Source organism: Streptomyces sp. CA-294286 (assembly GCF_050947155.1).
Lineage (GTDB): Bacteria > Actinomycetota > Actinomycetes > Streptomycetales > Streptomycetaceae > Streptomyces.
The window spans coordinates 622,396-848,528 of sequence record NZ_CP192004.1 but is presented as its reverse complement, the minus strand read 5'-3'; the positions used below and the strand labels follow the sequence as shown (position 1 = coordinate 848,528).

The following is a 226,133-nucleotide window of genomic DNA, read 5'->3' as shown; positions in this document are numbered from 1 at the left end:
GGACGACGGTGTGCGCGGAACCCGGTGACTCCGGCGGCCCCTACCTCTCCGGCACCCAGGCACAGGGCATCACCTCCGGAGGCTCCGGCGACTGCAAGAGCGGCGGCGTCACCTTCCACCAGCCGGTCAACCCGGTGCTCACCGAGTTCGGACTGACGCTGAAGACCGCCACGGACGAGAGCACGCCCGGAGTCCAGGACCGCCCCGCGGGCAAGTGGAGCCCCGGCAAGGTCTACGGGACCGGCGTACGGGTGGTCCACAACGGTGTCGCCTACGAGTGCCTTCAGTCGCACCAGGCGCAGGGCGTGTGGCAGCCGGCCCGGACGCCCGCCCTGTGGCAGCGCGTCTGACGCACGGCTGAAACGGGGTGGAACCCGGAAGCAGGGGCGGCGGCGGACGTCTGTAGCTCCCGGGGGCCTGAGCGGCGTGGGGCCCCGGTGCCTCGCGCCGCCGTTCCGCGCCTGTGGCAGTCGTCCTGCCGGCCGCCGTCCTGGGTGACCGGTCGCGCGCTGACCGTCGCAGGTCGGAAGGAGATTCGGAAGGATTCCGGTCTCGCCTGCCGTCCGTCAGGTCGAAGGCGACCGCTCTCCTGCTGTCCGTCGCATGTCGGGTGGTGACCGGTCGCCCGTTGTCCGACACATGACGGGTGGTGTCCGGTCGCCCGCCTGACCGCCGCAGGTCGGGGCCGGTCCACTCACCCGCCTGACCGTCGCAGGTCCGAGGGGGGCGGACCGCCCGCCCACCTGACCGTCGCAGGTCGCGGGGCCGGACCGCCCACCCGCCCGTCGCCGGTCGGAGGGCCGGACCGCTCGCCGACCGCTGCCTCACGCCTCGGCCAGCAGTGCGTACGCCGTCGCCACGAAGGTTTCGTGCGCACGGAAGCGGCGGGTGCACACGGCGGCCAGTGCCGTCCCGGTGTCGGGTCTGAATCCCAGGAAGGCCTGCTGCCCGAGGGTGGCTCCGGCGTGGAAGTACATGGGGCCGTCCTCGGTGGGGTGCTGGAACCAGCCCACGGTGTGCACATGCCGGTGCCCCCAGCCGCGCCGCAGGACCGGGCGGCGTACCGCTCGCAGCGCGTCGGCCAGGGGGCGGCTGCCCGACGGGTCCAGATGGGCTTCGAGAAACGTCAGCAGGTCGCCCGGGGTGGCGCGCACCGCTCCCGCCGACCGGAATCCACCGATGAGCAACGGGGGCGTGGGCGTCGAGCCGTCCTTGCGGTGTCCGATGGCGTCGATGTCGGGCCCGGCAGGTTCGAGGGCGGTGCCGTGCAGTCGGAGCGGCCCCAGCACCTGCCCGGTGAGCAGGTCGTCCCAGGGCGTCGCGGTGGCGGCGGCCAGGGCGTGACCGAGCACGGCCACCCCGAAGTTGGAGTAGTGCCAGCGGGTGCCGGGCCGCCGGGGCTGCCGGCGGCGCAGAAAGGCGTCCACCACCCGCCGGTCGGGATACGCCGCGTAGGGGTTGGTGCGCCAGGTGGGCAGCGCCCGGCGGTAGAAGTCGGCGGGCAGGGCGGGCAGCCCGGACGTGTGGGTGATCAGGTGCGCGAGGGTGACGGGGTCCTGGCCGATGCGCCGGGCCGGGTCCAGGCAGGTGACGGCAGGCTCGCCTCCGGACAGGACGCCGGTGTGCGTCAGCTGGGCCAGGAGCAGACCGGTGAACGTTTTGGACGCGGAGCCGATCTCGTAGCGCAGCCGATCGCGGGGAACGGGCGGGGGCGGCGCGGTGCCGCCGCAGCGCACCGTGCGACGGCCGCCCCGGGAGAGCGCGAAGACGGCGTCCGGTGCGTCAGTGGCGCTGATGGCCTCGTCGAGCCGCTCACGCAGCGTCTCGCCGTACGGGGGCGAGGTCGGCGACGGGCGGCCGGTCACGGGCCTCTCGGTGGGGCCGGGCGGACCGCCCGGCCAGGGGTCGGGGCGTGGGGTCGTCATGCCGGCGCGTGCGCCAGTTGCGTGAGGGCGCGGGAGGTGGCCAGTACCGAGGCGAAGGCGGCCACCAGCGTCGGGTGGTAGACGAGGTCGAACACCTCGTCGGGCTCGCCCTGCGGCATCGTACGCAGCGCGGGCATGGCGCCGTCCGGCTGCTGTGCCGCGGCGAAACCCTCCCAGGCGCGCTCGTCCAGGGTGGGACGGGGCAGGCAGGCGTCGACGACGAGCAGTTCGCCGAGCAGGTCCCAGCGTTGCAGGTCGAGCCAGTCGTCCAGCCAGACGGGGAGCCAGACGGCGAGGTAGTCGGCGAGAGGGGTGGGCAGGCCCTCGGGGTTCTCGCCCCAGTCGGTGAGGTGGAAGACGGTGTGCGTGATGTCGTAGGCGATGTGCCCTTCCGCGGTCCAGGGTTCCGGGGTCCGGCCGAGCCAGGTGCGGCCGACGACCTCGGACTCCGGTGGCCGGGGCGGCAGCCCGTAACGGCGTTGGACCGCGGAGAGTCCCAGCCGGCGTACCGATGACATCTCCAGGGCGGCGAAGCTCTCCAGCCGCTGGACGCGCCGGAAGGCCCGCTCCATCTCCGGGTCGCTGTAGCCCAGCTCCTTGAACGGCAGGTAGACCTCGAAGGGGATGGGCGAGAGGGGTTCGATGCGCTGGCCCCGGACCAGCATCCGGCCGCCGTCCAGGGCGTGGCCCCAGGCGTGATCGAGCAGCTGCCGGGCCAGTTGCGCCTGTCGTGAGCCGGCGACGCCTTCGCGGAACAGCACCTTGCAGATGATGGCCAGCTCACCGATCGGTTTGAAGCGCTCCAGGAAACCCACTTCCGGGTCCACGTCCTGCTCCAGACGGAACTGGTCGCGGTGGGCGTGGAGCCACTCCAGGGCGCCGGTCCCCACGGTGTGGATGAGGCGGGTGCTGGTCATCTCGACGCTCCTTTCCCGCTGTGTCCCGGTCGCATTGCGTGAGGTGCCGTGGGAGGAGCCGCGTACGGCTCCGTGTGGGCGAGGGCGGGCCGGTCGCCCGTCCGCGCACCCTCGCCGGTGCTCCGGCGAAGCCGGCGAGCGGTGAGCACGGCGGCGTAGGCCGCCATCAGGGTCGAGTGGTAGCAGGCGAAGAAGTCGTCCGCGAGCGGGTGGCCCGCACGCCCGGCGCCGACCTCCGGGACGGCGCCGGAGGCGTCCTGTGCCCGGTTGAGTTCCGCCCAGGATTCCCGTAGCAGCACACCGTCCGGGGGGCCGGGCAGGATGCCCGCCACGGCCAGCAACTCGCAGCTCAGGTCCCAGCGTTCGTACTCCAGGCAGGTGTCCAGCCAGGGCGGCAGCCACTGCCGCAGATACTCCACGAGGTCCTGCGGGACGTCCTGCGGAGCGAGCCCCCAGTCGCTGAGGTGGAAGATCACATGGGTGAGCGTGTAGCCGGCGTCCCGTTCGAACGTCCACGGTTCCGGGAGCGCACCCAGCCAGGTGCGCCGCAGCGCCCGTTCCGTCCCCTCGTGCTGCGGGATGCCGCTGCGGCGTTCGGAGTTGAGAATGCCGAGGCGGCGGTTGGGCTGCTGCTCGGTCATCCGCCAGCTACGGGTACGGGCCGTCGCCGCGACGGTGCGTTCGTAACCGGGGTGGCGCAGTCCCGCCGACGCGAACGCGGCGTAGATCTCCAGGGGGTACGTCGCGAACGGTTCGAGACGCTGCAACTCAAGGAAAAGCGCGCCTTGTCCGGTCTGCTGCCAGGCGAAGTCCAGCAGTTCGCAGGCGGCTCCGTGGAGCGGGTCCGTGGGCTCGGTGTACCGGCGGACAGTGACGCACACCTGCGCGAGTTCGCCGAGGGGTTTCCACGTACGGTTCACGCTGCCGTGCTCGGCCAACGCGTCGTCGTCGAGGGCGAACTCGCTGCGGTGGGCGGACAGCCAGGAAACTGCGGACGCGCCGATGCCTTCCACGTCCCGCATCCATTGCGCGTCACCCGCCGGCCGGCTGTCGCCCCCCGTCACATCCGCTCGCATGTCCTGCGCCGTCACGGCCGCGCCCCGGCCTGGAGGTGACGCGCCGCCTCGACCTGTAGCGCCACCCGCGGGTCGTCGCCGCCCATGTGCGCCACGAATTCCAGCCCGGCCTCCAGGCCGAGCGTTGCCGGCACACCGTCCAGGAGGACCAGCCAGCGTCCGGCTCCGGCCGCCTGCAACCAGTCGCGGCGCCGTACCGCACGGACGAACCCCCGGGCGAGGTCGACGGGTCGATCGCGGGCCACATCGGCCACGGCGCACTCCGCGTCGGGGACCGCGAGCGGTGCCAGCAGGGCGAGTTGGTGGGACAGCACCTGCCACGGAACGTCAGCGAGCCAAGCCGCCTGGGGCTCCGCCTCGGAGTCCGCCGCAGCGGGGACGGCCCCGCCGCCGAAGGACCCGCCGCCGGAGGGCGCGCCGCCGGGGGGCGCGTCCAGCCTCCGCAAGGTTTGCTTCATCGCCCAGTGGCTCCACACCGAGACAGGGGAGGCGTCCGCGGCGGGTTGGTAGACGTGCACGGCTCTGCCGAACAGGGCGAGATCGTCGGCTTCGGCAGGAGCACGGCGCAGGACGCTCGGCAGAACGGCATCGGCTCCCACCACCCGAACGGCGGCAAGGGTCAGGCCTGCGTTCGCCTCGGCGCCGTCGGCCTCGGACACACCGGCGGCCAACCGGAACCGGCCCCCGCTCCGGAGAGCGGAGGCCAGCTCCGAAGCGAGGTCCTGCACCGCGCCCGACAAGGGCGTCGAAGTGCTTGACTGCTCCATACGACTGCTCCCGTCAACCCTTCTTCGGCCGCGGCGTCGGGGGCGACAGCAGCAGGGATCCCGAGGCGCTCTGCAGCGCGAGGGCCGCACACTCGCGGGTGTCGCGGTAGAAGCCAGCAACCTCCGTCGGGTTGAGAGCTTCCTCGACGTCCGGGATCTCGGTGAGCTCGTCGGTCAGAAAATCGGTGGAAGGCATATCCGCCATCCCCTTTCTGTAGAGCACTGTGTCCTGGATGCGCTGGTGGCCGGTCACGTAATCCGCGCCTGGTCACGACTGCGCGATGAACACACCTCCAGCTTGATGCCGTATGCCCCATTTGTCCAATAGAGGGCAGCGCAAGGAGCCTCGCCGTCGCCAGTGACGCATCCCTCCTGGACGGGAGTTGATGATTGAACTACTGAGATCGGCCGGGGTTGATGGTTGAACTAGCAAGGGGGGCGGCCGGAACGCGCGAAGGCGCCGGCATCGAGGCCGCACCCATTGCGCGTCACGCTTCCAGGCCTCAGAGACTCAAGTGACAGCTGCGATACCGGAGTTCCAGATGCGGGACGTCGGTGAGAGCGGGGATCCGCGGGTCTGAACCCGGGAAGGCGTCACGGCTCCCGTCGTGCCGTTCCCGGGGACCCGGGGATGGGTAACCGGCGGAAGCCGAGGAGCTGGGCAGGGTTCGCGCAACGCCCCGGCGGTGCGTGCCAGTCCGGATCCGTGGGGCACGCCACGGCGGGTGGTCATCGGCTCGAAACCGATGGCCCGTATCTGGCGGAGGGAGTTACTGTCGCCTCAACTACGGTCATCCGCAAGCCTGTTGGGCGCCAGCTCGGCGGCCGACCGGGTGCGGCACGGCCGCCCGGAGGCGGCCCTTGTGGATGCGGCCGGCGGCAAGAGCGGCCATGACCTTCGCGTGCTGGTCTCCCTGCCCCCGGAACCGCCTGACGACCTGACGAGCCGAATCCGTCGGCCCCGGCCGGGCAACTCGCAAGCCGCGTACGCCAAGCCGTCGACGTCCCGGCCAGACGCTGGATCCGCGGCTGTGCGCGACAGCTCACGGCGAGGTGGAAGGCGTCGAGCCAGGCACGGACATCGGAACGGAACACCAGGCACGGGCATCGGAACGGAACATACGGTGGAACGGTCGTGCTCCGACAGCGCGGTGAAGGGGTGAGCCGCAGGATAGGGTGCCGCGTTCGGTGCGGCGCTACGGCCGTTCGGTGCGACGCTACGGCCCTTCGGTGCGGGCGCGACAGAAGGGAAGATCGCGCGCGGACGTGCGGCTGCGCGGGCCGGACGCGCGCAGAACGACTTCCAGGGCCCGGTCGGGGTCCGCCGCGTAACAGTTGCTGTACCAGGCCATGTTCGCTTCGACCACTGCCCACCCCTCGCCGTCCCCGCTGCCGTGCACGGGCGCGCTCAGCATTCCGACGTCGACGACCACCGCACTGGGCAGGTCGTCCCCGCAGTCGGCCAGGAGATCGTGCGCGAAACGGCGTACGGGGCCCTCCTGGCGATGGCCGCCCAGCGGTGCGACGTCGAGGCGGCCGAAGGTGGCGTACTGCGATCCCGTGAGTACGGCACCCTCCAGGACGTACAGCCGGAACTCCGCGGCCCAGGTGGCCACGTCGCTGAGCAATACCGGTGTGTCCGAGAGCAGTTCGCGCTCGCCGGGGAGGCTGCCTCCGTCCGCGTGGACGGCTGCCGGAAAGCTCTTGTCGCGCGGCGGTTTGGCGAACACAGGCCCGGTCAGACGTCGTGCCTCGGCAAGCGTGGTCAGGGTGACGCGACGGCCGGTGTGGGCGGGCGGGAGGGCGGCCAGCCAACCGTCGGACGGTTCCATCAGCGCCACGTCCCAGGCGTCGAGGACCTTGCCGAGGTGTGCGGCGAAGACGGGGCCGCCGTAGTAGTGGACGTCGGTCTGCCCGCGAACGGACAGCCCGTCGCGGGCGGACCACACCTGTACGTCCATTCCGCGCCGATGCGCCGCCTGCGCGAGCAGTTCGCGGGTGCTGGTGTACTGCGGCGCCAACGCGAGGAGACCGTGAGCATTCACGAGCGCCGACGATGCCACGCTGTCCGCCCCGCAGTCCACCGCCTTTCGCGGACCCGAGCCTGTCATGGACCCGCCCCCCTTCGCGGACCCGGGAGAGCGCGGCCGGCGCAGACCGGGCACGGGCAACAGGGCCACGTGGACGGTACGGCGAGCACGGTACGACTGCACGGGCATACCTGACCCGAAGCGAAGGCGCGCAACGTCGAAGACGTCCGGCACCGCCCCGCTTCCACGGACGTACCTGGCCCGAAGCGAAGGCGCGCAGCGTCGAAAGCCTCCGGCACCGCCCCGCACCGCCGCCGGTCACCCCGCGCTGTTCCTGCTGAAGCGGAGCGGGTTCTCACCGTCGCGGCAGGCAGGACCGGGCGTCGGGATTCGTCCGGCCGGGGGCGTGAACGGGCAGCGCTGTCGAACCTCCGCTTCCCCGAGCGCGCGGGCTTTCGCGGGCGGTGAGGGACCGGTGAGGGACGCGACCCTCGGCAGCGCGGTTCTCTTGCCCCGGCGGCGCGGGGCTACCGCGGTTCCTTTCGGGTACCCGCTTGCGGTGGCTTGCCGGTCACGGCTCGTCGGGGGTTCACGCGTCCCCCGCATCGATGGTGGGAGAGGGTATGGGACTTCGTGATTCGGCTCGGGCCGTGGCTGCCCGGTGTTCCACCGAGGTGCTCGGCGGCCGGTACCGCCTGGACGAACGGATCGGCGCGGGCGGCGCAGCGGACGTCCACCGGGGTCTGGACCTGCGGCTGGGGCGACCGGTGGCGGTCAAGGTCTTCCGTCCCGACTCCGGCGTCGACATCGAGGAGGAGTCCCGGCGCGAGGCGGTGCTCCTGGCCCAGTTGCACCATCCCGGCCTCGTCGGCGTCTACGACGCCGGCCAGGACAAGGGACACGCCTTTCTGGTTCTGGAGCTGATCGAGGGAAGCACGCTGCGCAGCCGCATCGAGGAGAGCGCCCTCACGGTCGAGGAGACCGCGGCCCTGGGCGCCGATCTCGCCGATGCCCTCGCGCACGCCCATGCGGCGGGGATCGTCCACCGGGACGTGAAGCCCTCCAACATCCTCCTGGACGCCTCCGGGCGCCCGCACCTGACCGACTTCGGCATCAGTCGGCTTCTGGACACCACCTCCCGCACCGCCACCGGCACTCTCATCGGGACCGCCGCCTACCTCTCCCCCGAGCAGGTCCTCGGCCGACGCGTCGGCCGAGCAGCCGACGTCTACGCGCTGGGCCTGGTCATCCTGGAATGCCTCACCGGCCGCCCCGAGTACGACGGCGGCCCGCTCGAAGCAGCCATCGCACGACTGCACCGCACCCCCGCCCTTCCCCCACACCTGCCCGGACAGCTACAACGCCTGCTGCGGAACATGACGGCCCTGGACGGCCACGACCGCCCCGATGCCCGCGAGTGCGCCCACGCCCTGGCGGCCCTGAACGGAGGCTCCGCGCCCGAAGGCACCGCCCTCGACACCGGCCTGCCGGTACGGGTCACGAGCCTCTGCGCCCCCGCCGAGCCCTCGCGGACGGTCGAGCGCACCCACCCGAAACCTCCCGCGGACGCCGGGCGGGCCTCCCGCCGTGTCACGGCCGCACGCGCACGCCCCCTCGTGGCGGGGGCCGCCGCACTCACCGCCGTCCTGGCAACCGCCCTCACCCTCACCGACAGCCCCTCGGGACACGGAGACCAGGACGCCGCGGGTACCCCCGTATCGACGCCTCCCGCCACGCACCGCGCCCCCACCGGTCCCCCTCCGGGCACCGCACCCGCGCGCGGTACCCGCCCCTCCCCCGCCAACCCGAAACCCCCGGCGGACGTCCCCGTCTCCGTGGACAAGGCCGTCGCCTCCGCTTCCGGCAGCCCGAACACGCCCGCCGCCTTTCCCCGACGCACGACATCCACCCCTCCTGCGAGCGCGCCAAGCAGTTGGCGGAAGGGGGCCAGGACGGCCGAGAAGGCGGCGAAAGCCGAGAGCAACGCGGAGCGGAAGGAAGCGAAGGCCGGGAGCAAGGCGGAGCGCAAAGAAGCGAAGAGGTCAGCGAAACGCTGACGGCGGTCGGTCGACGGGCGCGACGGACCCGTACGTCGCGCACAGATCCGGACGTTCTCGATCGGAGCATCTCCGCCGGTCGGTCACCGAGGGCAACCGAACATGCCCACGAAGGAGCCTCGACATCACCAGGAGTAGGCAGTCGACTACTCCGACCCACCTGACAGGCGACCCCTGACCAGCGACTTGCAGGGCTTTCATGCCGTACAAATCCACGTTGAACAGGAGTTCAGCAAGACCGGCCGAAGTTCGTCTGAAAGGAATTGCAGCTTCTTGCGCAAGAGATCCGGGGTCACGAGGCTGTGGCTCGCCAAGGCCTGGCAGACCGTTCCCCGTCATGCGGAAGGACATCCATCATGAAGCGCAGTCGTCGCCGGAGCCCGATGCGTCTGGGGCTTGCCGCCCTGTTCGCCCTGCTCCTCACCCTGCTCGCGGTCCCGACGTCGTCGGCCGCACCTGCCGCAGGGACCGACGAGAACTCTGTCGTGGCGACGTTCCACGTCACCGCGCACACCAAGTGGGGCCAGCAGGTCTACGTCACCGGCAATCGGCCCGAACTGGGGTCGTGGAATCCGGACAAGGCCATACCGCTCTCCTCGGCCTCCTATCCCACCTGGTCGGCCACCGTCGTCCTGCCGGCCAACATCGGCGTGGAGTACAAGTACCTGGTCAAGACGGTCAACGCTCCCGTCCTGTGGGAGAGCGGCCCGAACCGTTCCACGGTCACCCCGCCCACCGGCACCTACCTCACTCAGGACAGCTTCCGTAACTGACCCGCGGACGCAGGGGTGCCGAGCGGACGGACCGCTCGGCACTTCCCGTTCCGCGACCGCCTCGCTCCGACGAGTCCACTCCGTCGGCCCGATCGCCGCACCCGCCCGCAGGACGGTGCCCGAGGGGGACGTGGGCCCGCGTCCCGATCGGGAGTGGCCGCACGTACCGTCAGGTGGCGGGGCCTGCGGTGTGGTGAGGGTGATGACGGGTACGGCGTTCCTCCTTCATCTCCGCCTCGTACACATGCTCCCTGCCCTCGGCGAGCGCGGTGCGTGCCTCCTCCTCCAGTTGCTGGAAGGGCCTGTAGTACGTGTCGTTGTACGCCTCGACGATCTGGAAGGTCCAGTGGCCGGGGATGACGTTGCGCCCCAGGACCTCCCGCTCGACGCGGTCCGCGTACGCGTCGTGGCCCGCCTTCCGGAGCAGCCGCACCGCATCGTCCAGCGTCAGGTCGGCCGTGCCCGTCAGCTGGTGGAACTCGTACAGTGCGCCGCGGGCCCGTTCGGTCGTCTCCAGGGCCTTCGACAGTGCTCCGAGTGCTTCCACGGTGGTGTCGTCGACGCCGGGCGGTCGCCGGTGAGCGGGATTCTGTGGATCTTTGTTCATGCCCAGCCGTGTTCCCCGTCCGGCCGCTCCCTCACCCCGGATCACCCGCTCGCGGCAGCCGGGGGATCCTCCCCCGGCAGACAGCCCAACCGGGCGGCCCGGGAGTTCGGCTCCGGCGCCCGGGGATTCGGCACTGGACGAGGACGCAGGAGACGGGCGCCCACCCCTTCCGGCAAGCGGAAGGGTGCGTAGCGCCCGGAGTTTCGGGCACGCGCCGGGGGACAGGCGGACGACGCGTCACGCGCCGAGCGCACGCCCGACCCTCCGGAGGAGGACCCGTGGACAACGCACGCATCCCGACACTCATCAAGCTGAGCGATACGGATCAGACGGTCGCCGCACAGCAGGAGGACATCCGGGGCCGGACGGTGATCGCCGCCGACGGCGAAGAACTCGGCAAGGTCGACGACCTGCTGGTCGACGACACCGAACGCAAGGTCCGCTTCCTGCTCGTCGAGCACGGCGGCTTCCTGGGGATCGGACAGAAGAAGACGTTCGTCCCCGTCGACGCCGTCACCCGGATCGCCGAGGACCAGGTCTTCATCGACCGGTCCCAGCAGCAGGTGAGCGAGGCTCCGGCGTACGACCCCGACCTGGTGGTGGAACAGGACTACACCGAGGGCGTGTACTCCCATTACGGCTACATGCCGTTCTGGGGCGTCGGCTACACCTACCCGCCCTACCCGCTCGGCCGAGGCATGCAGTAGGAACGGGACGGACGCACGCTCTTCGACTCCTGGGGCGCATCGTCCGGGGCCTGGTCATGGCGGGCCTCGCCCACCTGATCCCCTGATCGTCGCGGCCCGCGTCTCCGGCAGACGAGCGCTGACGAAGATGAACGCGTTCGACCTCGCCGTCACCGTGGCGCTCGGCTCGACCCTGGCGACGATCCTGCTCGACCGGCAGGTCGCACTCCTTGAGGGCGCAGCCGCCCCGGGGATGCCGGTGGCGTTGCGGTTCCTCACCACTCCTCACCACGTGGTCCTCGGTCCGCTCCGGTGGAGTCCGCCGCCTCGTCAAGGCCGAACCGACCGTACTGCTCCACCGGGGCCGCATGGAGGAGGACGCGATGAGGCGTCGGCGGGTGACGCCCGACGAGGTGCGGCAAGCCGTCCGTGCGCAGGGGGTCGGCGCCTTGGCGGACGTACAGGCCGTGGTGCTGGAGACGGACGGCGGCTTCAGCGTGATCCCCCGCTCCCAGTACGGCGCGGGCACCGCCCTGGACAACGCCCCGCTTCCGGAGGGAAGGGCGGGGTGAACGGCGCGCGCCGGATGATCGACGTCAACGGTGACAGAGGAAGCAGCCCTCCCAGTGCGGCAATGCGCTGAGCACTCGATGCCGTGCGCACGAGGCCACCGCCCGTTCCTGCGGAGAAGGGAAGCCCGCACAGAGCCGAGTACCGCCGGATGGCAGGATCGACTCGACCATGAAGGCGAACCGGAGCAGGTGGTTACGGGCGGAAGAGGGGTCGTACCCCAGCTCGCTCCACCGGTGACGGTTCAGCGCCAGCGCGACGGTACGCAACACGAAGTCCTTCGACCGGGCACTCTCCGCCGCGGACGCGCCCCAGGCGATGTCCTCAAGGTCGAAGCCGACGGCCCCGCGCCCCATCACATTCTGATCCTGCAGTGCCAGGAGCGCAGCGAATCGGTAGTCCCACTCGTCGTCAGCAAGGTCGGACACCGACAGCATCAGTACGTCGATGAACACCTCGGTGCCGCCATTGGACAATTCCAGACACTGCCCGCTGCCCCTGAACACGTTCACCGGCCCACGGTACGTCGGCGGCGACCGCCAGCATGAAACGTTTGCTCTCACCGCCTCCGATCCCCCGCGAACGCTTCGCCAGGGATGCCGTGCTCCTCGTGCACGGCACCCCGCTGTCCACCCGCGACCGGCCCGTGGCCGAACCGTCCCGGAACGGGCGGCAGTCCACCGACCACAAGGCCGCCGTCGACGCGCCCCCGGCCCGCGCCGGGACGAGGTCACAGCCGCTTGAGGCCGACGTACTGGATCGCGGCGAAACCGCCGACCGTCAGGCTCTGCAGCACGATCCACACCGTGCCGGCGCCGGTCGGGGAAAGGGCTCCGGAGATCAGCACCGCCAGGCTGAGCACGGGCCACAGCAGGTTCGCCGCTATCACCGCCGACAGACTCGCGCGGTTGATCTCCTTGCGCGTCCCGATGGCGAGCACGCCCAGCGCGTACAGGAGCAGGAACGCCCCGACCGGGTACTGGACCGCCGTCGTGACGCCGAGGAGGGAGTCCAGGAGCGGGGCGAGGGCCAGGTAGGCGGCGCCGTTGAGGCCGGTGACCACCGCGTCCAGCTTGAGCACCAGTCGGGCGAGACCGTCGGATGTCGGCCTCGCGGACGCGGCCATCCCGTCGTACTGCGTCGAAGCCATTGTCTTCCGCCTCTCGTAGGTCAAGAAAGCTGCCCGATACGGAAGCGGCCCGTCCGTCGGGCCGCCTGCCGCTGCTGCACGGTAGGCGGCCCCGGGACGGGCCAACAATTACCTCCGAGGTAATGCACCGGTCGCGGCCGACGGCACCGGCACCGGTCGAGAATGCCCGTTCTCCGCCCCCTTCTCGACGGAAGGGGCCACTTGCGGGGCCTGTCGCCGGGCGGCGGGCCGACGGCCTCGCCGACGTGTGCCGAACCGGCCACGAGCCCGGTTCGTCAGCGGCTCAGGTCGCGGAACCTCTTGACCGCCAGCGGGAAGAACACCGCGACCAGGGCCACCGGCCAGGCCAGGGCGAGCAACTCGGCGTGGGTCGCGGCCCAGGAATCGCCGACCGCGCCCGGGTTGCCGAACAGGTGGCGCACCGCGGTGGCCGTGGCCGACATCGGGTTCCACTCGACGACCGCGCCGAGCCAGGGGGGCATGGACTCGGGCGAGGCGATGGCGTTGGAGAGGAAGGCGACCGGCCAGACCAGGATCTGCACGCCCTGCACCAGTTCGGGCCTGCCCGCGACCATCGCCAGGTGGATGCCCATCCACAGCATCGCGAACCGCAGCAGCAGGAGCAGGCCCACAGCTCCCAGGAAGGAGGCGAAACCGTTGTTCCAGCGCCAGCCGATCGCGTACCCGACGCCGACCATCACCGTCAGACCGACCACCGACTGCAGCATGTCGGCGATGCTCCGGCCGACCAGGACCGCGCCGGAGTGCATCGGCATGGAGCGGAACCGGTCGATGACGCCCTTGCCGAGGTCCTGGGTCACCGAGAGCATCGTCGCTTCGAGACCGAAGGCCATCGTCATGGTCAGCATGCCGGGCACCAGGTAGGACCTGAAGTCTCCGTCGATGCCCTTGCCGCCACCGATCAGGTAGCCGAACATCAGCAGCATCATCACCGGGAAGACCAGCCCGACGACCACCTGCACGGGCCGGCGCGCCCAGTGCGCCAGCTCGCGCCTGGTCATGGTCCAGGAGTCGGCCGCCGCCCAGCTCGCTTTCGAACCCGCTCCACGCGCCGGGTTCGCCTCCACCGTGCTAACCGTGTGGGTCGCGGTCATGCCGCTTCCTCCTTCGTCAGGTGCAGGAAGACCTCGTCGAGGGTCGGCCGACGCACCGCGATGTCCTCCGCCTCGATACCGGCCGCCTGGAGTGCCCGTACGGTCTCGGTCAGTGCGGCCATCCGGTCGCGGGTGGAGGCGCTGACCATCCGCCGGTCCTCGTCCTTGTGCACGTCACCGGGGAGCAGCGAGGCGGCGCGGTCCAGCTGCGCCGTGTCGTGCAGTACCACGTCGATGCGGTCGCCGCCGGTCCTGGACTTCAGCTCGTCCGCCGTGCCCTCGGCGATGACCTTCCCGTGGTCGATCACCGCGATGCGGTCGGCCAGTTGATCCGCCTCCTCCAGGTACTGCGTGGTCAGCAGTACGGTCGTTCCGCCGTCGACCAGGGAGCGCACCGCGTTCCACACCTCTGTGCGGCCCCGGGGGTCGAGGCCGGTCGTGGGCTCGTCCAGGAAGAGCACCTGGGGCCGGGCGATGAGGGAGGCCGCCAGGTCCAGGCGCCGCCGCATGCCGCCGCTGTACTGCTTGACCGCTTTGCTGCCGGTGTCCGTGAGACCGAACTGGGCCAGCAGTTCGTCGGCCCGCGTGCCGGCCCGTCGGGCACCGAGGTGGTGGAGACGTCCGAACATCTCCAGGTTCTGGCGGCCGCTGAGCTCCTCGTCGACGGCGGCGTTCTGTCCGAGGAGCCCGATCTGCGAGCGCACCTCGTCGGCCCGGGTCCGCACGTCAGTGCCCGCCACCCGTACATGCCCCTCGTCGGGGCGCAGCAGCGTGGACATGATGCGTACGGCCGTGGTCTTCCCGGCACCGTTGGGGCCGAGGATTCCCTGGACGGTCCCGGCCCGGACCGTCAGGTCGAGGCCGTCGAGAGCCTGCTTGTCCTTGTACCTCTTACATAGACCTTCGACGACGATCGCCGGATCGAGGTCAGACAAAACACCCTCCTACACCCAGTAGCAAAATTTGACTAGTGACGCCTGACCCGCTCTCAGGTGCCGCTGGTCAAACTTGATTAGTCGGTGAGGTTACAAGGGGATCCGCGACTAGTCAAACTTGGATAGCGATAGTCTGGTCAAAATTGTCCAGAGGGGGATGTTCATGTCGGCGATCCGACTACTGGTTCTGGGCGCCGTCCGCCAGCACGGACGGGCCCATGGCTACCAAGTACGCAACGACCTGGAGTACTGGGGCGCCCACGAGTGGTCCAACGCCAAGCCGGGCTCGATCTACCACGCGCTCAAGCAGATGGCGAAGCAAGGGCTGCTCGTCGCCCACGAGATGGCACCGAGCACCGTCGGCGGCCCGCCCCGCGTCGAGTACGAGATCACCGACAACGGAACCGAGGAGTACTTCCGGCTGCTGCGCGAGGCCCTGCGCTCGCACGACCAGAAGGCCGACGTCCTCTCGGCAGGCATCGGTCTGATCGTCGACCTGCCGCGCGACGAGGCCGTCGCACTCCTCAAGGAACGGGTCGCCGCACTTGAGCAGTGGCGGTCCGCGGTCACCGGGTACTACACGCCACAGGACGGGCCCGAACAGCTCGGCCACATCGGCGAGCTCATGAATTTGTGGGTGCACTCGGCCGACGACGGGGCGCGGTGGACGCGCGGCCTGATCCAGCGGATCGAAGCCGGCGCCTACACGTTCGCCGGGGAGGGCGAGCCCTTCGTGGGCGTGCTCGCGGACGGCGAGCCGAACCCCTTCGCGACGGACGGGCAGCAGTCGAAGGACGTGGGCCGCTAGAACTACGACGCCTCGCCGCTCGGCCGGGTCGGTGATCTCGAAGTCGGTGAAGGCCGAGAGGGCGACTTGGGCGCGTACTTGGGCGGCCTGAAGTTCGGTCATGGCCCAGCCGCAGGTGCGCCACGGCGCGGGTACCGCCGTGTACGCCGTGACTGACGAACCCGGCCGCTGCCCCGCCGGGTCGCCGTGAACTCGCGTGGAGCCGGCGGAGAGCGGCGGAGAGCGGGTGCGAAGGCCCCTCCGGAAGGCGTACAGGGCGGGCGGTGCGGCGCGGGGGCGCGCGGCGCGGGGGCGCGACCGGCCCCCTGTTCCGGTCGCCGCCCCCGACGTGGCGGGACGTGGGCGTCCGCGTCGAGGCGGGTCGGGTCGGGTCGTAGGCGTCAGCAGCCGCCGGTGGAGGACGCGCGGGCACTGGCGCCGATCTGCACGGTGGCCGGTGCCGCGCAGCAGCCGCCCCCGCCCTCCGCCCGGGGCGCCCCGTCCGCCTGCGGGTCCTCGAAGAGACCGGCGCCGCCGCACACCCCGGTCTCCGGGAGGGTCAGCTCGACGCGGTCGGCGGCTTCCTGGTCTCCGGCGAGGGCGGCGGCGATCGAGCGGACCTGCTCGTAGCCGGTCATCGCGAGGAAGGTCGGGGCACGGCCGTAGGACTTCATGCCCGCCAGGTAGAGGCCCTGTTCGGGGTGGGAGAGCTCGCTGGCGCCGTGCGGGTAGACGGTGCCGCAGGAGTGCTGGTTGGGGTCGATGAGCGGAGCCAGCGCGGTGGGTGCCTGGAGGCGTTCGTCCAGGCCCAGGCGCAGTTCGGCCAGGAAGGAGAGGTCCGGGCGCAGCCCGGTCAGGACGATGACTTCGTCGACCGCCTCCAGGCGGCGGCCGTCCTCGGCGACGAGGACGATCCGCACGCCGTCGCGCTCCAGGGCGGTGGTGCGGAAGCCGGTGACCGCGGTGGCGTGGCCGTCGTCGACGGCTGCCTTCGCGGCCAGGCCCAGGGCGCCGCGGGCGGGGAGCTGGTCGGCGCTGCCGCCGCCGAAGGTCGACCCGCTGATCCCGCGCCGCAGGACCCACACCGAGTGCGTGCCCTCGGCGTCGGCCAGCCGGGCCAGTGCGGCGAGGGCGGTGAACGCGGACGCGCCGGAGCCGATGACCGCAGTGCGCTTTCCGGCGTAACGCGCTGTGACCGCCGGATCGTTGAGGTCGGGGATGCGGTAGGAGACGCGGTCGGCGGCGGCGCGCTCCCCGAGGGCGGGCAGGCCGTCGGCACCGGTCGGGCTCGGCGTGGACCAGGCGCCGGAGGCGTCGATGACCGCGGCGGCCAGCAGGCGCTCCTCGCGGCCGTCGGCGTGGGTGACGTGGACGGTGAAGGGCTGGGCGTCCCGGCCCGCGTCGACGATGCGGTCCCGGCCGAGCCGGGAGACGCCGGTCACCGTCGCGCGGTAGCGGACGGTGTCGCCGAGGGCGTCGGCGAGCGGCTGGAGGTACAGCTCCGCCCAGTCGCCGCCGGTCGGGTACGTACCGCCGTCGGGCTTCACCCAGCCGGTGGGCGCGAGCAGCTTCTCCGCTGCGGGGTCGACGAGTTCGGCCCAGGTGGAGAACAGCCGCACATGACCCCACTCCCGCACCGCGGCGCCCGCCGACGCTCCCGCTTCCAGCACGAGGGGGGTGAGGCCGCGTGCGGTGAGGTGCGCGGCGGCGGCCAGGCCGACGGGGCCGGCTCCGATGACCACGGTGGGCAGGGCGGCGGTGGACGCGTTCACGAGGGCTCCCCAGGTCTTGTATCGATGTTCGTCGATGAATTGCGCCGTCAGCATCACAGCTGATTCGATGTTCGTCAACATAGACAGCGATCTCATCAGCGGTGACGTGACAAGGTCGGTCGGGGCCGCGGTTCCCGGTGGCGGGCAGACCGGCCCTGCCCCTTTGATTCGACGTGTGTCAACATAGATGCATGTCGAACACTCGCGCGTTGCCCGCGCTGGAGCCGGACGTGCAGCCGTGCTGCCCGCCCCTGGACGAGCGTCCGTTGACCGCTGAGGAAGCGGTTCGTACGGCGGCGATGTTCAAGGCGCTGGGCGATCCGGTGCGGCTGCGTCTGTTCTCCACCGTCGCCTCCCACGAGGGCGGCGAGGCATGCGTGTGCGACATCTCCGACGTGGGGGTGTCGCAGCCGACGGTCTCCCACCACCTCAAGAAGCTCAAGGACGCGGGCCTGCTCACCTCGGAGCGGCGAGGGACGTGGGTCTACTACCGGGTCGAGCCGGGCGTACTGGCCGCCATGGGCCGGCTGCTGACCCCCTCCGCCCGCTAAATCAACCACCCTCCACCCGCCGCCCTCCGCCCTCCGCCCTCCGCACGCTGGACCAACCGCCCCCCGATGATCCGCTGAAGGAGCCCTTCGTGCCGCACCCCGCCGCAGCCGTGACCGTCGCGCCGCTGGAGATCGTGCACGCGACACAGGTACGGGAGATCCACCAGGCGGGCATCGACGAGGGGCACGCCACCTTCGAGACCACCGCCCCCGCCTGGGACGTCTTCGACGCCGCCAAGCTGCCCGCGCACCGCTTCGCCGCCCTCGACGAGGAGGGCAGGCTCCTGGGATGGGCCGCGGTGAGCCGGGTCTCCGAGCGGGGCGCGTACGCCGGGGTGGTCGAGCACTCGGTGTACGTCCACCCGGAGGCACGCGGTCGCGGCGTGGCAGCCGTCCTGCTCGGCACGCTGATCGACTCGACGGAGGCGGGCGGGATCTGGACGCTCCAGGCGGGGGTCTTCCCGGAGAACGCCGCCAGTCTCGCCGTTCACCGACGGGCGGGCTTCCGTGTCATCGGCACACGCGAACGCATCGGCCGCCACCACGGCATCTGGCGGGACGTGGTCCTCCTCGAACGCCGCAGCGCTGCCGTGATGTGAGGTTCCACCGGCGGTGACAGGGCTCGTTCGCGCACGCGTTGGCGACGAGGGCGCCCAAGGGACATCGCCTGGACGCCCGTTGCCGGCTTCGGCGCGCCGGGCCGAAGCCACCGCCCGAGAACTGCCTGACGGAGCGGGCCGCCGCCTTCAGCGCAGCAGGTCCGCCAGGGCGCGGGCCGCGTCCCGGGCCGGGCGGCCGACGCCGATCAGCGTGGCGGACGCCGGGCCGGTCCAGTCGCCGTAGCCCAGCAGGTGCAGCCGGGCCTCCCCCACCACCTGCGTGCCGCTAATGGGGATGTGTCCGTGCGGCCCGCGCAGGTTGAGCGGGGCGAGGTGGGACAGGGCGGGGCGGAAGCCCGTGCACCAGATGACCGCGTCCGCGTTCGAGGTGCTGCCGTCCGCCCATGAGACGCCGTCGGCGGTCAGGCGGGAGAACATCCCGGCCGCCCGGAGGAGCCCGGCGTCGCGTGCGGCGCGGACCGGCGGGACCGCGACGATGTCCCCGAGGGAGGCCACCCCGCCGTTGTCGTCGCGGCCGGCTTCCAGGGCGCGGCGGCGTGCGGTGGCGACGTCGAACAGGGCGCGGCCGTCGACGTCGTCGGGCAGGAAGCGCGGCGGGCGCGCCGTCACCCACGTCAGGGCGGCGGCCCGGCCGTCCAGGGCGAGGTCGGCGGCGATCTGCGCGCCGGAGTTCCCTCCGCCGACGACCACCACGCACTGCCCTGCGAAGTCCGCCGGGGAACGGTAGTTCACGGTGTGCAGCTGACGTCCGGTGAACACCTCGCTGCCCGGGACGGCGGGGAGGAAGGGCCGCGACCAGGTGCCGGTCGCGCTGATCACCGCCCTCGCCCGCCAGGTGCCGGTGTCCGATTCGACGAGGAAGCGGTCGCCCTCGCGGCGTACGGCCCCCACCCGGGTGCCGTGCTGGACAGGCAGGTCGTAGCGCTTCTCGTAGTCGGTGAGGTAGTCGACCACGTGCCCGGCGCCCGGACAGGTCCCGCCCGTTGGGGCGGGCATCAGCCGTCCCGGCAGGGAGGAGTGCTCGGCCGGGGAGAAGAGGTGCAGGGAGTCCCACATGTGCTGCCAGGACCCGCCCGGCGACGGATCGGCGTCCAGGATCCGGAAGTCGAGGCCCTGGCGGCGCAGGTGGTAGCCGGCCGCGAGCCCCGCCTGGCCGCCGCCGACCACCGCCACCTCCGTGTGCTGCGTCATGGGGCCGTCGTCACCGCGTCGGAAGCGAACCTCTTGCGCCAGGCGAGCGCGACGTACACCAGGCCGATGAGCACCGGGACTTCGATGAGGGGGCCCACTACGCCCGACAGGGCCTGGCCGGAGGTGACGCCGAAGGTGGCGATGGCGACCGCGATGGCCAGCTCGAAGTTGTTGCCCGCCGCGGTGAACGCCAGGGTCGTGGTGCGGTCGTAGGCCAGGCCCAGGCCCTTGCCGAGGAGGAAGGCGCCGAAGAACATGATCGCGAAGTAGACCAGCAGGGGCAGTGCGATCCGGGCGACGTCGAGCGGCTGGGAGGTGATGGTCTTCCCCTGGAGGGCGAAGAGGATGACGATCGTGAACAGCAGCCCGTACAGCGCCCAGGGGCCGATCCTCGGCAGGACCTTCGCCTCGTAGCCCTCGCGCCCCATCTTCCGCTCGCCGATGCGGCGGGTCAGGAAACCGGCCAGCAGCGGGATGCCGAGGAAGATGACGACGTTCAGCGCGATGTGCCGGACGGACACGTCCAGGCCCTGGCCGTCCCCGAGGTTCAGCCAGCGTGGCAGCAGGTCGAGGTAGAACCAGCCCAGCAGGCCGAACGCGAAGACCTGGAACACCGAGTTGAGGGCGACGAGAACGGCGGCGGCCTCGCGGTCGCCGCAGGCGAGGTCGTTCCAGATGATGACCATGGCGATGCAGCGGGCGAGACCGACGATGATCAGGCCGGTGCGGTACTCCGGGAGGTCCGCCAGGAAGATCCACGCCAGCGCGAACATCACCGCGGGCCCCAGAACCCAGTTGATGACGAGCGAGGAGATCAGCAGCCTGTGGTCGCCGGTGACCCGGTCGAGCCGGTCGTAGCGCACCTTCGCGAGGACCGGGTACATCATCACCAGCAGGCCGAGGGCGATCGGCAGGGAGACGCCGCCGATCTCGATCTTCGCGAGTGCGTCGTTCATCCCCGGGATCAGGCGGCCCAGGCCCAGGCCGACGACCATGGCGAGCAGGATCCACACGGCGAGGTAGCGGTCGAGGGTGGAGAGCTTCTTGACGATCGAGTCGTCCTCGGCCGGGCCGGAGCCCCGGACGGAAGTGGTGGGCTCGGTGGAGGTCACGGGCAGGCCCTCTTGTTCCCGGCAGCGCTACGGGCGGACTCGGCCAGCGCGGCGAACTGCTCGGACAGCCCGGCCAGGACCTCGGGCCTGAGCTTGTAGTAGGTGAAACGGCCGCACGGCTCGGTCTCCACCAGCCCGGCCTCGCGCAGCACCTTCAGGTGGTTGGACAGGTTGGTCTGCTTCGCTCCGGTCTCCTCGACCAGGTGCGTCGTGCAGAGCGTCTCGCGCGCCAGCAGGGTCACGATCTGGAGGCGGAGCGGATCGCCCAGCACCCGGATCACATCAGGATCGACTGAAGTCAGCATGCGCTGATACTGTCACATCACCACTCGCTGATACCAGCGAGGGCTGAAGTCATGGGCGGCCGGGGGCCGTCCTGCGACGAGAGAGAACCATCACCATGGCCGACAAGCCGTCCGTCCTGTTCGTCTGCGTCCACAACGCCGGCCGCTCCCAGATGGCCGCCGCCTGGCTGACCCACCTGGCAGGCGGCCGTGTCGAGGTCCGCTCCGCGGGCTCCGACCCGGGCACGGCCGTCAACCCGGCCGCCGTGGAGGCGATGGCGGAAGTCGGCATCGACATCTCCGCCGAGACGCCGAAGATCCTCACCGTCGACGCGGTGAAGGAGTCGGACGTCTGCATCACCATGGGCTGCGGCGACACCTGCCCCGTCTTCCCCGGCAAGCGCTACCTGGACTGGAAGCTGGAGGACCCCGCGGGCCGCGGCGTTGCGGCCGTGCGCCCCATCCGTGACGAGATCAAGACCCTGGTCGAGGGCCTGCTCCACGAGATCGCCCCGCCGAGGACCCCATGAGCCGGAGAGGCGACGCCACCGTCACCGGCTCCGGTTCCGCCGGACAGACGGCCGCGTCCGCCAGGTTCACCGGACACACGACCGCGTCCGCCGGGTTCAGCGGTCCCGGCGTCCGGCGGCAGACGCGGTCGTGCCCCGGGCGTTCCTCCCGCTCCTCTCCCCGTCCCCGCCCCTGACGCGCTCCCCGCTGGTGGCCTCACGCCCCGCCTCCTCGCACCCGTGCCTCGCGGGCGGAGCGGGTGGGGCCTGGTCGCGATGCGCGACCGACGCACGCCGTGTCACGCCCGACAAGCCCGTTCGTACGGAGCCGGAGCCGGAGCCGGAGCCGGAGCCGGAAGGGATGGTGCGGCAGAGAAGTCGTAGTGCGACCGGGAGTGGACAAAGCGGCGTGACGGTCGCAGCGAAAGCGGTGGCGGCGCAGGTCGGTGCCGCGGGTGGGCAGCGCCGTCGAGGCGGGCGCCGCAGGGCCGACGGAGTGCCCGACGGAGGACGGAGACCCGGACCCATCCCGTGCAGGAGCGGTTCAGGGGCCTGCGGCTCGCCAGCAAGCCCCGAGGGGGCCCGCGCGGGCCCTGAGCCTCCGCGCCCCCGACCCCGGCCCTGAGCCCCCCGCGTCCCCGACCCCGACCCCGGCCCTGAGCCCCCCGCGTCCCCGACCCCGACCCCGGCCCTGAGCCCCCGCTCCCCCGACCCCGGCCCTGGGGCCCGCTGCGGGCTACCCCCCTCCCCCGCCGAAGGCCGCGTCGAAGGCCGCGCCCGGGGGTTCGAAGTCGAAGCGTCGGAGGTGGGCGAGCGCCTCAGGGGCCCCCGACAGCCGGTCCATTCCCGCGTCCTCCCACTCGACCGAGACGGGGCCCTCGTACCCGATGGAGCGGAGCATCCGGAAGACGTCCTCCCAGGGCACGTCTCCGTGCCCGGCCGAGACGAAGTCCCAGCCACGGCGCGGGTCGCCCCAGGGAAGGTGCGAGCCGAGCCGGCCGTTGCGGCCGTCCAGGCGCGTGCGGGCCTCCTTGCAGTCGACGTGGTAGATCCGGTCGCGGAAGTCGTAGAGGAAGCCGACCGGGTCGAGGTCCTGCCAGACGAAGTGCGAGGGGTCGAAGTTGAGGCCGAACGCGGGTCGGTGGCCGACGGCTTCCAGCGCCCGGTGCGTGGACCAGTAGTCGTAGGCGATCTCGCCCGGGTGGACCTCGTGGGCGAAGCGCACGCCTTCCGCGTCGAACACGTCGAGGACCGGGTTCCAGCGTTCGGCGAAGTCCTCGTAACCCCGCTCGACCATGCGCTCGGGGACCGGCGGGAACATCGCGACCAGGTGCCAGATGGAGGATCCGGTGAAGCCGACGACCGTACGGACTCCGAAAGCTGCCGCCGCCCGCGCGGTGTTCGCCATCTCCGCGGCGGCCCTGCGGCGCACTCCCTCGGGGTCGCCGTCGCCCCAGATGCGGGGCGGCAGGATGGCCTGGTGCCGCTCGTCGATGATGCTGTCGCAGACGGCCTGGCCCACCAAGTGGTTGGAGACGGCCCAGCAGGTGAGGCCGTACTCGGCGAGCAGGGCGTGCCGGGAGGCGAGGTAACCGGGGTCGGCCAGTGCCTTGTCCACTTCGAAGTGGTCGCCCCAGCAGGCGAGTTCGAGCCCGTCGTAGCCGAAGTCGGCCGCGTGGGAACAGACCTCCTCCAGCGGCAGGTCCGCCCACTGGCCGGTGAACAGGGTGAAGGGGCGTGGCATGGGCCCTCCTAGATCTGTACGGGGGTGTACACGGCGTTCTTCTCCGCGCTCTCCTCCACGGCCGCGAGTACCCGCTGCACCTGGAGGCCGTCCGCGAACGACGGCCGCGGGTCGGTCCCGGTGGCGATGGCTTCGAGGAGGTCGCGGGCCTGGTGGACGAAGGTGTGCTCGTAGCCGAGGGCGTGGCCCGGCGGCCACCACGCCTTGAGGTAGGGGTGTTCCGGCTCGGTGACGAGGATGCGTCGGAAGCCCGCCGAGTGCGCGGGCTCGGTGTGGTCGTGGAAGGAGAGTTCGTTGAGGCGTTCCAGGTCGAAGGCCAACGAGCCGCGTTCGCCGTTGAGTTCCAGGCGCAGCGAGTTCTTGCGGCCGGCCGCCATGCGGGTGGCCTCGAAGGAGGCGAGGGCGCCGGAGGCGAGGCGGCCGGTGAACAGGGCCGCGTCGTCGACGGTCACTTCGCCCCGGTGGGCCGACGCGCCGGGGTCCGGTCGGGAGCGCACGAACGTCTCGGTGAGGGCGGAGACCCCGACCACCGGCTCGCCCGTGAGGTACTGCGCGAGGTCGACGATGTGCGCCCCCAGGTCGCCGAGGGCGCCCGAGCCCGCCCGGTCCCGCCGCAGCCGCCAGGTGAGCGGGGCGTCCGGGTCGACGAGCCAGTCCTGGAGGTAGCAGACCCGCAGGTGGCGGATCGGCCCGAGTCTGCCTTCGGCGACGAGCGTACGGGCGTACGAGACGGCCGGAACCCGACGGTAGTTGAATCCCACCATCGCCAACTGGCCTCGTGCGCGGGCCTGTCGGGCGGCGACGGCCATCGACTCCGCCTCCTCGACCGTATTGGCGAGGGGCTTCTCGCACAGGACGTGCTTGCCCGCTTCCAGGGCTGCGATCGCTATCTCGGCGTGACTGTCGCCAGGGGTGCAGATGTCGACGAGGTGCACGTCGTCCCGGGCGATCAGGGCCCGCCAGTCCGTTTCGGCCGCCGCCCAGCCGTGCCGCTGCGCCATGGCCCGTACGGCGGTGCGGTCGCGCCCGCAGACCGCGGCGAGCACGGGGGCTGCGGGCAGGTCGAAGACCCGGCCCACGGTGCGCCAGCCCTGGGAGTGGGCGGCCCCCATGAAGGCGTAGCCGACCATGCCGACGCCCAGCGCGGGGACGGCGGGTTCTGCTTCTTCCATCCGGGTCTCTCCTTGTCCGTCGTACGAGATCGGTGTCCGTCGCGGGCGGTCCGCCGGGAGGGCGGACCGGCCTTCGGCGGGCCTGGTCAGGTGAAGGACTGCGGCAGGTAGTCGTCGACGTTCTCCTTCGTCACGACGGCCGAGTAGAGGGTGACCGAGGCGGGGATCTCCAGCTCGGACATGCCGCCGATGCCCTTTCCCTGGCCGAGTGCACGGGCCAGGTCGATGGCCGAGGCGGACATGGTGGGCGGGTAGAGGACGGTCGCCTTCAGCACTCCGTCGTCCGCCTTGATGGCGTCCATGGCGGACTTGGCGCCCGCGCCGCCGACCATCAGGAAGTCCTTGCGTCCGGCCTGCGCGATGGCGCGCAGCGCGCCGACGCCCTGGTCGTCGTCGTGGTTCCACAGGGCGTCGAACTGCGGCTGTGCCTGGAGGAGTTGGGCCATCTTGGCCTGTCCGGACTCGACGGTGAAGTCGGCGGCCTGGCGGGCGGCCTTGGTGATGTTCGGGTAGTTCTTGAGGGCGTCGTCGAAGCCCTGGGTGCGGAGCTTGGTCAGCTCCAGGCTGTCGAGTCCGGCGAGTTCGATGACCTTGGCGTTCGGCTTGTCCTTGAGCTTCTCTCCGATGTAGCGGCCGGCGTTGAGGCCCATGCCGTAGTTGTCGCCGCCGATCCAGCAGCGGAACGCCTGGGGGGAGGCGAAGACCCGGTCCAGGTTGACGACGGGGATGCCCGCCTTCATGGCGGCGAGACCGACCTGGGTGAGCGCCTTGCCGTCGGTCGGCAGGATGACCAGGACGTCGACCTTCTTGTTGATGAGGGTCTGGATCTGCCCGATCTGGGCGGCGGTGTCGTTGGACCCCTCGGTGATGTCGAGGGTGACGTCGGAGTACTTCTCGGCACGCTCCCGGGCGTTCTTGTTGATCGCGTTGAGCCAGCCGTGGTCGGCCTGGGGGCCGGCGAAGCCGATGGTGACCTTCTTGCCCGGCTTGTCGTCGGCGACGGGCTGGTTGCCGGTGGCGGGGGCCTCCTTGCCGGACGGCTCGTTGCTCGTGCAGGCGGTGAGCAGGGCGGTGGCGGAGACGGCGGCGCCGCCGAAGAGGATCCCTCTTCGGGTGGCTCCGTGGCTGCTTGTTGAGCTGTGCGGCATGACGGTCGGACCCTTCGACTCGGCTGGTCAACTGGTGTGGTGGGGGCGGGCGTCAGACGTGCTCGTCGCGCACGGTGCGCCGCTGGACCAGAACGGCGGCGACGATGATCGCGCCCTTCGCGATCTGCTGGACGTCGCTCTGGAGGTTGTTGAGGGCGAAGATGTTGGTGATCGTCGTGAAGACGAGTACGCCGAGGACGGAGCCGACGACGGTGCCCCGGCCGCCCGTCAGCAGGGTGCCGCCGATGATCGCGGCGGCGATGGCGTCGAGTTCGTACAGGTTGCCGTTGGTGTTCTGGCCGGAGCCCGACAGGACGATCAGCATGAACGCGGCGATGCCGCAGCACAGCCCGGAGAGGAGATAGAGGTAGAGACGCTGACGGCGTACGTCGATGCCGGCGAGCCGGGCGGCTTCCGCGTTGCCGCCGACCGCGACGGTGCGCCGGCCGAAGGTCGTGCGGTTGAGGAGCAGCCAGCCGACGACGGTCACCAGCGCGAAGACGAGGACCAGCGGCGGGATGCCCAGGACGTACGCGTCCGGGATGCCGAGGTCGAGTACGGAGTCGACGGTGACGATCTGGGTCCTGCCGCCGGTGATCTGGAGGGCGAGGCCCCGGGCGGAGGCGAGCATGGCGAGGGTGGCGATGAAGGGCACCAGCCGGCCGTACGCGACGAGGACTCCGTTGACGAGCCCGCAGGCCGTGCCGACGATCACCGCGGTGAAGAGGATGCCCGCGAAACCGTACTCCTGGGTGGCCACGGTCGTCGCCCACACGGAGGCCAGGGCGACGATCGCGCCGACCGAGAGGTCGATGCCGCCGCTGATGATGACGAAGGTCATGCCGACGGTGACGACGCCGATCACCGACGCCTGGGTCAGGACGAGTTGCAGGTTGCCGGTGTCCAGGAACTGGTCGGGTTTGGTGATCCCGCCGACGACGACGAGCACGGCCAGGACGCCGAGGAGGGAGAGGTTGCGCAGGTCGAGCCGGAGCCCGAGCGGCCGCCTGCCGCGCTGACCCGGGGGTGGCGCGATGCCGTCCTGCGGCTTGACTTCGGACGCCTCGGAGACGTCGGGGTGGCTCATGCGGCGGGGCTCCCTTCCATGACGAGGTCGAGCACGCGGTGTTCGTCGAGTTCGTGCGCGGGCGCGGTGTGCACCAGGCGCCCTTCGCGCAGGACCAGCACCCTGTCGGCGAGCCCCAGCACCTCCGGAATCTCACTGGACACCAGGAGCACCGCCAGCCCCTCGTCGGCGAGGCGGCGGATCACCGCGTACAGCTCCGCCCGTGCCCCGACGTCGACTCCGCGGGTCGGTTCGTCGAGCAGCAGGACGCGGCAGCCGCGCAGGAGCCAGCGGGCCAGTACGGCCTTCTGCTGGTTGCCGCCGGAGAGGGTACGGATCCGCGCCTCGGGACGGTCGGGCCGCAACGACAGCTCCCGGGTGGCCCGTTGGGCCGCCGCGCGCTCGGCGCCGCGGTCGATCCAGCCGCCGCGCGAGAAGCGGGAGAGGGTCGAGAGGGAGACGTTGCGGGTGACGGACTCCAGCATGAGCAGGGCCTGCGCCTTGCGTTCCTCGGGGGCCAGCCCGATGCCTGCCCGTACCGCCGCACGGACACTGCCGGTGCGCAGCCGGTCTCCGTCGACGGCGACGTGGCCCGAGGTCGGCCGGCGGGCCCCGTAGATCGTTTCCAGGATCTCCGAGCGGCCCGAGCCGACGAGTCCCGCGAGCCCGACGATCTCGCCGGGGCGTACGTCCAGGTCGATGGCCTCGAACTCGCCCTGTCGTGCCAGCCCCTGGACGCTCAGTACGGGCGCGGCCTGCGTCAGGTCGACCGGCTGCGGGCGTTGCGGGAAGGAGTGCTCCACGTGGCGCCCGGTCATCAGGGCCACGATGTCGCGGGTCGGGGTGTCGCGTGCCGGCAGGCCCACGGCCACCGCCCGGCCGTCCTTCAGGACGGTCACGCGGTCGCCGATGCGGCGGATCTCCTCCAGCCGGTGCGAGATGTGGACGACCGCGACGCCGTCGGCGGTGAGGGCGGCCACGATGCGGAAGAGGTTGTCGACCTCGTCCGGGTCGAGGGCGGCGGAGGGTTCGTCCATGACGATGAGGCGCACGTCGTGGGAGAGCGCCCGCGCCATCGAGACGATCTGCTGCTGGGCCGCGGAGAGGGAACCGACGAGCCGCCCGGGGTCGACCTCGGGATGGCCGAGGCGGGCGAGGAGCGCGGCGGCCGCGGTACGGGCGGTCCTGCCGCGTACGACACACCCGGCGGTGGTCGGCTCGTGGCCGAGGAAGACGTTCTCGGCCACGGACAGGCCCTCCACCAGGTCCAGTTCCTGGTAGATCGTGGCGATGCCCAGACGCATGGCGGCGATCGGCGACTTGAGGGCCACGGTCCGGCCGCGCCAGGTGATCCGGCCGCCGTCGGGCTGGTGGGCACCCGCGAGGACCTTGATGAGAGTGGACTTGCCCGCGCCGTTCTGGCCGAGCAGGCAGTGCACTTCGCCGGACAGTACTTCCAGGTCCACGCCGTCGAGGGCGCGGACCCCGGGGAAGGACTTGGTGATGCCGGACATGGTGAGGAGGGGGCCCGCCGAGGGCGGGGGTGCTGTGGGTGGTGCCGCGTGCTCCGGTGCCATGACGATTCCCCTCGGCGGATACGGCCGTGAGCGGACAGGGCGGTGCCAGATCGGTGCGGTGGTACGGACTGCGCGGTGATGCGGGGGTGCGGCTGCTACGGGTGGGGCTCGGATGACACGGGTAACGCAAGTGGCGCGAACTTGCCTGTGGTGCGGGTGGTGGCGGCTGTGGTGCAGGGAGTGGCGGTGGTGACTGTCGTTCGTGCTCGCCGGTGGTGCGGAGAGTGGCCGTGGTGCGGGTGGTGACCGCGGTGCCGGTGGAGCCTGCGCGTCGGTGTCGTTGGTGCGGGAAGTGACGGTGGTGCGTGCCCGCCGGTGAGGTCGGCGGTGGCCTGGTGCGGGTGGTGGCTGTGGTGCGGGTTCGTCGCGAGTCGTACGGGGGCTGCCGGGCGTCGTATGCGGGGAGACCGTGCGTCGTGCGAGGTGGCGGGTGTCGTGCGACGGGCCTGGTTCAGGCTGGGGAGAAGACGTGGTCGCTGATCAGTCGGGCAGCACCGGTGACGCCCGCCGCCGGACCCAGTTCGCCCAGCACGATGGGGAGGTTGCCGGTGGCCAGAGGCAGGGACTGGCGGTAGACCTGGGTACGGATACTGGCCAGGAGGTTGTGGCCGAGGCCCGTCACCCCGCCGCCGATCACCACCAGGCCCGGGTTGAAGAAGCTGACGAGACCGGCGATGACCTGCCCGACCCGGTTTCCGCCCTCGCGGATGAGGTCGAGGGACGTGGCGTCCCCGGCCGCCGCCGCCGCTGCCACGTCCGCGCCGCTCAGCCGGCCCGCCACCTCAAGGCGTCCGGCGAGTTCCGCGGAGTGTCCCGCGCGGGCGGCGGTTTCGGCGTCCCTGGCCAGGGCGGCACCGCTGAAGTGGGCTTCCAGACAGCCCCTGTTGCCGCACGCGCACGGGCGGCCCTCGGGTTCGACCTGGATGTGTCCGATGTCGCCGGCGCTGCCCGTCGTCCCCCGGTAGACCTCGCCCCCGACGACGATTCCGCAGCCGATGCCGGTGCCGATCTTCACGCACAGGAAGTCGTCCACGGAACGGGCGACGCCCGCGTGCTGCTCCCCCATCGCCATCAGGTTCACGTCGTTGTCGACCATCACCGGGCAGCCCAGTTCCTGACTGAGCGCCTCGCGGACCGGGAAGCCGTCCCAGCCGGGCATGATCGGCGGAGCCACCGGTACGCCCTCGGGGAAGCGGACCGGGCCGGGGACGCCGATGCCCGCCCCGTCGAAACCTTCCGCGATGCCGGACGCCTTCAGCTTGGCGGCCATGGCGAGGGCCTGCTCGAAGACGGCGACCGGGCCTTCGCGGACGTCCATGGGGTGGTTGAGGTGGCCCAGGATCTCCAGCTCGGCGTTGGTGACGGCCACGTCGACGGAGGTGGCACCGATGTCTACGCCGAGGAAACGGAGTCCGGGGGCGAGGCGGATGTTGTGCGAGCGGCGTCCGCCCCGCGAGGCGGCGAGACCGTCCGCCACCACCAGTCCCGTTTCGAGCAGGCGGTCGACCTCGACGGCGAGCTTGGAGCGGGACAGGTCGACCTGATCGCCCAGCCGGGCACGGGAGTTGGGACCGCCGTCACGCAGCAGGCGGAGAAGTCGTGCCTGGTGCGCGTTCGCGGGTCGAGCCGTCATGCGCCTCACGTGCCCCTCCTGCCGCATCCTCCGCCGCCCCCAGGTGTGCGGGCTTTGGAGGGGAACGTAGCAGCGGGTGCCGGGACTGGGAAGAACTTGCGTAAGAACCCACTGCGACTTTCTCCACCGGAAGGACAAAGAGTGGGGCGTGGTCCGGGATTCCCCACGCGCCGGGGAGCCCGGCGGCCGTGAAGGCGCGAATGGCCTGGGCGGGTTCCTCTGCGCGGCAAGCCGCGACACCCTGTCCGTACGAGAAAACCCTGCCCCACGTGGGCGGCGGTGGCGAGCAGGTGCGGGCGAGCGCCGCTGGGGGGTTCGTCTTCCCTACCGCGCGCCGCTCCCCCGCGGTTCGGTCTGCCGTCGGGCCGGGGACGGGGGTTGTCCATCCTTCGGGGTACAGGGCTTGCTCATGTAGAGGGCGTACTCCCCGGCCGACGCGGTGGAGTCGTAGAGCGAGGTGTCGAGGCCGCAGAGGGCGAAGCCCATCCGCTGGTAGGCGCGGACGGCGGGGACGTTGACGTTCGTGACCTCCAGCCAGATGTGCCCGGCGCCCCGCTCGCGGGCGAACTCCTCGGCCCGGCGCATCAGCGCCCTGCCGACGCCTCGCCCGCGGTGCTCGGGGGCGACTTCGATGTCCTCGATGGCGAGGCGGCGGTTCCAGGGGGCGTACGAGGCGGAGACGAAACCCGCGAGGGATCCGTCGGCACCGCGAGCGAGGAGGACGCGGCTGTTCTCGTCGGCGGCCCCTCGTGCGTCGTTCCGATCGCAGTCGTCCGGGTCTTCCTTGGGGAACACCTTGGTCAGGGGCGGCTCCACTGGGGACTCGCGCAGTACGAACCCGTTCTCGGTGGTCTCCACGTGGAAGACGGTGGACGTGGTGAAGGAAGCGTCCAGCGCCTTGAGGGCCCCGGCATCCTCGGGGCCTGCGGTGCGGAACTCGTAAGCGGCGTCGTCAGCAGTGGTCATGGCGCGACGCTACGACCGGCGCCGGGGCAGTACGCGGGATTTCGGCCGCCCCCGCCCCTGACGGAACCGGTTCGCTCTGCGCCGTACCTTCGCCGACTGTCGTCGGCCGTCCGCTGCCGGACGGCTCGGGCCGCCCGGCAGCCTCTTCCGCCAGCAGGTCGTGACGGCGTCGGGTCCCGCCGAGTGGCGACAATCGAGTAAAGGAGAGATAAAGGGGTACACGGCATTCCCGCCTCGCAAAAGCGGGGCGGCGACTCGCCTTCACGAGGGGAAGTGCTGTCCGATGACTACCGCGCACACTCCGGTCTCGCCCGCGAAAAGCCCCGTGCAGAAGGCCGCGCTGCTGGTGGGCGCCGTCTTCCTGCTGGTGGGGGTCCTCGGATTCATTCCGGGCGTCACGACCGACTACGACACGATGAAGTTCGCGGAACACCACTCCGAGGCGAAATTGCTGGGCATCTTCCAGGTGTCGATCCTGCACAACATCGTCCACCTGCTGTTCGGCATCGCCGGAGTCGCCATGGCCCGCGCGGCCTCCACCGCCCGCAGCTACCTGTTGGTGGGCGGAGCCATCTACCTCGTGCTGTGGCTCTACGGTCTGTTCATCGACCACGACAGCGCCGCGAACTTCGTCCCCGTCAACACCGCGGACAACTGGCTCCACTTCGTCCTGGGTCTCGGCATGATCGCCCTGGGCGTCCTGCTGACCCGGAACACGCACCGCACCACTCACACACGCTGACGCAGACCCGCGGTCACCTCGCCGCACCGAGCGCTCGTGGCTCCCGGCAGGAGAGGAATTCCCTGCCGGGAGCCACGCGTGCGTCTTGCTCGCCTGCGGGAAGTACGTCGAGCTGCGCCGTATCCGTGTCCGTATCCGTATCCGTATTCGTATCCGCGCCCCGCACCGGAACCGGGCGTCGGCGCGCCTGCGGGGGCCGGGCCGCCCTCGGGCCCCTCGGACTGCCGCCCGTCGCGGGCCTGCGGTCAGCGGCGGGCGTCACGCCAGGGCGACGGCTTGAGCTCGGGCGGGTCGTGGGGCGGCTGCCCGGTGACGCGGGTGATGAGGTCGGTGCACAGATCGCGGAGCTTGACGTTGCGGTTCTGCGAGGCGCGCCGCAGCACTGCGAACGCCTGCTCGCCGGTACAGCGCTGCTGCGCCATGATGATGCCGACCGCCTGATCGATCACCCCTCGGTAGCGCATCGCGTTCTGCAGGTCGGCGGCGAACTCGCGGGTCTTGATCATCTCGCGGGCCAGTGCGAGAGCGCCGGTGGCCTGCTCGGCCAGGGCCCGCAGGCCGGCCACGTCGCTGGAGGCCAGCCCGTCCGGTTGCGGCGAGTACAGGTTCAGGGCCCCCGCGATGTCCGTATGCGCGGAGACCGGCAAGGACAGCGACGAGCGGGTCCCCGCTGCCAGCGCGTGGGCGGGATAGGCGCCCCACCGCTCCTCCCCCAGCAGATCCTTGACGTGGACCTCCTCACCGGTCCGCACGGCCTGCAGACACGGGCCGTCGTTCAGGCCGTACTGCTCCTCGTCCAGGGCGGGCGCACTGCCTCCCACGCTGGTGACGGTGACGTAGCCGCTGTCCGTCTCCAGGGTGATGCCGCAGCCGTCCGCGTCCGGCGCGTACGCCAACGCGGCGGCGGCCAGGCCGTGCAGGAAGTCCTCCACGCTCTCGGTGTTCAACAGCAGGTCGACCACGTGCGGCGGACGCCGACCGGGGAGGTCTTCGGGTGGGGAGTTCACGAGGGTGTCCGTTCCGCGGGCCTCAGCGGTGCGTACGGCCCGCTGGCAGGAAGCGGTGGGCGACGGGAGGACCACGGAACTCCGCCGCCGCAGGAACACACACCGGCATACAATCTGCGCCCGGCCTCCGGCGAAGACCTGGAAAAATGAGCCCGCGCCCCACCTTGCAACCATCGCGCGTCCCGGAGCAACCCGCAAACAGGACTGACCTCGCGCAGAAGCGGCGCCTCTCGCTGCCCCCGCGCCACCACCCGTGCGTCGATACCCGACCGCCCGACGGTGCACGGGCAGGGTTCCCGCCCCGCCACACGACACGGCGGCAGCCGTACGACGCGGTCGAAGCCGGAGAACGGCTGCACCGCCGTACCGCGCGACACGGTGGTGAGAGGCTCCCTCGACTGTCCGGGGAGCGGGCCATGATCGTGGCCGTCCGCCTGCCACCCGGCATGCGGGTCGGCACGCGGGTCGGCACGTACGAAGGGGCTTCCCTCTCGCGTATCAGGTAGGCGTCGCGCTTGCGCATCGGATACGCGTCGCGCGTCTGCGTGCTCACCGCGGCTCTGCGCGTCACGAGTCTGCCGGTCTCCGCGGCCCCCGCCGGGGCCGGGCAGGGCCGCCCGACCCGTGGCCGACGGCACGGGCACAAGGACGGGGGCGCGGACGGGCGGGTGGTCGCTCCGCGGGCGCCGCTCTCTCGGGGCGCCTCCTCGCGATCAGCGACCGGCGGGCTCCCCCGGCCCGCGTGATCCCGGCCCGCGTGATCCCAACCCGCGTGATCCCAGCCCGCGTGTTCCCCCCCGGTTCACGAGAGCACCACGTGCCCTCCACGCCATCGCCAGTGCCCGGCCGCATCCGCCGGTTACACACTGGGGCATGTCCTCGATCACTGCGCGACGCACCGTCGCCGCGACCGCCGCCGTCATCGTCCTGACCAGCACGCTCTCCGGTTCGGCCTCCGCCGCACCGGATCCGAAGCCCCGGGCCGCGTCCTCCGCGCAGGTGCTGAAGGTGATGTCCTTCAACACCTGGCACGGCGGCAACCGGGTCAGCAACGGCATCGCCAAGATCGCCGACGCGATCACCCGGGCCGGGGCCGACGTCGTCGCCCTCCAGGAACACGACGGCGACTCCGCCCGGCGCATCGCCGACCGTCTCGGCTGGTACACCACCGCGACCGGCACCCACGTGGACATCGTCTCCCGTCACCCCTTCGAGAAGACCGACCGGACCAGCACCGGCAACGGCGTGATAGCCGCGAAGATCAAGGGATTCTGGGTCTACTCCGTGCATTTCGACTACACCAAGTACGGCCCGTACAACGCCTGCTGGGACAACGACTCCTATGCCACGATCTACGCCGACGAGGCCAGCCGGAGCAAGCAGGCCAAGGAGGTCGTGAGCTGGGCGGGGTCCAGCCCCGCCATCGTCGCCGGGGACTTCAACTCGCCCTCGCACCTGGACTGGACCGCCGACACGAAGGCCGCGCACTGCAACTCCGTGGTGCAGTGGCCGACCACCAAGGCGTTCTCCGACAGCGGCTACCGGGACTCCTACCGCGAAGTACACCCCGACGAGGCAGCGCAGCCGGGCAACACCTGGTCCCCGGTGGTGAAGTCCACCGGCGGCCGCCCGGAGCCGCAGGACCGCATCGACTTCATCAAGTACCGCGGAGGCACCCTGAACGCCGTCTCCTCCACCACCGTCGGCGGCGGGGCGAACTGGCCGAGCGACCACCTGGCCGTACTGACCACTTTCACCTATTGAGCTGCACGCCGCCCGTCGCCTCGTCGCGCAGTCCGCGCGGACGCCCCCGGACGGGCACTCCTGACGCTGGGCGGTGACCGCCCCGCACACGGCGCGTGCCACGGGACCGCAGGGCCGCCCGACGGACGCCTGGGGATGCGTGCCCGCCCGCGGACGGTCCTGCGGCTGGGAGCCCAAGCCCTCCCATCAGTGGGAGGCGGGCCCCAGCGCGTCCCACGGCGAGGGGTGTTCCGGGGCCGTGGGCGGGAGGCTGTCGCCCGGCCTGCCGTCGGGATGCTGGTTGATCCAGTCCAGGCCACCGATGTCGAGCTGGTGGCGGGCGCGGGTGACGGCGACGTAGGCGAGGCGGGCTTCGGCGTCGTCGATCTCGCCCGGCAGCGGGTCGCCCGCGTCGTCCGTCTCCTCCTGGTCCGCCGGTTCGGTGAAGTCCTCCCCGATGCGGACCGAAGCCCACTCGCGCCCCTTGGCCTTGTGCGCGGTGGACACGACGATCTCCGCGCCCTCCTCGACGGAGAGCTTGTCCACGGCGCCCAGGATGACCTCGACGCCGTGCTCGTCGACGAGGTCCACCAGGGGCAGCAGGTCGCGGCCGGAGGGATCGTATTCGGCGTACTCCTGGAGTTCGCCCCAGGAGTCGAAGAGGATCAGTTCGGGATGGGTGCAGCGCTTGCCCTCCTTGAGGTCCCGGGCGGCTCGCGCGAGGGCGCGCAGCGCCTCGCCACCGCCCACGAGGGCGACGCGGCGGCCGGCCTCCAGCAGTCGCATCACTTCGAGCATCGCGCCGACGTTGGAACGGCACAGGATCGCGTCCGGCTGCTCGACGCGTTCCAGCCGGGTGCTGATCGCCGGGGTGCCGGTCAGCCGGATGGGCGAGTCGACGATGCGCAGCCACCGGTTCGCCTCCTCGGCGAGCGCGGAGCCGAACCGGAAGGACCGGGACAGGGCCAGTTGTGTGCCGTCGAAGTCGCTCATCACGTCCCGGGCACCACGCCACCCGTAGATCGCCTGGGCGGAGTCGCCGACCATCACCAGCTGTGCGTGGTGGCGCTGCCCGCTGAAGACCCTCTCCACGACAAGGTTGGTGTCCTGCGCCTCGTCGAGCAGCAGGAAGTCCGCCTTGATCACCGGGTCGGTCAGGGCCCAGATCTTCAGGTAGTGGTCGTGGTCGAAGCGGACGACGCCTTCGCTCGGATTCTGCAGGTCCTCCCACGCCTTGGTCGCGTAGGGCAGGACGACGTCGACGAGCTGGGCGTGCAGCTCCTCGGCCTCGATGCCGCGCAGGTGCGGGACGTGGTGGCGCTGGATGACGCGGTCCGCCGACTGGCAGAAGCGGGTGACGGTTCGCAGCACGGTGTAGGAGAGCGCCTTGTTGGTCACGTTCCGTTCGCCGATGCGCAGGCGCATGTGGCCCGCGATGCCGAGCAGGGCGCCGGTCTTCCAGCCGGGGAGCCGGGGGGCGTCCATCCGTGAGGTGTACTGGTGGCCCACGGCGCCGAAGGCGAGCGAGTGCGCGGTCCTGCACAGCACGTTGCCCGGGAACTTGCGTGCGGCGTCGCCGGCGATCGCCTTGTTGAAGGCGAGGTAGCGGCCGCGCCTCCCGGTGGCCTCGGCGAGCATGGCCAGCGTCGTGGTCTTGCCGGTTCCGGCGCCTGCCTGCAAGACCACGTGGTCTCCGCGCCGGAAGGCGTCGACGGCTGTGCTCTGCTCATCGGTGGGGGCGGGCATCGTGCTCCTCACGGGGGTCGCGGCTTCCTGCCGCAACCACACGTTTCCACAGAGGAGTTGCGTGTGTCCGGCGATCACCCACTCCCCGCTCCTCCGTGGCGGGGCACGCCCCGGCCAGAAGGCACTGGCGGGGCGGCGGTCGGCGCGCTCGCCGGGCCACCGCGCACGGGCACGAAGGGTCTTGCCCACGGGCCGGTGCTGCGGGAGCGCACCGGTTCGACGGAACGCGGTGGCGTGCGGTGCGGGTGTTCGGGGCCCCGGTCGGTGGCCTTGCCCTCCGTGACGAGGCCGGTGTCGGCGGTGTACCGGTCCACCAGGTCGCCGTCGGAGCGCACGCGCCGGGTGCAGTCCGGTTCCGGGGCGGCGGTGAAGTCCCCCGCGCCGGTGGGGGACGGGGCACCGGACGTACGTTCCGCGCCACGCCTTGCCGTCGCCGGACGGACCTCACTCGCCGGACGTGCCCGCCGGGCTCCGGCCGTCGCTCTTCTTCCCGCGTGGGCCGTTGCGGCCGCGCGTGAAGACCAGGACGCTTCCCGCGGCGGCGATCACGGCCAGCGCCAAGGCGATGCTGATGCCGCCCTCGGTGTCCCAGTACACGTCCTCCAGGCTGATCAGCAGGGCGGCCTCGTCGATGATCAGGGCCAGCCCCACCCCGTACGCCAGGCCCATCCAGGTCCGGGTGCGCGCCGAGCGGTGGACCAGGCCGACCGCCCCCACCAGCGCCAGCAGCAGGATTCCCCACACGTAGTGGTGGAGGTGCACTCCCCCGGCCTGTACGTCGCCCACCCCGGCCATGTCGATGTGGATGAGCCAGGTCAGCAGCCGCATGCCGCCGAACGTGACGGTGAACCCCCACCAGGCCAGGACGAGGCCCCGGCGCTCCGGTGTGATGCCGGGCAGGACGCGTTGCCAGCCGGTGCGGTGCGCGTGCCCGGACGCGGCTCGGTGCGACACCGACGAGCCGCTCCCGCCGTTCGGTGTCGCGGCCTCTTCGGGCGATGCCCCCGCCCTGTCGTCCGGTGCGGCAGCCCCTCCGGCCGGTGTCGCGGCTTCTTCGTGCGGTGTCACGGTCCTTCTTTCGTGGTGAACGTGCGGATCAGCCCGGCGACGGCGTCGGGTGCGCTGTAGTGGGCCGCGTGCGCGACGCCCGGCACGTCGACCGCTCGGCCGTCCCGGACCAGCCGTGCCACCCGTCGGGCCCAGCCGGCGGAGGCGACGGTGTCGCCGGCGCCCCTGACGACCAGGGTCGGCGCGTCGACGCGCCGCAGATGCCCCTCGAACGACATGTGGGCGTCGTGCGCGGCGCGGCGGAAGGACTGGACGAAGCGGACGGGGCCGGTCGTCAGGTAGTCGGCGGCGGCGAGAGCCAGCAGCGGGAGCGGCTCCCGTGGCGCGTCGGCGACCAGCCGGGCGAGGTGCCGCAGGGCCGGGACGCGCGGTTCGAGCGCCGGACCGATCAGCACGGTCCGGCGCACCGACCGCGGGTGGCGGGCGGCGAAGGCCGCGACGACCTGGCAGCCGACCGAGTTGGCCACCAGCACGGCGGGTCCGGCGCCGCTCTCCCCGTGCCAGCGCGCCAGGGCGTCGCTGAGCTGTGCGATGCCCGGGGCACGGCGTACGGCCGCCCGCGAGCGCGCGTTGCCCGGCAGGTCCGGTACGAGCACCGTCGTCCCGTCCGCGGCCAGCCGCCGGGCGAGCGGGAGGAAGTACCGTCCCGAGAGGCCGAGCCCGTGCACCAGCACCACGACGGGGGAATCCGCCCCGGGGGGCGGGCCGAACCGGCGGGTGAACAGGCCGGATTGCCTCAGGTGTTCCATCGGCCCGCCTCCCGCGCGGTACGTGCGCGCTCGCGGCGACGCGCCTCCGTGGCCGGAGCGGCCGGTCGCCCCTGCGTCGGCAGGCGGCTCCGGGCCCCGGCCCCCGGGGTCACGCCGCCATCGGGAGGTCTTCGCGGGACCGCTCCGCTGCGACCGGGGCAGCCGGAAGCTCGGCGCGGGCGAGCAGTTGGTCGGCCACCGCGAGTGCCTCGCGGACCTCCCGGGTGCCCGTCAGCACGCACAGGGTGTAGGCGATGTCGCGGAGCTCTTCCTCCGTGCCGGGCCGAACGTGCTGGGTATGTGCGATGCGCGCCTCGGCGAACCGGGCGAGAAGGGTGCGGAGGGTCTTGGCGTCGGGCATCAGCACGTTCGATTCCTTGTCGTGAGAGGGAGGATCGGAGTCCTTCAACGCTGATCGATTGCCCCGCGATACGGATCACAACCCCGACCAAACGACCTTTGTCATGAGATCACACGAAGCACGGAAAAGAGCTGTTTCAGCCGCTTTGGTGGTGTTGCGGCGGGTCCCCGGCACGGCGGGGGAACGCCGGTGCGTCCACTCCTGCCCCACCGGCCGGGCCCGTCGTCGTCCGGCAGGGCGCGTTCGCCGACGACTCGGGACCGGGTGGTGCAGGAAAGGCCCGACCGGGGAACCCGTGTGCTTCCACTCAGGGCACCGAAAGGAACACGTCATGATCAACAAGGTCCTGGAGGCGGCGGAGGGCACCCCCGACACCCTGCCCGCCCGGCTCTGCGCGGTACTGGTCGACCACCTGCCCGTCCGGGCGGCCTCGCTCACCCTGCTGCCTCACACCCGCGCGCGCCAGCTGATCGCGGCCTCCGACGCAGAGGCGCTGCGGGTGGAGGAGTTGCAGTTCGAGACCGCCGAAGGACCGTGTACGGCCGCCGCCGATATCGGTGAACCGGTCCTGGTCGCCGACCTGGAGCACCAGGTGACCCCCTGGCCCGTCTTCGGCGCGCTGATGCGGGAGCAACTGCCCGGTGTCGCCGCTCTCTGGGCGCTCCCGCTGTCCTTCGAAGGGCAGACGCTCGGCTCCGCCGAACTCCTCTTCGGCCAACCCGCCCCCGCCGACCCCGCTCTCCTCGCCCGGGCGCAGGAGGGCACCACCGCGGTCACCGCGATCCTGCTGCACGCCTACGGACTCCTGTCCGACGACGAGACGCCCGCACCCTGGGAGCAGGCACCCCTCGTCCGCACCCACTGGGCCTCCACCCACCGGGCGGCCGGCGCCCTCTCCGAGAACCTGGACATCGGCACGGACGAAGCGCTCGCCCGGCTCCGCGCCCATGCCTTCGCCGCCAACCAGCCCCTCCCCCACCTCGCCGCCCACATCCTCACCACCGACAGGCACACCTGATCCCGCCGGCCGAGGACGCCCCGCACGGCACGGCCACCGGCGGGGCCCGGCCGGGGCGGGGCCGTCACCGGCCCGCCTCCCTGACCTGCTGGCACCGGGCGCAGTAGCGGGCCTGCGGCACGACCGTCAGCCGTTCGCGGGCGATGGGTCCGCGGCACAGGTGGCAGGTGCCGTAGCAGCCCTGGTCCATCCGTGCGAGGGCGGCGTCCACATCGGCCAGGACCATGCGGGCGGAGGCGGCGAGCTTGACGCTGATCTCCAGCTGCGAGGCGGCCTGCCGGGCGCGCAGCGCGTCGGTGCGGGTCGCGGCGGCGACCGCGAGTTGCCGCAGCTGTTCCTCGCGGAACAGGCGTTGCTCGTGCAGGAGTTCGCGCAGAGGGGCGAGGTCGTCGCTCGACAGGGCGGTACCGCGCTCGTCGACGAGGTGATCCTTCACCGTTTCCCCCTTCCGTCGGGGCGGGAGTCGTGGGCGGCCGAGGGGCGCGGGTCCTCAGACGTCGGTGCGCCGACAGGGGACACAGAACCGTGTGTGGGGCAGGATCTCCAGGCGCTCGACGGGGATGGGCTCGGAGCAGGTCCGGCAGAGGCCGTAGCTGCCGTCCTGCACCCGGGCGAACGCGGCCTCGACCTCGGCGAGGACCTGCCGGACGGTGTCTGCCTGCACCGACACCTGCTCCCCCGCGTCCGGTCCGGCCTCGTCGAGGGCGCGCAACTGCGCGAGGCGGGAGGCACGTTCGTGTTCGAGGCGCTGGAGTGCCTCGTGCACCGTCAGCCGCTCGACGCGGGTTCCGGCCTGGGGCGTGTCGAGTGTCATGGCAGCTCCTGTGGGCAGCGCGGCGCATCGGGCCGTACGTGCGGTCGTCGAGGCAGTGGCGGGTTGCGGACCGCACGGGTCGCGGTCCTGCGTCCACCATGGCCGTCGGCCCGCGCGAAACCCATCGGGCGCGATACCCATCTGCGGCCCGCCCCGGGGTCCATTGCGGAATGGGCAGGCCATGACCGGGAAATGGGCACGGGAGCCCATCGACGGCGCGCCCGGCAACGTGCAGGCTGAACGGCAGACCGGTCCGGACGAGGGGCCGCGGCTCATGTTCGGGACGCACGGTGACCGACAGTGGAGGCAAACCCGTGTCACCAAAGGAAGGCGTCGTCCCGGTGTCCCTGTTCTGGAGGATCTTCGCGCTCAACGCGGTCGTGCTGGGGAGCGCCACCGCTTTGCTGCTGTGGGCTCCCGTCACCGTCTCCGTACCCGTGGTACTGACCGAGGCGGTCATCCTCGTGGCGGGGCTCGCGGTCATGCTGGTCGCCAACGCGGCCCTGCTGCGCATCGGGCTGGCCCCGCTCGACCGGCTCAGCCGGCTGATGACCACCGTCGACCTGCTGCGGCCCGGACAGCGGCTGCCGGAAGGACGCCGCGGCGAGACCGCCGAACTGATCCGCACCTTCAACGCCATGCTCGGGCGGCTGGAGCACGAGCGGATGACCAGCAGCGCCCGCATCCTGCTCGCGCAGGAAGCCGAACGGCGCCGCATCGCCCAGGAACTGCACGACGAGGTCGGCCAGAGCATGACCGCGGTCCTGCTGTCGCTCAAGCGCGCCGCGGACCAGGCGGACCAACCGCTGAGGAGCGATCTCCAGCAGGCGCAGGAGATCACCCGGGGCACTCTGGACGAGGTGCGCCGCCTGGTGCGCCGTCTGCGGCCGGGCGTGCTGGAGGATCTCGGCCTGGTCAGCGCCCTGACCTCACTGACCACCGAGTTCACCGCGCACGCCGGACTGCGCGTGCGGCGGAAGTTCGACACCGACCTCCCCACCCTGGACGCGGAGACCGAACTGGTGCTGTACCGCGTCGCCCAGGAAGCCCTGACCAACGCGGCTCGCCATGCCGAGGCCGAAGAGGTCGAGGTGAGCCTGCGGCACACCGGCGCGGCGGTGGTGCTGTCCGTCGCCGACGACGGCCGCGGCACCGAGATCACCCGCGAAGGAGCGGGCATCCGCGGAATGCGCGAGCGGGCCCTGCTGATCGGGGCCACCCTGGACGTCACCTCCCAGCGCCGGGCCGGCACGCAGGTCCGGCTGACCGTGCCCCTCCTCAGGAAGCAGCCATGACGACGCCCGACACCGCCGCGATCCGCATCCTCCTCGCCGACGACCACGCGCTGGTACGCCGCGGCGTACGGCTCATCCTCGACGGGGAACCGGACCTCCAGGTCGTCGCCGAGGCCGGGGACGGCGCCGAGGCCGTCGCCCTGGCCCGCACCCAGCAGGTCGACCTGGCGGTGCTGGACATCGCCATGCCGCGCATGACCGGTCTGCAGGCCGCCCGCGAACTCGCCGTGCTGACGCCGGGCACGCGTGTGCTGATGCTGACCATGCACGACAACGAGCAGTACTTCTTCCAGGCGTTGAAGGCCGGGGCCAGCGGTTACGTGCTGAAGTCGGTGGCCGACCGCGATCTGGTGGCGGCCTGCCGGGCGGCGATGCGCGGCGAGCCCTTCCTGTACCCGGGTGCGGTCTCCGCGCTCATCCGCAACTACCTCGACCGGGTCCGCCACGGCGAGGAACCGCCCGGCCAGGTGCTGACCGCACGTGAGGAAGAGGTCCTCAAGCTCGTCGCCGAGGGCCACTCCTCCAAGGAGATCGCGGAGATGCTCTTCATCAGCATCAAGACCGTCCACCGGCACCGGGCCAACGTGCTGAGCAAGCTCGGCCTGCGCGACCGGCTGGAGCTCACCCGCTACGCGATCCGCGTAGGTCTCGTCGAAGCCTGATCCCGCCGAAGGGATGCCGGATCCCACCGGCCGTCTCTCTGCCTGCGGCCGGCCGCTCCGCCGCAGCCCCGAGGCCCGCGCAGCCCGCCACCACCACGGAAGGGGGACGACCATGGCCCGCTCCACGCACGCCGTCCCGCGCACCCGTGGTCCGGGGCCGGTGTGGGCGGTGCTGCTCGCCGTTCTCGTCACCCTGCTCGGCCCGTCCGCCGCGGGCAACGAGCACCCCCGGACGCCGGTCGGCGCGGCCGGTGCCGTCGGGTCCGCGGCGGTGCAGAGCGAGCCGTACGCCGACCGCGCGGACCCCGCAGTCCCCACCGTGGCCGTGCGCGGCAGCCGTGACGGCACCGGCGAACGCCACACGCCGCCGCTGTCCGCTCCCGACACCGCACGCGGCGCCCGGGTCGTCCCGCTCCGGCCCGCGCAGCCACCGGCCCCGACGGCGGGCCCGTGCGCACCGGGGCATGCGGCACACCGTCACGGGGTACGGGCACCCCCCTCGCCCTCCGGCAACTGACCCGACCCCCTTTTCTTCCTCCACCGCGGTCGCCGCCTTGGCCGCGGTGCGCCTGCCGGAGGCCGTTGTGAAACGATTCACGCTCATCAGAGGGCTCTTCGCCCTCGCTGCCGTCGCCCTTTCCCTGTACGTCACCCTCACTGTTCCTCTCAAGCTGGGCCTCGATCTGCGGGGCGGCACCCAGATCGTGCTGGAAACCCGCCCCACCGCCGCCGACGACGACGCCGACGGCACGGCCACCGACCGCACCGTGGAGGTGCTGCGCGGCCGTATCGACGCGCTCGGTGTCGCCGAACCCACCCTCGCCCGCTCCGGAAGCAACCGGATCGTCGTCGAACTGCCCGGGGTCCAGGACCCCCGGAAGGCGGCCGACGTGCTCGGCCGCACCGCCCAGCTCACCTTCCACCACGTGCTCGGTACGGCGTCCGCCGCCGACGACCTGCCGGCAGCAGCCCCCGAACGGTCCCGTCAGCAGGTCGTGGCCGACGAGTCCGGCCAACTCCTGCGCCTCCAAGCGGCCTCGTTGACCGGCAAGGACGTGCAGAAGGCCGCCGCCAGGATCGACCAGCAGAGCGGCGCGGGATGGCACGTCACCGTCGACTTCAAGGACGCAGGCGTCGACGGCTGGGCCCGTCTGACCGGTGAGGCCGCCTGCCACCCCGCCGGGGAGCCGACCCGCCGGGTCGCCATCGTCCTGGACGGCAAGATCATCTCTTCGCCGCAGGTCGACCCGTCGGTCGCCTGCCGGTCCGGCATCGGCGGCGGCTCCACCCAGATCACCGGAACCTTCAGCAGCGACCAGGCCAAGGAACTGGCCCTGCTCATCAGCGGCGGCGCTCTGCCGGTACCGGTCGAGACCGTCGAGCAGCGCACCGTCGGCGCCACCCTCGGCGCGCAGGCCATCACGGCCAGTGCCTGGGCCGCCGCCATCGGCACCGCGCTGACCGCGCTGTTCATCATCGCCGTCTACCGGATCATGGGCGTGCTGGCCACCGTGGCCCTCGCCTGCTACGGCCTGATGTCCTACGCGGCCCTCGCGGCCCTCGGCGCCACCCTCACCCTCCCGGGCCTCGCCGGCTTCGTCCTGGCCATCGGCATGGCGGTCGACGCCAACGTCCTCGTCTTCGAACGCGCCCGCGAGGAACACGCCGCGCGCCGGCGTCCCACTCCGCGGTCGTCGATGGCGGCCGGATTCCGCAAGGCCTTCAGCGCGATCGCGGATTCCAACGTCACCACTCTGATCGCCGCCGGTCTGCTGTTCCTCCTCGCCTCCGGGCCCGTCCGGGGATTCGGCGTCACTCTGGGCATCGGTGTCCTCGCCTCGATGATCAGCGCCCTGGTCATCACGCGTGTCCTCGCCGACTACGCCGCGGCCCGCCCCGCCCTCCACCGGCGCCCCCACCTCACCGGCATCGCCCACACCGGCGCCGTCCGTGACCGGCTCACCCGCGCGAAACCCGCTCTGCTGCGCCACCCGCGCCGGTGGCTCGCCGCCTCCGCGGTGGCTCTGGTCCTGGCCGCCTCCGGCATCGCTCTGCGCGGCCTCGACTTCGGGGTCGAGTTCACGGGCGGCCGGCTGATCGAGTACACCACCGCCGTCCCCGTCGACGCCGACCGGGCACGCACCGCGCTGGCCGACGCCGGTTTCCCGCAGGCGGTCGTCCAGACCTCCGGGGAGAGCGGGCTCACCGTCCGCACCCACCCGCTGAGCGAGGACCGGGCGGCGACCGTCACCGACACAGTGACCGGGCTGGACCCGCACGCCGAGAAGGTCCGCGACGAGGCCATCGGGCCGAGCCTCGGCAAGGAGCTGCGCCAAGGCGCCCTCGTCGCCCTCGCCGTCGCCCTCGGCGCCCAGCTCGTCTACCTGGCGGCGCGCTTCCGCCGACTGCTGGCAGTCTCCGCCGTCGCCGCCCTCGCCCACGACGTCGTCATCCTCATCGGCGTCTTCGCCTGGCTCGGCAAACCCGTCGACGGCGTCTTCCTCGCCGCGCTGCTCACCGTCATCGGCTACTCGGTCAACGACTCCGTCGTCGTCTTCGACCGGATCAGGGAACTGAGCCGGCGCGACCGCGACGAGCCGTTGGCCCGCGTCGCCGAGCGGGCGATCCTGCAGATCCTGCCCCGCACGGTCAACACCGGTATCGGCGCGGCGTTCATCCTGACCGCGCTGGCCGTCCTCGGCGGCGAAACGCTGACCGACTTCGCGCTCGCGCTCCTCATCGGCCTCGCCGTGGGCACCTACTCCTCGATGTTCACCGCCACTCCCCTGGCCGTCGAGTTGCATCGCCGTACGGCGGAGTTCCGGCCCCCGGCCTCACGCGCACCCACGGGCGGAAGCTCCGGTTCTTGACTCCGTAGGTCAGACAGAAGCTCTTCTCCCCCCTGCGGAGGTGGGGGCCACCGGACGTGGTGGGGGGAGGGAACTCCGTGAGCACGGCAGCGGCGGGGACGCGGGACGTCGAACGGGCCCGAGGACGCTCACGGGCCTGCGCGGGAGCGGCCGCGTTCCTGTCGCGTCGTGCGGGTCGGCGGCAGGGACGCAGGCAGCCGGGGACGGCGGCCTGCTGCCGATGGCACGGGAGTTGCGCCACCCGGTCATGCCTCCGGGACCGGAGGAGGGAACCGTACGGACGGAGGCTTCCGGGCAGCGGGTCGGCCCACCGTCGAGCGCGCCGGCCGACGCTCCTGCGGCTTCGGCCCGCACGCCGTTCCCCGCACCGCGGCCCGCTCGGCCCGGCACCCGTACGGGCGAACGGTGGGGCTCGGCCGCCGCAGGATCACTTCGCGGTTTTTGACCGCTCTTTCAGAACTCGTACCGAATCGCTTTTGAGTTTTCGCACAAAGCTTGACCCCCGCACCTTCCGCGACGTAATTTCGAACGACAGAGCCCGCGCACCACAGAGCCACGCACCGAAGGGAGGCGACGTCGGATGTCGATCATCTCCGACCTGCAACGCCTCGCCCGGCGTACGGCCTGGATGCCGGGGCGTGTCGCGCACGGCTGCTGACGCAGCCCCTCCTCCGGCGTGCCCCGTTCGGCAGGGCCCCGGCATGTTGTGAACTCTCTCCGCCTCGGCACCGCATGCGCGTCGTAGCGTGCCGATCCGCGCCTCCCGTCCACGGGACGCGCCGTCGAAGGCTACGCGTCGCACGCCGCACCACCGAAAGAGGAAACTCCCGAAATGGCCATTACGGCACCTTGGCTGACTGCGCCCAAAAATGAGGTTTTGTCATGGTAAGCGCGCGAATCACGGTCAATGGGAAAGAAACCCCCCTTGCACCGGACGCACCCCACACCACAGTGCTCGACTTCCTGCGTGAGCGCGGCCTGACCGGCACCAAGGAGGGCTGCGCGGAGGGCGAGTGCGGCGCCTGTTCGGTGCTGGTGGCCCGGCCCGGTGTCAACAAGCCCACCGACTGGGTGGCGGTGAACGCCTGCCTGCTCCCGGCCGCGGCACTCGACGGCCAGGAGGTCATCACCTCCGAGGGCCTCGCCACCCCCGGTGCCGACGGCACGCCCGCCACCCTGCACCCGGTGCAGGAGGAGATGGCGGTCCGCGGCGGTTCGCAGTGCGGTTACTGCACCCCCGGGTTCATCTGCAGCATGGCCTCGGAGTACTACCGCCCCGACCGCTGCGCACACGAGGCGTCGGCCGACACCGCCGACGCCGCGGGCACGGTCGCCGACCAGGGCGACCCCGAGCACGGCCCCAACGGCTTCGACCTGCACTCGCTGAGCGGCAACCTGTGCCGCTGCACGGGCTACCGCCCCATCCGCGACGCCGCGTACGCGGTCGGCCAACCCACCGGTGACGACCCGCTGGCACAGCGCCGCGACCAGTCCCCGCCGGAGCCGGTGGCCACCTCGTACACGCAGGGCGACAGCACGTTCGTGCGCCCGGCGAGTCTCGACGAAGCGGTCCGGCTGCTGCGCGACCGCCCCGAGGCGGTCCTGGTCGCCGGGAGCACCGACTACGGCGTCGAGGTCAACATCCGCTCCCGACGGGACAACTGCGTCGTCGCCATCGACCGGCTGCCCGAACTGCGGGAGCTGCGCGTGGAGTCCGAGTACATCGAGATCGGCGCGGCGGTCACGCTCACCGAGATCGAACGCCGCCTCGACGGCACCGTGCCGCTGCTGGCGGAGCTGTTCCCGCAGTTCGCGTCCCGGCTCATCCGCAACAGCGCCACCCTCGGCGGCAACCTCGGCACGGGCTCCCCCATCGGCGACAGTCCGCCGGTGCTGCTCGCGCTGGACGCCTCGCTGGTGCTCGCCGGTGCGGACGGCGAGCGCGTGGTCCCGCTGGCCGACTACTTCACCGGGTACCGGCAGAGCGTGCGCCGCCCCGACGAGTTGATCCGCGCGGTGCGCATCCCGACGCCCCTGTCGCGGGTCACGGCCTTCCACAAGATCGCCAAGCGGCGCTTCGACGACATCTCCAGCGTCGCGGTCGCCTTCGCGGTCGACATCGAGGGCGGCATCGTACGCAAGGCGCGCATCGGTCTGGGCGGCGTGGCCGCCACCCCGATCCGCTCGCTGGCCACCGAGGCGGCCCTGGAGGGCAACCCGTGGACGCGGGAGACCGTCGAGGCCGCGGCCCGGGTGCTGCGGGGCGAGGGGACGCCGATGAGCGACCACCGCGCAAGTTCCCTCTACCGTTCCGCGATGCTCGGCCAGAGCCTGCACAAGCTGTACGCGCACACCACCGAGGCGGTTTCGTCATGAGTCAGCTGTCCGAACGCCCCGAGAAGCCGGTCGTCGGCGTCTCCCTGCCGCACGAGAGCGCCTTCCAGCACGTCACGGGCGCCGCGCTCTACACCGACGACCTGGTGCACCGCACCAAGGACGTCCTGCACGCCTACCCGGTCCAGGTGATGAAGGCGCACGGCCGCATCACCGCCCTGCGCACGGAGCCCGCGCTGGCCGTGCCCGGCGTGGTCCGGGTGCTGACGGGCGCCGACGTGCCCGGCGACAACGACGCGGGCATGAAGCACGACGAGCCGCTCTTCCCCGAAGAGGTCATGTTCTACGGCCACGCCGTCGCGTGGGTGCTGGGCGAGACCCTGGAGGCGGCCCGCCTCGGCGCGGCGGCGGTCGAGGTGGAGCTCGACGAGAAGCCCGCGATCGTCACCGTGCGGGAGGCCATCGAGGCCGAGAGCTTCCACGGCGCCCGCCCGCACATGGAGACCGGTGACGTCGACGCCGGCTTCGCCGACTCCGTGCACGTCTTCACCGGTGAGTTCACCTTCGCCGGACAGGAGCACTTCTACCTGGAGACGCACGCGGCGCTCGCCCTGATCGACGAGGGCGGCCAGCTGTTCATCCAGAGCAGCACCCAGCACCCGTCGGAGACCCAGGAGATCGTCTCGCACGTGCTGGGCATCCCGGCGCACGAGGTGACCGTGCAGTGCCTGCGGATGGGCGGCGGCTTCGGCGGCAAGGAGATGCAGCCGCACGGTTTCGCGGCCGTCGCCGCCCTCGGCGCCAAGCTCACGGGCCGTCCGGTACGGTTCCGGCTCAACCGGACCCAGGACCTCACCATGTCCGGCAAGCGGCACGGCTTCCACGCCTCGTGGAAGATCGGCTTCGACGCCGAGGGCCGCATCCAGGCACTCGACGCCACCCTGACCGCGGACGGCGGCTGGAGCCTGGACCTGTCCGAGCCGGTGCTCGCCCGCGCGCTGTGCCACATCGACAACACGTACTGGATCCCCAACGCCCGGGTCGCCGGTCGCATCGCCAGGACCAACACGGTCTCCAACACGGCCTTCCGCGGCTTCGGCGGCCCCCAGGGCATGCTCGTGATCGAGGACATCCTCGGCCGCGTCGCCCCGCTGCTGGGCCTGGACCCCGTCGAGCTGCGGGAGCGCAACTTCTACCGGCCGGGCCAGGGCCAGACCACGCCGTACGGGCAACCGGTCACCCAGGCCGACCGGATCTCCGCCGTCTGGGAGCAGGTGAAGGAGAACGCCTCCCTCGCCGACCGCAGGCGCGAGATCGCCGCGTTCAACGCCGCGCACCCGCACACCAAGCGGGCGCTCGCGCTGACCGGCGTCAAGTTCGGCATCTCGTTCAACCTCACCGCCTTCAACCAGGGCGGCGCGCTGGTGCTGATCTACAAGGACGGCTCCGTCCTGATCAACCACGGCGGCACCGAGATGGGCCAGGGCCTGCACACCAAGATGATGCAGGTGGCCGCGACGACGCTGGGCATCCCGCTGCACAGGGTGCGCCTCGCGCCGACCCGTACGGACAAGGTGCCCAACACCTCCGCCACCGCCGCCAGCGCGGGCGCGGATCTCAACGGCGGGGCGATCAAGAACGCCTGCGAGCAGTTGCGCGAGCGGCTGCACCAGGTGGCCGGTACCCAGCTGGGCGGCAACGCCTCGGACGTACGCATCGTCGAGGGCGTCGCCCGGGTCCTGGGCAGCGACAAGGAACTGGCCTGGGAGGACCTGGTGCGCACCGCGTACTTCCAGCGCGTCCAGCTCTCGGCGGCCGGCTTCTACCGCACCGAGGGGCTGCACTGGGACGCGAAGGCTTTCCGCGGCACGCCGTTCAAGTACTTCTCCCACGGGGCCGCCGCGACCGAGGTCGAGGTGGACGGCTTCACCGGCGCGTACCGGATCCGGCGCGTGGACATCGTGCACGACGTCGGCGACAGCCTCTCCCCGATGATCGACATCGGCCAGGTCGAGGGCGGGTTCGTGCAGGGCGCGGGCTGGCTGACGCTGGAGGACCTGCGCTGGGACACCGGTGACGGGCCGCACCGGGGCCGGCTCCAGACGCAGGCGGCGAGCACGTACAAGCTGCCGAGCTTCTCGGAGATGCCGGAGGAGTTCAACGTCGCGCTGATGGAGAACGCCACCGAGGAGGGCGCGGTGTACGGCTCCAAGGCGGTCGGCGAGCCGCCGCTCATGCTGGCGTTCTCGGTGCGCGAGGCGCTGCGGCAGGCCGCCGCCGCGTTCGGCCCTTCCGGGGCCAGTGTGGAACTCGCGTCCCCCGCGACTCCCGAAGCGGTGTACTGGGCCATCGAGTCGGTCCGCGAGGGCGACGAGAAGCGCACCGATATCACCCCTGGCACCCACGCGCTCAGCAATGCCTGACATGACCTGGGTGGCCGCGGTCGCGCGGTTGCGGACCCGCCGGGAGACCGGCGTGCTCGTGACCGTCGCGACCGTGCGCGGCCACGCGCCCCGCAAGGCCGGCGCGAAGCTCGTCGTGGGCCGGACCGGGACGTGGGGCTCCATCGGCGGCGGCAACATCGAGGCCGTCGCGATCGACCGCGCCCGCGAGCTGATCGACGCGCCGCGCCCGGAAGCGGAACTGATGGAGTTCGCCCTCAACGACAAGGTGTCCGGTCCGCACGGCGTGCAGTGCTGCGGCGGTGCCGTCACCGTACTGCTCGAACCGCTCCCGGTGGTCCCCGCGGTGGCGGTGTTCGGTGTCGGGCACGTCGGACTGGAGCTCGCGCGCGTCCTGGCCCGTCACGACCTCGATCTCCATCTGATCGACACCCGGGCCGACATGCTGGCCGACGAGCGGCTCGACGTCCTCTCGGACGCCGTCGCGCAGGTCCACGTGCACCACGTGCCGCTGCTGCCGGAGGAGGTGCTGGCGGAGCTGGCGCCCGGCACCCACGTGCTGATCATGACCCATGACCACGCGGAGGACGCGGCGCTGTGCGACGCAGCCCTGCGCACCCCCGGCCTGGGCTCGATCGGGCTGATCGGCTCCGCCGCCAAGTGGGCCCGGTTCCGCAAACGTCTCGCCACCGAGGGCGGCCACGACGACGACACCATCGACCGGATCAAGACCCCGATCGGACTGCCCACGATCAGCGGCAAGGAACCCGCCACGATCGCGGTGAGCGTCGCCGCCGACCTGCTCCGGGCCTTCGAGGACGACCGGGGCTGAGCCCTGCGAGGAGAGCCACGGCCGAACGGCGCCCCGTCGGATGCGCACCTCGCACGCGCACCGACGGGGCGCCCGTCGGCGTACCGGCGGACGGGTGGGGACGGCTTCCAGGGCCCCCGGTCCCCCGCCTGGGCACTGTGAGTAAGGCCATGAAACGGATGTTCGGCGCACTTTCGGTGCAAGAGTGGCTTCATTGCCAGCTCGCCCGTCACGCAGGGCACACGGATGAGGTGGAGCGGTCGTCCCTCCGACGCGGTCCGCCCGTCCTCGCCTGCGCGGGACACGATCCACCCAGGAGCACGTTCGTTGACCGCCCTCGCCCGCTGGTGCGTCCGGCACCGGCTCGCCACCGTCGTCCTGTGGCTGTTCGCCCTCGGGGCCACGTCCGCCGCGGCCGTCTCCGCGGGTTCCGCCTACTCCAACGACTACGACGTGCCCGGCACCGAGTCGGGTCACGCGAGCGCCCTCCTCGACGCCCACTTCGCGGACGGCGGCGGTGACGTCTCCACCGTCGTCTGGCACGCCGACGGCGGCAGTCGCCCCGCGGCCGGCGGCGCGGTGGCGGACCGCATGGCACAGGTGCTCGACCGCATCGCCGGACTGCCGGGGGTCGGCGCCGTGACCGGGCCGTACCCGTCCGGGGGCGGCTCCGACACGGCGGGACACTCTCCCGTGCGGTACGGGCCCGGCCAGATCAGCGGGGACGGGCGGACCGCGTACGCCACGGTCACCTTCGACGCCCAGGCCGACGACCTCCCCACCAAGCAGGCGCAGGCCGTCGTGGACACGGCGCGGGCCGCCGCGGACGACGACGTGCGGGTGGCTCTCGGCGGCGGCGCCATCGCCCTCACCGAGGCCCCGGACGCCCACCTCGCCGAGGCGGTGGGGGTCGTCGTGGCCGCCGTCGTCCTCTTCCTGGCGTTCGGTTCCGTCGCCGCGAGCCTCCTGCCGATCGCCACCGCCCTGGTCGGCGTGGGCACCGCCTACGCCGGCACCACCCTGCTCGGCCACGCGATGACGGTCGCCGACTTCGCCCCGATGCTGGGAACCCTCATCGGGCTCGGCGTGGGCATCGACTACGCCCTGTTCCTGGTGACCCGGCACCGGCGGGGGCTGCGGCGCGGCCTGTCCGTCGAGCGGGCGGCGACCGAGGCCGTCGCCACGACCGGACGCGCCGTCGTGTTCGCGGGCGTCACGGTCTGCATCGCCCTGCTGGGCATGCTGATCCTGCGTCTGGGCTTCCTGAACGGTGTGGCCGTCGCCGCGTCCCTCACGGTCGTCCTGACCGTCGTCGCCTCCGTCACCCTCCTCCCGGCGCTCCTGTCCTTCATCGGCATGCGGGCGCTCGGCCGCCGCGAACGGGCGCGGCTGGCCGCGCACGGCCCGCGCCCGGAGGTCACCGGCGGCCTCGCGACCCGGTGGTCCGCGCTCGTGGAGCGCCGTCCGAAGCTGCTGGGCCTGCTCGCGGCCGTGATCATGGTGGTCCTCGCGATCCCCACGTTCTCCCTCCGGCTCGGCACTTCCGACCAGGGCAACAACCCGGCCTCGTCCACCACCCGCCAGGCGTACACGATGCTCGCCGACGGCTTCGGCCCCGGCGCCAACGGCCCGCTGACGCTCGTCGCCGAGCCGGGCGGGCCCGGCGGGGGCGGGGACGAAGCGGCCCGGGAGGGCGTGGAACACCTCGCGGCGGCGCTGCGCACCACGGAAGGCGTGTCCTTTGTCGGTCCCCCCGCGTTCGGCCACGACGGGGAGACGGCCGCGCTGACGGTGGTTCCCGACTCCGCGCCCCAGGCGCGTGAGACGAGCGAACTCGTCGACCGGCTGCGCGCGGACGTGCTGCCCGGCGTGGAGCGGAACACCGGTCTCGACGTCTCGGTGGGCGGCATCACGGCGAGCTACGACGACTTCGCCCATGTGATCGTCGGAAAGCTGCCGCTGTTCGTCGGGGTGATCGTGGCCTTGGGCTGCGTCCTGCTGCTGCTGGCCTTCCGTTCCGTCGGCATCCCGGTGAAGGCAGCCGTCATGAACGTGGCGGCGGTGGCCGCCGCGTTCGGCGTGGTGGTCGCGATCTTCCAGTGGGGCTGGGGCAGCGAGCTGCTGGGCCTGGGCAGTGCGGGGCCGATCGAGCCGTTCCTGCCGGTGATCATGGTGTCCGTCCTCTTCGGCCTCTCCATGGACTACCAGGTCTTCCTGGTCAGCCGGATGTACGAGGAGTGGCTGGCCACGGGCGACAACCGCCGGGCCGTACGGGTCGGACTCGCGGAGACCGGCCGGGTGATCAACTCGGCGGCCGTCATCATGATCGCGGTCTTCCTGGCCTTCGTACTGAGCGGCGACCGGGTGATCGCCATGTTCGGCATCGCGCTCGCGTCGGCGGTCGCGCTGGACGCCTTCGTGCTGCGCACCCTGCTCGTGCCGGCGCTCATGCACCTGCTGGGCGGGGCGAACTGGTGGCTTCCCGCCCGCCTGGACCGGCTGCTGCCCCGGATCAGCATCGAGCCTCCAAAGCACGCGGACGCCGTGGCCGACGCCCTGCCGTCGCCGCGCGGTGCCGGTCCGGACGGGCCGCCGCTCGCCGCCGCGGCGGACGACGACAAGGCACGCGCCTGACGCCGGTCGATCCCGCCCGCCCGCCCGCCGCACACGACCCGGGCAGCGGCGTACAGCACTTCGGAACGCCCGCAGGTCCGCCTCCGGGAGCGGACCCTGCTCCGGCACGAAGAAGCCCGCCGCTGCGCGCGGCCGTACGAAGCCCGCCTGCCCCTTCTCGACCATGTCGGTCGTCCTGCCCGCCCGGGACAGGTCACCGCAGCTGTCAGCGGCCTGCGGAGCCCGTGCGCACGGTGGCCCGGTCGCCTTGGCTGCGGCGCTTCTTCTCGTATGCCGTGACCCGCTTCAGCGGTGAGGGGGTCAGCATCGGCTGCGCGCGCACGTAGGCGATGAAGCTCTCGCAGTCGCGCTCGAAACGGTAGGGCCTGCGGTGGGTGGCGAGTGCGGGGAAGCCGTCGAGGCCGAGGACGGTGCGGGAGGTGCAGGCGACACGGTAGTCGGCGCCGGGCCGCAGCGGTGCGCCGTCGATGAACACCTCCGCCGCGTCGACGCGGTCCCCCACCGCGCCCGCGGAGTTGAAGGAGTAGCGGACGTTGTGCGAGACGGCCAGCGGGGCGAACCGTACCGCTCCCGCGGAGTCCTTGGTCCACTGCTGTTCGAGGGCGTCGTGGATCTGTTGGCCCGTCACCGTCACGCTGACGGTGGGGCTGCTCCGGCCGATCGCCGCCCATGCCTTCCCGAAGGTCACCGTGTCCCCGCCGTCGGCCGACGGGACGAGGTCGCCCCGCATGACGGGGAGCCCGTCCTGGGGAGCGAGGGGGACGAGGGCGAGCTGCGCGGGAAGAAAGGGGTGGATGTTGGAGTCGTCGTTCGCCGGAACCGGAGTGCTCGCCGCCCACAGTGTCCAGTCGGCGGCCAGATCGCCCATGGTGCTCTGCCCCGCCGCGTTCCGCACGCGGGTGAAGGGGCCGCTCTGTCTGCCGATCGGGCTCCTGGCGCGTTCGAGCGCCCGCTCGGCCCAGTAGTCGGCGATCGCCTTGAGCTTCGGATGCGGGGGCACGTCACGGGTGTTGGGGTGGCTGGTGGACACCGTCAGGTCGCGGACGACCTTTCCGGTCGTCGGGTCCAGAGAGAGGTTGATCTCGTTGATGACCTGCCCGTGGTACCCGGCTTCGACGAAGGGGCGGGGCACTCCGAGCGGATCGGGCACCATCATGTTGAAGCGGCTGTGCCAGTGCCCGCAGACGATGGCGTCGATGTCCGGCGTGACCTTCAGCGCGAGGTCGTAGGCCGGCCCGAACGGATTGCTGCCGCTGTTGAAGTCGTCACCGGCGGACGCCCCGTCGTGGATGCACAGCACGATCGCGTTCACACCGCGCGCCTTCAGCTCCCTCGCGCACCGGTCCGCGGTGGCGAGGTCGCCGAGCGTCCGGAGGCCGGGGTGGTAGGAGCCGGGCATGTTCTCCATGCCGACGACCGTGAGGTGGATGAACCCGATCGGCAGCCTGCGGTTGCCGGGACCGCCCTGTACGTACTCCACGTGATACGGCCGCAGGACCGTCTGCCCGCTGCCCGAACGCACCACGTTGCCGCTGTAGTACGAGAAGTCCGCGCCCCGGAACGGCTGTCCGGTGGAATCCCTGAACCCGGTGTCCCGCCCCACCACCGGGAACGGCTCACCCTCCATCATGTGGCGGGTCAGGAACGAGGGCGACTTGTCGAACTCGTGATTCCCGGCGGTGGCGAAGTCCAGCCCCAGCGCGTTGAGCGCCTCCACGGTCGGCTCGTCCGCGAACGCCGCCGAGTCGAACTCCCATCCGGAGAAGAGGTCTCCCGGCGCGAAGAACAGCGAATTGCGCCGCCCCTTGCGCAACCGCTGGAGGTGGGTGCCCATCGCGGCGACGCCCCCCACCTTGTAACTGACGCCGCCCGCGCCCTGGATGACCGCATCGCTGCCGGCCGGTCCCTGGAGGTACCCGTGCAGGTCGGTGATGTTCAGCAACTGGACGTCGACGTACGCGTCGTCGCGCACGCCCTCCCTCGCCCGGTCGGAAGCGTGAGCGGGAGCACCCACCGCGGCGCCCATGCCCACGGCGCCCACCGCGGCGAGGAAGGCCCGCCGCCCCGGGTCCGGTCGGCAGGCACCCGGCGACGGTGCAAGGAAGGCGCCCGGGACAGCACTTGGCGTAGTCGTCACGCCTGGACAGTAAAGCCACTCATAGGAATATCTACGTATTTATCAATATGAATTCTGATATGCGCCCATTTGACGCAACGGGCAGGGCGGTGGCCGACAGTTCGCCCCAGGCCCCGCAGACGGTGCGCAAGGAGTCATGGGTACGGGTGCGGGCTCAGACGAACGCGCCGATGCCCGTGACGGCGCGACCGGTGATCAGGGTGTTGATCTCCCTGGTGCCCTCGTACGAGTAGAGGGCCTCCGCGTCGGCGACGAAACGGCCGATGCCGTAGTCGAGCACGATGCCGTTGCCCGCCAGGAGTTCGCGTCCCCAGCCCACGACCTCCCGCATCCGGGTGGTGCAGTGCGCCTTCGCCATCGCGGAGTGCTCGTCGCGGAAGGTGCCCGCATCCTCCAGCTGGGCGAGCCGCACGACCATTCCCAGACAGGAGGTCGCATCGCTCAGCATCCGTACCAGGAGGTCCTGGACCAGCTGGAACCGGGCGACGGGCCCCCCGAACTGCTCGCGCTCGCGGGTGTAGTCCAGGGCGATGCGGTACGCCGCCAGCATCACTCCCACGGCCTCCCACGCCACGCCGCTGCGAGTGTGCCGCAGGACGTCCGCGGTGTCCCGGAAGCCATGGGCCTCCTGGAGCCGGTTCTCCTCGGGAACCCGGCATTCCGTGAGGACGATGTCGGCGTTCTCGACGGTTCGCAGGGCGATCTTGTTCTCGATGAGGGTGGCCTTGAAGCCCGGCGTCGACGTCTCGACGACGAAGCCGCGCACACCGCCGTCCTCCCCCTCCTCCCTGGCCCAGACGACCACGAGGTCGGCGAAGGTCGCGTTGCCGATCCACCGCTTCTCGCCGTTGAGGACCCAGGTGTCGCCCTCGCGCCGCGCAGTGGTCCGCAGCCCCAGTGCGACGTCGGACCCGCCCTGCGGCTCGGTCAGCGCGAACGCCCCGATCTGCTCCATCCGGCCCATGGCCGGCAGCCAGCGGCGGCGCTGCTCCGGCGAGCCGCACCGGGCGATGCTCCCCATGGCCAGCCCGGCGTGCACCCCGTAGAAGGTGGCCACCGACGCGTCGACCCGCGCCATCTCCAGCGCGATGAACCCGCTGAGCAAACTGCTCGCCGGAGCGCCCGCGCACTCCTCGTACCCCATGCCGGCGATGCCCAGTTCCCCGAAGCGCGGGATGAGGTGGCGCGGGAACGCCGCTTTTGCCCACCAGGCGTCCGCGTGCGGGGCGACCTCCTCGCGCAGGAACCTGCGGACCCGGTGGAGCGTCGCCCGCTCCGCGTCGTCCAGCAGTTCCTCGAACCGGTACAGGTCCTCTACCAGCATGCCGTCAGCCGTGTCAGCCATCTGTCCGCCCTCGTGCCGCGCGAGTGGGTGAATGATCGTCGAAGGTGATCGGTGAGTGATCGTCCGCTGCCGGACCTCGTACCCCTTGATCCCTCTGCGATGCGCGGCACGATCCGCGCGTGCCGCCCCGGGCCCCCCGCCCCGACCTCGACGTCCTCGACCCAACATGCCCGGGTTCGCGACCGCGAACAACTCGGGGCCCCCGTCGCGGCCGTCGGCAGCCGTGCCTTGCGCGTGCCGCCTTCCGCCCGTGGCGGGACGCCGCGGGGGCGGACCCACCACCGCCCGAGACGCCGGTGCGCGGTTCCGCGCCCCCACCCGGAACGAACCCGTGGGCGGCTCCCGCCGACAGCCGGTCTCCGTACGGGGAACGGCCACCGTGCCGGTGCGGGAGGCGGGCGCACGTCCCGTACCTCCGGGCGTCGCTGCCGTACGACCCGGGCGGACGAATCGTTTCCCCGCGCGACCGGCGAAGCGCGGGACACGTTCCGCACAGCCCGCATCCCCGTCCGCGTCGAAGGCGTTGAGCCTGGCATGACGCACGAGGACGATGAAGTACTGCAGGACGCGGTCGCCCGCTGTCGCGCGGTCGAGCGGGCGCTGGAGGACGCGCAGGGGCGCTACCGGCGGGCCCAGGAGGCATCCGCGCTGGCCGAGGCCGAACGGGTACGGACCGCCCGCGCCGCGTCCCGGGCCGCGTCCACGCTCGCGGCCCTGCTCGCACAGCAGGAGGCATCCGTCGCCACCCTCACGGCGGTCCTGGAGCGGCAGGGCCCCCGGAGGCGCCTGGGCGCGCGGCCCCCCGCGCCGGGCGGCCGTGCGGAAGGCCCCCCGACCGGCCCGGCCGTGGGCCCCTCGGGCACGGATCCCCACGGCACTCCCCATCAGGTCTCGCCACCGCGGTAGCAGCGGCCACCGGTACGCAGAAACGTTCGGCCGTCCCGGCGCGCTCCCGTCCCCCCGGTCCCCCGGTCCCCCGCGGGGGATTCCGTCCGGTACGCCCGGACACGGACGGACAGTGGACCGCTGACGAGCGACGCTCCACCGAGCACCACGACCGCCTCCACCACCGTCACCACCACGGCCGCGCGCCCGTCCTGTTCCTCCTGCGGCATGCGGCGCGTTCGGCCGATGCGCACCCGTTGGAACACGGGATGCGGTCGGGTCACCATGGTGGGAACACCGGTTCGCGCCCTCGTCATCGGTGACGCGGGCGGTCAAGTACCGGTGGACGCAAGGGGGATGCTCGTGCCGTGGAGAACCGGGAGCCGAAGGAACGACGACGGGCCGGAACGCCTGCGGAAGGCCGCCGGGACCGGTGACGTCATGTCGATGTTCCGGTACGGCCTGCATCTCAGTACGCACCACGACCGGTCGGGCGGCGAACGGTGGCTGCGCCGGGCAGCCGAGAAGGGCCACCCCGACGCCGCCGTCACACTGGGTGTGCTGCTGCACGAGTGGGGGCGGCAGACCGAGGCCGAACCGCTGCTGCGGGAGGCTGCCGGCGGGGGTCACGTGCGCGCGATGGAAATCGTCGGGTACCTCCTGCGCGCGCGGGGAGAGCACACCGAGGCCGAGCGCTGGTACCGGCGGTCGGCCGAGGGGGGCAATGCGTACGCGATGGCCGTTCTCGGCTCCCTGTGCCGCGAGCGGGGCGACGACGTCGAGGCCGAGGCATGGTTCCGCCGTGCCGCCGAGGCGGGTCACGCCGACGCCGCGTACGTCCTCGGACAGCTGCTGCACCGGCGGGGCGAGGACGTCGAAGCCGAACAGTGGGCCCGCCGGGCAGCCGCCGGGGGTTGCACCGCGGCGATGAACACCCTCGGAGTCGTCGCCCTGGAGCAGAACGAACCGGGAGACGGCCAAGGCGTGGTTCCGCAGGTCGGCCGCCGCAGGCGACGACGAGGGCAACCGTGGGCTCGCGGCACTTCTGAGCCGCGCCGAGATACTCGCCGAACTTGAGGCCGTGATGGTGGAGCGCGCCCGCAAGGGCGACGTCCACGCGATGCTGGCTCTGGCACGCACGGGGCAGAAGAACGGCGACCTGAACGCGGCTCAGGGCTGGTACGAGAAGGCAGCCGCGGTCGGGGACGCCGGAGCGATGGTCCGGCTGGCGGAGCTCGCGGAACGCCAGGGGCACGCCCGCCGGGCGAGGTCGTGGCGACGCAGGGCCGCCGAGGCCGCGTCGCAGCCGGGGAGCACGAACCCCGGTCCGTGAACGACGCCGGTGCAGGGACGGACGTCTCGACCGGGAGCTCGCCGCCCCGTTCCGTGCTCGTGGCCGACCTGGAGGAGGCCTCGCGGGTACCTGATGCGTGGAGAGGCGGCCGGACAGGCTAGGTTGCTCGGGTGAGTCTCCTTGATGATGTGGCAGAGCGCGACGGCTGGCGCTGCTGGGTGTGTGACGAGCCGGTCGATCCCGACGAGTCGGTCAACGACCCGCGGGGCCCCAGCGTCGACAGCCGGACCGCCGACCGGAAGGCCAAGGTCGCCGAGCGGCTCGCGCACCGCGGGTGCAACACCCGCAAGGGTGCGGTCAAGGCGGTCGTCGCCTGGCCGGAGCACCTGTACGTGGTCGAGCCCGCGCCGCTGATCGCCGTTGCCACGAGGCTGGAGCGCAAGGGGGGCCGCGAGATGGTCGGCCGCTGTCCGACCGAGCGGGACGCCCAGGAGGCGGCGGACTGGCTGGTGGACCGGTTCTCCCGACTCGTACCGGGGCTGCCCGTGACCGCCCAAGTCGAAGCGGGCGGCGGCCAGTTCCTCGTCACGCTCGCCACCGGCCGCCGCTGATCCCGGATCACCGGCACCCGCACGCGCGAAACCAGTGGGGCAGTTGGTGGGCCGACCGTGGAGAGTATCGTCCCCGTCATGAGTGACGACTGGCGGGCGGACCGCATAAGAAGTGCGCTGCGCGGCGAGAACCCCTCCGTCCTCAGGCGTCTTGAGGCGGGGTTCGCAGTGATCGGGGACGTACAGTTCCTGCCCGGATACGCGGTGCTGCTGACGGACGACCCAGCGGTGGAACGGCTGTCGGACCTGCCGCGGGCGAGGCGCCTGGCCTTCCTGTCCGACATGGACCGGCTCGGGGAAGCAGTCGAGCGGGCGTGCGGGCGCCTGGATCCGGATTTCCGCCGGGTGAACCTGGAGATTCTCGGCAATACCGACGGTTTCCTGCATGCGCACGTGTGGCCGCGCTTCGAGTGGGAGCCGGCTGATCTCGTGCACATGCCTGTCTGGCTGTATCCGCGCGCGAGCTGGCACGACGCCGAGTGCGCGCTCGGCCCGCAGCACGACGAGTTGCGGGAAGCGATCCGCGCGGAGCTGGACCGGCTGTCGGACGTACGTTGAAGGTGCGGTCCTGAAGGCAGCAACGGGCGGGCTTCGCCGAACTACGCAGCCGACGCCGCCGGCTCGCCGAGCCGGGCGGCGGCAGTGCGCCAGGCGGCCGTCACCGCCGCGTGGGCGTGTCCGGTACGGATGACGCCGTCGACCGTCGGCTCGACCGGCAGCCCGACGTGCACGTGCAGGTCCGGGCGACGCAACGGCGCCGTGAGCAGGCCCCCGATCTGTTTGGCCCTGCTTCCGGAGGTGACTCTGCGCGCACCGGCCTGCCCCACGGGCACGACCGCGGCCCCCGTGCGCTGCACCAGCCGGGACAAACCGGAACGGAAGGCGCCAGGGGCTGCTTCCGCGGCGTCCGCCCGGCGCGGGAGCCCGCCCTCGGCGTAGATCAGGACCAGGCGTCCGCGCTCCAGCGCCTCGACGGCCCCGTCCAGGGCACTCGCCGCGCGCCGGTCGCCGCGATGGACGGGGATGTGCCCCTCGCGGGCCAGCATGCGCCCGAGCACCGGCACGCGCCACAGCCCCGCGGTCGCCATGACGACCGGACGGGCCCCGAGGCGGTGCAGGGCGGCGAGCACGACGGCGGGGTCGGCGAGGGAGGTGTGGTTCGCGGTGATGATGCTGCCGGGGGCCAGTCCGGCACCCGGATCGGCCGTGACCGTAAGGCGTCCCACGGCCGGAACCAAAACGTCGGCGAGGCGGCTGAGCATGTGTCGGTCCCCTGACTCCGATGATGTTGATCTGCATCATCGGACACGGGAACGCCGCGGACCTGAGTAGCCGTACTCATCCTGCCCGGGACCCTCTCCCACCCGGCACCTCAACCGTCCGGAACCCAACCCACGTGGCACCCCAACCCGCCCGGGGCGAACCGTCCGATGCACCTCACCGGCCGACGGAACTTTCGTACAAGACAGGACCGCCGAAGTCGGCGACGGTAAGGGCATGCGCAGACACCAAGCGGGGACAGCCCCTGCGGATCGCGATGCCGAGAACGGCTGGGAGGTCGCCCGCCCCGTCGGCGGCACGTCCCTCGACGGCGTACGGATGGCGGGGTTCCGTGACCGCGCCGCTGCCGGGCTGGACATGCGGGTGCTTCCTCAGCCCGCCGTCATCGTCGTCATCGGGCTCGGGGACAGCCCGGTCACGGTGGAGAGTGCCACCGGGCGGCAGCCCATGAGGAGCCTCGTCGCCTCGATGTCGCCCGGCCGGGCCCGCATCCGGGGCGAGCACGTCGAGTGCGTCGAACTGTGCCTGTCACCCCGGGCCGCCTACGCCCTGTTGGGCGTCCCGCCGCGCGAACTGGACGGAGCCGTGCACGGACTTGAGGAGCTGTGGGGGCAGCACGAGCGACGCCTCCGCGAGCAACTGACCGATGTTGCGACGTGGCAGCAACGCCTCGCGCTGACAGACGAGTTCCTCGCGAAGCGGGCTGCGGGGGCGCCGTCGATGTCGCCCGAGGTAGCCGCCGCCTGGGACACCATCGTGGCCCGTCGGGGTCGGATACGGGTCGGTGACCTCGCCGCTTCCTGCGGCTGGAGCCGCAAGCGGCTGCGGTCCAGGTTCACTGCTCAGACCGGCCTCACCCCCAAGCGTGCCGCCATGCTGGTCCGCTTCGACCATGCGGCCCGAGCGCTCGGCGCGGGCCAAAGCGCCGGCGACGTCGCCCTGGCGTGCGGTTACGCCGACCAACCGCATCTCCATCGTGACGTACTGGCCCTCGCCGGGTGCACGCCGGGCGCTCTGACCCGCGGGAGTACGTCCGCCACCTGACCGCGCCCACACCGAAGGGACCGGCCACAGGCACGAGCGCCCACGCCGGTTCCTGCACGTACCACCACACCAGGAGAGGCAACACCTGTGACCCACAGCGATGTCCGAGCAGCGAGTACGGCCGACCACGAGCTGATCGTGCGGCTCGCGTTCGGGAGCATGGCCGCCCAAACCCTGCGCGCGGCACTGCGGTTGAGGGTGATGGAGCTGGTGGGCGACGCCCCGCGCCGGGCTGCCGACGTGGCCGCCGACGCCGGAACCGAATCCCTGCCCATGACGCGGCTGCTGCGCGCCATGACCGCGCTCGGCCTGCTGACGGAACACGCCCCCGGCGCCTTCGCGGCGACCCCGGCGGGGGCACTCCTCGACTCCGGGCGCCCCGACTCCCTCGCGTCGTTCGTACGAATGTTCACCGAGCCGACGATCGTCCGTGCCTGGGAGCATCTGGACGACAGCATCCGTACCGGCGAGATCGCCTTCGACCGCGTCTTCGGCACCGACTTCTTCAGCCACCTCGCCCAGCACCCCGAGCTGTCCGCGGAGTTCAACGCCGCGATGGGCCAAGCCGTCTCGGGGGCCGCCGCCGCGCTCCCGTACGCCTTCGACTTCGGCCGGTTCAGCACGGTCACGGACGTCGGCGGAGGCAACGGAACCCTCCTGGCCGGTGTGCTCGACGCGCATCCGGGCCTCACCGGTGCGGTCCTCGATACGGCGGAGGGTCTCAGCGAGGCGCCAAGGACTCTGGAGCGGCACGGGCTGCACGGACGCTGCTCCTTGATCGCCGGGGACTTCTTCCGCTCGGTCCCGGGCGGCTCGGATCTCTATCTGATGAAGAGCGTCCTGCACGACTGGACGGACGACCAGGCGGTGGCGATCCTGAGCAACTGCCGCAAGGTGCTGCCGCCCGGCGGGCTCGTCCTGATCGTGGAGCCCGTACTTCCCGAAGTCGTCGACACCGGCGCCGACGTGACCGACGGCGGAATCACGTACTTGAGCGACCTCAACATGCTGGTGAACGTGGGGGGCAGGGAGCGCACCCGCAAGGACTTCCAGGACGTGTGCCGTCGCGCGGGCCTGTCCCTCACGTCGGTCACCCTGCTCACGGATGCGGCACCCTTCTCCCTCATCGAAGCCGCGCCCTGCTGACGGCTGGCGGCGGGCCGCAGGGCCCGTCACGGCCATGAGCCGGGCGGGCCGCGGCCGAAGCCGGAGTCAGGGCTGCCGCGCCCCGGTGTTCGACGCCTTCCACCCGGGCTCGTCGAGCTGGTCGGCGAGATCGGCCAGGTCCACGGCGTGCAGATCGAACTCGTCCGAAGAAGTGGGCGGGTCGCCGACAGGACGTGCGACGTAGGCGGTGCGCATGCCGAGGCCCTGTGCCCCTCGCAGGTCCCAGGCGTGGGCCGCGACCATCAGGAGCCGCTCCGGCGGCAGTCCGGAGACCGTGACGGCCAGTTGGTAGACCGCTGGGTCCGGCTTGTAGGTCCGGGCGTCCTCGGCGGACAGGGCCTGGTGCCAGCGCAGTCCGGCGTGGGCGTTGAGTCGCAGCAGCGCTGTACGACTCGCGTGGGAGAGTCCGATCAGCGGGAACCGTTCGGCGAGGCGGGCGAGCCCCGGCACGGTGTCGGACCACGGCGAGAGCCTGCGAGCCGAGAGGGCCAGCGCCGCCACGGCAGCCGGGTCGCCGACTCCGGCGGCGTCGGCGACGAGCCGGGCGGCCTCCAGGTCGAGGCCGTCGCTGGCGAGGTAGGGCCGGATGCCGTCGATGATGCGGCGTTGCTCGCCGTCGATGTGCTGCTGCCACAGCGACAACAGCTGCTCGACCTCGGGAGCGTCGAGAGCGGGGGCGAGTTCGCGAATGCCGGCACGGATACCGGCAGGTTCGTCGACGAGCGTGCCGAGGACGTCGAACACGACGGCACCGATCTCTGGCTCTGACGGGAGAGCTGACATGAGAGAGGTCTCCTGGACGGAAGCAGGGGCGTAGGGGCGGCTGTTGCCGGAACGCGCCAGGAGCCCCCTGGCATTCCCTCACCGGCACGGGCTGCGCGACCCACACGTCCACCACCACGCCCGGCGAGCACCATGCCCGGCGAGCCCGACAACGCAGAACCGGTGTCCCGCCGAGCACGCCCAGTCGGCGTCCCGGCGGCTCGGCGTCCCGGCGGCTCGTCGCCCCGGCGGATCGGCGGCTCGTCGGCTCGGCGGCTCGTCGGCTCGTCGGCTCGGGAAGTGGCGTGGCCGTCCATGCTCCGGCCGAACGGGCCCCATCACGTGGGCGGCGGTGGAGGTTGTGGCAAAAAGGGAAGGCGGGAGCAGCTCCAGCACTGGCAGGATGTCGGCGCTCTGCACCCGAGGAGAAAGGCCGCCACCACCATGGCTCGTGCCGTTGCTTTGATCCGCTCCGCCTCCCTGTCCGATGTCGCCGAGTACGCCTACGCGGCCACGGCGCCCGCCGAGGCACGCCTGATCTTCCTCGCCGGGGCGTGTCCGCTGAACGACGACGGGTCCACGGCGGCGATCGGGGACTACGCGGGGCAGGCAGCGAAAGCCATCGAGAACATGCAGGCGGCTCTTGCTGCTGCGGGGGCCTCGCTCCAGGACGTCATCAGTACTCGGGTTCTCGTCGCGTCGACCCGGCAGGAGGACCTGGTGGCCGCCTGGCAGGTGGTCCGGGACTCGTTCGCCGACCATGACGTCCCCAGCACCTTGATGGGCGTCACGGTGCTCGGTTACGACGCCCAACTCGTCGAGATCGAGGCCGTCGCCGCCGTGCTCGATTCTTGAGACCTCTGCATCGGACGCCGCACATGCGGAGTGGCTCACCGTCCGTCGGGGCGTTGGCCGTCGAACAGGCTGGGACAAGCGGCCGGCCCGCCTCGGCCGGCTGACCGGCCCGGAGGTACGGACCACGGGACGGGGCTCCCTGCCCCGTTCACTCCGGAGGTAGGGGCGGCGCGACAGGACTCTCTGCCCTGTTCGCTCCGGAGGCACGGACAGGGTGAAACGGGCCCCTTGGCACGTTCACTCAAGCCGCGCGAGGGCCTCAAGGACCTGGAGTGTGCCGTCCTCCCCGGCGAGGGCCGCGGCAAGCTCGCGGGAGCGTGCGCGCAGGGCGGGGTTGTGGACGGCCTCGGTAAGGGCAGGGGCGAGGTGTTCCGCGGTGAGCCGCTGGAAGCGCAACGGGGGCGGCGCGACGCCCAGGGCGTGCAGGCGGGCTGCCCAGAAGTGCTGGTCCAACTGCACCGGGACGGGGACGGCAGGAACCCCCGCTCGTAGCCCGGCCGCGGTAGTGCCCGCGCCCGCGTGGTGGACGACTGCCGCGGTCCTGGGAAACAGCCAGGCGTGCGGCACTTCGCGCACCGTGATCACGTCGTCGTTCTCCACGTGCAGGCCGCTCCAGCCCGCCTGGATGATTCCGCGCACCTTCGCGCGGCGCATGGCGTCGGCGAGCAGAGCGCTCAGTGCCTGGGCTTCGGCGGTCACGCAGCTGCCGAACCCGGCGAAGACGGGTGGCGGTCCCGCGCCGAGGAAGTCCAGCAGTCGGGCGTCCGGTTCCCATCCCGGGTCGGGCCGAGGCCACCAGTAGCCGCAGACCTTGTGCGCCGGGGGCCAGTCCGCCGGACGGGGTACGACCCGAGGGCTGAACCCGTGCAGGACCGTACGCCCGCGGGGCAGGCCCAGCAACCCGCCGAACCACCGCCTGGGAAGACCGAATTCGCGGCGCAACGCCCCGGCGGCCGGAGCGAAGATCCGATCGGTACCGGCCTGCAGGGCGTACGCGGCCAGGCGGTTGCCGTGCGTTCCGAACGAGCGGGCACCGGTAACCAGCGGCGGAAAGGCGCCGGTGGGCTGGACCGGTTGGAGGTAGACCCCGATGCTCGGCAGCCGAAGCGCCTCGCCGAGCACCGCACACAGGGGGTCGGTGACCGTGGAACTCAGCACGACATCAGCGCCTTGCCGTACGGCATCCGCCACGCCGACGGCCAGCGGGGGCATGAAGTCCCGCGCCATACGGGCCACTCGCGCCATGGCAACAGGCGGACTGACCGCTCTGGCCAACCCTTGACCGGCCTGCGAGGCCAGCTCCTGGCGCGGGTCGACAGGCAGGGCACGGTACCCGAGGCCATGGGCGGTCACCGCAGGCCCGAAACGCTCGTGGGTCGCCACGGTCACGTCGTGACCCGCGGCACGCAGCCGCGCCCCCAACCCGGTGTACGGGGCGACATCGCCCCAACTCCCCGCTGTCACGATCAGTACGCGCACCGGTACAGCATGACAGAACGGGGGGCAGCGGGTCGCTTCCACACACACGATACGAGCCCGGCACACACCGCTCCGACCGGCCCGGCACAGCGAAACCGGCGAAGGCCACCAAGCCACCACGAGGCCGCCAGTCCACGAGCAGCGAGCAGCGAGCAACAAGGCAACAAGGCAACAAGGCCAGGCATAATCGCCGAGTTCCGATCCCGTAGACGACAAGGAAGCCCCCCGTGAGCCGCCCCTCGCACCAGCACTCGGCTGTGGCCGTCCTGACCCTCGGGCTGCTCACGCTCACCGCGTGCGGCACCATGCCCACAGGCGCAGGAACCGACCCGCCGCCTCCGACCGCCCTCGCTTCACCGACGGCCCCCGGTCGCACGGCGTCGGAGCGCGCCGCCAAGACCGCCCACGACAGGAAGTTCCCGGACGTCGCGGCCCGCTGCAAGAGCGGCGACGGCGCGGCTCCGACCGCCGCGCCGGACAGGCCGGAGCCGGTGCCCAGCGATTCTGAGGCTGCCAAGTACGCCGAGAACCACGCCTTCAAGCAGCAGACGCGGCTCACGCCCGAAGCACGCTGCCGCGGCGAGGCCCATGCTCGACGCATCGAGAAGGCACTCACCGGCCCGGACGCCGCGGCCTTCGTGCAGGAGGCGGAGCTGGTCACCGCCCTCACCCGCCTCGGCTACGAGTCCGACGACGGCAGCGTCCACCGAACCGGCCACACCCTCGGCTTCTCCTACCTCGTCCCCGGGATCGGCCCTTGCGTCACAGGACAACTCGGCCCCCGAGCCACGTTCGAGGCCCACGGGGCGTACCTGGAGGGCGGCTGCACGGAACCCCGCGGCGGACATTGACCCACGAGGGCGCCACGGCAGAACGGCGTGACCCTTGACTGCCGTCTGCAGCATCCACGGCCCGCGCGGCGCGGAAGGAGGGCCGGGCTCCGGAGTGTTCGTCTCGGGGCGGTCTCCTCAGCGCCCTCCAGGCTGGAGCCGGCATAGTGCTCTGACCGCATAGGTCCGCCGGGTTGGGCCAGGCTGCGACCACCGCCTGATCGACGGCCGAGTCACTGCTCAAGGCAGCGGACCAGGAATGTCAGTCCCTCTGGGCTGCTCAACCGCACAACACGGCGACCGGTTTCCTCGAACCAGGTGGCCGGGCCTTGGCCGTAATCGTGTGCGCGGGCGACGACGGTGTCCGGATCCTCGACGTCGACCGCAAGTTCCCACTGCGGGGCGGATGCACTGGGTCCACGTGTGGCGATGAAATCGGCGCAGTTCAGAGGTGTCCCCGTCGTCTTGTCGTAAAAGTGCCGGGCTTTCTCAGGCTGGTCGCACGTCAGGACCATGCGGTGCGGGGCACCTGCCAAGTGGGACGGGAATTTCCATCCGGTGAAGTTGCGTGGCTGCCATAGGGAGAAGGCGGCGCCTACTGGATCGATCAATGTCGCCATGCGCCCCTGGTCGCCCGCGTCGAAGGGAGGCACGACAAGACGAGCGCCGTTCACCGTCGCCGCTTCGGCACGGCGATCGACGTTGTCGACTGCGAGATAATAGGCGATATGGGCGGGTATTCCCGGTGGATAGACCGGGTTCGCCAGGTCGCTCACGCTGCCGATCAGGTGGCCGTCGATGGCTATCTTGGTGGCCTTTCGCCAGTCCTTCTCGTCCACCGCGAAGCGCCAGCCCAGCGTCTTTGAGAAGAAGGTGGCGGTGCCGGCTGAGTCACGGGTTTTGAGGTCCATCCAGCAGAACTCGTTCAATGAACCCAGACGGGTCGTCATCCTGTGCTCCTTGTCGTCGTCTCGATGCTGGGTATCGGGTGCTCGGACGACTCCGCAAGAGATTTTTGGCTGCGCTGCGGGGAAGGGGCGGCGGCAAACCGGTTCCTACCGCACCGATTCGAGCCTTCGCAGGCGTGTCCAGTCTTCGCCGGTCTGGATCAGGCTGCGGCCGTCAGGGGGCGTCCGCCCCAGCGAATGCCCTTCTCGCTGCGGATGCGGGCGCGTTCCCTGCGCTGGGCGGCCAGGACGTCAGGGGTGGCGGGCGTTGGCGTTGCGCCAGCGCAGGTAGGCGTGCAGGGCCCGGGTCTGCGCGGGGTGGCTGCGGTGGTGGGAGTTGGCGAGGGTGAACTGCCGCAGCGGGCCGAAGTGGGCCTCGATCGGGTTGGCCCAGGAGGCGTAGGTCGGGGTGAAGCACAACTCGACCTTTGTTCTTCTTCGCCCAGCGGCGGATGTCCGCTCCGGTATGGGCGGAGAGGTTGTCCAGAATGATGTGAATCGGGGCGCCGTCGGGGCGGGCGGCGCGGATCGACTTCAGCGCGACCAGACTGTTGGCGGTGCCCTTGCGGCGGCGGTTCACTCCCCACAGCGTGTCGTCGCCGACGGAGTAGCAGCCGTGGAAGTAGGTGACGCCGTGGGTGCGGCGGTAGGTCGCCGGCAGGCGGTCGGGCCTGCCCTGCTTCGCCCAGCAGGAGCCTGCGGTGGGCCGGATCCCGAGGGGGCCGAACTCGTCGAAGGCGAAGACCCGGCCCGGGAAGCGTTCCAGTACCTCTTCGATGCGGTCGAGCTTGGCGTCACGGTCGGGGTCGGGCGACTCCTTCCAGGTCTTGGTGCGCTGGAAGGTGATGCCGCGGCGCAGGAGCAGGCACCGTAAGGCTTCACGGCCGATGCGGATGACGCGGCCGTGTACGCGGCGCAGGTAGGCGGCGAGTTCGCGGACCGACCAGCGGGTGAAGGGCTGGCCGAGCTTGGTCGGGCGGGCGGTGGCCGTCAGGACGACGAAGTCCTCGTCGTCAGGGCCGAGTTGGCGGGGACGGCCTCCCGCCCACCGAGGGTCCAGACAGGCCAGGCCGATCTCGTTGAAGCGGTGGATCACATCGCGGACGGTGTCCTCGTCGGCCTGGACGAGCTGGGCGATCACCGGGACACGGTTTCCGCCGGCCGAGGCCAGCAGCATCATCGCCCGCCGGTAACGCACCGAGCTGGTACTGCCCCGGCGCAGGATCTGCTGCAGTTTCTGCCCTTCCTGATCGGTCAATCGGCGCACCCGCACAAGCTCGGCCACCACACCTCCAGCGGTCGGAACGAACGTCGCCATCCAACCGCTCCGAAGGCCCACCCGGCGAACCAATGCGGTCAGAGCAGTAGGCAGCCCGCTCCGGCAGGGGGCCGTCGCGGGTGCAGCCTGTCCTAGAAGGAGCCGGCGCGTGCAGCCCGCCCCGGCGGGGACGGTCCCGAAAGCGCCGGCAGCAACGGGCAGATTCCGGGGACCCCGCTTCGCCGCGAATGTCCCCCGTCCGGACCGTCGTGGCCGCGGAGGGTCGGGGACGGTCACCGCGTAGAGGGCGTAGCGGTCGCCGTAGCTGCCGCCCAGGTGGACACCGACGACGCACTGACGGCCGGGCACAGCTCGCGGCAGCCTCAAATTCGCGGCGGGGGCGGATCGGGAGTGCACAGGGCGCGGGAGGGGGGTTGAGCCGCACTGCCACCAGATGTGGCCCACCCGTCCCCCGGCGGCGAGCCACCGGTCGAAAAGGCTGCGCCGAAGGCCGCATCAGCGGGCCGCACGGGATGGCACGCCACTGTCCGGTCGTTGGCCTCGTCTCTTCCGTACGTAGCCGACACCGGACAAATCGGCGTTGCGCCGGCGCCGAGACGGTGGTCCGGCCAGGCAGATCCGTCAGGTCTCGTAGCGCTTCCAGAACTTCACGGCGCCCTTGGGATTGTTCGCCGAATTGGACTTGTGCGCCAGCAGACAGAGGTAGTGCTTGCCATTCAGGGACGTGCGGTCGTTCACCGCGTACTGCTGGTTGACTTTCCACGCCGAAAATCCTGCGGCCATGCGAGGGCCCCCTTCCCGTGGTCGGCACGCTGCCGACGTCGGGAATCATCCCACGTATGCGTGGCGCGTTAGCCCTACGGCCCGTCGTCGTGGTGGACGACGATGCGCGGGTGAGCATCATCGTGCAGTTCTTCGTGGCACCGGACGACACTTCGGCGCGCGTGGAACACGGACCCGGTGTGCCCCGTCGCGCCTGGGGCGGTGGGTCACGGCACAGGGTCTTGTTCGGCTCGCCGCTTCGCGGAACGATTGCTGATCAGAACGCACACGAAGACGAACACGGTGGTGGCCGCGACAATGATCTGCCCGGCCTCGGCCCCTCCGGCTACTCGCCACACCAGCAGGACGGCGCTCAGCAGCAGCATCGGCCAGCACAGCACGCGGACCCACCTGGCCCCTGGTTTGGTCCACGTCGGCGGTCGGTGACCCGGCATCCCGCGCTCCCCTCGGTCTCTTCCTCGCTGTTGACCACAGAACGGGTACCCGCGGCCCCCACCCGCACGCGCTGCCACACCCGGCGGGCCCCCACCTCTCCGCGCCGGTGCGCCCCCGCACTTCACGCGACGCGGGACATCGCGCCGCGACGGCTGCCACCGCGAACGTCTTCGACGGGGCCACCGTGGCAGCCGCACGGGACGCGGCACGCACGCTCAGGCCTCGTCAACCCTGTTGCTCGGGCTACGGCTTCCCCACGGCACCCTCCGCGCCGACTCCGCGCCGGAGGCCGACGGGAGTGCGGAATCATCCGTTGGCCGGCGGGTCGTCGGCAGGTCCCGTGCTCGGCGGATCGGGGAGAAGAGCAGGATCAGTGCGGCGAGCGGAATCCCCGCTGTCGTGAGGGCCATGGCGGTACGGAGGTCGAACGCGGTTCCGAGAACGCCACCGAGAAGCGCTCCGACGGGGATCGTTCCGTAACTGAGGAATGCCGTACTCGCGGTGAGACGACCGAGGAGGTCCGGCGGACAGTAGCGCTGCTGGAAGCTCGCCTTGAGGATGTTGCCCGCGACGACGCCCGCGGAGACGCTGAAGCCGCCGAGTACGAAGAGCACGACCCCCGCCCCGCCGACGGTCAGCGGGATGAGCAGACCCAGCGTGGGAAGGCCCAGCTCGCACACCAGTGTCGCGCGGGCCGTACCGATCCGGTGGGCGACCCGGCGTGCGGCGAACGCCCCGGCGACGCCTCCGGCACTGGTGGCCGCGATGAGTGCGCCGACCGTCCCCGGGGAGAGACCGACGCTCCGCACCAGAAAGACGACTTGGATCGATTGGTATCCCATCAGGGCCAGGTTGGAGGCCGCTCCGAACAGGGTGAACGTACGGAACCAGGGGTCGATCGCCACCAGGCGCAGACCTTCAAGGACTTCGCCGACCAGTGAGGTGCGGCGACGTCCGGGTCCGGCGGTGCGCGGCTCACGATGCCGGATGCCCGCGAGACACAGCAGGGAGACGAGGAACGTCGCCGCGTTGGCGAACATCCCGTTCACCGCACCTGCCAACTGTGCGATCAGCCCGCCGGAACCGAGCCCGGCGATCTGCGCGGCGGACGCGCTGCCGTGCAGTTTGGCGTTGCCCTCGGGCTGGTCGTCGGGTTCCAGGATGCTCGGGAGGTAGGCGGTGTAGGCGGTCTGGAAGAACACCGCGGCCGTGCCGGTCAGCAGGGCGACGGCCAGCAGGAGCCCGATGCTCAGCCGGCCCGACCATGCGGCGAGGGGGACACCGGCGTAGAGCACGAGGGAGACCGCGGCGGCGGCCAGCATGATCGTTCTGCGGCGCGACCGGTCCACCCAGACGCCGACCGGAAGACCGACGACCAACCAGGGAGCCCAGGCCGCGGCGCTCAGCAGACCGACCTCGAAGGTGCTCGCGTCCAGGGTGGAGACGGCGATCAGCGGCATCGTCACGCCGGTGACGGACGCGCCGAACCTCCCGGCCGTCTCGCCGCACCACAGCAGGCGGAAATCGCGGTGGCGACGCAGAAGACCACCGCGTACGCCACCGCGTACGCCACCACGTACGCCACCACGTGCACTCCCGCGGCTGCCCTCCCTCATGCCGTGCCGCCCTCCTTGCGGGGAAAGGACTGCAACTGCACGACGACCGGCAGCGAGTCCGGGGCCGGTTCGGCATCCGGCGCCGGGGTATGGCGTGCGATGACGGCCATCAACTCCGCGTTGAGTTCCTCCAGTTGTTGTGGGGTCATCCGTAGCTCGCTCCAGTCCGAGACGGTGCCGGCGCTCCGCCACGTGTCGTCCCAGTCCTCACCGAAGTACTTCACGACCCGGCTGAAGTACTGCTGGGCCAGTTCGTGCAGGTAGACCGAGAGGGCGCCCCGGGTGTCGGGGTCGTCGCGGAAATCAGCGGTGTTCAGCTCGTTCGGGACGTCGACCCGTTTCCACCAGCGCTCACGTTTGGTGCCGCGTCCGGATTCCTCCTCGATGAAGCCGTGCTCGGCGAGGTGACGCAGGTGCCAACTGACGGTCCCCGTGTTCTCTCCGAGGCGTTCGGCGAGCCTCGTGGCAGTGGCGGGGCCGTCCAGACCGAGCAGCTCGTAGATGTTCATGCGCAGCGGATGGGCCAGCCCGCGCAGGCTGCGCGCATCCAGACGCCGGGCGGGTCCGGCGGGCTGGGGCACGCGTTCGGGTTCTTCGGACATGAGGTCAGGATATGTTGCAGAGGGTTCTCTGCATAGGAGTCTCTGCGAAGGGAACTCTGCCAACCATCAGCGTGGCCACGACTCTTGACGACCCGCGCACGCAATGGCTCGGCTGTGGTTGTCCGCCCATGCGCCGTGGAGAACGGGCGCCTACTCGTGCGCTCGGGGCTCTCCGGGGCTTGACCTGCGTCGGCTCGTACCGCTGGGCGGCCTGGCGGTGTGACCTGATGACGCGTCAGTCTCGTGTGTGATCAGCTGATGCCATGGAAGCCATATGGACAAGCGCCGTAGCGGTCGGGGGCACACTCATGGGTGCCGTGATCACACACCTCTTCCAGCGCCTCGCGTCCGGACGCAGTGAGCTGTTCGCGCGGTCCGAAGCACTCCGGCAGGAGCGCATCGCCACGTACAGCTCGTTCGCGGCGGCGGTGGAGGACTACCGCCACGGCCAGGCGGGCCGCTGGTACCGCAAGCAGCAGGGACCTGACGGGGAAGCGTTCCTCACGGCACGCGACGAAGCGCACCGCCTCCGCACAGCGACCCGGCAAGTGCTCTATCGGGTCAAGTTGCTCACTGACGACCAAGGAGTGGTCCACGCCGCCGAGCATGCCTACCAGTGCACCCGGGACGTGTCGACTGCGCGGGACCAGGCCGAACGGGACACCCTGGACGCCCGTGCGAGAGAGGCGATCGAGGCATTCGTGGCCGGTGCTTCGCCGCTGGTCCGCTGAACCGCCGCCAGAGGCCCGGGACGTACTTCGGGCCTCTTCCTCCCGGCCCGATGGCCGTGGGTGGCACGGGCTGGGCGGGACCGCCGTCAGCCGTCGGTGCGGGACTGCCGGGCGACGCGCCCGGGCGAGCGCCTCCGCTCGCCTCTCGGCTCGCCCGGCATCGCCCGGCACACGTCCCGACCGAACAGGATCAGGCGTACACCCTCACCGAGTTCGTCGAGGTGAGGCTCGTCCACAGCCCTGTGCTGCAGTTGTTGACATTGAGGTTCCACGCCACGCTTCCCGTGCCGTTGTACCCCGTGAGGCCCTGCACTCCGGCCCCGCCCGTCTGGCAGTTCTTGACCGTGTAGTCGCCGATGAGGTTGGCGACGTTGTACGTGCCGTAGCGATAGAACCGGTACACCATGGGGTGGTGGGAACCGCCGTCGAAGATGTCGCCCTTGTAGATGCAGACGTAGCCCGACCCGCAGGCGGGAGTCCGGGCCGCAGAAGACACAGAAGCCGCGGACGCCGGTGCGGCGGAGGCGAGCAGCGCCGTGGGGACGGCCAGGACGAGACTGGCGACGAGCACGCCCAGGGAGCGCCCCTTCGAGGCCGACCGACGCGATCGGAGAACGGACTGGATGGTGTTCACGTGTACTCTCCCGGTTTCTTCCAGCGAGGAATCGGTACGTCCGACAGCAGTATGAGCCTTCGCGCCTGCTCCACCCAGGGCGCACTTCCGCGAGCGCACGCACCCGCAGCCGCGGCGTCGGGGCGCGGAGGTCATGATGGGGTCATGCGAACTCGGCCTGTGCTCGTCTTCGATGGTGACTGCGGCTTCTGCACCACCTCCGTGAGGTTCGTGGAACGACGTGTCCGGCCCCGTTGCGCGATCGTCGCGTGGCAGCGCGCGGACCTGCGGACGCTCGGACTCACCCAGGAGCGAGCCCAGCACGAGGTGCTGTGGGTGACGCCGACGGGAACCGTGTACGGCGGCGCCCGAGCCGTGGCGAAGGCGTTGCTGAGCGCGGGGCGGGGGTGGTCCCTGCTCGGGGCGCTGCTCATGCTGCCGCCACTGCGCTGGGTCGCCCACGGCGTCTACCGGTTGGTGGCGGACAACCGTCACCGCCTGCCGGGAGGGACGGCAGAGTGCGCCCTGCCCGGTCGTGGAACGCCGGACCCGTAGCGGAGGGACGGGCCGGCCGGACGCACGTCACGCATGCGGGGGTCCGCGGGGCGGCCTCCCGTACGGGAGCACTCCCGTCCCTGATCACCGTGCACACCGGCCAGGCGTGGGTACTGGAGGACGCTGTGAGTGTCTCTCAACGTCTGTGGGGGGGTGCGGGTCTTGCATGAGATGCGGGCCCTGGCCCGCCCGGCAGCCCGCCGGGGGGAGGGGGCGGCGAGCACATCCGCTGCGTCCCCGGTCTCTCGCTCGGACGACCGCCAGTCGGCCGGTCCCACGGGGGTCGCGGCCGGTTCCCGCCGACCCCACAACTTTGACCGAGGACCGCCTACCCGGGCGCCGGACGCGTCAGTAGGTTCGTGGCCGAGCAAGCACCGTGGCGCCGAGTGACCGTCGGCGTCATGTCACTTCGCACCACGGGCCGACTCGGGGCGTCCCACCAGGGGACCCGGGCCCGTGACCGGGAAGGAACCCGACCCGATGTTCATTCGCAAACGCCTCGCCGTCCTGACCGCCGCCGTGGCGGTGGGCTCCGGCCTGGCCTTCGCCCCACTGGCTTCGGCGGCTCCGCAGGCAGCAGCCAGCTGCCCGTACCCGTACGTCTGCTTCTACAAGGGGGCGACGAAGACGGGCCAGTTCAAGGACGTCACCAGCGGTTGGCAGAACCTCGGTGCCAGCAAGGGCGCCACTTCGATGGTGAACACCCGCCGCGACGACATCGTCCACACCCACTTCACCAACGGCCGGACCTGGTGCACCCCGCCCAACACGACCACCACGTTCAACTCCTGGGTGGTCGACAAGATCCGCATCAGCTCCGCCTCCAGCTGCTGATCCGCGGTGAAGGCGACGGCCCGCACTCGCGCGAAGGCGAGTGCGGGCCGTCCGTCCGGCCAGGCCGACCGGGTACGCGCGCCGCGCACCGGACGTGTTCGCCGGGCACACCGGCGGGCAGGCGTCGGGGATGTCGGAGCCCCGGGGCGACCCGCCGGTTCCGCCGTCAGATCAGGGCGTCCTTGTAGGCGATGTTCACCCGTCGGTCGCCGGACTCGCCCGAGGCGAAGCCGAAGGTCAGACGGGGACGGAAGGCTCCGGGGCGAGCCTCGTCGGGGACCAGCATGATGTTCATCCCCTCGGGCTCCCGGAACACGAGGCTCTTCAGTGCGCGGGTGAGTCCGCGTTGCGTGGCACCCGTGTTGAGATCGATCTTGGTGATGTGGGTGGTGCCCACGTCGGCCGTGTTCGTCGGACCGCCGCCCGCGTAGGGCTCGCCCTCGTACATGTACAGGTAGGAGCCGTAGAGGCAGAACCCCTGGGCGGCGTGGACGGGCCGGGGCAGGTCCGCGAAGTGGTGCAGCGGCGCGCCCAGCGGGGCGGCGACGGCCGTGTTCAGGTCCCAGACGGCGCACTGGAGCTGTCCGTTGCGGGTGAAGCGCACCAGCACGCGCTTGTGCTGCATGTCGACGACGGGTCGCGGTGAACCCAGCGTGGTGCCGGCGCCCGGGAGTTTGAGCGGGTCCGGCGTCCGGTCCTTGAAGTTCATCGCCGTGCGGTCGGCCGGGTCGTCCCAGTGGAAGCTGCGGGGCGGCTGGCTGGCTGCGGGGCCCATGTACTTGATCCGGCAGAGCTTGGTGCCGAAGCCCGTGTCGGAGGAGTTGGGCTTCGAGTCGTACTCGATCCAGATGTACGGAGCCGAGCCCGCGCCCGTCGTTTCGACACCGATCTGTGCGCCGTGCCCGAAACCGCGCAGGTACATCCGGCCCAGCTTGGTCGAACCGTCCGCGCTCAGCTTGGTGATCGCGATGTCGCCCTCGCTCTTGCGCTTCGCGTAGGACACCCCGTCGCCGGGGTTGTACATGACCTGGGCGACGTACCAGTGCTTGTTGATGTGGTCGTAGCCCGCGCACTGCATCACGGTCGGGCACCACGCCTGCTTGTGCATGAACAGGGCGGTCGCGCCGTCGCTGAAGTCGAACGACGGTGAGGTGGGCAGAGCCGCCGCTCCCGCGGCAGTCATGGCTCCCCCCGCGGTCTGCGCCGCCGCGGCGGCGGTGGCACCACCCAGAACCAGACCGGCGGCAGCGCCTCCGCCGATCCGTATGAGCCCTCGCCGACTGACCGGCCCCGTACCGAATGCGCTCATCATGTCCCCCTTCGCAAAAGGATGTTGTGGGCACAACCTACGGCACCCGGAACGGCACGCCCCCGCCTGCCCTGCCCGCCCGACGCGCCGCTGTTCTCCGCGCTCTCAGCACGAGCACCTGCGCATGGCGCTGCTGCACGCCGCCCCCTGGACCGAGTGCGCCGCGCGCAGCCGTCGTTGGTGCGCGGCGCACTCGGTGTGACCGTTCGCGCCGGGGCAGCCGTCTCGGCGGGCGTCCGTGCCGGAAGGTCAGGTGGTGGCCGCGTCCAGCAGCAGCCCGGCCGCGGCCTTCGCCTGCTGTGCCGCGTCCCGCGTACCCGTGAGGGCGGCGGTGACCATCGCGCCGTCGGCCAGCAGGGCGAGTTGGGTGGCGAGCGACTCCGTGGCGGCCGGGGGAACGTCGGTCTCCGCAAGGAGGCCGGCCAGCCGGGACCGGAGGCCGAGCTTGTGCTCCCGCGCGAGCGCCGCCACGCTCTCCGAGATGCCGCCCATCTCGCCGTAGGTGTTGATGAAGACACAGCCCCGGAAGGCAGGGTCGGCGAACCAGTCGGCCAGGAAGTCGAACACGGCCAGCACCCGTGCGCGCGGATCGCTGCGGGCCGCGACGTAGTTCTCGATGCCCGCGGTGACCGCTTCGTCCCGCCGCCGCAGCACGGCCTCCAGGAGTTCCACCTTCGACGGGTAGGCCTGGTAGAGGCGCTTGAGCGAGACACCGGACGCGGTGCGGATGGCGTCCATGCCGACGGCCTGCACACCACGTTCGTCGAACAGGGTCTCGGCGGCGTCCAGGACGCGGATCTCGGCCGGCTCCGTCTCCATTCCTCCGTCACCCCTTGCCTTGAGAACCATCGTTCTCCTATCTTAGCCGACAGCGGGAGAACGTTCGTTCTCCCTTGATTCCAGGGGTGAGTTGTGCCTGATTCCGACTCGATGCACGACCAGATTCACGACCAGATTCACGACCAGATTCACGGCGAGGTCCACGGCGAGGCGTCCGGCGTGCGGTACCGGACGGTCGACGTCGACGGGGTCGAGGTGTTCTACCGCGAGGCGGGCGACCCGACCCGGCCGGCGCTGGTACTGCTGCACGGCTTCCCGTCCAGCTCCCACATGTACCGGCAGCTCCTCGCCGAACTCGCCGACGAGTTCTGGCTGATCGCCCCCGACCACGTCGGATTCGGCCGCTCGGCGACCCCGTCGGTCGACGAGTTCCCGTACAGCTTCGAGAAGTTGACCGAGGTGACGGTCGGCCTCCTGGACCGTCTCGGGGTCGAGCGGTTCGCCCTCTACGTGCAGGACTACGGCGCGCCGATCGGCCTGCGGATCGCCGCCGCCCAGCCGGACCGGATCACCGCGCTGATCACCCAGAGCGGCAACGCGTACCAGGAGGGCTTCACCCCGTTCTGGGATGTGCTCTTCCGGCACGCCGCCGACCGCGCCGCGCACGAGGGCGACGTACGGAAGCTGCTGACCGTCGAGGCGACCCGCTGGCAGTACGAGCACGGCGTCCCGGCCGATCGCCTGGAGCGGATCGCGCCCGAGGCGTGGCTCCTCGACCAGGCGGGCCTGGACCGGCCCGGCAACAAGGAGATCCAGCTCCAGCTCTTCTGGGACTACCGGTTCAACCTGGAGCAGTACCCCCGCTTCCAGGAGTACTTCCGCACGCACCGCCCGCCGACCCTCGTCGCCTGGGGCGCGGGCGACGAGATCTTCGGCCCGGCGGGAGCCAAAGCGTTCGCCCGGGACCTGCCGGACGCGGAGATCCACCTGCTGGACGCGGGCCACTTCGCCCTGGAGACCCACGGGAGCGAAATAGCCTTCCTGGTAAGGGACTTCCTGCGGCGGAACCTGTGAGGCCGCGCCGCACAGATGGCATCGGTGCGGCCGCGTCGCACTGACGGGGCCGGTGAGGCTGCATCGCACGGACGGGGCCGGTGAGGCGTCGGCGGCTGCGGCGGCCGTGTGCGCGAAGTGCTCGGAGTCCTGGCCACGGGCGAGGGCGGCCCGGAACCGGCCCCGGCACCCGTCCTGACGTGGGGGTTCGCGGCCCGGGAAGCGGTGGCGCACGATTCGCCACAGGCCGGAACAGCACTGTGCGCGGGTGCGCCCCGGTGGTCGGGGCGCACCCGCGCAACTCTCAGCGGGTCGTGTCAGCGGCTCACGACGCCGCGATCTGCTGGAGCGCCGCGCCCTGGTAACGGGCCCCGGCGTTCCAGAGGATGAAGGACTTCATGTTGTTCGCGGCGGCTGCCTTGATCTGGTCGGCCACCTGGGCGGGCCCGTAGGTGCTGCCCATGGAGAAGTCCTGGAGCCACGGGACGACTTCGCTCTGGGTGTTCTTGGTCTGGCGGGCGAAGTCGGCGAGGGAGCGGTGGACGATCGCGTACGGCGACGTGTCGGGCGCGGCCACCCCGTACTCGCCCGGCCCCCAGTGGGACGGGTAGACCATCGGCGCGATGTAGTCGCTGACCTTGGCCAGGGCGGGGATGTCCTGGGCGATCTCGGTGGGCCGGGTGGCCGCTATGCCGAAGACGGAGACCCCGAGGTACTTGCCGTGCGGACGCATCGCGGTCTGGGTCTCGGCGACGAACGAGGTGATGGACTGTTCCGGGGTGGCGGACCCGATGCCCGGGAAACGCATTCCGGACAGCGGGCCGTCGGGGCGGCGCACGTAGTCGTACAGGACGTCGTCGAAGCCGAGCCGCGCCGCCTCGACGGCGAGGTCCTGGTTGTACTTGCGGACCGTGGGGTCGGCGAAGTTGGTGAAGGCGAGGGCGCCGTAGTTGCCGCCGCCGTAGGGCTGCCCGGCGGAGGTCAGCACGACCTGCTCGCGCTGCCCCGACTTCCAGGCCGCTGTCGCGAGCAGGGGGTCGCGGAAGGCGACGATGCGGCCGATGACCTGGGCTCCGGCCGCATGGATCTCGGCCACCGCCTTGCGGGCGTCGTAGTAGCCCTTGGCCGCGCCGATCTTCCGTGCCAGCGGCACCTGGGAGTTGTACCCGACCTCGCCGTCCTCGTCCTTGACGTCCAGCTGCACGGCGTTGAGCTTGCCGCTGCGCACCAGGTCGAGGATGCCCTTGCGGAGGGTGTCGTCGCCCCAGCCGATGGCGGTGATGTGCGCGGCACGGATCATCGGGCGGCGGCCCTGGGCGGACACGGTGCGCGTCGTGGTGTTGCCGGCCCGGTCCACGGCGGCCACCTGCACGGCGGGCGTGCCCTTGGCCACGGTGGCACGGAACGTCCCGGCGTCGTCGACGGGTACCTCCTTGCCGTCGACGGTCACCTTCGCGTCGGTGGCGGCCTTGCCGGTGAGCGTCACCTCTTTGTCGGTCTGCTTCACCTGGGGAACCGCGACGTCGAGCTCGGGTGCGGTGGTGTCCACGGTGAAGTCCACGACCTCGCGGGAGGAGCCGAACGGGAAGCTGCCGCCACCCTCCACGACCAGTGTGTGACGCCCCTCGGTGAGACGCGGAAGCGCGAGCTTGATCCGGTCGCCCTCGGTGCGGACGGGCACTGGCGCGCCGTCGAGGGTGGTGCGCAGGTCCTTGGCGCCGTCCCCCCTGGCGTCCAGGTAGGCGCTCACCTGGGTGGCGCGCTGTTTGTCCAGTACGTCTCCGTCGGCCAGGCCCCGCACCGCGGACCCGGGGGCGAGGAAGGTCCAGGCCCCGACGCCGGCCCCGGCCACGGCGAGCACTCCGGCCGTCGCCAGCAGGGTGCGTCTGCCCGTGCGGCGTCGGCGGCGGGGGGAGGGGTTCGGTATGTCGCACGTAGCCATCTGGTGTCCTTCGGGAGTGGCTGGGGTGTTCCTTTCAGTGATTGCCGCCCTGACGCGTCACTTCTCCTTCCCGGCGCGGATGTCACCCGGCCGGGTGTGTGCCTCCCCGCGTGGCGACTGCGCCATCCAGGGGGCAGTGCGGTACGGGCGATCCCCAGGCCGGTAGGGATGGGCGCGACACGTTCGTCTTGGAGGCACCCATGCGTCACCGGCTACGCCCGCTCTGCGCCCTGACCGGCGCCGCTCTGCTCGCCACCGGCTGCTCCTCGGGGGCGCCACCGGCCGCCGCGGAGCGTCCGGCCGCCGCGTCCCCCGCGGCGGCGAGCCCCGCCGCCGCGGGGAACCCGGCGGAACTCGGCGTGAACGAACTCGGTCAGGTGCCCGTCCTCATGTACCACCAGCTGACCGAGAAGCCCACCAGCGTCTACGACCGCACCCCGGCCGACTTCCGGGCCGAGCTCGAACGTCTCGCCCGCGAGAAGTACGTGCCGGTGACCGCCCGGGACTTCCAGGAGGGGCGCATCGACACACCGGCCGGAACGCACCCGGTGGTCCTGACCTTCGACGACTCGACCAACAGCCAGGTGCGGCTGGGTCCGGACGGGGCGCCCGCCCCCGACACGGCCGTGGCGATCCTGGCCGAGACGGCGCGGAAGTATCCCGGGTTCAAGCCCGTGGCGACGTTCTTCGTCAACGCGGACGCCTTCTCGGCCACCGGCCCCGACAAGGCGCTGACGTGGCTGAAGAAGCAGGGTCACGAGATCGGCAACCACACCGACCAGCACCAGAACCTCCGCTCCCTGGACGCGGCGGGCGCGGCCGGGGCCATCGCGGCGGGCCAGCGGGCGATCGAGAAGGCCGCCCCCGGAACCCCCGTCACCTCGCTGGCGCTGCCCTTCGGGGCGATGCCCGAGCCGGCCGGGGTGGCCGCACAGGGCAAGGGGTACCGGTACAGCGGGGTCTACCTGGTGGGCTCCAACCCCTCGCTCTCGCCGTACGCCGGGGAATTCGCCCCTACGGCGATTCCGCGTATCCGTTCGGCCGGGCCCAAGGACGAGGACGCCGAGCTGGGGTCCGCCCGCTGGCTGGACCGGCTCGCCGCGCAGAAGAGCTGGTACGTGTCCGACGGCGACCCGCGCACGGTCGCCTTCCCCCGTGCGGCCCGGGACAAGCTGGCTCCGGCGTTCGCCGGGCAGGCGCGCCCCTACTAGATCCCCCTGCCGGGGTCGGCGGGCAGTGGGCCGTCCTCGGCGGGGAGGTCCTCGTGCGGCGGAGGGGTGTGGTCGGCGAGCATCCTCGCGAGCACGGACCGGAGCCGGTCCTGCCGGCCGGTGGGAAGTGTGGCCAGGATGTCGGCGAGCGGCCCGGCGGGAAGCTGGGCCATGAGCCGGCAGATGTCGATCTCCATATGGCTGTCCTGGCCCGACCTCCACTCCGTCTCGTTGTGCAGCGGCAGCCCGGCGTCCGGCAGTCTGGCCACCCGGTCCGCGGCTGCGAACCGGACCTCCTGCGGAGCGGCGGTGGCTCCGTGGGCGCTCATCTCCGCCGCGACCGCCAGGACCCGGCTCTCGATGACGAGTTCGGCGGGAAGCATGCCGTAGAGAGCGCTGTTCTCCTCCTCGGAGAGGGCGCGTGCGAAGAGCTGAGCCCGTTCGTCCAGCATCAGCGCCTCCAGGTTCTCGGCGCTCAGTGCGGGGAAGGCGGTGCTGGGCTGTTCTGCCATGGGAGGTCCTTTCGGGGCGGAACCCGCTGCTGACTGCGCGGTGTGGGCGCCGTGGCGAAAATGTTCCCCCGGTGCGCCGTCCCACCGGGACGGCGGCGACCCGTCACTCCAATGCCGCACAACTGTCTGCGCGCCGCCGGTTCCCCACGAGCGCCGGACATGAGTACTGATCCCGATACCGCTCGACGCCGATGCCCTGCACCATGGAAGCGACGGTGGGACGCGTGTGCAAGGGGAAGCAGGTGGGGCGTGGAGCGCGGACGACCGCTCGGAGAACGTCCGTGAGGGTCGCTGTGCCGTGGCGAAGGAGGACCGATGGTGCGCTTCGACGACCGGCCGCCGTACCCGCTGGGGCCCGTAACCCACCGGACGGCCGCCCTTGCGTGCGTACTTCGCCCCCGTACGTGCGCGCCCGCCCTGCCTTCGCCCCCGTACGTGCGCGCCCGCCCTGCGCGCTCCGGAGGCGCCCGCACGGGCGAAAGGCGGCACGGTGCGCGCCGCTCCCGGTGGTGGCGTGCCCGGTGGGCGCCCGTGAACCGCTCCTCGCTCGCTCCGACGTCGCCGCCGACCTCACCGGTCGTCTCTTCGGCCCGCCGCGGTGATCGCACGGCGAGGGCACTGGTCCGGTCGCGGCCGGGGCGAGGAGCGGCGGCCGGGTGACGCTCCAGGAGTTGTACCTGATCCTCCTGGTGGGTGGCGTGGTGCTGCTCGCGAGCATCGCCGCCGCCCGTGCCGCGCACCGTCTCGGTCTGCCCAGTCTGCTGCTCTTCCTCGGCGTCGGCGTGCTGCTCGGCGAGGACGTGTTCGGTCTGCACTTCGACAACGCGGCCCTCGCCCAGTCCCTCGGCACAGCCGCTCTCGCCGTCATCCTCGTGGAAGGCGGTCTGACGACTCAATGGAGCGACGTCCGGCGACTGCTGCTGCCGGCCGGCGTCCTGGCCACCGCGGGTGTGACACTGTCGGTCCTGGTCACCGCGGCCGGTGCGCACTGGCTGCTGGGGATGGACTGGCACCTGGCCCTGCTGCTCGGTGCGATCGTCTCCTCCACCGACGCCGCCGCCGTCTTCGCCGTACTGCGTGCCCTGCCCCTCCCGCAGAAGGTCACCGGCCTCCTGGAGGCCGAGTCCGGATTCAACGACGCGCCGACGATCATCCTCGTCCTGGTGTTCAGCACCGCCGCCGCGGACCTTCCCGATCCGGTCCACATCGCCGGCAACGTCCTCTACCAGCTCGTCGTGGGCGCCCTGCTCGGGCTGGCCATCGGCCGGCTGGGAGCCGCGGCCCTGCGCCACATCGCCCTGCCCGCCACCGGGCTGTACCCGCTCGCTACCGTCGGGTTCGGCATCGTCGCCTTCGCGGCGGGCGGCGCCGCGGGCGCCAGCGGCATCATCGCCGCCTACCTGTCCGCCCTCGTCCTCGGAAACGCCAAGCTCCCCCACCGCGCGGCCACCCGCTCCTTCGCGGAAGGGGCCGGATGGCTGGCGCAGATCGGCCTGTTCGTCATGCTCGGGCTGCTGGTCACGCCCAACGAGCTCCCCGCCGCCGTTCTCCCCGCCGTGGTCGTCGGGCTCGTGCTGCTACTGGCCGCACGGCCCGTTTCCGTCCTGGTGTGCCTGCTGCCGTTCCGGCTCCCGTGGCGCGAACAGGCGTTCATGTCCTGGGCCGGGCTGCGCGGCGCGGTGCCGATCGTTCTGGCCACGTTCCCGATCGTCGCCGGGGTCCAGGACGCGGACCGGCTCCTGAACATCGTGTTCGTACTCGTCGTCCTGTTCACCCTCGTCCAAGGCCCCAGCCTCCCGGCCATGGCCCGACTGCTGCGCCTCACCCGGGCCGACGCGCTGCGGGACGTCCAGGTGGAGACCGCGCCGCTGGACCTGCTGGACGCGGACCTGCTCACCCTCACCGTTCCTGACAGGTCCCGACTGCACGGCGTCGCGGTCTTCGAACTGCGCCTCCCGCCCCCGACCGTGCTCACCCTGATCCTGCGGGACGGAACCACCCTCGTACCCCGTCCGGACAGCGTCCTGCGGGCCGGGGACGAACTCCTGCTGATCACGACGCCGGAGGTGCGCGACGCGGCCGAACGCCGACTGCGGGCCGTGGGACGGCGCGGCAAGCTCGCCCGCTGGTTCGGTGAAACCGGCGGCCCCCTGCCCCACCGCCCACCTGCCGAGTAGGGACTCCTGCGACCGCCGGATGATGGGCTCCTGCATCCACCGGATGACGGGCTCCTGCGACCGCCTGGTGAGGGGCTCCTGCGACGGGAGCGCTCTTCTGTTCCGGCGGCCGCGGCCGGAGCCCTCGTGCTCAAGCGCCTCGTCCGTCCCGTAAGCCTCCTCCGGCGAAACAATTGGCGCGATGTGTATATTGCGCGGCGACGGAGCGCAGCTCGCCGGGGCGGCTTCTGGTTCACTGACGTACAGGAGTTCCTGACCGTGTGCACCGGCCATGACGTCACGAGTGGCCGAGGCCCCGGTCGATGTCGGGGTGCGGCCGAATCCTGTGCCCTGCTGGAGCGCCGTCACTCATGTCGTGCCTCTTTCCGGCCCCGGGCGCATGTTTCCGGGGGAGCGTTGCAGGACACTTCCGGAGGGGGGCCGTGTCGCGTGCGATTCCATTGTGAGGTGGTTGGGTGTGCTTGAAGTCCCGCTCTGGCTGTGGGTGGCATTCGCCGTGACAGTGGTCGTGTCGCTGGCGGTGGACCTGCTGTCCCATCGCAAGGCGCACGTCATCGGTTTCAAGGAGGCGGCCGCCTGGAGCGGTGTGTGGGTGACCCTCGCCCTGATCTTCGGAGCGGTCGTCTTCCTCGTCCTGGGGACCGGCGCCGGTACGGAGTACACGACGGCGTGGCTGCTGGAGAAGAGCCTGTCGGTCGACAACCTGTTCGTCTTCGCGGTGATCTTCGCGTACTTCAAGGTGCCCCGCGCCTATCAGCACCGCGTGCTGTTCTTCGGCGTCATCGGCGCGCTCGTCTTCCGCGGCATCTTCCTCGCCCTCGGTGTGGCCGTGGTCAGCCGCTTCACCGCCGTGCTGTTCGTCTTCGCGGCGATCCTCTTCTACAGCACCTACAAGCTGCTGAAGGGCGAGGAGGACACCTTCGACCCGGGCCGCAGCTTCGCCGTCCGGCTGCTCCGCAAGGTCGTCCCGGTCCAGGACGAGTACGCCGGGGCGAAGTTCTTCGTCAAGGAGGCCGGCAAGCGGGTGGCGACCCCGCTGCTGGCGGTGGTCGCGGCGATCGAGGCGGCCGACCTGATCTTCGCCGTCGACAGCGTTCCGGCCGTCCTGGCGGTCAGCGACGACGCCTTCATCGTCTACACCAGCAACGCGTTCGCGATCCTCGGCCTGCGGGCCCTCTACTTCATGCTCGCCGGCCTGCTGGACCGCTTCCACTACCTCAGCAAGGGCTTGGCGATCATCCTCGCCTTCATCGGCGTCAAACTCATCTTCCAGGCCTCGCACAAGATGATCAGCCCCAGCATTCCGGAGATCCCGTCGCTGGTCAGCCTCGCGCTCATCGTCGTCGTGCTGACGGCTTCCGTGGTGCTCAGCCTCAAGAGGCCCGCTCCGACGAAGCCCGAGGGACCGACGGACGGTCAGCAGGACGGTGCGGTGGGCGCGGTGGCGGAGCCGACGGACCCGCAGCCGCCCGCCGCCGCGGACGAGTCCGAGCACACCGCAGGACGGTCCGCCTCCGCGACCAGCGGACACACCGGCCCCCCGCCTGCGGCAGACGCCCCCGAGCCGCCTGCCGGTTCGTCCGGCCGGGACGCCTGACCGGGACGCCTGACCGGGCCGCTCCCCGCTCCACGAACTGCTGGCCCGCCCCGTACGTCCCACCCGCCACGAATAGGGGTCGCCCACTTCCCGGCCGAAAGGAACGGGCCTATCGTAAAGATATGGTCAAACCGAAGCGAGAACCCGAAGCGTACTCGTGTCCGACCTGCAAGGGACCGGTGCCGGTCGTGGCCCGCCGCCACAAGACCCTCGGAGTGTTCGTTCCCGTCTGGGGTCCGGGCCCGTGTCCGCACCGCGAATGCCCCGACTTCCGACTGGACCCCAAGCGCAAACGCCCCTCGACCCAGTAGCCACCACGACCGGGCGCCCCGCGTCCGCGCCCCGGCAGGACGGATACGGGAAGCCACAGTCCTCGTGGCGGCCATCAACGAGTAAGGGTGAACCGCACAGAAGACAATGCACTCCCCGGGGACCGCCGAACGTCCACTGTCCCGGACAGACCCCGGGGGGTGGGGATCCGCGCCGCTAGTCGGGCTGTTCGGCCACCGCTCGACGGAGTGTCCGGCGTATCAGTTCGTCCACGCCGTGCCGTGGTACGAGTCCGTCGGCGGCGGCTCGCAGGCCCGTGTAGACGGTGCTCCAGATCATCAGCTGCACCCACTTCGCGGGAACTGCCGAGTCGATTCCACCCTCACGCCGGCCTCGTTCGATCTCGGCGAGGAGCAGTTCGTCCACCTCCCGTGCGATACCGGCATCGGCCTCGGAAGGCGTGCCTTCGACGGTGGTGAACAGGAAGCTCATTCGATCGCCGGCGTGCACCATCGCGGTGACGATCCGTTGGATCACCTCGAACGCCGAGTCCGTGGCGGGGCCGGCATGCTCGATCGCCGCTCGTAGCGTCCTCCACGAGTCGGTGATCAGCGCTTCGTGAAGGACCTGCCGGTCGGAGAAGTACCGGTGAATGGTCGCTCGCCCCACGCCCGCGACGGCGGCGATCTCGCCGAGCCCGACGGTGGGATCGCGGGACCACTGCGCTGCTGCGGCGTCGAGGATCGCCTGCCGGGTCCGTGCGCGCTGAGGAGAGAGATCCATTGCCTCATGATAGATCGACGCCTTATAGTGAGAAACTGTGTCTCATTCAGAGAAAATCTCTCCCATTGTTGTCACAGGAGCGACCGGAGCCATCGGCCGCCTGGTCGTCGCAGGACTGCTCGCCGCCGGTCGCACCGTGCGCGGAGTATCGCGGCGCCCTCGACGTGCCTTACTCCCGGACGGCGCGGACGTGGTCTTCGGCGACCTGGACGACCCGCCTACGCTGACGCGCGCATTCGACGCTGCCGCGCAACTCGTCCTGTTCGCGGTCCCCGAGACCGCCGAGGCGGTCGTCTCCCGCGCGAGGCGAGGAGGCATCGCGCACGTGGTCGTCATCTCCTCCGCCGCCGTGACGGCCGGCTACGACACCACGTACCACACGGTCGTCGAGGAGGCCGTCATGGACTCGGGACTGGATTGGAGCATCGTGCGTCCTGGTGAGTTCGCGACGAACTCGCTCCTCGTCTGGGGGCCGGCGATCCGAGCGCATCGCCGAGTCGTGGAGCCCTTTCCTGACCAGATCGGTCATCCCGTGCATGAGGCCGACGTTGCCGACGTCGTCCTGGCCAACCTGCTCGACCCAGGTCGTCGCGGGCGGATCGACACGATGATCGGACCGGACAGTCTCACCAAGCGCGAGCAGGTGGCGGTGATCGCGGAGGCGATCGGAGAGCGGATCACGCTCGATGAGGTCTCCGCCGAGCAGGCCCGCCGCTTCTACCGAGCCCAAGGGGGCTTCGCGGCCGAGAACGCCGACTTCCTGTTCGGCTTCGAAAGCTACGACGGTGTCGAAGGCACCACGGACGAACCCCACGACACGAGCGCGCCGGACAACGATGCCTTCCTCGCGCTCGACCGGATAACGGGAACTCCCGCTCGTACTTTCCGCCAGTGGGCGCGCGATCACGCCTCCGACTTCAGCTGAGCGGCTTCAGCCGAGCGGCGGCGTCACGCCCGGCGACCCACTGCGCCGCCGGGTCGGCACACGGCAGAGGCGCCCGGCACGAGCGCCTCTGCCGGTCCGGCGAACGCATGGCCAGGCCGACCACCGGCACCGCCCTCTGTGTCGAGCCGGCAGGCATCACGCCCCCGTCGGCGGGCCCACCGCCAACCGGGCCTGTAGGGGGCCGATCACCTACGAGAACCGCGTCCGGGTCAGGGCTCCCACCGCGCCGGAAGGCGGCCGGGCGGGGTCGGTGCTGTACTGGTGGGACAGCGTGTTCGAACCCTTTGGAGGGCGCCATGTGCCCCTCTCCTCCGTCTGACGCGAACGCCTGGCGCGGTGCCCGCTCCCCGCGGTCCCGCCCGCACCCACGTGGCCCCCGAAGGCCCAGGCATCCCTGGATCGTCACGATTCTGGTGATCACCGGCCTTCTTCTGGGTCTGGGCGGCCTCGGAGCACTGCTTGACGGGGGTCAGGAGCGCACCTCCGGCAGAGCCGTGCCGACGGAGCCCCCCGCGTCCGAGCCGCCCGACGAGAGCCGAGACGCCCCGCCGGCCGGTACGGCAGAGCCACCGGCCGAACCCTCCGACGGCCCCGCGGCCACTACGCCGCCCACGAAGCCCAGGCCGCCCACGGCGAAGCCCGCGCCGCCCTCGACGGCTCCCCCGAGCGTGGTCGTTGTCCGCATCGTCGACGGCGACACGCTGGACGTGCGCGGCAACGGCGGGGTCCTGCCGAAGGACGCCGTCGCCCGGGTACGGCTGCTGGCGATCGACGCCCCGGAACGCGGTGCCTGTTTCGCCGAGGAGGCCACCGGCCGCACCGCCGCCCTCCTGCCGCCGGGCAGCCGTGTCCGCGTCGAACGCGACGACGAACTGACCGACCCGTACGACCGGAGCCTGCTGTACGTGTGGAACGAGCAGGGCACCTTCGTCAACGAGGACCTCGTCCGCGGCGGCCATGCCGAGGCGGTCCTCCACCCGCCCAACGACAAGCACTGGAACAGGATCTCTGCCGCCGAGGACGCCGCCCGGCGGATCGGTGCGGGCCTGTGGACCACCTGTGCCGCGCCTCCGGAGACGTCCACGCCGCCCTCGGACCCACCTGACCCACCTCCTGCGGACACCCCGGCCCGCCCCGACCCCCCGGACACGCTTTCCCCGGACACCCCGGCACGGCCTGACCTTCCCGACGGGCCTCCCGCAGGTGTCCCCGACGTGGACTGCGCGGACCTGCCCGGACCGGTGCGGGTCGGCCCCGACGACCCGCACCGTCTGGACCGCGACGGCGACGGCGTCGGCTGCGACCTCAACTGATCCGCCCGGCAGCGTGTCCACACCACCGGGCCCGAGCTTCCGGGCCGGCCGCACGGAAGCGAGGAACGGTTCTCGACCGGGCGCCGGCGCTTCACGCGTCCTTGAGCCCGGACCCCGGGGAACAGCGGTTCCGCCCGGTACCGCGCAACCGGACGGTACGCGGGCCTGCTCCTCGTGGCCGCGCTGAGGTCCTCGCTGACCGTACGGCGCCTGACGGGTGTTCGCCGCCCGTCGGGGAGGACGGGCGGCGAACGGGTTCGGGGAACGTGCAAGGGTTGCCCGTCGGCCGGTAGTTGAACCGGTTCGGGCGGGCGCGGGCAGTTGCCGGGGCCGTCAGAAGGAGTAGAAGGCGCTCTCGGCGGCGTCCTTCATGCAGCTGTTGCCGAAGGTCTTGACGTAGTGGACGCGTTCGCCGCGTAAGACCCCCTCAACGGTGACGGTGACGGGATCCCACTGCTTGGTGCACATGCGGCCGGGCGTGGCCGTGCCCAGCGCGGAGAGATCGCCCTGTACGGCGTTGAGCTCGGCGCAGGCGGCCTTGGGCGCCGGGTGCGTGCCCGCGACCGGGAGACAGGACAGCGTCACGGCTCGCTGCACGGCGCCGACCTGTTCGGCGTCGCCGCGGTGGACCGAGAGGACCAGGGCGGTCGGTGCGTAGAGGCTCGCGGAGTTCGCGCGTGCGCCGCTCGTGCCGCTGGCCTGCGCGGCAGGGGCGACGGCTGTCCCGGTCAGGGCGACGATGGATGCGAGGGCCATTCCTGCAAGGGTGCGCATGGAAATCACCTTTCCCTTCGTGAGGGTGGGGTCGGCTGGGAACGGCGTCAGTCTTACGGCAGAAGAACTCCCACCGCACATCGACCGGGCGAAATCCGGAAGTTCGCCCTTTTCCATCACGGGTGAAAGGCGGAGGTGTTCGCCGTGCGGCCCCTCCGGGAAGCGCGAAAAGCTCGACGAGAAGATGCCTACGGATCGGCGTCGCAAGAGGTTTGGGGCCAGGGCGTGCGGAGGAACGACGCCCTGGGGCTCGTTCCGCTTCCAGGGACCGCCGCACCTGTGGCGCGGCGGATCGTCGGGGGAGGGCATGGGTTCAGCGGGCCGACCCGAGGGCCGGCCCGCTGAACCGACCGGCGTGGCGCGCACCGTCCGCGCCCGGCCGGCCCACGTTCCCGTGTCAGCGGCGCGGGCGCACGGGCGGGCGCCGTTCGCCGACCGTCGTCACTGGGCGGCGGGGACCGTGTCCTCGAAGGTCGTTCCGGCCGTCCGGTAGGCGGCGACCTTCGCCGCGACCTGGGCCGGGGTCAGTACCTGGTCCTTGACGTGCAGCACGTAGTCGACCTTCTGGTCGTAGGCGCGCGGAGTGGTGCCGGTCTGGCCCGCGAGGTCGATGAGCCACTGGTTGAAGTTGATGGACATCGGGCGTTCGGGGAGGTACCGGGCGTCGTGACGGCCGAACTCCTGGCCGTCGACGTAGTAGGTGATGTTGTTGTTGTCGATGGTGAGGACGAGGTCGTGCCAGCCTGCGTAGCTGGTGCGCGACTCCGTGTGCTGGTTGACGGCCTCCCAGGGGTCGGGCCGGTAGGTCTCCCACGACGTGGCGTAGAGGATGTGGGCGGGTTCGCCCCAGCCGCCGTTGGGCAGGTACTCGAAGTCGTACTCGGCGTAGTCGTCCGCCATCGGGGCCTTGAGGTCGTTGATGGTGAAGAACGTCTGGACGATGCGGTCGCCGTCGGGGCCGGTGGACTTCGGCGCGTCGGAGAAGCGCACCCGGGCCGCGTAGGTCCCGTTCTTGAACTTCATCGCCCGGGTGAGGACCTCGGTGTGCTTCGTGGTCTGGGGCGTACCCGCGGTCGAGGTCTCCAGGTTCATGATCGAGTTGGTCCCCTCCTTGGCGAAGGTGACGTTCTCCGGCGCCCAGCTCGCGCCCGGTACGCCCGGCCCGCCGGCGTTGGACCGTACGCTCCAGCCGTGCGCGCCGATCGCCGGGTCGGTGTGCGAGGTGTAGTTGAAGTCGTCGAAGAGCGAGGCACCGGTGGGCGGCGGGTCGGTCGGGTCGGGGTCGGGTCCCGGGCCGCTGCCCTCGGGCGCCGTGCCCCAGACCTGCGTGCCGCCGACGCTGGCGGTGACCTTCGACCAGTTGGCGTACGAGGTCTGGGCGGGCCCGAAGGAGTAGTCGTCGTGCTGGTTGAGCGGCTGCCAGTTGGAGCGGTGGAAGCGCAGCTGCATGTCACCGGTGTCCGCGCCGGGTGCGAGGGTGCCCGCACCGGCGGTGAAGCCGATCTCCAGGTAGCGGTCGGCGGTGGCGGTCGGCTTGGCGAGGGTCCCGAAGGTGCCGGTGATGTTCGCGCAGCCCTTGACGGCCCAGGAACAGGCGAAGGTGTACGAGGCGCCCGCGTCGGCCTTGAAGTAGTACCGGATCTTGACCTGGTGGAGGGCGACGGGGGCGGTGCCGGTGTTGACGGCCTTGAACCAGGGCTCGACCTGGTCGCTGCCGGAGGCGCTCTGCCGGTACTGGACCGTCAGCGGCTCGCCGGCCGCGGCGGCCGGTGTCGCCGTCAGGGCGGCGCAGCCGAGTCCGGCGATGAGGGCGGCGGCCAGGGCCGCCCGGATCCTGGTGGTGCGCGTTCTGCTGTTCGTGCTGGTGGTGGTCACCTGGTGGTCCTCTCAGGACGAAGGAACGCGGGGGGACGACTCGGCACCTGGAGGGCGTCGAGCCGGGTTCGGTGGTGGTGCAGCCGGGCCTGGAAGCCCGGCCAGTCGCGGCCGCCGGACCAGGCGGTGTCGGCCAGCGCGCACAGCCGCGGGAAGGCGAGGTACTCGGCGTGCGCCGCGGTGCTGACGTACTCGGTCCACAGCTGGGCCTGGGTGCCGAGCACCCGGGCGGCGGCCGTCGGCTCCCAGTGGGCCGGTGCGGGTTCGGTGGCGTAGACGGCGTGCAGGTCGACCGCGTCGCCCGGCTGACCGGCTGGTTCGCCGGGGTCCGCGGACTGGGGGTAGTCGAGGTACGTGGAGCGGTGCGGTGCCATGATCACGGGCTGGCCGCGGCAGGCCGCCGTCCGTCCGTGGTCCGCGTCGCGCCAGGCCAGGGCGGCGAAGGAGGCGGGCAGGTCGCGGCCGGTCTCCGTCCATCCCAGCGGGTGTCTGCCGTGCGCGGTCAGGTGGCTGCCGACGCGTTCCATGAACCACCCGTGGAGCGCGTCGGGCCCCTCCAGCCCCGCTTCGGCGACGCGCCGCAGGGCGTCGGGGGAGCGGTGCCATTCGGTGGTGGGGCACTCGTCGCCGCCGACGTGGACGTAGGGCGAGGGGAAGACGTCCATGACCTCGTCGAGGACGGTGCGGCAGAAGTCGAGGACCTCGTCGGTGACGCCGAGGACGGTGTCGCACACTCCCCGGCCCTGCCACACCTCCAGTCGCCTTCCGGGGAAGTTGCCGAGGTGCGGGTAGGCGGCCAGGGCGGCGCGCGCGTGGCCCGGCATCTCGATCTCCGGTACGACGGTGACGCCCCGCTCTGCCGCGTACGCCACCAGCTCGCGCAACTCCCTACGGCTGTACGCGCCGCCGTACGGCAGTCCGGCGGCCTCGGTGAGCCGGGGGTACGCCGCGACCGGCATCCGCCAGCCCTGGTCGTCCGTCAGGTGCAGGTGCAGCACGTTGAGCTTGTGCAGGGCCAGCAGGTCGGTGAAGCGCCGCAGGAAGGAGACGGGCTGGAAGTGGCGGGCCACGTCGAGCATCGCGCCGCGCCAGGCGTACCGGGGTACGTCCGTGATCTCGACGCCGGGGAGCGTCCACCGCACCCCGCGTACCGGTTGCGTGCCCAGTGCGGCGACCGGCAGGAGCTGCCGGAGGGTCTGTACGCCGTGCCGGAGTCCCGCGGTGCCCGCCGCGCGGAGCAGTACCGTTTCGCCGCTGACGGTCAGGCCGTAGCCCTCCGCGCCGAGACCGGTGAGGCCGGTTTCGAGGACGAGGACGATCCGGCCGTCCGGGGCGAGGGGCAGCGGCAGGCCGGTCGCGGGGGCCAGCAGCGTGCGCAGCAGGGCGGCGGCCGGTTCGGCGCCCGCGGTGGCGCGGATCGCCGTCGTGTGATCGAGGGTGAAGGTCCCGGAGGACCGGCTGAGTTTGGCGGGAACCGGAACGAGACCGGCGTCGGCGGAAATGGGTGACACGGGGTCTCCTAGCCCTTGACCGCGCCGCCGGCCAGGCCGGAGGCGACCCGGCGCTGGAGCACCAGGAAGAGGATGAGAACGGGCAGCGCGAAGAGCGTGGAGGCGGCCATGGTGGCGCCCCAGTCGGTGCCGAAGACGTTGGAGAACGAGGAGAGCCAGACCGGGAGGGTGCGGTCGTCCTGGTTCTTGATGATCAGCATGTTGGCGAAGGCGAACTCGTTCCAGGCGGTGATGAATCCGAAGAGCGAGGTGGCGAGCAGGCAGGGGGCGAGCAGCGGGAGGGTGACCCTGCGGAACGCGGCCGCCCGGGTGCAGCCGTCGACCTGGGCGGCTTCCTCCAGCTCCCGCGGTATTCCGGTGAGGAAGCTGCGCAGGGTGACGATGGTGAACGGCAGGGTGATCATGAAGTAGACGAGGGTGAGGGTGGCGAGCCGGTCGAGCATGTCGGTGTCGCGGGCGATGACGTACATCGGGATGAGGAGCGCCTCCCAGGGGGCGACCTGCGCGATGAAGACCATCAGGACGAAGCCGCGACGGCCCTTCCAGCGCAGCCGCGCCACCGCGAAGGCGGAGCCGAGGGCGACCGCGAGGGCCAGCAGCACGCATCCGGCCGTGACGATGAGGCTGTTGCGCCAGAACGACCAGAACCCGTCGGCGTTCACCGCTGCGGAGAAGTGCTCCAGCGTCAGTGAGGTGGGCAGGAAGAGGGGGGTCTCGGCCTGGATGTCGGCGGTGGGCTTGAAGGCGGTGAGGACCATCCAGTACACGGGGAAGGCGCAGACCGCGAAGGTGAGCAACGCGCCCATGTGCAGCGGCAGTCGGCGCAGCACGCGGGAGGGGGAGGCGGGGAGGGGTCTCACAGCTCGGTCTCCTGCCGGAACATCTGGCGGAAGTAGAGGATCAGTGCCGCGATCAGGATGAGTACGGTGACGGTCGCCGCGGCGGCTCCGAGGTCGTAGCGGTGCAACGACCGGGCCACCTGGTAGGCGTAGACGGGCAGGGTGGTGGTCGCTCCGCCCGGACCGCCCCCGGTGACGGCCCAGATCTGGGCGAAGCACCGGAAGACCCAGATGACTTCGAGGCTCAGGACGAGCCCGAAGATCGGCCTGAGCAGCGGCAGCGTGATCGAGTGGAAGATGCGCCAGCCGCCCGCGCCGTCGATCCTGGCGGATTCGAAGAGTTCGGTGGGAACGGTGGTCAGCGCGGAGTGCAGGGTGATGGCGACGAACGGCACGGACTGCCAGACGACGAGCAGCACCAGGACGGTGAAGGCCGCGGGTCCGTGCGCCAGCCAGGAGTAGTCCTGGAAGGACTCGAACCCGAGCCTCACCAGGAGCCAGTTGACCACTCCCAGCCGGGAGGAGAACAGCCACTGGAAGACGGTGGTCGTGGCGATGACGGGGCTGGCCCAGGCGAGCACCAGCCCGCTCAGGACCAGGGTCCGCATCTTCTTGCCCAGGCGCTGGAGCATCAGCGCGACGGCCGTGCCGATCACCATGATCAGGACGACGTTGATCGCGGTCCACCACAGCGTGCGGCGGGTGACCCGCCAGAACTCGGCGTCCGCCAGGATCTCCCGGTAGTTCTCCAGGCCTGCGAAGGGTGCGCCGCCCCGGATGAGTTCGGCCATCCCGTAGTGCTGGAGGGAGATCAGCAGGTTGCGGGCGAGAGGGTAGGCGAGCAGGACCGCGATGCCGAGGACGGTGGGGGCGATGAGCAGGTACGGCCACAGGGAGCCGGGGACGGCGCGGCGGCGTCCGGGCGGCACGGGGGTGGGTGGCGGGGAGGGGGCGGGAGCGGCGGCCGTTGCCGCGGGGGCGGGCGTCCTCGTCGCTCCGGGGCGGGTGGCGGGGGGCGTCATGCCGTCGTTCCCGGCCGGCGTCCGCTCATGAGTTGAGCGTCTTGCTGATGGCGTCGGAGGCGTCCTTCGCGGCCTTCTGCCGGTTGCCGCCGGTCAGTACCGCGGTCATGTACTCCTTGATCGGGTTGGTGGCCTCCACTGCCGCCCACTGGGGGGAGTTGGGCGTCGCGCGCCCCTGGGCGGCCGCCGCGGCCATGGCTGCGGTGCCCTCGTCGTCCTGCAGGGCGTCGGCGAGCGAGGTGCGGTTGGGCACGTAGCTCATGGTGGTAGCCAGGTCCCGCTGCCACTTCTCCCCGGCGAGCGACTTGACCACTTGGTAGGCGGCGTCGGGGTGAGCGGAGGCGGCCGGAACGATCAGGTCCGACCCGCCGGTGAACGTGGCTCCCGGAGTGCCCGCGGTACGGCCGGGGATCGGGAAGAAGCCGAGCTTGCCCGCGAGCGCCGGGTTGGCCTGCTCCACGATTCTGGCGCCGCCCGGAACGGCGATGACCTGGGCGACGTCCCCCTTGGCGAAGACGTCCGCCTGCGGCGGCTTGGCCTCGTCGGAGTCCTTGGGACCCTTGCCGAGGGCTTGGAGCCGCTGGTAGAAGTCCATGCCCCGCACGGCTTCCGGGCTGTCCAGCGCGCCCTTCCACTCGTCGCCCTGCTTCTCGGCCAGCTCTCCGCCCTCCTCCCAGATGAAGCCGGCGAGGGTGTACCAGTTCTGGCCGGGGAGGTAAATGCCCTGCGTCTTGCCGCGGTTCAGCTTTTCGGTGATCCGCAGCCACTCGTCGCGGGTCTTGGGCGGGGCGGTGACTCCGGCCTCGGCGAAGAGGTCCTTGTGGTAGATCACGACGCGGTTGGCCGCGTACCAGGGGATGCCGTACTGCTTGCCGTCGACCTTCCCGGGTTCGGCGAGGCCGGGCAGCCAGTCGGCGCCCTGCAGTTCCGTGACCTTGTCGCTCAGGTCGAGGACGCCGCCGCTCTGCGCGTACTGGGCGACCTGGGTGTTTCCCACCTCGATCACGTCGGGGGCGTCCTTGCTGGCGAGCGCGGCGGTGATCTTCTCGCCGATCCCGTCCCACTCCTGTATCTGGATGTCCAGGACGGTGTCCTTGTGCTGCTGCTCGAAGTCCTTCTCGAACCGCTGGAGATACGCGTCGGAAACGCTGTCCTTCATGATCCATACGGTGAGCGTGTCCGGGCCGCCCGCCTGGCCGGAGCCGGACGGGGCGCTGCTGCAGGCGGTGAGCACACAGGAGGCCGCGAGTGCCGCGGCAGTGGGGATGAAGCGGATCTTCACTGGATTCACCTCGCGGGAGAGTTGACCAGTTGGCCAACTGGGCAACGATGTGGCTCGAAGGTGGCATAGACCACTGAGGGCGTCAACCCCTTGGTAAATAAGGCTTTTTGGTGGCTCGCCGAACGGTGAACGTCTAAACTCCGCTTTACCAGCAGACCAGTTGTGGGCAACGCGGCAGAGAGGTCCGAGTCATGGAGAGCACATCCTCAGGTGCCGTACTCAAGCGGGAGCGGGTCCGGGAGTTCCTCCTGGGGCTGATCGAGGTGCGCAGTCCCGGCGACGCCATCCCCTCGGAACGCACGCTCAGCAGCGAACTGGGCGTCTCCCGCCCGACTCTGCGGGCCGCCGTGGACGAACTCGTCGCCACCGGGCAGCTCGTGCGCGAACACGGCCGCGGGATGTTCGTCGCGCCCGCCAAGATCACCCAGGAGCTCGTGTCGGACGACGCCGCCTTCGCCGTGCCCCGGGCCGGCGGCACCTGGTCCAGCAGGCTGCTGAGGCTGGACACCATCCGCGCGGGCGCCCGCATCGGCCGCAAGCTGCGCATCTCACCGGCCGCCGAGGTCATCTACATCGCCCGGCTGCGGCTGGTCGACGGCACGCCGATCGCCATAGAGCACCTGCACATCCCGGCCGACCTCGCGCCCTCCCTCACTCCGCAGGAACTGGAGGCGGGAGACCTCTACGACCACCTGCGCGAGCACCACGAGGTCCATGTCGACCAGGCGGTGCAGTCCATCGAGCCGACGGTCGTCAACGAGGCCGAGGCCGGGGTGCTCGACGTCCCGGTCCTCTCCCCCGCGCTGCTGATCGAGCGTCTGACCACCGACACGGCCGGTCACCCGGTCGAGTACGTCCACTCCGTCTACCGGGGCGACCGCTACCGCATCGTCTCGCGGCTCGCCCTGGGGGTCACCGCCCCGCACTCGCGCCCCGGCAGCCACCACCCGGGCATCCCCCCGGGCGACTTCGCGCACGGGGACATCATCAGGTCGTCGACGACAGGAGACGCGCGCTGAGCGGGCGTTCGCATCCGGGCCGGGGGCCGGAAACTCAGGCCGCCGCCGCGGAACGGAACGTGCTGGGGCTCAGGCCCCTGTGGCGTTTGAACGCGGCACTGAACCCGAACGCGTCGGCATAGCCCACCGACCTTCCGATCCGGGCGATGCTGAGGTCGGTGTCGGTCAGCAGCGTCTCGGCCTCGTCCATGCGGCATTCCGTGAGATACGCGAGGGGCGGACGGCCCATCAGCCGGGTGAAGCGCTTGGCGAACAGCGCCCGGGAGACGCCGGACCGGGCGGCCAGCGATGCCACCGTCCATGCCTCGGCGGGCCGGTCGTGGAAGGCCTGCAGGGCGGGAGCGAGAACTTCGTCGGCCAGACCCCGGTACCAGCCCGGCGCGTCGGCGCCGGCCTGGTCGAACCAGTTGCGCAAGGTGCACACCAGGGCCCAGTCGAGCAGCCGGTCCATCAACGCCTGCGAGCCGGCCGAGAACTGGGCCGCGTCGGCGGCGGCCTTCTCCAGCCAGGTACAGACCTCCACGTCCTCCGCGACCACCAGGACCGGCGGCAGCGCACGCAGGAGCCGCTCGTGGCGATGGCCCGAAGCACGATAGGCGCCCACGATCAGCGCGGTCGCCCCCGCCGAGTCCGTGCCCCATCGAATGCCGCCGAGTTCCTGGGCCGTGCACTCGGTGTCCGAGGTGAAGCACGCGATCTCGTAGGCGGCGTGGGGGCGGTGGACAGTGGCGGGACGGTCCACGAGATGGAACGGCGCGGGGCCGCGCACGATGGCCGTGTCGCCCACGCCGACCGGGCGCTCGGTGCCGTCGGGCAGCAGGAGGGTGCCACCGCCGCGCAGCACGCTGATCATGGTGAGAGGCGCTTCGTCGGCGAAGCGGATGGACCAGGGTGCGGTCAGTACGGCGTGGCTGACGACCGATCCCTCGGCCCGGATGCCACTCAACAACGAACTCAGAGGATCCACGGAACAGATCGTAGACGCTCTCACATGTCCCGGAGCGTTTCTCCCATGGATCATCCACATCGCTGCGGCTGTACTGAACCCATCGCACCGACCGACCTCATCCGGGAGACACCGTGACGCAGCACGACAGCCATGCCAGGACGGCCCTCGTCGTCTTCGCGCACCACCGCACCGATTCCCTCACCGCACACACGGCCCGCCGTGCCGCCGCCCGGCTCGAAGCAGCCGGATACCGCATCGACCTGCTCGACCTGCACGCAGAGGGATTCGACCCCCGGATGAACGTGTCCGACGAACCGGACTGGGCCGACCGGGAGAAGTCCTACTCCGACGAGACGCAGGCGCACATGCAGCGCATCCTCGACGCCGAGGTGGTCGTCGCCGTCTTCCCCGTGTACTGGCAGAGCGTTCCCGCCCTGCTCAAGGGCTGGATCGACCGGGTGTGGAACTACGGGTTCGCCTACGGCCGCAGCAAACCCCGGCTCGCCGGCAAGCGCATGCTGTGGCTCGGCCTGGCCGGCGCCACCGCCGACGATCCCATCGTCGAGGGGATGCACGCCGTCCTGGAAACCAACCTGAGCGAAGGCATCGCCTCCTACTGCGGCTTCTCCCGGTCCACGGTCGGCCTGCTCACCGACGCGGAGGACCGTCCGCAGCGCGTCGACGCCGAAGGCAACCTCCTGGTCGGCGAAGCGGTCGCGGGCGCCGAACGGGAGGCGCAGTACGCCGATTTCGACCGGCGTGCGGGGGAGTTCGTGGACAGGTTCGCCGCCGAGGAACTCGTCGCGGCCTGACCGCTGCACAGCCACACGACGCCGTGGACGGCCCGTGGGCACCGAACGTCGGAGCTGACCTCGTGTCCGCCCCGAACGCTTCGGCGCACACGGGCAACGCCCCTGGTGCTCGGCGCTGTTCGCACGACCCGTACCGTCGCCACCGGTGCCGGGGGCCCCGGCCGCCCGGGATGGCTGAAAGCGGGCCACGGTTCGGGGCCGCCCGGGACAATGGCGTTCACACCGTGCACGGGGGGCTGCGCCATTCTTCATGTGATTCTCGCTTGTGATGTGCTCTTCTGGATCTTCCTTGTCGGAGGTCTGGCCGCGCGCTACGCCGCCGGACGGCGCACCCTCGGCGCCGCGCTGCTCGTATGCGTCCCGTTGATCGACGTCGTGCTGCTGGGGGCCACCGTCCTCAGCATCCGGGGCGGCGCCGAACCAACGATCTGGCACGGCCTGTCAGCGGCCTATCTCGGCATGACCGTGGTCTACGGCCACCGCACCGTCCGCTGGGCCGACGCGAAATTCGCCCGCCGCTTCGGCGGCGGCGCGGCCGTGCCGCATCCTGAGCTCTACGGCCGCGCGGCCGTCGTGGACGCCTGGAAGTCCTGGCTCAGGTTCCTGCTGGCCTATGCGATCAGCGTCGGCCTGATCTTCGGCCTGGTGGTGCTCGTCGGCACCCTCGACGAAGGCGCTCCGCTGCTCGTCTGGCTCAACCCGCTCACCAAGGTCCTCGTCTACAGCCTCATCTGGCCACTGGTGACGACCATGTGGCCCGGCAGAGCACCCGAGGCGACCCAGCGGACCGGCTGACCGGACCGATCCCCTGCACCGTGCTCGACCAGGAGAGACCGCGGCGGTCCGAGGGCGCGATGCGATCCTCGGTCACCACCACGTGGTCCGCGTGGCTGCCGTGCGGCGGGGTGGTCCACCCGTAGACCTCCTCACCGACGGCGAACCGCGTCACCCCGTCGCCGAGGCGCTCGACCGTGCCGCTGAACTCGTGGCCCAGGACGAACGGCGGGGGGCCGAAGAAATCCACATCGACGTCACCTTGTACGCCCTTGAGGAGTACGGCTGCCGCTACGCGAAACTCCTCCAGTGGACGCACGACCAGCGGCCCACCGTGGCGGACGTCATCGGGCGTCCGCCGCACACCTTCGACGACTGGGTGAGTGAGAACATCGACTTCTACCGCTGACCGCAGCCCCGGCGGCCCATCGACAGCGTTGTTCGGCTCCGAGCAGGGCGTGCGGAGGCGGTTGAGGTCCGTGCGGCGAGGGTGCCCGCGCGGGGTTCAAAACGTGTGCGTCGGAGGGGGAGCCGTAGTAATTCTGGACGGGACCAAGGCGCGGCCGCCCTCAACCGGCGGGTTGTGTCGGGGTCCTTGTCCTTGCTGGTGGCGCGTTTGTTCTTCTACAGGGAGTCGTCGATGGCCGTCCGTCGTGTCGTACCCAACATCCCGTCGGAGTCCGTTCAGGAGAGCCGCGCGTTCTACGGCCTGCTGGGCTTCGAGGAGGTCATGAACCACGGCTGGGTCATGACGCTGGCCTCCCCGTCCAGTCCGGGAGCGCAGATCAGCGTCATGACCGGTGACAGGACCGCGCCTGTCGACCCCGACATGAGTGTCGAGGTGGACGATGTGGACGCGGCCTACGCGGCCATGAGGGAAGGTGGCGCGGAGATCCTCTACCCCGTACAGGACGAGGAGTGGGGGGTACGGAGATTCTTCGTCCGTGATCCCAGTGGACGGGTCGTCAACGTGCTGGCCCATCGGGCCCGTGCGGGACAGTGAGGACCACATGCCCTCGCCCCTCGACTCCCCCGGGTCCCGACGCGTTCTGCCCGGCACGTACCCCCTGTGGGACCGTGCCCTCGCCCTGCTGAACCGGGATCTCGCCGCGACCCTTCCCGAACAGGAACCCTTGCAGTTGCTGGCTGCGCCGCCCCGCGGTACGCGCGAACCGGAGAACTTCTACGTCGCTCTGGGCAACGGCGCCTGGCACGGCAATCACCTGAGCCCCACGGCGACCGACGAGCCCTCGTCGGTGCTGGAGACCGTCGCCGATGCCGCGCAGGAAACCGTCACCGAGTGCCTCTGGCAGGCGTGGCCGCTGTGCGGCGAGCACGGGCTGGGCATGCATCCGCGGGAGGTGGAGGGGCAGCTGTCCTGGTGGTGCGCGGGGAAGCCGTCGCTCCGGGTCCCCGCCCATGTCCGGGCGGCTGTCGGCGCGTTGGACACCTGTGAGCGTCCGCGCCGCACCGCTCGCAAAGGACGCCGGGCACGTTGACGTCTCCGGGGGACGGTCGGGGGCTCCGCGTCGCTCCTCGTTCTGCGCGGGTGCTCGCGCCCGCTCCCCGGAGACGGTCACAGTCGTCAGATCGCCATGGCCTCCTGGGTCCAGCGGCTCACGCGGTAGGGGACCCACCAGGCCAAGGGGCCCAGGTGGAGGACGAGGCGTTCCTCGGTGAAGTCGTCGAGGGCGTCCTTCGGCACGGACTCCTGCGGGGTGCCGTAGGCGAGAGCGTCGACGGCGGTGCGGTAGTGCGGTTCGTCGGCGGTGAAGCGCTGGAGGTTGCCCCAGCGGCGGTCGCGGATCTGGAAGAAGCCGGGGCCGTTGCGCCACAGGCACTTGCCCAGGTAGTGGCCGGCGCGCCAGGTGGCGAGGGCGGCGGACCCTTCGGGGTGCCTGTGCAGTGCGGATGGCGGCTGGAGGTGGCTGAGGACGAGCGTGTCGTCGGGGCGCGCGGGGTCCAGGTGCAGGTCCCACTCGACGAGTACGGCGCGGGCGGTGAGGTCGCGGACCAGGCTGAGGGCCCGTACGGTACGGCGCGCGGCGGCGAGGTCGTCGGTCTCGGCGAGGTCGACGGGGTCGGCGAGACGGACGCGGCGGACTCCGCTCTCCCAGAGCCGGTCGGCCTCCTCGGCGACGGTGCCGGTCAGTTCGAGGTCGCCCAGGTGCATTCCGGGCAGGGCGCAGGCGGCTTCGTCGTAGTCGCGCCAGGCGGTGACGATCAGGGGTGCTGCGGTGTCGGCGGCTGCGGGGGCTGTGTCGGCGGGTGCGGGAGCCGTGTCCATGGCGGCGGTCCTTCCGTCTGGTGACGAGGCCCTCGGCGGGCCGGGGCTCGGGCGGGTTCAGGCCGGCACGGGCGTGCGGCTCGTCTCGGTGTCCTGTGCCGGGTCCGCGTCCGGTGCGGGGGCCGCGTGCAGGTGGCGCATGAAGTCCAGGCGCAGGAGGTCCTCGTTGACGGCCGCCGGTGCGAGGTGGACGTACTGTCCGGCGTCGGTGAAGACCAGTCCGCTCCGTACCCACTCGGTGAGCAGGTGCGCGACGTCGGCCTCGGTGCGGTCGTGGCCGGGGACGCGCGCGGTCAGCTTGCGCAGGAGGGCGGCGGGGGCGTGCGGCTGGTCCAGGAGGCGGAACAGGGCGACCTCGACGGGGTCGGTGAGTTCCTTCGTACGCCAGTCGAAGGCGCGCCGCCTGCTGACCAGCACGATCCGGTCGCCCAGGTCGGTGTGGGTGAGGCGGGCGTCCGCGTGGTGCTTCTTCCACAGCGCGAGGGCGTCGTTGAGGGCGGAGACGGTGGGCTCGGTGATGCCGCGCTCGGGGGCCTCGAAGACGTACGCGAGGTCGTACAGCTCCTCCTCGGGGAGGTCGTAGGTGAAGCGGTAGTGCGCCTCGGGGCGCAGGCCGTCGAAGCCCAGCTCGGGGCGGTTGAAGTACGGGCTGAAGCGTTCGATGGCGATGCGGGCGGAGAGGTCGACGGGCGGGTCGAGGTGTTCGAGGGCGGCGAGTTGGCCGATGACGCCGTCGTAGTCCTCGGCGCTCTCGCCGGGGAAGCCGTGCAGGTAGTTCCAGGAGACGGAGAGGCCGGTCTCGGCGCCGTCGCGCAGCATGCGTACGTTCTGGCAGCCGCTGACGCCCTTGTCCATCAGGTCCAGGACGCGGTTGTTGAGGCTTTCGATGCCGGGCTGGACGTAGATGAGGCCCGCGTCGGAGAGGGTGCGCAACTGGTTGCGGCGCATGTTGGCCTTGATCTCGATGTGCAGGCGCAGGTCGTAGCCGCTCTCGATGATGCGCGGCAGCACGGTGTTGAGGTAGCCCATGTCGAGGATGTTGTCGACGACGTACATGTCGAGGACCTTGTGGCGGCGGGCCAGGTCCATGATCTCGTCGTAGAAGACGTCGGGGCTCTTGCTGCGGAACTGCATGAAGGACCCGTTGAGTCCGCAGAACGTGCAGTGGTGCTTCTCGCCCCACCAGCAACCGCGCGCCCCTTCGACGACGAGTTTGGGCTCGACCCAGTTGCGGGCGACGGAGGCGGCGAGGCGTTCGAAGTAGCCGCTGTAGTCGGGAGGCAGGATCGTGGCGGGCGGCAGCGGGCTGGTGGCCATGGCGTTGACGGCGGACGCGCCGTCGTCGGTGCGCCGGCACAGGCCGGGGACCGTGCCGAGGTCGTCGCCCGCGCCGAGTGCGGTGAGCAGTTGCGGGAAGGCGGCCTCGCCCTCGCCGCGTACGACGAAGTCCACGAACTCGAAGTTGCGGTGCAGCGCGGCACCCTGCTCCGCATCGCAGTTGGCGCCGCCGATCACGGTCTTGATGTGCGGGGCGAGACGCTTGACGTGCTTGGCGGCTGCCAGGGCGGCGGTGTTCTGCTGGAAGGTGGAGGTGAAGCCGACGACGTCGGGGTTCTCGGCGACGATGCGGCGGGCGATCTCGTCGACGAACTCGGGCACGTCGGCGTGCAGTTCGTGGGACATCCGCATACGGGCCTTGTTGAGACGGGTCCGCATGGTCTCGGTGAACTCCTGCTGACGCCAGGTGGGGTCGTCGTACAGGGCGGAGGAGAACACCCAGTCGCCGCAGCCCATGAAGTACGAGGACAGGGCGTAGTACTCGTAGTCGTCGGCGGTGAACTCGGTACGGGCGGTGATCCAGTCGGTGAATTCGAGGTTGGCGTGCAGGACGGTCGCCGACGCGCCGGGCACGCGCTCGTCGACGCTGCGTTTGAGTATCCCCAGGGCGAGCGACGGAAGGTCGATGGGCGACCAGGGCATGTTGACCAGCAGGACACGCACGGGGAGCACTCCTTGGGGGATGCGAGGAGGGGGTGGAGCCGGTCCGGGGCGCGAACGCCCCGGACCGGCCCCCGGGTGCAGGAGCGGCGACGTGCGCGCTCCTCGGTGCAGGAGTGACGAGGTGCCTACTCCTCGTCCTGGCCTTCCTCGGTGTTGCGGAAGGGGACCGTCACGGTGATGCCGACGCTCGGCTTGCGGTTCTCCTCGTCACCCGCGAGCGGGTCGTTGTTGATGATGTCCTTCTGCATGGTGGGTCGTCCTCTCCGTGGAGTGGTGCGGGGTATTGCCTCCGGCCGGTACGGCGGCGTGCTCCGTGGGACCGGACTCCCCACGCCGGGTGGCGGGGGATGCTGAGGGGGCGGCGCGCCGGGGGCCGCGCAGGGTGCGGTCGAGGAAGAGCAGGGCTTCGCGCAGGGCGCGCACGTGGTCGGCGCCGTCGTAGCCGTCGTGGCCGGTGTCCAGCCAGAGCACGTCGTGTTCCTTCTGATGCTGCGTCAAGTCTGCGGAGTAGTGGACGACTTGTTCCGGCGGGCACTTGGCGTCGTGCCGCGCCGCGACGATCAGGAGGGGGGCTTCGACGCCCGGGAGGTAGGTGTGCGGCGAGCTGCGTGCGTAGACCTCGGGCAGCTCGTCGGGGGTGCCGCCGAAGAGGCTTTCGTCGAGGGCCCGCAGTGCGGGGGTCGTGGTGGCGTGCGCGAGGACGAGGTGGGCGACGGGCTTCACGGCGACCCCCGCCTGCCAGAGACCGGGGCGGACGCCGAGCGCGAGCAGGGTGAGGTAGCCGCCCCAGGAGGTGCCCCACAGCGCGAGCGCGCCCGGGTCCGCCCAGCCTCGGTCGATCAGAGCGGCGCGCGCTGCGGCGAGGTCGGCTACCTGGGTGAGTCCGACGCCCTCGGTCATCGCGGACCGCCAGGCGGGCCCGTACCCGGTGGAGCCCCGGTAGTTGACGCGGGCGACGCCGAAGCCGGAGGCGACCAGGGAGTGCACGGTGCCGTCGTAGGCGTCCCGGTCGTGGTCGGCGGGCCCTCCGTGCACGAGGAAGACCGTGGGCACGGGGCCGCGCGCCCCCTCCGGGAGGGTGACCAGGGTGTGCAGGTCTCCGTCCGCGCCCGGGGTCCACACGTCGTACGACACGCCGGGCATCGGCTCGGGGAGGCGCGGCAGGGTGGGCAGGGGGGTGCCGGCGCTGGAGGCGGTGCGCGGGGGTTCGGTGGTGCTGGTCCAGAGCGTGTGCAGGTCGTCGGCTCCGTGCTCGGCGGCATCGAGGAGGGTGCCGGGCGCGGTGGGCAGGACGGTGACGGTGCGGGCGTCGAGGTCCGCCCTGTGCAGGACGCTGCGGCCGTGCCGGTCCTGACGGATCAGTACGCTGCGGCCGTCCGGTCGCCACCGTGCGGTGATCTCGGTGTCGAACGCGGCCCAGGCGTGGGTACGGGGGGCTTCGCCGGGCCGCCAGGTGGCGAGGAGGTAGCGCCCGCCGTGCTCCCGGACGAGCAGCAGGTCACGACGGTCCTGGGCCGGCGTGAAACCGAGGGACCACCACGCGCCGTCGTCCTCCTGAAGTGCGGCGGTGCGCGCGCCGTCGGAGGTACGGAACACCGTGACGGCATGCGGGGAGCGGGCCCGGCCGCCGACCGCGAGGAGCGCCCCGTCCGCGCTGATGCCGGTCAGGTTGGCGTGGTACGGAAGGCGGGTGATCCGGTGGGCGGCGGCGCCGCGCGTTCCGCCGTACAGGGTGGTGCCCGACGCGTCGCCCAGTGCGAACACGACGAATCCGCCGGCGTTGACCGCGAGGCCGCGCGCCTGGCCGACGGGCGTCTCGCGCAGGCCGTCGCGCGTCGGTCCGCCGCCGAAGGGCTGGAACCGCCACCGGCCGAGGCCGTGCGCGTCCTCCTCGAACCACCACACGTGCGCGTCGGCGTCGATGGAGCAGTGGAAGGTGCCGCCCGGCCGGTCGGTGACCTGGCGGGCGGTGGCGGTGGCGGTGTCCCAGGTGAAGACCTCGCAGCGGCCTTCCGCGTCGGCGGTGAACACCATGCGGGAGGGGTCGAGCGCGCACACCTCGGGGAGGGCGGCACGGAAGACGCGGTAGCGGGCTTCGGACGAGGCGGCGGCGGCGACCCCAGGGCGGCGGGTCATGAGGGGTCTCCGGTGGTGCGGGGGCCGCTGGTGTCGCTGGTGTCTGAGGTGGTGGTTGAGGTGGTGGCTGAGGTGGTGGCTGTGACAGTGGCAGGGGCGGGGCCGGGGGCTGAGGGGGTGCTCGGGGCTGAGGGGATGCTGGGGGCTGAAGGGGTGCCGGCGGCTGAGGAGGTGCTGGAAGCAGGGGTGGCGACGCCCGTGTCTGGTGCCGGACCCTGCTCCGTACTCCCCGCACCGCCCGCACCGCCCGCACCGGCACCGCCCGCACCGCCCGTGAGCGTATGGGCACGGGCCTGGGCCCAACTGGTGTACGTCGCAAGGCCGAGCAGCGCCGCGGCGCAGCCGAGGGAGGGCCCGGCCGCGCCCGTCTCGGCGAGCACGCCTGCCGCCGCCGGGCCGAGGGCGGCCGCCCCGCCCGCACCGGTGGCGAGCACCGCCCCGGCGCGTGCCTGGAGGTGTACCGGGGTGACGGCGATGGCCCGGGACTGCAGGACGACGGTGGCCACGGGCATCGCCAGACAGATCCCGCCGAAGAGCATGGCCTGCCACCACGGCGAGCGAGTCGCGGCCAGTGCTGCGGTGAGCGGTACGAGCAGCCAGGTCACCGCGAGGACGCCGCGGGCCGCGCCGATGCGGACGGCGAGCGCGGGCGCGGCGAGCGCCCCCGCGATCCCGGCGGCTCCCGCGACGGCCAGGACCGCCCCGGTGGCGGTGCCGCTGTGCCCGTCGCGCTGGAGGGTGAGCAGGACCCCGAAGTAGAGGGCGGCCAGCACACCGTTGACGACGGAGGTCCAGAGGAGGACCAGACGGAGGACGGCGGACTCCGTCACGAGGCGCAGGCCGGCGGCGAGTTCGGCGCGGAGGGGGGTACGGGGCCGGGCGGGGGCGGTGGCGGCCCCGCCGTCCGGTCGGGCTGCCGTCGGAGCCGAGGGCGACGGCCCGTCGGGGTCCTCAGCGGGCTGCACGTGCTGCGGCCCGACCGGGTCGACCACCGGCAGGTCCTTCGCAGCCTCATCCGGCGGCTGAGCGCTCCGCCGCCGCCCCGGCGAAGTCACCGGCCGCTCCCCCGCAACCCCGCCCGGCGGCTGATCGCTCCGCCGCCGCCCCGGGGCAGCCACCGGCCGGTCCCCCGCGGCCCGGTCGGGAGCGCGCAGGTCCGCGCGCATGGACCGTACGCAGAGGGCGGTCACCGCGTACGAGAGGGCGTCGACGGCGAAGGGCAGGGCCCGGCCCAGCTGGTACAGGGCGCCGCCGAGCACGGGGCCGAGGACGAGGGCCAACCGCTCCCCCACCTCCAGTCGGGCCACTGTGCGGGCGTATCCCTCGGGCGGAGTGAGCATGGCGATCGTGCCGCGTGCGGCGGCTTCGTACACGGCGGTGGCGAAACGTTCCACCAGTACCCCGGCCAGCACCAGCGCCAGGGGCGGACGCCCCGTGGCCACCGCGACCGCGACGAGCGCCATGGATAGGGACGCCGTGCACGCGGACCACACCATCACCGGTTTGCGGGCCCCCCGGTCGGCGGGGACGGCCGCCAGCGGCCCGAGGACCAGGCCCAGGAGCGCCGAGGCGGCCACGACGACGCCGACCGCGGCGGGCGAGTAACCCAGGGCCAGTAGCAGTAACGGAAGCACCACGCCCGAGGTCTGGCTGCCGAGTGCGTCGGCGGTGTGGGAGGTCCAGAAAAGTCGCATGTCGCGCGACGCGGCTCCGGCCGCCGCGGGTTTCGGGGTGCCGGAAGCCACCGGGCCCGGCGCACCGGCCTCCGGCGGGGGGCCGGGAGGATCCGAGTCGTGGTCCGCCCGCGAAGCCGAAGTCCCGGCCATCCCAGCCCCCTTCCGGTTCTCTCGATGCAGGCAACGGCCCTCAGGTGCTGGCGCCGGCCCCGCACTGCGGAGTCGATCGCCCTCACACGTACGCGGTCGGCACGCGACGCCGTGTTCGCGAATGCGCGGGCACGACAATGTCGTTCACGATTCGTCCAAGACATTGCAGAGTTGAAGAAGGAATTGAAACGAGCCGGAGCCTAACCACCCTTCTTCGAGCGCCACAAGACGGCTGCCTTCCCTTGCGCGAGCCTCCCGGCGGCTCGATTCCGCTTGTGCGGACGGAGGCGGTACGAGATCACCGCATCGTTCGAGGCTTACCGGCGCACGGCCTCCTGGCACCGTCTCTCACGCCCGGTGGGCCGTTTCGGCGCGCGTGGAATGAATTAGCTCGGGCACACACGACGCACACCCACCTGCGCGTCACGGGTGACGGCCGCATTCCCGGTGGCAAAGCCCTGCACCGGACTGCGCCGGGAGTGCGTCGAAGACTTCGCCCCGGGGGAAGGCCGTACTCCGAGAAGTCGGGGCGCGACCCCGTCTGCGCCGCAAGCCCTTTCCCCCACACCATGATTGGCCGGAAGAAGCCCTGTACCGCCACGGCGCTTTCCGGCCGCGACGGGGAGGCAATTCCGGCCGCGCGAAACCCGCACCGCCTCTCGTCGGCACCGACGCGCACTCCGTCCGGAATCCGGCAGGTCGACCGCCGCACGAGGAGACGTCCGAGGAGTGGGGCTTACGAACGGCTCGCGCGTCCGCGTCCTTCCTTGGTTACCCAGACTCGACTCAACCGGGTTACGCAAAGGACGTCCTGACGCACTTTCACCCGCCGTACGACCGCCTGGGCCCCGACCATCCCCTCCCCGGCCCTCCCCCAGGGCGACATGCGCCCACCCAGCGGCGACCGACGGGAAACGGCTCGAAGGGACCGTCGGTCCACCGTTGCCGCCCGTGCGCGAACTCTTGACACCCGTATTTCGGCCGCTCTACCTTCCAGGACACGTGAGAGCGCTCTCAGACGCCCCTACCGTCAGGACTTCGAGGTGCTGTCCATGCACTTTCCCCGCTCGCGTCCCTCCCCCCACCGCAGACCAACCGCCGCGCTGATACTGGCCGCCGCGCTCACCGCCGTGGGCCTGGGTCCCGCCGCGGCGCCTGCGGCAGCCGCCAACGTGCCCGTAGGCTCCGGCAGTTACTCCGACACCCGCCCCCCGGGGACCTCCGGGCCCACCACGAACACCGGCGCGCCGGTGACGCCCAAGGTCACCGCGGCCGCCAAGGGCAGGCCGGTGCCCACCAACGACTGGTGGTCCTCGCTGGCCTTCCAGCGGTACGGCGACAACCCGTACTCCACCCCGATGTACGGGCACCCGCTCACCTACCAGGCGACCGCGGGCGGCCTGGAGATCGGCTATCCCACGACCCCCGCGGTCGTCGGGGAGGGCCGCCAGTACGAGTACGCGCACAAACGGGACCTCACGCTCGGCCTGACCGGTCTCAACTCCCCCGACACGAAGGCCGACGACTGGTCCGACTGGACCGTCACCCCGTACTGGTCGGACGGCGCCCGCACCCTGCGCACCACCATCGGTCACGGCATGCCCTTCGTGTACGCGAAGGGATCGGGCGGCGACGCCCGGATCACCACCGCCGCCGCGCCGACCGTCTTCGCGGACCAGGGCAACGTCCTCGGCATCACGGTCTCCGGCCACCACTACGCCCTGTTCGCGCCGAGCGGCAGCGACTGGACCGTCTCGGGTTCCACGCTCACCGCGGGTCTGGGGGCCAAGGACTACTTCTCGCTCGCCGTCCTGCCCTCCGCCGACGCGCTCGCCACGTACAAGAAGTACGCCTACAGCTTCGTCACCGGCTCCAGGGCGACCTGGTCCTCCGCGGCGGGGTCGGTCAAGGCGGCCTACACCCTCACCACCCGGGCGCAGGAGGGCACCGAGACCGGCACGCTCCAGGCGCTCTACCGCCACCAGTGGCTGCACACGTCCGATCCGCTGACCCCTTACACGTACGTGTCGCCGCGCGGCACGATGAAGGTCCGCGAGGGCACGTCCTTCAGCACCGCGCAGAAGGCGTCGCCGGTCCTGCCCGCCCTCCCCAAGTCCTCCGGCGTCGACCGGGCGCGTCTGAAGACGTACCTCGACGAAGTGGCGAACGCCGCCGACCCGTTCTCGGGAGCCACCGACACCTACTGGACGGGCAAGGCGCTCGGCAGGCTCGCCCAACTGGTGCCGGTGGCCGAGCAGATCGGCGAACCGGCCACCCGTGACAAGCTGCTCGGCCTGCTCAAGGGCCGCCTCCAGGAGTGGTTCACCGCCGGGGGCGCGAGCGAGTTCTCGTACGACAAGGACTGGAAGACGCTGACCGGCTACCCGGCGTCCTACGGCAGCGACACCGAACTCAACGACCACCACTTCCACTACAGCTACTACGTCTACGCGGCGGCCGTCGTCGCCCAGTACGACCAGGGCTGGGCGGCCGACTCGGCGTGGGGCGGCATGGTCAAGACGCTCATCAAGGACGCGGCCAACCCCGCACGCGGCGACACCGCCTTCCCCTTCCTGCGCGGTTTCGACGTCTACGCGGGGCACAGCTGGGCCTCCGGGCACCAGGGCTTCGCGGCGGGCAACAACCAGGAGTCGTCGTCCGAGTCGACGAACCTCAGCGCGGCTCTGGTGCTGTGGGGGTCGGCCACCGGGAACGCGGAACTGCGCGATCTGGGGGCCTACTTGCTGACCACCGAGTCGGAGGCGATCGCCCAGTACTGGTTCGACGCCGACGAGCAGGTCTTCCCCGCCGGCTTCGGCCACGACACGGTCGGCATGGTGTGGGGCAGCGGCGGGGCGTACGCGACGTGGTGGACGGCGAACCCGGAGGAGATCCACGGCATCAACGTGCTGCCGGTGACCGGGGGTTCCCTCCACCTGGCCGGGCACAAGAACGCGATCCGGCGCAACCTCGCCGAGCTGGTCCGGGAGAACGGCGGGCCCGCCGTCGAGTGGCGGGACCTCCTCTGGGAGTTCGAAGCGCTCGCCGACCCGGCCGCCGCCAAGGCCAAGTGGGACGCGGGTCACGCCGGTTACACGCCGGAACAGGGTGAGTCCAAGGCGCACACCTACCACTGGATCAACACCCTGGACGCGCTCGGCGCCCCCGATCCCTCGGTGACGGGCGACCTCGCGACCTCGGCGGTCTTCGCCAAGGGAACGGTACGCACCTACGCGGCGCACAACTACGGCACCTCGGCCCGCACGGTCACCTTCTCCGACGGCGCGACCCTGACGGTCCCGGCCCGCTCCACGGCGACGGGCACCGGAACGGGCGGCAACCCCGGCCCCGACCCGGACCCGGACCCGCCCACGGGGAACGTCTTCCAGCTCCGCACGGGCGGCACGCTCACCACGGCGACCGGCTCCGCGGCCGGCAGCGACACCGTCGCATCGGCCGACGGCGCGAACCACGACGGCACCCCGTACCGTCCGCTGGTCTACGAGGCGAAGCGGGTCAACGGCACCCTCACCCCCGGCAGGTCCACCGCCTTCCGCCTCCAGTTGGACGCGGGGACCGCGGTCGGCCTCGGCCAGCAGGCCAGGGTCAGCTACGACCTGACGGGGGACGGGAGCTTCGAACGGACGGAAACCTACCGGTACTTCGCGACCGACCCGGTGGCCGGTTGGGAGTCGTACCGCCAGGACAGGGGCCTCCGGTCGGCGACGGGCAGCCTGGGTGACCTGAAGGGCGGAACCGTGCGCCTGGAGGTGTGGTCGGCGATCGGCAACGCACCGGCCGAGCTCCGGACCGGGACGACCGATTCGACGCTGACGATCCCGTTCGGCTGAGCGGCACAGGCGGCCGGCCGCACGGCAGCCGCGGGCGTAGGCGGGGCCCTCCGGCCCCGCCTATGCCTACGCCGAGGCCCGGCGCACCAGTTCGGTGGGCGTGACCACCGACTCCGGCCCCTCCGCCCCGGCGCCCCCGTCGGCGAGCATGCGCATCAGCAGCCGAACCATCAACCGGCCCATTTCCTCCACGTCCTGACGAACCGTCGTCAGGGCGGGGACGGTCCGGTCGACCACCGAGGCCATGTCGTCGAAGCCGACCACCGCGACGTCCTCCGGAACCCGCAGCCCGCGCTCGCGCAGCGTCTTCAACACGCCCGACGCCATCAGGTCGTTGGCGGCGAACACCGCGTCCAGGTCCGGGCACCGGTCGAGCAGCTCGGCCGCCGCCCGCGCCCCGCTCTCCTCGGTGAAGGCTCCCTCGGCGACCAGCTCGGGGCCGGTGGCGGGACGCGCGTCACGGTAGCCGTGGTACCGGTCCACCGCGGAAGCCTGGTCGAGCGGCCCCGCCACGTGCGCGATCCTCTGCCGGCCGAGCGAGACGAGGTGACGTACCGCGTCCCGCGCGCCGCCCCGGTTGTCGCAGTCGACGTACGGCACCCCGAGACCGGACGTGGTGCCCGGCCTGCCTCCGTACACGCACGGCACCCTCATCCGGCTGACCACCGAGGGGAGTTGGTCGTCGTGGTGCGGCGAGAACGCGAGTGCCCCGTCGACGTGCCCGCCCCGCAGATAGCGGGCGACCCGGTCACGGTCGCCCGGCCCCTCCACCCACAGGAGGACGAGTTGGGAGTCGTGAGCCGTCAACTCACGGCTGATGCCACGCAGTTGGCGCTCGAAGAAGGGATCCGAGAAGATCCTGAACTCCGGTTCGGCGATGATCACCGCGACGGCGTCGTTGCGCCGGGTGACCAGGGTGCGCGCCGCCTGGTTCGGGACGTATCCCAGCTCCTCGACCGCCCTGTGCACCTTCTCCACCAGCGCGGGGCGTACCCCGGCGCCGCCGTTCACGACGCGGGAGACAGTCGCCCGGGAGACACCGGCACGGGCCGCGACCGCTTCCAGCGTGGGGCGGGCCGCACCCGGCCCAGGACTCTGCTCGGGCAAGGGGCGCTCCTCGTCTCCGTCGCACTGCTGCCGGGCCAGGCTACCCGCTCCGACCTGCGTCGCCCCACCCGACGGGACACCCGGACGCCGAGGCGTACACCCCTCGACCGCCGGGGCCGGCGCCCCGTGGGTCCCCGCCCGTCGCACCGGGCGGGGAGTGGCGAAGCGGCGAGAATGCGGTGTGAAGAACGACGAGGAGTACAGGGAAGAAGCAGCGGGAGGGGCGGGCGCGACCGCCGAGGACGCAGAGGAGCTCTCCACGCTGGTGCGCGACCTGCTGGGGTTGATGATCTCGGTGAAGATCGAGGCGGAGAACCCCCCGCGCGGGACGGCCGTCCGGGCCGCCGAGCGGATCCGCGCGGAACTCGGGCAGCCGAACTCCCGCATCCAGGACGCCGGCAACGGGGTGGACGCGGTCCTGGGACCGCTCGGCGGAGACGCCGACGCCCCCGGCCCCGCCTTGCGGTCCGCGACGGCCGCCCTGGGCGGCGACTGGGGGGACGTCGGTGTCACGACGACCGACGCGGGGCCGGTGCACCACGTCGCCCGTGCCGCCGGACAGACCCCGGGCGGAGCGGACGCCGTAGGGATTCGTCTGTGGGCGGCGAGCGCCTGGGCTCTCGTCCGCTACGCCGAGGAGCACTCCTGAGACCCGGCACGCGGGACGCTGCGGCTGCGGCTGCGACCGGACATGCGGGACGCCGCCCCCTCCGCGCCTGTGCCCGGCCTCGTCCCACCCCGCACCACACCGCGCCGCAGGTACGACGGGTCGACTCCCCACTCGCCACGGCGACATGGCCGGATTCGGTGACCCGTGGCCGCCGGGCTTCGGGAGCCGCTGCCGCGTCATGGGCGTACGGCTGCCGGAGCCTTCCCGCACCGGCGGCGCTCGGCAGCGGTGAGCAGGAGGTCGAGCAGGACCGCCAGGTCGACCGCGCCCTCCGCGTCGTCGGCCCAGCGGGTCGTGTGCAGCGGGCGCACCTGGTCGAGCGCCGGCGCTGTCCCGCCCGCTCGTTTCCCCACCCCGGCAGGGTGCTCGAAACGCCGGCGCCCGCTCAGGGGGCGTCAGCCGAGTAGTGGAGGCGGCAGGCGATGCCGGGGCCCGTGGCGCGGGGTTCGCCGGGGCGCGGATCGTACAGGGCGCGACCGCCGGGGAACTGCCCCAGCTCCGTGGGCAGCGCGACGCCGCCGTCGAGTTCTCCGGCCGGCCACCCGTGGATGTCGAGCAGCAGACCGTCCAGTGGTCCGCCGACCAGTTCGGCGTAGGTGCGGTGCGGGAGGGGGCCGGGGTGGGGAACGTCGTGGTCGCAGCCGTAGACCCGGCCGCGCAGGAGTTGCTCGTCGTCGTTCATGCCGTTCAGCTTTCCAGCCGCCACTGACAATGAGCCCCGCGCCTCCAGAATCCGCTGGTCGGCAGAGGGTGATCAGCGGGACGGGAGGGGAGCCAGAGCGTGCTCCCACTGGTCGGCCGCGTGCAGCAGGGCGGTCGTCTCCGTCCGCACGTCCACGGAGTACTGGTGGACGGCGGGCCGGTCGTCGCCGCGCTGCCACGGAGGTGCTGCCTCCAGGGAGAGGTGGACGCGGATCACCGCCGCCCCGCCCTCGCTCCGACCGGCGAGGCTGAGGGCCACGAGCGGCTCGATGAATGTCACGTCCGGGGCCAGCGTGCCCTCGGCGTCGGGTTCGGTGACGGCCACCGTTCCGGCCGCCACCGCGCGCAGCCACGAGGTCACCTCACGGGCCTCATCGGTGAGCAGGCACGGCTCGACGAAGGACCAACTGCCCTGCACAGTCGTCACCGTGCCTTCGATGACCAACCAGTTGTCGTCGTACGCGTCGCCCCGGGGCGTGGCGAACTGGTACCGCACGGGACGGAGGCCGACACTGCTCGCGGGATCACTCAGAAGCATGGGGCCCAGGGTGTCACGGGTCGGCGGGCGGTGCGCATCGGGCCCGGCGGACGGTGCGCATCGGGCCCGGACGGCTCCTCGCGCAAGGTCGGAGGGCCGGCCGGCACCGACGGGGGACACGACGCGCGCCGACGGGTGGAGGGCGCCGGGGAGTTCGTTCCCAGAGGGCCCGTGCGCCTCCGCGCGCATCGCCCCCGCACGCATCGCCTCCGCGCGCATCGCCCCCCACTCCTCGCCTCCGCACGCATCGCCCCCGCGCATCGCCCCGGTGCCGTCAGGGGGCCGGGGTGCCGCGGTCCTGTGGGGCGTCCTCCTTCAGGGCCTTGGTCTCGCTCTTCAGAATGCGCATCGACTTGCCCAGTGCGCGGGCGGTGTCGGGCAGTTTCTTCGAGCCGAACAGGAGGATGAACGCGCCCGCCAGCACCAGCAGGTGCCAGGGTTCCAGTGCGTTGCGGATCATGTCGCCGCCCTTCGTCTCTGTCGCACGGTCTCTTCGCGGCCGAGCCGCCGCGAATGTCTTCGCAGCAAAATTAGTTGCTACATTGCGCAACTGTAACAACTGATGCATGTGCGTCGCCGCGCGCCCCCGGGACGGCACATGCGGATGCGGGCACGACGCGAAGGCACGGAGATGACCAGCAGCCAGCACGCACAGCACGGACCCCGCACGCGCCGCACCACGATTCCGCCCGGCCGCCGTCCGGGCGGGCCCCGTGGCGGAGGCGGACGGCGGCGGCGCCCCGCACGCGGTCGCCTGCGTCTCCTCCTCACCGTGGCCCTGGCTCTGACCGTGCTCGGCACGGCCGGAGCCGGCTGGCTGTACCTCAAGCTGAGCGGCAACATCGAGACCTTCGGCTCCGACGGCATCGCCGACGACCGGCCCGACGCGGCTGCCGTCGGCGGCAAGAACGTCCTGGTGATCGGCTCCGACGCGCGCACAGGCGGCAACCGCGGGCTGGGCGGCGGCGACAGCGACGACGTCGGCCGCTCCGACACCGCCTTCCTGCTGCACGTCTACGCCGATCACCGGCATGCCGTCGCCGTCTCCGTCCCGCGCGACACGCTGGTCACCGTGCCGGCCTGCCGTCTGCCCGACGGCTCGTGGACCGAGGAGCGGCGGGGAGCGATGTTCAACACCGCCTACTCCGTCGGTCAGACGCCCCAGGGCAACCCCGCCTGCACGCAGAACACCGTGGAGAAGCTCAGCGGGCTGCGCGTCGACCACACGGTCGTCGTCGACTTCAAGGGCTTCGCGGAGCTCACGGACGTCGTCGGCGGAGTCCAGGTGTGCCTGCCGGCCGACGTGTACGAGCGGGACCTGAACCCGCATCGGGCCACGCGCGGAGAGCGCCTGTTCCGCAAGGGCGTGCAGGAGGTGCGCGGCCAACAGGCCCTGGACTACGTACGCCTCAGGCACGGCCTCGGCGACGGCTCCGACATCGGTCGCATAAAGCGCCAGCAGGCCTTCGTGTCGGGCCTGTTGAAGAAGGTGAAGGAGGAGGGGTTCACGCCCACGAAGCTGCTGCCGCTGGCGGACGCCGCCACCAGGTCGCTGACGGTGGACCCGGGACTCGGCTCCGCCGACAGGCTCCTCTCGTTCGCCCTGTCGCTGAAGGACATCGAGCTGAGCGACACCAAGTTCGTCACGGTTCCCTGGAAGTACGAGGGCAACCGCGTCGCGGTCGTCGAGCCGGACGCGACGGCGCTGTGGACGGCGCTCCGGGAGGACCGCACGCTCGACGGCCACGACGCCGGGGGCGAGGGCGGACCGGCGGCGGACCCGCATGCCGCTCCCTCCAGCGATTCCCGTACGGGGACGGCCGGTTCCGGCCCACGGACGCCTGATTCCGGCACGGCGGCGGCCGTCTCGGGGGCCGGAGCCCGGGTCGCCCTGTTCAACGGCACCACCACGGACGGCCTGGCCGCGCGCGCCGCCGAGCTGCTCTCCGGGCACGGTTTCACCGTGTCCACCACCTCCAACGCGGCCGACCGGAACGCCTCCGCCACCACCGTCCGCTACGGCCCCGGCCGCGAGTCGGACGCCGGGAAACTCGTGCGCCTCCTGCCGGGGGCCACGGCGCTCCCGGTGCCGGACGCGGGACTCGACGTCGTCCTCGGGGCGGACTTCGCACGGTCGGCTGCGCAGCCCGCCTCGGCGCCGCAGCCGACGGCGGCTCCCTCGCGTGCCGCGCGGGAGGCCCGCTCGGCCGACCAGGACCTGTGCTCCGACCTGAGTTACGGCTGACCGGTTCCCGCCGCGGGCAGGGCCGCGCGGTGCCGGGGCGGGTTACGGATGCGCGCCGTCCGCACCGGGCTTCCCCGGGTGCGCTCCCGCGCCGCGCCGCCGCCGGTAGCAGTGCCGTACGGCGGCCAGGGCGGCCGCGTACCCCGCCAGCACGGCTGCCAGGAGCGGGTAGTAGACGGCCGGCAGGCCGCTCATGCCGAGCAGCGGTCCCAGCGGGGAGAGCGGCAGCAGCACCCCCGTCGCCGCCAGCGCCGTGGCCGCCCACCGCACCGGGCCCGGCGTCCGGCCCTCGGCGGCCCGCCTCCCGGTCCGCAGCATCACCATGACCAGCGCCTGGGTGAGGAGGTTCTCGGTGAACCAGCCGGAGTGGAAGGCGACCTGGTCGTCCAGGGCGAGCACGCCGGGCAGGCACAGCGCGAGCACGGCGAAGGTGGCGAGGTCCGCGACGGCCCCCAGTACGCCGAATCCGGAGATGAACCGTACGAAGGCGCGCGGGCGCAGCACCGTGGGGCGGCGCAGCGCGGACGCGGCCGGACGGTCGTGGGCGAAGGCGAGCTGAGCCGCGTCGAAGCAGAGGTTCTGCACGAGGACCTGGAGGGGGAGCATCGGCAGGAAGGGCAGCAGCAGCCCCGCGGCCAGCATCGCGAGGACGTTGCCGAGGTTCGACGAGAGGGTGACCCGCAGGTACGAGGCGATGTTGGCGCCGGCGGCGCGGCCGGCCGTGAGGGCGTGATCGAGGGCGGTCAGGTCCTTGGCCGCGAGCACCACGTCGGCGCTCTCCCGCACCACGTCGACGGCGCCCTGCGGACTGCAACTGACGTCGGCGGCGAGCAGGGCGGGCAGGTCGTTGACGCCGTCGCCGAGGAATCCCGTCGTGTGCCCCGCGGTGCGCAGCGCGGTGACGACGCGTGCCTTGTGCAGGGGTGTGCACCGGGCGAAGACCATGGTGCCGCGTGCCAGGGCGGCCAGTTCCGCGTCGTCGGCGGCGTCGATGTCGGCCCCGGTGCGTACGGTGCCCGGCGTGACGCCCAGGTCGCGGCAGGCGCGGGCGGCCGTTCCGGGATGGTCGCCGGTGAGGATCTTGACGGTGACGCCGCGCTCGGCGAGGCGCTCCAGTGCGGGGCCCGCGCTGGGCTGGACGGCGTCGGTGAGGGTGACGAAGCCGCGGAAGCTCAGGCCGCGTTCGTCGGCCGCGGTGACGGGCCGGGCGCGGGCGGGCCGCTCGGCGGTGGCGACGGCGAGGACGCGCAGCCCGGAGCCGGCCGCGCGGGCGGCGTCGGCGAGCAGGGTGTCGCGCTCCGGCCCGGACAGGGCGCAGCGCTCCAGGACCTGCTCGGGGGCTCCCTTGACGACGAGGGTGTGCGTACCGAGGGCGTCGGGGCCGCGGACGACGGCGGTGGACAGGCGGCGCTGCGGGTCGAAGGGCAGCGCGGACTCGCCGTCGTAGGCCATGAGGTCCTCGGGGTCCACCGCGTGCAGGAGGGCTTCGTCGAGGGCGTCGGGGGCGGGCAGTTCGGCGAGCTGGAGGGTCCACCAGGAGTTGACGGCGGCCCAGTGCAGGACCGTCGCGTCGGACCGGCCCGCCGCGTCCCGTGTGCCGTGGACGACGGGGCGGTCCTCGGTGAGCGTGCCGGTCTTGTCCAGGCACAGCACGTCGGCCGCGCCGAGGTCGTGCAGGGCGGAGAGCCGTTTGACGATGACGTCGTGCGTACGGGCGAGCCGGGCGGCCCCCCGGGCCAGGCAGGTGGTGACGACGACGGGGAGCATCTCGGGGGTGAGGCCGACCGCGACCGCCACGGCGAAGGGGAGGGTCTCCAGGCCGCGCCCGCGCAGGGCCGCGTTGGCCAGCAGCACCAGGGGCGGGGTGAGCAGCATGAAGCGGACGAGGGTCCAGGAGATGCCGCGCACGGAACGGTCGAACGCGCTCACGACCGGGCGCCGCGGTGCTCCGCGGGCGGCGGCGAAGTGGGTGTCGGCGCCGGTGGCGAGCACGACGGCCGTACCGCTGCCCGCCGCGACGCTGCTCCCCTGGAAGCAGAGGTGCGGCTGCCCGAACACGCCGGGGTCCGGCGCGTCGGCGGGCACGTCACGGGCGCTCTTGTCGACCGGTGCGCTCTCCCCCGTGAGCGCCGCCTGATGGACGCTGAGGCCCGGGGTCCGCAGCAGCCGTACGTCGGCGGGCACCAGGTCGCCGGGGCCGAGCAGGATCACGTCGCCGGGGACGAGGTCGTCGACCGACACTTCCCGTACCCGTCCCTCGCTCGCTTCGTCGTCGCGGCGTCTGGTGCTGACGGTGGCGGTGGTCCGCTCGCGCAGCCGGTCGGCGGCCCGCTCCGCGCGGTGCTCCCCGGACGAGCGGAGCACGCAACTGACCGCCACGAGGGTGAGGATCACGCAGGCGGTGCCCCAGGACGCGACCGCGGCGGAGATCAGACCGAGGCAGAACAGCACCGCTGCGAAGGGGTCGCGCAGGCCGCGCACCAGCCGCAGGGACCACGACCGCACCCGCCGGACCGGCGGGGCGTGGGGGCCGTGCCGGAGCAGGCGTTCGGCGGCCTGCTCGTCGGTCAGCCCGCGGGGGCCGGTGTCGAGGGCGCGCAGTGTTTCGAAAGCGGTCGCGAGGAAGGAGCTGTCTGCTGCGGCGGAGGGCGTCCCTCCGGTCCTGCGAGGCGCGGTGAGCCGCTCAGTCACCGGCCGACCGCAGGCGGCGCAGCGGGGCGTGGGCGCGGTCCTCGGCCCGTTCCGTGAGGCGGCCGACCATCAGGCGTACGACCTCGACCACGTCGGCGTCGTCGACGTAGTACACCTGTCTGCGGCCCTCGCGCCGGGCGCGCACGAGGCCGGCGAGCTTGAGCTTGGACAGGTGCTGGCTGACGGCGGGCAGCGCGCCGCCGACTCTGTCGGCCAGGCCGGTGACATCGCTCTCGCCGTGTGCCAGGACCCAGACGAGGTGCAGCCTCGCGGGGGCGGCGAGCAGTGCGAACGCCTCCGCGGCCCGGCTGAGCACTTCGGCGGACGGGTCCCCGGACGTGCCGGAACCTCGGGAACCTGCGGCCACCGTCGTCACTCCCGTCCCTGCCGGCCCACTGCCGGCGCACCACCCGAAATCCGTCGCTCCAGTCTAGGCGGGGCTCATCCCGGGTCCCGGCACGGACGCCGGGCCCGCAGGCGCAGCAGAGCGGCGGCGCCGCCCAGGACGGCGGCCGTACCTGCCGACACCAGGACGAGCACGTGGTACGCCGCGGAGAGGTGCTCCACCGTCGAGCCGTCGGAGTAGACGCAGGCGGTGCGGAGAGGCCAGAAGGTCTGCGTCAGGGTCTCGAAGCGGGCGCCGGTGGTGGACTCGTCCGCGCACACCACCGGGAACGGGCCACCCACGAGGACCGCGAACCAGCCACAGCAGTACACGAGGGCCGCCGAGGCGAGGAAGCACACGGCGAGCACCGCGCAGAAGCCGGGCAGGGGCACCGGACGGATCCGCGACAGGACCACGGCGACCGTCGCGGCGGCTCCCGCGGTGGCCAGGGCGAGGAACGACAGCATGCCCCTCACCATCACCAACGGGGTGGCCTTTCTTCTCCGGTCGTCCGGGGCGCGCGGGCCCGGGGCGGCGCGCCCGGGGCGGGTGGCGCGGCGCAACCGAGTGTCGCACTGCCCTGACGATCACGGAGCGTGACCGATCGACATGCGCAGGACGCGGGTCCGTGTGAGCCTGGTCGAGGTTCAGGGGCATTCGCCCCGGAACCTCCCCACATCTCCCTAGGAGTGACATCTCATGGGCATTGGCGACCAGTTCAAGGACAAGGCGCAGGAACTGAAGGAGCGGGCCGAGAAGAGCATGGACGGCGCGAAGGACCGGGCCAAGGAGTCCGGCCAGCAGGCCCGCGAGCGCGGTCAGCAGGCCCAGGACCGCGGCCGCCAGGCCCGGCAGCAGGGCGAGGAGCGGGCCGACGGGGCACGTCGTGCGCGCGACGACGCCGACGAGCGCTACGGCAACTGACGCCTGGTCGCCGACCGCTCCCCGTGTCCCGGATCCGGGACGCGGGGAGCGGTTCTTGCTGTCCGGGCCGAACCGCGGAGCGTGACCGCGGCTTTGGCAGGCGACATGCTCCCGGTGCCGGATCAGCGCCGGGCAAGGCGCGGGCGCGGGCCGCTCCGGGTCACACCCGCGCCTTCTTCGTGGCGACCCGCACGTGGTCGACGCGCATCGGGTGGCCCGGTTCCGTCGCCGGGCCGGGCACGGCTCCGTCCGCCTCGGGGAGTTTCCCGCCGATCGCCACGTTGAGGATCAGGAACACCCCGTGGTTCACCGCCTCGTCCCAGGTGGCCCGGTCCATGTCGGCCGCGCGCACCCGGTGGTGGACGCGGCCGTCCACGTACCAGCGGATCTCCTCGGCGCCCCGGCCGAGGTCCACCTCCACCGCGTACGTGTGGAAGGCCGTGCGGCAGTCCGGGCAGGGGCGGGGCGCGGAGGACAGACCCGCCGGCTCCTTGCAGGGTCCCCCCGGGAGGGTCCCGCAGTGCAGGGTGGAGAACACGGTGTCGCGTCCGTTGACGGATTCCACGATGTCCAGCTCCCCGACGCCCGGCCAGCCGCTGAAGCTCTCGCGCAGGGAGCCGCCCAGGGTCCAGAACGCGGGCCAGTAGCCTGCCGCCGCCGGCCCGGTGACGTCCGGCAGGGCGAGGGACGCCTCGATGCGCAGGACGCCGCCGGGCGGGGGTGCGAAGTCGGCGCGGCGGGTGGTGAGCCGGCCGGAGCGCCACTGGCCGTTCTCCCTGGTGGGCACGATCTCCAGGACTCCCTTTCCGTCCAGGCGGACGTTGTCGGTCGAGTCGGTCATGGTCTCGATCTCGCCGGTGCCCCACTGCGGGGCCGGACAGCCCGGGTAGCAGGTGCCGAGGTCGTACTGCCAGTGGGCCGTACGGGGGCGGCTGCCGGCCGGGCCCTCGAAGTCGTCGCGGAAGACCTCGGTCCAGCCCGCGGCGTCCGGCTCGGCGGCGGTGCCCGGCTCCCCGGCGTCGGGCCCGGCCCCGGCGTCGGGCTCAGCGGCGTCCGGCTTGGTCCCGGGGCCGGGTTTCTCCCCCGCCGGCGGGGGCAGTGCGCCCGTGCCGGTCAGGAGGCGTTCCAGACGGCCGGTGAGGAGCACGGCGGCGACGTTCGTGAGGTGGGCGTCGTCGCGGTACAGCAGGATGCCGTCCCGGACGGCGGGGCACGTGCGCGCGGCGGGCGGGCACAGGACCTCGTTGACGCCGACGCCGTGCACGCCGGGCACGGCCCCGGCGGCGATCAGCTGGGGCAACGGGTCGGGGTGCAGGGCGTCGTCGCGGGGGAAGTCGCACGCCTGCGGGTCGTCGAGGTGGCCGGAGACGCACGCCGGGATGTCCTTGCCCGGTACGGGGGTGTCCTCCAGGTGGACGACCGGCGCGCCGGTCCTGCGCAGGGCGGCGAGGGTGTGCTGCCAGCCCTCCTTGAGGAGTTTGTGGTCGGCGGTGTAGCGGTTGAGCGAGGAGACGACGATCAGCCGGGGCCGGGGCCCGCGGTTCAGGCGGTCCAGGGTGTCGGCCCGCCAGGTGTCGCACTCGTGATAGGTACGTCCCAGCTGCGGGTTGCGGACGGTGAGCCGGGGCAGCGGGCAGCCCTGTTTCACCAACTCCTGGAGCGCCCAGCCGCGTTGTGAGGCGAGGGCGAGCAGCGGGGAGAACCACTGGCCGGCGTGCGAATCGCCGAGCAGGACGATGCGGTCGGGGCTGTCGGTCGCGCCGAACAGGCAGGTGGGGCTGCGGGTTTCGGCCGGGGCCACCTGGCACGCGCCGTCCGGCGGGAAGTCCTTGCGCGCCTGGAGGGGACTCGGCTCGGGCGGGCCCTGCGGGGGCCGGGCGCCGGGGGTCCTGGCGAGGAGGCCGGGCCCGGTGACGGCGCCCTGCGGCAAACCCTTCAGGTCCACGGGCTGGGCGGGGCCGAGGTGTTGGAGGGCGGTCGTGCCCATCACCAGCGCGAGCACGACCGGCAGCACGACGGCCGAGACGCCGACCGCGAGACCGCGCCGCGGCAGTTCGGAGACGGTCCGGCTGCGGCGCAGCGGCTGTTCGACCCAGCGCCAGGTGGCCAGGGCGGGCAGGACGGCGGCCAGGGTCAGGGCCGTCTTCGCGGGCCAGTCCAGGGGCCCGAGGCGGGCCTCGGCGAGGACGAGCACGGGCCAGTGCCACAGGTAGAGGTTGTACGAGAGCCTGCCGATCGCTCGGGGTGCGCGGCCCGCGAGGAGCCGTCCGACTCCGTACGCGCCCTGAACCTCCCGTTCGCCCCGGCCGGGGACGGCGGCCAGGATGACGGCCGCGGTGCCCAGGGTCGGCACGAGGGCCGCGGCGCCCGGATAGGGGGTGGTGGCGTCGTACCTCAGGACGCTGCCGAGGACGGCCGCCGCGCCTGCCCAGCCGCACAGCAGCCTGAGCGGGCGCGGTCCGCGCAGCAGGTGCCACGGAAGCAGCGCGAGCAGTGCGCCGACGCCGAACTGCCAGACCCTGGCGGGGGTCGAGAGGTACGCCAGGGCCGCCGAGTCCCCGGTCCAGTACAGGCTCAGCGCGAACGTGCCGAGGACCTGCGGGAGGGCGACGAGGGCCACCGCCCCCCGGGCGGCCCGGCCCCTGCGGGCCGCGCGGAGCCCCCGGACGGCACCGAAGGCGCACAGCGCCAGCAGAGGGGCCCAGAGCAGGTAGAACTGCTCCTCGACGGCCAGGGACCAGAAGTGCAGCAGCGGGCTCTGGTCGTGGCCCGCGGCGAGGTAGTCGGTCTGCTGGGACACGAAACGCCAGTTGGCGACCGACAGGGCGGCGGCCAGGACGTCGTGCGCCAGGTCGGTGCGGCGCAACGGCGCGGTGAGCCACGCTCCCGCGACCGCGACGGCGGCGAGGACCACGGCGGCGGAGGGCAGCAGCCGGCGGGCGCGCCGGGAGAAGAAGTCGCCGAGACGGATGCGGCCGGTGCTGATCGCCTCCCGGACCAGCAGCCCGGTGATCAGGTAGCCGGAGATGACGAAGAAGACGTCCACGCCGACGAATCCGCCGGCCAGACCGGGTATGCCGGCGTGGAAGGCGAGGACCGCGAGGACGGCGACGGCGCGCAGACCCTCGATGTCGGGGCGGAAGGCGGAACGGTGCGGGTTCGGACCGGACTCGCCCGCGGGTCGTACGGGGTCCTGGCGGCGGGTGGGTCCGGGCCGGGCGGGCGGGCGTTCGGGGACGGCGGGGTGGTTCACTGCGGGAGGACCTTTCGACTCGGCCACGGGCGTCAACTCAGCCACGGCAGCATCGGGTTGACCCAGCCGGACGCCAGCAGGGCGGTGAGCAGGAGGAGCGCGGAGGCGGCCAGGGTTTCCGGCCAGCGGCGGGGCAGCACCCGGGCACGCGGTGACGCGTCCGGTGCGTACGTCATCGGCGCGTCGCGTCCGGCCGTGCCCCGGAGCGCGGTCGCGGCACGCCGTACCCCGTCGGACAGGGGGCGCGGCGCCTCGGCGGGACGCGGCCGTCGCGCCGCACGGCGTTCGGCCCGGAGGGCGCCGATGAGGGGCACGTTGATGTGGCACTGGACCAGGAAGTAGAGGACCAGGCCCCAGTTGGGCTCCCACCCGTTGCGGACGACGGCCAGGGCCAGGCCCGCCGCGGCCGCTCCGTTGGACAGGACGAGCCAGCCCAGCGAGACGGCGATCACCCGTGCGGCCATGCCGCCCCCGGCCTGCGCCCCGCGTGCCCCGGTGGGGACCCAGGCGGCGCTGCGGCCCCGCACCGTGTGCAGGAACGCGGTCGCGGCGGCGACGCTGGTCAGGACGTTGGCGCGGACGACCTCGACGCGCCAACGGGTACGGCTGACGCGCGGCAGCAGGACGTGCCACAGCCAGAGCGGGGCGAGCAGCGGCAGGACGTGCCAGGGGCGGATGTCGTCGGGGTGGAAGTACAGCATCACCAGCGGCGGCAGGGGCGCGGCGAAGGTGTTCACGGCCGTCGTGAGGTAGCCGACGACGCCCTCGTAGAAGCACAGCCGCATCCGCCAGGGGGCGCGCATCCGGCCGAGCACCGGGTGGGACAGCAGGTGCAGGTTGCCCATCGCCCAGCGGTACTGCTGGTTGACGTAGGCGCCCAGTTCGTCGGGAGAGGTGCCCTTCGCGACGAGGACCGGGACGTACTGGGTGCGGAAGCCCTGCTCGTGCAGGGCGAGTCCGGTGTACAGGTCCTCGCTGTGGGCGATCCTGGCGAAACCTCCGGCGAGGTCGAGTGCGCGCCGCCGGTAGACGGCGTTGCTGCCGCAGCAGATGGCGGCGTCGCTGGCGTCCCGGGAGGGCTGGATCCAGCGGAAGAACCATTCCTGGGCCGATCCGGCGGCGCGCTGGACCCAGCCCATGGTCTCGTCGGTGTCGAAGCACTGCGGGCTCTGCACGATGCCGACGCGGGGATCGGCGAGGTAGGGGACGAGGTGGTGCAGGAAGTCCGGGCGGGGCGCGAAGTCCGCGTCCAGGATGGCGACGAGTTCGGCGTCGCTCAGGGTGAGGGCGTGGTTCAGGTTGCCCGCCTTCTTGAGGTGGCCGCGGTCGGGCCGTACGACGTACCGGTAGCCGTGGTCGGCGGCGAGCCGTGCGACCTCGGGCCGGTCGGCGTCGTCCAGGACCCAGACCGTGAGCGGCCCGTCCCAGTCCAGCGCGGCCACCGCGCGGTAGGCGTTGGCGAGGACGGGCAGGGGTTCGCCGCAGGTCGGCAGGTACAGATCGACTCCCGGCGGTTCGACGGGCTGCCAGGCGCGGACGAGGACCTCGTGCGACTGCCGGGTGAGCCGGCGCCGGCGCAGGCTGTTCACGGAGGAGAGCACGAGGGCCACGCAGTTGAGGCCGAGGACGGCGAGAAAGGCCCACAGGGCCGGCGTCCGGAGCGCGAACGTGAACATGGTCGCGGCCGTGAGGACGAAGGCGAGCGAGGTGCTGACCAGGACCCAGCGGCGCTGCGGGCCGAAGTACCAGAAGAGCTCGTCGTCGGAGGGAGGCTGTGGAAGATGATTGATCGTCATAAAGCGCCCCTTGGCTGCGTATAAGGGTCTATCTGCTTCCTTCAGCGCCTCACTGTAGCGCCAAAGGTATAGACCAATAAACGGGTGCAGCGACAACTGGCTTGATATGACACGTAATTGACAGGGTCGCAATGGTCCAGACCTCTGGGTGCATTCGATCAAGCGGGAGAGCCGCACCGGGTGGGCGGAAGACACCTTCGGGTGAACTGTCCGTGAACACCTGCCGTGCCGTCACGGAGCCGTCGGGCCGTCGGCAGTCGTCGACCGCGGCTCCCCCGGGCAGGATGAGGACACGCCCTGCCCGGCGCAGCCCTTCCTCCAGAGCCCTTGGGAGCCCCGATGACAGTGGACCGGCACCGACTCACCATGAGCGACACGGGCCGTGACGCCGCGGAGCACTACGAACGGGCCGTGGACGCACTGCTCTTCTTCCGCCCCGAGGTCACCGACCGGGCGACGGACGTCCTGCGGGCCTCCCCCGGTTCCCCGATGGGGCACGTGCTCCACGCCTACCTGGCCGTTCTCGGCACGGAGCAGGCGCAGGCCGCCGCGGCCCGCGCCCCCTTCGCCCGCTTCCGCGCCGCGCTCGACGACGCGCGGACCACTGCGCGGGAACGGTTGCACCTGGCCGCGGCCGGGGCGTGCCTCGACGGCGACCTCCACGGAGCCGCCCGGCTGCTCGACGAGTTGTCGGTCGGCTGGCCCCGGGACGCGCTGGCGCTGGCCGCGGGCCACCAGCTCGACTTCCTCACGGGCGACGCGGGCCGGCTGCGCGACCGCATCGGCGGGGCGCTGGGGGCCTGGGACGAGACGGACCCGCACTACGGCCCGCTGAAGGGGATGTACGCCTTCGGCCTGGAGGAGTCCGGCCACTACGAGCAGGCGGAGGAAGCGGGCCGGCAGGCACTGGCCCTCAATGCGCGCGACGTCTGGGGCGTGCACGGCGTGGCGCACACCTTCGAGATGCGCGGCCGGTTCTCCGACGGCATCGCTTTCCTCGACGCGCACGTCGCCGACTGGTCCGCCGGCAACTTCCTGAACGTCCACAACTGGTGGCACTACGCGCTGTTCGCCATGGAGTCGGGCGACACCGACCGCGTCCTGGACGTGTACGACGCCTCGGTCCTTCCGCACGACTCCGGCACGGACGCACTCGCCATGCAACTGCTGGACGCGTCGGCCCTGCTGTGGAGGCTGCTCCTGGCGGGCGACGCGCAGCCGGTGCGCTGGCACCGGCTCGCGGACTTGTGGGCCGGGCGCGCGGACGGTCCGCACTACGCGTTCAACGACGCCCACATCGTCATGGCGTACGTGGGGGCCGGCCGGATCGCCGACGCGGAACGGCTGGTGGCCGACCGTCGCCGATGGCTGGCCTCCCCCCGGGACGCGGCCGGGCCCCAGGTGTCGAACCGGGCCATGACCGCCGACGTGGGCCTGCCCGTCTGCGCGGCGCTCCTCGCGTACGGGACGGGCCGCTACGAGGAGGCGGTCGAGCTCCTGCTCCCGGTCCGGCACCGGCTCGCCGGGTTCGGCGGCAGCCACGCGCAGCGGGACGCCGTGCACAAGACCCTCCTGGAGGCCGCACTCCGCGCCCGCCGCACCGACCTGGCCCGTTCCCTGATCAGCGAGCGTCTCTTCCTTCGCCCGGCCTGCCCGTACAACTGGCTCGCCCGGGCCCGGCTCGCCGATCAGTTGGGCCGCCACGCCGAGGCCAGGACCGCCCGGCACCGCGCCGGCCACCCGGCCGGTCCGGCCGACTCCGCCTGACCGCCCGCCCGGCTCGGCTCGGGCGGACTGCGTCCCGGGGCCTACGCGTAGGGGTCGAAGGCGATTCCGGACGGCTTGGCCTTCGCGAGGTGCGCCGCGAAGCTGCCGTCCTTCAGGCCGAACACGGCACTGCCGAAGTCGGTCCGGCCGAGCTTGTCGCGCAGCCCCGCGGGGTAGCCGTTCCAGCCCACCAGGGCGGGGAACTGCCAGGCACGCTCGTGGTTCTCCGGGGGCTCGTCGTTCGCGTTCGCGGCCCGGAAGCAGTGCGTGCCCGCGCCGTCCTTGTGGTAGACGACCTTGGGGTGCGTGCCGTCCCAGCGGATGCGGTCGCGGGGGTGGACGGCGAACTTCCCGTGCGCCGAAGTGGCCACGTACCGCGCCTCGTCGTTCTGCACCCACACGACGACGTGCTCCCAGTCGTGCCGGTGTCCGCCGAGACCGCTGCCCGCCACCGCCTGGTCCTTCTCGAAGTACAGGCCGTACATGACGGCGCACCAGCCGTTGTTGCACTTCTGGCGCGCGTATCCGTTGGTGTTGTCGAGGTCCCGGGCGTCACGGCACTGGCCGTTGAGGGCACCGGAGGGCTTCAGGCCGCCGTTCGTCGTCCCGTCCGGGCCGATGGCGGCGGTGGGGTAGCAGCCGTCCGTGTCGTAGTCGAAGGCCGGCTGGTACGTCCGCTCCAGCGCGTCCGCGTGCGCGGGCAGCGCCTGCGGCGGCTCGGCGTGGGCGCTGCCGGACGCGGCGAGGACCAGCGCGACGGCACTCGCCAGCACCAGCGGCATCCTGCGGATCCGTGACGTCCTCTTCACTGTGTCCCCTTGTCGTCGGCCTCCGGCACACCCCGTCTTGACATGCCCATCCCAGATTGAGTGAACCCCGTGACCGTTCCGGCGTCCAGGGATGTCGCCGGGATGAAGCGCCGGCCAACGCTTGCCCGGCGCGGACCCGGCGGCCCGGAGGGGGCCGCGCTCGGCGGAGGCCGCACCCGCGTCCCGCGCGCGGAGTGCGGGGCGGCGGCGTTGTGGCGAGCCGGTGGGCATGGAACGATGCGCGGACGCGGGGCCCGCCGGGCCGGGCGAGGCATCCGTGACGACGCCGGGCAGGACCCACCACGGCCCACCGGACGCCCGAGGGAGTACGACGAGGGGACGCACGCCATGGACGACGAGCAGACGCACCGGGCGGCGGCCGTCTTCGACGCGCTGGGCGCCGACTACGAGCGCGCCTTCGGCGGTTCCCCCGCCCACCACGACTCCCTGCGCCGGCTGCTGGACGACCTGGCCCCCGGCAGCCGGGTTCTCGACGTGGGCAGCGGCACGGGGCGGCCCACCGCTGCCGCCCTGGCCGCGGCCGGGCACCGCGTACTGGGCGTCGACGTCTCCCCCGTCATGGTCGCTCTCGCGCGCCGGCAGGTGCCCGAGGCGGAGTTCCAGCAGGCGGACATCCACGACATGCCCCTGCCGGAAGCCTCGTTCGACGCGGTCTGCGTCTACTTCTCGCTGCTCCAGATGTCACGCGCCGAACAGTCCGCCCTCCTCCACCGCCTCGTGCGCGCCCTGCGGCCGGGCGGGCTCTGCGCGCTGGCGACGGTGCCCCTGGACGTCGAGGACGTCCAGGGCGTCTTCATGGGCCGCGACGTACGGGTGACCAGCTTCGCCGCCGAGGACTTCACCGCCGCGGTACGGGAGGCGGGGCTGACGGTGACCCATCAGGAGGGTCTCCTGTTCACGCCCGCGCACCCCGGCGCCGGACCCGAGCCCCACCTCTTCGTGCACGGCCGCCGGGAGCGGTCGGACCCGCACCCGACGGCCTGACCCGGCGGCGTCCGCGCAGGGCGGAGCGGCGCGGGGCCGCTCCGCCCACCGCGCTACGGCTTGCGGCCCACCCCGCCGTAGGCGTCGACGGACACCGAGGCGCCGGACGGGCCCTCGGAGTCCGGACGCCAGCGCGTGACCTCGACGATGCCGGGCTCGACGAGGTCCAGCCCGTCGAAGAACTGGGCGATCTCGTCGACGGTGCGCACGTGGTAGGGCACCGCGCCGCTCTTGTTATATGCCTCCGACGCCGCGATCATGCCCGGACTGGTGGAGGTGCTGTCGCTGATCACCAGGTGACTGCCCGACGGCAGACCGGCCATCAGCCGGGACACCAGCGTGCACGCCCGGCCGTGGTCGGCGACGTGGCCGAGGGTGTTGAGGATGACGAGCGCGACCGGCCGGGAGAGGTCCAGCGTCTCCGCCGCTGCCTTGAGAATCGCCTCGGGCTCGTACAGGTCGGCGTCGATGTAGGCGGTCTCCCCCTCCGGCGTGCTCGTGAGCAGAGCGCGGGCGTGCGCGAGCACCAGGGGGTCGTTGTCCACGTAGACGATCTTCGAGTCGGGTGCGGCCCGCTGGGCGACCTGATGGGTGTTGTCGGCGGTCGGCAGGCCGGTGCCTATGTCCAGGAACTGCCGCATGCCCTCGTTCTCGGCGAGGTGGCGGACCGTACGGCCCAGGAACTGACGGCTCGTGCGCGCCACGTCGGCCAGGCCGGGGAAGATCTCCCTGATGTGGTCGCCCAGTTCGCGGTCCACTTCGTAGTTGTCCTTGCCGCCCACGAAGTAGTTCCAGAAGCGTGCGGAGTGCGGTGTGGCCGTATCGATCCGCTCGTTCAGTTCGGCGGCCGAGACAACAGGGGGGTTACGGTCGGACACGGGAGCCTCCTGCGGCGCGTCTTGAATGATCAGCCCCCAACCTAGGCCGTTTTCCGCCGGACGGCCGGTGGTTGGCCGAGGTGAATGTCGGCCGGGCGTGTGCCGTGCTACCGGACACCGCCCTCCCCGGGCGCGCTTCGGACCGGCCGGGCGTGCTCGGACCCGGGAGGTGCGGGCCGCCGCTTGCGCCGACGATCCCGGGGGGCCTGGTTGCGGGGGCGCCGGTCGGGCGACCGGCGCCCCCGCAACCCGTCGTCGAAGCGCGGGAGTTACCTGCGCAAGCCGCTCAGAGGTGCGCGGCGATGGCGGGCATCAGGTCCTGGAACGTGCGGCCGTCGGCCGGTGAGCCGAGCGCCTCCATCTGCCAACCCCTGCCCTGCCGGACCACCTTGGCCATGACCTGCGCGGTGTGACGCCCGCCACCGGTGAGGGTGTACCGGGCGAGTTCCTGGCCGTTCGTCTCGTCCAGGAGGCGGCAGAAGGCGTTGTCGACCTCCTCGAAGGTCTGTCCCGTGAAGGAGTTCACGGTGAAGACGATCTGGTCGACGTGGACGGGCACCCGGGAGAGGTCGACCACGATGGACTCGTCGTCGCCGCCCTGTCCCGCGCCGCCCACACGGTTGTCCCCGGTGTGGGTGACGGAGCCGTCGTCGCTGACGAGGTGCTGGAAGAAGACCACGTCCACGGCCTGCTTGTCGGCGAACAGGACCGCCGAGGCGTCCAGGTCGATCTCGCGGGCGGTCAGCTTGGCGAGGAAGCCCTTGCGGGGAGCGGCCTTCCAGCCCAGTCCCATGCGCACGACGGTGAGTGCGCCGCCGTCGGACTTGCTGAGACTGATCTGCTGACCTTTGGTCAGGTTCACGGACACGCGGTGTCTCCTTCTTTGTGGCGTGCGGGCGGTACGGGTGGCACGAGTGGTACGGACGGACGTCCGGTCGGCAGCGGGGCGGAGACCGCCGACCGCCTGTCCGACCGCACGGCCCGGGTGCGGGCTCCATGCCCGCACCCGGTGACGCAGCCGGATCAGACCTCGACGCCGAAGTCCGAGGCGATGCCGGCCAGTCCGCTCGCGTAGCCCTGTCCGACCGCGCGGAACTTCCACTCCGCGCCGTTGCGGTACAGCTCGCCGAAGACCATGGCGGTCTCGGTGGCGGCGTCCTCGCTCAGGTCGTACCGGGCGATCTCCGCGCCGCCGGCCTGGTTGACGACGCGGATGAACGCGCCCCGGACCTGGCCGAAGCTGTGGCCGCGGGACTCGGCGTCGTGGATCGAGACCGGGAAGACGATCCGCGACACCTGGGCGGGTACCGAGGCCAGGTCCACCTTGATCGACTCGTCGTCGCCCTCGCCCTCACCGGTGAGGTTGTCACCCGTGTGCTCGACCGAACCGTCCGGGCTCTTCAGGTTGTTGAAGAACACGAAGTGCTCGTTGGACAGCACCTTCCCCGCCTCGTCGACGAGCAGGGCGCTGGCGTCCAGGTCGTAGTCGGTGCCCGTGGTGGTCCGTACGTCCCAGCCCAGGCCCACCACAACGGCGGTCAGGCCGGGGGCCTCCTTGCTCAGCGATACGTTGCCGCCCTTGGCGAGGCTCACGCCCATGTCGTTTCCCTTCGTCGGTGCCGGGACGCGCACACCCCGGCAGCAGGTGTCACAGGGTTGAAAATCTACAGCACTGTAGAAGTGCCGACGGGTGCGAACTGCGACTGTCAGCGGCGGGTTTCCGGCCACGCGGGCGTGTCCGTCCCCACCGGGCCGAACCTCACGCCCCCCTTTCCCACAGGCGCCCCCTCCGCCGCGGACCCCTCCTGCGGCTGCGCTCCGGGCAGTGGGCGGAGCTGTTGTCCCGGAGGTTCGGTGCTGTCGCGGCGCAGCGGGTCCGGGTACGGCCCCGCCCGACGGTGTCCGATGGGCTTGAATTGCCGTCATGGACTCCCCTCTCCGTTCGAATTCCCGTTCCGGCACCCGCAGTTCCGGCATGATCCTGACGTTCTTCGGCACCCTCTGGTGGCTCGTCGGCGCCCTGGTCCTGGACGGCGGCGTCCGCACCGCCGCCCTGCTCGCGGGTGCCGTGGCCGCCGTGTCCCTGCTCGTCCTGGCTGCCCGCCGCCTCGACGGCACCGGTGGGCGCGAGGCGTACGAACGCGGCGCACGCACGTTCATGTGGAGCAACGTCGGCCAGGGAGCGGGGATCGCCGTCGTGGTCGTGGTGGGAAACCTCACCGGCGCGTCCAGCTGGATACCCGCCCTCATCGCCGTCGTGGTGGGCGTGCACTTCTTCCCGCTGGCGCGGCCCTTCGGCCGCCCGGAGTACCGCTGGACCGGCGCCCTGCTCCTCTGCGTCGGTGCGGTGTGCTGTGCCGTGGCCCTCGCCGGGGCCCCGCAGTCCACGGTCCAGACCGCGGCGGGTCTGGGCTGCGCCGGCGTCCTGTGGGCCACGACGGCGTGGTACCTCCTCCCGCCGGGCGCCGAAGCCCGGCGGTCCTGACCCGGGGGGCGGTGCACGGCCCACACGTTCCGGAAACCGCCCACGGAGGGGCAGGTCCGCGGCCGGGCCGGTCAGTCGGTCAGCGGGTCAGCCGGTCAGCCGGTCAGCCGGTCAGCCGGTCAGCCGGTCAGCCGGTCAGCCGGTCAGCCGGTCAGCCGGTCAGCCGGTCAGCACGATGATCCGGTCCGGGTCCTCGTAGCTGACGCGCTGCGTCTTGTCCGGATTGAGGATGTTCCCGTACCGGGGCGCCAGGTGGGCCCGTGCGTGGATGCGGTGCCCGATGGCGGTTTCGCCCCGTCGCCGGGCCGCGTCGACGACGGCGTAGAAGTCGCTCTCCTCCCCCAGTGGGACGTAGTCTCCGGCCGGCTGCAGGGCGATCCGGCAGCCCTCCGGCGAGAACAGCTCCTCGAAGATCACGTCGACCCGGGGGTTCTCGGAGACCTGGGCGAGCCGCAGACTCAGCAGGTTGCCGCTCACCACGAAGTCGTCGGGCCTGGCGGCCTGGGCGAGGGCGCGGTGGCGGTCGTAGGCCATCTCCGTGACCACCGAGTAGGTGTGGGTGTGCAGTTCGGAGAGGTCCCGCAGGTTCAGGAGGACGGTCAGGGTGCGGGCGTCGGCGCGGAGCGGGTCGCAGTCGTCGGGGCTGATGACCAGCACGTGGTCGTAGTTCTCCAGCGCGAGGGCTTCGAGGACGTCCCTGCGGGTGACGTCCGCCCGGCGGAAGCTCACCGTCGTGGGGTCGTCCGGGTCGTCCGTGTCGTCCGGGTCGTCCGCTGCGTCGCTGTGCCCGAGGCCCAGGGCTTCGGCCGGGTGCGAGAGGCCGCCGTCCTCGTGCGCGGAGGACAGGCCCCGGCTCCGGTCCGAGGGGCCCCGGTCGGCGACCACGTCGATGCGGGAGCCGTCGGGCAGGTGGGCGCGGAGCTGTCCGACGACGTCGGGGAGTCGCTGGTTGCTGCCCAGGATCAGCACCGCCCGCCCCGTGCGCTCCGTCCCGGCCGGCGTCCGCAGGGGCGCGGGGACGGGCCGGGCGGGGGCCTCCGCGGTCTCGACGGTGCTGTCGTCCTCGCTGATGACGACGATCTGGTGGGCGGCCCCGATCCGGGTGCCGCCGGGCGGGTTGAGCACGATGCGGCCGTCGCCCTCCAGCAGTCCGATGGCGCTGGAGGTCCGGTAGGCGAGCTGGGCGTCCGCGAAGGTCCGGCCCACCAGTTCGGGCTGGGGCCGGATGTAGATCTCGTCGCCCGCGAATTCGAGGAGTTCGGTGTAGACGGAGGAGAGTCCGGCGTGCAGGCTCGTCTGCACCAGCAGCCGGGCGATGAATCCCTGGACGCTGACGAGGCGGCAGTTCGCGCCGCCCGCCAGCCGTGCCGCGGGCAGGTTCTCCTTGTCCTTGATCCCGGCCACGATGTCCGGTCCGGCTCCGTCCTCCCGCCGGGTGCGGGAGACGGCGAGCAGGGACTTGATGACGGCGAAGTCGGGCCTGTCCTCCTCGGGCGCCACGATGATCACCGACCGGGCCCGCTCGGGGCGGACCAGCGCGAGGTCGAGGACGTCCGCGGGGTCCCCGGTCCGGCAGACGACCCTGGTGCTCGCCAGGTCGCCGACCCGTTCGCGGATCTCGGTCTCCATCTCGGTACGGTCCTTCTCGGCCAGGACGACCACGCAGGCGCGCCGCCTGCTCCGGTTGGCCTCCACCAGCTCCGCGACGATCACGTGCACCTGTGACGACCAGCCGAGCAGGACGACGTGCCCCGTCTCGACCACCGGTGACCTGCCCTGCCGCAACCGCGCCAACTGGTTCTGGAGTCCCGCGCTGATCACCGGGATGAGGGTGCTCATCAGCAGGATGCCGCCGAAGGCCATGACCACGGCCGATGCCAGGAACGGCGCCGGCCCCCGGTCCCGCGTCAGGTGTGTCGGGCTCAGTACGCGCAGGAAGCCCGCCCAGAGGGAGGAGCCGACGCTCCGGTGGTGGAGGGCCTCCGGGGCCAGCAGCAGCAGGAGTACTCCGTTGAGCAGGGTGAACAGGAAGCACGCGGCGGCCAGGAGACCGATCAGGGCGGGGGTGCCGCGTGCCATGACGTTGTCGAACCTGTAGTGCAGACTCCGCAGCAAGAGCGGCTCCTCCTTCTCCCGGCCGCGCGGGCGGCGGGTTCTCAGCGCTGGAGGTGGACTTCGAGTGCCGTACGGACGGCGGATTCCAGGGCGCCCTCGATCCAGGCGGGTTTGACGGAGGTGTGGCAGCCCGCGAAGTGCAGCGGGCCCTCGGCGGCGGGGACGTCCGGCATGAGCTCCAGGTGCTGGCCCGGGGTCAGGACCGCCGCTTCGCCGTACGCGTAGGGGTCCCGCATCCAGCTCTGGGTGCGGCCGCTGCCCGTGAAGAAGACCTCGATGCGCCGTCCGTACACCTCCTGGAGGCCGCGCAGCGCCATTGGGTAGCGCTCGTTGTCGTCGTAGGAGTCCCAGCGCAGGGCGTCGTCCGCCCAGCTGTAGGAGGCGAGGACCACGCCGCCCTCGCTTCCCTCGACCCGGTGCGAGGGGTGGAACATGAACCGGTTGGAGTTGTCGCTGACGGAACCGCCGCCGGTGGCTCCGGTGGCCTCGCTGACCTCGCGGGTCTCCCAGCCGTGTGCGGCGTACTGGACCCGCATGGCCTGCGGGATCCGGCCGGCCGGGACGGAGGGATGGGCGCCGAGCATCCTGCCGTCGTCGGGCAGCCGGTGCTTGAGGTAGGCGTCGTACGTGCCGGGGCGGACGGCCTCCAGCTCCCGCTTCCAGTCGTCCTCGGTGAACTCCCACCAGCGGCGGCTGAATTCGAGCAGCACCTTGGTGGCGGCGTCGTAGTGCATCTCCATGACGGCACGGCGCTTGGGGTACGACAGCTGCGGGGTGAACTGGACCTGGCGGAGGCCGGAGAAGGGCACGGTGATGATGGCGGCGTCCGCGGTGAACTGCTCCCGCTCGACCTTGCCGCCCGGACCGCGGCCCTCGGAGACGGTGTCCACCCACACCTTCGACCCGCGCGGCCCGGTGTGCGGGTGCGCGCCGGAGTTCCGGTCCTCCCCGTTCCCGTACGCGATGCGGGTGACCCGGCGGTTCATCCGGACCACGTCGCCGCCGAGTTCCCTCAGCATGGCGTCGGGCAGTTCGGCCGTGCCGCCGGGCAGTTCCCAGAACGTCATGCCGGGCCGGATCAGGGAGGAGCCGATGAAGCTGTGCAGGAACGACAGCGGCAGCCGCGAGGTGAGGTTCTCCAGGGTGCCGATCAGGTCGACGGTGCGGTCGTCGAGTCCGGCGTGCTGGGTCAGGAACTGGTACATGGACCAGTTCCCGAACCGCTGCACCACCCTCGCCCAGCCCTCGACCAGTTCGCGCTGTGGCTTGTTGGTGCGGGTGCCGTCCGGGCCCCGGACGCTGAACTCGTCGCGGACCGGGTCGAGGAGGTCGCCGAGGATCTTCCCCGCGGTGACGTGGAGGTACTTCTGCGGCACCCCGAAGGTCGCGTTCACCCTGGCGGGCGCGCGCAGGTAGTCGGCGCGCCGCACCCGCAGGCCGTTCACCTTGATCCAGGTGCGGTGGGCGGGCTCGGGCATGGCGAAGTCGGTGCGCTCGGGACCGCGCCGCCACTGGCTGCCGTCGGGTGAGCGGTGCACCACCGCGGGCGGCGCGGCCTGCGGATTCCCGGTGCCGTCCACGGTGTCGAGGTAGTGGAACGGCCGCCGCTCGATGCCCAGTTCGTCGATGAGGGCCAGGACGAGCGGGTGCGCCTCGGGGATGCGCATCGCGCCGGCTTCCGCGTACTGCGCCGGATCGGCGAAAGGGGGTTCCTCGCCGGGCAGGGTGCGGAAGGTCTTGATCCTGCCGCCGACCCGGTTGCCGTTGGCCTCCAGTACCGTCACCCGGTGTCCGGCCCGCCTCAGCAGCATCGCCGCCGCGAGGCCGGCCGGGCCCGCCCCGACGACCAGGACGTCCTTGGGGCGGGTCCGGCTCCGCGGCAGTCCGTTGTCGATCAGGATCTCCAGGTACCTGCGCTTGAGGTCGGTGCCGTCCGCGGCGAGCACCAGCACCTGCCGGGCCACCGCCAGGCAGCGCTCCCAGTCGGGGACCGCGGGTGCGAGGGGCGGTGCCGCGTGCGGTGTTGCCGGGGCCGTGGCGTTCGCCGGCCCCGCCGACGCCGTCCCGGCGGCGAGCACGGCGGCACCGGTCGCGGCGGTGAAGGTGCGGCGGCTGAGGCTCGCGGAGTTCGAGGTGACGGCGGCGTTCACTGTTTCGTTCACGCTCCAAGGGAGCGCCCGCCGCGTGCGGGAGTCGGCGAGGCACGCCGAAGTGCCGGGCAACAAGCCACCCTTCGGCCGAACGGGAGCCGGTGCGGCGCAGTCGCGCCGGCTCACCCCGTCCGTCTCAGGTCCGGTGACGACGCGGGCGGCGGCCTCGTCAGGGCGCGGCCGGTTCCCCGGGGCCGCTACGGGGCCGCTGCGGGGCGTGCGGCGGGCCGACGGCCGCGTGTGCTCCGCGGGAAGTCCCCGTGGAGCACACGCGGCAGCTCGTCGTCCGGGTGCCTACGGCAGGCCGTGCACGTGCGGGCCGACCGCGTTCGACCAGACGTTGCCCGCGGTGGCGTCCCAGTTGGTCGACCAGGTCATCGCGCCGCGCAGTGCCGGGTACGTCTTCGTCGGCTTGAAGGCGCCGCAGCCCGTACCCCGGGTGAGGCAGTCCAGGGCGTTGTTGACGATCGCCGGGGAGACGTAGCCGCTGCCCGCGCCGCGGGTCGAGGCCGGGACTCCGAGGCCGACCTGGGAGGCGTCGAGGCCGCCTTCGAGCTGTATGCAGGCGAGGGCGGTGAGGAAGTCCACCGAACCCTGGCTGTACACCTTCCCGTCGCAGCCCAGCATTGATCCGCTGTTGTAGTACTGCATGTTGACGACGGTCAGGATGTCCTTCACGGCGAGGGCCGTCTTGAAGTACTCGGTGCCGGTCGACTGCATGTCGATGGTCTGCGGGGCCATGGTGAGGACCATGTCCGGGCCCGCCTTGGCGGAGAGCTGGCGCAGCGCCTTCGTCAGGTAGGTCGAGTTGATGCCGTGTTCGAGGTCGATGTCGACGCCGTTGAAGCCGTACTCCTGCATCAACTGGTGGGTGCTGTTGGCGAAGGCGGTCGCGGAGGCGTCACTGTTGATGATGACGTTGCCCTTCTCGCCGCCCACCGAGATGATCACCGACTTGCCGGCCGCCTTCTTCGCGGCGATGTCCGCCTTGAAGTCGGCGACACTGGCGTAGCCGACCGCCGGGTCGAGGTTGAAGACGATCTGCCCGGGGGTGGCCGTGGAGTCCGCGAAGGAGACGGCGATGATGTCGTACTGGGCCTGCACGTCGCGCAGTTTCTGCACGGCCGCGCCGTTGTCGAAGTTCTGCCAGTACCCGGTGAGGGCGTGCCGCGGCACGCGGGGGTTCGGTTGGGTGCCGCCCTTGGTGGTTCGGCCGCTGACCACGGCCGACTTGGCGGACTCGCCCGCCGCGTTCACCGCGGTGACCTGGAAGTCGTACGCGGTGTCGGCGGTCAGTCCGGTGACCGTCGCCGAAGTGCCGTTCGCCGTCTGGACCTTGGTGGAGCCTCGGTAGACGTGGTAGGAGGTGGCGCCCGCGGCGGCGGACCAGGACAGGGTGAGGGAGGTGGGGGTGGGCGAGCCGACGGTCAGCCCGGTGGGGGCGGCCGGGATGCCGGGCTCCGGGTCGGTGCCGCCGCCTCCGTCGGGGCCGAAGACGGAGACGTCGTCGACGTAGTAGGCCGCCTGCCCGTACCAGCCGTGGGTGTAGACGGTGACGGACTTGGTGTTCGGGCCGGCCTTGAAGGTGGTGGTCAGCTGCTTCCAGCCGGTCGAACCCGGCGACCAGGTCGACACGTCGGTGGTGCCGGTGCCGCTCGCCCCGAGGTAGGCGTAGCCGCCCTGGGTCCAGGCGGACAGCGTGTAGGTCGCGCCGGGCTTGACGGCGACGGCCTGGGAGCAGCGTGCGTGGTCCTGGCCGGCCGGGGTGGCCTTGAGGGCGGCGGTGCCGCCGTGCACCGGAGTGGTGACGGTGGTCCCCGCTGTACAGGTCCAGTTGGCGAGGCCGGACTCGAATCCGGCGTTCTTGGCGACGTTGAGGTCGGCTGCCTGGGCGGCGGGCGCGGTGGCCAGGCCGACGGCGGCCAGGGCGGCTGCGGTCAGGCCGGCGGCGAAGGCCGAACGGCGTCGTGCGGGCAGGCGTTGGCGGTCCACTTGCTTCCTCCGGGGAGAGAGGTGTGGGGGAGGTGAGGGGATGCGGTGGCCACCGTTGGAGGTACAAGCTGGTCCAGACCATTGCGGTTGTCAAGGTGTTCGACAGGAAAAGCGGCAGCACTTCACCGGGCGCGCGGACGCATGCGGCGGGCCCGGCGACGGCCCTCGCGCGACAGCGGGTCCGGACATCGGTGGAAACGGGGGGACGAGCTACGCGGGTGCGGAGTCAAGCACCACACGGAACCGCACACTTGTCCGGGGCGCACGGTGGCGCACAGCGACGGACCATGTGCCCCCTGTGCTTCACGGGATACGCACAGGGACGTTGGGTACTGCCCGGCGTGGGAACTGGTGTGGCAGTGTCCCGCCGGATCCATCCGGCTGCCAGATGAAGGAGCGCAGCGTGATACGCGTCCAAGTCGACCATGCGGCAGGGTTGTTCAGCTCGGCCCTGGCGTCCCTGCTGCGCGAGGAGGAGGATCTCGACGTCTCGTGCGGAGTCACGGACCCCTGCTCGCAGGACCCGGGCTGGGCGGAGGTCTGGGTGACGGACGCGGAGAAGCTGCCACCCCGGTTCGCCGCTCCGTGCGTGCCGACCTCACGAAGAGGCAGGGGCGCCAGAACGGGGCGGGATACGGGAGGGCGGCGGGGATCGGAACTGTCCGGGCGTGCGCGTGCGGACCGGGCCGTCGGTCCTGCGATGCCCAAGGGCGCCGGACTGCTGGTCCTGGCCGCCGCCCGCCGACCCGGGGTACTGCGCCGCGCCCTGGAGGCCGGAGCCCTCGGCTACGTCGACAAGGAGGGTTCGCCGCAACGGTTACTGGAGGGGGTCCGCAGCGTCGCCCGCGGAGAGCGGTACGTCGACGGATCCCTGGCCGCCGACCTCCTGCACGCCACGGACATCCCGCTGACGCCGCGGGAGCTGAACGTGCTGTCCCTCGCCGGGGCCGGGGCCGGGGTCGGCGAGATCGCTCTCGCCCTGCACCTGTCGCCGGGGACCGTCCGCAACTACCTCGCGGCCGCCATCCGCAAGACGGGCGCCCGCAACCGCGTGGACGCCATACGCATCGCGCACGGCGCGGGTTGGGTGTGACCGGATGCCACCGGTGCGCGGCCTGCCGCCGTTCCGCGTCCCTTCCTCCTGCCAGTGCCCGGTCAGGTCCCGGTAGAGGACGGAACGTTCCAGCAGCTCCGGGTGGGTCCCGCAGTCCACCCGGGTTCCGTCCAGCACGAGGACCCGGTCGGCGCGCAGGGCGGAGGACATCCTGTGCGCCACCACGACCAGCGCCCCCGGCCTGGCCGCCAGAGCCCGTTCGACGCGCCCTTCCCACTCCTGGTCCAGGTGGCAGGTCGCCTCGTCCAGTACCAGCAGCGGCGCCGGTGACAGGTGGGCGCGCGCGAGCGTCAACAACTGGGCCTCTCCTTCCGAGAGTTGCGCCGGTACGAGAGTGGCGTCGAGGCCGCCGAGCCGCGCGATCAACGGCCCGAGGCGCAGCGCCTCCACCACCTCCATGAGCTCGGCGTCCGTGGTGTCGGGGCGCAGATGGGTAAGGTTGTCGCGCAGCGACGCGGTGAAGACGTACGCCTGCTGGGGAACGAGGGCGCGCCACCCGGCGAGTTCGGCGGGGGTACGGCCCCGGAGCGGACGGCCGCCGAGGAGGACCGACCCCCGGTCGGGTACGAGCAGCCCCGCGAGGACGTTGGCGAGAGTGGACTTGCCGACGCCGCTGGGCCCCACCACCGCGAGGTGCTCGTCGGGCCCGACGGTCAGACCGAGCCCGTCCAGCACGGGCCGCGCACCGGGCCCGTACGCGAGGGTGACGGCACGCAGCTCGGCGGCCGGGGGGCGAAGGGAGCCCAGGCCGGGAAGTCCTGGCGTGAACACAGGAGTGGGCGGCTGGTCCGGGGGGCCGTGCGGTTCTTCCGGGAGCGCCGGCGGTGCGTGCGGGTCCCGGGCGGGGTCCTTCGGCACCTCGCCGTCCTCGGGAGGGCGCGCGAATCGGTCCAGTACGACCAGCAGCCGGGTTCCCGCCGCGCCCAGTGCCGTCATGAGGGTGTGCAGGGCGGGCAGCAGCGACTGCACGAGGTAGGTGAGCGCGCCCGTCAGCACGCCTGCGGTGAGCCCTCGGTCCAGGAGCCACGGAACGGCCAACAGCAGTAGTACGGGAGGGAGTTGCCCCGCGACGCCGAGAGCGAGAACGCGCACCCCCGCCCAGCGCGCCAGTACACGTGCCGCACGCTCGGCCTCCTGTGCCGACCGTACGACGCGGTCGCCCAGTTCCGGCTGCACTCCGCAGGCGACGGCGTCACGCAGCCCGGCCGCCGTGGCGCGGACCCGGTCGGTGAAGTCCTCCTCCGCGTCCAGGGCCGCCCGCTGGGCCCCGGCCATCGGCCGCAGGGTGGCCAGGAACAGGCCGAGCCCCAGCACCAGCGGTGGAGCGGTGACCAGCAGCAACTCCGGTGCCAGTGCGAACATCCCGGCGAGCGCGCCCACCGCGGTGAACACGAACGAACGTGCCGTGAGGACCAGTCCGGCGAAACTGTCCCGGGCGATCTCGCTCTGCTGCGAGAGGCGCGAGACGGCGACCCCGGACGTACCCGCCGGAGCCGCGGGGCCGGGTGCGGCGACCGTGCCCGACACGCCGGGTGCGGCGGCCTTACCCGCCGGGCCGGGTGCGGCGGCCTTGCCTGCCGCGTCGGCGGTGTCCTCGAAGGAGGGGGCAGGGGCGTGGCCGGTGGCGGCTTCACCGGTGGGGGCGGCCTTGTCGGTGCGCGCGGTGCCGGTGGGGGCGGCATTCTCGGCGGGGGCGGCCGTGGCGTCGGCGGCCTCGTCGGTGGGGGCGGCCTTGTCGGTGGGCGCTGTGCCGGAAGGGGGGCCTGCCGCAGTGCGCGGGTCTGCTGTCCCCGTGCCGTACCGGCCCGTGACCGCGCTTCGCAGCGCCTGGTCCACGGCTCGACGCACCAGTGCGTCCCTGAACGGCTCGACCAAGTGGGCGAGTTGTGCGAACACGCCGCGGGGCACCGGCCCGCCCGCCAGGATCGCGAGCGCGGCGACCGCCAGCCAGGCCGTGCCGGCCCCGGGCCGCCCCGCGAGGAAACCCCGGTCGAGGGCCTGCGCCAGGCAGTAGCCGCCGAGGAAGGTCTGCGCCGACTCCACCAGGGACCACGCGGCGAGCCGTGCCAGCACTCCCTTGCGCCGGGCGAGGAACCTGCGCCCGTCCCGCCGCAGCTCGGCACGACCGGCGCCGCGCCGCCCCGCGCCGTCCCGCGCTCCCGCCTTCCCGGCGCGGCCCCTCGCACCGGCGCTGTGGTGGGCGCTCCCCGTCGCGTCGCCGTTCCGGGCGGGATGCCCCCGGGCCGCACGCCGTGCCCTCATCGCCGCTCCCCCTGCGCCGCGGCGGACGTCTGCGGACCGGGGCCGTCGTCCACCGCGAAGACCTCCCGGTAGGCGTCCTGCCGCCACAGTTCCCGGTGCGGACCCACCGCGCGGACCCGGCCGCCGTCCAGCCAGACGACCTGGTCCGCGCGCGCCGCCGACGAGAGCCGGTGCGCGACGCACAGCCGGGTGCCGGGGCCGACGTCGCGGGCGAGTGCCTCCTCGACCCGGCGTTCGGTGGCCGTGTCCAGGCTGGAGGTCGCGTCGTCGAGTATCAGCAGGCGTCCCGCGTGCGCGAACGCCCGTGCCAGACCGAGCCGTTGGAACTCACCTCCGGAGAGCGGAGCGTCACCCGGGGCGGTCTCGTACCCCCGCGGCAGCAGCCGTACGAAGTCGTCCGCGCCGGCCGCGCGGGCCGCCGCGCGCACCTCGGCGGGCGACGCCGTGCGGGCCCCCGAGGCGAGCGCTGCGGCGAGGGTGTCGCCGAAGAGCGACGGCCGTTCGAACGCGTAGGTCACCTCGTCGCGGAGCTGCCGGACGCCCAGCTCCCGCAGCGGAACGCCGTCCAGCAGGACGCTTCCCGCGTCCGGGTCGCACAGCCTCCCGGCGACCGCCGCCAGGGTCGACTTGCCCGCCCCGCTGCGGCCGACGACGGCCGTGGTCGTCCCGCCCGGGAGGGTCAGTGACACGTCCTTGAGCAGGAACTTCCCGTCCTGTACGACGTCGACGCCCTCCAGTCGGAGCGTGCCGGGGCCGCCCGGTGGCAGTGCGCGCCCGCCGTGGGCGAGGGCGGGCAGGGTGAGGATCCCCGACATCCGGCGGGCGGCGGTGCGGCTGCGGACCAGGGTGCCGAGGAGTCCGGCGACCGCTCCGATGCCGGCGGCGAGGGCCGCGTACCGGGAGGCGGCGAGGAGTTCGCCGACGCTCACGCGGCCCGACACCACGCCGAGGCCGCCGACCAGCACCACGACGGTCGTCAGCAGCGGGAGCAGCACCCCGCTGCGGGCCACGGCGCGACCGTGCACGGACCACATGCGGCGTCCCTGGACGCCGAGTTCGGGCAGCGGGGCCAGGATCCGGGCGCGGTCGCGCTCCACGGTCCCGGCCGCCGCGATGCTGCGCGCCCCGGCGAGCGCCTCGGTCAGCAGCGAGGCGAGCGTGGACTGGACCTGCTGGTAGCGGGCGACGCTGTCGGACGAGCCGACGGCGAAGGCGCGCAGCACCAGGAGCAGCAGCGGCAGCCCGGCCGCGAACGCCAGCGCGCACCACAGGTCCACCAGGGCCAGCGCGACGAGTGCGCCGACCGGAGCGATCAGCGCCGCGAGCAGGGCGGCGGCGGCTCCCGGGGCGGCTCCCGCCTCGGTCGCGTTCGCGGACAGCCGGGTCGCGGTGTCTCCCGGCGTCAGGTGGGCGGCGTCCCGCGGCGCACAGCCCAGCAGCCGGGACACCGCCCGGGTGCGCAGCCAGGCGGTGGAGCGGGCCTGCGCGGTCCCCGTGAACAGGGCTTCGAGGGCCTCCAGCAGCATTTCGGCGGCGACCAGTGCCGCGCACAGCACGAGCCAGCCCCGGGCCTCGGGGTCCTTGGCGAGCAGCAGGTCGAGGGTGCGCCCGACGACGGCGGGCAGGGCGACGGCCGCGCAGGCGGACAGGGCGGAGGCCGTGAACACCCCGGCGGCGCGGCCCTTGTTGCGGCGGGCGACGGCCAGCAGGACCGTGTCCGCGGGGGAGGACAGGTGCTTGCCTGTGCGGTCCTGGTTCCTCATGGGCGGCGTTCCTCCCTCGTGCCCGCGCCTCGTGTCCCCGCGCAGTGGCGTGCGCCGGCGCGGTCGCGCCCCGGGCGCGTGATGTCGCAGTGCGGGCCCCGGGCGAGGAATTCGCCCGGGGCCCGCACCTGTGACTGACGACGTCAGTTACAGGTGGTGATGCTCAGGCTGCTGTCACCGCAGAGCAGGAGGCTCGCGCGGCTGCCCGACTCGACGTCGCCGATCGCTTCTTCCTTCGGGGTCTCCATCGACTGGAGGTCAAGAATGCTCATGACTTTTCCTTTCACTGGGGACGGTTTCTTTCACTACGGCCCAGGTATCGGGCCGGTTCTGGGGCCGCCGCAGGGGCGGCAGGAAGGGCAGCTGCGCGGTCCGGTCCTCGACGGTCGGCAGACCGGAGGCGGCGGCGAGTGCCAGCAGGCAACCGGCGGAGCCGGTCGCGAGGTCCATGGACAGGCGCATCATCTGCTCGCCCGGGAAGGCGAGCCGCCCCTGGTGGGGTACGGCGTGCCAGGCGAGCGTGTCGATCTGGCGCCGTACGTCGGCGGGCCCGGTGCCGGGTCCGCCGGTGGTGGTGCGGCTGAGGTGGAGCACCATGCCCGCCGCGCCCCGGAACAGGCCGGGCTGCGCGTAGAAGGTGGCCTGCGCGGCGCTCACGATGTCGCGGCGGGCGCGGGCGAAGTCGCCCTCGGGGCCGTCGTGGTCGGGCCGGTGGACGTGGTGGTCGTCGAGTACCGCGCCGATGCCGACGCTGCCCGCGCCGAGATAGGGCATCGTGCGCCAGCCCTCGTCGACCTGGAGGGTGCCGCTCGCGCTGCGCACGCAACGGTCGAGGTCGCGGCGCAGTGCGTCGGTCGCGTGGTCGAGCAGGGCGGTGTCGCCGGTGCGCTCGTACAGCCGCAGGAACAGCAGGGCGCTGCCGGACGCGCCGTACAGCAGCCCGGCGCGGGGCGACCTGCCGTCCGGGGCACCGCCGTTGGGGCGTACCAGCAGGTCGGCGCAGCGCGACGCGGCGTCGTGCAGGGTGTGTTCGCCGGTCGCGTGCGCGAGTCCTTCGAGGGCGAGTCCGAGTCCGGCGAGCCCGCTGTGCAGGTCGGGGGAGAGCGCTTCCCACGGCTGGGCGAGGGCGAGTTCGGCCAGTTCGAGGGCGCGGGCGCGGTGTCCGAGCCGTTCCAGGGTCCAGGCGATGCCCGCGAGTCCGTCGTAGAAGCCCAGCGGGGTGCCGGAGTCCGGTTCCTTGGTGCGGGCGAGCAGCCACTCCTCCCCCGCGGCGAAGCGCCCGGCCCCGCTCTCGGCCAGGGCGTAGAGCACTCCGGCCGCGCCGTACCCGAAGCTCTGGCCGCCCCCGGCGGTGGCGAACTGGGCGATGTCGCCGGGGAAGAGACGGTCGGTACGGCCGGGAGTGGCGGATGCCGTGATCGCTCCCGCCAGGGAGTCGCGACTGGCCGGCCAGTCGCCGGGCTCGACGGGAAGATACGGTTCTGCGGCTGACACCGCCGGAGCGGTTGCGGTCGTCGGGGCGGTGGCCTTCGCCGGAGCAGTTGCGGTCGTCGGGGCGGTGGCTGTCGTGCGGGCGGTGGCCTTCGTCGGGGCGGTGGCCCTCAAAGGATCCGGCCCGTTCCCGCTCGCGGACGGCGCGGCCTGCGGGTCGCGGAGTATCTCCTCGACCGCCTCCCGCAGGAAGGACTCCGCCACCGGGAACTGCCGGGCCGCGATCTGCGCCAGGTGTGCGGACTTCCCGCGGTCCAGCCCGAACAGGCTGGTCAGGGGTATGAACAGGGCGAGCCGCAGACACGCCAGCGCATAGCGGTCGACGTCGAAGCCGCGCCGGTCCGCCGGTGCCACGAACGCCGGGTTGGCGACGGTCTGCCGCCGGTTCTCGGCGGCGGGCGCGGCGGCCTCGAAGTCCAGCAGCACCACCGACGACTCGTCCTCGGACACCATGATGTTGAACAGGTGCAGGTCGTTGAAGACCACGCCGCGGGCGTGGACGGCGGCCACCGCGTCGGTGACCAGCGCGTGGATGCGCAGCGCCCACTCGGTGTACTCGGCGAGCCGCTCGGGCCCCGGGTCGGCCTCGATCAGCGGGTGGCGACGGGCGAAGAAGGAGTTGAGCGGCTTTCCCTCGACGAACTCCATCACCAGGAAGTGGTGTTCGCCCAGGACGAAGGAGTCCAGCACCTCGGGCGTGCATCCGAGCCCCGACAGCCTTTCCAGGGCGACCTGTTCGCGCCGGAGCCGGGCGACCGCGTCCGCGCCGTCGGCCGCGAGTCCCGCGTACGGCCTGGCTTCCTTGAGGACGACCTTGGCCCCGGTCCTGCGGTCCGTTCCCGCGTACACGCCGCCGCCGTTGGAGAAGTGCAGCGCCTTCTCGATGACGTACGGCAGGTCCGCGACGTTCGCCGCGGCGCGCGCGTCGAGGTGCGGTGCGAGCCACTCGGGGGGCTCGACCCACTCCGGCGTACGGAAGACCGGTCCGCGCACGTCGGGTACGAGCACGCCCTCCGCGTTCTCCAGCGCCGGGCACAGTTCGCCCCGCTCGTCGTAGCAGTGCCGCCGGGTGAAACTGCCGTACCGCAGGTGGACCGGGCCCCGGCCCCAGCGCAGGTCGCTCAGGATGTACGGGCCCGGCTCCCCGGTGAGGAGCGCGTCGAGGTCCGTGGCCACGGTCCGGCACTGCTCGTCGTCGGCCGGGTAGACGGTGACGAACTTGCCGCTGGCGCTGCGGTCCGCGTACTTGGCGTTGCGGGTGTGCAGCAGGTAGCGGCTCGGCACGAACTTGAAGGCGACGCCGCGCGGTACGCAGTACTCCACGACCCGCTCCAGGACCGACTCCGCGTTGTCCAGGGTGGCCGACACGTGGATCTTCCAGCCCTGGGCGGGCAGCGGGCTCGCCACCGGCCGCAGCGCGAGCCAGTCCCCGGACCGGTGGCGCTGCCAGCCGTCGGGCACCGGGCGGGTGGCAGCGGCGTACAGGGCGTTCCGGCCGCCGTGGGCGTCGGCGCTCATCCGGTGCGGCGCGTCGTAGAAGTGCCGGTCCGCGTCGCAGAACACGGCATACCCCTTGTTCACGCGCTCTCCTTCGCCCTCACCGCGCTCTCCGGTCGTGCTGACGGACCGAATCTGTCACGGTGCGAGGACGGCGAACAGTCACAGTTGTCACCGTCCGGTCACGCAGAACTCATGCGTAACCGCGGTGAGGACCAGGGCGTCGCGGCAGGAATCGGGCCCCTTGCGCCCGTGTTCGCGGAGGTCGTCCGGGGAAAGGGCGCGGAGCCGGGGAACCGGGGCGATGTCTCCCGGGCCCGGCCCGCGCGCCTCAGCGCTTCTTTTTCTTCCGCGGCTGCACGGGGGTCCACTCGCCCCTGTGCAGCTGACAGCGCGAGTATCCGATCATCGCCGGGTTCTGACACGGTTTGCCGGTGGCGGTCCTGGTCGAACGGCACTTCACCTGTTTGCCCATACGTCCTCCCGGGACCACGTAGACGGCACGTCAGGCACCCGTGTCCTTCCCGGTCGCGAGCGCGGGCAGCCGGTCGTCGTCACTTTTGTCCGGTACGCGCTCCACAACGGCCGATTTCCTGACACGCCCCCCGCCCCCTCACCCGGCTCGACGGGGGCAGGCCGGGCGTGCCGCCCCCCGTTTTCCCGGCGCGCGAAGGGGCAGGCGCACTTCTGTACCAACGACGAAGGGATCGCCATGAGCGCCGGAGAAAAGGCAAAGGCCAAGGCCGAGCAGGTTGTCGGGAAGGCCGTGAAGAAGACGGCTCACGCGGCCGGCAAGGACACCACGGCTGCCAAGGGCGCGGCCCTGGAGGCACGCGGCGAAGCCCGGGAGTCCAAGGAGAAGACCAAGGACACCTTCAAGCACTGACGCGCGAACAGCGTGCGCTCGACACGAGCGGGGCCGGGGCGACTGCTCCGGCCCCGCCGCTGTCGTCCGCGTGCCGGCCACGGCCTCTGCCTCCGGTCGGCATTCTTTCGGCGGCGGCCGTAACCGGTCGTGCCCTCGGGCGTTGTACGAGGCAGTGCGCCAAGCACACCCCCCATACAGATGCCTCCCGGCGACGTGCACCCGGGAGGCATCTGGGGTGTGGGGGTACAGCACTTCTCCTACGCGGCGCACACGGCGCCGGTGACGTGCTCGCTCGCTCAGGGACCGCGCCAGATGTTGGCGAAGGCCGCGTTCTCGATGGTCCGCCGCTGCCGCACCGCTTCCAGCTCCGTCACCGCGTCGTGCACGACCGCGAGCACGGTCGACACCGCCTCGTCCTCGACGCCTGGCTCCTCGTCGGTGCCCCCGACGTCGACGCCCACCGCGGAGGCGAGCGCCACCAGCACGGGCTCCCGCCGTTCCCAGCGTTCGCGAGCCCGTCGGCGCGCGGGCGTGTCGACCGGTTCCACGCGGGCCGAGCCGAAGAAACGCCGGCCGCCGCGCTCCTGCGCCAACTCGCCCTCCTCCTCCAGAACGTCCTGGTAGGCGGCCGAGAGGTCACGTCCGCGGCGCCACAGCCAGTCCTCGGCCGTCTCGTACGGCGCCTGCCGGACGAGTCCTGCCGCGGCCTCGGCCAGAAGCCGGTCGTGCGGTGCCGACGGTTCGCCCGGAACGATGCGGTCGCCGTCGACCGCGGCGGCCCCCGCACCGATGAGATCGACCAGCTCGGCGCCCGCGAGGGCGAGCGACAGGTCGCCCTGCCCCACGGACTGTCCGGGTCCCGGGTCCATGGCGATGATGAACAGGTCCTTCGCCGTGGTCATGAACGGCTCCCCTCGCAGACAACGACCGGTACGTGCCCCCACCGAACCGGCCCACCTCCGGCCCGGCAACGGGGAGACTGACACGCCCAGTATCGCCCCGGGCGCGACCGGGGCGAAGCGGGAGGGCGTGCGGGGAGGAGCGCGCGGCGGACCGGGCCGAGGGACTGCGTCGGACACCGCGTGCGCCGACGGCAGGCCGGGGCGCGGCCCGCCACGCCCCGCCGCAGGACCCGATGAGCGAGCAGGAGCACCCGCGCGCTGCCACGATGCGTCCCATGGACGTCGAGGACGCCGGTCGGCCGCCGAGCGACCGCACGCGAACCCCGGCCCGGTCGGCGGCGCACGGCGCCGACCTGGCCGGAACGGCAAGCCGAGGCCCGGTCGCGGGAATAACACGCGGTCGGCGGGCACAAGAGGCAGCAGGTACGCGACGCGCGCCACGTGCTGTCGCGGACCCGAACGAGACCCCGCGCCTCGCCGAGTCGCGCATGACGGGACTCGGACCCCACGTGGCCGAATCCGGCGGCTTTCGGGGACCGGCCGTTGACGAAAGGACCACAAGTGACCCTCAGTGACGGGCTGTTCGCCTGCGCCGGCGCGGGAGCGCTGCTCGCGGCGGTGCTCCCGCGGGCCCTGGCCGGGCGCCCGGTGTCGCTGCCCCTGGTCTTCCTGGTGGGCGGCTTCTGCATATACCTGCTGCCGCTTCCGCTCCCGGCGATCGACCCGGTGGAGGACCGGCTGCTCACCGAGCATGTCACCGAGATCGGCGTGATCATCGCACTGATGGGTGCCGGACTGGCGCTCAACAGGCCGGTGGGACGGCGCCGTTGGGGCTCCACCTGGCGGCTGCTGGGGTTCACGATGCCGCTGACGGTGATCGCCACCGCGCTCGTCGCGTGGTGGCTCCTGGACTGGCCGCCGGCCGCCGCCCTGCTGCTCGCCGCCGTCCTCGCGCCGACCGACCCGGTACTGGCCTCGGAGGTGCGGGTGGGAGAGCCCACCGAGGACGAACACGACGAGGACGAGGTGCGGTTCGCCCTCACCAGCGAGGCCGGCCTCAACGACGGGCTGGCGTTCCCCCTGACGTACGCCGCCGTGGCCCTGGCCGCCGCGGCGGGGAGCGGCTGGTCGACGGACTGGGTCGGCGGCTGGGTGGTCGAGGACGTGGTGTTCAAGTGCGTCGTCGGCGTGCTGGGCGGCATCCTCGTCGGCCGGCTGCTCGGCTGGCTCTTCTTCCGGCCCCGCTCGTCGGTGCTGCGTCTGTCCGACCACCGCGAGGGCTTCGTCGCGGTCGGCGCCACCTTCCTGGCGTACGGGGTGACCGAACTGGCCGGCGGCTACGGCTTCCTCGCCGTGTTCACCACCGCCTGCACGATCCGCGCGGCCGAGCGGACCCACGGGTTCCACAACGTGCTGCACGACTTCGTGGAGCAGGTCGAGCGCCTGTTCACCGCGGGCGTGCTGTTCCTGCTCGGTGCCTTCGTCGCCCTGGGCGGTCTCGCCGCCCTGACCTGGCGGGGCGCCCTCACCGCACTGGTCGTCCTGCTGGTGATCCGCCCGCTGACCGGCTGGGCGGGCCTGCTCGGAGGCAGCCTGCGGGGCCGGGAGCGCTGGGTGGTGGCGGGTTACGGCATTCGGGGCATCGGCTCGCTGTACTACCTCGCGTACGCGCTGGGGGCGGCGAAGTTCCCCGTACCGCAGGAGGAGCTGTGGGCGGTGGTCACCTTCACCGTCCTGGTGTCGGTGATCCTGCACGGCGTCACCTCGGGCCCGGTGGTCCACCGCCTGGACCGCCGGCGGGAGAAGGAGGCCGCGGAGGATCCCGGGGCGCCGGACGGGGAGAGGCCCGCGACCGTATGACGGCACGCCCGCGCCGACGGGTCGGCGGATACGGCGGGGCCTGCCGCCGGGCGGGCGGGCCGCAGCACCCGGTCGGACCGGCGGGCGCGCCGGTCCGCCGTCAGGCCGGGGAGGGGGCGCTGAGGATGGCCCGGAGCCGGTTCCGGCACTCGGTGACGAATGCGGGAAAGGTGTCCCAGTAGTACGGGATGCCGCTCGCGGCGACCGCCACGGCCCAGGCGCGGGCGCGCAGCCACGTCGCGTCGTCGAGGTCCAGGGCGTCCCAGTACGCCTGTCGTGCCTGGGGCGGCAGGTCCCAGACGGTGGAGTGTTCGGCGTCGGGAAGGCCGACGGAGAGTCCGCCGAAGTCGATGACCGCGCGGAGTCTGCCGTCGCGGACCAGGAGGTTGGTCGGCTTGAGGTCGCCGTGCAGCCACACGTGCGGCCCGGACGACGGCGGCAGCACGAGGGCGGCTCGCCACATGTGTTCCAGGGCGTCGACGTCGAGCTCGTCGCCCACGGCGCTGCGGCAGCCGTCGAGACTCTCACCGACCCACCGGCCGCACTCCTCCAGGTTCCCACCGCGGTACCAGCTGAGCCCGTCGGCGCGGGACGCCCCCATGAGGTCGACGCGGTGCAGCTCCCGGACGAACACCGCCAGGTCGGCCCCGAAGACGGCCCAGTCCTCGACGGTGTCCGGGCCCGCCTCGGCGCCTTCGATCCAGCGGTGGACCGACCAGCCCACCGGAAAGGACCCGGTGGGCGTCCCGGCGTGGACGGGTTCGGGGACCGGATACGGAAGGAACGGCGCCAGGCGGGGCAGCCACGTCTGTTCCTTCCGTACGGACTGCCCGTCGGCGGTCCGTGGAAGCCGCACGAGCAGGTCGTCGCCCAGTCGGTACATGGTGTTGTCCGTACCCGCCCCCGCGGGCGTCAACGGCAGGTCGGCCCACTCGGGGCGCTGCGCTTTCAGCAGCGACCGGACCAGCGTCCCGTCGACCGGGATCTCGTTCTCGTGCAAAGGCATGGCGGAAAGTCTCGTCCCCGGGGGCGTGGGAAGCGAGTACTTTTCGTCGGTCGTGGGGGACGACGGGGCGTCCGAGCCGGGAGCGGCGGTGCCCGCGGGCACGGGCGGAGAGTGGGCAGTGCCGGCCAGAATGCCCGGCGTCGCACGGCACGCACGGCGGTCGCACGTCCGGCTCCGCCCTTTCGCTGCGGTCGTCAGCGCGCCCGGCGGATGCGAATGGGGCCGCGGGCCTGGTCCGGCTCCACCCGCCGGCCGCCCTGGGTGATCTCCACCTCGCCGTCTGCCACCAGCAGCCGGGCCGCGCGGCGGGCCGGTTCCATGAGCGCTCGCCAGCCCTCGTCCTGACCTTCGTACACCGCCCTGGCGGCATCGGAGGGGCAGATCGACGCCTCCGGACCGCGCCGCTGCAACAGCTCCACGATGGCCTGCCGCAGGCGCAGGTCGGTTTGCCCCTCGTCGTCCGTCATGGGGGAATCATGCCCGAACGGCGACGGCGGTGACGGCGATGGGCGGGGCGGGGTCGGCGGGTTCTCAGTCGTCCGCGTCCGCGGCGGCCGGGCTCGCCGACTCCGCGGTGCGGCGGTACTGGGCGTTGATCCGCTGCGCCTCTTCGAGCTGGTCCTCAAGGATGATGATCCGGCAGGCCGCCTCGATGGGCGTGCCCTGGTCGACGAGTTCCCGGGCCCGAGCGGCGATGCGCAGCTGGTAGCGCGAGTAGCGGCGGTGTCCGCCCGGCGAGCGCAGCGGGGAGATGAGGCGGGCTTCGCCGAGCGAGCGGAGGAATCCCTGCGTGGTGCCGATCATCTCGGCGGCCCGGCCCATGGTGTAGGCGGGGTAGTCGTCGTCGTCGAGTCGGTCGTACGAGTTGTCTGCTGTCATGGGCACCTCTTCGTCCACGCGCTGGAGGGGCCCGGGTGCCGATTGGCACCCGGGCCCCGAAGGAACTGCTACACCATCTGCCGGCGCTGGCTCCGCGCCGGCTCTCTGTATCCGCTGGCCCGACCGCTGCGGCCGGGGCGCGGGGATCGCGGTTGCTTGACCGGAGACCACCTCGCTGTCGATGTCCTGCGGTACCCGGGCTCTGCCCGGGCGATCCCGATGGCGCTCGGCCCCTCCGTTCTTCCCTCTGTGATCCATCTGATTTCACTGCGATGTTCCACCCGGTGCGCGCGCCCGCAGCCGACGCCTTCACCGAGGTACTGCGCCTTCCATTCCGCTGCTGTGCACTGCACTTGCGGGTCCTGCCGGTGGCGGCCCCTGATCACTGCGGGCCACCCGGTCCGGCGGTCAGTCCCGTCACCGTCCTGCGACTTCCCTGGCTTCGGAACTCCACCGCCGCACCGTTTCGCGGGTACTGCTGTTGCGGGTACTGCTGCCCGGCAGTTCGTCTCTGCCGGGCCCTGCGGTCTCTCTGGCTACGAGAGAAACCATAACCACGCCACACCTCAATGTCTACTCCAGCCACGACAGATTTTTGTGTCCCTGGCACAGAGGAATCCGTGTGCGGATCGAAGAGGAAATCGTCCGCAGCTCCCACAGGTCCGCGTGGCGCGGTGGCGCCGGAAGCCGGAGTCCCGCTGGGCCTCGGCCCCACTCCGGCGACGCCACCTGCCCCCTGTCCGCCCGGCGACCACGAGGTACGGCGTTCGGGCGCCCATGGCCGCACGGGGCACGCCCCCTCGCTGCCGCCTCCGCGGGCTGCCCGATCCGCACGCCTTCGCCGCCGCGCCGTGGCCGGTCGCGTGGGCCTGTACTTCTCCGACGGGACGGTCCTCGACGCGAACCTGCGCACCGAGGGCCCGCCGCGGCCGGCGTCGGCGGTCCGGGCGCACACCACCGGGGCCGGCACCCGCACCGAAGGACGCGCTCGGCCGGTACGGAAGTGCGCCCCGCCGGGGGACACACGGTGGAGCTGGCGCTCGGGGGCCGGTGACGGCCGCGCCACCGGCCGGACCTCAGGCCCCGGCCGATCGCCGCTGCGGCACGCGCGCAACTCGCTCTCACAGCAGACCCGTTGACCGACCCCACAGCCTGCGTCGAAGTACTGGTAGGAAACCTTCCTATCCACTACTCTCCCTGAACGGCGGCTTGGCGCGGCGCCCGACTTGCCATGGGCATGACGCGCTCAGCGAGAGCTCTGACCCGGCCGCCGTCTCGCCGCTCCCTGCCCTGGGCGCGGCGATCCGCACGGAGTCCAGCTCTCGCCACCCCCACGCCAGGGAGTCCAGGTATGCGCCTGAACGTCTCAGCTTCCCTTCCCACGTCCCACGGCAGACACCCCACACTCCTCCTCGCCTTCGCCGCCGTGCTCGCGCTCGTCGGCGGGCTCCTGCTCGCCTCCCCGGGGCGGGCCGGCGTCGTCGCCGACCCGGTCCTCTCCACCGGGAAGCCCGCCACCGCCTCCTCCACCGAGTCCTCCGCCCTCGCCGCCGGGTACGCCTTCGACGGCGACCCCGCCACCCGCTGGGCCAGCGCCGAGGGCGCGGACCCGCAGTGGGTCCGGGTCGACCTGGGCGCCACCGCCGCCGTCTCCCGGGTCAAGCTGACCTGGGAGGCCGCCTACGCCAAGGCGTACCGCGTCGAGATGTCGACGGACGGCGTGACGTGGACCCCGATCGCCCGGGAGACGGCGGGCAACGGCGGCACGGACGACCTCACCGGCCTCTCCGGCACGGGCAGGTACCTGCGCGTGTACGGCACCGTCCGCGGCACCTCGTACGGCTACTCGCTCTTCGAGGCCGCGGTCCACGGCAAGTTCGACGGCAACCCGCCGCCCAGCGGCGCCTTCACCGTGGTCGCGGCCGGTGACATCGCCGCCCAGTGCACGGCCTCCAGCAGCAGTTGCGCCCACCCCAGGACCGCCAGGCTCGCCCAGCAGATCAACCCGAAGTTCTACCTGACGATGGGCGACAACCAGTACGACGACGCCCGGCTCAGCGACTTCCGCAACTACTACGACAAGACCTGGGGCGCGTTCAAGGCGAAGACCCGCCCGGTCCCCGGCAACCACGAGACCTACGACCCGGCCGGCTCCCTCGCCGGGTACAAGGCGTACTTCGGCTCCCTCGCCTACCCGCAGGGCAAGAGCTACTACAGCTACGACGAGGGCAACTGGCACTTCATCGCCCTCGACTCCAACTCCTTCGACAAGAGCGCCCAGATCGACTGGCTCAAGGCCGACCTGGCCGCCAACCGCAAGAAGTGCGTCGCCGCCTACTTCCACCACCCGCTCTTCTCGTCCGGCGGGCACGGCAACGAGCCGGTCTCCAAGCCGGTGTGGAAGATCCTGTACGCCGCCAAGGCCGACGTCGTCCTGGGCGGCCACGACCACCACTACGAGCGGTTCGCCCCGCAGGACCCCGAGGGCCGGGCGAAGGCCGACGGAATCGTGCAGATCGTCGGCGGGATGGGCGGTGCCCCGCCGTACCCGATCGAGGAGGTCCAGCCGAACAGCCAGAAGCGGATCAGCGGCCCCTACGGCGTGCTGAAGATGGACTTCAACGACTCCGGCTACGGGTGGTCCTACGTCGGCGTCGACGGTCAGGTGAAGGACACGAGCCCGAAGTACAGCTGCCACTGATGTACCTGGCAGCCAACGGCCGCCCGGACGCGCCGCCCCGCTCCTCAGGGGTGCGGCGGCGCGTGCCGGCCACCGTCCTCGCGCTCGGCACGGTCAGCCTCGTCACCGACGTCTCCTCCGAGATGGTCACGGCGGTGCTGCCGCTCTACCTCGTCCTGGGGCTCGGCCTCTCGCCCCTTCAATTCGGTTTCCTGGACGGCCTGTTCAACGGCGCGACCGCACTGGTGCGACTGCTCGGCGGGCGGCTCGCCGACCGCGGCGGGCACCACAAGCGGGTCGCGGGGGCGGGCTACCTGCTCTCCGCGCTCTCCCGGCTCGGGCTGCTCCTCGCGGGCGGCGCCACCTCCGGGATCGCCGCCTCCCTCGCCGCCGACCGGCTCGGCAAAGGCATGCGCACCGCGCCCCGGGACGCCCTGATCTCGCTCAGCGGTCCGCCGGAGACCCTCGGCCGCTCCTTCGGCGTGCACCGCGCGATGGACACCACCGGCGCACTCCTCGGCCCGCTCGTCGCCTTCGCCGTGCTGTGGGCGACGGCGGACGCCTACGACGCGGTGTTCGTCGTGAGCTTCTGCGTCGGACTGCTCGGCGTGCTGCTGCTCGTGCTGTACGTCCCGAACGCCGCCCGACACCGCACCGCCACGTCCGCCGCGGATTCCGCCCCCGTGCCCGCAAAGCCCGCCCGGCACAGGGCACTTCGCGACCCCGCGTTCCGTCGCGTCCTGTACGCGGCCTGCCTGCTCGGCGCGGCCACCATCGGGGACGCCTTCCTGTACCTGCTGCTCCAACGCTCCCTGGAGCTGTCGCCCACCCTGTTCCCGCTGCTGCCGCTGGGCGCCGCCGCCGGCTATCTGCTGCTCGCCGTCCCGGCGGGCCGGATCGCCGACCGGACCGGGCGCCGCCTGCCGTTCCTGCTCGGCCACGCGGCCCTGCTCGCGGCGTACGCCACGCTGCTCGTGCCCGTCTCCTGGGCGACTCTCGTGGTCGTCCTGGCACTTCTGGGCATCTTCTACGCCGCGACGGACGGCGTGCTGATGGCGCTCGCAGGCCCCGTACTGCCCGCGCACGGCCGGGCGAGCGGGTTCGCGATCCTCCAGACGGGCCAGGCGCTGGCCCGTCTCGTCGGCGCCGCGGGCTTCGGGGCGGCGTGGACGTTCTGGGGACAGGGGGCCGCACTGTGGGTGGCGGTCTGCGCGCTGGCGGCGGCCCTGGCCGCGGCCCGGCACGTCCTGCCGGCCCGCACCGGCGCCCCGCCGTCCGCGCCCTCGTCCCCGTCCGCCACCTCGTCCCCGTCAGCCACCTCGTCCCCGTCGGCGCCTTCGTCCTCCCCGCCGCCCCGGCCACCGTCCTCTTCCGCCCCGGAGGCGTCATGAGTCCTCGCACCCGGCAGCTCCGCCTCGCTCTCGTCGTCGCCACCGTGCTCCTTCTCGGGGGTGGCTCCCTGGGCTACGTACTGCATGCCCGGCAGCGCGCCCTGCCGCCGCAACAGGCGCACGCGGAAGCCTCGTTCACCCTCGCCGAGCCCGGACTCTACTTCCGGGACGCGGCCACCGGGCGGGTCGCGCGGCAGCCCGGCGGCCCGGCGCCGCGCGAGGCCGGCGGGCCCTCCTGCGAACGGTTCCACGCGGCGGGACCGCGCGCGCTGTGCCTGCGCAAGCTGCCGGGAGTACCCGCCCGCACCCACGCGATCGTGCTCGACCGGCAGTTCAGGGAGATCCGCCGGGTGATCGTGGCGGGCATCCCCAACCGGGCGCGGGTGTCCGCCTCGGGGCAGGTCCTGTCCTGGACGACGTTCGCGACCGGCGACTCGTACGCCACCTCGGCCTTCTCCACTCGTACGGCGATCCTGGACCTGCGCACCGGCTTCCTCGTGAAGTCGATCGAGGAGATCCCGCTGACCGTCGACGGGGTCCGCTACCACTCCCCCGACGTCAACTACTGGGGGGTGACCTTCGCCCGGGACGACAACCGCTTCTACGCCACCGTCTCGTCCAAGGGCATCACCCGTCTGGTCGAGGGCGACCTGCGGAAGTGGTCGGCGCGGGCGCTGCGGGAGAACGCCGAATGCCCCTCGCTGTCGCCGGACGGCACCCGGCTCGCCTTCAAGAAGAAGGTGTCCGACGACCCCGCCGCGCCCTGGCGGCTGTACGTCCTCGACCTGGCGGACCTGCGCGAGCACCCCGTCGCCGAGACGCGCAGCGTCGACGACCAGGCCGCCTGGCTGGACGACGCCACCCTGGGCTACGCCCTGCCGGGGCGCGACGGCCGCAGGAGCGACGTCTGGTCGGTCCCCGCGGACGGCACCAAAGCGCCCCGCCTCACGGTTCCCGGCGGCTCCTCGCCGGTCGTCGTGCGCTGAGCTCCGGGCCCGGACGGTGGGGTGTGCGACTCATGCGTCCGGGCGCCGTCCGCGCTCCAGCGGCGCTTCCGGGACGAGGTGGCAGACGAGCAGCTTCAGGAAGAACAGCGGCGCGAACCAGCCGAGCGCGGCGGGCGCGTCCAGCCAGAACAGGTCGACCAGCACAGCGGCCATCAGGACGCCCATCGCGACGGGACGTTTGAGGTGCAACGGCGTGAACTCCACGACGACCGCCCCGGCGAGCAGCAGCCCGGCGTGGGTGAGCGTCCAACGCCAGTCGCCCGACAGGACGATCAGCCCCACGGCCAGGAGGTGGCCCAGGTGTGCGGTGACGAACAGCAGCCGGGCCCGCCGCCTCCCCGGGCCGGGGCGGTGGTACCAGCGTTTCGCCGCGTGGGTGGCGTTGGTGAGCACTCCGCCGACGAGATCCAGTCCCACCAGTACGACCACGGTGCACTGGAGGCCCGACCACCCGCGCCAGTCGGCGGAACCCGCCGTCCCCGCGACCAGGAGGAAACCGCAGACGACGAGGCCGGCGCCCCCCACCGCCCACTCGGCGGGCGAGGTGCCCGGTCCCATGAACCGCTCCACCCGGCCCACGAGTCCCGGCGGTGTCGGGGGCACGTCCCAGACGATCTTCAGGTCATCGCGCACCGGTGCTCCCCCCTGCCCCGCCCAGGAACGGCCCGGTCTCGCTCCACAGCCCGCGCAGCAACGCCCACAGCTGCGCGCCGGACTCCTCCGGCAGCGGTCCCGCGGGCTCGGGCGACGTCTTCGCGCGGGCGAGCGCCCACGCGTCGGCGGTCCGTACGACCGCGGCGGTCGCCGCCACCAGGAGTTCCCGGTCCACGTCGGTGCGGATCACCCCCAGTTCCTGCCCGTTCGAGACCAGTGCGTCGAACCAGCCCAGCCACCTTCCGTCCTCGCGCGCGTGCGCGACGGCCGCGTCGGCGAGAGCCAGGTCGTCCGGGTGGTTGAGCAGGTGGGAGGCGAGCGCCGCGGCGCCCGCGTCGAGGCGGGACCAGAACTGTGCCTCGTCACTCGCCCCGGTCCAGGGGCCGAGGGCGTCGAGCAGCCGCCCGAGCACTCCGTCGAGCACGGCGCGCAGCAGGTCCTGTCGGCCGTCGAAGTAGTGGTAGGCCGCGGACTTCGAGAAGCCCGCGGCCTCGATGATCCTGTTGTACGAGGCGCTCTGCGCACCGTGTTCGGCGAACTGGCGGCGCGCCACGGCCAGGATCTGCTCCTGGCGTCCGGCGGGAAGGCGGTCGAACCGGGGAAGGGGCATGGATCCACAGTACAGACCAGGAGTGTGTACCACCAGTACACCCCCCGGCCCGGTCGCCCCCGGGCGGGGCGCGCGGGTCAGGCGCGGAGCTTGCTGCGGATCCAGACGCCCGCTTCCTTGAGGACGGAGGTGCCGGCCCAGGTGTCGTCGGTGTCGCAGACGCCGTCCTTGAAGACGGCGCCCGAGCGGTGGTCGTCGGAGTAGTTCCAGTTGGCCCACGAGATCTTCTTGCGCTTCATGAGGTCGAGGTACTTCTGCGACATCGCGAAGTCGTTGGCGCCCTCGCCCTCGTAGTTCTGGGTGCCGAACTCGGTCACGAAGACGGGCAGTTTGTCGGAGGCCCGGTCGAGGGTCGCCAGGTACTCCTCGCGGTGCGAGGCCGCGTAGAAGTGGAACGTGTACATGATGTTCGAGGCCCGTACCGGGTTCTTGACCACCTCGGACTCGTCGGCTCCCTCGGAGACCCCGAAGGACGACCAGGCGCGCGTCCCGACCAGGACCACCGCGTCGGAGTCCTGCGCGCGGACGACCGGGATGATCTGCTCGGCGTACGACTTGATCCGGGACCAGCTGACCCCGGAGGGCTCGTTGGCGATCTCGTAGAGCACGCCGGGGTGGTTCTTGTACTTCTTGGCCATCGCGGTGAAGAAGGTGCGGGCGCGGTCCAGGTTGAAGTGGGGGTCGCCGGGGCTGAGCATGTGCCAGTCGATGATCGCGTACATGCCCCGGGCGTGCGCCATGTCGACGTACTTCTGTGCGCGGGCGATGAATTTGGCGGGGTCGGTCGCGTAGCCGCCGTCCTGGACGTAGGTGGAGACGCGCAGGACGTCCGCCCGCCAGTCGTGGGCGAGGGCGTCGAGCGACTTGCCGGTGACGCACTTGGGGAACCACTGGGTGCCGTGCGTGCTCATGCCCCTGAGCTGGACGGCCTTGCCGCTCCTGTCGCAGAGCTGCGTGCCGCAGACCTTCAGGGGGCCGTTGATCGCCCGTGTCCCCGCGCCGGGGGATCCGGGTCCGGCCGCGGTCGCCGGGGCGGTGGCGGAGAGCGAGAGGAGGACAGCCGCGAGGGAACCGGCAGCCATGGACATGACAGATCGACTCGTGCGAGACATCACGGGCTCCAGAGGTGGGGGGTGGGCGTGCTTCCTGGCGTGAAAGCTAGGGCCGTTCACAGGGGGCGTCAAGAGTGTTGGGAAACCTTCCTAACGATTAGGCGGAGCGCGACGGCCACCTCCCCCGGCGGCTCGGGGGCCGTTCCTGCGCCGGGCCGCACCCCCGCGGATCAGCGCGCCCCGGCGCCGACGGAACGAACCCAGGAGGGGAGGAGCCGTCGGTTGTGCGTGCGCCCGTGGGCATGGTGGGGTTGCCGGTACGGGCGCGACGCGTGACACGAGAGAGGACCCACGATGACAGCGGCCAGAACGGTGACGCTCCCCTCGGGCGCGAAAGTGCCCGCCCTGGGTCAGGGCACCTGGCGCATGGGCGAGGACCGCACGCGGCGTGCCGAGGAGATCGCCTCGCTCCGCAGGGGCCTGGACCTGGGCATGACCCTGATCGACACCGCCGAGATGTACGGCAGCGGCGCGGCCGAGGAACTGATCGGCGAAGCCGTCCGCGGGCGTCGCGACGAGGTGTTCCTCGTCAGCAAGGTGCTGCCCGCCCACGCCCACGCACGCGGCACCGTGGAAGCCTGCCGCGCGAGCCTGCGCCGCCTCGGCACGGACCGCATCGACCTGTACCTGCTGCACTGGCGGGGCGGTGTTCCGCTCGCCGAGACCGTCGAGGCGCTCGAAGGGCTGGTCGACGACGGCAGCATCGGCGGCTGGGGTGTGAGCAACCTGGACGTCGACGACCTGGCCGAACTCCCCGCGGGCGCCGTGCCGCAGACGAACCAGATCCTCTACAACCTCACCCGCCGGGGCCCGGAGTACGACCTGCTGCCGTGGTGCCGGGAACGCTCCGTGCCGGTCATGGCGTACTCCCCGCTCGAACAGGGGCGGCTCGCGGGCCACGAGGCCCTGGACGCCGTGGCGGGAGCGCACGGGGTGACCCCGCTGCAGGTGGCGCTCGCCTGGGTGCTGCGCCGGGACGACGTCATCGCCATTCCCAAGGCGTCCGACGTGGCGCACGTGGAGGACAACCACGCCGCCCTCGGCATCCGCCTCACCGACGAGGACCTGAGGACGCTGGACGCCGCGTTCCCCGCGCCGACGGGCAAGCAGCCGCTGGACATGCTGTAGCCGGCCCTCGTCCACGCCGGGACCGTCGGTCCGTGCGTGGAGGCGGCCCGCGTCGCCCCCGCGCACGGGCGCGGCGCGTGCGGTACCCCCGGGCCCCGCACGCGAACCGGCAGCGCGCCGCTCGGTCGGGGCCCGATTCGGGCTCCCGGGAGCGGCGCGCTGCCGGTGCTGTGCAGGGGGACCCGTTACTCGGATCCGTCCAGGGTTCGCAGGAAAACGTCAGGTCGGGGCCTAGAAGTAATGCTTGCGGCCGCCGACGGCGCGGCCCATCGCACCCAGGATCCACAGGACGGCGCCGACCACGACGAGGATGCCTCCGATGGTGGTCAGAAGCGAAACGTGGGCCAGCATGCCGATGAGGAGGAGAATGACACCAAGGATGATCATTTCGATTCCGATCTTCAAGTCTCTTCGGATCGCGCGGCCCTGTCGGCCACGCGAAAGCACCTTTGTTCCCACTCGCCGCACGAGCAGGTGCTCTGTCGTGCGACCTGCGTGTGCCCCGCTCCGACGGCCCTATGCATGGCATGTCACCTGCATCTTTCGGTCCGCGCCGGGCACAAGGGCCCGCTTGACGACGGGTGTCCCGGCGACGCGTCGTGGGGAGGCGGAGGAAGCCGCCGCGGGAGGGTGTCCGAACAGCGGTGGGGGCCGGGTCGGCATGCCGACCCGGCCCCCACTCGTGGCACCGGGTTCTCGTCCCGGTCGCCGCTCTCGTCCTGTCGTCCCGTCAGTGGTCGGAGTAGCTGAAGTCGCCGACGGTCCAGGCGCTGATGTCCTTGATCGCCACGCGGTACATGCCTCCGGTCTCCGGGATGCCCACGGTGCCCTGGAGGATCCGGGCGACGTGGAAGTGCAGGTGCGTGGGCGGCCCCTCCTTCTGCGAGGGCGCCTTGAAGACGGCGGAGAACTCGCCCAGGCGGTCCGAGTCGGAGAGCACTTCCGACACGCGCGCCCTCCACACGGCTTCGGGTGCGAGCCGACCGGTGATGACAGCACCACCGGTGACCACGGTCAGGGACATCTGGTTGCTCTGCCCGGCTTCCACCAGGGCTGCGACGTCAACGAGCAGATCGTCAGGCTTCGACATGGGGCAGATTATATTCAACGGCCGACCAGCTGCTTCACGGACGGCCTCCGGCCGGTCCGGTGCCAGGGCGTGCGGCCCCCGGACCCACCATGCAGGGAGCGGACTTGAGTGACGACAGTGTGGCCGAATGCCGGTGCCGCCACCCGTGGACGGTTCACCTGGAGGGCCACTGCGACGGTACGGACGGCAACTGTGCCTGCCAGGGATTCTGTCCCGGCGACTGGCGCCCCCACACGACCGCCACGTGCCGCGGCTGCGGCCACCGCAGGTCCCAGCACGGTGTGAGTTGCCGCGTCGTCGTCGGCCAGGACACGACGACCGAGCGCCACTCCGGCCACGAGGGCGACACGTGGACCACGGACGGCACGGTGGAGATCCGCTGCACGTGCCAGAGCTTCTGGTGACGGGACGGGCGTCGCGGACGGCGCCCTTGGGACAGGAGCCGGGACGGCTCCTGTCCGCGGAAGCGCCCCCTGACCGGGAGCAGGGACGGCTCCCGGACGAGGACGGGGGGCGAGGACGGGTCGGGCCGGCGTGGCGCCGAGCCGGCCGCCGGGGCGGGTCGCCGGGTCCGGCGTGGCGTCGGCCCGGCCGTCCGGACCGGCGGCCGGAACCTCCTCGCGGGACGGCAGCAACTGCCCCCGTGTCCCCGGGGGGTGCACCTGAGTACCCCGCGTGGTGGGGCTGCCCCCCAGTGCGATGCGCCTGCTGACCGTATGGGCCTGTGGATCTTGAACGGAGAGTCTGGACGAGTCCGGCCGCCACCCGCGCCGGTGACCGTTTCCAGGAGGGGTTCTCCATGTCCGATCGTTCCGCCGCGCGTTCTCCCCGGCAGCAGCCCGATGCGTCCGCACGCGTCCTGTCCCCCGCCGGGCGCCGTCGCGGCATCGCCGCGGTGGCCGTACTCGCGGCGGCCCTCGCCACGGGAAGTGTCCTGCCCGCGTCCGCGACGCCCGCCGCGGGCCCGGCCGCCTCCGCCACCGCCGCCTCTGTCGACACCTCGGTCTCCTCCGACAAGCGGGACGTCGCCCTCCGCCAGGGGCTGACCGGTCTGGTCCGCAAGGACAAGTACCCCGCCGCCCTCGCCTCCACCGTCGACCGCGACGGACGGACCCGCAACTACGCCGTGGGAACGGGCGACTTGAGGACCGGTGCGCCCGCCCCCGTCGACGGCCGGGTGAGAGCGGGAAGCAACACCAAGACGTTCGTCGCGGCCGTCGTCCTGCAACTCGTCGGCGAAGGGAAGGTCGACCTCGACGCCCCGATCGAGAAGTACCTGCCGAAGCTGGTGCGGGGGGAGGGCATCGACGGCCGGAAGATATCGGTCCGTCAGCTCCTCAACCACACCAGCGGCCTGCCGAACTACACGGAGTACATGCTCGACGATCTGCTCGGCAAGGACCGCCACACCTACGTCCAGCCGCGCGCCCTCCTCGACGTCGCACTGGAGCACAAGGCCCTGTTCGAGCCGGGGAAGAAGTGGTCGTACAGCAACACCAACTACGTGCTCGCCGGGCTGCTGATCGAGAAGGTCACCCGGCGTCCGCTGGACGAGCAGATCGCCCAGCGCGTCATCGACCGCATCGGGCTGCGGCACACCTACTTCCCCGCCGTGGGCGAGGAGCGCATCCGCGGCAAGCACCCCAGGGCGTACCACTCGCCGAAGCAGGGGGCGCCGCTGGTCGACTTCACCGAACTGGACCCCTCGTGGGGCTGGGCCGCCGGGCAGATCGTGTCCACGCCGAGCGATCTGAACCGGTTCTTCAGGGCCCTGTTCGACGGAAAGCTGCTGAAGCCCGCGCAGGTCGAGCAGTTGCGGACGACCGTCGCGGTGCCCGAGGAGTGGGGCGGCAAGGGGGTCCGCTACGGGCTCGGGGTGACGAGCACGCCGCTGAGCTGCGGCGGCACCATGTGGGGACACGGCGGCGACATCCCGGGCCACGCCACCCGTACCGGCGTCACGGACGACGGCCGCGCGACGGCCATCGCCCTGACGGCGAACATGGCGCCGACACCACAGGGGCCGGAGCACGCTCTGACGGTGCTCGACGCGTCGTTCTGCAAGAAGTAGCCGCGCCGAGGGCGGGGCCCGGCCGCGGGCCCCCCGCATCGGCCGGGCCGGCCCACCGCCCCTGTCGGACTGGCGTCCCAAGGGTGAATGCGTCGGCCTTTTCGGGCCCCGCCCGGCCGCCCGGTGCCAAGCTGTTCGTGTTGATCGCACCAGCGCACCGTCCCGGTGACACCGGCGACGCGACCCGCCGTACGGCACCGCACCGGCCGTCCCGGTGCGGTGCCGTACGGGCAATCGCCCGTCCGCGCGGCGGAGGAGCGTGAGAGGCCCCAGGGAAGGCATGAGCATGCAGCAGACGGCCGACGGGCCCGCCCCGTCCCCGGACCTTCCCGGGCCCGCCGCCGGCGGGCCCGGCCGGGTACCGCACCACGTCGCCTGCGTGATGGACGGCAACGGCCGGTGGGCGCAGTCGCGGGCGCTGCCGCGCACCTCCGGGCACAGTGCCGCGGAGGCGACCGTGATCGACGTCATCGAGGCGGCGCGGGCGGCCGGGGTGGGGTGGCTGAGCCTGTACGCGTTCTCCACCGAGAACTGGGGCCGGCCGAGCAACGAGGTCGACTTCCTGATGCGGTTGGTACGGCGCGTGGTGCGCAAGCACGCGGTGTTCCTGCACGCACGCGGCATCCGCTGCCGCTTCCTCGGTGTGACCGACCCGCGCATCCCGCCCGAACTGGCCCGGGACTTCGACGACTTGATGACGCTCACCGGCGACAACCGCGGCATGACGCTGACCGTGGCCTTCGACCACGGCGGACGCAGGGACATCGTCGAGGCGGCGCGCTCACTGCTGCGCAGCAACACCCCCGCCGACAGCCTGACCGAGCGGACCTTCGCCGACCACCTTCCCTACCCCGACACGCCGGACGTGGACCTGGTGATCCGTACCTCCGGAGAGCAGCGGATCTCCAACTTCATGCTCTGGCAGGTCGCGTACGCCGAGTGGGTCTTCCCGCCCGTCCTGTGGCCCGACTTCCGTGCCTCCCACTTCCTGGAGTGCCTGCACTCCTACCGGCAGCGCGACCGCCGCTTCGGCGGCGTACCGCCGAACGAGATCGGAGAACCCCGACTGTGACCCTTCCGGACGCGACCCGCCCCGGCGGCTCCCCCTTCGACGACGCCGACCGCCAGGACGCCGGGGCTCGGCCGCCCACGTCGGGCCCCGGTGCGCCGCACCGGCCCCTGAAGAGCCCGGACGCGCGCTTCGAGACCTTCTTCAACGACCCCCGGTGGGCGCTCGCCATGGTCCGGGCGACGGTCCTGGAGGCCGCCCACCCGACCATCGGGGCGGCCCTGATCGACAACTCCACGTTCGTCACGCACCCGTGGCGGCGCCTGCGCAACACCTTCCTGAGCATGCAGCGCATGACCGGGGCGGACGAGGAGGCACGCAGCAGGGAGGCGGCGCGGCTGAACCGCATGCACGCGCGGCTGAAGGGAACGGATCCGCACCACCGGCCCTACGACGCGATGGACCCCGGCGCCCGCGCCTGGGTGGTGGCCACCCTGTTCGAAAGCTCCGTCACCATGTGCAGGCTGAGCGGCCAGCCCCTGGAACAGGGGTTCATGGAGGCGCTCTACGCCGAGTTCCAGGCCATGCTCGCGGAGATGGGCGACGAGCCCGGCCACCTGCCCGAGACGCTCGCCGAGTTCTGGCAGTACTACGACCGGGTGGTGGCGGAGGAGCTGGAGAACACGGAGGCGATGCGCGTCATCCTCTACAAGCTCTTCGACCACCTCCCCGCTCCCCCGCTGCTGAGCGGTCTGCCCACGGTGTGGGCGGCCGGCCGTGCCCTGGCGGGTCCGGTGGTCGGGGCGATCGCGGTGGCCTCGCTGCCCGAACCGTTCCGCCGCCGTGCGGGGCTGCCCGAGATGCCCGGCGCCCAGACCCTGATGCAGGGCGCCTACCTGGCCGTGGGACTGGCCCGCTTCCTGCCCGCGAGCTGGATGCAGCCGGCGAACATCATCGGCCTCCTGGAGATGACGCCCGACAGTGACGATCCGCGCGCCAGGACCCTCGCGGAACTCCAGGCCAGGATGAAGCGGGCGGGCGCACTGCTGCGGCTGCTGACCCCGCGCCCCGATCGGCCGGAGCCCGCCGCGCGCCCGGCGACGGCCGCCGGCGCCGAGCAGCGGCAGGACGCGGAGAACTTCTTCCGGCAGGTCCTGGACCAGACCGGCAACGGCTCCCTGGACTGGCCCGACCTGGCCGCCATGGCCCGGGAGCTGGCCGGCCGCCTCGACCTGGACGAGCCCGAGGAGACCAGGCTCTACCAGGCCTACGCGGACTGGTGGCGCGAACTCCAGGCGGCCCTGGACACCGACGGCGACGGCAGCATCAGCGCCCAGGAGTACGCCGCGGCCTCGCCCTCCCTCGCCGGGCCCGCGCTCATCCGGGTCGCCGAAGTCCTCTTCGACGTCACCGACAGGGACGGCAGCGGGCACATCGACGCCGCCGAGTACCGGGCGCTGTTCCGCACCGCCTTCCACCGCGACACGGCGGGGACCGGGGGTGCGACGTACACGCGCAGTGCCTTCGTGAAGGAGTTCCTGGCGTTCATGTCCGGCCGGCAGCGCAGCACGGCCTTCGACCCGCTGATCGCGGGGGCGTGACGGCGGGGCGGTCGACGACGCCCCGCCGGGCCGGGCCCGGCGGGGCGTGCGACGGACGGCGGGCGTCAGGCTCCCGACGTCCGGTCCCGCAGCCGGGGCAGGACGCGGGAGCGGTAGAAGTCGAAGAAGCCCTGCTGGTCGGGGCCGATCTGGTTGACGTAGACCTCGTCGAAGCCGGCCTCGGTGAAGGCGTGCACCGCGTCGACGTGGGCGTCCTCGTCGTCGCCGCAGACGACGGCGTCGGCCACCATGTCCTCGGTGACGAGCTGGGTGGCCTGCTCGAAGTGGGCGGGCGTGGGCAGGACTTGGGGCAGTTCGCCGGGCAGCTGTTCGTTGGGCCACAGCCGGTGCACGGTTTTGACCGCCTGTGACCGGTCGGTGCCCCAGCAGACCTTCAAGCCGCCGAGGACGGGCTTGCTGCCGCCTCCCGCGTCCCGGAACCGGTCCACCAGGTCGGCGTCCGGCATCATCGTCACGAAGCCGTCGCCGACCCGCCCGGCCAGCTCAGCGGCCTTGGGGCCGAACCCGGACACGTACAGCGGCGGCGGCTCGTCGGGGAGGGTGTAGAGGCGGGCGTTCTGCACGGTGTAGTGCGTGCCCCGGTGGGTGATCTGTTCACCGGTGAACAGGCGGCGCATCACCTCCATCGACTCCTCCAGCATCTCCATGCGCCGGTCGGCCTCGGGCCAGGGGTCGCCGAGGACGTGCTCGTTGAGGGCCTCGCCCGTACCGATGCCGAAGCGGAAGCGCCCTTCGGTCAGCACTGCGGCCGTGGCCGCCGCCTGTGCGTTGACCGCGGGGTGCATGCGCATGGTGGGGCAGGTGACGAAGGTCGTGACGGGCAGCGACGTGACCTGGGACAGCGCTCCGATCATCGACCAGACGAAGGCGCTCTGGCCCTGTGCGTCGTTCCACGGGTGGAAGTGGTCGGAGATCGCCAGCGCCTGGAATCCCGCCTGTTCGGCGGCGCGGGCCTGGGAGAGGAGTTCGGCCGGGGTGAACTCCTCGGACGACAGGAAGTAGCCGTGAATCGTCATGCCTCACCTTTCACGCGTCTCTCGAACCGGTCGTGCGGTCGCGGCTCCGGGGCCGTGCGCACTCCGGAGGTCTGCGCCGGCCGGGTGACCCAGCGCGACGGCACACCACGGGACGGCGGTCGTCCGCCGGTGGGGAGGGGCGGGCAGCGAGCCGTACGGCCTGGAGCTGGCCCCTTGCTCGGGCGTCCTCCGCCTCCGTTCCCGCTCCTTCCTCCGCCTCCTGCGTACCCGCTTCTGCACAGTGCCGCCAGACGAAGCGCTGCGGATTCGGGGCGACCCCGGTGCGCGGATGCGGGTTCCGTCCGCCTCCCCGCCACGGGTCTCCGTTCTGGCGAAAGCGAAACTGTGTCATCTCCTTGACACAGTCCTCCCATGTAGTCAATTGTGTCAGGAGGTTGATACACATTGCCGAAGGGGAGGGCCGACCGGTATGCCTGCTGCTTCACGAACACAAGGTTTCTGGCGGGCGGGGGTGGAAAGTTCCGTGCGGTGGGTGGGCGCGGTGGCCGGGCTGGCGGTCAACGCGCTGGTCACCTTCAGCTCCGAGTCCGACGTGGACCTGCTCTACGGGTTCGCCGTGTTCGGCCTGTGCGTCATGGGCGGGGTGTACGCCACCGACGTCCTCGCCCGGCCCGGACCCGGCCGACTGCGGGTGGCCGACATCACCAGGCGCCGGATCAGGGACTACGTGCCCCGGGGCCTCACCGTCTCGCTCGTCGTGCAGGCCGTCGTCCTGCTGGTTCTGTTGGCGGTGGCCGCCGCGACCGCCACGGCGGACGCCACCGGTCGGCCGGGGCGTGCCCTGACGGCCACCTGCTCGACGGGCACCTACCTCCACGCACCCTGGCCGGGGCCGCACTACCTCGGGCCGGCCCTCGGCGGCCTCGCCGTCGGCACGGTCGCCTGCGCACTGCTCCTGCACCGCGTCACCACCCGGTCCGGGGACGACGCCCTGCGCCGGGCCAACGCACGGGCGACGGTGGGCGCGTGGGGGGTGCTGGTGACCGCTCCCCTGTTCGCCGTCACGGTGACGACGGGGCAGGCGCTGCTGGGAGTGCCGTGCGGGGGCACGATGAGGGCCGCGGCCATGGCGGGGCTGCTGGTCTCCGCCGCCGTCTCCGCACTGTCCGCAGGACACTGTCTGGGAGTCCTCCTGCTCCCGCAGGTCTATCTGAAGGCGCGCTCATGACGACCCACGGCACCCTCGTCACCGTCAACCACGCTTCCCCCGTTCCGCCCTACGAGCAGCTCCGTTCCCAGCTCGCCGACCTCATCTCCGTCGGCCGGCTCGTCCAGGGAGCGAAGCTGCCGTCCGTACGGCAGCTGGCGTCCGATCTCGGCCTGGCCAACAACACCGTGGTACGGGCGTACCGCGAGCTGGAGAGCGCGGGGCTCGTCAGCACCCGCAGGGGCTCGGGCACGCAGGTCGTCGCCCTGCCGTCCGGTGCGGAGGGCAGGACCCGGCTGGCGGAGCACGCGCGCGCCTTCGCCGCGTCCGCCCGGCAACTCGGAGCCACCGACGAGGAAGCCCTGGCCGCGGTGCGCCACGCCCTCGCGAGCCGCGAACTGCCGTGAGCACGCGGGCGCGTTGGCGGGCGCGCGGCACGCCGGTACGGTCCGCCGAGCACTGCCGGTCGGCGGGGCCCCGGTCGCGTACGCAGCACCGCGCTGACCGGGGGCGGCCGGGTGAGCGCCGGTGCCCCGATCCCGGTGCACGCGGGCCGGCGCCCGGGGCGACGCGTCATCGCTGCGACGACGCGTCGCCCCGGGCCCGCATGCTGTCCCCTCCCCCTGCGGGTCCGCTGTTTCTGGTGCGATCGGGTGGGCGGCGGCCTCCGCGTGTTGCCGCGGGCACCGGCGGGGAAGGGAGGAGGCGCTGGGGCTTCCGGGCGGGCGTGCGTGCTCCGTCGTGGACGCGGGCCCCCGGGGGCGCGGCCACGGCTGCCCGGGGGCGTTCGCCGAAATCCGGGGCTCAGGTGCATCCGAACGGGCCCGGCGGGGCGAATACCGACCGGATGCAGTCCGGCTGACGCCCAGGAAAGGCAGTGTGATGCGCCGTACGAGGACGGACGAGAGCTCCTCGGACAGTGAACGGGTCCGCCCGGGGTCGGGTCAGGAGCTGTGGTCGGCGCCCGCCCGGCCGCGCGCCCTGCACGGCCGGGAGCCGGTACGTCCGTCCTGCACCGATACGCACGAGGTGGACAGGGATGTTCCGAAGGCCGTACGGCGGGTGCTCCAGGAGGTGCTGCGCGAACGGGTGCGGGAATGCGCCGCGCTGGACGACACGTTCGCGGAGGACGTCGCCGGACGGGTCGCCGACTTCACCCTCGACGGCGGCAAGCGGCTGCGCGCCCAGTTCCTGTGGTGGGCCCTGCGCGCCTGCGGCGGAGGTTCCCGGCAGGCCGAGGCGGACACGGCGCTGCGGCTGGCCGCCGGACTCGAACTCATCCAGACCTGTGCCCTGGTGCACGACGACGTGATGGACGGCTCCGCGGTGCGCCGGGGCAGGCCCGCCCTGCACGTCGCACTGGCCGCGCGCTACGCCGGGCCCGACCCGGCCGGGCCCGGCGAGCCCTTCGGCAGGTCGGCCGCCGTCCTCGCCGGGGACCTCGCGCTGAGCTGGGCCGACGACGTGGTCGCCGAGACGTGGGACGCGGCGGCGGTGAGCGCGGAGGTGCGGCAGCGGGTCCGCGGGCTGTGGCGGGCCATGCGGACGGAGATGGTGGCCGGTCAGTACCTGGACCTGCACGGCCAGGTCACCGGCTCCCGGGCGGTGAGCGCGGCGATCCGTACCGCCACCCTGAAGAGCGCCCTGTACTCGGTGGAACGGCCGCTGGCGCTGGGCGCGGCCCTCGCCGGGGCCGATGACCGGACCACGGGCGCGCTGTGCTCCGCGGGCCGGTGTGCGGGCATCGCCTTCCAGCTCCGCGACGACCTGCTCGGTGTGTTCGGCGACCCCCGCACCACGGGCAAGCCGTCGGGCGACGACATCCGGGACGGCAAGCTCACCTACCTCACGGCGGTCGCCAGGGCGCGCGCGGAGACCGGCGGCGACCGGGCGGTGACCGCCCTGCTGGACGCCTCGCTGGGAAACGCGTCGCTGAGCGACGAAGGGCTGGAACGGGTCAGGGAGGCGCTGGTGGAGACCGGCGCCCGGGACCTGGTGGAGGCGAAGATCGAGCGGCTCGTGGCCGTGGGCCACCGGCATCTGGCGTCGGTGCCGCTGGCACCGCGGGGCGGGAGCAGGCTGCGGGCGCTGCTGGAGTCGGTCGCCGCCGCACCCGTACCCGCCGCCGTTCACGGGGGACGGACGGTGGACGGTCCGCGTCCGGTCGAGATCTGTGAGGAGAGGGCCCGATGACGAGGACGAGCACACGAGGGCGGGAGCAGGGCGAATGACCGCGAGGACCCTGAAGGGCCCCACCGGCCACGTCGTGGTGGTGGGCGCGGGACTGGCCGGGCTGTCCGCCGCCCTGCACCTGCTCGGCGCGGGACGCCGGGTCACCGTCGTCGAACGGGCGGACGAGCCCGGCGGCCGGGCGGGCCTGCTGGAACGCAACGGCTACCGGATGGACACCGGTCCGACCGTGCTGACCATGCCGGACCTCGTCGAGGACGCCTTCGCCGCCGTCGGCCACTCCATGGCCGGGCGGCTGGAACTGCTGCCCCTGCACCCCGCCTACCGCGCCCGGTTCGCCGACGGGAGCGCGCTGGACGTCCACACCGGGGGCGAGGCGATGGAGGCGGAGGTCGCCCGGTTCGCCGGGGCCCGGGAGGCCCTGGGCTACCGGAGGCTGCGGGTCTGGCTGGAGCGGTTGTACCGGGTGCAGATGGGCCGGTTCATCGACGCCAACTTCGACTCGCCGTTCCAGCTCCTGCATCCCGACCTGGCGCGGCTCGCCGCACTCGGCGGGTTCTCCCGGATGGACGCCCGGATCGGCCGCTTCCTCTCCGACGAGCGCTTGCGCCGCGTCTTCACCTTCCAGGCCCTGTACGCCGGTGTGCCGCCCGCGCGGGCGCTCGCCGCGTACGCCGTGATCGCCTACATGGACACGGTGGCGGGGGTGTACTTCCCGCGCGGCGGCATGCACGCCCTGCCGCGGGCCCTGGCGGACTCCGCCGCCGAGGCCGGCGCGGACTTCCGTTACGGGCACGAGGTGACCCGGCTGGAGCGCTCCCCCTCCGGCGAGCGCGTCACCGCCGTCGTCACCGACCGGGGACGCATCCCGTGCGACGCGGTGGTGCTCACCCCCGACCTGCCCGTCGCCTACCGGCTGCTCGGACGGCTCCCGCGCAGGCCGTCGCCGCTGCGCCACTCGCCGTCCGCGGTGATCCTGCACGCGGGCACCGACCGGACCTGGCCCGGCCTGGGGCACCACACGATCTCCTTCGGCGGCGCCTGGAAGGAGACGTTCCGGGAACTGACCCGTACCGGGGACCTGATGTCCGACCCCTCGCTGCTGATCACCCGGCCCACCGCCACCGACCCCTCGCTCGCCCCGCCCGGCAGGCATCTGCACTACGTCCTGGCGCCCTGCCCCAACACCACCGTGGGACCGGACGCCCGCGAGTGGGCCGACCTCGGCCCCCGCTACCGCGACAGTCTCCTGCGCACCCTCCAGGCGCGTGGGCTGGAGGGCATCGGCTCGGCGATCGAGGAGGAGTGCCTGGTGACGCCCGCCGACTGGAGCGCCGACGGTCACGGGGCGGGCACGCCGTTCTCCGCGGCGCACACCTTCCCGCAGACCGGACCCTTCCGCCCGCGCAACCTCGTGCGCGGCACCGAGAACGCCGTCCTGGCCGGCTGCGGCACCACCCCCGGCGTCGGGGTGCCGACCGTCCTGATCTCCGGCAAGCTCGCCGCGGCCCGCGTCACCGGCGGCGCCCGCGCCACCGGTGCCGCCCGGGTCGTCGCCCCGGCCCGACGCCCCCGCACGCCCGACCCCGAAGCCCGGAGGGCCCCTTCCGCATGACCGATCGTGAACTCGACGCGGCCGGCATCACCGAGCCCCGTCTGCGCGCCGCGTACCGGCGCTGCCGGCGGCTCAACGCCCGGCACGGCCGCACGTACTTCCTGGCGACCCGGCTGCTGCCGGTCGAACGCCGTCCGGCCGTCCACGCGTTGTACGGCTTCGCCCGCTGGGCCGACGACATCGTCGACGACCTGCACTCCTCGGCGACCGCCGCCGACCGGGCGGCGGCGCTCGACGCGCTGTCCGCCCGTCTGGCGGCGGGGCTGGCGGGGGCGGACAGCGAGGAGCCGGTGGTGCGCGCGCTGGCGCACACCGCCGCCCGGTACGACATCGACCACCGGCACTTCACCGACTTCATGGCGTCCATGCGCAGCGACCTGCACGTCACGGACTACGCGACGTACGCGGACCTGCGGGCGTACATGCACGGCTCGGCGGCGGTGATCGGCCTCCAGATGCTGCCGGTCCTGGGCACCGTCGTCCCGCGCGCCGAGGCGGCCCCGCACGCGGCGGCGCTCGGCGTGGCGTTCCAGCTGACCAACTTCCTGCGCGACGTGGGCGAGGACCTCGACCGGGGGCGGGTCTACCTACCGGCCGACCTGCTCGCCGCGCACGGCGTCGACCGCGACATGCTGGCGTGGAGCCGGCTGACGGGCCTGCCGGACCGGCGGATCACCGCCGCGCTGGGCGCCGCCGCCGACCTGACCCGCACGGTGTACCGGCAGGCCGCCCCCGGACTCGCGCAGCTCGATCCGGTGGCCCGCCCGTGCATCCGTACCGCGTTCGTGCTGTACGGGGCGATCCTGGACGCGGTCGCCGACGACGGGTACCGGGTGCTGCACCGGCGGGCCGTGGTGCCCCGGCGACGGCGGGCGGCGGTGGCGGTCGACGGGCTGGTGCGCGTCGCGCTGGCGCGGGCGTCAGCCACCGGTGCGCGGCGGCTGCCGGGCCGGCCGCCCGTGCCGTCCGCACCGGCGGGCGTGCCGAACGGTGTGCCGGCACGCGGTGGCCGGTCCTGGAAGGAGACGGTGTGAAGCGGGACGGGAGGGGCGGGAGGAAGGACGCCGGGCGGGACGGAGACGGAGGCGTCGCGCTCCCGCCCACTGGCGGCAAGGGCGACGGCGACACGCTGTCGTCCGGCGGTGGGAAGGGTGCCTCGGGCGGCGCGCTCCCGACCGGCGGTGGCGAGAGCGACGGCAACACGCGTCCGCGCGGCGGCGGGAAAGGCGAGAGCGACGCGCTGTCGTCCGGCGGTCGGAGGGGCAGTTCGGGCGGCGCGCTCCCGACCGGCGACGGCAACACGCGCCCGCGTGGCGGCGGCAAGGGCGACAGCAACACGCGCCCGCGCGGCGGTCGGAGGGGTGCTGCGGGCGGCGCGCTCCCGACCGGCGGTGGCAAGAGCGACGGCGACACGCTTCCGCCCGGCATCGGGAAGAGCAGTTCGGGCGGCGCACTCCCGTCCCGTCGCGGACGTCTGCCGCTGCGGCTGCGGCGCAGTCCCGTGCCGTGGGAGCGGCAGCGGCCCACCTGGCGCGACGCCTCCCCGGGGGTGATCGCCGCCGCCCTGAAGCGGGCGCAGGCCCGCCCGTCGGGCAACTGGTACGTGGTGGGGGCCTCCCGCTACGTGCCCGCCGGGCGGCCGGTGGGACGTACCGTCGCCGGGACGGAGCTCGTGCTGTGGCGCGGCGAGGACGGCGGGCTGCGCGCGGGCGCGGGGGCGTGCCCGCACCTGGGCGCGCCGCTGAAGGACAGCCGGGTGCGGTGCGGCACCCTGGTCTGCCACTGGCACGGGCTGGCGCTGGACGGCGCCCCGTTCGCCGGGTGGGAGCCGTTCCCGGTGCACGACGACGGGGTGCTGGTGTGGGTGCGGCTCGACCGGGTGGGCGGCGAGGTGCCGCTGGAGCGTCCGGTGGTCCCGGTCCGGCCGGATCCGGCGGGCGCGGTGTCGGCGGTCTGCACGGTCGTGGGGCGGTGCGAGCCGGAGGACGTCGTCGCCAACCGGCTCGATCCGTGGCACGGGGCCTGGTTCCACCCGTACTCCTTCGTCGACCTGACGGTGGTCGGCGCACCGGGCCCGGACGCGGACGACGGCGCGGACGGGGCGGAGGACGCCTTCGTCGTGGACGTCTCCTTCAAGGTGGCGGGGCGGGCCGTGGTGCCGGTCCGTGCCGTCTTCACCGCGCCCGAACCGCGGACCGTCGTCATGCACATCACCGAGGGCGAGGGCCTGGATTCCGTCGTGGAGACGCACGCCACCCCGCTGACCCCGGACGGCTCGGGCCGGCCGCGCACCGCGGTGGTGGAGGCGGTCGTCGCCGCGTCCGACCGGACGGGCTTCGCGTTCGCCAGGGCGGCCGCGCCCGCGCTGCGTCCGCTGATGCGGGCCGCGGCGGGGCGTCTGTGGCGTGACGACATCGCCTACGCGGAAAGGCGTTGGGCGCTGCGCAGCACCGGACGCTTCCCCGGCTGAGGCCGCCGCCCCGCGCCCGGTCGGCCGGGCACGGGCCCATCGGCCGGGCGCGGGGCGGGCCCATCGGCCGGGCGCGGGGCCTTCGGCCGGGCTCGGGGCGAGCCCATCGGCCGGGCGCGGGGGCGGCGGCCCGCCACTCAGGTGCCGGCCAGGGAGGCCAGGGCCCGCAGGGCGGGGACCCGGCCCCGGTCGGGGACGGTCCACAGGGTCTGGCCGCGCAGCCCCCAGCGTCGCAGGAGCGCGTTCGCGGCGAGGAAGCCGGTGGTGGCGGCGCGTTCCATCAGCGCGACGGGCAGGGCGGTCCGTACGAGATCGCCCGCGAGCACCACGGCCGGGTCGGGGGTGTGCACGCCGGGCCGGTCGCGGTGACCGCCCACCTCGAACAGCGGGCAGTCCGCGCGCCATTCGTGCCGTGCGTCGACGACCTTCGCGTCGCGGGTCTCGGGGTACACCCGGTGGAGTTCGGCCACCGCCCTGTCCTGGACGGCCTCGCGGTCGGCTGCGGGGTCGACGGCGTAGGCGTGGAGTTCGACGACGGAGCCGCCGGTGCGGGCGGCCCATCGCGCGGCCTCGCCCTCCCACCGGTCCAGCACGCTGACGTTGTCCAGCGGCCCGTACCCGCCGGTGCCCAGAAAACCGGGCCGCCCGGCCGCGACCGGGCGGTCCAGCCACAGCCGGGAGACCAGGAAGGGCGGCGTGGTGCGCAGCCGGGCGACCCGCTGCCGCCAGGAGGCGTCGCCGAGCGACGGCGACCCTCCCACTACGTCCTGGAGGCCGCCGGTGTCCAGGGCGAGGACCAGTCCGTCGTACGTCACCTCCTCGCCGTCGGTACGGACCGAGACCCGGCCCTCGCGTGCCGGGGCGGCGCCGAGCACGGCCTGCCCGGTGCGCAGCCGGACGCCGTGCCCGGTGAGGTAACCGGCGAGGGGGTCCCACAGTGCGGCGGGGAACGGCTCGCGGGGCACGTCGAAGAGCAGGCCCTCGCTGGAGCCGAGGAAGTAGATGTGGAACATCAGGACCAGTTCGGCGGCGGACAGTTCCCGCGGGTCGGCGAAGAAGCTGCGGGAGAAGACCTCGAACGCCAGGTGGTCGGCGGCCTCGGGGAAGCGGATGCGGGTGAGGAAGTCACGTGCGCTGACGCCGTCCAGGCGGTCGTACACCTCGGGGACGCGTACGTCGAGCAGCGGCAGCGCGGCCCGCGGGTTCATCCGGGCGAGGTCGCGCCAGCCGAAGGCGGGGCTGAGCGCGACGAAGCCCAGGGCGCTCCACGGCGGGGTGCGCGGCACGCGGGCGAAGCTGTCGCGCAGTCCGTCGCTGTGCTGGAGGGGGTAGTCGGGCAGCCCGGTGAGGGTGTCGAGGCCGGGGTCGACGCGGCGCAGCAGTCCGCGCAGGTTGTAGTACTGGCGGAAGAAGGCGTGGAAGCCGCGGCTCATGGTCGCCGGGGAGCCGTCGGCGAGTTCGACCGGCCAGCCCGCGAGCCGGCCGCCGAGGCTGTCGCCGCGTTCGTAGAGGGTGACGTGGACGCCCCGTTCGGCGAGGGCGGTGGCCGCGGCCAGACCAGCGATGCCGCCGCCCGCGACGGCGACGGTGGGCGCCTCGCCGAGGACGCGTGCGCGTCCCGCGGGCCCGGGGACGCGGACGGCCCGGCGGTCACGCCCCCGACGGCCGCCGACGGGCGCGCTCACCGGTGCGCCTCGGCGCCCGCCGGGGCGGCTTCCCGCTCGGTGCGCCCGGTGTCGCGGGGCGCGGCGGCGAGGACGGTGTGCACGATGCCGGTCTGCCAGCCGGGCAGCGGCAGCACCCGTACCGAAGCGAAGCCCGCACGACGCACGCGCGCCGCGAACCGGTCGGCCGTGTCGAACTCCACCACGCTGCGCAGCAGATGGCGGTAGAGGTCCCCGTCCCCGGACGCGCGGCCTGCGGGCAGCACGATGCCGTGGCACACGGCGCTCCACACCGCCCGGTCCAGGGGCCTGCCGCTGAGGGTGTACTCGTGCACCGCGAGCCGCCCGCCGGGGGCGAGGAGGTCCCGCACGGAGGCCAGGACGGCGTCCGGGTCCTGCACGTTGCGCAGCAGGTACGCGGCGAGCACGGCGTCGAACGGCCCCTGCACACCCGCTTCTTCGAGACCTTCGGCGGGGGCGTGGACGAAGGACACGTTCCGCGGCCAGGGCTTGGCGGCCGCCTGGTCGAGCATGCCCTGCGAGGCGTCCACCGCGACGATCTCCGCGAGCGGGGCGGCCTTCAGCAGCGCGGCGGTGGAGGCGCCGGTTCCGCAGCCGAGGTCGAGCAGCCGCAGCCCCGCCCCGTCGTCCGGCAGCCCGAGCCGGCGCGCGGAGCGGCGGAGGTGGGCGTGGTAGCCGGGGTTGGCGGCCGTCAGCCGGTCGTAGGTGCGGGCGGCACGGTCGAAGGCGGTGGACAGGGCGTCGTCGCGGAGCAGGGTCATCTGGTTCCGGGATCCTTTCGGTCATTTCCTGAGTGGCGCACGGTTGAGGTCGTCCGAGGTGTGCGTCGCCTTCACCGGCGTGCTCGCCCACCGGTGCGAACGCGCGCGGGCAGCCAGGGCAGTTCCGCCGCCGTGCGCAGCATCGGCAGTACGGGGGTGCGCAGGCCCACGGCGAAGTCCTCGCGCCAGGTGGTGCGGCCGTCCAGGAAGCGGAGCATCCGCTCCGGCCCCACCTCCCGGAACAGTTGGGTGAAGAACCGCGCCCCGTCCACCCGTCCGGTGGCGAGCGCGCGCAGCATGACGCCGTCCATGGCCCGGGAGCGGGCCGGGTAGGCGGGCGGCGGCAAGGGGGTGCGGCCCCGCGCCCAGGCGTCGGCGACGGCCGCGCTCTGCCGCTGCACGGCGGCGAAGGTGTAGCCGGTGGACGGCCGGGTGGCGCCGCCCGCGGTGCCGATGAGGAAGGCCGACGAGCCGGTCCGGCGCGGGAAGCGGGCGTCGGTCATCGGGATCACCCCCTGTTCGACGCCGGTCACCTCGAACGCGCCCAGGCCCAGGACCCGGGAGGTGTAGTGCCGCAGGGCCCGCTCGTATCCGGCGTCGTCCAGCGGCTGCGGGGAGAACTCCGTGTACTCCACCAGCGCTTCGTGCGGACTGAGCGGCAGCACGTAGCCGAAGGACAGCCCGCGCGCGGGCTGCGGGGTGCGGAAGTCCATCAGGTCGGCGGTGGCGGGGTCGAAGGACGGCTGCCGGGTGCGGACGAACCAGCCCCGGAAGTGCTGGAGCAGCAGCGTGCGGGACGGAGGCAGGGCGTGCGGCGGGCGCGAGTCGAACACCCACCGGGCCCGCAGCCGCAGCGGCGTGCCCTGCGCGGTCGTGCCGTGCACCTGGGCGCCGGGGCGCAGGTCGTCGATGCGGTCGACGGTCGCGGTCACCCGGCGCAGCTGCGGCGAGGCGTCGAGCCGGGCGCCCACCAGCCGCTCGAAGTCCGAGGAGCGCAGCATCTTGTACCGCGAGGGAGCCAGCGGGCAGTGCACCTCGTCCCCGTCGCGCCCGCGCAGCCGCAGCCGGTCCCAGGAGGCGCTCAGCACATCGTCGTACTCGCCGCCCGGCCGCTCCCAGAAGCACCAGGTGCGTTCCGGGGGACGCAGCGGGCCCGTCGGCGCGTCGACGAGGGTCACGGTGGGCCGGGCGCGTCCGGCGGGGGATGCCGCGCAGAGCCGGTGGACGAGGGAGAGACCGGCGGCCCCGGCGCCGACGACGGCGATCTCCGTGTCGTACGCGCTGCCGGGCGACGGGTCGTACGAGCTGCTGTGCGAGGTGTCGGACGGGCCGCCTTGCGAGGTCGCGGACGACATGCCGTACGGCGTCTCGGGCGGAGTGTCGCGCGTGGTGCCGGACGGGGCGGCGGGCGGGTGCGGCTGCGGCTGCGGGGGTTCGTGCGGTGGTGACAAGGTACGCGTCCGTCCCTTCCTGATCGCGCGGGCCGAAGACCGGTCGTCCAGCATTCCGCACGGACGGGGCGTTCGGATGCACGTGAACCGGGCGCGTTGAGGCGGGCGTGGTGCGGCGGACGCCGCCCCCGGCAGCCGAAACGTTCATGCGTCGGTTTTGGTGCGCTCCTCCTCGGACGCCGTCCTCGCGGCGGGCACCCGGCCGAAGCTGCCCGCAAGACCGGCCCGCAGAGTGGCCAGCCCGCGGCGGGAATGGCTCTTGACCGTCCCCAGCGGCAGCCCGGTGAGGGCGGCGATCTGGCTCTGCGGGAAGTCGCCGTAGAACGTCAGGCGCAGCACCTGGTACTGGGCGTCGGGCAGCTTCGCCAACTCCTGGGCGACCAGGACCCGGTCGAGCACGTCGTCCTGCCGGAAGTCGGCGACCGGGACGGCTGCGGAGACCCCGACCGCGGCGGCCACCTCCGCGCGGCGGGCGCGCGCCGCCAGTGCGTCGGCGGTCTTGTGCCGGGTGATGCCCACCAGCCAGGCGGCCAGCGGGCCGCGTTCGGGCCGGTAGCCGCCGCGTCCGCGCCAGGCGGCGAGGAACACCTGCTGCGTGACGTCCTCCGCCTCCCGGGGGTCGCCGAGCGCGCGGGAGGCGAGACCGTGCACCAGCGTGCCCCACCTGCGGTACGCCGCCGCCAGGCTCTGCTCGTCCCCGCGCACCAGTCCGTGCGCGATGCCCTCCCACTCCTCGGCCGTCTCCCCCGTCGGCACGTCGACCGCCACCGCCTCCACACGCACCCCCACGTCCTGCGGCCCGCGCCGCTCCCGTTGACAGGCCACAGTGGTCGGGCCGAAGACGGCGAGGCAAAGTGAATCGATGTTGCGTCGTATGCTCGGGCCATGAAACATCCGCCCGTACGGGAGCCGGTCGGCGCTGCCGCGGCGGCGCTGAGCACCGGTGCGGTCGCCCGTCGTCTCGGGGTCGCCCCGACGACGCTGCGCACGTGGCACCGGCGCTACGGCATCGGTCCGGCGGGCAAGGGCGGGCAGCACAGGCGGTGGGGTGCCCGTGACGTGGAAGTGCTGGAGCGGATGTGCCGCCTGACCGCATCGGGCGTTCCGCCCGCCGAAGCGGCCCGCGCCGCGCTCGCGGCACCGTCGGGCACGCCCGCCACCGGCGCCGACGACCCCGACGCCGGTCCGTCCGCGCTCCCCTCCTCCGCGCCCGCCCCCGGCCGCGCCCGCCCGGCGGCCCGGTCGCTGTCCCGTCCGCTCGCCGAGTCCCGGGGGCTCACCCGGGCGGCGGCCCGGCTCGACGCGCCCGCCGTCGACCGGCTGCTGACGGCGTCGATCGCCGAACGCGGGCTGGTCGCGGCCTGGGAAGACGTGATCATGCCCGCGCTGCACGCGGTGGGCCGCAGGTGGCAGACCTCGGGCGACCGGTACGTCGAGGTCGAACACCTCCTGTCCTGGCACGTCTCCCGGGTGCTCGCGCGCAGCGCCCCACCGCCGCCCGACCGCACGCCGCGCCCGTCCTCTCCGCCGGTGCTGCTCGCGTGCGTACCCGGGGAGATACACACTCTGCCGCTGGAGGCGCTGGCGGCGGCGCTGGCCGAACGGGACGTCGCGGTGAGCATGTTCGGGGCGTCGGTCCCCGTACCCGCCCTGGAGGAAGCGGTGCGCAGGACGGGGCCGGGCACCGTGGTGCTGTGGTCCCAGGCGCGGAGCACCGCGAGCCGTCCGCTCGCCCAGCACCTGGGCTCGATCACCTGGGGGGTACGGGGCGCCAGGACCGGCCCCGCCATGATGCTGGCGGGCCCCGGCTGGGCCGGCCCGCACCTGGCGGGGGCCCTGCGCCCGCGGGGGCTGCGCGAGGCCCTGGACATGCTGCTGCCGTCGGGCGCGCCGCACTGACGCGGGGGCGGCGGGCTGCCGGGACGAGGTGCGCCCGGCCCGCTCTCCGGGGCCGTTCTCGGGTGCCCGCGCGGCCCCCGCCTCGGGGCCGTCCTCTGAAGCCGGGCCGTCCACAGGTCCGGGGCGTCTCCGTGCCCGGGGCGTCTCCGTGCCCGGGACGTCTCCGTGCCCGGGGGTCGGCGAGCCCCCCGCTCCTGAGCCGCCCGAGCGGTGCTACCGCGAGACCGGCCCGCCGCGCACGTGGGCGCGCAGCCGGTCGACGAAGACCCGCTGGCCCGACACCAGCCGCTCGGCCGCCTGCTCCGGGGTGCACCAGGCGAACCTGTCCATCTCGGGGAACTCCTGCTGCACACCCGACCCGCGCGGCCACTCCAGGAGGAACGTGCCCGGCACGACGGCCGACGGGTCGAGTTCCGCCTCCAGCGCCCATACGACGACCGTCTTGCCGCTCTTCTGGCGGGCCTCGCCGAGCGGGAGCAAGGGTCCGTCGGGGACGGGCAGCCCCAGTTCCTCGACGAACTCCCGGCGGGCGGCGGCCACGGGATCCTCATCGGGTTCGTACTCCCCCTTGGGCACCGACCAGGCCGCCGCTTCCCTTCGCTGCCAGAACGGGCCGCCCATGTGCCCGATCAGCACTTCCACGTCCCGTTCCGCTCCTGCGCCCGTGATGCGGAAGAGGAGGAGTCCGGCGCTGCGCCTGCCCGTCGACATGTCGTCCAGTCTGCGTCCGCCGCGCGCGGCGCGCCCGCCCGTGGCTCGCGGGGCCGCCTCCCGTACGGAGCAACACCGCACCGCCCGGGGGCCCCGTGCCGCGCACAGTGGAGACGGCGGCCCGTACCTCAGCCGGGCTCCACGGTTCCACGACTCCAGGGAGACCCCATGGCCCGCTGTTTCCACCGCCACCCCGCCCCCGGCACGAGTCGCCGGCGCGACCTCGGCCTGCTCGCGCTGCGCGTCGGCACCGGGGCGGCGCTGGCCGCGCACGGCTCGCAGAAGCTCTTCGGCTGGTTCGGTGGCGGCGGCATCGAGGGCACGGGCACCGCGATGGAGGCCATGGGGTTCGCTCCGGGCAGGCAGAGCGCGCTCGCCGCGGGCCTCGGGGAGGCTGGCGGGGGCGCGCTCCTGGCGCTCGGTCTCGCCACCCCGGCCGCCGGGGCGGCTGCCGCGGGCGCCATGGCGGGCGCCGTGGCGGTGCACGCTCCCGCCGGGTTCTTCGCCCAGTCGGGCGGTTACGAGTACCCGGCGTTCCTCGGCTTCACGGCCGCCGCGATCGGTCTCGCGGGCCCGGGACGGTACTCGCTCGACCACGCCACCGGCCACCGTTTCGACCAGCACTGGACGGTGGCCGTCGCCTTCGTGGCCAGCGCGGTCGCCGCGACCGTGGTGGTCGGCAGGCGACAGTGCCGCACGAACGCCGGTACGGGCGACGAGGCTCACTGACCGGGCCCGCCTCCTCGGCGCGGCGGGCGGGGGTACGTGGGCACGGGCGGATCGCTCCCGGGAGTTCAGCGTCCGGTCGAGCCGTCGACGAGTTCGCGCAGGCTGCTGCTGCCCCTGTCCCGCATCCACGGCGTCCCGCCGGACGACCTCGTCGGCGCCCCGCGCACCGGCGACCCCCGGCAGCGCCGACGGCGGGGCGGTCGAGCTCCTGGTTCCGTTCGCCCGCAGGGGCTGCGTGCGCACGTACCGCCCGGCTCCACGCGTCCGTCCCGGGACGGACCCCGCCGGTGAAGGGGGCGCGGGCCCCGTCCGGAACCCCGGTGCGCGGAGCGCGCGTACCCCGTTCGGAAGCGCTGTGTCGCGAGTCACCGCCGGGGGCGGACGGAGCGGGAACACGCGGCGGGGGTCGTGCGTTGAGCCAGGTGTGACCGCGGAGGGGACAGTGTCCCCGGGCCCTACCCGCAGCCCATGGGGAAGATCGTTCGGCTGAAGCCCCATGGAGCCCCTCGCCGAGAGGCGACCGCCCTCCGCGTGTCACACCCTTTGCCGCCCCGGCTGGTCCCCCCCGTCCAGCCGGGGCTCCTTTCTGTCCGCCCGGCGGCCGGGCCTCCGAGGACCGCCGGTCGCGGGCGGCGTCGTCAGGCGGCCGGGTGCCGGTCGGGCCTGGCGCGGCTCGGCAGTTCCGCGTCGGAGGCGGCGGTGAGCTGGGTGGCGAGCGAGGCGAGTCCGGTGGCCAGGGCGCGGCGTTCGTCCACGGGCATGTTGTCGATGGCCCGGTGGAGCATCGTCTCGCGCTGCTCGCGGATGCGCCGCAGGTGCCTCTTGCCCGTGGGGGTGAGCCGCAGGGTGATCTCGCGTCCGCTGCCGGGGCACGGCAGGCGTTCGACGAAGCCGATGGCCTGCAGACGGTCGCACATGCGGGTCACGTTCGGCGGCGAGGAGGCCAGGAGCTGGCACACCGCCCGCATCCGTATGCCGTCCTGGCGGTCGACGACGTACATCAGTCGCAGTTGTGACGTGGAGACGGGAGCGGTCGCCTGTGCCGTGGAGTCCCTGGCGCGCTCCCACATCACGTCGAGGAACTCGGCGATGGTGCCGGCGGACCGGGTGGCGTCCTGGCTGATCGTGCTGGGGACGGCGTCTGGTGAAGGCATGGCTCCCCGGTCGGTGGGTGCTTCTGCCCAGGGGTCGGCGGGGCAGTGGCTCAGCTGTGGCTCTCCGGCCCGGTGGGGCGGGCCGCCGCCTGTTGCTCCTCGGCCTTCGAGGAGTCCGCGGCGGCGGTGGGGGACGACGCCGTGGTGAGGTATTCGAGGGTACCGGTGACGTCCAGCAGGCGGTCCAGTCTCTCGGACCGGTCGTCCAGGTGCAGACGTACCTGCGCCGCGGCGGTCCGCCGGTGGACCATCAGCAGTACGGACAGGCCCAGGGAGTCGACGGAGGTGACTTGGCCGCAGTGCAGATGCAGGTCCCGCAGGTGCGGGCGGGCGGCCAGTCGACGGTCCACCTCGGCCAGGAGCAGGTCGGCGTGGTCGTGGTCGAGAGCGCCGTGGAGCTGGATGCGGACCCGGTGTGCGGAGTCGCTCGTGGTCAGGCGCAGGGGGGCGGGCGGCGAGGTCATACGGGGTTCCCGGCGGTCAGGTGGTCGGCGGCGGGGCGATCGGCGCCCGTGCCGTCCGTGGCGGTGGGGGCCGTCGTGGCGGGTTCGGTGGCGAGTGCGCGTACCGCGCACCCGAGCAGACGGACGGCCCGCGGGAAGTCCTTGAGCTCCTGGGCCAGCAGGTCCAGGGCCGGGGGCAGGCTCCGCGCGGGCACCCCGCGCGCGGTGAGGATCCGCGCGGTCCAGGTGAGGAAGCCGGTGAACAGTTCCTCGTCGCCGAGGTAGAGGGCGGTGGCGAGGAACTCCACGATGTGCGCCAGGTCCTGCGCGGTGCGTTCGCGCTGGAGGTCGTCGTAGGAGCGGACGGCGGGGAACGCGTCGTGCAGGGCGGTGAAGACGGCCCGTACCAGGGCGTCGCTGTTGCGGGTGACCAGGGTGTACTCCTGGTCGGCCAGGTGCGGCAGGTCGTCCAGCTGCTGGTGGTCGGGGTTCGGGCGCGGCAGCGGCCCGCGGGCGAGGAGGTCGGCCGCCGTGCGGGCGTCGGGGGCCCAGGCGTCGGCGCCCAGCAGCGTCGCGTACCGGCCCCCGGGGCCGAAGGCGGCCCCGCCGACGAGCACGGGCACACCGATGGCCTGGCACGCGGTGATCGCCGCGTGCGCGGTGGGCAGCCGGGTCGCGATCGACCCGGACAGCGCGACCGCTTCGGCGTGCGTGGTGTGCAGGTGGGCGATGAGGTGCGGGGCGGGGACCTGGGCGCCGAGGTAGTCGACCTGCCAGCCGCGGAGCTTCAGGACCTCCGCCAGCAGGCGTGCGGGCAGCGCGTGCCATTCGCCGTCGGCGCACGCCACCGTGATCCGGCGTCCGGAGGGCGTGGTGCGGGCGGCGGGATGGGTGCCGAGGGCCGCGACGGCCCGTTCGTTGATGGCGGTCGCGGCGTGTTCCTGGGCCACGCCGATCCGGTTGGCCGCCCATTCCTCGCCGACCCTGGCCTGCACCACGGCGATGACGTCCAGGAGGACGCTCTCGGGGTCGACGCCCTCGTCGAGGGCGCGCGCCACGACCGCGGTGGCGGCGTACTCGTCCGCCACGGACACGGCCTTCCACAGCCGGTCCGCCCACTCGGCGGGCCTGGTGCGGGCGGGGAGGCGTGAGGGGGTGCGGGTGCTCATGCGGTGAACCTGCCCCGGGTGTGGCCGTCCACCGCACTCAGGTGGTGGGATCGGGGGGCGGAGATCACGACGACGGCCATGTCGTCGTGCCGCCGGTTGCCGAGCCACTGCGCCGCCAGCATCTGGACGTGTTCCGCGATTCCCTCCGACGGCATGCCCGCGCAGTCGGCCAGCGCCCGCTTGAGGCGTTCCTCACCGAACTGGGCGTCGCCCATGGGGCCGCCCCTGGCCTCGGTGATGCCGTCGGTGTACAGCACGCAGGACTCGCCGGGGCCGAGCGTGAGCCGCACGGTCCGGGCGCTGACCCTGGGCATCGCGCCGACCAGGGTGCCGCGGGTGTCCGCCTCCTCGACGCTGCCGTCGGCGCGGACGATCAGCGGGGCGGGGTGGCCGCCGCTGGTGAGCCTGAGGTCCACCTCGTTGCCCCGGCGCACCGCGGAGGCCAGGACCAGGGTCGCGAACCGGGTGTGCTGGGAGTTCAGCAGTGCCGTGTTGAGCAGGTTCAGCATCCGCTCGTGGTCGTCGGCCAGCGGCAGCAGGGCGTGCAGCGTGTTGCGGATCTTGCCGGTCAGGACGGCGGCCTCCAGCCCCTTGCCGCACACGTCCCCGAGGGCGACCAGGGACGCCTCGCCCTCCACCGGCGCGGGGTGGACGTCGTAGAAGTCTCCGCCGATCCGCTCGTCGTCCGCCGAGGGCCGGTAGTGCCCGGCGAAGTCCACCCCGGAGATCTGGTGCAGCCTCGGCGGCAGGAGTTCCCGCATGAGGACTTCGGTGAGGGCGGTCTGCTCCGCGTACAGCCGGGCGGCCGACATCGCGGCGCCCGAGCGGGCGGCGAAGAGTCGGGCGAAGACCTCTTCCTCGCCGGTGAAGGCGGCGCTGTCGGCCTTGCGCAGCAGGACCAGGGCACCGGCCGCGACGCCGTGGCCGGGCAGCGGGGTGATCACTATCGAGCCGACGGGCCCGAAGTCGTCGGGAACCATCCACTCCGGTGCGGTCGAGGGGTCGATCCAGCGCGAGGGCACCGGCGGGAAGCCGCGCAGCGCTTCGCCCAGGCCCGGTACGTCGTCCGGGTCCACGGTCTCCTGGGCGAGGGCGGGCGTGCCGCCGCGCACACAGGTGACCACGGGCAGCCGGCTCCCGCGCGACGGCGCGATGGCGAGCGCCGCGTCCGCGAGGTGCTCGGCCGCCATGTGCGCGGTGACGTCCATGCAGCGTCCCAGGTTGAGGGAGGAGAGCAGGACGTTGGACGCCTTGGCGAGGAACGCGGTGCGCTCCCGCTCCAGGTGCAGCGCCTCGCGGGCGAGGTGGCGGTCGGTGTCGTCGACGAGCCACCATGCGACCGCGCCGTCGTCCCGTACGCCGGGATGCGCTTCGTAGTGGCGCCCGTCGATCTCGCCGCGGTGCGGTGCGTCGTCCTCGGAGGCGGTGTGCGGGGCCCCGCTCCGCAGGGCGCGGTGCGCCTCGGCGAGCCAGGCCGGGGCCACGGCGGTCAGGGGGGCGCCGGGGTCCGCCCGGGGCAGGAGGGCGCCGGCGGCGTCGTTGCGCTGCACGACGGTGTCATGGGCGTCGGCGACCAGGACCGGGTAGGGGGCACGGTCCCACGGGAAGTCCGGCTTCGGTGTGACGACAGTCTGCGCTTGGCTGAAACCCAAATAACGAGGACCCGCTGCGCGAATCCCTCACCTCATCAACTCGACGGAACGTTGCCTTCCAGCAACCTTCCCTCACTTCGTTGCCTTCTGGCAACCGACCCCGTCGCCGCACCGCCCCGACCGGCGCCCGTGCGGCGTCTCCGCCCGGCCCACCCGCACACCGGGGCCGAAAAAGCAAAAGGGCAGGGAGAGCACTCCCTGCCACTCACAACCTATAGCGCGGCCGGGGGCTTGCCGCAAGGCCCCGCTCATGGAGCAGAATCGTCCGGCACGGCCGCCACCTGCGAAAACGGGATGGCTGCCGGGAGAAAGAAGACCGCCAGGACGGGAAACGGGGATCAAGGCATGCACGAGAAGTCCGGCAGTACCCAGAACAGCGGTGACCCGCACGCACACCACGACACAACGAAACAGGGCCGCCCGACGCGGGACGCCGCAGATCACCGGTACGTGGTGGATCTCCACGAGGTGGACGCGACGCGGCTCGCACTCGTCGGCGGCAAGGGCGCGCACCTGGGCGAGCTGTCACGGATCGACGGCGTCCGCGTTCCCGGGGGCTTCTGCGTGACGACCGAGGCGTTCCGGCGGACGGTGGCGCGGGCGCCGTCGGTCGCCGCCCGGCTCGACCGGCTCTCGCGCGTGGATCCGGACGACCGGGAGGCCGTCCGCACGCTCAGCGCGGAGATCCGCCGGACGATCGAGGAGATCCCGCTCCCGGACTGGCTCGCCGCGTCGATCACCCGCGCCCTCGGCCGGCACGGCGAGGAGGCCGCCTATGCCGTACGTTCCAGCGCGACGGCGGAGGACCTGCCGACGGCGTCCTTCGCCGGGCAGCAGGACACGTATCTGAACATCGTGGGCACCGAAGCGGTCCTCCGGCACGTCAGCCGGTGCTGGGCGTCCCTGTTCACCGAACGGGCGGTGACCTACCGCCGGCAGAACGACATCGACGACCGCGGGGTGCACATGGCCGTGGTCGTCCAACGGATGGTCCTCCCCCGTGCGTCCGGCATCCTGTTCACGGCCGACCCCGTCACCGGCGACCGGAGGGTCACCACCGTCGACGCGGGCTTCGGCCTCGGCGAGGCGCTGGTCTCCGGCCTGGTGAACCCGGACGTCTTCAAGGTGCGCGACGGCGAGATCGTCGAGCGGACGATCGCCGCCAAGCAGCGCGCCGTGCACGCCCTGCCGGGCGGCGGTACGCAGGAAGTGGTGCTGGACGCGCGGGAACAGCGGCTGCCGGCCCTGACGGATGACCAGGTCGTACGGCTCGCACAGCTCGGGCGGCGCGTCGAAGCGCATTTCGGCCGTCCGCAGGACATCGAGTGGTGTGTGGCCGACGAGGACTTCCAGATCGTGCAGAGCCGCCCGATCACCACGTTGTTCCCCGTGCCCGAGGCCGATGACCAGGACAACCACGTCTACGTCTCCGTGGGCCACGGACAGATGATGACCGATCCCATGAAGTCCCTGGGGGCCTCCATGTGGCAGCTGACGGCCCTGGTGCCGATGCAGGAGGCGGGGGGCCGGCTGTTCGTGGACGTCGCCGCGCGCCTTGCCTCGCCCGCGGGCCGGGACGGTCTCCTGGACGCCATGGGAAAGGCCGATCCGCTGGTCAGGGACGCGCTGGAGACCGTCCTGGACCGCGGCGACTTCGTCCCGGTGCTCCCGGACGCGGTCCCCGCCCGCCCGCCGGCCGGCGGGGCGCCCGCCCCGATCGACACCGACCCGGCGATCGTCGCCGGACTCGTCGAGCGGAGCGAGGCGTCCGTCGCCGCTCTGGAGCGCGAGATCCGCGCCAAGAGCGGACCGGCGCTTTTCGACTTCCTGCTGGAGGCGTTCGAGGAGCACAAGCGGGTACTCAGCGACCCGCTGAGCATGCAGGTGATCATGGCGGGGACGGAGGCCACCTGGTGGCTCAACGACAGGCTCCAGGAGTGGCTGGGGGAGAAGAACGCCGCCGACACGCTCACCCTGTCCGCCCCCGGCAACATCACGTCCCAAATGGGGCTTTCCCTGCTCGACGTCGCGGACGCGGTCCGTCCGCACCCGGAGGTGGTCGCGTACCTCGGGAGCGTCGAGGACGATGACTTTCTGGACGGACTGGCGAGCCTCCCCGGCGGGGCCGGGGCCCGCGACGCGATCGAGACCTACCTCGACCGGTACGGCATGCGCTGCGTCGGCGAGATCGACATCACGAGGCCGCGCTGGCGCGAACGCCCCAGCACCCTCCTGCCCGTCCTCCTCGACCACGTCCGGAACTTCGAACCGGGCGCCGCCGCACGGCACTTCGCACAAGGGCTGCACCGGGCGCAGGCGAAGGAGCAGGACGTGCTCGCCCGGCTGCGGGCCCTGCCGGAGGGCGACCGCAAGGCCGACGAGACCCAGCGGATGATCGACCGGGTGCGCACCTTCGTCGGATACCGCGAGTACCCGAAGTACGGCATCATCAGCCGCTACTTCGTCTACAAGCAGGCCCTGCTGGCGGAGGCCGACCGCCTCGTACGGGCAGGCGTGCTGCCGGACCGGGAGGACGCCTTCCACCTCACGTTCCAGGAGTTCCACGAGGCCGTGCGCACGAACCGGGTGGACCTCGGGCTCGTCGAACGGCGCAAGGAGGCGTTCCGGGCGTACCACGCGCTGACCCCGCCCCGGGTGCTGACCTCCGACGGCGAGGCCCTCACCGGGGCGTACCGGCGCGACGACGTGCCGGACGGCGCACTGGTCGGCGTACCGGTTTCCGCCGGGACGATCGAGGGCCGGGCCCGCGTCGTGCTCGACATGGCGGACGCCGACCTGGAGGCGGGCGACATCCTCGTCACCGCGTTCACGGACCCGAGCTGGTCGCCCCTGTTCGTCGGCATCGCGGGCCTGGTGACGGAGGTCGGCGGCCTGATGACCCACGGCGCGGTGATCGCGCGGGAGTACGGCCTGCCCGCCGTCGTCGGCGTGGAAGCGGCCACCCGCCTGATCCGCGACGGCCGACGCATCCGGGTGCACGGAACAGACGGTTACGTCGAACTCCTGCCCTGACAGGGGGTGGGGCCGCCGCTCCACGGGCCGCCGCTCCACGGACCGCCGCTCCACGGGCCGTCGCTCTACGGGCCGTCGCCCAGCAACTCGCCCAGGCGGTCGGCGAATTCGGTCAGCCAGTCCAGTTGCGGTCCGCTGCGGGCGATGCGGAAGCCGTGGCGGCGGCCCCAGAAGGCGGCCTGGACGGCGTGGAACTGGGCCCACCGCCGGACGCGTTCGCGGTCGAGCTGCGCCGCGTCGGCGAAGACGGACAGGGCGTGGTGGGCGGCCTTGTGCAGGTCGTCGGCTTCGAGGAGGGAGAGCGCGCGGGCCTTCAGCAGGGTGCCGGCGTCGTAGGCGGGGTCCCCGACGTACCCCTTGGGGTCGACGGCCAGCCACGGCTCCCGGTCGGCGCGCAGGATGTTCCCGGCGTGGAAGTCGCCGTGCAGGAGGGTGTCGGGCTGGTCCGCGCCCAGTTCGCGGACGGTCGCCACGGTGGCCTCCACGGTCCGGCGCGGCAGCGTGTGCGACAACTCCGCCGCATCGCGCCGCAGTTGTTCCTCCCAGGCACCGGCCTGCTCGGACAGCCGGGGCAGGCCGGGGGGTGCGGGGACGGTCAGGCGGCGGTGCAGCCGCCCGGCGGTCTCCAGCACCTCGTCGCCGTCCGGGCCGGCCGCCGCCTGCGCCAGCGTCGTCGGCCGGGCTCGTTCCAGCAGCATCGCGAACCGCTCGTCGTCGCGCCGGTGCAGCAGGACGGCACCGCGCCCGCCCCACGCGAGGAACGCGTCCGGCTCGTGGACGTTGCCGGGATGCGGGAAGGACACCTTCAGCACGGCGCGTTCCCCGCCCGGCCGGCGTACCGGCACGACGACGCCGACGCCGCCGTGCAGGGTCTCGCCGTCCGGCACGCACCCCCACTGCTCCAGCAAGTCCTCGATGATCCCGGGGAGTTCGGCGAGCCACGCCGTACCGGCCTCCCCCTCGCGGTCGACGGTGGTCCGTACGAACTGCTGCGGTATCGCCCTCATTCCCGGCACCTTACGCGCCGCCGCTGAACCGTACGGGGCGGGCGGCGCCCGTACGACGGTCGCGTGGGCGCGAAGTCGTCGGGCGTGGGTCGTCGGGCGCGGACCCTCAGGCGTTGGTCGTCCGCACAGGCCGGGGGCCGGGGCGGTGTGCCGGTGACCCGTTCGCGGGCGAGTGCCTTCACCGGCGGGCCGGGCCGTGTTCTCGTGGCCTCCTCCCCGCCCGCCTCGAACGTCCCGGAGAGCACATGGCCGCCCACGCCCCCGCCCGTCGCGGAGCCGATCGTGTCCGGGGGTGACACCCAGGGAGCCGTCCTGATCAGCTTCCTGCTCCTCGTGGTGGCCGCTCTCTTCGCCTGCCTGCTGCTCGGGCCGCAGCGGGAGGAGGCCGAGAACTTCTACATCGGCCGGCGGAAGAACAAACCCGTGCGCAACGGCCTCGCGCTGGCCGGGGACTACATCTCGTCGGCCACCGTGGTGGGCACGGCCGGGTCCGTGGCGCTGATGGGGTTCGACGGTCTGTTCGTCGCGGGCAGTACGGTGGCCGCGCTCGCCGTCATGGCGCTGCTCGCCGGTCCGCTGCGGGCCCGTGGGCGGTACACGCTCGCCGACGTCTTCGCGGACCGGGCGCCGGGGACGGCCGTGCGGGTCGCCGCGGCGGTCGTGACCTTGCTGGTGTGCCTGCTCTACTTCGTCGTCCAGTTGTCGGCGGTCGCCCTGGTGACGGCGCAGCTCCTGGGCCTGGAGGCGGTCGGCGCGCAGCGGGCGATAGCCGTGATGATCGGCGTGCTGATCGCCTGCGCCACCGCCGTCGGGGGGATGCGCGGGGCGACCGCGTTGCAGGCCGCGAAGACGGTCATCGTCCTCGTCGCGCTGCTCCTCGTCGTCGGCGCGCTCCTCGTCCGCTTCGACTGGAACCCGCTCGTCCTGCTGGAGGCCGCGCAGGCGCACAACGGGTCGGGGTCCGCGTACTTCCGCCCCGGCCTCCTCCAGGCGTCCAACCCCAGTGCGAGCTGGACCTTCGACTTCGTGGGGCTCCAGCTCAGCATCGTGCTCGGGGCGGCGGTCATGCCGCATGTCGTGATGCGGCTGCACGCGACCCCCGACCCCACGGCGGCACGCCGGTCCGTGCGCGCGGCGCTGGTCGTCGTGACGGTCGTCGTCGCGTGCACGGTGGTGATCGGCCTGGGTACGGCGGCGAGCGTCGGCGGCGCGAAACTGGCCGCGGTGAGCCCCGGAGGGACGGGGGCGCTCATGCTGGTCACCGGGACGCTCGCCGGCGGGCCCGGTTCCGCGTCCGGGGCGGCGCTCTTCGTCCTGGTGTCGACCGCGGTCTTCGCGACCTCCCTCGCCGTCATCGCGGGCCTGACCCTGACGGCGTCCGCAGCGGTCGGGCACGACCTGTACCGGCAGGCCCTGCGCCGGGCGGAGAGTGCCGACAGGGGGGCGGAGATCAGCACCGCGCGCTGGGGCGCGGCGGCGGTCAGCGCGGTCGGCATCTCCCTGACGTACGCGGCCCTGGACTGGAACATCCAGATGTTCAGCTGGGTCGCCCTCGCCGTGGCCGCCTCCAGCCTGCTGCCCGCGCTCGTCCACACCCTGTTCTGGGGCCGCTTCACCGAACGCGGTCTGCTGTGGACGCTCGTCGGCGGGTCCGGCTGCGTCGTCGTCCTGCAGACGTTCACCCCGATGGTCTCCGGTCTGCCCTCGTCCTTCCTCCCGCATGCCGACTTCGCCTGGCTGCCCTTCCAGTCCGTCGCCCTCCTCTCCGTGCCGTGCGGCTTCCTGCTGGGCTGGCTGGGCAGCGTGACGGACCGACGGGCGCTCAGCGGGGGGACGCGCCCAGGGCCCGCAGCAGGAAAGGTCTCAGTTCGGTGATCATGGCTTCGCCCGCGGGCGGCGGGGGGCCTGCGTCCTGACCGGGGGCGGCCGGCTCCGGCGGCGGGGTGAGGAAGACCCGGCTGACCATGGCGCCGACCACGAGGTCGGCCAGGACGCGCGGGTTCTGCGCGGGCGGGATCTCGCGCCGGGCGACGGCCCGTTCCAGCAGGGCGGCGGCGCGGTCGCGTACGGGCTGGACGACGGCGTCGTCCAGGACCCGGGCCAGCGCCGGGTTGTGCGCGGATTCGCCGATGAGGACGTGCAGGAGCCGGCCGCCCGGTCCGTCGAGCGTGCGGGCCTTGTCGGTGAGGAGCTCGGTGAGGTCGCCGTGCAGGGATCCGGTGTCCTGCCCGGGGCCCAGGTCGTGGGCCCAGCGGACGGCGGTGCCGACGACCAGGTCGTCCTTGGACTTCCACCGCCGGTAGAGGGTCGCCGTGGAGACGCCGGCCCGTTTGGCCACGGCGGACGTGGTGAGGCCGCCGTAGCCCTTCTCGTACAGGACCTCCAGGGTGGCCTCCAGGAGGGCACGGTCCAGGGCTGCGTCCCGGGGGCGGCCCCGGGTGGGAGAGGCGGCGTCGACCGGTGGGATGGGGTTCGTCACATCGTCAGGATATACGAAACGAAACCTTTTCGTTTCCCTTAGGCTCGGGACTCATGAACTCCCCGCACCACACCCCCGCGTCCGAGACCGCCACCTCCACCGACCCCGTCGCCCTGGACGCGCCCCGTCTCGTGGGCCGGCTCCGCGCCACCTTCGCCACCGGCCGCACCAAGCCCCTCGCCTGGCGCCGCGCCCAGCTCGAAGCCCTCCGTTCGCTGCTCGTCGAGCACCAGGAGGCGCTCCTGGCCGCGCTCCACGCCGACCTGGGCAAGGGGCCCGAGGAGGCGTACCGCACCGAGGTCGGCTTCACCGTGAACGAGATCGACCACACCCTCGCCCACCTCGACGAGTGGCTGGCCCCGCGCCCGGTCGCCCTGCCCGACCGGCTGCTGCCCGCCGAGGGCCGCGTCGTACGCGAACCGCTCGGCGTCGTCCTGGTCATCGCCCCCTGGAACTACCCGCTCCAGCTGGCCCTGGCCCCCGTCGTCGGCGCGCTCGCGGCGGGCAACGCGGTGGTCGTCAAGCCCAGCGAACTGGCTCCCGCGACCTCCGCCGCGATCGCCCGCCTGCTGCCGCGCCACCTCGACCCCGACGCGGTGGCCGTGGTCGAGGGCGCCGTTCCGGAGACCACCGCCCTGCTGGAACAGCGCTTCGACCACATCTTCTACACCGGCAACGGCACGGTGGGCCGCATCGTGATGACCGCCGCCGCCAAGCACCTGACCCCCGTCACCCTGGAACTCGGCGGCAAGAGCCCCGTGGTCCTGGACGAGGGCGTCGACCTGGCCGCCGCCGCCCGCCGGATCGTGACGGGCAAGTTCCTCAACGCGGGCCAGACCTGCGTGGCCCCCGACTACGTCCTGGCCGTCGGCGACGCCGCCCGCGCGATCGAGCCGCACCTCGCCGCCGCCGTCACCGAGCTGTACGGCACGGACCCGGCCGCCCGCGCCGAGTACGGGCGCATCGTCAACGACCGGCACTTCGACCGGCTCACCGGCCTGCTGGACAGCGGGCGCACCGTGACGGGCGGCACCCACGACCGTACGACCCGCTGTCTCGCGCCCACGGTGCTCGCGGACGTCCCCGCCGACGCACCGGTGATGCGGGAGGAGATCTTCGGCCCCGTACTGCCCGTCCTCGCCGTGCCCGACCTGGACGCCGCGCTCGCGTTCATCAACGAACGGGACAAGCCCCTCGCGCTGTACGCGTTCACCGACTCGCCGGCCACCAAGCAGCGGCTGCTGGAGGAGACGTCGTCCGGCGCGCTCACCTTCGGCATCCCCGTCGCGCACCTGACCGCTCCGGAACTGCCGTTCGGCGGGGTGGGCGAGAGCGGCATGGGCCGCTACCACGGCGAGTACTCGATCGACACCTTCAGCCACAGCAAGGCGGTCCTGGACAAGCCGCTGCCCGCGACGACCGGCTGACCGGCTTCCCGGGCGCGGGAGGGGGCGGGGCGCGGGCCTAGCTGCTCGTGCCCGCCGTCCCGGCCCGCGTCGCGTCCGCACCCCAGCTGGCGAGCAGGCGCAGCGCCTGGGCCGAGGGGGAGTCAGGTTCCGCGTGGTAGGTCACCAGGGACTGGTCGTGGTCGTCGGGCAGGCGCAGCGTCTCGTACGCGAGGGTCAGCTCGCCCACCAGCGGGTGGTGCATGCGCTTGACCCCGTGGCCCTTCTCGCGCACGTCGTGCGTGGCCCACAGAGTGCGGAACTCCTCGCTCTTCACGGAGAGTTCGCCGACCAGGGCGGAGAGCAGCGGGTCGTTGGGGAAGCAGCCGGCCTCCATCCGCAGGAAGCTCACCATGTCGGATGCCTTCTGCTCCCAGTCCACGAACAGTTCGCGCGCCCCCGGGTGCAGGAAGCAGATCCGTGCCCAGTTCCGTTCCTCGGCTGGCAGGGCCGCCCAGTCGCCGAAGAGGGCCGCGGCCATGCGGTTCCAGGCGAGGATGTCGGAGCGGCGGCCCACCACGTAGGCGGGGACGGAGTCCATCGCGTCCATGAGGTGGTGCAGGGCGGGCCGGGCGTGCTGGGGGCGGGCCTGGCGCTTCCTCTTGTGGTGCTTGGGCTTGGCGAGGTGCGTGAGGTGCGAGTGTTCGGCGTCGGTGAGGCGCAGGGCGCGGGCGATCGCGTCGAGGACCTCCCCGGAGACGTTGCGGCCGTTGCCCTGTTCGAGACGGGTGTAGTACGCGACGGACACGCCCGCGAGCTGGGCGAGTTCCTCGCGGCGCAGGCCGGGGACCCGGCGGTGGCGGCCGAAGTTCGGCAGCCCGACGTCCTCCGGTTGCAGCCGGGCCCGGCGGGTGCGCAGGAACTCGCTGAGTTCGGCGCGGCCGTCGAGCGGCTCGGGGGCGGGGGGAGGGGTCGGCGCGTCGTGCATGGTGTCCAGTATCCAGGGTCGTACGCCCACCAGGGTGTCCCCGCCAGTAGTAGGACCAGTGGTCGTAGGAAAGACGGTGACCTGGGTGAACAGCCGTCCGCCAGGCACGGTGGGGACATGACTGCAACGACCGGCACCACGACCGTTTCCGCCTACGCCGCACCGTCCGCCAAGGCTCCCCTGGAGCGGACCACCGTTCCGCGCCGCCCGGTGGGCGCCTCCGACGTACTCATCGACATCAAGTACGCGGGCATCTGCCACTCGGACATCCACCAGGCGCGCGACGGCTGGGGCGAGGGCATCTTCCCGATGGTCCCGGGCCACGAGATCGCCGGGATCGTCACCGAGGTCGGCCCGGACGTCACCCGGTTCACCGTGGGCGACCGGGTCGGCGTCGGCTGCATGGTCGACTCCTGCCGCGAGTGCGTGAACTGCGAGGCGGGACTGGAGCAGTACTGCCTTCAGGGCAACGTCGGCACGTACAACGCCCTCGACAGGAACGGCGAGCCCACCTACGGCGGCTACTCCACGCACATCGTCGTCGACGAGGCGTTCACCGTGCGCATTCCCGACGGCCTCGCCCTGGACGTCGCCGCGCCGCTGCTGTGCGCGGGCATCACCACGTACTCCCCGCTCGCCCACTGGAACGCGGGCCCCGGCAAGAAGGTCGCCGTCGTCGGGCTCGGCGGTCTCGGGCACATGGCCGTCAAGATCGCGCACGCGATGGGCGCCGAGGTCACCGTCCTGTCGCAGACCCTGCGCAAGAAGGACGACGGGCTGAAGCTGGGCGCCGACCACTACTACGCGACCGGCGACGAGTCGACCTTCGAGCAGCTCCGGGCGAGCTTCGACCTGATCGTCTCCACCGTCTCCGCGCCGCTCCCGCTGGACAAGTACCTCGGTCTGCTGCGGACGGACGGCGCCATGGTGAACGTCGGCGCTCCCGAGGAGCCCGTCTCGCTCAACCTGTTCTCCGTCATCGCGGGCCGCAAGACCCTGGCGGGTTCCGGCATCGGCGGCATCCAGGAGACGCAGGAGATGCTGGACTTCTGCGCCGAGCACGGCCTGGGAGCGGAGATCGAGCTGATCGACGCCGACAGGATCAACGAGGCGTACGAGCGGGTCCTGGCCAGCGACGTGCGCTACCGCTTCGTGATCGACGCGTCGACGATCTGAGCCGTACGGCAGGAGCAGCACGCGGTACGGGCTGCGGCGGACGTACGGCGGGGCGGACGCCGACGGCGCCTTCGCCGGTGCGGTGAACCGCTTTCGAGCGGGCCCGGTGCTCGGCACCGGGCCCGCTCGCCGTCGTGTCCGGCGCGTACCGTCACCGGGCCCGCGCCGGTCGCGCCCGCACGGGCCGCCCGGCCCCCTACCGGCCGCGTTCCGCGCCGAGTTCCACCGTCGTCGTCACCCGGGTGAGGGCGGGCCTGCGCGGTACGGAACCGAACCCGAAGGCCACCGGCGGTTCGACCGGCGCGCAGGCGCCCAGATCGTGCGCGTCGTACGTCGCGGACAGCGCGACGACGGGCCGCAGGTCGCGCGCCCCGTACCACTCGCGCCGGCCCCCGCCCGCGCTGCCGCGGGTCCGCACCCCCGCCAGGAACAGCCGGGCGGGCCAATCGATGAGCGCGCTCCACGCGGGGCGGCGGGCCAGGCCACCGGGCACGGCACGCAGAAGGACCCCCAGCGGGCCGCGTCGGCCGACGGTGAAACGCAGGTCCAGCGGACCCGCCGCGACCGCCCAGGTGTCACCCTCGACCCTCACCCGGACCGGGACGACGAGCACGGTGTCGAAGGTGTACGTGCTGCGGATGAACTCCGCCGTCTCCTGGGTCGGGGCCAGCAACAGCCTTTCCCCGTCGGCCCGTTCCAGCATCACGTCGCTGAACGCCCCGTACGGCGAGCGCGGCCAGTGCCCCACCACGACGCGCGTCCCCGAGGTCGTGCCCATCCCCGCGATCCACCCGTCGAAGCGCAGTCTGCGCCGGTCCAGGGCCCTGCGGGGGTTCCGGTTCACCTTGCACACTCCTGCGGTCGGGCGGCTGCGTCAGCGTGCGCCCGACCCTGCCAGAACTCCTCGGGATCGACCGTCCGACGCGGCCCGCGTGACGTCCCGCTCCACCCGTTGCGCGCTCGCCGGGCGGGTCGGACCGCGCGCCCACCGACCGCGTCGTCGGCGAGTCATTGCGGCAGTCGCTCCCGCAGCCAGTGGCGCACCTCGGGGGTGACCGGGTCGACGAGGTCGGCGAACTCGCCGTGCCTGTCCAGGAACTTGGCCACGTACGGGCAGACCGGCACGATGCGCCTGCCCGACGCGCGTACGTCGCTCAGCGCCCGCGCCACCAGGACGGAGGCCAGGCCCTGTCCGGCGAAGGCGTCGTCGACCTCGGTGTGGTGGAAGACGCGCTGGTCGTCGCGGTCACGGTAGGCGGTCAGGCCCGCGGTCGTCCCGCCGACGAGGATCTCGTACCGGTGCGCTTCATCGACCCGCCGGACGGTGGGCGCGGGGACGGCTTCGTCGGTGGGATCGGGCATCGGGGGGCCTTTCGTGGTGGCGGTGGGAGCGAGTCCCCGCGCGTCGGACAGGTGCGCGGTGGTGGCCGACTGCCAGTATCCGCCTCCGTCCGCGGTGCGGGGCAGGGCGTCCTCCGTAGGACGGGCCGAGGCGCGCGCTCCGTCGAACGACCCCTCGGCCGGAGCAATCCCACGGCGTCGGACGGAATATCGGCACGCCGTGTCCGGAACCGACGCGACGCGCAGGTACTCATGATCCATGGGGATGCGGGGCAACCGCGCGCAGCGGTCGCTCCCGCGAACCCCACGGCGCTCCCCACGCGCGCGCCGTACTTCCGTCAAGTCGAGAACGAGGAATGTCACGTGCCCCTGACGACGCACAGACGCCTGGCCATGAGCGCCACCCTGATCGCCGCCCTCGCCTGCGGCCTCGCCCCCGCCACCGCGGTCGCCGCCGCACCCGCGGCCCCCACGGCCCCTGCGGCTCCCGCCACCCCCGCCCCCGACATGGACGGCGTGAACGCCGTCCTGAACGCCGCCATGGCCGAGGGCGCCCCCGGTGCGATGGCCCGCTTCGCCGGTCCCCACGGCGTCCGCACGGCTACCGTCGGCGTTCGCGACCGCGTGTCCGGGGCGCCCATGGACAGCCGGGCACGGTTCCGCATCGGCAGTGTCAGCAAGACCTTCTCCAGCGTCGTCCTGCTCCAACTGGTCGACGAGAAGCGGCTGGAGCTCGACGCGCCGGTCAACCGCTACCTTCCGGGCCTGCTGCCCGACGACCGCATCACGGTCCGTCACCTGCTGACCCACCGCAGCGGTCTGGCCGACTACACCAACGCCATGTTCGACAAGACCGTGCCCGGGTTCGAATCCGTGCGCCACCACGTCTTCACGTACCAGGAGCTGGTCGGCCTGTCGCTGGCCGAGCCCCGCACGACCGAGCCCGGCGCGGCCTACAAGTACTCCAACGCCAACTTCGTCGTCGTCGGCATGCTCATCGAGAAGCTCACCGGGACCCCGGTCGCCCGCCAGTACGAGCGGCGCATCATCAAGCCGCTGAAGCTGCGCAACACCTCCTACGTCCACCCGGAGACCCGGATCGACGGCAGGCACGTGCGCGGCTACCTCCACCCCGACGAGGCGGGGGCGCCGCTCGTCGACTCCACGGAGCAGACCGTCTCCTGGGCCCAGTCGGCCGGCGCGGTCATCTCCGACCCGGCCGACCTGAACACCTTCACGAGCGCGCTGATGCGGGGCCGGCTGCTCTCGCCCCGGATGCTGGACGCGATGACCACGGTCACCCCCACGGACACCACCCAGACCCGCTTCTACGGGCTCGGACTGCGCCGCTACGACCTGTCCTGCGGCACCCAGGTGTACGGGCACACCGGCACCGTGCAGGGCTTCTACACGTACGCCTTCGCCACCCGCGACGGCCGGCGCGCACTCTCCGCCATGGCGAACACCTCGAACCGGGGCTCGGTGAACACCGTGCTCGGCGGGACCCTGGAGGCGGCCTTCTGCGGGAAGAAGCCCGCGGCGGCGTCGGCCAGGACGTCCCGCGCGCTCACCGACCTGCCGGCGGAGGCCGACCTGCCCGAGCGTCGCTGAACCCGGCCCCGGCTGGACCGGGGCGGGCGAGCCGGGGCGGACGGCGCACCTCGCGCATCCCACGGATGCGCGGCGCCGTCCGCCCCGGCCGTTCCCGCGGGCCGCACCGGCGGGGGGCCGGGCACCGCGCCGGACGGAGCGGACGTCTCCGGCGCGCCGTACGTACGCACTGATCACCGACTCGGCCGGCCCGTCGAAGCGCCGACCCTCCCGCCCCGGCCCGCCCGGCGAGGATGCCCGAGGGCCCGCGGAACACGTCGTCGAAGCGCTTCAACAATTTTCCCTCTCCAGCCTTGCCCTTTCGATTCCCGTGCGCTCAAATGGCGTGGGCGGCAGACCCGCCTTCACGACCGGAAGCGATTCGAAAGGCCGTCGAGCCCCGCCCCTGCGCGCGCGGCCGCAGCCGGGCGCCCGAGGAGGCCGATGCCTTCCCCCTTGCCGTCATCCGCCCCGCCGACCTGGACCACTCCTGCTCCCCTGGGAAGATCATGAAGTTCACCGACGGCTTCTGGCTGATGCGCGACGGGGTCACGGCCTCGTACGCCACCGAGGTCCGAGACATCCGCACGCACGCCGACCGGTTCACCGCGTACGCCGCGGTCAAGCGCGTCGAACACCGCGGTGACACCCTCAACTCCCCCCTGCTGACCGCCGATTGCTTCTCCCCCGCCGAGGGCGTCATCGGCGTCCGTCTCACGCACTTCGCGGGCAAGCGCCGACCGGGCCCCGACTTCGAGCTGTCCGGTGCGCCCGCCTCCGCGGGGCGGGTGCGCCGCGACGGGGCCGTGGTCGAGCTGGCGAGCGGCGCCCTGTCCGTACGCCTGGACCCCGCGGCCCCGTGGACGCTGTCCTTCCACGACGCGCAGGGGCGCGAGGTGACGCGGGCCGGCCGCAGGGGAACGGCCTTCGTCACCACCGCCGGCGGCGCGCACCACATGTCGGCCCAACTCGCCCTCGGTGTCGGCGAGCAGGTCTACGGCCTCGGTGAACGCTTCACCCCGTTCGTGAAGAACGGCCAGAGCGTCGACATGTGGCAGGCCGACGGCGGCACCAGCAGCGAACAGGCATACAAGAACGTCCCGTTCAGTCTCCATCTCTCCCCCGCCGGCGCGTACGGGGTGTTCGTCGACCACCCGGGCAGGGTCGGCTACGAGATCGGCTCCGAGTCCGTCGGCCAGATGCAGTTCAGCGTGGAGGACCAGGCACTCACGTACTACGTCGTCGCGGGCCCCACCCCCAAGGACGTGCTGCGCCGCTACACCGCGCTCACCGGCCGCCCCGCACTGCCGCCGGCCTGGTCCTTCGGCCTGTGGCTGACCACGTCGTTCACCACGCAGTACGACGAGGGAACCGTCGCGTCCTTCGTCGACGGCATGGCGGAGCGCGACATCCCGCTGTCCGTCTTCCACTTCGACTGCTTCTGGATGCGCGAGTACCAGTGGTCGGACTTCACCTGGGACCCGGACGTCTTCCCCGACCCGGAGGGGATGCTGGCCCGACTCAGGGAACGGGGGCTGCGGATATCCGTGTGGATCAACCCGTACATCGCCCAGAAGTCCGCCCTGTTCGACGAGGCCGCGCAGCACGGGTACCTGGTGCGGCGGCCGAACGGCGACATCTGGCAGTGGGACCTGTGGCAGGCCGGGATGGGCTTGGTCGACTTCACGAACCCGGACGCCTGCGCCTGGTTCCAGGGGAAGTTGAAGGTCCTTCTCGACCAGGGCGTCGACTGCTTCAAGACGGACTTCGGCGAGCGCGTCCCCACCGATGTCCGCTGGCACGACGGCGCCGATCCGGAGCGCATGCACAACTACTACACGCACCTGTACAACCAGGTCGTCTTCGAACTGTTGCAGAAGGAGCGGGGCATCGGCGAGGCGGTGCTGTTCGCGCGTTCGGCCACGGCCGGGGGGCAGCAGTTCCCGGTGCACTGGGGCGGCGACTGCTGGGCGTCGTTCGGCGCGATGGCGGAGTCGCTGCGCGGCGGGCTCTCGCTGTCGCTGTCCGGCTTCGGCTTCTGGTCGCACGACATCGGCGGCTTCGAGGGCACGCCGGACCCGGCCGTCTTCAAGCGCTGGCTCGCCTTCGGCCTGCTGTCCTCGCACAGCCGCCTGCACGGTTCCAGCTCGTACCGGGTGCCGTGGGCGTTCGGGGACGAAGCGGTGGACGTGACACGGCGGTTCACCCGGCTCAAGCACCGCCTGATGCCGTACCTCTACGGTGCCGCAGCCGAGGCCCACCGGGACGGCGTGCCGCTGATGCGGCCCATGCTCCTGGAGTTCCCCGGCGACCCGACGACCCGCACGCTCGACCGCCAGTACATGCTCGGCCCCGACCTGCTGGTGGCCCCGGTGTTCACGGAGGACGGCGACGTCGAGTTCTACCTCCCCGAAGGAACGTGGACGCATCTGCTGACCGGTGAGCGGGTGCCGGGGCCGGGCTGGCGCCGGGAGAACCACGGCTTCGACAGCCTGCCGCTGTACGTCCGGCCCGGCGCGGTGCTCCCGCTCGGCGCCGACGAGGAGCGCCCCGACGGCGACTGGGCCGACGGCCTCACGTTGCTGGTCGCTCCCGGAACCCAGGACGCCACCGTCACCGTTCCCGACCACGAGGGCCGCACGGCGGCGACGTACCGGGTGACCCGGGACGCGGACGGCGGGGCGGTCACGGTGACCGCGGCCGACGGGGGCACGGTGCCAGGGATCGAGGAGTGGTGAGCGGCTGAGGGTGGCCGCCTCGCCACCGGCCCGTACGTCGTGGACCGGCCCGTAGGCCATGCCGACCGGCCCGTACGCCGTGGGCCCGCCCGTACGCCGTGGGCCGCCACCGTCCGCGTCGACACCGATTCGCCTCGTTCGACCGGTTCGACCATGCACCACGTACCGCGCGCACCGCTCACCGCTCACCGCTCACCGCTCACCGGCTGAACCGAGCCGGACCCTCCGTACCCCGACCGGAAGGCACGATCCGTGAAGCACCCGCAAAGACCCGCTCACCACCGCAGCCGCGGCCCCGGACGCCTGGCCGGTCTGCTGACCGCACTGCTCGTCGTCCTGGGGCTGTCCGGCACCGCGCTCGCCGCGCCCGGCGACACGGCACGGCAGGCGCCCGCCGCCGTCCAGGTCCCGGCCCGCTCCATGGACGCCGTCGCGGCGATGCAGCCTAGCTGGAACCTGGGCAACAGCCTGGACGCGATTCCGGACGAGACGTCCTGGGGCAACCCCAGGGCCACCCGGGAACTGTTCAGGACCGTGCGGTCCCAGGGCTTCCGCAGCGTCCGCATCCCGGTGACCTGGAGTGCGCACCAGTCCGACGCCGCGCCGTACGCCGTCGAGGCCGCCTACCTGACCCGTGTCAAGGAGGTCGTCGACTGGGCGCTCGCCGAGGACCTCTACGTGGTGCTCAACGTCCATCACGACTCGTGGCAGTGGGTCGAGAAGATCTCGCAGGACCAGGACCGCGTACTCGCCCGCTACCACGCGCTGTGGACGCAGATCGCCGCGAAGTTCCGCGACGAGCCGCGCGCGCTGCTCTTCGAGAGCATCAACGAGCCGGTCTTCGGGGACGCGACGCCCGCGCGGAAGACGGAGCTGATGCACGAGCTGAACGCCTCGTTCCACGGGATCGTCCGCGCTTCGGGCGGCCGGAACAAGGACCGCCTGCTCGTCCTGACCACCCAGGGCGGCACCCCTTCGCAGGAACTCATGGACGACCTGCACACCACGATCACGGCGCTGCGCGACCGGCACCTGGTCGCGACCGTGCACTACTACAGCTGGTACCCGTTCAGCGTGAACGTCGCGGGCGGCACCCGCTACGACGCCACCGCCCAGAACGACCTGACCGACGCCTTCGCCCGGATGCGCGACACCTTCACCAGCAGGGGCATACCCGTCTACCTCGGCGAGTACGGCCTGCTGAGCTGGCCCGACCACTTCCACCCGGACCGCGTCGAGCGCGGCGAGGCCCTCAAGTACTTCGAGCACGTCGGGCACGCGGCGCGCCGGGCCGGCGTCACCACCGCCCTGTGGGACCCCTTCGCGTACCTGGACCGGGCCACCCTGAAGTGGCGCGACCCCGCCCTCTTCGCCTGGATCAGGTCGAGCTGGACGACCCGTTCGGGAACGGCCTCCTTCGACAAGGTCTACGTCGCGAAATCGAAGCCGGTCACGGCCCAGTCGCTCACCCTCCATCCGAACGGCACCAGGTTCCGGGGGCTGTGGCACGGCGACAGCAAGCTCGCCGAGGGCCGCGACTACACCGTTTTCGACGACCGGATCACCCTCACGGCACGGACGCTGACGCGGCTGACCGGCGACCGGGACCACGGGGTCAACGCGACGCTGGAGGCGCGGTTCTCCCGCGGGCTGCCGTGGAAGGTCGACGTGGTCAGCTACGACACGCCGGTGCTGTCGGACGCCACGGGCACCGCGGCGGAGTTCGCCGTTCCCACCCGGTACCGGGGCGATCAGCTGGCGACGATGGAGGCCACGTACGGCGACGGAACCAACGCAGGGCCGACCGGCTGGACGCCGTTCCAGGAGTTCAACGTGGCGTTCTCGCCCGACTATCCGAAGGGCACGATCATCCTGACCCGCGCGTTCCTCGACGCACTGCGGGAGGGCGGGACGGCCACCCTGACCTTCCACTTCCACAGCGGCGCCAAGGTGAAGTACAAGGTCACCAAGACCGCCGGCTCGGTCACCGGTACGGCGGTCGAGGAGTCCTGACCGACCGGTGCTCCCGGCCGCCCGCGCCCCCGGCGGCCGGGAGCACCGGCGTTCCGCCCGTCCTCGTCCGCTCCTCCGCTCCTCCGCTCCTCCGGTCCTCCCAGCCCCCCAGCCTCCATCCCCTCGTCCCCGAAGGGCCACCATGTCTGCGAACGCTCCAGTGCCCGCCGAACTCAGCAGGTACACACCGGAGTTGTCGGTGCCGGCGGACTTCGACGCCTTCTGGCAGAAGACCCTCGCCGAGGCCCGCGCGCAGAACGGGGCGGTGCGGACCGAACGAGTGACCGGCAGGCATTTGCTGCGCACCGTCGAGGTGGACGACGTACGTCTCCCCGGCTGGCGCGGCGAGCCGGTGGCCGCCTGGCTGCTGCGTCCGTGCGGCGCGGAAGGGCCGCTGCCGGTCGTCGTCACCTACGCGGGCTACAGCGGCGGCCGAGGGCTGCCCACGGACCACCTGCTGTGGTCCGCCGCCGGTTACGCGCAACTCGTCGTCGACAGCCGCGGTCAGGGCCACGACACCCCGGACCGCGGTGAGGGCGACGGCACCCAGTGGGTCGAGGGCTTCATGACCCGCGGCATCGACGCCCCCGCCCACCACTACTACCGACGCCTGATCACGGACTGCGTGCGCGCCGTGGACGCGGTCGCCGAGCTGCCCGGACTGGACAGCGGGCGGGTCGTGGTGGCGGGAGGCAGCCAGGGCGGCGGTCTGGCCCTCGCGGTCGCCGCGCTCGCCCCCGGCCAGGTGACGGCCGCGCTGGTCGACGTGCCGTTCCTGTGCCACTTCCGGCAGGCGGCGCGGACCAGCGAGGACGGACCGTACCAGGAGATCGTCGCGTACCTGCGCCGGCACAGCCCGCACCGCGTCGGGACGGTCTTCGACACGCTCGACTACTTCGACGGCGTCCACTTCGCCCGCCGCGCGACGGCCCCGGCGCTGTTCAGCGTCGGCCTCATGGACCCGACGTGCCCGCCCCTCACGGTCTACGCGGCCTTCAATCACTACGCGGGCGCGGACCGGACCATGACCGCCTGGCCCTTCGCCGACCACGGAGGCGGCTTCGGCCACAACACCGCACTCCAGCTGGAGTGGCTGCACCGGCACGGGCTGGCTCCGCAGCAGTAGCGCGGGCCGACTGCGCAGCAGCAGTAGGTGAAGGGGGCGGGCGGACAGGGCGGGCCGGTTCCCCCGAGGCGTCGGGGCCCCCGCCATCGGCGTGCGCGAGAGCGCCGCCGCCAGGACCGCTGAGCCCCGCCGGACTTGCCGCGCGGGGCTCAGACGTAGTCCCCCGCGGTCGTCCCCCTCGGCGCCCGATTCCCGCGCGGAGGCCAACCTCCCCGCGCGAAGGCCGATACCTGCCCGGAGGCCGATTCCCGCACGGAGGCCCCGGCAACCTTTGCGCCCCCGGCGGTCACTCAGCAGTGCACCATCGGCTCCCTCTCGCGAACGGACTGGCCATGAACACACCGAGGCAGGCCGCACGGCGGCGCAGGCACCGACGCAGGCTGGTCGCGGGCGCCGGGTCGGCGCTGGCCGCCGTCGGGCTCCTCGCCGCCGGCCTGGTCATGACGTTGCGCTCCGACCACGACGGCGGGGCCGCGCCCGCCGCAGCCGCACCGCTCGCCTCTCCCCAGGTGAAACCCGCCGTCCCCACCGCGGGAACAGCGGGGAGCCCGAGCTCGACGACCGTGCCGGCCGGCTCCGCCACCCCGGTGGCCGCCGCGTCCACCGCTGCGGCCCGGCCGACGCCCGCCAAGACCCCGCGGTCCCGGCGCGAGCCCACCCCTTCGCCGCCCCCGTCGGCGCGAGGGGCGCAGTCCCCCGTCCGCCACGGGGTCGCCACCGCCTACGAGGCGGGGGACGGGAACGGCGCCTGCCTGTTCGGTCCGAGCCCCGACCTCATGATCGCGGCCATGAACACCACCGACTACGAGACGTCCCGGGCCTGCGGCGCCCATGTGCTCGTCCGCGCGGCCAACGGCAGATCCGTCACCGTACGGATCACCAACGAATGCCCGCTGCCCTGCGCGCCCGGACAACTCGACCTCAGCCAGCAGGCGTTCGCGAAGCTCGCGGACCTCAAGGTGGGCCGCATCCCCATCACCTGGACCCTGGTGAGTCCGAGCACCTCCGCCACGATCGCCCTGCGGTACAAGACCGGCTCCAGCGCCCACTGGTGCGCCGTCCAGGCGATCGGCCACCGCAATCCCGTCGCCTCGCTGGAGGTCCGTACCGCAGGCGGATGGCGGCGGCTGCCGCGCACCGGCTACAACTACTTCGTCGCCGCGGACGGCAACGGCTGCGGCGGCACGATCCGGCTCACCGACATCCACGGCGAGCGGCTGACCGTCGCAGGGATTCCCGTGCGACCGGACGTCGTGCAGCCCACCGGGGTCCAGTTCGCCCGGCGCTGAGCGACGGTTCCGCGCGCGGAGGGCCGACCGTCGACCGCTCCGTGCGCGAAGGGCCGAGGTGGGTTCGCGCCCGGGGAGGGACGCGGACCCGCCTCGGCCCCGGCAACAGTGGCCTGACGAGGCGTCAGCCGCCGTCAATGGTGAGCTTGTTGGTGGTGAAGTGGTGCCCGCCGGCCGAGGAGGTGATCTCGTAGCCGAACTGGACGTCGCCGATGGTCTCGTTGCCGGGCATCCAGCCCTTGGTGTGCGCGATCCAGCGCAGGATCGGCTTGATGTCCACGGTGCCGGAGCGGGAGTCGGACGTCCGCAGGAACGAGAACACCTGGTTGTGCCCGTTGCTGCCCTTGTAGACGTTCCAACTGTGGCCGCCGAGCGTGACGTTGGCCTGCCAGGTGCCGAGCGGGCCGACGGCTCCGTTGTCGTTGACCCAGAGCATGATCTCGTACTCGTGGTCGGTGTCCCAGATGTCGTACGACGTGTTGTACGCGCCGGACGACGGGACGCTGACGTCGTAGCTGCTGGTGAGCCGGGAGAGGGAGTCGATCGTCTTGTTGATCGTCTTCGTCGAGTTCGGGTACGACTTGATGCCGCCGGTATGGGGGTGGTCGGCCCATACCCCCCAGTTGGTGGCGGAGTTGGCCCAATAGCACTGGCTGCCGGCGCCGGAACCCCAGATGTTGTTGTAGAGCTTGTAGCCGCCCAGGCTGGTGTTGCCCCATTGGTCGCAGGTGTTCCAGACCGCCGCCGAAGCGGGGGCGGCGGCCAGGCCGACGACGGCACCGAAGGCCATCGCCGGTGCCAGCACGGCCCTGCCGACCTTGCGTAGCGCGCTTTTTGCCATGGTGTTCCTTCCACGGGTGGGGGGAAACGCGAGGGGGTGCACCACGCCCCGTGAGGGAGGGGACGCGGTTCTCTCCGGCGACGGGCCCGGGTGGCTGCGCGCCCCGGAATTCATCGAAGCGCTTCGATGTTGCTGTGACATTAAGTGAACAGCCGGAGGCGCACAAGGGTCGTCCCCAAGATTCCTTCCGCAGCCCGAATTGCCCAGCACTCGACCCCTTGGGCAGCTCACCCACCTCGGTCGACGCAACGGCGACGACCTCTTGACACCCGCACAGGGACACGACGAGCATCGAAGCGCTTCACCCTTCGCGTCGACGAGAGAATCAGGGGGTACTCCGTGTGCAGCGCGCAGGGATGCCACGCGGGTTCGCGCTCACGTCGTACGCAGCGCCGTCCGTCGGGCGACGGCTCGGCGCCGCCTGCCGCAGCGGTCAGGAATCGCGGGGCGATCGCGCTTGCCGGTACGGGAGCCCTGCCGGGCCCGTCACTTCCCGACGGGAGCCGGTCCGCTGCTCGCTCGGACGACGAGTTCGGGTTCCAGCAGGAACACCTCCTCGTCGCCCTGCCCGTCGATCTTCGCGACCAGCCGGTCGACGGCGTGCCGCGCCATCTCACGCGCCGGGATCGTGACGGAGGTCAACCGGACCGAACCCTGGAGCGCCACCTGCTCCGGGCAGACGGCGACCACCGAGATGTCCTCGGGCACGGCTCGCCTGTCCTGGCGCAACAGGCTCAGCAGCGGCTCCAGCGCCTGTTCGTTCTGTACGACGAAGCCCGTGACGTCGGGGCGTTCGGTGAAGATCTGCCCGAGGGCGCCGGCCAGCGCGGCGTAGGTGCCCTCGCACGGGCGGTGCAGTACGCGCACCCCGTGCTGGAGCGCGCGGGAACGCAGCCCGTCGATGGTGCGTTCCGCGAAGCCGGTCCTCCGCTCGTACACGGCCGGCGCCTCGCCGATGACGGCGATCTGACGGTGGCCCAGCTGCGCCAGGTGCTCGGCGCAGAGCGCCCCGGCTTCGGCGAAGTCGAGGTCGACGCAGGTGAAGCCGGTGGTCTGCGCGGGGAGACCGATGAGCACGGCGGGCCGGCCGCTTTCGCGCAGCAGGGGAAGGCGGGCGTCGTCCAGCTCCACGTCCATCAGGATGATGGCGTCCGCGAGACCGCTGCCCACCACCCGGCGCACGGCGGCGGGCCCCTCCTCGCCCGTGAGCATCAGGACGTCGAAGCCGTGCTCGCGGGCGTGCGTGGCCACGGCGATGGCGATCTCCATCATCACCGGTACGTACATGTCCGTACGCAGGGGCATCATCAGCGCGATGATGTTGGACCGGCTGCTCGCCAGAGCCCTGGCCCCGGCGTTGGGGTGGTAGCCGAGTTCCTGGATGCTGCGCTCCACCCGTTGCTTCGTCACCTCGGAAATGGTCCGCTTGCCGCTGAGGACGTAGCTCACGGTGCTGGCGGAGACTCCGGCATGCTGGGCTACGTCGGCAAGGGTGACCATCGGATCTCCATGTGATGAAGCGCTTCGACAACGCACTGCACGTCCATATTGGCGAATTGGACGCACAATAGTCTGAGTCGGCGACCCGTGTCCAGAAGCGGCCATCGAAGCGCTTCGACGAGCGATCTCGTCACGGAAGGGGGTCCTCTCGGACCTCGGTCCCCGGCGCGCGCCCCGCGGTCGCGTCGGCGCAGTCGGGATGTCGTCGTGCCGGTCGCCCACGGTCGGGGTGCCGGACGGACGGCTCCAACACCAGGAGGGCGGCGCCGCCCGGGGGGACCGTGCAGACCGGCTTCACCACGTGCCGGAGCCCCCGCCCTCCGGGCCGCCCCCGCCGAAGGAGACGGGAGCGGCCCCGCAAGGAGGCGGGAGCGGCCTCACCAGGAAGCGGCGGGGCGGCAGCCCAAGGAGGCCGACGGTATTACTGAGCCATCTCGTAGGTTCCGGCGAGGGACTCGACCCGGGCCCAGACCTTGGCGGAGCGGGTGGCGTCCACGGCCGGGCGGCGGATCGCGGACAGCGCCCAGTCCTGCTGCTGCGTGGTGGCGGAGTCCTTGCCGTGCAGTTCCACGGCGTGCGCGGAGAAGTCCCGTACGAGAACGGCGCACAGCTCGTCCAGGACGTCCTCGTCGAGGTCGGTCGACTTGGCCTGTTCCAGGACCAGTTGGCCGTGCACGACGAGCGCGAAGAGCTGGCCCACCGAGAGCAGCAGGTCGAGGTCGCGGCTCTGCTCCTCGTCCGGGGCGGCGGTCTTCACGAACTCGCAGAGCGCGTCGGCCTGTTCGCGCAGGAGGGCCACGTTCGGCAGGGCCGCGTACGCGTCGAAGGCGGGTCGCCAGTCGTGGAAGCGGATCGCGCCGAGGCCGCGGGCGGGGCCCTGGCGGAAGAGGAAGTCGTCGTCGGCCGCGTCGCGGCGGGTCGGGACGCTCTCGTAGGGGGCCGGGTCCAGGAGGTGGTTCTTCATGAACTTGAGGATCAGGGCGAGGTTGACGTGGACCGTGCCCTCCAGCTTGGGCAGGCTGCGGATCTCGACGGCCGCCTGGGCGAAGTAGTTGTCCTTCTCGAAGCCCTTCGCGGCGATGACGTCCCACATCAGGTCGACGACCTTCTCGCCCTCGGTGGTCACCTTCATCTTCGTCATCGGGTTGAAGAGGAGGTAGCGGCGGTCGTCGGGGCCCGCGGTGCGGAAGTAGTCGACGGCGCGGTCGCTGAAGAGCTTCATGCCCACGAGGCGTACGTACGCGTCCGTCAACTCGCGGCGCACGTGCGGGAACGCGGTGACGGGGCGGCCGTAGAGGATGCGCTGGTGGGCGTGCGTGACGGCCTCGTACATCGCGTGCTCGCAGATGCCGATGGAGGCGGTGCACAGGTTGAACTTGCCCACGTTGACGGTGTTGAGGGCGGCGTCGAAGGCGGCCCGACCGGTGTGCAGGACGTCGGCGGCGGTGACCGGATAGTCCTCCAGGCGGAACTCGCTCACGTACTTGGAGGAGTCGACGACGTTCTTCACCAGGTGGTACGCGTCGTGGCGGCTGTCCGCGGCGAAGAAGACGTACCCGTCGGGGCCTTCGACGTCCGCGCGCCGGCCGAAGACGGAGACCAGGCCCGCCGCGTTGCCGTTGCCGATGTAGTACTTCGAGCCCGTGGCGCGGAAGCCGCCGTCGCCGTCGGGGGTCAGCAGCATGTCGGTGGAGTAGATGTCCGCGCCGTGCGACTTCTCGGAGAGGCCGAAGGCGAACACCTCGCCCTGGTCGAGGAGTTCGGCCGCGCGGGCGCGGGCGGTGGCGTTGTCGCTCTGCCAGACGGGGCCGAGGCCCAGGATGGTGACCTGCCAGGCGTACCAGTAGTCGAGTCCGTAGAAGCCGAAGATCTCGTTGAGCGCCGCGTTGCGGGCGGTGTCCCAGCGCTTGTCGGCGTTGCCGTCGGCGTCGGCCGCCGGGGTGAGGAAGGTCGCGAACAGGCCCTCCTTCGCGGAGAACGCGAGGAAGTCCGCCAGCCAGGCCCGGGAGCGGTAGTCCTCGATGAGCCGGCGCTTGCCGCGCGCCTCGAACCAGTCGACGGTGGCCCGCAGCAGACGGCGGGTCTCGGGGTCAAAACCCTGGGGGTCGTACGTGTGGGGGTTGAAGAGGAGGGAGTCGGCCATGAGGGGTCTGCCTTTCGCGGCGGGCGGGTCGCTGGGTCGAGGTGCCACCAGGAGATCTTGCTATGCAACTTGTTGCACAAACAAGCGTGGCCGTCCGGTTGAGACACGGCTCACCCGAACGGAACGCCCGCCACCGCCCGGGGCCCGGTCGCCGGTCGCCGGTGCTTGTGGACAGCTCCGCAGCGGTCGCGTGACTTTGCGCCCCGGGGCGTCGGCGGCTGCTCGGACATAGGCTGCGGGGCGGGGGGGTGTCGCTGTCGCCGCGCTCCAGGAGGTGCTCCATGGCGTCGGGTCCCGATGTCCGTGTGCGTCGCGTCTACGACCCGCCCGAGCCGTCCGACGGCTGTCGGGTGCTGGTGGATCGGCTGTGGCCGCGCGGGGTGTCGAGGGAGCGGGCGGGTGTGGACGAGTGGCTCAAGGACGTGGCACCGTCGAGTGCGCTGCGCGCCGCCTTGCACGGCGGCGAGCTGGACTTCCCGGACTTCCGTAGGCGCTACCGGACGGAACTCGCCGAGCCCGGCCGGGCGGCGGCGGTCGACCGGCTGCGGGACCTGGCCCGGACCTCCGCCGTCACCCTGGTCACCTCGGTCAGGGATCCGGACCGCAGCCACGTCGGGGTCCTGGTCGCGGAGCTGACCGGCCGGTAGTGCCCCGGGTCCAGCGCGTGCTGCTATCCGCCGCACACCACCCGCGCGAGCCGCCGCCTCCCGGGCGACGAGTTCACCCGATGCTGCCGTCCGACGCACCGCCGCCGACGCGGGCCGCCGCCTCCCGGGCGATCTGGGCGTAACGACGGAAGAGGACCGGGCGCGTACCGCCGGTCCCGCCGTCCCTGTCGTCGCGTGCCTGGAGGGCCGCCCAGCTCCGCGCGACGAGTGTGCGCGCCTCGGTGCCGGGCCAGGGCCGGGGCAGGAGTTCGGGCGGCAGCAGGGGGTCGGGCTCCAGAGCACGGCTGAGCTCGGCCGCCAACTCGACCGCCACGGTCAGGCGTTGGGTGGCGGTCAGGGGGTCCGGTCCGCCGAGCAGGTAGAGGCGGGGCCGGGCGACCCGGGCGAGGCGGTGGTAGCGGTCGGCGATCTCCGGCAGCGGCCACAGCTCCTGCGCGAGTGCGGCGGGCTCCCGGGTGTCGCCCCTGCGCAGATCGGTGGTGGTGAGGAGGGTGAGCGCGCCGTGGGCGCCGAGTCGGCGGGCGGCCTCCTCCACGTACGGCTCCCAGGCGCCGGCGCTGACGTACAGCCCGCCCTGGAGCGGCGCGCCGCCGAGGTACAGCAGCTTCTCGCGCAGGGCGTCCCGGGCCGGGCGCTCGGACTCGGGCACCGCGAAGGCGGTCAGGTGCCAGACGCCGTCCCAGGGTGCGAGGCCGGCGTCCTGTCGGAAGGCGTACCCGAGGAAGTCGGCGTTCGGCGCGAGGGCGCGGAGCGTGGTCCCGGTCGCGCGCAGCGTGGCTCCGCGACCGCGGCCCTCGTGGCTGAACCGTTCTTCGGCCACGAGACGTTTGACGCACAGCCGTACCTGCTGGTCGCTCATGCCCAGAGCGCCCGCGACGTCGTACAGCTCGTCCGCGGCGACGGTGCCGTCCTCGCGGACGAGTGCGTGGACGAGCATCCGGGTCGGGATCTCGACGTGGTCCGCGGTGGTGTGGTCCGTCACGAGGCGTTCTCCCGGTCCGGGGCGGTGGCCGCGACGGGGCGGCGCATGGTGGTGACCGCGCCGAACCCCAGCAGGCTCCGCAGGTACGGCGTGCGCACGGTCCGTACGGGTGTGTAGCCGCGCCGCTCGTACAGGGCCCTGGTGCGCGGGTTGGTGTCGATGACGTCCAGCCGGACCTCCCGGCAGCCGTGCTCGGCCGCCACTGCCGCCGTCTCGGCGAGGAGCAGGCTTCCGACACCGCGTCCGCGCACCGCCGGGTCCACGGCGATGCCGTCCATGACGAGCTGCCCACGGGCGGGGCGGCGTTCGAACAGGGTGAGGAGGAGGAGCCGGGGCAGTCCGCGCAGGCAGCCGTACGCCCGCAGGACGTCGGCGGCCGTACCGCCGGTGAGGGCCCGGCCGCCGAGCTGGTGGCCGGCCAGACCGACGAGCCGGCCGTCGAGGAGCGCGCACACCGCGCGGTCGCGGTGCAGATGGGCGGCGAGGAAGGGAACCGCCTTGTCCGGCGGGTTCAGGGCGGGGCCGAGCTTGCGGCCGAAGGCGTCCCAGTAGAGCTCCGCCGCCCGTCGTTCGGTCCCGGCCGGGAGACCGCGTCGCACCGTCACCTCCCCGGTCCCGCCCGCGTGGGCCTCTTTGTTCGGCGCGTCCTGGGCCATGGCGTTCCCCGTTCCCGTCGTCTCCGTCACCCTTGCGTGCTCCGAAACTATCACTTGCCAAACGGTCGTACCAGAGACGATAGTTTTTCGGAGCGTACGAAGAAGCAGCAGACCCCGACGGAGGCGGCCCGATCCCATGTGCCCGAAGACACGTCCCCCTCGACGCGGCCGACGCGCCGTCGTCGTCACGCTCGTCACGGCGCTGCTCGTGACCGCCGGGCTCACCGGGGTGGTCCTGTGGCAGCACTCGTACGCCATGACGGAGCAGCGGGTCACCATCCGGCACGGCGGTCACACCCTGCACGGCGTCCTGGCCGCTCCCGAGGACGGCCGCGCGCGGCACGGCCTGGTCGTGGTCGTGCACGGCGACGGGCCCGTGAACGCCACGCACGACGACGGGTACAAACCCCTGTGGGAGGCGAACGCCCGCGCCGGGTACGCCACCCTGTCGTGGGACAAGCCCGGCGTCGCGGGTGCGCCCGGCGACTGGCTCGCCCAGTCGATGGACGACCGGGCCGACGAGGTGGCCGCCGCGGTCGCCTGGGCGCGCGCCCGCCCCGACGTGGACGGCGACCGGATCGGTCTGTGGGGCGCGAGCCAGGCGGGCTGGGTCCTGCCGAAGGCCGCCGCGAGGACACGGGTGGGCTTCGTCGTCGCGGTGTCGCCCGCGGTGAACTGGCTCCGGCAGGGTCGTCATCACCTGCTCGCGACGCTGCGCGCGGAGGGCGCGTCCGAGGCCCGCATCCGGGCCGCGGTCGCCCGGAGCGACGCCGTCCGCCGGCTGCTGGAGCGCCGGGCCACCTTCGAGGAGTACGTGCGGGCGGTGGACGGCGACACGGACGGCATGACCGCCGCCCGCTGGGGTTTCGTCTCCAGGAACCACACCGCCGACGCCACCCGCGACCTTCGCGCCCTGCGCGGCGTGCCGGTGCTGCTGGCGCTCGCGGGCCACGACCTCAACGTGGACACGGCCGACACGGAACGGGGCTACCGCGCCGCGCTGGACCCGGGCGGCGCCCTGACGGTCCGCCACTACCCGGACGCCGCCCACTCCCTGGTGCGGAAGTCCGTCGAGGACTCCGGGCCCGCGCTCGCCCTCACGGCCCTCCTGGCCCCGCGCGCGCTCTTCGCCGCCGGATTCCTGGACGACCAGCGGCGGTTCCTGGCGGACCGGGCGGCGGTTCCTGGCGGGCCCGGCGGCCGGGGTGGCCCACCGACGGCAGGTCCCGTCAGGGCCGGGGGTGCACGCGCGTACGTCCGTGCCCGTACGTCCGTGCCCGTACGTTGCGCCGCCTCAGTGACCTGTCCGGAAAACTGCGTCAACATCGCTCCCCTTCGCGGACTGGCGCGTTGGACCGGGTGACCGTTCGTACACCGAAGGAGATCGTGTTGAGCCGTACGAGCAGGAAGCACAGGACCGGCCGGACGAGCACGGGCAGGACGGCCAAGAAGGGGCGCAAGCACCGCCGGGTGAACCTGACGCCCCGGCCGGTGACCCCGGCGGCCCGGCGCGAGGACCGGTCGGCGGGCGAGCGGGCGGCCGCCGAAGGCGCCGCGGCGGCCGAGGTCGCGCGGGAGACCCGGGCCGCTCCGCAAGCCGGTGCCGCTCCGCAGACCGAGGTCGCCCCGCAGCCCGGTGCCGCTCCGGCGGGCGCCGTCGCATCAGCGGGCGCGGTCGCTCCGGCGGACGCCGTGTCCGCGACGGCCGCCCTCGAAGGGCTGAGCCGCAACGCGCAGCGCACCCTGGCCTGTCTGTACGACACCGGCGCGCACGGGGCCACCCCGGAGGCACTGGGCGAGGCGGTCGGCTACACGGCGCGTACCGTCGCCAAGCACTTGGACGGGCTGGCCCGCAACGGCCTGGTGGTACGGCAGGCGGACGGCAGATGGTCCGCCGTCGACCCCCAGCCCGGCGGCCCGGACCACGGGCCCCGTCTCCCCGCACAGGATTCCGCGCGGTCCCGCGCACACGACCCCGCGCGGGACGGTCTCAGAAGTGGCGCGTAAAGGCTGCCTCTCGGAAGCGGCGCATAGGAGCTGCGTACGCGAACGCGGCGCGTAGGAGCTGCGTGCTCCGAAGCGGCGCGTAAGAGCTGCGTACGCGAACGCGGCGCCTGGCGGGTGCGGATTCAGAAATGGCGTGTGAAGGGTGTGGCGTCGACGGAGAGCAGGCCGCTGAACGGTTCGTCGAGCTGGTGGATGAGCAGCACCATGAAGGCGATGAGCCCCGAGAGGCCCATGACCATGACGACGTGGCTCAGGCTCCGCTCCACCCCGAACATGAACATGAACGCGACGGTGAGCACACCACCGACGATCAGTCCGAACCACAGGACGGGCGGCAGTCCGTCGTCCGCGTCCGCCTCGCGTCCGCGCCGGGCGTCGTCCAGCAGGACGAGCTGGACGAGCGTCTCCTGGGCGGTGGCCTGCTGGGCCCGGGTCGCGCCTTCGGGGACCTGCCCGGCGGACCGCAGGCCGCTCAGCAGTTGCCAGCCGTGCCCGTCGGGCAGCTCTCCCCGTTCCATCGCGGGCCACTCGACGTCCGTGACGTGCCGGACGTAGGCCTCCACCCCGGACTTCATCCGCTCCCGCTGAGCGGCGGGCAGCCCGTCGGCCAGCAGGTGGACCTGGTGGGCGGCGCCCGCCTCCGCCTGGACGTGCTCCTCGGCGCTGGAGTTCGCGTCCCACACGCTGACCAGTGCCAGGCCCAGCACCAGGGCGTACAGCACGCCGACCATCATGGAGATGTACTCGGCGACGTCCTCACGCGGTTCGTCGTCGGGTCCCATCGGCCAGAAGTGGTGCTTGACGAGGACGGCGGCTGCACCGAGCAGCGCGACGCCGAGGACGATCGCGAGGGTTTCGGTCATCGTTCTGCTCCGGCTTCCTGTCGTCGGCTGCCTCTCGGCAGGAATGCGTCAATGTCTGCGGGACCCCAGGACCGCGGCTGCCACCGCGGCGGGAAGCAGGACGAGAAACAGGGCGACGGCCACCCCGATGCCTGTCGGGCTGCGCTCGCCCCGCAGGAAGCGGCCCACGGCGGCACGCCCGTCCTGGGGTTGTTGCGCGGCGGACCGTTCGCGCTGCTCGGCGGACTGGTCCGGCTGTGCGGAGGGTTGTTCCGGCTGGTCGGCCGGGTTCTGCGGTACGACGCCTTCCGGTCGCTCGGCGGGGTCCTCCGGTACGGCGAGGCCGGGCGGAAGAGCCAGACCTGGAGGCAGAGCCAGACCTGGAGGCAGAGCCAGACCTGGAGGCAGAGCCAGGCCCGGCGGAACGGCGAAACCCGGCGGAACAGCGAGCCCGAACGGCACGGTCAGGCCCGGCGGAACGGCGAAACCCGGCGGAACCGCCAGGCCGAACGGCACAGTCAGGCCCGGCGGCACCCCCGCGCCCGGCGGCACGGTGAAACCGAACGGCACGGTGAAACCGAACGGCACGGCGGGACCGGGAGGCAGAGCCAGACCTGGAGGCAGAGTCAGGCCGGGCGGAACCGCGCCCCCCGGCGGAACCGCAAGGCCGGGCGGCACCGCCCCGCCCGGCGGAACCACCCCGCCCGGCGGTACCGCCCCTCCCGGCGGAACCATCCCTCCCGGCGGAACCGCGAGTCCGGGTGGAACCGCGACACCCGGCGGAATCGCGAGACCCGGGGGCACGCCGGCGGGCGGCTCGGCCCCGCCCGCGGCTCCCGCCCCCGCTCCGGGCAGTGCCTCGGGCGGGACACCGGGGCGGGCGGGCGCCCCGGGTGCCCCGGAGCCGCCCGCTCCCCCTGCCGCGGCCCCCGGAGGGCCGTTCGGCGCGGGTCGCTGCGGTGCGGGGGGCCGGGCCGGCGCGGGCGGCGGCGTCCTGGGAATGACGAATCGGGCCGAGGAGCGGGCGGTGAGGGGAGGCGGTGCCACGGACTCTCCCCGCCGCCCGAGGGTGCGGATGCGGTCGGTCCCCCGGGCGCGGCCTTCCGCGAGGTGGGTTCCGGGCGGGCGGCGGACCGTGGTGGTGCAGGTCGCGGACGTTCCCGGGGACAGCCGCGCGACGACCGGCCCGACCCCGCCCGCGCAGACGATGCGGGGAGCGGCGGCCCGGGTGAAGGAAGCGCGGGTCGCGGAGGCGCGTGGGGAGGAAGCGCGGGTAAGGGCAGCGCGGGTGAAGGCAGCCCGGGTCACGGAGGCGTGTGGGGAGGAACCACGGGGGGCGGAGGCGCGGGTTGCGGCGGTTCGGGGGGAGGCGAGGGCGGCGTCGGTGACCGTGACGGCGTACACCGTGCGGTTGCCCGTGTTGGTCACCACGTAGCGCACTTCGGCTCGTGACGGGCCGGTGACCCGGGCGGTCTGTGTCAGCCTCAGCTCTCCGCCGACCCCTGCGTAGCCGGACCTGGCGGTGGCCCGCACGGTCGTGCGCAGGTACGGGATCCGTCCGGTGGCCACCGCGTCCGAGGTCCAGCTGCCCGGCCGCGCGGGGGCCTGTGCCGTGCAGGTGACCGTGCGCAGGCCGGGGAGCAGCGCCACGCGGTCGCCGCCGCCGGGACAGCGGATCCGTGCTCCCGGCAGTCCGGGGTCCACCACCCGCAGCCCGTGCAGGTCGGCACCGCCCCTGTTGATCAGCCGGTACGACTTGACGACGGGCGCGCGCACCCGGATGCCCGGTTTCAGCGCGCCCAGGCCCGGCCTGGTGTTCACCGTGACCCGGAGCGTCAGCCCGCCGCTGCCCGCCCCGTCGGCGACAGCCAGGGGTGTGCTTCCCGCAGCGGCGACCGAGGCGAGCAGGCACGGCAGGAGCAGCCGTGCGAGCCCTTGTGCCCGTGCGAGGAAGAACGCTCCGCTCCGGATCGGCATGATGATCACACCAACACGCTCATGAACGGGCCGCACTTCGTGGGCCAGGCGCGCCGGGCGGCGACCGCCCACCACTCAAATGCTTCCCGCGGGAACGCGGCGCCGTCGGCCCCGGGGCGGGCCCGGCGGAACCGGGCGCAGGGCGAACCCGGCCCGGTCCTGCCAGCGTTCGCCGTCCCGGACGATGAGCTGGACCGTGTCGATGCGGCAGGTCAGCGGCAGCAGCGGGGCGAGTTCGCGCTCCAGGGCGTCGTACGCGGCGTCCTGGGTGGCGGGGCCCTCGTGGTTGGCGATCGTCAGGTGGGGGGCGAGTCCGGGGCCGAAGATGCCGCGGTACGGGACAGCCTCGGGCCAGCGCCGGGTGAGGTCCTCGGTGAGGGCGCGTACCGGGGCGTGCGGTCGCGGGTCGAGGTAGAGCACGCCGGGGTAGCGGTCGAACCGGGCGAGGGTGAGGGTGAACGCGTCGTGGCCGCCGAGGAGGGCGGAGAGTTCACGGCGGAACGCGGCGTCCATCCGGCTCTCGTGCACGAAGGGATAGAGCACCGTCACGTGGGCGGGGAATCCGGCCCGGACCAGCGGATCGGCCTCCGGGACCCGCAGGGTGAGCGCCGTGTCGCCGGGCACGTCCGGCCACCCCTCGCCCATGCTCCCCGCCTCTCGCCCTCGTACGCCGTACCTCTCATACGCCGTACCCCTCGTGCCCCCGCACGCCCGTGATGGTCGCATCCGGCCCGGCGGGCGGGCACACCGGGTGCCTCTGGGTCCGGCGGGCGGGCACACCGGGCGCCCCTCGGTCCGGTTGGTCCGGCCGGGTGAAGGGACGGGCCCGTGGCGAGAGCGGGCCGTCAAAACGTGTTTCATTACGTCATTTCGTCATATCAGTGCATTACTGTCCGGCTTTCCCAGGGAAAGAACCAAGGAGACGCCCGTGTTCGCTGAGGTCCAGGTACTGATGGCGCAGACACTGCGGATTCCGGCCGCCGACATTCACCGGTCCCAGACGTGGGAGGACCTGGACGTGGACTCGCTCGCGAGGGCGGAACTCTGCGTCGCGCTGGAGACCGCGTACGGGCGTGAGGTGGACGGGGACCGGCTGGCGCGGGCCAGGACCGTCGACGAGCTGGTCGCCCTGGTCGAGGCGGGGCTCGGCCGGTGACCGTGTCGACCGTGGCGATCACCGGCCTCGGGCTGGTGACCCCGGCGGGCGTCGGCGTACCGGCGAGCTGGGCGGCGATCTGCGGGGGGCGCGGCACGGCGCTGCGGGAACAGGACGACACCCCGGGGCCGGGTCCGCAGGACTCCGGGAAGCGTCCCGCGTACGTGACCTGCCGGGTCCCCGGGTTCGATGCCGACGCGCTGCTCGGGGCGCAACGGGCGCGCCGACTGGAGCGGTTCAGCCAGTTCGCGCTCGTCGCCGCGGCCGAGGCCCTCGCCGACGCCGGGCTCGACGCCGAGGACTGGGACGGCACGCGGGTCGGGGTCGTCCTGGGCACCGCGTTCGGCGGCGTCCATGCCTACACGGCCGCCCAGCAGACCGTCGACCGGGTGGGGGCGTACGCCGTCTCGCCGCTGATGCTGCCGCTGTTCCTGCCCAACATGGTCGCCGGGCAGGCCGCCCTCGCCTTCCGTGCCACCGGCCCCTGTCTGACGGTCAGTACGGCCTGCGCCTCCGGCGCCACCGCCCTCGGCACCGCCCGCGACCTGCTGCTCGCCGGGCGCTGCGACGTCGTGGTCGCGGGCGGCACCGACGCCTCGCTGACGCCCGCCGTTCTCGCGGGTTTCGGCCGCCTCGGGGCGCTCGCCGACCCGGACGGCGGCGAACCGGCCGCCGCCTCCCGCCCCTTCGACACCGCCCGCGACGGTTTCGTGACCGCCGAGGGCGCGGGCGTGCTGATCCTGGAACGGGAGACGCACGCCCGGTCCCGCGGCGCCCGGGTGCACGCCCGTCTCGCCGGCTACGGGGCCACCGCCGACGCCCACCACCCGGTGGCCCCGCACCCCCGGGGGGCCGGGCTCGAAGCGGCGGTGCGCGGCGCGCTGGCCGACGCGGGGCTCTGCGCGTCGGCCGTGGACCACGTCAACGCGCACGCCACGGGCACGCCCCGCGGCGACGCGGTGGAGGCCGACGTGCTGCAGCGGCTGTTTCCGCACCGCCCGCCGGTGACCTCCGTCAAGGGCGTCACGGGGCACACCCTGGGCGCCGCGGGCGCGATCGAGGCGGTCTGCTCGGTGCTGTCCGTCGCCCGCGCGACGCTCCCGCCCACCGCGAACCTCGCCGCCACGGACCCCGGCAACGGACTGGACATCGTGCGCCGCGCCGTACGCCGGGAGGTCGCCACCGTGCTCACCACCTCCGTCGGGTTCGGAGGGCAGAACGCGGCGCTGGTGGTGACCGCGCCGTGACGGTACGGCCGGCGCGCCGGATCCGGTGGCGGGCGGCGGTGCGGGGGCTGCGGCTGCTGGGGGTGTACGTGGCGCGCTTCGAGGTCCCGGTGCTGGTGGCGGCGGTGCGCGGCCGGGCCCGGAGCGCGCCGGACTGCGGGCGGCTCCTCGCCCGGCTGTCCCATCGCCTGTTCACCGACGGTTTCCGCCGGGCGGGTCTCGTCCTGGACACCTCGGACGGTCTGCCGCTGCCCGCCGCCGGCCGTCCGGTGGTGGCCTTCCTGCGGCACGCGGGCCCGCTCAACTTCCACCTCGCGGCGCTGGTCGCCTGCCACGTCCTGGAGCGCGACCTCCTCAGCGTGGGGCGGTCCCTGCCCGGCCGGGACCCCGCCGTCGGGATCCTGGTGCGGCCGCTGAAGGTGGAGCTGATCCGGTGGGACCGCGACGGGCCGGTCCGGGCCATGCGGATGCTGATCGTCCACTCCCGTGACCTGGCGCCCCGCGAGGTCCTCGCCTACTTCCCCGAGGGCGTGAGCACCACGGCCGCCGCGCGTCGCCGGGTGCTGGCCGACCTCGACCGCACCGACCCCGCACGGGCCCGGTGGGCACGCCGGTTGCGGTACGTGCTGCCCCCGGTCCGTGCGGGCGCCGCACGGGTGCTGGCGCAGGCGAAGGACGCCGACGTCCTCGTCGTCGCGCACACCGGCCTGGAGGACCTGCTCGGCGGCACCGTCGACCTCGGGTACCCGCCGCGCGCGGACCCGGACGACCACCGGGTCCACCTGGCGTGGTGGCACACGCGTGCCGAGGACGTTCCCCGTGAGCCCGCCGCGGCCGCCGACTGGCTCGACGCGCAGTGGGCGTCGACGGAGGAGTGGATCGCCCGCAAACGGGGCGTCCCTGCGGAAGGAGGCGGCGGCCGTACCGAGGGAAGCTCCGACCGCACGGGGCGGACTCCCGACCGTACGGGGCCGACTCCCGGCCGTACGGGCGACGCCCCGGGGCCCTACGGCGGCCCGCGCACCGATCCGGCGGCCGACGCCGCCTCCCTCGTCCCCGTACCCCTGGAACCACCTCACCCCGGCGGGAGCCCTCAGCCATGACCGACCACGCCTCCTCCCCGTCCCCCGCCCCCGCCGCGGCCGGGTCCCGCGTCGCGTTCGTCCTGGGCGGCGGCGGGGCGCTCGGCGGCTATCAGGCGGGCATGGTCCGGGCCCTGCTCGCGCGGGGCGTCGTGCCGCAGGTCGTCATCGGCACCTCGATCGGCTCCGTGCAGGGCGCCATGATCGCCAGGAATCCGACTCCGTCCGTCTGCGAGGAACTGGAGGACTTCTGGCGGGCCTTCGTCGCGGACAGGGCGATGCGGCTCACCCCGCGCAGTCTGCTCAACGCCATGGCCCTGCGCCCCGCCCTCAACTCCCCCGACGTCGTCCGCAGGATCCTGACCGCCCGCCTCGGCGCCACCACCCGCATCGAGGACCTGGCGGTGCCCTACCAGTGCACCGCCGCCTCGATCGAACGGGCGACGGTCCGCTACTTCGACTCCGGGCCGCTCGTGCCCGCCGTCCTGGCGTCCTCCGCGGTCCCGGGGCTGTGGCCGCCGGTGCGGATCGGCCAGGAGCACTACGTCGACGGCGGCGTCGCCGAGTCGGTCCCGATCACCCGGGCCATCGCGTGCGGCGCGACGACGGTGTACGTGCTGCGGATGCGGCAGAAGGAGAAGGCGCTCAAGCCCGCCCGCTTCCCCTGGCAACTGGGCTCCACCATCTTCGAGTTGTCCCGTCGGCACACCCTGCACCACGTCCTGAACAACCGGCCCCCGGGAGTGACGGTGCATGTCCTGCCCAGCGGCGAGGAGCTGATGGAGCCGCCGGACAACGGGGCGTGGACCTCCAAGCGCGAGGAGCTGGCCACCATCCACCGCCGTGCCGAGAGCGGTTACCGCGCGACGAACCGCTACCTCGACGACCTGGAGAGCCGGCGGCCCGTCGCCCCCCGGCGCAGCGCACTCAGCGTGGCCGCGGTCCCCGGGCCGCTCACCGCGTTCGTCGCCGGGAAGCTGCGCGCGCACTTCGACGTGTTCGACGCCGACGGCGACGGCAGCGTCACCGCCGCGGACTTCCACCGCACCGCCGCGCGGATCGCCGACGCCTTCGGACACCCTTCCGGCAGCGCGCACGTGGCGGCCCTGCACGGGGCGTTCGCCGCGTACTGGGCCGGTCTGACCGCGCGAACGGCCGCTTCCCGTGCGGGAGTCGACGGAGCGGGCGACCGTACGGGAGCGGGCGCGACCGGGCCGGGCGAGGAGGGCCCCGGGACACTGGACCGCGACGCGTTCGGCGCGGCCCTCGCCCGGCTCTGCGTCACCCCCGCCGCGTACGACGAGCATCTGCTGCCCGTGGTGTCGGCGATCCTCTCCGCGGCCGACCAGGACAACGACGGCTTCCTGAACTCCGCCGAGACCCGCAACCTGCTGCACGCCCTCGGGGTGGCCGAGGGCGACAGCACGGCCGTCGCCCGGCGGCTGGACACCAACGGGGACGGGGTCACGAGCCTGGACGAACTGGCCGAGGCGTTCCACGACTACTTCACCAGCGACGAGCCGGGCTGCGTGGGCAACCTGCTGTTCGGCGGGGGACGGTAGGTCACGGCGTGCGGCGGCTGCCGCCGCGGGCGCTGAGGGCGCGGATGGGTCCGATCAGCGCCCGGTAGACCGGCCGCACCACCCGGCCGGGAAGACGGCGGTGGCGTTCCTCCTGCCAGACCCGCGCCCTGAAGTGGGCGGCGAGGGGCGAGAAGCGGTCGGGGTCCGGGGGCCGGGTGGTGTGGAAGTCGACGCGGCACAGGTGCTTCGTGCTGACGAAGCCGTACTGGCCGGGGCTGACCAGCCGCACGGGCGCGCCGTGGTCGCTGTTCAGCGGCTTCCCGTCGAGCCGGTCGGCCAGCAGGACGTCGTGGGCCAGGGCGTCCTCGATGAGCACGGCGGACCGGTAGCCGTCGAGACCCTCGAACACGACGTGGCTGACCGAGGTGCCGGGGGCGAGCAGCGGTTCGACCTGTGTGCGGTAGAAGGTCGCGAAGGCGACTCCCTCCCACAGCAGGCCCGTTGCCGACCAGCCGGCGACGCAGTGGAAGTCGGCGCGGAGCTCCTGCCGGGGCAGCTTCGCGAGGTCGTCCACCGGTAGCGTCAGGGGCTCGGTCAGCGCCCCGCCGATCACGATGACCGGGTCGGCGGGGACGGGCGGCGGCGGGCGGTGCAGATGGGTGCCGAAGCGTGGGAAGCCTTCAACGGCGCGTTGGCCGGGGGGAAGTGACATGTCGATCCTCCGTGAAAGGGGAGTCGAACGGACCCGGCACCGATACGTGTCGGCGTCCGGGTCCATCATGCCGTCCGGCGTCTCCGGGCGGTCGCCGGGGGTCGGCTAAGCGCTTCGGCTCCCGTGCGGGCGTAGAACCACCAGATGACCAGGACGCAGCTCGCGCGCAAGGCGACGAATCCTCCCACAGCGCACTGGTCACCGCGACCGAGCCGAACAGGGCCGGGACGAAGAAGAAGCCGTACGCGGGGGGCAGGGCGGACACAGGGCGTGGGGCGGAGGAGCGGAAGCAGGGGCGTGGGGCGGAGGGCGGGGCTTCGGCGGGCGTACGCCCTTCGCGCACGGGCACACGGGCGGGCCCGTACGCGCGGACGGGCATCCGCGCCGTACGCGCTACCGCGCCCCGTCCTCGGGCACTGCGGCCTCCAGGGGGCGCGCGTACGTCACGGACTCGCGGTCCACCGTGAACCCGGTCTGCTGGTAGAAGCCCAGCGCACCGCTCGGGTTGGCCGTGTCGACGGTCAGCGACGCCGTGTCGTAGCCGGCGTCGCGTGCGGCTCCCAGCAGTTCCGCCAGCAGGGCGGGCGCTGCTCCCCTGCCCCGCCAGGCCCGGCGCGTACCGAGGTAGCCCACGTGGCAGTCGCGGCGGCCCGTCGCGGCCGTCTTCGCGTCGTTCTCCTCCGCGAGGAGGTACGCCACCACCTCGTCGCCCGCCACCAGCAGCCTGGACATCGCGGGCCGGAAAGCGCCGGCTCCGGTGACCCTGGTGTGCCAGTCGGCCCGGTCGAGTTCGGTGAAGTTCCAGTGGTCGCGGAAGGCGTCGTTGTGGGCGAGCCGCGTGGCCTCGTCGTGCTCCGGGCCGTAGGGGACCGAACGGGTGCCCTCGGGGGCCGGCCGGGGATCGGGGCGGTCGGAATCCAGGGGGTGCTTCATGGTGAACCACCAGCGCGACGGTGCGAAGCCGCAGTTCTCGGCGAGCCGCCGCAGCCCCTCGTCCCCGGCCAGTCCGTCGAGCAGCAACTCGCCCTTGAGGTCGGCGAGTTCGGGGTTCTCGGCGTGCCGGGCCGCGGCACGGTCCGC

The 226,133-nt window shown here is 72.5% G+C and carries 197 protein-coding genes and 3 pseudogenes (2 of these 200 only partly in view); 86 read left to right on the top strand and 114 right to left on the bottom strand.

All coding sequences use genetic code 11. The annotated features are described in order from the left end of the window. Positions 1 to 350, top strand: the 3' end of a protein-coding gene (locus ACQPZG_RS03730) for an alpha-lytic protease prodomain-containing protein (protein ID WP_433544301.1). It extends 1,000 nt beyond the left edge of the window; the window shows 350 of its 1,350 coding nt (coding positions 1,001-1,350); its start codon lies off the left edge, out of view; it ends in the stop codon at positions 348 to 350. A gap of 474 nt (positions 351 to 824) precedes the next feature. On the opposite strand, the gene ACQPZG_RS03725 is transcribed toward ACQPZG_RS03730, so the two are convergent. From ACQPZG_RS03725 to ACQPZG_RS03700, 6 genes are all read right to left on the bottom strand, one after another. After that, the gene (locus tag ACQPZG_RS03725; protein WP_433544300.1) at positions 825 to 1,925 is read right to left on the bottom strand and encodes a serine hydrolase domain-containing protein; all 1,101 of its coding nucleotides are present in this window, start codon (positions 1,923 to 1,925) and stop codon (positions 825 to 827) included. Further along, a complete protein-coding gene (locus tag ACQPZG_RS03720; RefSeq protein WP_433544299.1) occupies positions 1,922 to 2,842 on the bottom strand; it encodes a DUF6895 family protein in 921 nt (306 codons plus the stop codon). Before ACQPZG_RS03720 ends, ACQPZG_RS03725 begins: the two co-directional genes overlap by 4 nt. Continuing rightward, entirely contained in the window at positions 2,839 to 3,864 is a 1,026-nt protein-coding gene (locus ACQPZG_RS03715; RefSeq protein WP_433544298.1) for a DUF6895 family protein, read from the bottom strand. Before ACQPZG_RS03715 ends, ACQPZG_RS03720 begins: the two co-directional genes overlap by 4 nt. A gap of 65 nt (positions 3,865 to 3,929) precedes the next feature. Beyond that, positions 3,930 to 4,685, bottom strand: coding sequence for a hypothetical protein (locus ACQPZG_RS03710; protein WP_433544297.1), 756 nt, complete (start codon positions 4,683 to 4,685; stop codon positions 3,930 to 3,932). Positions 4,686 to 4,698: 13 nt separating this feature from the next. After that, entirely contained in the window at positions 4,699 to 4,881 is a 183-nt protein-coding gene (locus tag ACQPZG_RS03705) for a hypothetical protein (protein ID WP_433544633.1), read from the bottom strand. A gap of 1,021 nt (positions 4,882 to 5,902) precedes the next feature. Further along, a complete protein-coding gene (locus tag ACQPZG_RS03700) occupies positions 5,903 to 6,730 on the bottom strand; it encodes an ATP-grasp domain-containing protein (protein ID WP_433544296.1) in 828 nt (275 codons plus the stop codon). A gap of 635 nt (positions 6,731 to 7,365) precedes the next feature. On the opposite strand from ACQPZG_RS03700, the gene ACQPZG_RS03695 reads away from it, so the two are divergent. Beyond that, positions 7,366 to 8,772: a protein kinase domain-containing protein gene (locus ACQPZG_RS03695; RefSeq protein ID WP_433544295.1), complete on the top strand. Its 1,407-nt coding sequence runs from the start codon at positions 7,366 to 7,368 to the stop codon at positions 8,770 to 8,772. A gap of 356 nt (positions 8,773 to 9,128) precedes the next feature. Beyond that, positions 9,129 to 9,545 carry a carbohydrate-binding module family 20 domain-containing protein gene (locus ACQPZG_RS03690; protein WP_433544294.1) on the top strand — a complete coding sequence of 139 codons (417 nt, stop codon included), beginning with the start codon at positions 9,129 to 9,131 and terminating at the stop codon, positions 9,543 to 9,545. A 169-nt stretch (positions 9,546 to 9,714) separates the two neighbouring features. On the opposite strand, the gene ACQPZG_RS03685 is transcribed toward ACQPZG_RS03690, so the two are convergent. Further along, positions 9,715 to 10,152 (bottom strand): hypothetical protein, encoded by a 438-nt coding sequence (locus ACQPZG_RS03685; RefSeq protein ID WP_433544293.1) that lies wholly within the window; start codon positions 10,150 to 10,152, stop codon positions 9,715 to 9,717. Positions 10,153 to 10,430: 278 nt separating this feature from the next. On the opposite strand from ACQPZG_RS03685, the gene ACQPZG_RS03680 reads away from it, so the two are divergent. Next, positions 10,431 to 10,859: a PRC-barrel domain-containing protein gene (locus tag ACQPZG_RS03680; protein WP_433544292.1), complete on the top strand. Its 429-nt coding sequence runs from the start codon at positions 10,431 to 10,433 to the stop codon at positions 10,857 to 10,859. Between the two features lie 38 nt (positions 10,860 to 10,897). Then, a pseudogene (locus ACQPZG_RS03675) lies at positions 10,898 to 11,410 on the top strand (DUF421 domain-containing protein); the annotation flags it as partial. A gap of 24 nt (positions 11,411 to 11,434) precedes the next feature. Here the strand turns inward: ACQPZG_RS03675 and ACQPZG_RS03670 are convergent. The 4 genes from ACQPZG_RS03670 to ACQPZG_RS03655 all read right to left on the bottom strand — a co-directional run bounded on the left by ACQPZG_RS03670 (position 11,435) and on the right by ACQPZG_RS03655 (position 14,608). Next, positions 11,435 to 11,920, bottom strand: a complete 486-nt coding sequence (locus tag ACQPZG_RS03670) for a hypothetical protein (RefSeq protein WP_433544291.1) — start codon at positions 11,918 to 11,920, stop codon at positions 11,435 to 11,437. A 218-nt stretch (positions 11,921 to 12,138) separates the two neighbouring features. Next, the gene (locus ACQPZG_RS03665; protein WP_433544290.1) at positions 12,139 to 12,558 is read right to left on the bottom strand and encodes a hypothetical protein; all 420 of its coding nucleotides are present in this window, start codon (positions 12,556 to 12,558) and stop codon (positions 12,139 to 12,141) included. Positions 12,559 to 12,833: 275 nt separating this feature from the next. Then, the gene (locus ACQPZG_RS03660; RefSeq protein WP_433544289.1) at positions 12,834 to 13,673 is read right to left on the bottom strand and encodes an ABC transporter permease; all 840 of its coding nucleotides are present in this window, start codon (positions 13,671 to 13,673) and stop codon (positions 12,834 to 12,836) included. Beyond that, positions 13,670 to 14,608, bottom strand: coding sequence for an ATP-binding cassette domain-containing protein (locus ACQPZG_RS03655; protein ID WP_433544288.1), 939 nt, complete (start codon positions 14,606 to 14,608; stop codon positions 13,670 to 13,672). The genes ACQPZG_RS03660 and ACQPZG_RS03655 overlap by 4 nt, the downstream gene beginning before the upstream one ends. Before the next feature lie 163 nt (positions 14,609 to 14,771). Between ACQPZG_RS03655 and ACQPZG_RS03650 the strand changes: the two genes are divergently transcribed. Then, positions 14,772 to 15,416, top strand: a complete 645-nt coding sequence (locus ACQPZG_RS03650) for a PadR family transcriptional regulator (protein ID WP_433544287.1) — start codon at positions 14,772 to 14,774, stop codon at positions 15,414 to 15,416. A 380-nt stretch (positions 15,417 to 15,796) separates the two neighbouring features. Here ACQPZG_RS03650 and ACQPZG_RS03645 read toward each other — a convergent pair whose 3' ends face one another. Then, entirely contained in the window at positions 15,797 to 17,221 is a 1,425-nt protein-coding gene (locus ACQPZG_RS03645) for an NAD(P)-binding domain-containing protein (RefSeq protein ID WP_433544632.1), read from the bottom strand. A gap of 137 nt (positions 17,222 to 17,358) precedes the next feature. Here ACQPZG_RS03645 and ACQPZG_RS03640 point away from each other — a divergent pair, with 137 nt between their 5' ends. Both ACQPZG_RS03640 and ACQPZG_RS03635 read left to right on the top strand, forming a co-directional pair. Continuing rightward, positions 17,359 to 17,718 carry an ArsR/SmtB family transcription factor gene (locus tag ACQPZG_RS03640; protein WP_433544286.1) on the top strand — a complete coding sequence of 120 codons (360 nt, stop codon included), beginning with the start codon at positions 17,359 to 17,361 and terminating at the stop codon, positions 17,716 to 17,718. Positions 17,719 to 17,807: 89 nt separating this feature from the next. Beyond that, complete coding sequence (locus tag ACQPZG_RS03635) at positions 17,808 to 18,317, top strand: N-acetyltransferase family protein (RefSeq protein ID WP_433544285.1); 510 nt, start codon at positions 17,808 to 17,810, stop codon at positions 18,315 to 18,317. A gap of 147 nt (positions 18,318 to 18,464) precedes the next feature. Here ACQPZG_RS03635 and ACQPZG_RS03630 read toward each other — a convergent pair whose 3' ends face one another. Genes ACQPZG_RS03630 through ACQPZG_RS03620 form a run of 3 tightly spaced genes read right to left on the bottom strand, consistent with a single transcriptional unit; the run spans position 18,465 to position 20,946 of the window. Next, on the bottom strand, positions 18,465 to 19,529 hold the full coding sequence (locus tag ACQPZG_RS03630; protein WP_433544284.1) for an ArsO family NAD(P)H-dependent flavin-containing monooxygenase: 1,065 nt from the start codon (positions 19,527 to 19,529) through the stop codon (positions 18,465 to 18,467). Continuing rightward, positions 19,526 to 20,641, bottom strand: coding sequence for an ACR3 family arsenite efflux transporter (arsB, locus tag ACQPZG_RS03625; RefSeq protein ID WP_433544283.1), 1,116 nt, complete (start codon positions 20,639 to 20,641; stop codon positions 19,526 to 19,528). The genes ACQPZG_RS03630 and arsB overlap by 4 nt, the downstream gene beginning before the upstream one ends. After that, positions 20,638 to 20,946, bottom strand: a complete 309-nt coding sequence (locus tag ACQPZG_RS03620; RefSeq protein ID WP_433544282.1) for an ArsR/SmtB family transcription factor — start codon at positions 20,944 to 20,946, stop codon at positions 20,638 to 20,640. Before ACQPZG_RS03620 ends, arsB begins: the two co-directional genes overlap by 4 nt. 95 nt (positions 20,947 to 21,041) lie before the next feature. Here ACQPZG_RS03620 and ACQPZG_RS03615 point away from each other — a divergent pair, with 95 nt between their 5' ends. Beyond that, positions 21,042 to 21,455 carry an arsenate reductase ArsC gene (locus ACQPZG_RS03615; protein WP_433544281.1) on the top strand — a complete coding sequence of 138 codons (414 nt, stop codon included), beginning with the start codon at positions 21,042 to 21,044 and terminating at the stop codon, positions 21,453 to 21,455. A 715-nt stretch (positions 21,456 to 22,170) separates the two neighbouring features. Here ACQPZG_RS03615 and ACQPZG_RS03610 read toward each other — a convergent pair. From ACQPZG_RS03610 to ACQPZG_RS03580, 7 genes are all read right to left on the bottom strand, one after another. Further along, entirely contained in the window at positions 22,171 to 23,178 is a 1,008-nt protein-coding gene (locus ACQPZG_RS03610) for a sugar phosphate isomerase/epimerase family protein (RefSeq protein ID WP_433544280.1), read from the bottom strand. Between the two features lie 8 nt (positions 23,179 to 23,186). Beyond that, positions 23,187 to 24,350, bottom strand: a complete 1,164-nt coding sequence (locus ACQPZG_RS03605) for a Gfo/Idh/MocA family protein (protein ID WP_433544279.1) — start codon at positions 24,348 to 24,350, stop codon at positions 23,187 to 23,189. Between the two features lie 86 nt (positions 24,351 to 24,436). Beyond that, positions 24,437 to 25,498, bottom strand: a complete 1,062-nt coding sequence (locus ACQPZG_RS03600) for a substrate-binding domain-containing protein (RefSeq protein WP_433544278.1) — start codon at positions 25,496 to 25,498, stop codon at positions 24,437 to 24,439. Positions 25,499 to 25,550: 52 nt separating this feature from the next. After that, complete coding sequence (locus ACQPZG_RS03595; RefSeq protein WP_433544277.1) at positions 25,551 to 26,585, bottom strand: ABC transporter permease; 1,035 nt, start codon at positions 26,583 to 26,585, stop codon at positions 25,551 to 25,553. Then, the gene (locus ACQPZG_RS03590; RefSeq protein WP_433544631.1) at positions 26,582 to 28,078 is read right to left on the bottom strand and encodes a sugar ABC transporter ATP-binding protein; all 1,497 of its coding nucleotides are present in this window, start codon (positions 28,076 to 28,078) and stop codon (positions 26,582 to 26,584) included. Before ACQPZG_RS03590 ends, ACQPZG_RS03595 begins: the two co-directional genes overlap by 4 nt. A 514-nt stretch (positions 28,079 to 28,592) precedes the next feature. Further along, positions 28,593 to 29,774: an ROK family protein gene (locus ACQPZG_RS03585; RefSeq protein ID WP_433544276.1), complete on the bottom strand. Its 1,182-nt coding sequence runs from the start codon at positions 29,772 to 29,774 to the stop codon at positions 28,593 to 28,595. A 324-nt stretch (positions 29,775 to 30,098) separates the two neighbouring features. Beyond that, positions 30,099 to 30,740: a GNAT family N-acetyltransferase gene (locus ACQPZG_RS03580; protein WP_433544275.1), complete on the bottom strand. Its 642-nt coding sequence runs from the start codon at positions 30,738 to 30,740 to the stop codon at positions 30,099 to 30,101. 283 nt (positions 30,741 to 31,023) lie between these two features. On the opposite strand from ACQPZG_RS03580, the gene ACQPZG_RS03575 reads away from it, so the two are divergent. Further along, positions 31,024 to 31,482, top strand: coding sequence for a DUF4383 domain-containing protein (locus ACQPZG_RS03575; protein ID WP_433544274.1), 459 nt, complete (start codon positions 31,024 to 31,026; stop codon positions 31,480 to 31,482). 245 nt (positions 31,483 to 31,727) lie between these two features. Here ACQPZG_RS03575 and ACQPZG_RS03570 read toward each other — a convergent pair whose 3' ends face one another. Beyond that, positions 31,728 to 32,489 (bottom strand): GAF and ANTAR domain-containing protein, encoded by a 762-nt coding sequence (locus ACQPZG_RS03570; protein ID WP_433544273.1) that lies wholly within the window; start codon positions 32,487 to 32,489, stop codon positions 31,728 to 31,730. An 873-nt stretch (positions 32,490 to 33,362) separates the two neighbouring features. Between ACQPZG_RS03570 and ACQPZG_RS03565 the strand changes: the two genes are divergently transcribed. Then, on the top strand, positions 33,363 to 34,253 hold the full coding sequence (locus ACQPZG_RS03565; protein WP_433544272.1) for an endonuclease/exonuclease/phosphatase family protein: 891 nt from the start codon (positions 33,363 to 33,365) through the stop codon (positions 34,251 to 34,253). A 186-nt stretch (positions 34,254 to 34,439) separates the two neighbouring features. Here ACQPZG_RS03565 and ACQPZG_RS03560 read toward each other — a convergent pair whose 3' ends face one another. The 4 genes from ACQPZG_RS03560 to ACQPZG_RS03545 form a co-directional block, all read right to left on the bottom strand. Beyond that, positions 34,440 to 35,978, bottom strand: coding sequence for a UvrD-helicase domain-containing protein (locus ACQPZG_RS03560; protein ID WP_433544271.1), 1,539 nt, complete (start codon positions 35,976 to 35,978; stop codon positions 34,440 to 34,442). 444 nt (positions 35,979 to 36,422) lie between these two features. Continuing rightward, positions 36,423 to 36,878, bottom strand: a complete 456-nt coding sequence (locus ACQPZG_RS03555; RefSeq protein WP_433544630.1) for a hypothetical protein — start codon at positions 36,876 to 36,878, stop codon at positions 36,423 to 36,425. A gap of 164 nt (positions 36,879 to 37,042) precedes the next feature. After that, positions 37,043 to 37,795, bottom strand: coding sequence for an alpha/beta fold hydrolase (locus tag ACQPZG_RS03550; protein WP_433544270.1), 753 nt, complete (start codon positions 37,793 to 37,795; stop codon positions 37,043 to 37,045). A gap of 109 nt (positions 37,796 to 37,904) precedes the next feature. Continuing rightward, a complete protein-coding gene (locus ACQPZG_RS03545; protein WP_221507625.1) occupies positions 37,905 to 38,156 on the bottom strand; it encodes a DUF5133 domain-containing protein in 252 nt (83 codons plus the stop codon). Between the two features lie 331 nt (positions 38,157 to 38,487). Here ACQPZG_RS03545 and ACQPZG_RS03540 point away from each other — a divergent pair, with 331 nt between their 5' ends. Then, positions 38,488 to 39,174 carry a GAF domain-containing protein gene (locus tag ACQPZG_RS03540; RefSeq protein WP_433544269.1) on the top strand — a complete coding sequence of 229 codons (687 nt, stop codon included), beginning with the start codon at positions 38,488 to 38,490 and terminating at the stop codon, positions 39,172 to 39,174. Between the two features lie 64 nt (positions 39,175 to 39,238). Here the strand turns inward: ACQPZG_RS03540 and ACQPZG_RS03535 are convergent, their stop codons facing one another. Together ACQPZG_RS03535 and ACQPZG_RS03530 are read right to left on the bottom strand one after the other, a co-directional pair. After that, on the bottom strand, positions 39,239 to 39,610 hold the full coding sequence (locus ACQPZG_RS03535) for a TraR/DksA family transcriptional regulator (protein ID WP_433544268.1): 372 nt from the start codon (positions 39,608 to 39,610) through the stop codon (positions 39,239 to 39,241). 54 nt (positions 39,611 to 39,664) lie between these two features. Further along, positions 39,665 to 39,988 (bottom strand): TraR/DksA family transcriptional regulator, encoded by a 324-nt coding sequence (locus tag ACQPZG_RS03530; protein ID WP_433544267.1) that lies wholly within the window; start codon positions 39,986 to 39,988, stop codon positions 39,665 to 39,667. Between the two features lie 341 nt (positions 39,989 to 40,329). Between ACQPZG_RS03530 and ACQPZG_RS03525 the strand changes: the two genes are divergently transcribed. The 8 genes from ACQPZG_RS03525 to ACQPZG_RS03490 all read left to right on the top strand — a co-directional run bounded on the left by ACQPZG_RS03525 (position 40,330) and on the right by ACQPZG_RS03490 (position 52,996). Further along, a complete protein-coding gene (locus ACQPZG_RS03525) occupies positions 40,330 to 41,283 on the top strand; it encodes a HAMP domain-containing sensor histidine kinase (RefSeq protein ID WP_433544629.1) in 954 nt (317 codons plus the stop codon). Then, positions 41,280 to 41,945, top strand: coding sequence for a response regulator (locus ACQPZG_RS03520; RefSeq protein WP_433544266.1), 666 nt, complete (start codon positions 41,280 to 41,282; stop codon positions 41,943 to 41,945). Before ACQPZG_RS03525 ends, ACQPZG_RS03520 begins: the two co-directional genes overlap by 4 nt. 112 nt (positions 41,946 to 42,057) lie before the next feature. Further along, positions 42,058 to 42,462, top strand: a complete 405-nt coding sequence (locus ACQPZG_RS03515) for a hypothetical protein (RefSeq protein WP_433544265.1) — start codon at positions 42,058 to 42,060, stop codon at positions 42,460 to 42,462. Positions 42,463 to 42,529: 67 nt separating this feature from the next. After that, the gene (secD, locus tag ACQPZG_RS03510; RefSeq protein WP_433544264.1) at positions 42,530 to 44,815 is read left to right on the top strand and encodes a protein translocase subunit SecD; all 2,286 of its coding nucleotides are present in this window, start codon (positions 42,530 to 42,532) and stop codon (positions 44,813 to 44,815) included. 882 nt (positions 44,816 to 45,697) lie between these two features. Further along, complete coding sequence (locus ACQPZG_RS03505; protein ID WP_433544263.1) at positions 45,698 to 47,191, top strand: xanthine dehydrogenase small subunit; 1,494 nt, start codon at positions 45,698 to 45,700, stop codon at positions 47,189 to 47,191. Then, the gene (gene xdhB, locus ACQPZG_RS03500) at positions 47,188 to 49,572 is read left to right on the top strand and encodes a xanthine dehydrogenase molybdopterin binding subunit (RefSeq protein ID WP_433544262.1); all 2,385 of its coding nucleotides are present in this window, start codon (positions 47,188 to 47,190) and stop codon (positions 49,570 to 49,572) included. Before ACQPZG_RS03505 ends, xdhB begins: the two co-directional genes overlap by 4 nt. Before the next feature lies 1 nt (position 49,573). Continuing rightward, positions 49,574 to 50,383, top strand: coding sequence for a xanthine dehydrogenase accessory protein XdhC (xdhC, locus tag ACQPZG_RS03495; RefSeq protein WP_433544628.1), 810 nt, complete (start codon positions 49,574 to 49,576; stop codon positions 50,381 to 50,383). A gap of 306 nt (positions 50,384 to 50,689) precedes the next feature. Further along, on the top strand, positions 50,690 to 52,996 hold the full coding sequence (locus tag ACQPZG_RS03490; RefSeq protein WP_433544261.1) for an MMPL family transporter: 2,307 nt from the start codon (positions 50,690 to 50,692) through the stop codon (positions 52,994 to 52,996). A 205-nt stretch (positions 52,997 to 53,201) separates the two neighbouring features. Here ACQPZG_RS03490 and ACQPZG_RS03485 read toward each other — a convergent pair whose 3' ends face one another. Both ACQPZG_RS03485 and ACQPZG_RS03480 read right to left on the bottom strand, forming a co-directional pair. Continuing rightward, positions 53,202 to 54,968, bottom strand: coding sequence for a bifunctional metallophosphatase/5'-nucleotidase (locus ACQPZG_RS03485; RefSeq protein WP_433544260.1), 1,767 nt, complete (start codon positions 54,966 to 54,968; stop codon positions 53,202 to 53,204). Positions 54,969 to 55,287: 319 nt separating this feature from the next. Further along, positions 55,288 to 56,478, bottom strand: coding sequence for an acyl-CoA dehydrogenase family protein (locus ACQPZG_RS03480; RefSeq protein WP_433544259.1), 1,191 nt, complete (start codon positions 56,476 to 56,478; stop codon positions 55,288 to 55,290). Between the two features lie 534 nt (positions 56,479 to 57,012). On the opposite strand from ACQPZG_RS03480, the gene ACQPZG_RS03475 reads away from it, so the two are divergent. From ACQPZG_RS03475 to ACQPZG_RS03455, 5 genes are all read left to right on the top strand, one after another. Next, positions 57,013 to 57,384, top strand: a complete 372-nt coding sequence (locus ACQPZG_RS03475) for a hypothetical protein (RefSeq protein WP_433544258.1) — start codon at positions 57,013 to 57,015, stop codon at positions 57,382 to 57,384. A gap of 264 nt (positions 57,385 to 57,648) precedes the next feature. Next, complete coding sequence (locus tag ACQPZG_RS03470) at positions 57,649 to 58,440, top strand: tetratricopeptide repeat protein (protein WP_433544257.1); 792 nt, start codon at positions 57,649 to 57,651, stop codon at positions 58,438 to 58,440. 4 nt (positions 58,441 to 58,444) lie between these two features. Further along, positions 58,445 to 58,696: a hypothetical protein gene (locus tag ACQPZG_RS03465; RefSeq protein WP_433544256.1), complete on the top strand. Its 252-nt coding sequence runs from the start codon at positions 58,445 to 58,447 to the stop codon at positions 58,694 to 58,696. Between the two features lie 131 nt (positions 58,697 to 58,827). Next, positions 58,828 to 59,268 carry a hypothetical protein gene (locus ACQPZG_RS03460; protein ID WP_433544255.1) on the top strand — a complete coding sequence of 147 codons (441 nt, stop codon included), beginning with the start codon at positions 58,828 to 58,830 and terminating at the stop codon, positions 59,266 to 59,268. Positions 59,269 to 59,346: 78 nt separating this feature from the next. Next, complete coding sequence (locus tag ACQPZG_RS03455) at positions 59,347 to 59,826, top strand: HIT family protein (RefSeq protein ID WP_433544254.1); 480 nt, start codon at positions 59,347 to 59,349, stop codon at positions 59,824 to 59,826. A 41-nt stretch (positions 59,827 to 59,867) separates the two neighbouring features. Here the strand turns inward: ACQPZG_RS03455 and ACQPZG_RS03450 are convergent, their stop codons facing one another. After that, positions 59,868 to 60,530 carry a lysophospholipid acyltransferase family protein gene (locus ACQPZG_RS03450; RefSeq protein WP_433544253.1) on the bottom strand — a complete coding sequence of 221 codons (663 nt, stop codon included), beginning with the start codon at positions 60,528 to 60,530 and terminating at the stop codon, positions 59,868 to 59,870. 235 nt (positions 60,531 to 60,765) lie between these two features. On the opposite strand from ACQPZG_RS03450, the gene ACQPZG_RS03445 reads away from it, so the two are divergent. Further along, positions 60,766 to 61,593 carry a helix-turn-helix domain-containing protein gene (locus ACQPZG_RS03445; protein ID WP_433544252.1) on the top strand — a complete coding sequence of 276 codons (828 nt, stop codon included), beginning with the start codon at positions 60,766 to 60,768 and terminating at the stop codon, positions 61,591 to 61,593. A gap of 87 nt (positions 61,594 to 61,680) precedes the next feature. Beyond that, a complete protein-coding gene (locus tag ACQPZG_RS03440; protein ID WP_433544251.1) occupies positions 61,681 to 62,739 on the top strand; it encodes a methyltransferase in 1,059 nt (352 codons plus the stop codon). A gap of 66 nt (positions 62,740 to 62,805) precedes the next feature. Here ACQPZG_RS03440 and ACQPZG_RS03435 read toward each other — a convergent pair whose 3' ends face one another. Then, positions 62,806 to 63,543: a haloacid dehalogenase type II gene (locus tag ACQPZG_RS03435; RefSeq protein ID WP_433544250.1), complete on the bottom strand. Its 738-nt coding sequence runs from the start codon at positions 63,541 to 63,543 to the stop codon at positions 62,806 to 62,808. Between the two features lie 423 nt (positions 63,544 to 63,966). Here ACQPZG_RS03435 and ACQPZG_RS03430 point away from each other — a divergent pair, with 423 nt between their 5' ends. Further along, complete coding sequence (locus tag ACQPZG_RS03430; protein WP_433544249.1) at positions 63,967 to 64,377, top strand: RidA family protein; 411 nt, start codon at positions 63,967 to 63,969, stop codon at positions 64,375 to 64,377. A gap of 237 nt (positions 64,378 to 64,614) precedes the next feature. Here the strand turns inward: ACQPZG_RS03430 and ACQPZG_RS03425 are convergent, their stop codons facing one another. Then, complete coding sequence (locus ACQPZG_RS03425; protein ID WP_433544248.1) at positions 64,615 to 65,856, bottom strand: glycosyltransferase; 1,242 nt, start codon at positions 65,854 to 65,856, stop codon at positions 64,615 to 64,617. Between the two features lie 227 nt (positions 65,857 to 66,083). Between ACQPZG_RS03425 and ACQPZG_RS03420 the strand changes: the two genes are divergently transcribed. Continuing rightward, positions 66,084 to 66,707: a hypothetical protein gene (locus ACQPZG_RS03420; RefSeq protein WP_433544247.1), complete on the top strand. Its 624-nt coding sequence runs from the start codon at positions 66,084 to 66,086 to the stop codon at positions 66,705 to 66,707. A gap of 212 nt (positions 66,708 to 66,919) precedes the next feature. Here ACQPZG_RS03420 and ACQPZG_RS03415 read toward each other — a convergent pair whose 3' ends face one another. The 6 genes and pseudogenes from ACQPZG_RS03415 to ACQPZG_RS03390 all read right to left on the bottom strand — a co-directional run bounded on the left by ACQPZG_RS03415 (position 66,920) and on the right by ACQPZG_RS03390 (position 72,348). After that, positions 66,920 to 67,636: a VOC family protein gene (locus ACQPZG_RS03415; protein ID WP_433544246.1), complete on the bottom strand. Its 717-nt coding sequence runs from the start codon at positions 67,634 to 67,636 to the stop codon at positions 66,920 to 66,922. A gap of 158 nt (positions 67,637 to 67,794) precedes the next feature. Continuing rightward, a pseudogene (locus tag ACQPZG_RS03410) lies at positions 67,795 to 68,918 on the bottom strand (IS630 family transposase). Between the two features lie 615 nt (positions 68,919 to 69,533). After that, positions 69,534 to 69,695 carry a carbohydrate-binding protein gene (locus ACQPZG_RS03405; RefSeq protein WP_433544245.1) on the bottom strand — a complete coding sequence of 54 codons (162 nt, stop codon included), beginning with the start codon at positions 69,693 to 69,695 and terminating at the stop codon, positions 69,534 to 69,536. Positions 69,696 to 69,901: 206 nt separating this feature from the next. Then, positions 69,902 to 70,075: a hypothetical protein gene (locus tag ACQPZG_RS03400; RefSeq protein WP_433544244.1), complete on the bottom strand. Its 174-nt coding sequence runs from the start codon at positions 70,073 to 70,075 to the stop codon at positions 69,902 to 69,904. Between the two features lie 270 nt (positions 70,076 to 70,345). Next, entirely contained in the window at positions 70,346 to 71,746 is a 1,401-nt protein-coding gene (locus ACQPZG_RS03395) for an MFS transporter (protein ID WP_433544243.1), read from the bottom strand. Further along, entirely contained in the window at positions 71,743 to 72,348 is a 606-nt protein-coding gene (locus ACQPZG_RS03390; protein WP_433544242.1) for a helix-turn-helix domain-containing protein, read from the bottom strand. The genes ACQPZG_RS03395 and ACQPZG_RS03390 overlap by 4 nt, the downstream gene beginning before the upstream one ends. A gap of 263 nt (positions 72,349 to 72,611) precedes the next feature. Here ACQPZG_RS03390 and ACQPZG_RS03385 point away from each other — a divergent pair, with 263 nt between their 5' ends. After that, positions 72,612 to 73,079: a hypothetical protein gene (locus ACQPZG_RS03385; protein WP_433544241.1), complete on the top strand. Its 468-nt coding sequence runs from the start codon at positions 72,612 to 72,614 to the stop codon at positions 73,077 to 73,079. A 190-nt stretch (positions 73,080 to 73,269) separates the two neighbouring features. On the opposite strand, the gene ACQPZG_RS03380 is transcribed toward ACQPZG_RS03385, so the two are convergent. Then, positions 73,270 to 73,713 carry a hypothetical protein gene (locus ACQPZG_RS03380; RefSeq protein WP_433544240.1) on the bottom strand — a complete coding sequence of 148 codons (444 nt, stop codon included), beginning with the start codon at positions 73,711 to 73,713 and terminating at the stop codon, positions 73,270 to 73,272. A gap of 144 nt (positions 73,714 to 73,857) precedes the next feature. Here ACQPZG_RS03380 and ACQPZG_RS03375 point away from each other — a divergent pair, with 144 nt between their 5' ends. Continuing rightward, positions 73,858 to 74,247 (top strand): thiol-disulfide oxidoreductase DCC family protein, encoded by a 390-nt coding sequence (locus ACQPZG_RS03375; protein WP_433544239.1) that lies wholly within the window; start codon positions 73,858 to 73,860, stop codon positions 74,245 to 74,247. A gap of 480 nt (positions 74,248 to 74,727) precedes the next feature. Next, the gene (locus ACQPZG_RS03370) at positions 74,728 to 75,081 is read left to right on the top strand and encodes a hypothetical protein (RefSeq protein ID WP_433544238.1); all 354 of its coding nucleotides are present in this window, start codon (positions 74,728 to 74,730) and stop codon (positions 75,079 to 75,081) included. A gap of 166 nt (positions 75,082 to 75,247) precedes the next feature. Here the strand turns inward: ACQPZG_RS03370 and ACQPZG_RS03365 are convergent, their stop codons facing one another. Together ACQPZG_RS03365 and ACQPZG_RS03360 are read right to left on the bottom strand one after the other, a co-directional pair. After that, positions 75,248 to 76,264: a hypothetical protein gene (locus ACQPZG_RS03365; protein WP_433544237.1), complete on the bottom strand. Its 1,017-nt coding sequence runs from the start codon at positions 76,262 to 76,264 to the stop codon at positions 75,248 to 75,250. Between the two features lie 375 nt (positions 76,265 to 76,639). Next, positions 76,640 to 77,209: a TetR/AcrR family transcriptional regulator gene (locus ACQPZG_RS03360; protein ID WP_433544236.1), complete on the bottom strand. Its 570-nt coding sequence runs from the start codon at positions 77,207 to 77,209 to the stop codon at positions 76,640 to 76,642. 111 nt (positions 77,210 to 77,320) lie between these two features. Between ACQPZG_RS03360 and ACQPZG_RS03355 the strand changes: the two genes are divergently transcribed. Continuing rightward, the gene (locus tag ACQPZG_RS03355; protein ID WP_433544627.1) at positions 77,321 to 78,244 is read left to right on the top strand and encodes an alpha/beta fold hydrolase; all 924 of its coding nucleotides are present in this window, start codon (positions 77,321 to 77,323) and stop codon (positions 78,242 to 78,244) included. Positions 78,245 to 78,548: 304 nt separating this feature from the next. Here the strand turns inward: ACQPZG_RS03355 and ACQPZG_RS03350 are convergent, their stop codons facing one another. Continuing rightward, positions 78,549 to 80,165 (bottom strand): putative glycoside hydrolase, encoded by a 1,617-nt coding sequence (locus tag ACQPZG_RS03350; RefSeq protein ID WP_433544235.1) that lies wholly within the window; start codon positions 80,163 to 80,165, stop codon positions 78,549 to 78,551. A 200-nt stretch (positions 80,166 to 80,365) separates the two neighbouring features. Here ACQPZG_RS03350 and ACQPZG_RS03345 point away from each other — a divergent pair, with 200 nt between their 5' ends. After that, the gene (locus tag ACQPZG_RS03345) at positions 80,366 to 81,376 is read left to right on the top strand and encodes a polysaccharide deacetylase family protein (protein WP_433544234.1); all 1,011 of its coding nucleotides are present in this window, start codon (positions 80,366 to 80,368) and stop codon (positions 81,374 to 81,376) included. On the opposite strand, the gene ACQPZG_RS03340 is transcribed toward ACQPZG_RS03345, so the two are convergent. Further along, positions 81,373 to 81,888, bottom strand: a complete 516-nt coding sequence (locus ACQPZG_RS03340) for a hypothetical protein (protein ID WP_433544233.1) — start codon at positions 81,886 to 81,888, stop codon at positions 81,373 to 81,375. The two genes, ACQPZG_RS03345 and ACQPZG_RS03340, sit on opposite strands and share 4 nt — an antisense overlap. Before the next feature lie 656 nt (positions 81,889 to 82,544). On the opposite strand from ACQPZG_RS03340, the gene ACQPZG_RS03335 reads away from it, so the two are divergent. Together ACQPZG_RS03335 and ACQPZG_RS03330 are read left to right on the top strand one after the other, a co-directional pair. Then, positions 82,545 to 84,065: a potassium/proton antiporter gene (locus tag ACQPZG_RS03335; RefSeq protein ID WP_433544232.1), complete on the top strand. Its 1,521-nt coding sequence runs from the start codon at positions 82,545 to 82,547 to the stop codon at positions 84,063 to 84,065. Positions 84,066 to 84,522: 457 nt separating this feature from the next. Then, entirely contained in the window at positions 84,523 to 85,662 is a 1,140-nt protein-coding gene (locus ACQPZG_RS03330; RefSeq protein ID WP_433544231.1) for a TerC family protein, read from the top strand. A gap of 486 nt (positions 85,663 to 86,148) precedes the next feature. Here the strand turns inward: ACQPZG_RS03330 and ACQPZG_RS03325 are convergent, their stop codons facing one another. Beyond that, positions 86,149 to 86,715 carry a TetR/AcrR family transcriptional regulator gene (locus ACQPZG_RS03325; RefSeq protein ID WP_433544230.1) on the bottom strand — a complete coding sequence of 189 codons (567 nt, stop codon included), beginning with the start codon at positions 86,713 to 86,715 and terminating at the stop codon, positions 86,149 to 86,151. Between the two features lie 37 nt (positions 86,716 to 86,752). Between ACQPZG_RS03325 and ACQPZG_RS03320 the strand changes: the two genes are divergently transcribed. Next, positions 86,753 to 87,640: an SDR family oxidoreductase gene (locus ACQPZG_RS03320; protein ID WP_433544229.1), complete on the top strand. Its 888-nt coding sequence runs from the start codon at positions 86,753 to 86,755 to the stop codon at positions 87,638 to 87,640. 689 nt (positions 87,641 to 88,329) lie between these two features. Continuing rightward, positions 88,330 to 88,974, top strand: a complete 645-nt coding sequence (locus ACQPZG_RS03315; protein WP_433544228.1) for a thermonuclease family protein — start codon at positions 88,330 to 88,332, stop codon at positions 88,972 to 88,974. 333 nt (positions 88,975 to 89,307) lie between these two features. On the opposite strand, the gene ACQPZG_RS03310 is transcribed toward ACQPZG_RS03315, so the two are convergent. The 6 genes from ACQPZG_RS03310 to ACQPZG_RS03285 form a co-directional block, all read right to left on the bottom strand. Further along, positions 89,308 to 89,730 (bottom strand): SSI family serine proteinase inhibitor, encoded by a 423-nt coding sequence (locus ACQPZG_RS03310; protein ID WP_433544227.1) that lies wholly within the window; start codon positions 89,728 to 89,730, stop codon positions 89,308 to 89,310. A gap of 459 nt (positions 89,731 to 90,189) precedes the next feature. After that, a complete protein-coding gene (locus tag ACQPZG_RS03305; protein WP_433544226.1) occupies positions 90,190 to 91,623 on the bottom strand; it encodes a cellulose binding domain-containing protein in 1,434 nt (477 codons plus the stop codon). Continuing rightward, positions 91,620 to 93,134, bottom strand: coding sequence for a beta-N-acetylhexosaminidase (locus ACQPZG_RS03300; RefSeq protein ID WP_433544225.1), 1,515 nt, complete (start codon positions 93,132 to 93,134; stop codon positions 91,620 to 91,622). Before ACQPZG_RS03300 ends, ACQPZG_RS03305 begins: the two co-directional genes overlap by 4 nt. 8 nt (positions 93,135 to 93,142) lie before the next feature. Then, positions 93,143 to 93,940, bottom strand: a complete 798-nt coding sequence (locus tag ACQPZG_RS03295; RefSeq protein ID WP_433544626.1) for a carbohydrate ABC transporter permease — start codon at positions 93,938 to 93,940, stop codon at positions 93,143 to 93,145. 50 nt (positions 93,941 to 93,990) lie between these two features. Then, positions 93,991 to 94,995, bottom strand: coding sequence for a carbohydrate ABC transporter permease (locus tag ACQPZG_RS03290; RefSeq protein ID WP_433544224.1), 1,005 nt, complete (start codon positions 94,993 to 94,995; stop codon positions 93,991 to 93,993). Positions 94,996 to 95,020: 25 nt separating this feature from the next. After that, the gene (locus ACQPZG_RS03285) at positions 95,021 to 96,277 is read right to left on the bottom strand and encodes an extracellular solute-binding protein (RefSeq protein ID WP_433544223.1); all 1,257 of its coding nucleotides are present in this window, start codon (positions 96,275 to 96,277) and stop codon (positions 95,021 to 95,023) included. Between the two features lie 191 nt (positions 96,278 to 96,468). On the opposite strand from ACQPZG_RS03285, the gene ACQPZG_RS03280 reads away from it, so the two are divergent. Then, complete coding sequence (locus ACQPZG_RS03280; protein WP_433544222.1) at positions 96,469 to 97,296, top strand: GntR family transcriptional regulator; 828 nt, start codon at positions 96,469 to 96,471, stop codon at positions 97,294 to 97,296. Positions 97,297 to 97,330: 34 nt separating this feature from the next. On the opposite strand, the gene ACQPZG_RS03275 is transcribed toward ACQPZG_RS03280, so the two are convergent. Next, positions 97,331 to 98,263, bottom strand: a complete 933-nt coding sequence (locus tag ACQPZG_RS03275) for an AraC family transcriptional regulator (RefSeq protein ID WP_433544221.1) — start codon at positions 98,261 to 98,263, stop codon at positions 97,331 to 97,333. A 113-nt stretch (positions 98,264 to 98,376) separates the two neighbouring features. Between ACQPZG_RS03275 and ACQPZG_RS03270 the strand changes: the two genes are divergently transcribed. Next, a complete protein-coding gene (locus tag ACQPZG_RS03270) occupies positions 98,377 to 99,057 on the top strand; it encodes an NAD(P)H oxidoreductase (RefSeq protein ID WP_433544220.1) in 681 nt (226 codons plus the stop codon). A 270-nt stretch (positions 99,058 to 99,327) separates the two neighbouring features. Then, positions 99,328 to 99,852 (top strand): hypothetical protein, encoded by a 525-nt coding sequence (locus ACQPZG_RS03265; RefSeq protein ID WP_433544219.1) that lies wholly within the window; start codon positions 99,328 to 99,330, stop codon positions 99,850 to 99,852. Here ACQPZG_RS03265 and ACQPZG_RS03260 read toward each other — a convergent pair. Further along, positions 99,785 to 100,051 carry an alcohol dehydrogenase catalytic domain-containing protein gene (locus tag ACQPZG_RS03260; RefSeq protein ID WP_433544625.1) on the bottom strand — a complete coding sequence of 89 codons (267 nt, stop codon included), beginning with the start codon at positions 100,049 to 100,051 and terminating at the stop codon, positions 99,785 to 99,787. The two genes, ACQPZG_RS03265 and ACQPZG_RS03260, sit on opposite strands and share 68 nt — an antisense overlap. Here ACQPZG_RS03260 and ACQPZG_RS03255 point away from each other — a divergent pair. The 3 genes from ACQPZG_RS03255 (at position 99,944) to ACQPZG_RS03245 (ending at position 101,330) form a co-directional block, all read left to right on the top strand. After that, positions 99,944 to 100,240, top strand: coding sequence for a hypothetical protein (locus ACQPZG_RS03255; protein ID WP_433544654.1), 297 nt, complete (start codon positions 99,944 to 99,946; stop codon positions 100,238 to 100,240). The genes ACQPZG_RS03260 and ACQPZG_RS03255 overlap by 108 nt on opposite strands. A 231-nt stretch (positions 100,241 to 100,471) precedes the next feature. Beyond that, on the top strand, positions 100,472 to 100,834 hold the full coding sequence (locus tag ACQPZG_RS03250; protein ID WP_433544218.1) for a VOC family protein: 363 nt from the start codon (positions 100,472 to 100,474) through the stop codon (positions 100,832 to 100,834). 7 nt (positions 100,835 to 100,841) lie between these two features. Then, on the top strand, positions 100,842 to 101,330 hold the full coding sequence (locus tag ACQPZG_RS03245; protein WP_433544217.1) for a hypothetical protein: 489 nt from the start codon (positions 100,842 to 100,844) through the stop codon (positions 101,328 to 101,330). Between the two features lie 86 nt (positions 101,331 to 101,416). On the opposite strand, the gene ACQPZG_RS03240 is transcribed toward ACQPZG_RS03245, so the two are convergent. From ACQPZG_RS03240 to ACQPZG_RS03220, 5 genes are all read right to left on the bottom strand, one after another. Beyond that, positions 101,417 to 102,118 (bottom strand): DUF5825 family protein, encoded by a 702-nt coding sequence (locus tag ACQPZG_RS03240; protein ID WP_433544216.1) that lies wholly within the window; start codon positions 102,116 to 102,118, stop codon positions 101,417 to 101,419. A gap of 57 nt (positions 102,119 to 102,175) precedes the next feature. After that, positions 102,176 to 104,119, bottom strand: a complete 1,944-nt coding sequence (locus ACQPZG_RS03235; RefSeq protein ID WP_433544215.1) for a RiPP maturation radical SAM C-methyltransferase — start codon at positions 104,117 to 104,119, stop codon at positions 102,176 to 102,178. Between the two features lie 125 nt (positions 104,120 to 104,244). Beyond that, the gene (locus ACQPZG_RS03230; RefSeq protein WP_266661285.1) at positions 104,245 to 104,367 is read right to left on the bottom strand and encodes a hypothetical protein; all 123 of its coding nucleotides are present in this window, start codon (positions 104,365 to 104,367) and stop codon (positions 104,245 to 104,247) included. Then, positions 104,327 to 106,255, bottom strand: coding sequence for an alpha/beta fold hydrolase (locus ACQPZG_RS03225; protein ID WP_433544214.1), 1,929 nt, complete (start codon positions 106,253 to 106,255; stop codon positions 104,327 to 104,329). The genes ACQPZG_RS03230 and ACQPZG_RS03225 overlap by 41 nt, the downstream gene beginning before the upstream one ends. Continuing rightward, entirely contained in the window at positions 106,252 to 107,949 is a 1,698-nt protein-coding gene (locus ACQPZG_RS03220; protein ID WP_433544213.1) for an MFS transporter, read from the bottom strand. Before ACQPZG_RS03220 ends, ACQPZG_RS03225 begins: the two co-directional genes overlap by 4 nt. A gap of 1,184 nt (positions 107,950 to 109,133) precedes the next feature. Between ACQPZG_RS03220 and ACQPZG_RS03215 the strand changes: the two genes are divergently transcribed. Then, the gene (locus ACQPZG_RS03215) at positions 109,134 to 111,932 is read left to right on the top strand and encodes a glycosyl hydrolase (RefSeq protein WP_433544212.1); all 2,799 of its coding nucleotides are present in this window, start codon (positions 109,134 to 109,136) and stop codon (positions 111,930 to 111,932) included. Between the two features lie 66 nt (positions 111,933 to 111,998). Here the strand turns inward: ACQPZG_RS03215 and ACQPZG_RS03210 are convergent, their stop codons facing one another. Continuing rightward, positions 111,999 to 113,039: a LacI family DNA-binding transcriptional regulator gene (locus ACQPZG_RS03210; protein WP_433544211.1), complete on the bottom strand. Its 1,041-nt coding sequence runs from the start codon at positions 113,037 to 113,039 to the stop codon at positions 111,999 to 112,001. Positions 113,040 to 113,220: 181 nt separating this feature from the next. On the opposite strand from ACQPZG_RS03210, the gene ACQPZG_RS03205 reads away from it, so the two are divergent. Beyond that, positions 113,221 to 113,688: a hypothetical protein gene (locus ACQPZG_RS03205; RefSeq protein ID WP_433544210.1), complete on the top strand. Its 468-nt coding sequence runs from the start codon at positions 113,221 to 113,223 to the stop codon at positions 113,686 to 113,688. Between the two features lie 197 nt (positions 113,689 to 113,885). On the opposite strand, the gene ACQPZG_RS03200 is transcribed toward ACQPZG_RS03205, so the two are convergent. The 4 genes from ACQPZG_RS03200 to tatA form a co-directional block, all read right to left on the bottom strand. Further along, positions 113,886 to 114,062, bottom strand: a complete 177-nt coding sequence (locus tag ACQPZG_RS03200) for a hypothetical protein (RefSeq protein WP_433544209.1) — start codon at positions 114,060 to 114,062, stop codon at positions 113,886 to 113,888. Between the two features lie 32 nt (positions 114,063 to 114,094). Then, on the bottom strand, positions 114,095 to 114,391 hold the full coding sequence (locus tag ACQPZG_RS03195) for a hypothetical protein (protein ID WP_433544208.1): 297 nt from the start codon (positions 114,389 to 114,391) through the stop codon (positions 114,095 to 114,097). A gap of 72 nt (positions 114,392 to 114,463) precedes the next feature. Further along, positions 114,464 to 114,949 carry a WapI family immunity protein gene (locus ACQPZG_RS03190; protein WP_433544207.1) on the bottom strand — a complete coding sequence of 162 codons (486 nt, stop codon included), beginning with the start codon at positions 114,947 to 114,949 and terminating at the stop codon, positions 114,464 to 114,466. Between the two features lie 274 nt (positions 114,950 to 115,223). Next, positions 115,224 to 115,409 carry a Sec-independent protein translocase subunit TatA gene (gene tatA / locus ACQPZG_RS03185; protein WP_433544206.1) on the bottom strand — a complete coding sequence of 62 codons (186 nt, stop codon included), beginning with the start codon at positions 115,407 to 115,409 and terminating at the stop codon, positions 115,224 to 115,226. A 171-nt stretch (positions 115,410 to 115,580) separates the two neighbouring features. Here tatA and ACQPZG_RS03180 point away from each other — a divergent pair, with 171 nt between their 5' ends. Next, positions 115,581 to 117,194, top strand: a complete 1,614-nt coding sequence (locus ACQPZG_RS03180) for an LCP family protein (RefSeq protein WP_433544205.1) — start codon at positions 115,581 to 115,583, stop codon at positions 117,192 to 117,194. A gap of 42 nt (positions 117,195 to 117,236) precedes the next feature. On the opposite strand, the gene mgtA is transcribed toward ACQPZG_RS03180, so the two are convergent. The 3 genes from mgtA to ACQPZG_RS03165 all read right to left on the bottom strand — a co-directional run bounded on the left by mgtA (position 117,237) and on the right by ACQPZG_RS03165 (position 120,737). Next, positions 117,237 to 119,885 (bottom strand): magnesium-translocating P-type ATPase, encoded by a 2,649-nt coding sequence (gene mgtA, locus ACQPZG_RS03175; RefSeq protein WP_433544204.1) that lies wholly within the window; start codon positions 119,883 to 119,885, stop codon positions 117,237 to 117,239. Next, the gene (locus tag ACQPZG_RS03170; RefSeq protein WP_433544203.1) at positions 119,878 to 120,252 is read right to left on the bottom strand and encodes a metalloregulator ArsR/SmtB family transcription factor; all 375 of its coding nucleotides are present in this window, start codon (positions 120,250 to 120,252) and stop codon (positions 119,878 to 119,880) included. The genes mgtA and ACQPZG_RS03170 overlap by 8 nt, the downstream gene beginning before the upstream one ends. Before the next feature lie 74 nt (positions 120,253 to 120,326). Beyond that, complete coding sequence (locus ACQPZG_RS03165; protein ID WP_433544202.1) at positions 120,327 to 120,737, bottom strand: hypothetical protein; 411 nt, start codon at positions 120,735 to 120,737, stop codon at positions 120,327 to 120,329. Positions 120,738 to 120,969: 232 nt separating this feature from the next. Here ACQPZG_RS03165 and ACQPZG_RS03160 point away from each other — a divergent pair, with 232 nt between their 5' ends. Beyond that, the gene (locus ACQPZG_RS03160; protein WP_433544201.1) at positions 120,970 to 121,194 is read left to right on the top strand and encodes a hypothetical protein; all 225 of its coding nucleotides are present in this window, start codon (positions 120,970 to 120,972) and stop codon (positions 121,192 to 121,194) included. Between the two features lie 160 nt (positions 121,195 to 121,354). Here ACQPZG_RS03160 and ACQPZG_RS03155 read toward each other — a convergent pair whose 3' ends face one another. Together ACQPZG_RS03155 and ACQPZG_RS03150 are read right to left on the bottom strand one after the other, a co-directional pair. Beyond that, positions 121,355 to 124,324 carry an SGNH hydrolase domain-containing protein gene (locus tag ACQPZG_RS03155; RefSeq protein ID WP_433544624.1) on the bottom strand — a complete coding sequence of 990 codons (2,970 nt, stop codon included), beginning with the start codon at positions 124,322 to 124,324 and terminating at the stop codon, positions 121,355 to 121,357. Between the two features lie 155 nt (positions 124,325 to 124,479). After that, positions 124,480 to 126,243 carry a glycosyltransferase family 2 protein gene (locus tag ACQPZG_RS03150; protein ID WP_433544200.1) on the bottom strand — a complete coding sequence of 588 codons (1,764 nt, stop codon included), beginning with the start codon at positions 126,241 to 126,243 and terminating at the stop codon, positions 124,480 to 124,482. A 339-nt stretch (positions 126,244 to 126,582) separates the two neighbouring features. Here ACQPZG_RS03150 and ACQPZG_RS03145 point away from each other — a divergent pair, with 339 nt between their 5' ends. Then, the gene (locus ACQPZG_RS03145) at positions 126,583 to 128,010 is read left to right on the top strand and encodes a tetratricopeptide repeat protein (RefSeq protein ID WP_433544199.1); all 1,428 of its coding nucleotides are present in this window, start codon (positions 126,583 to 126,585) and stop codon (positions 128,008 to 128,010) included. A 41-nt stretch (positions 128,011 to 128,051) separates the two neighbouring features. Here the strand turns inward: ACQPZG_RS03145 and ACQPZG_RS03140 are convergent, their stop codons facing one another. Beyond that, complete coding sequence (locus ACQPZG_RS03140) at positions 128,052 to 128,819, bottom strand: NPP1 family protein (RefSeq protein WP_433544198.1); 768 nt, start codon at positions 128,817 to 128,819, stop codon at positions 128,052 to 128,054. A 348-nt stretch (positions 128,820 to 129,167) separates the two neighbouring features. Between ACQPZG_RS03140 and ACQPZG_RS03135 the strand changes: the two genes are divergently transcribed. Further along, on the top strand, positions 129,168 to 129,824 hold the full coding sequence (locus ACQPZG_RS03135) for a class I SAM-dependent methyltransferase (RefSeq protein WP_433544197.1): 657 nt from the start codon (positions 129,168 to 129,170) through the stop codon (positions 129,822 to 129,824). A gap of 53 nt (positions 129,825 to 129,877) precedes the next feature. On the opposite strand, the gene ACQPZG_RS03130 is transcribed toward ACQPZG_RS03135, so the two are convergent. The 3 genes from ACQPZG_RS03130 to ACQPZG_RS03120 all read right to left on the bottom strand — a co-directional run bounded on the left by ACQPZG_RS03130 (position 129,878) and on the right by ACQPZG_RS03120 (position 132,301). Continuing rightward, entirely contained in the window at positions 129,878 to 130,702 is an 825-nt protein-coding gene (locus tag ACQPZG_RS03130) for an SAM-dependent methyltransferase (protein ID WP_433544196.1), read from the bottom strand. 286 nt (positions 130,703 to 130,988) lie between these two features. After that, a complete protein-coding gene (locus ACQPZG_RS03125) occupies positions 130,989 to 131,570 on the bottom strand; it encodes a TerD family protein (protein WP_433544195.1) in 582 nt (193 codons plus the stop codon). Positions 131,571 to 131,725: 155 nt separating this feature from the next. After that, positions 131,726 to 132,301 carry a TerD family protein gene (locus ACQPZG_RS03120; protein ID WP_185029716.1) on the bottom strand — a complete coding sequence of 192 codons (576 nt, stop codon included), beginning with the start codon at positions 132,299 to 132,301 and terminating at the stop codon, positions 131,726 to 131,728. 325 nt (positions 132,302 to 132,626) lie between these two features. Here ACQPZG_RS03120 and ACQPZG_RS03115 point away from each other — a divergent pair, with 325 nt between their 5' ends. Further along, positions 132,627 to 133,187 carry a hypothetical protein gene (locus ACQPZG_RS03115; RefSeq protein ID WP_433544194.1) on the top strand — a complete coding sequence of 187 codons (561 nt, stop codon included), beginning with the start codon at positions 132,627 to 132,629 and terminating at the stop codon, positions 133,185 to 133,187. A gap of 159 nt (positions 133,188 to 133,346) precedes the next feature. Here the strand turns inward: ACQPZG_RS03115 and ACQPZG_RS03110 are convergent, their stop codons facing one another. The 3 genes from ACQPZG_RS03110 to ACQPZG_RS03100 all read right to left on the bottom strand — a co-directional run bounded on the left by ACQPZG_RS03110 (position 133,347) and on the right by ACQPZG_RS03100 (position 139,444). Further along, positions 133,347 to 135,302, bottom strand: a complete 1,956-nt coding sequence (locus ACQPZG_RS03110; RefSeq protein ID WP_433544193.1) for a CASTOR/POLLUX-related putative ion channel — start codon at positions 135,300 to 135,302, stop codon at positions 133,347 to 133,349. A gap of 41 nt (positions 135,303 to 135,343) precedes the next feature. Further along, on the bottom strand, positions 135,344 to 137,464 hold the full coding sequence (locus tag ACQPZG_RS03105; RefSeq protein ID WP_433544192.1) for a flavin monoamine oxidase family protein: 2,121 nt from the start codon (positions 137,462 to 137,464) through the stop codon (positions 135,344 to 135,346). A gap of 282 nt (positions 137,465 to 137,746) precedes the next feature. Beyond that, complete coding sequence (locus tag ACQPZG_RS03100; protein WP_433544191.1) at positions 137,747 to 139,444, bottom strand: chitinase; 1,698 nt, start codon at positions 139,442 to 139,444, stop codon at positions 137,747 to 137,749. A 40-nt stretch (positions 139,445 to 139,484) separates the two neighbouring features. Between ACQPZG_RS03100 and ACQPZG_RS03095 the strand changes: the two genes are divergently transcribed. After that, positions 139,485 to 140,537 (top strand): LuxR C-terminal-related transcriptional regulator, encoded by a 1,053-nt coding sequence (locus ACQPZG_RS03095; RefSeq protein ID WP_433544190.1) that lies wholly within the window; start codon positions 139,485 to 139,487, stop codon positions 140,535 to 140,537. Between the two features lie 51 nt (positions 140,538 to 140,588). Here ACQPZG_RS03095 and ACQPZG_RS03090 read toward each other — a convergent pair. From ACQPZG_RS03090 to lanKC, 4 genes and pseudogenes are all read right to left on the bottom strand, one after another. Beyond that, positions 140,589 to 142,820 (bottom strand): annotated as a pseudogene (locus tag ACQPZG_RS03090) (ATP-binding cassette domain-containing protein); the annotation flags it as partial. Further along, positions 142,817 to 144,583 (bottom strand): ATP-binding cassette domain-containing protein, encoded by a 1,767-nt coding sequence (locus tag ACQPZG_RS03085; protein ID WP_433544189.1) that lies wholly within the window; start codon positions 144,581 to 144,583, stop codon positions 142,817 to 142,819. The gene ACQPZG_RS03085 and the pseudogene ACQPZG_RS03090, both read right to left, overlap by 4 nt. Positions 144,584 to 144,726: 143 nt before the next feature. After that, a complete protein-coding gene (locus ACQPZG_RS03080; RefSeq protein ID WP_185029709.1) occupies positions 144,727 to 144,855 on the bottom strand; it encodes a SapB/AmfS family lanthipeptide in 129 nt (42 codons plus the stop codon). Then, positions 144,842 to 147,655 carry a class III lanthionine synthetase LanKC gene (gene lanKC / locus ACQPZG_RS03075; protein WP_433544188.1) on the bottom strand — a complete coding sequence of 938 codons (2,814 nt, stop codon included), beginning with the start codon at positions 147,653 to 147,655 and terminating at the stop codon, positions 144,842 to 144,844. Before lanKC ends, ACQPZG_RS03080 begins: the two co-directional genes overlap by 14 nt. A gap of 628 nt (positions 147,656 to 148,283) precedes the next feature. On the opposite strand from lanKC, the gene ACQPZG_RS03070 reads away from it, so the two are divergent. Continuing rightward, complete coding sequence (locus ACQPZG_RS03070) at positions 148,284 to 148,457, top strand: hypothetical protein (protein WP_433544187.1); 174 nt, start codon at positions 148,284 to 148,286, stop codon at positions 148,455 to 148,457. Positions 148,458 to 148,735: 278 nt separating this feature from the next. On the opposite strand, the gene ACQPZG_RS03065 is transcribed toward ACQPZG_RS03070, so the two are convergent. Continuing rightward, positions 148,736 to 149,341 (bottom strand): GOLPH3/VPS74 family protein, encoded by a 606-nt coding sequence (locus ACQPZG_RS03065; protein WP_433544186.1) that lies wholly within the window; start codon positions 149,339 to 149,341, stop codon positions 148,736 to 148,738. Positions 149,342 to 149,902: 561 nt separating this feature from the next. Here ACQPZG_RS03065 and ACQPZG_RS03060 point away from each other — a divergent pair. Further along, complete coding sequence (locus tag ACQPZG_RS03060; RefSeq protein ID WP_433544185.1) at positions 149,903 to 151,201, top strand: cation:proton antiporter; 1,299 nt, start codon at positions 149,903 to 149,905, stop codon at positions 151,199 to 151,201. 100 nt (positions 151,202 to 151,301) lie between these two features. Here the strand turns inward: ACQPZG_RS03060 and ACQPZG_RS03055 are convergent, their stop codons facing one another. The 3 genes from ACQPZG_RS03055 to ACQPZG_RS03045 form a co-directional block, all read right to left on the bottom strand. Next, entirely contained in the window at positions 151,302 to 152,207 is a 906-nt protein-coding gene (locus tag ACQPZG_RS03055) for an aminoglycoside phosphotransferase family protein (protein WP_433544184.1), read from the bottom strand. A gap of 194 nt (positions 152,208 to 152,401) precedes the next feature. Continuing rightward, positions 152,402 to 152,674, bottom strand: a complete 273-nt coding sequence (locus ACQPZG_RS03050) for a DUF3253 domain-containing protein (RefSeq protein WP_433544183.1) — start codon at positions 152,672 to 152,674, stop codon at positions 152,402 to 152,404. A gap of 64 nt (positions 152,675 to 152,738) precedes the next feature. Then, on the bottom strand, positions 152,739 to 153,086 hold the full coding sequence (locus ACQPZG_RS03045) for a MerR family transcriptional regulator (RefSeq protein ID WP_433544182.1): 348 nt from the start codon (positions 153,084 to 153,086) through the stop codon (positions 152,739 to 152,741). A 1,351-nt stretch (positions 153,087 to 154,437) separates the two neighbouring features. On the opposite strand from ACQPZG_RS03045, the gene ACQPZG_RS03040 reads away from it, so the two are divergent. The 3 genes from ACQPZG_RS03040 to ACQPZG_RS03030 are packed head-to-tail and all read left to right on the top strand — an operon-like array spanning position 154,438 to position 158,143. Then, positions 154,438 to 155,787 (top strand): discoidin domain-containing protein, encoded by a 1,350-nt coding sequence (locus tag ACQPZG_RS03040; protein WP_433544181.1) that lies wholly within the window; start codon positions 154,438 to 154,440, stop codon positions 155,785 to 155,787. Continuing rightward, positions 155,787 to 157,157 (top strand): MFS transporter, encoded by a 1,371-nt coding sequence (locus tag ACQPZG_RS03035; protein WP_433544180.1) that lies wholly within the window; start codon positions 155,787 to 155,789, stop codon positions 157,155 to 157,157. Before ACQPZG_RS03040 ends, ACQPZG_RS03035 begins: the two co-directional genes overlap by 1 nt. Continuing rightward, positions 157,154 to 158,143: a TolB family protein gene (locus tag ACQPZG_RS03030; protein WP_433544179.1), complete on the top strand. Its 990-nt coding sequence runs from the start codon at positions 157,154 to 157,156 to the stop codon at positions 158,141 to 158,143. The genes ACQPZG_RS03035 and ACQPZG_RS03030 overlap by 4 nt, the downstream gene beginning before the upstream one ends. A 30-nt stretch (positions 158,144 to 158,173) precedes the next feature. Here the strand turns inward: ACQPZG_RS03030 and ACQPZG_RS03025 are convergent, their stop codons facing one another. From ACQPZG_RS03025 to ACQPZG_RS03015, 3 genes are all read right to left on the bottom strand, one after another. Then, positions 158,174 to 158,797 (bottom strand): hypothetical protein, encoded by a 624-nt coding sequence (locus ACQPZG_RS03025; RefSeq protein ID WP_433544178.1) that lies wholly within the window; start codon positions 158,795 to 158,797, stop codon positions 158,174 to 158,176. After that, complete coding sequence (locus tag ACQPZG_RS03020) at positions 158,787 to 159,428, bottom strand: TetR/AcrR family transcriptional regulator (RefSeq protein ID WP_433544177.1); 642 nt, start codon at positions 159,426 to 159,428, stop codon at positions 158,787 to 158,789. The genes ACQPZG_RS03025 and ACQPZG_RS03020 overlap by 11 nt, the downstream gene beginning before the upstream one ends. Positions 159,429 to 159,505: 77 nt before the next feature. Next, the gene (locus tag ACQPZG_RS03015; protein ID WP_433544176.1) at positions 159,506 to 160,516 is read right to left on the bottom strand and encodes a glycoside hydrolase family 5 protein; all 1,011 of its coding nucleotides are present in this window, start codon (positions 160,514 to 160,516) and stop codon (positions 159,506 to 159,508) included. Positions 160,517 to 160,834: 318 nt separating this feature from the next. On the opposite strand from ACQPZG_RS03015, the gene ACQPZG_RS03010 reads away from it, so the two are divergent. Then, positions 160,835 to 161,668, top strand: a complete 834-nt coding sequence (locus ACQPZG_RS03010; RefSeq protein WP_433544175.1) for an aldo/keto reductase — start codon at positions 160,835 to 160,837, stop codon at positions 161,666 to 161,668. Between the two features lie 231 nt (positions 161,669 to 161,899). Here the strand turns inward: ACQPZG_RS03010 and ACQPZG_RS03005 are convergent, their stop codons facing one another. Together ACQPZG_RS03005 and ACQPZG_RS03000 are read right to left on the bottom strand one after the other, a co-directional pair. Beyond that, positions 161,900 to 162,055 carry a DUF6131 family protein gene (locus tag ACQPZG_RS03005; RefSeq protein WP_185029679.1) on the bottom strand — a complete coding sequence of 52 codons (156 nt, stop codon included), beginning with the start codon at positions 162,053 to 162,055 and terminating at the stop codon, positions 161,900 to 161,902. Between the two features lie 343 nt (positions 162,056 to 162,398). Then, positions 162,399 to 162,758, bottom strand: a complete 360-nt coding sequence (locus ACQPZG_RS03000) for a hypothetical protein (protein WP_433544174.1) — start codon at positions 162,756 to 162,758, stop codon at positions 162,399 to 162,401. Positions 162,759 to 162,862: 104 nt separating this feature from the next. Between ACQPZG_RS03000 and ACQPZG_RS02995 the strand changes: the two genes are divergently transcribed. The 4 genes from ACQPZG_RS02995 (at position 162,863) to ACQPZG_RS02980 (ending at position 167,439) form a co-directional block, all read left to right on the top strand. Further along, positions 162,863 to 163,162, top strand: a complete 300-nt coding sequence (locus ACQPZG_RS02995) for a hypothetical protein (protein WP_433544173.1) — start codon at positions 162,863 to 162,865, stop codon at positions 163,160 to 163,162. Between the two features lie 395 nt (positions 163,163 to 163,557). After that, complete coding sequence (locus tag ACQPZG_RS02990; protein ID WP_433544172.1) at positions 163,558 to 164,829, top strand: serine hydrolase domain-containing protein; 1,272 nt, start codon at positions 163,558 to 163,560, stop codon at positions 164,827 to 164,829. Positions 164,830 to 165,115: 286 nt separating this feature from the next. Next, a complete protein-coding gene (uppS, locus tag ACQPZG_RS02985; RefSeq protein WP_433544623.1) occupies positions 165,116 to 165,901 on the top strand; it encodes a polyprenyl diphosphate synthase in 786 nt (261 codons plus the stop codon). A gap of 107 nt (positions 165,902 to 166,008) precedes the next feature. After that, positions 166,009 to 167,439 (top strand): oxygenase MpaB family protein, encoded by a 1,431-nt coding sequence (locus tag ACQPZG_RS02980; RefSeq protein ID WP_433544622.1) that lies wholly within the window; start codon positions 166,009 to 166,011, stop codon positions 167,437 to 167,439. Positions 167,440 to 167,504: 65 nt separating this feature from the next. Here ACQPZG_RS02980 and ACQPZG_RS02975 read toward each other — a convergent pair whose 3' ends face one another. Beyond that, the gene (locus ACQPZG_RS02975; protein ID WP_433544171.1) at positions 167,505 to 168,476 is read right to left on the bottom strand and encodes an LLM class F420-dependent oxidoreductase; all 972 of its coding nucleotides are present in this window, start codon (positions 168,474 to 168,476) and stop codon (positions 167,505 to 167,507) included. A gap of 472 nt (positions 168,477 to 168,948) precedes the next feature. On the opposite strand from ACQPZG_RS02975, the gene ACQPZG_RS02970 reads away from it, so the two are divergent. The 6 genes from ACQPZG_RS02970 to ACQPZG_RS02945 all read left to right on the top strand — a co-directional run bounded on the left by ACQPZG_RS02970 (position 168,949) and on the right by ACQPZG_RS02945 (position 175,919). Continuing rightward, positions 168,949 to 169,665, top strand: coding sequence for a hypothetical protein (locus tag ACQPZG_RS02970; RefSeq protein ID WP_433544170.1), 717 nt, complete (start codon positions 168,949 to 168,951; stop codon positions 169,663 to 169,665). Further along, positions 169,662 to 170,051 (top strand): GntR family transcriptional regulator, encoded by a 390-nt coding sequence (locus ACQPZG_RS02965; RefSeq protein WP_433544169.1) that lies wholly within the window; start codon positions 169,662 to 169,664, stop codon positions 170,049 to 170,051. Before ACQPZG_RS02970 ends, ACQPZG_RS02965 begins: the two co-directional genes overlap by 4 nt. A gap of 475 nt (positions 170,052 to 170,526) precedes the next feature. Next, positions 170,527 to 171,837 carry a polyprenyl synthetase family protein gene (locus tag ACQPZG_RS02960; protein ID WP_433544168.1) on the top strand — a complete coding sequence of 437 codons (1,311 nt, stop codon included), beginning with the start codon at positions 170,527 to 170,529 and terminating at the stop codon, positions 171,835 to 171,837. A gap of 34 nt (positions 171,838 to 171,871) precedes the next feature. Next, entirely contained in the window at positions 171,872 to 173,449 is a 1,578-nt protein-coding gene (locus tag ACQPZG_RS02955; protein ID WP_433544167.1) for a phytoene desaturase, read from the top strand. Beyond that, complete coding sequence (locus ACQPZG_RS02950; RefSeq protein WP_433544166.1) at positions 173,446 to 174,483, top strand: phytoene/squalene synthase family protein; 1,038 nt, start codon at positions 173,446 to 173,448, stop codon at positions 174,481 to 174,483. Before ACQPZG_RS02955 ends, ACQPZG_RS02950 begins: the two co-directional genes overlap by 4 nt. Before the next feature lie 392 nt (positions 174,484 to 174,875). After that, positions 174,876 to 175,919 carry a DUF5914 domain-containing protein gene (locus tag ACQPZG_RS02945; protein ID WP_433544621.1) on the top strand — a complete coding sequence of 348 codons (1,044 nt, stop codon included), beginning with the start codon at positions 174,876 to 174,878 and terminating at the stop codon, positions 175,917 to 175,919. 137 nt (positions 175,920 to 176,056) lie between these two features. Here ACQPZG_RS02945 and ACQPZG_RS02940 read toward each other — a convergent pair whose 3' ends face one another. The 4 genes from ACQPZG_RS02940 to ACQPZG_RS02925 all read right to left on the bottom strand — a co-directional run bounded on the left by ACQPZG_RS02940 (position 176,057) and on the right by ACQPZG_RS02925 (position 180,593). Continuing rightward, complete coding sequence (locus ACQPZG_RS02940; protein WP_433544165.1) at positions 176,057 to 177,604, bottom strand: FAD-dependent oxidoreductase; 1,548 nt, start codon at positions 177,602 to 177,604, stop codon at positions 176,057 to 176,059. Next, positions 177,601 to 178,365 (bottom strand): class I SAM-dependent methyltransferase, encoded by a 765-nt coding sequence (locus ACQPZG_RS02935; RefSeq protein ID WP_433544164.1) that lies wholly within the window; start codon positions 178,363 to 178,365, stop codon positions 177,601 to 177,603. The genes ACQPZG_RS02940 and ACQPZG_RS02935 overlap by 4 nt, the downstream gene beginning before the upstream one ends. 71 nt (positions 178,366 to 178,436) lie before the next feature. After that, on the bottom strand, positions 178,437 to 179,816 hold the full coding sequence (locus ACQPZG_RS02930; RefSeq protein WP_433544163.1) for a lycopene cyclase family protein: 1,380 nt from the start codon (positions 179,814 to 179,816) through the stop codon (positions 178,437 to 178,439). 144 nt (positions 179,817 to 179,960) lie between these two features. After that, positions 179,961 to 180,593, bottom strand: coding sequence for a sigma-70 family RNA polymerase sigma factor (locus ACQPZG_RS02925; RefSeq protein WP_433544620.1), 633 nt, complete (start codon positions 180,591 to 180,593; stop codon positions 179,961 to 179,963). 108 nt (positions 180,594 to 180,701) lie between these two features. Here ACQPZG_RS02925 and ACQPZG_RS02920 point away from each other — a divergent pair, with 108 nt between their 5' ends. Further along, positions 180,702 to 181,715: a MerR family transcriptional regulator gene (locus tag ACQPZG_RS02920; protein ID WP_433544162.1), complete on the top strand. Its 1,014-nt coding sequence runs from the start codon at positions 180,702 to 180,704 to the stop codon at positions 181,713 to 181,715. A gap of 213 nt (positions 181,716 to 181,928) precedes the next feature. Here the strand turns inward: ACQPZG_RS02920 and ACQPZG_RS02915 are convergent, their stop codons facing one another. Next, the gene (locus ACQPZG_RS02915) at positions 181,929 to 182,426 is read right to left on the bottom strand and encodes an NUDIX domain-containing protein (RefSeq protein ID WP_433544161.1); all 498 of its coding nucleotides are present in this window, start codon (positions 182,424 to 182,426) and stop codon (positions 181,929 to 181,931) included. Positions 182,427 to 182,594: 168 nt separating this feature from the next. Here ACQPZG_RS02915 and ACQPZG_RS02910 point away from each other — a divergent pair, with 168 nt between their 5' ends. After that, on the top strand, positions 182,595 to 183,155 hold the full coding sequence (locus ACQPZG_RS02910) for a DoxX family protein (RefSeq protein ID WP_433544160.1): 561 nt from the start codon (positions 182,595 to 182,597) through the stop codon (positions 183,153 to 183,155). A 638-nt stretch (positions 183,156 to 183,793) separates the two neighbouring features. Here the strand turns inward: ACQPZG_RS02910 and ACQPZG_RS02905 are convergent. The 4 genes from ACQPZG_RS02905 to ACQPZG_RS02890 are packed head-to-tail and all read right to left on the bottom strand — an operon-like array spanning position 183,794 to position 187,471. Continuing rightward, positions 183,794 to 184,309, bottom strand: coding sequence for a MarR family winged helix-turn-helix transcriptional regulator (locus ACQPZG_RS02905; protein ID WP_433544159.1), 516 nt, complete (start codon positions 184,307 to 184,309; stop codon positions 183,794 to 183,796). 50 nt (positions 184,310 to 184,359) lie between these two features. After that, entirely contained in the window at positions 184,360 to 184,773 is a 414-nt protein-coding gene (locus ACQPZG_RS02900; RefSeq protein ID WP_433544158.1) for an STAS domain-containing protein, read from the bottom strand. Further along, a complete protein-coding gene (locus ACQPZG_RS02895) occupies positions 184,770 to 185,921 on the bottom strand; it encodes a cobalamin B12-binding domain-containing protein (RefSeq protein ID WP_433544157.1) in 1,152 nt (383 codons plus the stop codon). The genes ACQPZG_RS02900 and ACQPZG_RS02895 overlap by 4 nt, the downstream gene beginning before the upstream one ends. Beyond that, positions 185,918 to 187,471 (bottom strand): PP2C family protein-serine/threonine phosphatase, encoded by a 1,554-nt coding sequence (locus ACQPZG_RS02890; RefSeq protein ID WP_433544619.1) that lies wholly within the window; start codon positions 187,469 to 187,471, stop codon positions 185,918 to 185,920. Before ACQPZG_RS02890 ends, ACQPZG_RS02895 begins: the two co-directional genes overlap by 4 nt. 447 nt (positions 187,472 to 187,918) lie before the next feature. Here ACQPZG_RS02890 and rph point away from each other — a divergent pair, with 447 nt between their 5' ends. Continuing rightward, positions 187,919 to 190,606, top strand: coding sequence for a rifamycin-inactivating phosphotransferase (gene rph / locus ACQPZG_RS02885; RefSeq protein ID WP_433544156.1), 2,688 nt, complete (start codon positions 187,919 to 187,921; stop codon positions 190,604 to 190,606). Between the two features lie 65 nt (positions 190,607 to 190,671). Here the strand turns inward: rph and ACQPZG_RS02880 are convergent, their stop codons facing one another. Next, a complete protein-coding gene (locus ACQPZG_RS02880) occupies positions 190,672 to 191,613 on the bottom strand; it encodes an aminoglycoside phosphotransferase family protein (RefSeq protein ID WP_433544155.1) in 942 nt (313 codons plus the stop codon). Positions 191,614 to 191,895: 282 nt separating this feature from the next. Here ACQPZG_RS02880 and ACQPZG_RS02875 point away from each other — a divergent pair, with 282 nt between their 5' ends. Next, on the top strand, positions 191,896 to 193,488 hold the full coding sequence (locus tag ACQPZG_RS02875; RefSeq protein WP_433544154.1) for a sodium:solute symporter family transporter: 1,593 nt from the start codon (positions 191,896 to 191,898) through the stop codon (positions 193,486 to 193,488). Here ACQPZG_RS02875 and ACQPZG_RS02870 read toward each other — a convergent pair. After that, positions 193,436 to 194,092 (bottom strand): TetR/AcrR family transcriptional regulator, encoded by a 657-nt coding sequence (locus ACQPZG_RS02870; RefSeq protein ID WP_433544153.1) that lies wholly within the window; start codon positions 194,090 to 194,092, stop codon positions 193,436 to 193,438. The two genes, ACQPZG_RS02875 and ACQPZG_RS02870, sit on opposite strands and share 53 nt — an antisense overlap. 53 nt (positions 194,093 to 194,145) lie before the next feature. Between ACQPZG_RS02870 and ACQPZG_RS02865 the strand changes: the two genes are divergently transcribed. After that, positions 194,146 to 195,519: an aldehyde dehydrogenase family protein gene (locus ACQPZG_RS02865; protein WP_433544152.1), complete on the top strand. Its 1,374-nt coding sequence runs from the start codon at positions 194,146 to 194,148 to the stop codon at positions 195,517 to 195,519. 37 nt (positions 195,520 to 195,556) lie between these two features. Here the strand turns inward: ACQPZG_RS02865 and ACQPZG_RS02860 are convergent, their stop codons facing one another. Further along, complete coding sequence (locus ACQPZG_RS02860) at positions 195,557 to 196,465, bottom strand: helix-turn-helix domain-containing protein (protein WP_433544151.1); 909 nt, start codon at positions 196,463 to 196,465, stop codon at positions 195,557 to 195,559. A gap of 117 nt (positions 196,466 to 196,582) precedes the next feature. Between ACQPZG_RS02860 and ACQPZG_RS02855 the strand changes: the two genes are divergently transcribed. After that, positions 196,583 to 197,641, top strand: a complete 1,059-nt coding sequence (locus tag ACQPZG_RS02855; protein WP_433544150.1) for an NAD(P)-dependent alcohol dehydrogenase — start codon at positions 196,583 to 196,585, stop codon at positions 197,639 to 197,641. Between the two features lie 196 nt (positions 197,642 to 197,837). On the opposite strand, the gene ACQPZG_RS02850 is transcribed toward ACQPZG_RS02855, so the two are convergent. Together ACQPZG_RS02850 and ACQPZG_RS02845 are read right to left on the bottom strand one after the other, a co-directional pair. Next, positions 197,838 to 198,461, bottom strand: a complete 624-nt coding sequence (locus ACQPZG_RS02850) for a hypothetical protein (protein ID WP_433544618.1) — start codon at positions 198,459 to 198,461, stop codon at positions 197,838 to 197,840. Between the two features lie 188 nt (positions 198,462 to 198,649). Continuing rightward, complete coding sequence (locus tag ACQPZG_RS02845) at positions 198,650 to 199,003, bottom strand: GNAT family N-acetyltransferase (RefSeq protein ID WP_433544149.1); 354 nt, start codon at positions 199,001 to 199,003, stop codon at positions 198,650 to 198,652. A 372-nt stretch (positions 199,004 to 199,375) separates the two neighbouring features. Here ACQPZG_RS02845 and ACQPZG_RS02840 point away from each other — a divergent pair, with 372 nt between their 5' ends. The 5 genes from ACQPZG_RS02840 to ACQPZG_RS02820 all read left to right on the top strand — a co-directional run bounded on the left by ACQPZG_RS02840 (position 199,376) and on the right by ACQPZG_RS02820 (position 207,738). Beyond that, positions 199,376 to 200,593, top strand: a complete 1,218-nt coding sequence (locus ACQPZG_RS02840; protein ID WP_433544617.1) for a serine hydrolase domain-containing protein — start codon at positions 199,376 to 199,378, stop codon at positions 200,591 to 200,593. 488 nt (positions 200,594 to 201,081) lie between these two features. Further along, complete coding sequence (yicI, locus tag ACQPZG_RS02835; protein ID WP_433544148.1) at positions 201,082 to 203,310, top strand: alpha-xylosidase; 2,229 nt, start codon at positions 201,082 to 201,084, stop codon at positions 203,308 to 203,310. A 252-nt stretch (positions 203,311 to 203,562) separates the two neighbouring features. After that, complete coding sequence (locus ACQPZG_RS02830) at positions 203,563 to 205,323, top strand: cellulase family glycosylhydrolase (RefSeq protein WP_433544147.1); 1,761 nt, start codon at positions 203,563 to 203,565, stop codon at positions 205,321 to 205,323. Positions 205,324 to 205,465: 142 nt separating this feature from the next. Continuing rightward, a complete protein-coding gene (locus tag ACQPZG_RS02825; RefSeq protein WP_433544146.1) occupies positions 205,466 to 206,449 on the top strand; it encodes an acetylxylan esterase in 984 nt (327 codons plus the stop codon). Between the two features lie 332 nt (positions 206,450 to 206,781). Beyond that, on the top strand, positions 206,782 to 207,738 hold the full coding sequence (locus tag ACQPZG_RS02820; RefSeq protein WP_433544145.1) for an expansin EXLX1 family cellulose-binding protein: 957 nt from the start codon (positions 206,782 to 206,784) through the stop codon (positions 207,736 to 207,738). A gap of 124 nt (positions 207,739 to 207,862) precedes the next feature. On the opposite strand, the gene ACQPZG_RS02815 is transcribed toward ACQPZG_RS02820, so the two are convergent. The 3 genes from ACQPZG_RS02815 to ACQPZG_RS02805 form a co-directional block, all read right to left on the bottom strand. Further along, positions 207,863 to 208,579, bottom strand: coding sequence for a glycoside hydrolase family 12 protein (locus ACQPZG_RS02815; protein ID WP_433544144.1), 717 nt, complete (start codon positions 208,577 to 208,579; stop codon positions 207,863 to 207,865). A 486-nt stretch (positions 208,580 to 209,065) separates the two neighbouring features. Beyond that, positions 209,066 to 210,079, bottom strand: a complete 1,014-nt coding sequence (locus ACQPZG_RS02810; RefSeq protein ID WP_433544143.1) for a LacI family DNA-binding transcriptional regulator — start codon at positions 210,077 to 210,079, stop codon at positions 209,066 to 209,068. Positions 210,080 to 210,500: 421 nt separating this feature from the next. Further along, complete coding sequence (locus ACQPZG_RS02805; RefSeq protein ID WP_433544142.1) at positions 210,501 to 212,222, bottom strand: acyl-CoA dehydrogenase family protein; 1,722 nt, start codon at positions 212,220 to 212,222, stop codon at positions 210,501 to 210,503. Positions 212,223 to 212,503: 281 nt separating this feature from the next. Between ACQPZG_RS02805 and ACQPZG_RS02800 the strand changes: the two genes are divergently transcribed. Next, positions 212,504 to 212,869 (top strand): DUF488 domain-containing protein, encoded by a 366-nt coding sequence (locus ACQPZG_RS02800; RefSeq protein ID WP_433544141.1) that lies wholly within the window; start codon positions 212,504 to 212,506, stop codon positions 212,867 to 212,869. A gap of 73 nt (positions 212,870 to 212,942) precedes the next feature. Here the strand turns inward: ACQPZG_RS02800 and ACQPZG_RS02795 are convergent, their stop codons facing one another. Together ACQPZG_RS02795 and ACQPZG_RS02790 are read right to left on the bottom strand one after the other, a co-directional pair. After that, positions 212,943 to 213,827 (bottom strand): PaaX family transcriptional regulator C-terminal domain-containing protein, encoded by an 885-nt coding sequence (locus ACQPZG_RS02795; protein ID WP_433544616.1) that lies wholly within the window; start codon positions 213,825 to 213,827, stop codon positions 212,943 to 212,945. 41 nt (positions 213,828 to 213,868) lie between these two features. Then, complete coding sequence (locus ACQPZG_RS02790) at positions 213,869 to 214,528, bottom strand: GNAT family N-acetyltransferase (RefSeq protein WP_433544615.1); 660 nt, start codon at positions 214,526 to 214,528, stop codon at positions 213,869 to 213,871. 136 nt (positions 214,529 to 214,664) lie between these two features. Between ACQPZG_RS02790 and ACQPZG_RS02785 the strand changes: the two genes are divergently transcribed. Together ACQPZG_RS02785 and ACQPZG_RS02780 are read left to right on the top strand one after the other, a co-directional pair. Next, entirely contained in the window at positions 214,665 to 215,891 is a 1,227-nt protein-coding gene (locus ACQPZG_RS02785; RefSeq protein WP_433544140.1) for an alpha/beta hydrolase family protein, read from the top strand. A 26-nt stretch (positions 215,892 to 215,917) separates the two neighbouring features. Then, positions 215,918 to 216,535: a hypothetical protein gene (locus tag ACQPZG_RS02780; RefSeq protein WP_433544139.1), complete on the top strand. Its 618-nt coding sequence runs from the start codon at positions 215,918 to 215,920 to the stop codon at positions 216,533 to 216,535. Positions 216,536 to 216,657: 122 nt separating this feature from the next. Here the strand turns inward: ACQPZG_RS02780 and ACQPZG_RS02775 are convergent, their stop codons facing one another. The 3 genes from ACQPZG_RS02775 to ACQPZG_RS02765 form a co-directional block, all read right to left on the bottom strand. Next, positions 216,658 to 217,398: a DUF4239 domain-containing protein gene (locus tag ACQPZG_RS02775; protein WP_433544138.1), complete on the bottom strand. Its 741-nt coding sequence runs from the start codon at positions 217,396 to 217,398 to the stop codon at positions 216,658 to 216,660. Between the two features lie 48 nt (positions 217,399 to 217,446). Continuing rightward, complete coding sequence (locus ACQPZG_RS02770) at positions 217,447 to 219,363, bottom strand: hypothetical protein (RefSeq protein WP_433544137.1); 1,917 nt, start codon at positions 219,361 to 219,363, stop codon at positions 217,447 to 217,449. Positions 219,364 to 219,429: 66 nt separating this feature from the next. Continuing rightward, positions 219,430 to 219,999 carry a 2'-5' RNA ligase family protein gene (locus ACQPZG_RS02765; RefSeq protein WP_433544136.1) on the bottom strand — a complete coding sequence of 190 codons (570 nt, stop codon included), beginning with the start codon at positions 219,997 to 219,999 and terminating at the stop codon, positions 219,430 to 219,432. 283 nt (positions 220,000 to 220,282) lie between these two features. Here ACQPZG_RS02765 and ACQPZG_RS02760 point away from each other — a divergent pair, with 283 nt between their 5' ends. From ACQPZG_RS02760 to ACQPZG_RS02745, 4 genes are read left to right on the top strand one after another with little or no spacing between them, the layout of a single operon-like run. Continuing rightward, positions 220,283 to 220,510 (top strand): acyl carrier protein, encoded by a 228-nt coding sequence (locus ACQPZG_RS02760; protein WP_433544135.1) that lies wholly within the window; start codon positions 220,283 to 220,285, stop codon positions 220,508 to 220,510. After that, positions 220,507 to 221,757, top strand: a complete 1,251-nt coding sequence (locus tag ACQPZG_RS02755; protein WP_433544134.1) for a beta-ketoacyl-[acyl-carrier-protein] synthase family protein — start codon at positions 220,507 to 220,509, stop codon at positions 221,755 to 221,757. The genes ACQPZG_RS02760 and ACQPZG_RS02755 overlap by 4 nt, the downstream gene beginning before the upstream one ends. After that, the gene (locus ACQPZG_RS02750; RefSeq protein ID WP_433544133.1) at positions 221,754 to 222,839 is read left to right on the top strand and encodes a hypothetical protein; all 1,086 of its coding nucleotides are present in this window, start codon (positions 221,754 to 221,756) and stop codon (positions 222,837 to 222,839) included. The genes ACQPZG_RS02755 and ACQPZG_RS02750 overlap by 4 nt, the downstream gene beginning before the upstream one ends. Beyond that, the gene (locus ACQPZG_RS02745; protein ID WP_433544132.1) at positions 222,836 to 224,380 is read left to right on the top strand and encodes a patatin-like phospholipase family protein; all 1,545 of its coding nucleotides are present in this window, start codon (positions 222,836 to 222,838) and stop codon (positions 224,378 to 224,380) included. Before ACQPZG_RS02750 ends, ACQPZG_RS02745 begins: the two co-directional genes overlap by 4 nt. Position 224,381: 1 nt before the next feature. Here ACQPZG_RS02745 and ACQPZG_RS02740 read toward each other — a convergent pair whose 3' ends face one another. Next, positions 224,382 to 225,053 carry a molybdopterin-dependent oxidoreductase gene (locus tag ACQPZG_RS02740; protein WP_433544131.1) on the bottom strand — a complete coding sequence of 224 codons (672 nt, stop codon included), beginning with the start codon at positions 225,051 to 225,053 and terminating at the stop codon, positions 224,382 to 224,384. 393 nt (positions 225,054 to 225,446) lie between these two features. Beyond that, a protein-coding gene (locus ACQPZG_RS02735; protein ID WP_433544130.1) for a GNAT family N-acetyltransferase crosses the window boundary here: on the bottom strand, positions 225,447 to 226,133 show its 3' portion. It continues 369 nt past the right edge of the window; only the last 687 of its 1,056 coding nucleotides appear in the window; the start codon falls outside the window, past its right edge; its stop codon occupies positions 225,447 to 225,449.

Bases quoted from the DNA above. Each gene is read 5' to 3' on its own strand.
- ACQPZG_RS03280 (WP_433544222.1), top strand. From the start codon at position 96,469: ATGGAGAGCACATCCTCAGGTGCCGTACTCAAGCGGGAGCGGGTCCGG.
- ACQPZG_RS03250 (WP_433544218.1), top strand. From the start codon at position 100,472: ATGGCCGTCCGTCGTGTCGTACCCAACATCCCGTCGGAGTCCGTTCAG.
- ACQPZG_RS03020 (WP_433544177.1), bottom strand. From the start codon at position 159,428: ATGCCCCTTCCCCGGTTCGACCGCCTTCCCGCCGGACGCCAGGAGCAG.
- ACQPZG_RS03345 (WP_433544234.1), top strand. From the start codon at position 80,366: ATGCGTCACCGGCTACGCCCGCTCTGCGCCCTGACCGGCGCCGCTCTG.
- ACQPZG_RS03565 (WP_433544272.1), top strand. From the start codon at position 33,363: ATGTCCTCGATCACTGCGCGACGCACCGTCGCCGCGACCGCCGCCGTC.
- ACQPZG_RS02900 (WP_433544158.1), bottom strand. From the start codon at position 184,773: ATGACCTCGCCGCCCGCCCCCCTGCGCCTGACCACGAGCGACTCCGCA.
- ACQPZG_RS03600 (WP_433544278.1), bottom strand. From the start codon at position 25,498: ATGCCGCACAGCTCAACAAGCAGCCACGGAGCCACCCGAAGAGGGATC.
- ACQPZG_RS03595 (WP_433544277.1), bottom strand. From the start codon at position 26,585: ATGAGCCACCCCGACGTCTCCGAGGCGTCCGAAGTCAAGCCGCAGGAC.
- ACQPZG_RS03705 (WP_433544633.1), bottom strand. From the start codon at position 4,881: ATGCCTTCCACCGATTTTCTGACCGACGAGCTCACCGAGATCCCGGAC.
- ACQPZG_RS02905 (WP_433544159.1), bottom strand. From the start codon at position 184,309: ATGCCTTCACCAGACGCCGTCCCCAGCACGATCAGCCAGGACGCCACC.
- ACQPZG_RS02785 (WP_433544140.1), top strand. From the start codon at position 214,665: ATGTGCCCGAAGACACGTCCCCCTCGACGCGGCCGACGCGCCGTCGTC.
- ACQPZG_RS03045 (WP_433544182.1), bottom strand. From the start codon at position 153,086: ATGACAGCAGACAACTCGTACGACCGACTCGACGACGACGACTACCCC.
- ACQPZG_RS03195 (WP_433544208.1), bottom strand. From the start codon at position 114,391: ATGAACGACGACGAGCAACTCCTGCGCGGCCGGGTCTACGGCTGCGAC.
- ACQPZG_RS03585 (WP_433544276.1), bottom strand. From the start codon at position 29,774: ATGACGGCTCGACCCGCGAACGCGCACCAGGCACGACTTCTCCGCCTG.
- ACQPZG_RS03470 (WP_433544257.1), top strand. From the start codon at position 57,649: ATGGTGGGAACACCGGTTCGCGCCCTCGTCATCGGTGACGCGGGCGGT.
- uppS (WP_433544623.1), top strand. From the start codon at position 165,116: ATGCAGCAGACGGCCGACGGGCCCGCCCCGTCCCCGGACCTTCCCGGG.
- ACQPZG_RS02960 (WP_433544168.1), top strand. From the start codon at position 170,527: ATGCGCCGTACGAGGACGGACGAGAGCTCCTCGGACAGTGAACGGGTC.
- ACQPZG_RS03660 (WP_433544289.1), bottom strand. From the start codon at position 13,673: ATGACCGCGACCCACACGGTTAGCACGGTGGAGGCGAACCCGGCGCGT.
- ACQPZG_RS03290 (WP_433544224.1), bottom strand. From the start codon at position 94,995: ATGACGCCCCCCGCCACCCGCCCCGGAGCGACGAGGACGCCCGCCCCC.
- ACQPZG_RS03310 (WP_433544227.1), bottom strand. From the start codon at position 89,730: ATGGCCCTCGCATCCATCGTCGCCCTGACCGGGACAGCCGTCGCCCCT.
- ACQPZG_RS03230 (WP_266661285.1), bottom strand. From the start codon at position 104,367: ATGCAGAAGGACATCATCAACAACGACCCGCTCGCGGGTGACGAGGAG.
- ACQPZG_RS02840 (WP_433544617.1), top strand. From the start codon at position 199,376: ATGAGCGCCACCCTGATCGCCGCCCTCGCCTGCGGCCTCGCCCCCGCC.
- ACQPZG_RS03520 (WP_433544266.1), top strand. From the start codon at position 41,280: ATGACGACGCCCGACACCGCCGCGATCCGCATCCTCCTCGCCGACGAC.
- ACQPZG_RS02965 (WP_433544169.1), top strand. From the start codon at position 169,662: ATGACGACCCACGGCACCCTCGTCACCGTCAACCACGCTTCCCCCGTT.
- ACQPZG_RS03515 (WP_433544265.1), top strand. From the start codon at position 42,058: ATGGCCCGCTCCACGCACGCCGTCCCGCGCACCCGTGGTCCGGGGCCG.
- ACQPZG_RS03445 (WP_433544252.1), top strand. From the start codon at position 60,766: ATGCGCAGACACCAAGCGGGGACAGCCCCTGCGGATCGCGATGCCGAG.
- ACQPZG_RS03095 (WP_433544190.1), top strand. From the start codon at position 139,485: ATGCGGTGGCCACCGTTGGAGGTACAAGCTGGTCCAGACCATTGCGGT.
- ACQPZG_RS02895 (WP_433544157.1), bottom strand. From the start codon at position 185,921: ATGAGCACCCGCACCCCCTCACGCCTCCCCGCCCGCACCAGGCCCGCC.
- ACQPZG_RS03455 (WP_433544254.1), top strand. From the start codon at position 59,347: ATGAGTGACGACTGGCGGGCGGACCGCATAAGAAGTGCGCTGCGCGGC.
- ACQPZG_RS03055 (WP_433544184.1), bottom strand. From the start codon at position 152,207: ATGCCTTTGCACGAGAACGAGATCCCGGTCGACGGGACGCTGGTCCGG.
- ACQPZG_RS03505 (WP_433544263.1), top strand. From the start codon at position 45,698: ATGGTAAGCGCGCGAATCACGGTCAATGGGAAAGAAACCCCCCTTGCA.
- ACQPZG_RS03615 (WP_433544281.1), top strand. From the start codon at position 21,042: ATGGCCGACAAGCCGTCCGTCCTGTTCGTCTGCGTCCACAACGCCGGC.
- ACQPZG_RS03015 (WP_433544176.1), bottom strand. From the start codon at position 160,516: ATGTCCATGGCTGCCGGTTCCCTCGCGGCTGTCCTCCTCTCGCTCTCC.
- ACQPZG_RS02920 (WP_433544162.1), top strand. From the start codon at position 180,702: ATGAAACATCCGCCCGTACGGGAGCCGGTCGGCGCTGCCGCGGCGGCG.
- ACQPZG_RS03005 (WP_185029679.1), bottom strand. From the start codon at position 162,055: ATGATCATCCTTGGTGTCATTCTCCTCCTCATCGGCATGCTGGCCCAC.
- ACQPZG_RS02990 (WP_433544172.1), top strand. From the start codon at position 163,558: ATGTCCGATCGTTCCGCCGCGCGTTCTCCCCGGCAGCAGCCCGATGCG.
- ACQPZG_RS02880 (WP_433544155.1), bottom strand. From the start codon at position 191,613: ATGAGGGCGATACCGCAGCAGTTCGTACGGACCACCGTCGACCGCGAG.
- ACQPZG_RS03540 (WP_433544269.1), top strand. From the start codon at position 38,488: ATGATCAACAAGGTCCTGGAGGCGGCGGAGGGCACCCCCGACACCCTG.
- ACQPZG_RS03715 (WP_433544298.1), bottom strand. From the start codon at position 3,864: ATGCGGGACGTGGAAGGCATCGGCGCGTCCGCAGTTTCCTGGCTGTCC.
- ACQPZG_RS03350 (WP_433544235.1), bottom strand. From the start codon at position 80,165: ATGGCTACGTGCGACATACCGAACCCCTCCCCCCGCCGCCGACGCCGC.
- ACQPZG_RS03385 (WP_433544241.1), top strand. From the start codon at position 72,612: ATGGAAGCCATATGGACAAGCGCCGTAGCGGTCGGGGGCACACTCATG.
- ACQPZG_RS03580 (WP_433544275.1), bottom strand. From the start codon at position 30,740: ATGACCACTGCTGACGACGCCGCTTACGAGTTCCGCACCGCAGGCCCC.
- ACQPZG_RS03640 (WP_433544286.1), top strand. From the start codon at position 17,359: ATGTCGAACACTCGCGCGTTGCCCGCGCTGGAGCCGGACGTGCAGCCG.
- ACQPZG_RS03475 (WP_433544258.1), top strand. From the start codon at position 57,013: ATGACGCACGAGGACGATGAAGTACTGCAGGACGCGGTCGCCCGCTGT.
- ACQPZG_RS02775 (WP_433544138.1), bottom strand. From the start codon at position 217,398: ATGACCGAAACCCTCGCGATCGTCCTCGGCGTCGCGCTGCTCGGTGCA.
- ACQPZG_RS02855 (WP_433544150.1), top strand. From the start codon at position 196,583: ATGACTGCAACGACCGGCACCACGACCGTTTCCGCCTACGCCGCACCG.
- ACQPZG_RS03590 (WP_433544631.1), bottom strand. From the start codon at position 28,078: ATGTCCGGCATCACCAAGTCCTTCCCCGGGGTCCGCGCCCTCGACGGC.
- ACQPZG_RS03150 (WP_433544200.1), bottom strand. From the start codon at position 126,243: ATGACGATCAATCATCTTCCACAGCCTCCCTCCGACGACGAGCTCTTC.
- ACQPZG_RS03530 (WP_433544267.1), bottom strand. From the start codon at position 39,988: ATGACACTCGACACGCCCCAGGCCGGAACCCGCGTCGAGCGGCTGACG.
- ACQPZG_RS03145 (WP_433544199.1), top strand. From the start codon at position 126,583: ATGACAGTGGACCGGCACCGACTCACCATGAGCGACACGGGCCGTGAC.
- ACQPZG_RS03685 (WP_433544293.1), bottom strand. From the start codon at position 10,152: ATGAACAAAGATCCACAGAATCCCGCTCACCGGCGACCGCCCGGCGTC.
- ACQPZG_RS02795 (WP_433544616.1), bottom strand. From the start codon at position 213,827: ATGCTCGTCCACGCACTCGTCCGCGAGGACGGCACCGTCGCCGCGGAC.
- ACQPZG_RS02815 (WP_433544144.1), bottom strand. From the start codon at position 208,579: ATGGCAAAAAGCGCGCTACGCAAGGTCGGCAGGGCCGTGCTGGCACCG.
- ACQPZG_RS03240 (WP_433544216.1), bottom strand. From the start codon at position 102,118: ATGGACACGGCTCCCGCACCCGCCGACACAGCCCCCGCAGCCGCCGAC.
- ACQPZG_RS03355 (WP_433544627.1), top strand. From the start codon at position 77,321: ATGCACGACCAGATTCACGACCAGATTCACGACCAGATTCACGGCGAG.
- ACQPZG_RS02845 (WP_433544149.1), bottom strand. From the start codon at position 199,003: ATGCCCGATCCCACCGACGAAGCCGTCCCCGCGCCCACCGTCCGGCGG.
- ACQPZG_RS03225 (WP_433544214.1), bottom strand. From the start codon at position 106,255: ATGACCCGCCGCCCTGGGGTCGCCGCCGCCGCCTCGTCCGAAGCCCGC.
- ACQPZG_RS02975 (WP_433544171.1), bottom strand. From the start codon at position 168,476: ATGACGATTCACGGCTACTTCCTGTCGTCCGAGGAGTTCACCCCGGCC.
- ACQPZG_RS03085 (WP_433544189.1), bottom strand. From the start codon at position 144,583: ATGAGGAACCAGGACCGCACAGGCAAGCACCTGTCCTCCCCCGCGGAC.
- ACQPZG_RS03480 (WP_433544259.1), bottom strand. From the start codon at position 56,478: ATGGCTGACACGGCTGACGGCATGCTGGTAGAGGACCTGTACCGGTTC.
- ACQPZG_RS03295 (WP_433544626.1), bottom strand. From the start codon at position 93,940: ATGGGCGCGTTGCTCACCTTCGCGGTCTGCGCCTTCCCCGTGTACTGG.
- ACQPZG_RS03450 (WP_433544253.1), bottom strand. From the start codon at position 60,530: ATGCTCAGCCGCCTCGCCGACGTTTTGGTTCCGGCCGTGGGACGCCTT.
- ACQPZG_RS02810 (WP_433544143.1), bottom strand. From the start codon at position 210,079: ATGGTCACCCTTGCCGACGTAGCCCAGCATGCCGGAGTCTCCGCCAGC.
- ACQPZG_RS03725 (WP_433544300.1), bottom strand. From the start codon at position 1,925: ATGACGACCCCACGCCCCGACCCCTGGCCGGGCGGTCCGCCCGGCCCC.
- tatA (WP_433544206.1), bottom strand. From the start codon at position 115,409: ATGATCCGCAACGCACTGGAACCCTGGCACCTGCTGGTGCTGGCGGGC.
- ACQPZG_RS02860 (WP_433544151.1), bottom strand. From the start codon at position 196,465: ATGCACGACGCGCCGACCCCTCCCCCCGCCCCCGAGCCGCTCGACGGC.
- ACQPZG_RS02950 (WP_433544166.1), top strand. From the start codon at position 173,446: ATGACCGATCGTGAACTCGACGCGGCCGGCATCACCGAGCCCCGTCTG.
- ACQPZG_RS02740 (WP_433544131.1), bottom strand. From the start codon at position 225,053: ATGTCACTTCCCCCCGGCCAACGCGCCGTTGAAGGCTTCCCACGCTTC.
- ACQPZG_RS03065 (WP_433544186.1), bottom strand. From the start codon at position 149,341: ATGACCACGGCGAAGGACCTGTTCATCATCGCCATGGACCCGGGACCC.
- ACQPZG_RS03165 (WP_433544202.1), bottom strand. From the start codon at position 120,737: ATGCTGTCGTTCCTCGCCCTGGCCACCGCGGGAGCCGCCGCGACGGTC.
- ACQPZG_RS03120 (WP_185029716.1), bottom strand. From the start codon at position 132,301: ATGGGCGTGAGCCTCGCCAAGGGCGGCAACGTATCGCTGAGCAAGGAG.
- ACQPZG_RS03560 (WP_433544271.1), bottom strand. From the start codon at position 35,978: ATGCCCGCCCCCACCGATGAGCAGAGCACAGCCGTCGACGCCTTCCGG.
- rph (WP_433544156.1), top strand. From the start codon at position 187,919: ATGCACGAGAAGTCCGGCAGTACCCAGAACAGCGGTGACCCGCACGCA.
- ACQPZG_RS03435 (WP_433544250.1), bottom strand. From the start codon at position 63,543: ATGTCAGCTCTCCCGTCAGAGCCAGAGATCGGTGCCGTCGTGTTCGAC.
- ACQPZG_RS03190 (WP_433544207.1), bottom strand. From the start codon at position 114,949: ATGCTTCTGAGTGATCCCGCGAGCAGTGTCGGCCTCCGTCCCGTGCGG.
- ACQPZG_RS03010 (WP_433544175.1), top strand. From the start codon at position 160,835: ATGACAGCGGCCAGAACGGTGACGCTCCCCTCGGGCGCGAAAGTGCCC.
- ACQPZG_RS03080 (WP_185029709.1), bottom strand. From the start codon at position 144,855: ATGAGCATTCTTGACCTCCAGTCGATGGAGACCCCGAAGGAAGAAGCG.
- ACQPZG_RS03720 (WP_433544299.1), bottom strand. From the start codon at position 2,842: ATGACCAGCACCCGCCTCATCCACACCGTGGGGACCGGCGCCCTGGAG.
- ACQPZG_RS03070 (WP_433544187.1), top strand. From the start codon at position 148,284: ATGAGCGCCGGAGAAAAGGCAAAGGCCAAGGCCGAGCAGGTTGTCGGG.
- ACQPZG_RS03620 (WP_433544282.1), bottom strand. From the start codon at position 20,946: ATGCTGACTTCAGTCGATCCTGATGTGATCCGGGTGCTGGGCGATCCG.
- ACQPZG_RS03545 (WP_221507625.1), bottom strand. From the start codon at position 38,156: ATGCCCGACGCCAAGACCCTCCGCACCCTTCTCGCCCGGTTCGCCGAG.
- ACQPZG_RS03610 (WP_433544280.1), bottom strand. From the start codon at position 23,178: ATGCCACGCCCCTTCACCCTGTTCACCGGCCAGTGGGCGGACCTGCCG.
- ACQPZG_RS02800 (WP_433544141.1), top strand. From the start codon at position 212,504: ATGGCGTCGGGTCCCGATGTCCGTGTGCGTCGCGTCTACGACCCGCCC.
- ACQPZG_RS03710 (WP_433544297.1), bottom strand. From the start codon at position 4,685: ATGGAGCAGTCAAGCACTTCGACGCCCTTGTCGGGCGCGGTGCAGGAC.
- ACQPZG_RS03575 (WP_433544274.1), top strand. From the start codon at position 31,024: ATGACTACCGCGCACACTCCGGTCTCGCCCGCGAAAAGCCCCGTGCAG.
- ACQPZG_RS02935 (WP_433544164.1), bottom strand. From the start codon at position 178,365: ATGACCCTGCTCCGCGACGACGCCCTGTCCACCGCCTTCGACCGTGCC.
- ACQPZG_RS02805 (WP_433544142.1), bottom strand. From the start codon at position 212,222: ATGGCCGACTCCCTCCTCTTCAACCCCCACACGTACGACCCCCAGGGT.
- xdhB (WP_433544262.1), top strand. From the start codon at position 47,188: ATGAGTCAGCTGTCCGAACGCCCCGAGAAGCCGGTCGTCGGCGTCTCC.
- ACQPZG_RS02825 (WP_433544146.1), top strand. From the start codon at position 205,466: ATGTCTGCGAACGCTCCAGTGCCCGCCGAACTCAGCAGGTACACACCG.
- ACQPZG_RS03645 (WP_433544632.1), bottom strand. From the start codon at position 17,221: ATGCTGACGGCGCAATTCATCGACGAACATCGATACAAGACCTGGGGA.
- ACQPZG_RS03370 (WP_433544238.1), top strand. From the start codon at position 74,728: ATGTTCATTCGCAAACGCCTCGCCGTCCTGACCGCCGCCGTGGCGGTG.
- ACQPZG_RS02820 (WP_433544145.1), top strand. From the start codon at position 206,782: ATGAACACACCGAGGCAGGCCGCACGGCGGCGCAGGCACCGACGCAGG.
- ACQPZG_RS03405 (WP_433544245.1), bottom strand. From the start codon at position 69,695: ATGGCCGCAGGATTTTCGGCGTGGAAAGTCAACCAGCAGTACGCGGTG.
- ACQPZG_RS03390 (WP_433544242.1), bottom strand. From the start codon at position 72,348: ATGTCCGAAGAACCCGAACGCGTGCCCCAGCCCGCCGGACCCGCCCGG.
- ACQPZG_RS03245 (WP_433544217.1), top strand. From the start codon at position 100,842: ATGCCCTCGCCCCTCGACTCCCCCGGGTCCCGACGCGTTCTGCCCGGC.
- ACQPZG_RS02745 (WP_433544132.1), top strand. From the start codon at position 222,836: ATGACCGACCACGCCTCCTCCCCGTCCCCCGCCCCCGCCGCGGCCGGG.
- ACQPZG_RS03630 (WP_433544284.1), bottom strand. From the start codon at position 19,529: ATGACGCAGCACACGGAGGTGGCGGTGGTCGGCGGCGGCCAGGCGGGG.
- ACQPZG_RS02765 (WP_433544136.1), bottom strand. From the start codon at position 219,999: ATGGGCGAGGGGTGGCCGGACGTGCCCGGCGACACGGCGCTCACCCTG.
- ACQPZG_RS03135 (WP_433544197.1), top strand. From the start codon at position 129,168: ATGGACGACGAGCAGACGCACCGGGCGGCGGCCGTCTTCGACGCGCTG.
- ACQPZG_RS03395 (WP_433544243.1), bottom strand. From the start codon at position 71,746: ATGAGGGAGGGCAGCCGCGGGAGTGCACGTGGTGGCGTACGTGGTGGC.
- ACQPZG_RS03415 (WP_433544246.1), bottom strand. From the start codon at position 67,636: ATGACGACCCGTCTGGGTTCATTGAACGAGTTCTGCTGGATGGACCTC.
- ACQPZG_RS03690 (WP_433544294.1), top strand. From the start codon at position 9,129: ATGAAGCGCAGTCGTCGCCGGAGCCCGATGCGTCTGGGGCTTGCCGCC.
- ACQPZG_RS03215 (WP_433544212.1), top strand. From the start codon at position 109,134: ATGCACTTTCCCCGCTCGCGTCCCTCCCCCCACCGCAGACCAACCGCC.
- ACQPZG_RS02955 (WP_433544167.1), top strand. From the start codon at position 171,872: ATGACCGCGAGGACCCTGAAGGGCCCCACCGGCCACGTCGTGGTGGTG.
- ACQPZG_RS03605 (WP_433544279.1), bottom strand. From the start codon at position 24,350: ATGGAAGAAGCAGAACCCGCCGTCCCCGCGCTGGGCGTCGGCATGGTC.
- ACQPZG_RS03030 (WP_433544179.1), top strand. From the start codon at position 157,154: ATGAGTCCTCGCACCCGGCAGCTCCGCCTCGCTCTCGTCGTCGCCACC.
- ACQPZG_RS03340 (WP_433544233.1), bottom strand. From the start codon at position 81,888: ATGGCAGAACAGCCCAGCACCGCCTTCCCCGCACTGAGCGCCGAGAAC.
- ACQPZG_RS02865 (WP_433544152.1), top strand. From the start codon at position 194,146: ATGAACTCCCCGCACCACACCCCCGCGTCCGAGACCGCCACCTCCACC.
- ACQPZG_RS03115 (WP_433544194.1), top strand. From the start codon at position 132,627: ATGGACTCCCCTCTCCGTTCGAATTCCCGTTCCGGCACCCGCAGTTCC.
- ACQPZG_RS03665 (WP_433544290.1), bottom strand. From the start codon at position 12,558: ATGGCTTCGACGCAGTACGACGGGATGGCCGCGTCCGCGAGGCCGACA.
- ACQPZG_RS03160 (WP_433544201.1), top strand. From the start codon at position 120,970: ATGGGCATTGGCGACCAGTTCAAGGACAAGGCGCAGGAACTGAAGGAG.
- ACQPZG_RS03360 (WP_433544236.1), bottom strand. From the start codon at position 77,209: ATGGAGACGGAGCCGGCCGAGATCCGCGTCCTGGACGCCGCCGAGACC.
- ACQPZG_RS03050 (WP_433544183.1), bottom strand. From the start codon at position 152,674: ATGACGGACGACGAGGGGCAAACCGACCTGCGCCTGCGGCAGGCCATC.
- xdhC (WP_433544628.1), top strand. From the start codon at position 49,574: ATGACCTGGGTGGCCGCGGTCGCGCGGTTGCGGACCCGCCGGGAGACC.
- ACQPZG_RS03365 (WP_433544237.1), bottom strand. From the start codon at position 76,264: ATGACTGCCGCGGGAGCGGCGGCTCTGCCCACCTCACCGTCGTTCGAC.
- ACQPZG_RS03180 (WP_433544205.1), top strand. From the start codon at position 115,581: ATGACCAGCAGCCAGCACGCACAGCACGGACCCCGCACGCGCCGCACC.
- ACQPZG_RS03325 (WP_433544230.1), bottom strand. From the start codon at position 86,715: ATGGATCTCTCTCCTCAGCGCGCACGGACCCGGCAGGCGATCCTCGAC.
- ACQPZG_RS03550 (WP_433544270.1), bottom strand. From the start codon at position 37,795: ATGGAACACCTGAGGCAATCCGGCCTGTTCACCCGCCGGTTCGGCCCG.
- ACQPZG_RS03040 (WP_433544181.1), top strand. From the start codon at position 154,438: ATGCGCCTGAACGTCTCAGCTTCCCTTCCCACGTCCCACGGCAGACAC.
- ACQPZG_RS02910 (WP_433544160.1), top strand. From the start codon at position 182,595: ATGGCCCGCTGTTTCCACCGCCACCCCGCCCCCGGCACGAGTCGCCGG.
- ACQPZG_RS03220 (WP_433544213.1), bottom strand. From the start codon at position 107,949: ATGCGACTTTTCTGGACCTCCCACACCGCCGACGCACTCGGCAGCCAG.
- ACQPZG_RS03650 (WP_433544287.1), top strand. From the start codon at position 14,772: ATGTCGGCGATCCGACTACTGGTTCTGGGCGCCGTCCGCCAGCACGGA.
- yicI (WP_433544148.1), top strand. From the start codon at position 201,082: ATGAAGTTCACCGACGGCTTCTGGCTGATGCGCGACGGGGTCACGGCC.
- ACQPZG_RS03430 (WP_433544249.1), top strand. From the start codon at position 63,967: ATGGCTCGTGCCGTTGCTTTGATCCGCTCCGCCTCCCTGTCCGATGTC.
- ACQPZG_RS03375 (WP_433544239.1), top strand. From the start codon at position 73,858: ATGCGAACTCGGCCTGTGCTCGTCTTCGATGGTGACTGCGGCTTCTGC.
- ACQPZG_RS02915 (WP_433544161.1), bottom strand. From the start codon at position 182,426: ATGTCGACGGGCAGGCGCAGCGCCGGACTCCTCCTCTTCCGCATCACG.
- ACQPZG_RS03035 (WP_433544180.1), top strand. From the start codon at position 155,787: ATGTACCTGGCAGCCAACGGCCGCCCGGACGCGCCGCCCCGCTCCTCA.
- ACQPZG_RS03000 (WP_433544174.1), bottom strand. From the start codon at position 162,758: ATGTCGAAGCCTGACGATCTGCTCGTTGACGTCGCAGCCCTGGTGGAA.
- ACQPZG_RS02790 (WP_433544615.1), bottom strand. From the start codon at position 214,528: ATGGCCCAGGACGCGCCGAACAAAGAGGCCCACGCGGGCGGGACCGGG.